Genomic DNA, 225,693 nt, shown 5'->3' with positions numbered 1-225,693 from the left:
GCTGCTCGCGACCGCTTTTGCATCGTCCCCGGCGATCGCTCGCGACGTCGGCGGCCTGCGCTACGCCGATATTCCCGCCGACGCTTATGCCGTCGTCGCACAGGTTCGCGCCAAGCCCGGCAAGGAAGATGCGCTGCGCGCCATCACGCTGTCGCTCGTGCCGCAGGTCCGCGCCGAACCGAAGAACTTGCTCTACTTCCTTCAGGAAAGCCGCGAGGCGCCCGGACATTTCATATTCTATGAGATCTTCGCCAGCCAGGCCGATTTCGAAGCGCATAACCAGACGCCGCATGTACAGTCCTGGTTCGCGCGCCTGCCCGAATTTGCCGATGGCGAAGTCACCGTGATCCGTATGGGTATCCTCAACAACGCGGCGACCGACCGCTGATGTGATCATGGAAAGCAGCTGAGCACTGGGCCTCGGTCTCGTTTTCGGTCCTGTTTATCAACAATCTTTGGATTGCAGATGATCAGCGCCATCGTGGGTATGGGCAGAGAACTAATGCTTGCTGCTGAAAACGAGGAGCGACGGCAAGGCTCGATCGAGCGCTTGGCAGGGCATTGGACGCATTGATCGTCGGCGCACGTCGTCACCCCCTCTGCCCCGCCGGACTGCCGGGGGCACCTCACCCTCGACCGATCATTCCCCTCCGCAGCGCGCAACGTCTCCGCTCCTCACCTCTTGCGAATCGCATAAGTGTGTGCTTATGTGTCATCATGATGGAACATGATATCTTTCGCGCTCTCTCCGACCCCACCCGCCGCACGATCTTCGAGAAGCTGGCGCACGGCAGCATGAATGCGAGCGCCCTTCGCCAGGGCATGGATATCAGCCAGCCGGCCATGTCCCAGCATCTCGCCGTGCTGCGCTCGGCACGGCTTGTGCGCGAACAGAAGGAAGGCCGTTTCGTGAATTACGAAGTCGATCCGGAAGGGCTTACCCTCATCGCCCAATGGCTGGCGAAATATCGCGCCTACTGGCCGGCCCGCATCGATGCTCTCAAGCTCTTGCTGAAGGATATGGACCAATGAACGAGATACAGGCCAAGCAACAAACCGGCTTCGAGCAGAAATACGAGCTGGATGCGCCGCCGGAAAAGGTGTGGCGGGCGATCAGCATTGCGGAATTCCGGGAGAAATGGCTGCCGAAGGAAGCGCTTGCCGACCCGCAATCGCTCGCGGAGACGCCGGGCAAGGAAATTCGCTACCGATTGCGCGACGATGCCCCGCCCTATCTCGAAAGCACCGTCACCTTCACGATCGCCGCGAATGCATCCGGCGGAACCAGCCTGCGGATTGTCCACGAGCTGACCGATGCCACTTTCGAGCGTCTCACGAGATCTGTCGCCAACAGCAACAGCCTGACCATGATGCTCGCCGCCTGACGCGGCAGGCCTTCCCGCTTATCAATTCTGAAAGATTGGAGTTCGCCGATGCGCGAAGCGATGCAACTCGTCCCTATGGTCGTCGAACAATCCTCGAGAGGGGAGCGATCCTTCGACATTTACTCACGCCTCCTGCGTGAGCGGATTATCTTCCTGAACGGCGAGATCAACGACGGCGTGTCCGCCCTCGTCTGCGCCCAGCTTCTGTTTCTCGAGGCCGAAAATCCGAAGAAGCCGATCAATCTCTACATCAATTCGCCGGGTGGCGTGGTGACCAGCGGTTTTGCCATGTACGACACGATGCGCTTCATCCGCGCGCCGGTGCATACGCTCTGCATGGGAACGGCCCGCTCCATGGGCTCCTTCCTGCTGATGGCCGGACAGCCGGGGGAAAGGGCAGCACTCCCCAATGCCAGCATCCTCATCCATCAGCCCCTCGGCGGCTTCCAGGGCCAGGCGTCCGACATGCTGATCCATGCCGAGGAAATCAGGAAAACCAAGCAGCTCATGACGCGCCTCTACGCCGAGCATTGCGGCCGATCCTATGATGAGTTCGAGCAGGCGATGGATCGCGATCGCTTCATGACTGCGCAAGAAGCCATGGAATGGGGCCTGATCGACCGCATCCTGCAGGAGCGTGAAGAGGTGGCGGACGCGCTACCGCAATAGTCCCTGATGTCACGGACCACGGCCATCTTGCGAGGTCAGCCGTCCCTGCCCTAAATAAGTGAGCGACACCCCATAGTCGCCACCATTCCTGAAGGCAGGTCAGAAATGAAGCGTCACGATTTCGATGATCTCGCCGCCTTCGTCATCGTCGCCGAAGAGCGCAGCTTCACCAGGGCCGCCGCCCGCCTCGGCATTTCCTCCTCCGGTCTCAGCCACATGATGCGCCAGTTGGAGGAGCGGCTCGGCATGCGGCTTCTCGCCCGCACCACCCGCAGCGTGGCCACCACGGAGGCCGGCGAGCGCCTGCTTCTCACCCTCCAGCCCGCCTTTGCCGAGATCAACCGCGGCCTGCAGGAACTCGGCAAGCTCAGGGAAAAGCCCTCCGGCACCGTGCGCATCACCGCAGGCAAGCATGCCGCAACCTCGCTCGTCATGCCGATCCTGCCGGAGTTTCATCGCACCTACCCGGATATCCGCGTGGAGCTGATCGTCGGTGACCGGTTCGAGGATATCGTCGCCTCCCGCTTCGATGCCGGCATCCGCTTCGGCGAGCGCATCGACAAGGATATGATCGGCCTGCGCGTCGGCCCGGATATCCGCGCCGCCGTCGTCGGCTCGCCCGACTATTTCGCCCGTAACCCGCCGCCGAAAACCCCCGCCGATCTCGCAAAGCACAACTGCGTGACCTATTACATGGCCTCGCTGGCCGGCCCCTATGCCTGGGAATTCGAAGAGAATGGCCGCGACATCGAGGTGAAGGTCTCGGGCTGTTTCATGGTCAACGATTCCGAGATGATGATCGAGACCGCACTCTCAGGCTCAGGCCTCGTCTATGTCTTCGAGGATTTCACCGCCGAGCATGTCAAAAGCGGCCGGCTGATCCGCGTGCTGGAGGATTACTGCAAGCCTTTTGCCGGCTATTCCCTCTATTATCCGAGCCGGCGACAGATGCCGCCGGCCCTTTCGGTCTTCGTGGAAGCGCTACGCGCTATCCCGAAACGGTAAGCGACCTCAGGCCGTTTGCGCCGCCGGCATCGTTGCCATGTCGATAACGAAGCGGTAGCGCACATCGCCGCGCTCCAGCCGCTCGAAGGCTTTGGCGATATCGCCCATGGCGATCATCTCGCATTCCGGCAGAATGTTCTTTCGGCCGCAGAAATCCAGCATTTCCTGCGTCTGCCTGATCCCGCCGCTCGGTGTGCCGGCAATGCGCCGGCGCCCCATGATCAGCGGCAGGTTGCTGAATTTCGGCGTATCGACCAGCGAGCCGGCAATGACCAGCGTGCCGTCGGAATCGAGCGTGTTGAGATAGGGGCCGAGATCGTGCTCGTAGGGCACGGTATCGATGATCACGTCGAAGGCGAAAGCAGCAGCCTCCATCGCCTTCGCATCCGTCGACAGCAGCACCTTGTCGGCGCCAAGCGCGCGGGCGGTGCCGACCTTGCCTTCCGAGCGCGTCAGCACGGTCACTTCAGCACCCAGCGCCGAAGCGAACTTCACCGCCAGATGCCCGAGCCCGCCGAGCCCGATTACACCCACCCGGCTGCCGGGGCCGACATTCCAGGTGCGCAGCGGCGAATAGGTGGTAATCCCGGCGCAGAGCAGCGGCCCGACGCGCGAAAGATCCAGCCCATCAGGCACGCTGAGCACGAATTCCTCGCGCACGACGATATGGTTTGAATAGCCGCCATAGGTGGTCTCGCCCGTCACCCGGTCCTGGCCGTTATAGGTGACAGTGGCACGCTTGTAGCACATCTGCTCTTCGTTGCGCCGGCAGTTGGTGCACTCCATGCAGCTGTCCACAATCGTGCCGACGGCAACATTGTCGCCCACCCTGAAGTGCGAAACGCCGCTGCCGATTGCAGACACGCGCCCGACGATCTCATGGCCAGGCACGACGGGATAGGCCGAAAAGCCCCAGTCGTTACGGGCCATGTGCAGATCCGTATGGCAGACCCCGCAATAGAGAATATCGATCGCCACGTCCTCTGGACGCAGTTCCCGGCGATCGAAGGAGAAAGGGTGCAACGGCGTATTCGCATCGGTTGCGGCAAATCCGGATGTTCTCAATGGCTTATCCCTTAAGCTGACGGGCAGCAGAAGCTGCACCGAAGGAATATAGCGTCCGCGGATTATCCGAATTAGACGAGGTGGGCGGGATGGGCTTGTGAGCTCGGCTCAGCAATCGACATCAATGGCCTGCGTCACAGTGCGGCGGGATCAGCGCCTGCACACCGCCATCCAGTCACGATGAAAAGCCGGCCAAACATCAGACCAGGCCAGCGCCCGATTCGTAGATTCAAAGAGTTAGCGCGTCCTTTGTGCGTCCGAATGAACGTACGGCTCTGGTTTCTCAAAAATCCTGCAGCCAGGACTGGACAAGGCAAACGTAACTTTATAACAACGAGAATGTAATGTTATTACATTAAAGGAGATTTCATGTCCCGGCGCCTCTTCGCTACATTCGCAGTCGCCACCGCGCTCACATCCGCCGCCTTGCCATCGGCTTCCGGCGCCGAGGAGGAACAGCAGGAGAGCTGGCGGCTTTTCGTGGCTGACCACAGCCTGCCGATCGTCCACGCCATCGACCTTGCAAGCGGGAGACAGATCGGCCGCTTCGATCTCAAGGGTTATGCCGCCCTGTCGCTGAGCGAGACCGGGCGCACGGTCTTTGCCGTCCAGGGCGAAGAGAATGTCGTTCACGCCATCGATACCGGCATTGCCCTTTCCGATCATGGGGAGCATCGCGATCTCGAGGTGGCGCCGCCGAAGCTGATCGGCGCGACGATAAAGGGCGAGAAGCCCGGCCATGTGGTGACGCATGGCGATGACGTAGCGATCTTCTACGATCGCACCAACCACTTCGATCTCCTGAAGGAAAGCAGCCTGCTGCAGGAAAAGCCGGAGCCGAAGGCTGTCGATACCATCGCCGCCCATCATGGCGTCGCAGTGCCGATGGGCAATCACCTGCTGGTCTCCGTGCCGAACATGCAGGCGCCGGTCAAGGAGGGCGAACTGCCACCGCGCCTTGGTCTGCGGGTGCTCGACCGTGATGGTCGGCAGATCGGCGATGTCACGCCCTGCACCGGCCTGCATGGCGAGGCGACCTCTGCCCGCCTCGTTGCCTTCGGTTGCGAGGAAGGCGTGCTTATTGCCCGCCCGGGCGGCACTGCAGGCCCCAGGGTGGAGATGATCGCTTATGGCGCGTCGCTGCCGCAAGGCAAGGTCTCCACCCTGCTCGGCGGCCGCTCCATGCAGTTCTTCCTCGGCAATTACGGGGAGGACAAGGTGGTGCTGATTGACCCCGACAGTACTGAGGCGCCCTACCGCGTTATCGACCTTCCGACACGGCGCGTCGATTTTGTGCTCGATCCGGCAAAGTTCCAGAATGCCTATATCCTCACCGAAGATGGCAGGCTGCATCTGCTCGATACGGTGAAGGGCGAGATCGTCAGATCGGAAACCGTCACGGAACCCTACAGCAAGGACGGCCATTGGCGCGATCCGCGTCCTCGGCTGGCCGTGGCCGGCGATGATATCGCCATCACCGATCCTCGCCGCAGCCTGATCCGCCTTGTCAGTAGCGAAACACTGAAGCAAACGCGCACGATCCCCGTCGAAGGCCAACCCTTCGGGCTTGTCGCCGCCGGCGGCTCGGGCGCCAGCCACTAAGCCTGTTGGCAGACCACACTTCGCGTTCCCTGCGCTTGACGTCGCCCATGGCGGCGTCATAGATCGGGGCGACGGTTCCCCGAGGAAGACTCCAAGGGGATTAATAGGGAACACGGTGCGGACGACCCAATAGGGACCAAGACCGTGGCTGCCCCCGCAACTGTAAGCGGATTGCTGGTCATATCCTGGAATGCATGGTTCGCCATTCATCCCGGAAGATGACAAGCGAACTGGTCATATCGGAGTGATCGCTTGCGATCATCTCCGCCGGCCTCAGGGCCACGCCACTGCGCGAAAGCGCGGGAAGGCAGATGACCAGCTGACATCCGCGAGCCAGGAGACCTGCCGTCAATCGCAATCCAATCAGCCAGGCGGGGATGCCTGGACAAGGAGCAGATATGATTGACCTTATTTCCTGCCGCTTGCCGCACGCGATCCGTCCCGATTGGACCACTCGCCGCTAGCCGTCCCGCCACGTTTGGCTCACGCATCTGCGCGCACCGGCGTCCGCTAGCCCTTTTCCTTTTGATCGAGAGTTTCCCATGCGACAGCTTCTGAAGAGCTTTTCCCTCGCGCTCGGGCTGGCCGGCCTTGCAGCCCCCGCCTTCGCAGCCACCCAATATCCCCTCACCCTCAGCAATTGCGGCCAGAAGGTCACTTTCGAAAAGGCACCGGCCAGGGTCGTTTCGATCGGCCAGGGCATGACCGAAGTGCTCTTCTCGCTCGGCCTTGCCGACAAGATCGCCGGCACCGCCGTCTGGGTCGGCCCGGTCCTGCCGCAATATGCAGAGGCCAACAGCAGGATCAAACGGCTGGCTGACAACGACCCGAGCTTCGAATCCGTCGTCGGCGCCGAGCCCGATCTGGTTGCTGCCGAATTCGAATGGCATGTCGGCGCCCAGGGCTCCGTCGGCAAGCGCGAACAGTTCGCCGATCTCGGCATCAACACCTATATCGCGCCGGCCGATTGCGTCGCCAAGATCAACACCGATGGTGGCGATGGCGTGCGCAAGGAGCTGTTCACGATGGACCTGATCTATCAGGAAATCGGCGAACTCTCCGAGATCTTCGACGTGAAAGACCGCGGCGATGCACTGATCGCCGACCTCAGGGAGCGCGAGGTCGCGGCCGTCGCCTCCGTTTCAGGTGCTGCGGCAAAGAACCTGCCGATCGTCTTCTGGTTCTCCAGCAAGGAGGTGAAGGGCGATGCCTTCATCGCCGGCAAGAACAGCGCGCCTGCCTATATCCTGAAGACGCTCGGCGCGAAGAACGTCGTGACAACAGAGGAAGAATGGCCCCTCGTCGGCTGGGAAACGATCTCGCAAGCCAACCCGGCCGTCATCGTCATCGCCACCATGGACCGGCGCCGCTATGCCGCCGACGACCCGAAGGTGAAAGTGGATTTCCTGGAAAACGATCCGGTCACGAAAGAGCTCGATGCCGTCAGGAACAAGCGCTTCGTCATGATGGACGCCCAGTCGATGAACCCGACGATCCGCACGATCGACGGCATCGAAGTGCTGGCAAAGGGCATCAAGTCCTTCGGTCTGACGCAGTGAGCCAGGCTGCCTTGCCACAGAGACGATGGTGGGCGCAGGTAGCGCTCGCCATCGCCGCCCTCCTCCTGCTCGGTATCATGATCAGTCTCGCCGTATCGATCGGCGAGATATCGATCCCGCTCGCCACCACGGCAAAGGCGGTTTCCAACCGCCTGTTCGGCACGGCATTCGAGCTCAGCCGCGTTCATCAGGGCATCGTCTGGGATTACCGCCTCAGCCGCGCGCTGGTGGCGGCCAGTGCCGGCGCGTCGCTGGCGCTCTGCGGCGTGGTGCTGCAGGCCCTGTTGCGCAATCCGCTCGCCGAACCCTATGTGCTCGGCATTTCGGCCGGTGCCTCCACCGGAGCGGTCTGCGTCATGATATTAGGTCTCGGCTACGGTGTGCTCAGCCTCTCCGGCGGCGCCTTCATCGGCGCCGTGATCGCCTTCCTGCTCGTCGGCTTGCTCGCCGCGGGTGCCGGCGGCACCAGCGAGCGCATCATTCTCTGCGGCGTGGCGGGCTCGCAGCTCTTCAATGCGCTGACCTCCTATATCGTCACCACCTCGGCCAATGCCGAACAGGCCCGCGGCGTACTCTTCTGGCTCCTGGGGTCGCTCAGTGGCGTGCGCTGGCCGGATGTCTGGCTCTCCGTGCCGGTCGCGCTGACGGGCTTCGTCGTCTGCCTTGCGCATGTGCGCGCGCTCGATGCCTTCGCCTTCGGCACGGATGCCGCAGCCTCCCTCGGCATCGCAGTGCGCCGCGTGCAGTTCACCCTGCTCGGCGTGACAGCGGCGATGACGGCAGGTGTGGTCAGCATGGTCGGTTCCATCGGCTTCGTCGGCCTCGTCATACCCCATGCCGCCCGCTTCCTCGTCGGCCCCTCCCACGGCCGTCTCCTGCCCGCGAGCGCGCTCGGCGGGGCGATCTTCATGGTCGGCGCCGACATTGTCTCGCGCATCATCATTCCCCAGCAGATCCTGCCGATCGGCGTCGTCACCGCGCTCTTCGGCGCACCGGCCTTTGCCGTCATCCTCTATCGCGTGCGGAGAAGCGCATGAGCATCACCGTCGACAAGGTCAGTTACGCGGCCGGCAACACCGTCATCGTCAATGGCGTCAGCATATTAGTCGAAAAGGGCAAGGTGCTCGGCCTGCTCGGCCCAAACGGCTCCGGCAAATCCAGCCTGTTGCGGCTGATCTGCCGCCTGCGGCAGGTCAAAAGCGGCATCATCCGCCTCGGCGACGACGATGTCTCGGGCCTCTCGCGTGCAGCACTCGCCCGCCGCATCGCCTTCGTCGAGCAGCAGTCGACGACGGATACGCAGCTCACCGTGCGCGACATCGTCCGCCTCGGCCGCACCCCGCATCGCGGCCTCATTGCCTCCTGGGGAGCCGATGACGATACCGCCGTTGCGGAAGCACTCGCCCGCGTCGACATGAGCGAGCGCGCCGGTCAGCTCTGGCAGACGCTCTCCGGCGGCGAACGCCAGCGCGTCCATATCGCCAGAGCCCTCGCCCAGGCCCCAAGCGAACTCCTGCTCGACGAGCCGACCAACCATCTCGATATCCAGCACCAGCTCGATATCCTGGCGCTGGTTTCAAAACTCGGCCTCACCTCCATCATCGCGCTGCACGATCTCAATCTGGCGGCGATGTTCTGCGATCACCTGGCCGTGCTGCAGAAGGGCGAGGTCGTGGCTGCAGGCACGCCCGAGGAAGTGCTGACCGAAGATCTGATCGCCCGCGTCTTCGGCGTGCGCGCCCATATCGAAAGATCGGCCGTGCATGGCCGCACACATATCCAGTATCGGGTGGGTTGAGACATGGACGGCGTGAATTTCGATCTTAAGGAAGAAATCCGCGACTACTGGTCGAAACGCTCGGAAACCTTCGACCTCGCCTTCGGCCACAAGATCGCCCCCGGCCCGGAGGCCGATGCCTGGCAGAAACCGATCCGCGAGGCTCTCGGCCTTGAGCCCAAACGCGTGTTGGAACTTGCCTGCGGCACCGGCGAAGTGACGCGCCTGATCCACGATCTCGGCCATGACGTCACCGCGCTCGATTTCTCCGAAGCGATGCTGAAGGTTGCCCGCACCAAACACGCCGGCAAGAAGCGCCTGCGCTTCATCCTGGCAGACGCCGAAAACACATTGGAGCCGGATGCGCATTACGACGCGATCGTCTGCCGCCACCTCGTCTGGACGCTGACCCGGCCGCAGGAAACCTTCGCCGAATGGCTCCGCATCCTCAAGCCCGGTGGCCTGCTGCTCTTCTTCGACGGCGACTGGGCAAGCCCGAAGCCCACCGGCCGCATCGCCAGCCTGCTGATCTCATGGATCGACCGCCTCATCGGCGCCGACAGGAACTATGACGGCGCGCTCAGCACTCGCCACACCCGCATCATGTCCGCCCTGCCCTTCGGCACCGGCCTGCACCCCGACACACTGCTGCCGCTGCTGATGGCATCCGGCTTTGCCGAAATCGAACTGCACTCCCACGCCCCGATCGCCCGGGCGCAGCGCAGGAATGCCAACCTCAGAAACAAGCTTAGAACCCTGGTCTACCGCCGCTTCATCCTGACCTGCCGGCGACCCTGATCTGTTGCGGATGGAGTTGACCCGGCAGCCGCCGTCTACCAGTTCCCAGGATCGGCAGTATGATCGACAGCAGCGAATTCGTCTGCCTTTGCCCGATCCAGTGTCACAGTCCTCGTCCTCTTAGTCTCATCAGCAACCAGATAGCGAAGCGGCGCCGCGTCCCTCGCGAGCTCCTGATACAGAAGAAGCGCGGCTTCCTCGGCGGTGTCGGCCTCGATTTCTCGCGTGATGGTCACAGTGAACTTCTGCATGGCTTCCGGCCTTCTCGATCGTCGCGGGCATGGGCGCAATATCCACCGCCTGACAATAGGCTGAGAGCCGAATAGTTCAAGCTACCCTGCCCTCGACGATCAGCCGTCCGCCATCAAACATCCGGCAGGCGCTCTCGCTCAAACAGACCGCATCAACCCACCATCGACCTTCAGGCTCTGGCCGGTAATATACCCCGCCCCATCAGACACCAGAAACGCGATGGTCGCGGCCACCTCCGCGCTCGTGCCGTAGCGCTGCATCGGCACGGTTTCGCGCCGCGCCTCTGTTGCCGGCAGGCTGTCGATCCAGCCGGGCAGCACGTTGTTCATGCGGATATTTTCGGCCGCATAGGTATCGGCAAAGAGCTTGGTATAGGCGGCAAGGCCGGCGCGGAAGACGGCCGAGGTCGGAAACATTGTCGACGGCTCGAAAACCCAGGCCGTCGAGATATTGACGATCGCGCCCTTCTTCTGCGCCTGCATGATCGGGGTGACCAGCCGCACCGGACGGATGACGTTCATCAGGTAGACGTCCATGCCCGTATGCCACTGCTCGTCGGTGATCTCATTCAGTGCGGCGCGCGGCCCATGGCCGGCGCTGTTGACGAGAACGTCGATGCGGCCCCATTCCTTCATGGCGGAATCGACCAGCCGCTTCAGATCGTCATTCGACTGGTTGGAACCGGTCACGCCGACACCGCCGAGTTCCCTGGCGAGCGCCTCGCCTTTGCCGGACGAAGACAGGATCGCGACCTTGTATCCATCGGCCGCAAGGCGTCTTGCGCTCTCGGCCCCCATGCCGCTGCCGCCTGCCGTGATAACAGCCACTTTTTCTACTGACATGCTGGTTCCCTCCTGAAGTGATATCGCCAATTGATCGAAGTATGCAGGCACGATACCATGTCCGACACGCGAGCGCGAAACAGTTCTCCTCTTCTATGGCAGTAGAAAAACTACTCGATGAGCGATATCCCGGGAAAGCTTCCCGCCCTCAATGGCCTCAGGGCCTTCGAGGTTGCGGCACGACACCTGAACTTCCGGCTCGCCGCCGAAGAGCTCGGCGTCACGCAGGGCGCCGTGGCCCAGCAGGTTCGCGGGCTCGAAGCGCAGCTCGGCATGGCCCTGTTCGAACGGCTCCCGCGCACGCTTGCGTTGACGGGCGAAGGCCGCCGCTACATCGCCGATATCAGGCGCGCCTTCGAAATCATCGCGCGGGCAACGGACGAGCTGAAGCCGCAGGCGATCAAGCTCACCATCAGCACGACGCCGACATTCGCATCGAAATGGCTGATCCCGCGCCTGCCTGATTTCACCGCGCTGCACCCCGATCTCGACCTGCATATCCTGGCGACCGAGCGTATCTCGAACTTCGCCGTCGATGGTGTCGATCTCGCCGTCCGCTATGGCCGCCCGCCCTTCGGGCCGGGTCTGAATGCAGAACTCCTGTTCGAACAGGAGGTCATTGCCGTCTGCAGTCCGCTGCTTCTGGCCGGCCGCGACCCGCCGCGCACGGCCGAGGAGCTTGCGGCCTATCCGCTGCTGCACGACGCCCACAATCTCTGGCCGGAATTCGTCGAGCGCCATCTCGCCAACAGCAGAAGCCCCTCCTTCAAGGGCATCAGTTTTTCGCAGACCGCACACGCCATCGAGGCGGCGATTGCCGGACAGGGCATCGTTCTCGCCAATGGCGGTTTCGTCACCGAGGATCTGGCAAGGGGGCGGCTCGTGCGTGTCTTCGAAGCCCGGCTGCGCGGCCCGTCGGATATCTACCTCGTCTGGCCCCGCTACCGGAAATCTGCTGCGCGGGAAACCGTGATCGGCTGGTTGTTCGCCGAAGCGCAGAAGCCAGGCTGAGTGCTCGCGCCTGGGCCAGTGCCGGGCCGGCGAACCCGAAGAATGATGAGCCCCTTGCGCAGAACGCCGGAGACACCAGATTCAATCTCTTCATTCCCTCCCATAAGCATCGATAATCACAGGCCTATTTGATGTTCCATTTCGTTCTCGGGCTTCCTTGGCTCGTCGTCGTCCTCAGGTTCATTCTCCCCCTGCCATGGATCTGGCCCGCCAAGGCCCTCTTTGCCGGCGTGCTGCTGGTCGCCTCCCAACAGGTGCTGCTGAACCGTATATCCTCGGGTTCCGTCTTCGCGCCCGAATATCCGCGCCCGCTGATTATCGTGTTGAATTTCCTCTTCGGCGCGACGCTCCTACTGGCCGTCTTCCAGATCGCACTGGATGCCGTTTCGCTTGTCCTTGCTCTCGTGGAGGGACAATTTCCGGCCGTTCCCTCTGAGGTCCGCTACATCATCGGGCTCGCGGCCTTCGGCCTGGCCGCTTTTGGCGTCGCTGGAGCCGTGCGCATTCCGCCCGTCAAGAATGTCGAGATATCGATCCGGGACCTTCCCGAAGCCTTCGAGGGCTACCGCCTGCTGCAATTGACCGACCTGCATCTCAGCCGCCTCTTCCCGGCCTCCTGGGCCGAAACCCTCGTCGAGAGGGCCAATGACCTGAAAACCGATCTGATCGTCGTGACCGGCGATTTCATCGATGGCCGCCTCGAAAAGCGCCGCGCGGATGTAGCACCGCTGGCGAAGCTCGAGGCGCGCGACGGCATCTTCGCCATCCCCGGCAATCACGAATATTATTTCGGCTACGACGATTGGATAGCGCACGACGTCAGTCTTGGCATGCGCATGCTGATGAACGAGCACGCCGTCATCGAGCGCGGAACGGACCGCATCATCATTGCCGGCGTGACGGATCTGGCAGCATTCGGCAGACCGATGCCCAATCCCGATCTTGCCGCGGCCTTGAAAGACGCGCCAACCGAGGCGCCGATCATTCTTCTCGACCATCAGCCGAGAATGGCAGCCGAGACCGCCAAGAGGGGCATCGCGCTGCAGCTGTCAGGCCACACCCATGGCGGCATGGTACTCGGCCTCGACCGTCTGGTCGCCCGCGCAAATGGCGGTTTCGTTTCCGGCCACTACCACGTCGGCGGCATGCAGCTCTACGTCAATAACGGCACCGCGCTCTGGCCGGGCTTTGCGCTGAGGCTGGGCAGGCCTTCGGAACTGACGGTATTCACGCTGCGGCGAAGGATTTAATCCCGCCCGGGTCTCCCATCCCGGACCATCCGACGGATGTGCTCGGCGAGATCGGGATCGACGGGATTATAGACGACCATGTTGAGATCCGGCCTGCCGTCGATTGCAAAGCCGGAATATTCAAGCTCGATATCGCCGAGAACAGGATGTCTCAGCCGCTTGGTTCCCTCGCCATGGGCGATCACCTCGTTCTCCTCCCAGATCCGCTTGAACTCGGCGCTCGTGCGACAAAGCTCCTCCACCAGATCTGATATTTCCGAGGTCGCCCCCGCCCGCGCCGCATCCGCCCGGAAGGCCCCGACGACGAAACGCGCCATGGCCTCCCAGTCGTGCTGGACATTGCGGACGCCGGGATTGGAGAACAGCAGGCGCAAGACGTTCCTGTCATCAGGCGCAAGCTTGCCATAGTCGGTCATGACGATGGTGGCCGCACGGTTCCACGCCACGATATCCCAGGCCGCCGTGCGCACCAGCGCCGGGCTCGTCTCGAGCGTATCGAGAAGCCGCTGCAGGCGTGGGCTGATGCCTTCGACGGCGCGGTAACGCACCTCGGGCGGCCGGCCGAGGCCGAGAATGAAGAGATGCTCGCGCTCCGGCTCGGTCAGCATCAGTCCGTTTGCGATCCGGTTCAGCACGTCGGCCGATGGCGCGCCACCCCGCCCCTGTTCCAGCCATGTGTACCAGGTCGGGCTGATATTGGCGCGCTGCGCCACCTCCTCGCGCCTGAGCCCCGGCGTGCGTCGGCGGCCCGAGAATCCGAACACGGCCGGATCGAGGCGCGCGCGGCGGTCGCGAAGGAAGGTGCCGAGGAGGTTGGCGTCAGTGCTCATACCGTGCCTGTTAGCCATTATAATAGGATAATGTCACTACTTTAACAGCATAAAACATAGCGCAATAACAGGGTTCACTGCAACAAGGAGAGACCCAATGCGCATTTTCCTCACCGGCGCCACCGGCTTCATCGGCTCGGCCATCGTCCCCGAACTTCAGAAGGCCGGCCATCATGTCATCGGCATGACCCGTTCCGACACCGGCGCCAGGGCGCTGGAAGCAGCTGGCGTCGAAGTCCACCGCGGCGTGCTGGAAGAGCCAGAAAGCGTCCGGCGCGGCGTCGAAAAGGCCGATGCCGTCATCCATACGGCCTTCGACCATGATTTCTCCCGCTTCGTCGAGAATTGCCAGAAGGATAGCCGCGTCATTGCCGCCATGGGCGAGGCGCTGAAGGGTTCCAACCGCCCGCTGCTCATCACCTCGGGCACCGGCATCGGCAATGCCCATCTCGGCGAACCCGCGAGCGAGGATGTCTTCAATGACGAGCATCCCAACCCGCGTATCGCCTCCGAACGTGCCGGCAATGCGCTGCTCGATCAGGGCATCAACGTCTCGGTCATGCGCCTTCCCCAGGTCCACAACACGTTCAAACAGGGCCTGGTCTCCCCGCTCATCGAAATCGCCCGGCAGAATGGCGCCGTCGGCTATGTCGGCGAAGGCCGCAACCGCTTCCCGGCCGGCCACTTGCTGGACGTTGCTCTCCTCTACCGGCTTGCCATCGAAAGAGGGGTATCAGGTGCCCGCTACAATGCCGTTGCCGAAGAAGGCATCGCCACCCGCGAGATCGCCGAGGCGCTGGGCCGCGGGCTGAAGCTGCCGGTCATCTCGGTCGCGCCGGAAAAGGCGGCCGAGCATTTCGGCTGGATGGCAATCTTCGCCGGCCTCGACTTCCCGGCCTCCAGCGAAAAGACCCGACGAATCCTCGGATGGGACCCCGTCGGACCCGGCCTGATCGCCGATCTCGACGCGATGGATTACGGCGCTCTGGCTGCCTGACCGATTGGCTCGTCGCCGAACCAGTCGCCTGCGGAGTTTCTTGGCTCCGCAGGCGACGGGCCGTTTTGATTTCAGACCTGCAGCCCGCCCGAAATGTCGATCACGCCGCCGCTGATATAGCCGCCATTCGGCCCCGCCAGGAAACTGATGGCCGCCGACACTTCCTCCAGCGTCGCGATGCGCCGGATCGGGTGCAGGTCCATTACTGCCGGAGGCAGGTTGTCGCGCACATCGGCCGCCATGTCGGTCGGCATGATACCGGGTTGGACGATGTTGACGGTGATATTGCGCCCACCGAGATCGCGCGCCACACCCTTCGCATAGCCGGCAATTGCCGCCTTCGTTCCCGCATAATCGGCAACACCCGAAAACGGCACGCGGCTGCCGAGCAGCGAGCCGATGAAGATGATCCGCCCGCCATCCGAGATTACCTGTGCTGCCGCCCGCGTCGTTGCCACCGCACCCATCACGTTGACCTGCCACTGACGATCGAGATTGACGGTGTCCAGTTCGGGGTCATCGACCGTCCTGCCCTGCACGGCAATCGCCGCATTGTTGACGAGGATGTCGAGCTTGCCGAAATAGGCCAGAACCTTGTCGACCAGCGGTTTGGCCGCCGCCGTATCGGCCTGGTCACTCTGGATCGCCAGAGCCCGGACACCCTTCGCCCGCAGCGTCTCGACCACGGCTTCCGCTTTCTCCGCCGAATTGACATAGCTGATCGCCACATCAGCACCCTGGTCTGCAAGCGCCTCTGCTGCAGCAGCACCCAGCCCGCGTGAACCACCGGTCACCAGAGCGACCTTTCCCTTCAAAATGTCAGACATATCAGTCCTTTCCATACCTCATCGAGGCACTGCCGGCCCCTATCGGCCGGCGGCGTAATTTTTCGTAACGATCGTTACAGTAACGATTGGTATGAAATCTGGACAAAGGCTGTCAAGTGGTTTAGTAACGACCATTATGAAATTCATTGAGTCGATCTGATGGGACGCCATCGCGAGTTTGATGTCGAAAAAGCGCTCGATGCCGCGCTTTGCGTCTTCTGGCGCAAGGGTTATGAAGGCGCGTCCTATGCCGACCTGACCGAGGCGACGGGCGTCGAGCGGCCGGCGCTCTATTCCGCCTTCGGCAACAAGGAAGCGCTCTTCCGCCAGGTGCTGGATCGCTATTACGAGCGATACCTGGACTACATCCCGAAAGCGCTGGAACTGCCGACATCGCGGGATGTTGCCGCGTTCATCCTGTCCAACGCGATCGATCTCCACACCCGCTTTCCCACCCACAGGGGTTGCCTCGGCATCAATGGCGTGCTGGCGGGATCGGATGAATCCGAACCGGTGCGGCAGGCTCTGATCGATGCCCGCGCGGTCGGTGAAATGCAGCTTCGCGAACGCTTCGAACGGGCAAAGGCCGAGGGCGATCTGCCCGTGACCGCCAAGCCTGCCGCCCTTGCTGCATTCCTGCTGGCGGTTGGTCATGGCATGGCGGTACAGGCCAAGGCCGGCTTCAGCCGCGATATGCTGGAGGCCGTTGCCGAGCAGGCGCTTTCCACCTGGCCGTCGAAATCTTCCTGAGCTTCAGCAGCCGAATTTAGCCCGCCGCCGCATCCATCTTCGCCCGCACTTCCAGAAACGCCGCCGTCAGCCGCGCCAGAACCGGCGATTTGACCGTGCCGTTCGCCCCGCCGATCGGATCCTCGATATGGATCCGCCGCAGATCCTCCATGAACTCGTCCCAGAGCGGCTGCCCGCCCTCTTCCAGCAATTCGGCGCGGATACTCAGATCCTCGCTTACAGGCAGAAACCGCCGCCCCCAGGCGCCGATCATCGCAAACATGGGCACGAGCTGGATCGACGCTTCCGTCAGGCTGTAGATCGCCTTCTGGCTATGGGAGGGGTCGTCGAGCTTGCTGATCAGCCCGAAGGAGAGAAGCCGCTTCAGCCGTGCCGCCAGAATATTGGAGGCGATGCCCTCCTCCGAGCGGTTCAACAGTTCGCGGAAATGACGTCGATTGCCGAACATGATATCTCTGATGATGACCAGGCTCCATCGGTCGCCCAGCACTTCCATCGTCAGGTTGATCGGGCAGCCCGAGCGTATTTCGATATCCATATTCGACTCCGCGAGAAAAACCAGTTGCATTATAGGATTGGTTATGCAACAAGACAACTGATTTCAAAACGCAACCAGATTGAGGCTGACATGACACGTGTACGCGTAGCTGCATTTTCTCTTTCGATCGATGGTTTCGGCGCTGGCCCCGACCAGAGCCTTGAAAATCCCCTCGGCAAGCGCGGCATGGAGGTGCACCAGTGGTTCTTCCCCACCCGCACCTTCCGCACCATGATCGGCAAGGACGACGGCACGACTGGCGTCGATGACCAGTATGGTGCGGCAGCCATGGCGGGCTTCGGCGCTTTCATCCTCGGCCGCAATATGTTCGGCCCGATCAGGGGCGAATGGCCTGACGAAGAGTGGAAAGGCTGGTGGGGGCCGAACCCGCCCTATCACGCACCGACCTTCATCCTCACCCACTACGCCCGCGAGCCCATCGTCATGGAAGGCGGCACCACCTTCCATTTCATCACCGGCGGCATCGAGGAAGCACTGGAAAAGGCCAAGGCCGCAGCCGGCGACAAGGACGTCAAGATCGGCGGCGGCGTCAGCACGGTCAGGCAATATCTGAAGGCCGGCCTGATCGACGAGATGCATTTCGCCATCTCCCCGGTTGTGCTCGGCAAGGGTGAAGCCATGTTCGAGGGTATCGACCTGCCGGCGCTCGGTTTCTCCGTCAAATCCCACGAGATGACGGAAAAGGCCGCCCATGTCGTGCTGTCGAAGTGAGGCTTGCCCATGTCCGCCGCCATGCCGCTGGTGATCTACCTGCACCCGCTCTCCTCCTACTCACAGAAGGCGAAAACCGCCCTCTACGAGAAGAACCTGCCTTTCGAAGTGAAGCTTCTGGATGGCGGCGAGCCGATCACCTCGGAATTCCAGGCAAAGTGGCCGATCAAGCGGTTTCCGATCCTTGAGCATGGCGGCGACTTCATCTTCGAAGCAACAAGCATCATCGAGTACATCGATGCGCTCAGTCCCGGCGACCAACCGCTCATCCCCCGGGATCCCGCAATGGCCATCAAGGTGCGCATGTGGGATCGCTTCTTCGACAATTACGTCCAATATCCGCAGCAGCGCATGGTCAATGCCGCACGCGGCTGGGAAATGGAGCCGGATGACGGTTATGTGCGTTGGCGCCAGGCGCTCGAAACCGCCTATGGCATTCTCGATGCGCATATGAAGGACCGCCTATGGGCCGCAAGCGAGACCTTCAGCCTCGCCGACTGCTCCGCAGCCCCTGCTCTGCTCTACGCCGACTGGGCGCACCCCGTTCCCGAGCATTTCAAGAATGTCCGCGCCTACCGCGCCCGCCTGCTCCAGCGCCCGAGCTATGCAAGGGCGCTGGATGAAGCGCGCCCCTACCGCCACTTCTACCCGCTCGGGGCGCCTGTCGGGCGCGATTGAGCGGGTCACCGCTCCGCTTTCAAGGAGATGCCGCGGCAAGCAGTATCGGTGCAAAGCCGCCTTTGTCTGACAGCTGGTAACGGCAGCATCTGAAGATATCAGGCATTTACTGTAACGTACTTCCGCCCTGGGCCATTTTTCCCTACCGATCGCCCCGTAACGGCCAGGCGCATAGGGAAGCGGATGACCAACCGGCCGGCGGGGGCAGCAATGACACTTGCGGAATGGATCATACTCGCTCTGAAGGCCAGCCTGTTCCTGGTCGTCTTTTCGCTTGGGCTGCGGGCGACGCTCAAAGACATCGCATACCTGCTGGCCCGACCTATGCTGCTGTTCAAATCCATCCTGTCGATGAATATCGTCATGCTCGGTTTTGCCCTTGCGGCCGCCTCCGTTTTTCCGCTGCCCCTGCCGCTCCAGATCGCACTTCTCGGGCTGGCCATGGCCCCGGTTCCGCCCATCCTGACCTGGAAGCAGAAGCGAGCGGCCGGCACCTCCTCCTATGCGATCAGCCTCTGCGTCACGGCCTCGTTTCTCGCCATCATCCTCGTTCCTCTCGCCGTTGCGCTCGCAGATGCCGTCTTTCAGGAGGAGTACCGGATGCCCTCCATACGCATCGTGCCCATCGTGCTCATATCCGTCATCGTGCCGCTCGTGCTCGGCATGCTGGTCGAGCGCTTCGCGCCGGCCACCGCCGCCCGGATCGCCCAGCCGGTGGGAGCACTCGGAACCGCCCTGCTCATTCTGGCGGCCCTGCCGGTCATCTTCGTGACGCTGCCCGCAGTCTGGGTGCTTGTCGGCAGGGGGCTTCTCCTGTTCCTTGCGCTTTTCACCGCTTTCGGCCTGCTGGTCGGCCACACCCTGGGCGGGCCGCACGCCCATGATCGCGTGGTTCTGGCGCTCGCGACAGGCACGCGCCATCCGGGCGTCGCCATGGCAATCGCCGCCTATAATTTTCCGGATGAGAAGGCGGCTGTCGCGGTCGTACTGCTGCATGTCTTCATCGGCGCACTGGTCGCGATCCCCTATCTGAAATTCGCCCGCATTCGCGCAGCACCGGCGCACGATCTCGACAGATGACGGTTGGCCGATGTCCCCGGCACCGGCCAACCTGATAGACGCTCAGACCAGCCCCTGGCTGAAGCCGAATTCGCCCTCTGCTTCCGCAGCGCGCACATCCTCACCGAACAGCATGTCATTATGCGGCCGGCCGCTGCGGACCATCGGATAGACGTTTTCGAGGGCCGCGACCCGGCAGTCGAAGAGAACCGGTCGGTCGATAGCGATCATCTCCCTGATCTTCGCATCCAGTTCATCCGGCCTCTCGCAGCGCAGCCCCACGGCGCCATAGGCTTCCGCCAGCTTGACGAAGTCAGGCAGCGAAGCGGAGTAGGATTTATCCCGGCGGTTGCCATGCAGGATCTGCTGCCACTGCCGGATCATGCCGAGCTGCGCATTGTTCAGGATGAAGATCTTGACCGGCGCCTGATGCTGCATCGCCGCCGAAAGTTCCTTCAGCGTCATCTGCACCGAGCCATCGCCGACAATGCCGAGAACCAGCCGCCCGGGATGGGCAATCTGCGCGCCGATCGCCGCCGGCAACCCATAACCCATCGTGCCGAGCCCGCCTGAAGTGAGCCATCGGTTCGGCCCTTCGATGCCGAAGAGCTGTGCCGCCCACATCTGATGCTGGCCGACATCCGTCGTCACGATAGGGTCGAGATCGGTCGTCAGCGCATGCAGCCGCTCCAGCGCATATTGCGGCATGATCACGTCATGGCGCATCTCATAGGCAAAGGAGTTTCGCGCCCGCCATCGCTCGATCTCGCCCCACCAGGCGTCAAGCCGCCCTCGCTCCGGTCGGGCCGGAAGCGCCCACCAGGCTTCGATCATATCCCTGAGCACTTCAGCCGCATCGCCGGTTATCCCGATATCGACTGATACATTCTTGTTGATCGAGGATGGATCGACATCGATGTGAATCTTCCTCGAACCCGGCGAAAACCTGTCGACGCGCGAGGTGACGCGATCGTCGAAGCGCGCTCCGACAGCAATCATCAGGTCGCAATCATGCATCGCCATGTTTGCCTCGTAGGAACCATGCATGCCCGGCATTTTCAGCCAGTTCGGCCCGCTCGCCGGATAGGCGCCGAGCCCCATCAGCGTCGAGGTGATGGGAAAGCCGGTCAGCTCCACCAGTTCCCGCAGCAGGCGCGAGGCCTCCGGCCCGGAATTGATGACGCCGCCGCCGGTATAGAGGACGGGCCGCTCAGCCTGCGCCATCAGCCTGACCGCGGCAGCGATCGCCTCATGGTCGCCGCGCATCGGCTGCTGGTAGTTCGCAGGCACCGAAATCTCCTGCGGCCCGACATAGGGCCCGCTCGCAAACAGCACGTCCTTGGGCATGTCGACCAGAACCGGCCCCGGTCTCCCTGATGTCGCGATCCTGAAGGCGAGATGGATGGTGCTTGCGAGATCGTCGATGTGATCGACAAGGAAATTATGCTTGGTGCAGGGCCGCGTGATGCCAACCGTATCGCATTCCTGAAAGGCATCCGTGCCGATCAGCGTCGTCGGCACCTGCCCCGTCAGGCAGACGAGCGGAATGGAATCCATCAGCGCATCCTGCAGCGCGGTGACGGCATTGGTGACACCCGGCCCGGAGGTTACCAGCATGACGCCGACCTTGCCGGTCGCGCGCGCATAGCCTTCGGCGGCGTGTCCTGCACCCTGCTCGTGGCGCACGAGCAGATGCTTGATCTCGTCCTGCTGAAAGATCTCGTCATAGATCGGCAGAACGGCCGCGCCCGGATAACCGAAAATATGTTCGACGCCATTGTCGCGCAGCGCCTGCAGAACGATTTCGCCGCCGTTCATCAGGCGGCCGGAGGAGGTATTGGGAGAATTTTGGGTAAAGCTGGCCTTATCGCCGGTCATAGCAATTTTCCGTCGTTGATAGAGGTGATTGGGGTGCGACGGGGCATAAAAAAAGGCCCCGTCAGGGACCTTGTGTTCGGCGCATGGGTGGCTGATGCCGGACGGTTACACCGTCCTGCCCATGCGCGATATCACCACGACGAGAACCATTGCGATTTTCATGGGCGTAAGAGCTAACCGCAAATCGCGAGCCCGTCAATCGCGTCTTTGCGGAGCCCATCGGATGCGTCGATCGCATGGATCGATCATCCTCAATCGAATTCAGCCCGCACGATCCATGCTTCCTCTTCGCTCGGAAATTCGAAACCTTGAGCATATTTTGCGAGCAACTCGTCCGTTATCGGAAATGCGGCATTCGCGTCGCGTCGTGCTGCTCGTCCTTTCAAACGGTTGCGCAAGATCGCTTCCTCCACCAGCAGACAGATGATGCGGCACCGGTGATCATGGGCTTCGACAAGCTGCCGGTAGCGGGTGCGGGACGCGGCGTTCCAGAACGCAAAATCGACCACGGCTTTCGTGCCGGCGGTCAGCTGATTTTCAAGACGCAGCCTCAGCCTGGCCTCCGCCGCGGCCTGCAGATCGGCATAGGCAGCCTCGGGATAATCGACGCCAAAACGCCCGTCATGCCGCCAGACCTCCTCATCAATTGAGAAGCGCTCGCATCCGAGCGCCTCCAGCCGCTTCGCAAACGTCGTTTTGCCGGAACCCGCCAGACCACACATCAGGAACACGATCCGCGGCTCGCTTTGCGCCAGATCCTCAGCGGCAGCCACTGCCTCCCGGTAAGACATCACCATGCGATCCGCCTCCTGCGCATCGTCGGCCCGCAATGCATCGGCAACTGATGCGTCGTCTATTAATGACAACGGAAACTATCATTATGTCCCGTCCTTTTCAGGGAAAAACAGAGACAAAGTTCTCGTCCAGTTTTCCGTTCTACTCCGCCAGTTCCCGCATCACCTTGATCAGATCGGCCTTGCCTTCGAAGCCGATGCCGGGCAGTTCCGGCATGGTGATGTGGCCGTCGATGACCTTTACCCCATCCGGAAATCCACCATAGGGCTGGAAGAGATCCGGATAGCTCTCGTTGCCGCCAAGGCCGAGGCCAGCCGCAATGTTGAGCGACATCTGGTGGCCGCCATGCGGAATACAGCGCGAGGGCGACCAGCCGAACTGGCGCAGCACATCGAGTGTACGCAGATATTCCACAAGCCCATAGGACAGCGCGCAGTCGAATTGCAGATAGTCGCGATCCGCACGCATGCCGCCATAGCGAAGCAGGTTGCGGGCATCCTGATGCGAGAAGAGGTTCTCGCCGGTCGCCATCGGCGCATCGTAGAATTCGGAGATGGCTGCCTGCAGCGCATAATCGAGCGGATCGCCGATTTCCTCGTACCAGAAGAGCGGATAGTCGCCCAGCATCTTGGCATAGGCGATGCCGGTCTCCAGATCGAAGCGGCCATTCGCATCGACGGCAAGCTGTGCCTCAGAACCGATCTCCTCGAGCACGGATTCGATGCGGCCCCGGTCTTCGTCAATCGAAGCACCGCCGATCTTCATCTTGACCACGGTATAGCCGCGGTCGAGATAGGTACGCATCTCCTTGCGCAAGGCGCTGTTGTCCTTGCCGGGATAGTAATATCCGCCGGCGGCATAGACGAAGACCCTGGGATCGGCTTCCCTGCCCTTCATGTCCGCGAGCAACTGGAAGAGCGCCTTGCCCTCGATCTTGGCAACGGCGTCCCAGACCGCCATGTCGATCGTACCGACGGCGACCGAGCGCTCGCCGTGACCGCCCGGCTTCTCGTTCTTCATCATCGCCGCCCAGATCCGGTGCGGATCAAGATTGGTGCCGGCATCGTTCACGAGACTGTCGGGCGCCGCTTCCAGGATACGGTCCCGGAACCGCTCGCGGATCAGCCCGCCCTGCCCGTATCGCCCATTCGAATTGAAGCCGTAGCCGACCACGCGGCGCCCGTCCTTCACCACATCGGTGACGACGGCGACAAGGCTCGCCGTCATTTTGCTGAAGTCGATATAGGCATTGCGGATAGGCGAAGCGATCGGCTTCGTGACTTCGCGGACATCGATGATGCGCATGGCAGTCTCCATTCTTCAGATGCTCATGTTCTAGGAGACAGGCGCCCCATCGTCCAATGCCGATCCGGGCTCTTTCAATGCCGAAACGGCATAGAGAATTTCGAAATCTCTTGAAAGAATGAACACGATACCATTTCCTCAGTGCCATCAAAGCATCACCAAAAACGGATCGACATCAGTGGAAACCACCTGGCTCGCCGACCTCCAGGCTCTCGCGGAAACCCTGAACTTTTCGCGCGCAGCCGAAAAGCGCAATATCACGCAACCGGCCTTCGGCCGCCGCATCAAATCGCTGGAAGAGTGGTGCGGCGCCGAACTCGTCGATCGCTCCACGCACCGCCTGAAACTGACGCCATCAGGCGAAGCCATGCTTGCAGCGGCCGATGATGTCACCGCCCGTCTGGAGCGCGCCATCAGCGAAATCGAACAGATGCGGGCGGCGACCTCGACCGTGACCTTCGCCGCCACCCATGCCCTCTCCTTCATCTTTTTTCCCCGCTGGGTTCAAGGTTTGGGCCACGAGGCATCGACGATGCCCATCCGCCTCCTCTCCGACAATATGAACGAATGCGAGCGGATCATGATGGAAGGGCGCGCGCAGTTCCTGCTCTGCCACGATCATCGAGACAGCAGAATCCGTCTCGACCTGAACGCCTACAGGCATGTCGAGCTTGCGACCGACCGACTGATCCCCGTTAGCAGGCGGGACAGGGATGGCCGGCCGCTCCATAGCATTTCGGAGATCACGGATCGCCCTATCCCCCATCTTGCCTTCGAGGAAACGTCGGGCATGGGCCGCATCCTGTCATCCGCCCTTTCCGCCAGGACAGCTCCGCTGCAGCTCTCGACGGTCTTCACCTCGCATCTGGCAATGGCGCTGAAGGCGCTTGCGATCGAGGGAAAGGGCGTGGCCTGGATCCCGGAGAGCCTGGCCGCGGATGAGATGGGACCGGCAGGAACACTGACCTCAGCCGGATCGGCCGATTGGGCGGTCGAGGTCAGGATCGTACTGATCAGGCCGAGGGCGCGCATGACTGACATTGCCGAGAGCTTCTGGAACCTCGTTCAAGGCATCAATTCGCGTGTTAAATAAGGAAGGCATCGCGATCAACGTCTATCATATTATGCGGCGCGATGGTTCCACCACCAATGAGGGTGAGCAGTTCAGCCCGCGTGATGTAGCTGCCATCGGCAAAGACGAAGGTTTCGATACCGGCCGTGCTTGCCGGGTCGGCAGAAGAAAACTGCCAGCTGACACCCATAACTTCATTGGTGGCAATGTCGCGAATGTAGAGATGATCCGGACGGAAGCCTTTATAGCCTTGCATAAACTGCAGATCGTCGAAATTGGCGTTGGTAAACACCAGCGTATCGGATGAGCCCTCTCCCTCCGCATCCGAGACGTGATTCAGGAAGCCAAGGTTCGGATCGCCAACCACCACCTCGCTGCCGAAGGCAAACTGATAGGTGTCGTTGCCGGTGCCGCCCCAAAGACCATCGATGCCATGGCCGTCATTGATCAGGATGTCATCTCCGGCACCGCCATAAAGAGTGTCATTGCCGAGCCCACCGGAAAGCGTGTCGTCGCCGACACCACCGAAAAGGACATCGTCACCCGCAGTTCCGTTGAGAACGGAGCCCGGCGTATGCGGCACGACGGTTCCTCCGCCCACGAGCGTGAGCAGTTCTTCTCGCGTAATGTAGCGACCATCGGCAAAGACGAAAGTTTCGATACCGGCCGTGCTCGACGGATCAGCAGACGAGAGCTGCCAGCTCACGCCCATAACCTCATTGGTCGCAGTATGACGAATGTAGAGGTGATCCGGACGGAAGCCTTTGTAGCCCTGTAGGAACTCCAGATCCTCGAAGTTGGCATTCGTGAATATCAATGTATCAGACGAGCCATCCCCTTCGGCGTCGGACACATGATTGATGAAGTAGACATTCGGATCGCCGACAACCACCTCATCGCCAAAGGCAAACTGATAGGTGTCATTGCCGGTGCCGCCCCAAAGCCCGTCGATGCCATGGCCGTCATTGATCAGGATGTCATCTCCGGCACCGCCATAGAGACCGTCATTGCCACCGACACCGGAAAGCGTATCGTTACACTCGCTGCCTATCAGTGTATTATCAAGATCATTACCGGTGCCGACAAACCCGCCATCGCAGCCCTCATGGATGAGGTTCTCGACATTGCCTGACAGTGTATAACTGGCAACACCACTCACTTTGACGGTATCGTTGCCGGAGTTCAGCTGTTCTTCCACCACGACATTGGGGCCGCGGACCTCGTAGACGTCGTCACCGGCTCCTCCGCGCAGGATGACCGTGCCATTGGCACCCGAAGCTCCAAGTATGTCGCCGTAGCCCGAGCCGACGACGATCTCGATCCCCGACAAGGTGTCACCTCGGGCATCGCCGCCATAGCCGGTACCGGCATCCAGATCGATGGTCACGCCCGAAGACGATCCGGCATAGCTGACCGTATCCGTACCAGCGCCGCCATCCAGCACATCGGCACCAGCCCCGCCAATCAGGATGTCATTGCCGTTGCCGCCGTGAAGAACGTCGTTGCCGAGACCACCTGTTAACGTGTCGCCGTAGCCCGAGCCGACGACGACCTCGATCCCTGACAGAGTATCACCCTCGGCATCACCGCCATGACCAGTTCCGGCATCCAGATCGATCGTCACGCCGGAAGACGATCCGGCATAGCTGACCGTATCCGTGCCGGCGCCGCCATTCAGAACGTCCGCACCAGCCCCGCCAATCAGGATGTCATTGCCAATACCACCGGTAAGAATATCGTCGCCGGGCGTGCCGCCGAGAACCAGGGGCGCATGCGGCACGATGGTTCCGCCGCCAATGAGGGTGAGCAGTTCAGCCCGCGTGATGTAGCTGCCGTCGGCAAAGACGAAGGTTTCGATACCGGCCGTGCTTGCCGGATTGGCGGAAGAAAACTGCCAGCTGACGCCCATAACTTCATTGGTGGCAATGTTGCGAATGTAGAGATGATCCGGACGGAAGCCTTTATAGCCCTGCATAAACTGCAGATCGTCGAAATTGGCGTTGGTAAACACCAGCGTATCGGATGAGCCCTCTCCCTCCGCATCCGAGACGTGATTCAGGAAGCCAAGGTTCGGATCGCCAACCACCACCTCGCTGCCGAAGGCAAACTGGTAGGTGTCGTTGCCGGTGCCGCCCCAAAGACCATCGATGCCATGGCCGTCATTGATCAGGATGTCATCTCCGGCACCGCCATAAAGAGTGTCATTGCCGAGCCCACCGGAAAGCGTGTCGTCGCCGACACCACCGCTCAACACGTCATCGCCGCTGCCGCCCGTCATCACATTGTCGAGATCATTGCCCGTGCCGGTGAAGCTGGTACTGCCGTCATGAATGAGATTCTCGACATTGGCCGATAGTGTATAGCTGCCGAGACCACTTACTTTGACGGTATCGTTGCCCGAGTTCAGCTGTTCTTCCACCACGACATTGGGGCCGCGGACTTCATAGACATCGTCACCGGCTCCGCCCCGTAGAACCACCGTCCCCCCAGCGCCCGAAGCAATAAGCGTGTCGCCGTAGCCCGAGCCGACGACGACCTCGATCCCTGACAGAGTATCACCCTCGGCATCACCGCCATGACCAGTTCCGGCATCCAGATCGATGGTCACACCGGAAGACGATCCGGCATAGCTGACCGTATCCGTGCCGGCGCCGCCATTCAGAACGTCCGCACCAGCCCCGCCAATCAGGATGTCATTGCCGTTGCCGCCGTGGAGAACGTCATTGCCCAGGCCGCCTGTTACTATATTGTCGAGATCATTGCCCGTGCCGGTGAAGCTGGTGCTGCCCTCATGGGTGAGGTTCTCGACATTGCCTGACAGTGTATAACTGGCAACACCACTCACTTTGACGGTATCGTTGCCGGAGTTCAGCTGTTCTTCCACCACGACATTGGGGCCGCGGACCTCGTAGACGTCGTCACCGGCTCCTCCGCGCAGGATGACCGTACCATTGGCACCCGAAGCTCCAAGTATGTCGCCGTAGCCCGAGCCGACGACGATCTCGATCCCCGACAAGGTGTCACCTCGGGCATCGCCGCCATAGCCGGTACCGGCATCCAGATCGATGGTCACGCCCGAAGACGATCCGGCATAGCTGACCGTATCCGTACCAGCGCCGCCATCCAGCACATCGGCACCAGCCCCGCCAATCAGGATGTCATTGCCGTTGCCGCCGTGAAGAACGTCGTTGCCGAGACCACCTGTTAACGTGTCGCCGTAGCCCGAGCCGACGACGACCTCGATCCCTGACAGAGTATCACCCTCGGCATCACCGCCATGACCAGTTCCGGCATCCAGATCGATCGTCACGCCGGAAGACGATCCGGCATAGCTGACCGTATCCGTGCCGGCGCCGCCATTCAGAACGTCCGCACCAGCCCCGCCAATCAGGATGTCATTGCCGTTGCCGCCATGGAGAACGTCGTTGCCAAGACCACCGGCAAGGGTATCGTTGCCGTCGCCACCGTTGAGTAGATCGTCCCTATTACCACCAGTCAGCACGTCATCACCCGCGGTTCCGTTCAGAACGGTGCCTGGCGCATGCGGCACGATGGTTCCGCCGCCAATGAGGGTGAGCAGTTCAGCCCGCGTGATGTAGCTGCCGTCGGCAAAGACGAAGGTTTCGATACCGGCCGTGCTTGCCGGATTGGCGGAAGAAAACTGCCAGCTGACGCCCATAACTTCATTGGTGGCAATGTTGCGAATGTAGAGATGATCCGGGCGGAAGCCTTTATAGCCTTGCATAAACTGCAGATCGTCGAAATTGGCGTTGGTAAACACCAGCGTATCGGATGAGCCCTCTCCCTCCGCATCCGAGACGTGATTCAGGAAGCCAAGGTTCGGATCGCCAACCACCACCTCGCTGCCGAAGGCAAACTGGTAGGTGTCGTTGCCGGTGCCGCCCCAAAGACCATCGATGCCATGGCCGTCATTGATCAGGATGTCATCTCCGGCACCGCCATAAAGAGTGTCATTGCCGAGCCCACCGGAAAGCGTGTCGTCGCCGACACCACCGCTCAACACGTCATCGCCGCTGCCGCCCGTCATCACATTGTCGAGATCATTGCCCGTGCCGGTGAAGCTGGTACTGCCGTCATGAATGAGATTCTCGACATTGGCCGATAGTGTATAGCTGCCGAGACCACTTACTTTGACGGTATCGTTGCCCGAGTTCAGCTGTTCTTCCACCACGACATTGGGGCCGCGGACTTCATAGACATCGTCACCGGCTCCGCCCCGTAGAACCACCGTCCCCCCAGCGCCCGAAGCAATAAGCGTGTCGCCGTAGCCCGAGCCGACGACGACCTCGATCCCTGACAGAGTATCACCCTCGGCATCACCGCCATGACCAGTTCCGGCATCCAGATCGATCGTCACGTCGGAAGACGATCCGGCATAGCTGACCGTATCCGTGCCGGCGCCGCCATTCAGAACGTCCGCACCAGCCCCGCCAATCAGGATGTCATTGCCAATACCACCGGTAAGAATATCGTCGCCGGGCGTGCCGCCGAGAACCAGGGGCGCATGCGGCACGATGGTTCCGCCGCCAACGAGGGTGAGCAGTTCAGCCCGCGTGATGTAGCTGCCGTCGGCAAAGACGAAGGTTTCGATACCGGCCGTGCTTGCCGGATTGGCGGAAGAAAACTGCCAGCTGACGCCCATAACTTCATTGGTGGCAATGTTGCGAATGTAGAGATGATCCGGGCGGAAGCCTTTATAGCCCTGCATAAACTGCAAATCGTCGAAATTGGCGTTGGTAAACACCAGCGTATCGGATGAGCCCTCTCCCTCCGCATCCGAGACGTGATTCAGGAAGCCAAGGTTCGGATCGCCAACCACCACCTCGCTGCCGAAGGCAAACTGGTAGGTGTCGTTGCCGGTGCCGCCCCAAAGACCATCGATGCCATGGCCGTCATTGATCAGGATGTCATCTCCGGCACCGCCATAAAGAGTGTCGTTGCCGAGCCCACCGGAAAGGATGTCGGCCCCGGCGCTTCCACTGAGAACGTCGTCTCCATTGCCACCGGTCAGGACATTATTGAGCGCAACCAAGTTTTCAGACATAGGTATTTCCTCAAAATTAAAAATTGCAATCTTAAGAATACATGAGCAACCGTATCCCGCAGGTTGCATAAATTGCAAGTGGTTATTGTCGAAATCTCATCAAGATAGCTGATGCCCTGTTCCTGCTTCAGCAAGTCGGACCGAAGCATCGAACCACTGATCATGTTTGATACGCCACCGCTTCTTGCAGCCTCGCCAAGGCAATGGTTCAACAAGATCAACAGCGCAAGAATAGAACCCCACGTTCGCGCTCAATGCAGCCAGGCCGCTCCCCTACAACCGCAAACCGCCCTATTCTCTCACAGCGTGAATCGGCAAAAACGAATGGAAGCACGATGACCGACGAAATGTTGCAGGACGTGGCGGCGCGATGGAACGGCAATGCGGATCAATGGACGCATGACGTGCGACAGGGCTACGACACCTACCGCGAACTCTTCACCTTTCCCGCCTTCGTCGATTTTCTGCCGCCGCTTGTCGGCCTCGATGTGATCGATTTCGGCTGCGGCGAAGGCACCAATACCCGCCGCTTCGCGCAAATGGGCGCGCGCATGACCGGCATCGACCTCTCCGAGCGGATGATCGGCCATGCGCGAAAAGCTGAAGAAGATCATCCCCTAGGCATCACCTATAGGGTCTCCTCCTACAGCACCGATACCGGCTTTCCCGATGCCTCCTTCGATGCCGTCATTTCCACCATGGCGCTCATGGATGGCCCGGATTTCGATGCCACGATGCGGGAGGCCTATCGCCTCCTGTGCCCCGGCGGCTTCCTCGCCTTCAGCATTCTGCACCCGTGCTTCATCACGCCGGGCCTCGCCTGGCAGAGAAACGAGGCCGGCATCGCAACCGCACTCTGCGTCTCGCGCTATTTTGACAGCAGCACCTTCACCGAAGAATGGCGTTTCGGCAGCCGGCCGGCAGACGAAATCGTTCAACCCTTCGCTGTCCCCCGCTTCCCGCGCACAATGAGTGATTATCTGAATAGCATCGCTGCGGCCGGTTTCCGCATCGGCAAGATCGGCGAGCCGCAACCGAGCGCTCAAGCCTGCGAAGACAAGCGTTTTGCCCGCTGGCGCGACCTTGCCGCATTCCTCCTGCTCGTCATGGCCGAGCGACCCTAGATGAAATGCCCGTCGGGCGATTGCTCTTTCCTGAAGTGGCAGCTCAGGTTCGTTCAGCTTCCACGAGAATAAATTATCGCAATGTGACCGCGGTCACTATCGGAAACAGCCGCTGCTTGTATTTTGCCCCCGCTGGATGCTGCACCTACCAGCAGGAGAAGGGTCGCCGGGCCCCACTTGGTGGCCCTTCTCATACTTCGCCTGGTGGCGCGACGCCCCTAATTACCGAAACATCTCGCTCTGGCTGCCGATCCTGCCGCCTTTTCGCACGGCGGTCACCGTATCCTGACCCGGGTCGAATGGTTTATCCCCGAGCCACGACACAGTGAACAGAAGAAACGCAGCTGCCATCAGCGGCGGGCCAAGATAGACGATCAGGAGGGAATTTAGCGGTCTCATGGTGGTGTCTTTTTCTTGTTTCTTGGTTTGTCATAGAGTGATCGTCATCGGGCGCCCGTACGGATCGCGCCGATGTCGGGTGAAGCGAAGGCAACGGTCTGGGAATGCGAGGCGCTGAATGTGAGATAAAATCCCTGAGCGCTATAGTAGGCTCCCACCCACATCAGCAGGCCGAGCTGAAGCGCAATTATCAGACAGTATATCCTCATGACTTCCCTTCGATTTCAGCTTTTGAAAGCCAAAGCTTCGGACCTATTCTGCGTACATCGACACAAAATAACTTCCTTATTTTCATTGTTATCGCAAAGTGAGCCGATCTACTATTCTCAATCACACAGCAAAAGGTGGTAAAATAGGCGGAGCGGATAAAACAGGTAACATCGAAAGAATTATACTTTCCACCCCGCTGGCGGCAGCACGTTAATCCTCACGAACTCCGGCCAGCATGCTTCCGACATATCGGTGGCGGTGGGTCGCAGACCGATTGTTCGGTCAGCCACGCCAACATCGCGGAGCATGGCCACACCGACCTGCATTATCCGCTCTCATCGAGAACGGGTTCCCGCCACACAAAAAACAATCCAAAGTAGCAATCCGTCCTATAACCTGATAGAATGCCAGGTGAGAGGAGCGAGTGACCGTCATGGTAGTTTCACTTGCCTCAGAAAGAAGCGTCCAACAATATCCTGAAACCACAGCAAAACGGAGGACGACGCATGGGCGATTATAACGGCACGCCTGGAGATGATGTGTTCCGGACGAGGAGCTCTACTCTCATCATAATTCCAGAGGCGGGAATTATCTTCGAGAACAGCGATTATTACTCCGGCTACGGGGGCAGAGACACTTTTCGGATCGCGACGTCGACTTTCGACTTGCCGGACCTCCTGGAGACATCAAGCGTTATTTTCGGAGGAGCGGATAATGACAAATTGATCTTCGCTCCTCCTCACGACTTTCTCGGCCAGATCGACATCACGTTTTTCGGCGAGGCCGGAACGGATTCCGCCTATCTCAACTTTCAGCCGATGGGAGCTCTCGACGTCGATTTCACGAAGATCGGTCCGCCGGGCACCTACACATCCATCATGTACCTGACCCATGCGGACGGCAGCTACGCAGGCCAGTTCTTCATCGAACCGGACGTCGAACATGTCTCGGTCATCGGTTCGAATTTCGCTGACCGAATGATCGGCAATGCCGGCGACGATCAGCTGGATGGAAAAGGCGGGGCCGACACCTTTTTCGAAACGATGGGCAACGACACCTACATATTCGATGATACGGGTGATCGCGTCGCGATTTATTCAGGGCCGTTGCTCACCGTTCCCGATGGCGGCGTAGACACGATCTGGACGACGGTCAGCGTAGATTTGCGTGACCAGGGGCCTGTCGAAAACCTGCGTCTGAACGGTACGGCGGATATCGATGCGACCGGCAACGGCCTTGCCAACCTGATCACCGGCAATGCCGGCAGCAACCTGATCGCCGGCGGTGCCGGCAACGACAGCCTTTACGGCAAGGGCGGTGCCGACACGTTCCATTTCGATGACATGGGAGCAGCCAGCAAGGACTTCGTCTGGGACTTCGATGCAGACGACAAGATCAGCCTCGGCCCGGCCTTCGCCGGCCTCGATGTGGACAATAACGGCGTGGTGGATGCCGCCTCTTTCGAAATCGTCAACAAATGGGGTGCCGGCGGCACCAAGGCCGGTCCCGAGCTGATCTACAATTCCACAACCGGCATTCTGTCCTACGACGCCGACGGCGCCAGCACGACCCATGCTGCCCAGGACATCGCTTTCATCGGTGTGAACAAGACGTTCTTCGACAATACCGACATCCTGGTAAACAGCTCCCTGCTCGTCTGACAGCACGTCCTGTATCTGAAAACGGCCGGTTTCACCGGCTGTTTTTGCTGGGTATGGAGTATCCACCGGAAGGTGATTGAACCTTTAGCGATCTGCCTAAATCACGCGAACGAGCGCATGGTACCCTTGAGCCTGGCAGATAATAATCAGGCCGGATGCTGGGGGGAATGAAATGCGTGATTTGCTGTCAAACTTCGAAGAAGACCATCGTAGTCTCGGCTATGGTGCAGAGGCTCCAACCCATGGACATGGTTTTTCCCGGATCCATGCGGTCGCGGCGATTTTGATCCTGTGCGCGGCAATCTTCTTTATCGGAGGCCACGGACTGGTTTAGCGCAATTCCAGCAAAATTGTGCAGCGATATTGCGTCCGTCAGAACCAGAGATCGCGCACGCACCGCCCCTTGGAAGGCAGGTCGTCAAATGTTTCCAGCCCGTCGAAATGATCGATCGGCAGATCGGAAACGAGATCCGGCGGCGCCAGCCGCAGATTGACCGCCATGCGCCGGCGCCCATCCCTGTTGAGCCTCAGGCCGCGCCAGCTGAGCACGCAGGCGCAGGTCGGGCAGAACAATATTTCCAGCGACGACGTCTCCGGGCCGGTCCGTGTATAGGAACCGGTCTCGCCGCTCACGGTGATCCGCTCGCCCTCGTAATCATAGGCCCAGAGCGCTCCATAACGCCGGCAGAGCGTGCAGTTGCACGCCGTGATCGAGCCCGGATCACCTTCCAGCGTCCAGCCCGCCTTGCCGCAATGACATGAGCCGATCAGCATCAGCGCACCGTTTCATCCCTGCTTGTTCCCATAAGCCTATCCTGCCTCAATCACGCGGTGTCCGCAAACGGCGCCCGATCCAATTCTCCTCTCCGCGCTCAGCCTGACCACAGCCCTTGACTCCCACCAAAATGAGAACATAATAAGAACATTCTTGGCGCTGCGGTCGCCATCCCGACAATCCTGAACTGAAATGCTCTGCAAGGAGAATGAGAACATGCGTCCGCAACTGGCCCCAAAAACCAATGGTAATGTGATCGGAAACGAAGATTTGAGCTGGGAGGTCGAGGCCGTGCTTTCCTGGCACGACGAGGATGCCAAGGCCGCCATCGCCACGCTTCTGCAGGATTGCCGCCACCTGCGCAAACAGCTTGCGCTTGCCGAAGGCGCCATGAGCCGGGGCATGACCCGCGGCTGGCGGCCCACCTTCGACAGGTCCTCCCTTGACCGGACATGAAACACCGCCGCAGCATCGATCTCGTCGCCAGCCACGAGGAGGTCGCAACCGACAGGGAGACACTCGCCACCCTGCCGCAATGGTACGTCCTCCATGCCCGCTGCCCGGCCTGCCAGCGCGAGGCGAGGATTGACCGGCGCATGCTCGCCTACAGCTACGGCAAGGACATATCGCTGGCGAGAATCGGCCTTCGCCTGAAATGCAACGGTTGCGGCAACCGCACGGGAAACCAGCTGCTGCTCGGCAGGCTGCCGCGCGATTGACCACGTTTCCTCCCGTTTATCTCCCGGTCGAGGCAAGCAGCAGCCTTGCCGCCACCATCGCCCCGTCGGTTCGGATCGTGGGGGCGACGGCCACGGCGCGCTCGCGCATATCAGGCTGCAACGCCGCCGAAATCGCGGCGGAGAAGGTCTCAGGCGTTGGTGTCGCCCCCTCATGCGCCACGCCAATGCCGAGCGCTGCAACGCGGCCCGCCCAATAGGGCTGGTCGGCAATCTGCGCCACGACCACCTGCGGCACGCCCGCCCGGGCCGCAGTTGCCGTCGTCCCTGCCCCGCCGTGATGGACGATCGCCGCAGTCAGCGGAAAGAGCGCCTGATGATTGGCCTCGTCGATGACGAAGCAATCGCTTGCGCCCTCATCGGGCACCAGTCCGGCCCAGCCGCGCGACAGAACGGCACGCCGCCCCTGAGCGCGGATCGCCGCAAGGATCACGCCCACGGCATCCTTCAGGACGTGCATCGGCATGCTGCCGAAGCCGACATAGACGGGCGGCGTTCCATTATCGAGAAAGGCTTCCAGAGCCGCTGATAGCGGCCGTTCGTCATCGAGCATCCACGCGCCCATCTGCACCGCGTCGATCAGATCCGTCGCAAGCAGCGGCCCGATGACCGGATCGGCCGCAAGCAACGGCCGGCGGGTCAGAACGGGATCGCGCACATTATCCACCGGCGCCATACCCATCGATGCGCGCAGCCGATTGTAGGCTCCGCCGAAGATCACATTCTTCGTTTCGATATCGTAGTCCCAGAGAACCCGGTTGTCGGTCACGCCAGGCGGATGCGGCCGGCCCTTGAATTCATGCGGCTTGTGGTGATGCGACGGCAGGAAGATCGGGCAGAATGTCGCCCCGAAATAGCCGATGCCGGCCCGCTCGGCCACCAGCTGTGCCGCAGCCATTGCGGGAAACAGCCCTGCGGCGACGATGAGATCGCATCCTTCCGCAGCCGCTGACAACGCCTCGAATTGCCCTGCCAGGATGCCGGCCGCCCGTTCGGAAATACCATCGGCCGAGCGCTCTCGCGTATTGCCTTCGGCGCTCTTCATCACCTCGCTCACCCATTGCCGCACGGGCGCATTGGCCGGCGCCAGCGGCACGCCGAGCCGGTCGAGCAGCCCGGCAAATTCCGCATCCGGCGGTGCGCAGACCACCGCCTCGGCGCCTATTGTCCGCAAGGCAACCGCCAGCGCCGCCAATGGCTGCACATCTCCCCGTGATCCGTATGTGGATAGCAATACACGCATGCTCATCTCCCGATGCTGTTGATCAGGTTGAGCGTTCTACGCCCTCTTCAGGGTCTTGCCGCAAGTCCCCCCTGCGCCATATCTAGAGGCTTAGCAGGGGATGATGATGTCCCCGGCCGCCGAAATTTCCAGCGATCAGCGGCAGCCAAAGGCCGGTGTTCTAAGTCACAAACCGGCTGAGATAGGCATAGCTGCGCGCCGCAAATTCGAAGGGCAGCCGTGGATTATCGTGCTCGACGACGAAGAGCCGCGCCCCGCTCGCGACCGCCGCCTGCCACAGCGACGGCCAGACGAGCACGCCGGAGCCGACATTGGCCCAGCCGCCTTCCTCCGGATCGACATTCTCGGGCGCCTGATCCTTCACATGCACCGAGACCAGCACATTGGCATAGCGCCTTATCCATTCGACCGCATTCGGCTGGGCGCGCGCCAGCCACGCAATATCCGCCTGCCAGGTGAGCGGGCTGCCTTTGGCCGCCTCGAACATGATCTCGAAGCCGTAGCGGCCGCCAATGGTGCGGTCGAAGCCTGCCATCATGTTGTGATAGCCGAGCACGATGCCTGCTTCCTTCATCTGCTCCGCAAGCGCGCCCAGCTCACGGCCGATCCGCTGCCATGCCGCCTTCGTTTCTTTGATCGCAGAAGGCGCCGGATGCGGAACGAAGAGCTGCCCGATGCCGCACTGCTGGCAAGCATCGATAAAGCGCTGCCGCTCGCTGCGCAGCGCCTCCAGTCCGACATGAGCCGACGGTGCCGTCAGCCCGTTCCTGACAAGCCCGGCCTGAAGGATATTCGCGTCACGCAAGTGCCCTTCGAGCGGCTCGACGGCGCCAAAACCTGCACCCGCCGCCTTGTCGAGCTGCGTGCCGAGATCTCCAAGGCCGCGCATCGAATAGAGCTGTAGCGAAAGCATCGGCTTCGTCATCGCTCATCCCCAGACCGCTGTCGCCCTCGCCGGCAAGGCATCTTGACCGTTCCCTTTTATCGAATCCGAACACAGTTTCGCCTGTGTCGAGACAGATTGCGAGGGCAAAACGGCCGATATCACCCCAATGCTGACAAGGCGGGTTTCGGCGACAGCTTGCGTTTCAGGTTGACGATATGGCGACCAAAGGATCTGTCGATACGCTTCACATCGATCAGCGTCAGGTCTCCGCAGGCAGAAAATGTGTGCAGGCCGTCGGGATAACCGGCAGCGGTGAGATCGCCCGTCAACTGGGCCGGCAGATGCGCGCAGGTCACATGCGTTTCGCTGAGCAGGCTGAAGCGCAGGAAGCGCAGACCACCGCCATAACTGACGCTGCAGTCCTGGACCGGCAAGATGACCTGCCCATCGGCGCCGATAAAGGGCGTGCCGCCCGGCCGGGCGCCGGAGCGATCCACCAAAACCGGATTTTGCGGATGGGTCTTCCACGGGCCGGTCAGGCTGTCGGCAAAGGCGATATGCAGCTCGCGCTGGTCGCGCGCGCCGGCCCCGACGAGCGTGTAAAACATCCACCACTTGCCCTGATGCTCGATGAGGCAGGCCTCGGCAACGGGCATCCCGGTCAGCAGCACCGTTTCCCGCACCCAGTCATCCGGGAACGAGCGGGCGCGGTAAAGAGCGACCTCCCCCGCCTTATGGCTTTCCGGCATCATCAGCACCTCGCCCTCCTGCTCGATCAGGAAGGGATAGGAGAGATGAAAAGGCCTGGTGAGAACCACCGCTCTGCCGCGCCATTTGAGGTCCGGCCCCACCAGTTCGTGGCGCTCGATAAAGCCATGCTTGGTATGGTAATCATAGGCCTCCACGAAAACGTGCAGGCTGTCGCCCTTCCTCACGGCGAAGGGATCGGCGAGATATCGCCACGGCCCCGGGTCGGGCAGCCATGTGATGCGATCGGAACAATCCGCCAAAGTCTCGGCATCGAGCAGCGCGTCGGCACGTGCGGGCACGATGCCGACCTGCCAGAAATCACTCTTGGGCTTCAGACGCATAGATCAACCGCGGCTGATCGATGTCGGGCGCAGCCTGGACTGCGGCTCCGCGGGCAACCCGGGAATAAAAATCGAGAACATTCGCAATACCTGCCGAACGAGAGAAAGGAGCTAAGTCGTAGCCTACGCGCGACAGGCGGACAACTGGCTGTTCCCGCAATACATCGGCAAGTGCCGCGGCGAGCCCTTCGACAGAGCCGGGTGCCGCCAGTGTCACCGGATGCTCGCGCAGATATTCCGACGGGCCTTCGGCCGCCGTGGCGATGATCGGCAGCCCCTCATGCATGGCTTCGAGGATCGCAAGCCCTGCCGATTCCTCGCGTGACGGCGAGACGAAGAGATCCAGATTGCGCAGGAACCCTGGCACATTGTTGCAATGGCCGGGCAGATGGATGCGACTGTCGCCCTCGGCGAGCTTTTCCAGTGCGGCGCGATGCGGCCCCTCGCCGACGATGACGAGAGCGGCATTGTCGGGTGCCGACTGCCGGAAAGCCGACACCAGCACATCATATCCCTTGCTGAGATGCAGACGCCCGACACTGCCGACGAGCCGTGTTTCGCGCGGCAAATTCAGCTGCGCACGCAGGTCGAAGCTCTCGGCGGATTTGACATCGGGCAGCCAGTTGGAAATCAGCGTCGACTGGCCGCCGAATGTGCCGAGCCGCGTCGACTGGGCGGTGTTGACGCAGATCACCCCGTCGAGGCGGGCATGCTGCTTGGCCTTGTAGCCGACATGCAGGGTCGCGATCTTGGCGACGCTGTCGGGCGCTGCGGCAAGTGCCTTGCAGCCATGGCTGAGATGCCCATGCGCGATCTCGATCCCTGTCCTGTCCATCAGCCGCCGCAATCTCAGCCCCCGCAGAAACGGAATTGCCAAGCCGTGGAAAACAACCTCTTTCGAGAGCAGGCCAGCAATCGGCGAGCCGTATCGTCCGGCAACGTGAACCTCATGTCCGAGGGCAGCCTGCCCGTTGGCGAGATCAGCGCAGTATCGCTCCGATCCGGCGACTCTGGAGGAGAACAGGACATGCAGGATTTTCAACTTATGAGACGCTACCGGATCGGCAGCCGCATAGGCACGCGGGTGCAACTCACCCACGAAATTATTTCGAGCGTTCAAGATACACCTCAGACCGATAGCCGACCGAGTTGAGATGTTGGCGGAACACTTCTCGATAGGTTTCGGCGATGATCTACATCGGAGACCATGTGCAAACAAGACCGTGTAAGTATACAGAATCGTAAACTTTTACGCCACAGAATGACCATTTTTGGGGTAACTTGCTGAAGTAATTCTTGAAAAACTGCGGCAGTATTATGCGCGATTGTAACACCAATAAAACAGCCTGCTGAAGTGCCAAAAAAAGTCTTGAGACGAACTTTGCGGGCAACGGCAAAGCCGCCCTGGAAACCGGGGCTATCCGTTCAGGCGCCTTACTTTTTCAATGCGTAGTTGATTCTGCGGACCGTCTCAGCGATGCGGATCGCATAGGTCGGCAATCGCCTCCACCAGGGAAATTTGGTGGCCTTGTAGACGGACCGTGTCCCGATATTCGAGCCGCCCTCTTCCACGACGGTCACATTCTGGCGGGTCGTGTAGACCTGCGCTCGGGATGCCCAGCCGCGCTCCAGTTCGATATCCCAGGGAAACCGCATGACGCCGACCGTCTGGAGGAGCTTCAGGGCACCCATCCGCGTCACCGCATAGCAGGCCGCCGAGCCTTGCGGACCATGCGTTGCCCGCCCGATCTCATCGCCGACAGCAGAGGTGGCGACAGGCTTGAAGCCGACGATGCGGTGATTGAAGAGCTTGATCACATCGGCACCGGGCACCGCTGCAAGTGCCGCCTCGGCGCGCACAACGAGGTCGTGGGACAAAATGATATCGTCCTCGACGATGAGGCAGGCGGCCTCGCCCGTTTCCAGAAAGGCCGCGAGCACCTTCAGGTGGCTCCGGTAGCAGCCATACTCGCCCGGCAGCATGGTCCGGCCATTGTTGCGCTGGAAGGCGCGCTCGTCCCAGGCTGTGCGCTGATCTGCGGCAACCTCCCGCCCATCGACGCCGGCAATGCGAACGAGATCGAACTGCAGAGTCTTGGCCTGATCGGACAATGCATTCCACCGATCCGTGGACCGGTCGAGATTGATCACATAAATGCAGGTCGTCATCGTCCAACCGTGGTTCTGCAGCTCAAAGCAGCCAGGCCTCCCCCTGAGGCCAAGCTTCCCGGCAAAAAAGGCTCGCCTAGCACTTCCCTCGCCTGCTGTGCAACCTGTCGTCGTCGCATGACAGCAATGTCGGTGACGAATTTCTCGTTCGGCTAAAGGCAAGCCCAAGACCGCGATGACATCAGCTTGAATTGCTGCCCCGGAGCCTCTAGCACTTGTACCCTATCGATCAGCCCTTCAGGACGCATAGCTTGCCAGCCTTCCCCTTCTCTTTAGAGGATCCCATCCAGCATCATGGCCCGCTCCCAAAGACATCCGACGTCGTCATCATCGGCGGCGGCGTCATCGGTGTTTCGACGGCGCTGTTTCTGGCCAAGCGCAATATCTCCGTGACACTCATCGAGAAGGGACGCATCGCGGCCGAACAGTCCTCCCGCAACTGGGGCTGGATCCGCAAGCAGGGCCGCGATGCCGACGAGCTGCCCATCGTCATCGAGGCCTGTCGCCTCTGGAAGGAGCTCGTGGCAGAATGCGGCGAGGATATCGGGCTGAACCAGACCGGCGTCACCTATCTCGCAAACTCGGACAAGGAGATGGCGGGCTTCGAGACCTTCATGAAGCTCGCGGGCACCTACGACCTTGATACCCGCCTGCTCGACAGCGCGCAAACGGCTTCCCTCTTCAAGGGCATGTCCCGCAAATTCGCCGGCGCCATGACGACGCCGTCGGACCTGCGCGTCGAGCCATGGCTCGCCGTGCCTGCCCTTGCCCGGCTCGCCGCCCGTCTGGGCGTCACGATCATCGAAAACTGCGCCGCACGTACCCTTGATATTGCCGCCGGCAAGGTGAGCGGCGTGTGGACCGAAGCCGGCCGCATCGAGGCCTCGACCGTGCTCGTCGCAGGCGGCGCATGGTCGTCGCTCTTCCTCAGAAACCACGGCGTCTCCATCCCGCAGCTCGCTGTCCGCGCAACCGTGGCCGCAACCGAGCCCCTGGCCGAAGTCCACGCGGGCGCTGCCGCTGGCGCAGACGTCGCCTTCCGCCGCAGGCAGGATGGCGGCTACACGCTGGCGCCGAGAGATCATCGCCTCTATCTCGGCCCCGACGCCTTCCGCCACGCCACGAAATATATGCCGGCGCTCATGGCCCACCCCTTCGGCACCCGCTATTCGCCCGCAGCCCCCGAAGGCTTCCCGGACAGCTGGTCGACCCCGCGCAACTGGACGGCGGATAGCGAGAGCCCGTTCGAACGGATGCGCGTCCTCAACCCCGCCCCCGAGCAATCCAGCCTCGATGCGATCAGCCGCAATTTCCAGCGCCTCTTCCCGCAATTCGAAACCGTCCGCCTGAAGACGACCTGGGCCGGCATGATCGACGCGATGCCCGACATCGTGCCGATCGTCGACCGCGTTGACGTCATCGCCGGCCTCTTCGTCGCAACAGGCATGAGCGGCCACGGCTTCGGCATCGGCCCAGGCATCGGCCGCGTGGTCTCCGACCTGATCCAGGGCAACGCGCCCGGCCACGATCTCAACCGCTTCCGGCTCTCACGCTTCAGCGACGGAAGCCGCATCCGGCCGGGGCCGGCGATCTGAGTGATCTCTGCCCTTCCTCGGCATTCGGCCGGGTCAACCTAATAGAATGTCAGCCGAAAATTAAGCTCCGGTCGGCGTCTCGATCAAATCTGGCGCCCTCAGGCTTCGAAGGAAAAATCAGCAGGATCGTCAGCGCCAATCCCCCGAGGTAGGGTATAAGCATGATAAGGCACCACCATCCCCGAAAATTCGCATCGTGTAACCGACGCACAGTCGCGCTGATATTCGGTATCATGAAAAACACGGCATAAATTGCCAGCCACGCAAAGGTGGGTACAGATTCAGGGAGCCTGAAAAATCCGCTAACGAATCCCAGAACAAATCCGATCGGTATGGAGAGCAAAACATTTGCAAGGATGAAAAGCCAATAGGCTTTTCGGCCAAGCCGGCATGAAAACTTCAGACCATCCTTATAAACATCAGTGAAGTAATGCATTGTGCTTGCCCCTCAGCTTGATACAACCCATGCATTTATTTTATTCGGAAGCAATCGCAAACCCCAAAGCAAGCTGGCCGGATCTAAAGCCAGGGCGGTGCACATTTATATTGCCCGAAAGGACTTTCTATGAGTGCGAGACGCTGGTTCTTCTATCTCTGGCTTTTGATCGCTCTTGTATGGGTCGCCATTATCGGAGTGATTGGTTGGCCGGCGATCGTGGAGGATTACGGATGGGCCGAAAACAAACAACTGGAGCACGATCGACCAACTGAATTGCCGGTGCGATGCGAGCAAGCCCGCGGAGTCATCCACTTCAATTATGAGATACGCGAGGCGGCCGAACCTTGGAACCGGGACGAATACGAAACACCGTCACAAGCGTGCTGGTATGACGAGCGGCATTTCAGAATACTATGGCCCGAATACAAGGATATGCCTCTCGCAGACCTTTTGACCCAGCAATATCAGTCGCTGGAATGGTCGCAGCAATTCCACGGCGATCCCTATTTTTTTACCAAACTGGCGGTGGTCGTCGCTGTTATTCCGCCTTTAGCGCTGTTTGCGGTCGGGAGGCTGTTTGCGTGGATGTTCGTTCACGCCAGGCGCCTCGTCAGGCTTTCAAGGAACTTACCCTGAACATGAGAGTGATAAAAAACCGACATCACTGTATTCCGGGCAAACACCACGCCCCTTAACCCACTACGGCCTCTTCGCGATAAAGACTGACGTCGTCATATTCCGTGTGACGACGCCGCCAAAATCGCTTCGTGCCAGCTCTTCAAGCGCATTGAGCAACGCCTCACGCACTTCCGCCGGCAACGCCACGACATTCGAGTAGGTGGCATAGAGCCGCCGCACTGCGGGCGGATCAAGCGTCAGCGTCCACTCGAACATGACAGGTGGCTCGCAACAGAATGAGGCCTCCTCAAAATCCCTGAGTCGGGCCTCGCTGTCGAGCCCGTAAGGTGTCTTCGTCGTTCCCCCACCGGAGGGGCTTGGGCGATGTCCGGTAAAGAGATGCGCACTCGCCTCATGAAAGGGATCGGGCCGGATGCTGTCGCCAAAGACATTCCAGATCAAAGCAACCGCGCCGCCATCGCGAAGCAAAGCATGGATACGCCGCAGCGCCGGAACGGCATCCAGCCAATGAAATGCCGTCGCGCTGACGGCAAGATCGTAGGACTGCGGAGCCTCATCCAGGTCTTCGAAGGCTTGTTCGACTACCTCGAGTTCGGGGCGACGCAGCCGCGCACGCAGGAATTCCGCAAGCCGCCTGTCCGGCTCGACGGCCAGCAGCCGCTGCGGCTCGTGTTCAAGAAGATGTTCCGTGGCAAGCCCGGTCCCTGCACCGATCTCCAGTATCGAGATACCGGATCGCAACCCGGCCCTCTGCCGCAGCACATCCCACACCGCCGGCGGATAAGGCGGCCGGGCTAAGTGATAGTTTTCAGGGCTCAATCCAAAGGCTTGCCGGCCGAAGGAACGGGCAAGGGTGTCACCGGACATGGCGATCTCCGCGCTGATCGGCGTAGACCTATCCCATTCCGCAGGAAAGCGCACCCATTAAACAAGCAGCGAAACCACGCCGCTGGCTATATCGTAGCGCGCCGCGACGACCCTAAGTTTGCCCTCCTTGGCAGCACCTGCAATGACCGTGGAGCTTCGGCTGATCAGCGTCGCCTGCATCCTGGCATTGGCATCGATGGCCGCCTCAAGATCGTTGCCTGCGGCATTCACCGCAGGCCAGATCGGCGCATAGAGGGCGCCGATCTGGCCTGGCACGGCCTTGCCGTCGATGGTGGCCTTCACCGCGCCGCAATTGCTGTGGCCGAGCACCATCAAAAGCCGGGCTCCGAGAACGGCAACGCCATATTCGAGGCTGGCGATGATCTCAGGCGTAGCGATATTTCCGGCAACACGCACGACGAAGAGCTGGCCGATGCTCTGGTCGAAGACAAACTCCACCGGCACGCGTGAATCGGCGCAGGAGAGCACCGCCGCGAAAGGCTCCTGCTTTTCCGCCGTCTTCGCTTTAAGGATCGAAAGGTCCTCATTGAGAGACTGGAGGCGCCCCTCGATGAAGCGCCTGTTTCCGTCCATCATCGCCTTCAGCGCATCATCGGGCGCCAGGGTGCTCTGTGCCGATGCCGGCTCGGCGGATGAGGCGACAGCCCCGGCCGTTACTGCCGCCACACCTCCCAACGCACTGCACAGGAAGCGGCGGCGCCCTGGATCGCCAGGTCCATCGGGACAGCCGCCGCAGCCGCAAGCCACGCGGGGTCTTTGCGTAAAACCATGCATCTTTCCCTCCCAAGATTGACAGGCCGAAACCCGAGCCCCCGCTTCCGCATGGCAACGCGAGCACCCGCCTTGTGCAAGTCGCCCAAACGGGTGAGGTGCGACCGATCTTTGCCCCGCGCTTCACGCGTGGGGTGATCTACCAGAATATTTCGCAACGCGAACGGCTCGAAGCCATCAACGGCTTGTCCTCATAATGCCCCCTGATGCATCGAAAGACACATCGGGGAGATGGGGAGCAAGCCAATGACACCAGCAATCATTTTATTGCTGTTTACATCAGGCATCGCCGGTGGCGTGATCAATGCGCTCGCCGGCGGCGCCACGCTGCTCACCTTCCCCGCCATGCTCGCAGCCGGCCTGCCGCCCGTCACGGCCAATGCCTCGAATGCGGTGGCGATCGTGCCGGGCCATCTGCTCGCCGTCCTCGCCGACCGCCGCAAGGTACTGCCGCTGGATGCCAGGCTCTGGTCATCCGTCCTGGTCTGCCTGATCGGCGGCGCCATCGGCGCGCTGCTGCTGCTTGCTTTGCCCGAGCGGCTCTTCGTCCTGCCCGTTCCAGCCCTGATCGGCATCGCCACCCTGCTCTTCCTCTTCTCGCCCCGCATCGCCGCCTGGGCCGAGGCACGGCGCGGCGATGCCGAGCCTTCGCGCGGTCTCGGGCTTTCCGTCCTCGGCCTTTCGTCGATCTATGGCGGCTTCTTCGGCGCCGGCCTCGGCGTCATCCTGACGGCGGTTCTCTCGATTGCCGATCCCGACGATATCCGCCGGGTAAAAGCCCTGAAAAACCTGCTCGCCACCTCGGTCAGCATGGCGGCGGTCGTCATCTTCATCGCCAAAGGCGCCGTCCACTGGCCCGAAACGCTGACGATGCTGTCCGGCGCCCTGGTGGGCGGCTATCTCGGCGGTTACCTCGTGCGCGTGCTGCCCGCCACCATCGTCCGCTGGTTCGTCATCCTCACCGGCGCCGTCATGACGGTCGTTTATGCCGTCAAATATTGGAGCTGAGGCCGGCACCTATCTTCACTTCCGCAGCCACAGCCGCTTCAACCCTTGCCACCGTTTCACGAGGCGGATCACGACAGGCGGCGGGATCTTCGTGGTGTCGGCCATCGTCCCCTGCCTCGTGACGGGAGACCGGGGATCGAGCAGGAAGGCCACCATCACGCAGGCGCTCGTTGCCTCCACGATCAACATCTCATCCGACAGCAGCAGACCTTGCTCGCCCTCACCAAACGCCTGCCCGCCGGCGAGAACCACGCCGCTGAACACATAGAAATATAGGTCGCACCCCTGCTTATGCGGGAAGTCCACCCGCACGCCAGCCTCCAGCCGGATATCGAAGAAATCGATCCGGTTGCGCACGAAAAAGGGCGCATCGCCCCCTTCCGGCCCGACAAGGTGCCGCCAGCGATTGCGCATGATTTCGGGCATTGCCCCATACTGGATGCCGGGTTCGAGATCGACAGCATCGGGCCGCACGAGGATCTGCAGCATGCGCAGCGGCGGATCGGAGGCCAGCGTTTCCTCGGAGTGCCAGAAGCTGCGCCCGGCATTCATCACCATCAGATGCCCGCTGTCGCAAACCAGCCGGCCACGGGCTCTGTCTTCATGGCGCATCACGCCTTCAGGCACCCAGGAGATGATCTCGTCATTGCGGTGCTCGTGCATGGCGATCAGCCGGCCCGGATGCAGGATGGATTCGACCACCATCGCCAGCGGCCCATGCCCATGATCAACAGGCTTCGGCTTCACCCATCCCGGCATGTTGATATGCGTGACAAACCCTCCCATGTCGCGCACGACGAAGGTTCGTTCCCCCTTGAGCAGCATCGCATCCTCCTTGCCTGCAAGCAGTGACGATACCGCTCCATTAGCGCCCCGATACCGTCAGAGGTCAATGAAGCGGCCTGCTATTGACCTCGCCCGCCCCGGCCTTAAATGCCTGCGCCGTACTCGCAGCAAGGAAACCCATCGTGAGCAATGACAACACAATCCCGTTCCGGCGCCCTGATGCCCTCGCCAGATTTGCGAAGTCCCCTCTCGTCGCAGCCCGCTATGGCGGCGCGGAGGAAGCGCGGCTCTCGGCATTCGAGACGGAGCATGAGGTCAGTCTTTCCGATGGCTATCGCGATTTCCTGATGCGGGAAAACGGCCTTGACTATCACATCCCCCACACCACCATCGCCACCCTGCCCGCAGAGGCGCAGCGCGATGCCTTCGTTCTCTCCGACATCAACACGCTGTTTGGCATCGGCAACGGGCATCCGTATTTCGATCTCGAGGAACTCGCCCCGGCCATGGATTTCCACGACTACGGTTTCACTCCCTTCGCACATGTCGTCGGCCTCGGCGGCGACTTCTCCACCCTCGTCGAAATCACCGAAGGCAAACATACAGGCGCGATCATGTACACCGATGGCGAGCTCTTCCATGGCATGCGCAGCGACGGCATCGCCGGAAAATCCACTGACGAAGCGATCGATTATTTCATCGAGAGCGGTTACTACTACCCGATCGCGACGAACCTCTCCGACCTCTTCGAAAAATATGCCCGGCTGACCTGAGGCTTCGCACCGTTCCGATCATTCCCACAAATACAAAGCCCTCGGCGACCGATATCAGACTTCCCGCGCTTTCCGATATCGGCCAATTTCAAGCTTCGATAGCAACGCGGCAACAGCCTCATCCACGCCCTGCTTCGCAGTGTCGATGACGATGGGACTCGACCCCCAATCCTCATAGTCGCGTGCAGTCACCTCTTCCCAGAGAGGCTTTACCAACCCCGGAACATCGCTTGCCCGCGTTTCCACCCGTCGGCGATGTTCAATCCGGTCCGAGCAGATGATTTCTATCTCGACGGCCGGCACGCCCGATCGCGCAGCAACCGACAACCAGGCGTCTCGCGTCACCTTCAAGGGATTCACCGAATCCGCGACGACGATATTACCGAGCGTGAGATTGTCTTCGGCAATCCCGTATCCGACCATGTAGCCTGCCGGGCCGACCTCCGAGCTCAACATGCCCGAAGCCCGTATGTTCTGTTCGAGCGTATCGATACGCAGATGAACGGCCCCAAGCTCCTTCGCCAGCGCACGCGCAGTCGTCGTCTTCCCCGAACCCGGCAAACCGCCGAAAATGATCAGCATGAATTGGCACCTCCCGTTTCTGATGGACTTCATGAATCCGATTTTTGCGCATCCGTCGCGCCCGAGCTAGCCAGAATATCATCGAGCGCCCGGCGGCGAGCCCGGGCGTGGGACAATCGCCACCGAACTGCGTCGTCCGCGCCATCCCCTTCCTTGATGTCGAGATCGACCGGGCTTACCGGTTCGCCGGTCTTCTGGTCGATAAAGCCCCAGCGTATCTCCGCGCCCGTCTTGCGATTGACGAAGGTCATGGGCGGCCCCGAAGCACCTGACATGCCGAGGCTGTCGCCGATCTGGGCGAGCACCGGCATGATGGGCGCGATCTGCCAGCCCTTCCGGGTGAGGATATATTCGAACCTTTCCGGATTCACCTGATAACGCCGCCGCTCGATAAGACCATTGGCCTCCAGATGCTTCAGCCGGTCGCTGAGCGTCGCATTGGTCACGCCCGACGACTGGCGAAAATCCTCATAGCGGCTGAGGCCGCAGACGAGATCGCGCAGGATCAGCAAACCCCACCGATCGCCGATCGCCGCCATGACGCCGGCGATCGAGCAGACCATCCCATCGAAACCCTTCGAACGCATCGAACTCCTTCCCGGCCCCGCGATATCGACGAGCGCCTCTCATCATGAGAGCCACTTTAGTTTGCCGGAATGATTGGTTCAAGAAAGCTCGGCAGCGACCGGACCTGCGACAAACCGTACCGCCAAATCGCTTGCCGCATAGTAACTCTCATTATAAGAGTTAGTGATGTCATTGGAGAGTGACATGCTCTCATGACCGCAGCCATGCGCGTCGATGCCTAATCCAGATCAGGCGCCGATCGCTTCACCGGTTTCGCCAAAACGGGAGGATCTCACATTGGCGCTGAACACCACCGCTACCTCCATTACCCCGACACTTGCCTTCGCCGGCAGCGCAGTGGCTACAGGCCTCTGGTTCGCTGCCCTTGTCACAATACCGGAGCTTCAACGCTCTGACCTCTCCGTGATCGTCGCTCGTATCGCCGTGCATCTCATCGTGCTCGGCGGCACATGGGCAGGATTGTCTCGCACGTCGCTGACGGCATCGGAACGGACATGGACCTGGCTGGCCATCGCCGTTCCGCTCACCCTCTGGCATGGCGCGGCCTGGATTATTGTCGCCGATGGCCTTCTCCTGCCCGGAGCGGTTTCAATCCCCTTGCTGCCGCTGATGATCGTCGTGCCGACGGCTATCGTTATCACGCTCCTGTCGCGCTCGGAGCGGATCGGTGTGCTGCTCGATGCCATGCCCGCCAACTGGCTGATCGGCCTCCAGGCCTACAGGGTGATCGGCGGCGTCTTCCTCGCCAACTGGCTGGCCGGGACGACACCGGGCGTTTTCGCCCTTCCCGCCGGCACGGGTGACGTGATCACAGGGCTGATGGCCTTGCCGACGGCCGTACTGCTTGCAAGCGGCCGGCCAGGAAGCGCCCGGGCGGCTCTGTTCTGGAACCTCTTCGGCATAGCCGATCTGGTCGTAGCGGTCACGCTGGGCGCCCTTACCACGCCCGGCCCCCTGCAGCAGCTCGCCCTCGATCATCCCAATCTGACGACCGGCACCTATCCCACCGCCATCATTCCGGCCTTCACCGTCCCCACGTCCCTCGTCCTGCACGCCCTGTCGCTGCGCCAGTTGCTGAGAAGAACGGGTCCAGTGGCGAGAGCTGCTGCCTAAAGCCTCGCGTCAAAAATCCTGTCGCCGATTTGAGCTGGCCCCAGTTCCGAGATCAATTCGGCGACGGCTTGATCCACATTCAGCACCGCACTGTCGATCACTATGGGTCTCTGCCCCCAATCGTCATAATCGCGCGTGACAACCTTCTCCCAGCTCGGATTTATCAGCCCCGGAATATCGCTTGCCCGCGTCTCGACCCGCCGACGATGCTCAACCTTGTCCGAACAGACGATTTCGATCTCGACGGCCCGCGCACCCGCCCGCGCAGCGACCGAGAGCCACGCATCACGTGTTATCGTCAGGCTGTTCACAGAATCCGCAACGACGGTATTGCCGAGCGTCAGATTGTCTTCGGCAAGGGCATATCCAACCAGATATCCCGCCGGTCCGACCTCCGATCTCAACATGCCGGAATCCCGCACTGACTGTTCGATCGTATCGATGCGAAGATGGACGGCCCCAAGCCGCTTCGCCAAGGCCCTCACAATCGTCGTCTTCCCACTGCCTGGCAAACCGCCGAAAATGATCAGCATGAATAGGCAACTCCCTTGAAACCACGCTCAAATCGGAACGCTGAGCCCCACCTTGATTCGATCCATGGCAACGAATGTCCGAAACCGCTTCACATTGTTGTTGCCGAAGAACAGGCGCCGCGTCAGCGCTTCGTAATCGGCCATCGAAGACACGATAATGACGAGTACGAAATCGGCCTCTCCCGTCACGTAATAGCATTGCTGGATTTCCGGCGCGGCAGCGAATTCGCGCTTGGCCTGCTCGATCTGCTCCGCCGTCTCGCTGATGACCTCCACTTCCACGAAAATGGTGATCGCCTGGCCGACGGCAGCTGGATCGATGACGGCGACATTGGCGCGGATCACGCCCTCTTCCGTCATGCGCTTGATGCGCCGCTGCACCGCCGGGGCGGAGAGATTGACGGCCTCGCCGATCGTGCGCTGCGGCATGGTATTGTCGCGCTGCAGGATGTCCAGGATCTTGCGGTCGAAGGCATCGAGTTGTGCCGGCATGTGGGGCTCCACGAAACAAACTTGCAAAACAAGGGCCAAATATCAGCGCCTTTTTCGTGGCTGCCGCAATATGTTTCCGCCGGACAGCAAGCGAGGCGCAAATGTTCATCCTCAACAGCAATGCCGACTATAGACACCCGCTCGCGTCAGGTGATGCGGAAACGCTTGGTCTTGCGGCAGCGGAAGGCGTGGAGCGCCACCTGCGCTATCGCGAAAACCATGCCGAAACGCCGCTCATCTCCCTGTCCAGCCTTGCCGCGGCATCCGGTGTGGCCGCCATCCATGTGAAGGATGAGGGCCAGCGTCTCGGCCTCGGCAGCTTCAAGGCGCTGGGCGGCGCCTATGCCGTCATCCGCCTCATTCTCGAGGAAGCCGAAGTTAGGCTTGGGCGGCCGGTCGACATGGCCGAGCTGCATTCGCCCGTCGTCAAAGAGATCGCCGAAACCATGTGTTTTGCCTGCGCCACCGATGGCAATCACGGCCGCTCGGTCGCGCAAGGCGCCGGCCTCGTCGGCGCGCGGGCGGCGATCTTCATCCACGCCGGTGTGAGCGACGAGCGCGTCGCGGCGATCGCCCGCTTCGGCGCCGAGATGATCCGCGTCGCCGGAAGCTACGACGACTCCGTGAAGGAGGCCGCACGCGTCGCCAAGGAGCGCGGCTGGACCATCGTCTCCGACACGTCCTGGCCGGGTTACGAGCGCATCCCCGGTCTCGTCATGCAGGGTTACACAGCGCTGGTGTGCGAGGCGCTCCGGCAGTTGCCGGCGCCGCCGACGCATGTCTTCATCCAGTCCGGCGTCGGCGGCATTGCCGCTGCCATTGCCGGCCATCTGGCGATTGCGCTCGGCGATGCCAGGCCGGTCTTCACCGTCGTCGATCCTGCTCGCGCCGCCTGCCTGTTCGAAACCGCTCGCGCCGGCCATCCGGTCACTGTGCCGCATGCCGAACCGACCGTCATGGCGATGCTCGAATGCTACGAGCCGTCGCTGGTCGCCTGGCGCATCCTGTCGCGCGTGGCCGATGCCTTCATGACCGTCGATGAGGAGCATGCGATCTCCATCATGCGGCGCCTTGCCAATCCCCTGGGTGGCGATCCCGCCATCGTCTCCGGCGAAAGCGGCGGTGTCGGCCTTGCCGGTCTCCTGAAGGCGCTCGCCGATCCCGAGGCGAAGGCCGCCCTTTCCCTTGGCCCGGATTCGCGCATCTTCGTGGTGAACACGGAGGGTGCCACCGACCCCGGCCGATATCAGGAGATCGTCGGGCGCTCGCCCGATGAAGTCCTGTCGCGAGGTGCAGCATGAGCAACACATCCATCGATGCATCGCGGCTTCTCGGCCGGCTTGCCGAACTCGGCGCGATCGGCTGCGATGCGGATGGCAGGCTGGTCCGCCTTGCCGCCTCCGACGCGGACAAGCTCGGCCGCGACCGCCTCGTCGCCTGGATCGAAGCCGCCGGACTGGAACTCGCCATAGACCGGATCGGCAACATCTTCGGCATCTGGGCGCCCGATAGTACGCAGGATCGCGCCCCGCTATTGCTCGGCTCGCATATCGATACCGTCATCGACGCCGGCATCTATGACGGCTGTTACGGCGTGCTCTCGGCGCTCGAAGTCATCGAAACGCTGAAGGCATCAGGCTTCGCGCCATCCCGCCCCATCGCCGTTGCCGCCTTCACCAATGAGGAAGGCGTACGCTATGCACCCGATATGATGGGCTCGCTCGTCTATGCCGGCGGGCTCGATGTGGAAACGGCGCTTGCGACGAGAGGAACGGACGGGTCACTGCTCGGTGATGAGCTGAAACGCATCGGCTATGCCGGCGAGAAGGAGCCCGGTTTCCTGAAGCCGCACGCCTATATCGAACTCCATATCGAGCAGGGCCCGGTGCTGGAGCGCGAAGGCCTGTCCCTTGGCGCAGTCGAGAACTTGCAGGGCATTTCCTGGCAGCGCGTGACGATCGAAGGTGACGCCAACCACGCCGGCACGACGCCGATGACGATGCGCCGCGATGCCGGCCATGCGAGCGCCCGCGTCATCACCTTCCTGCGCGAGCGCGCCATGGCATCGAACACGCAGACGGTCGCGACTGTCGGCTGCCTGGAATTCCAGCCGAACGCCATCAACGTCATCCCCTCGAAGGCGATCTTCACGGTCGACCTGCGCGACCCGGACGAGGATCGGCTGAAAGAGGAAGAGGCAGCCCTTGCCCGCTTCCTCGAAAGCCTGTCGGCCGAAGAGCAGGTTACGATCTCGGTGGAGCGGCTCGCCCGCTTCGAGCCGGTCAAATTCGACGAAGGAATCGTCGCCACGATCGAGGCAGCCGCCAGGGCACGCGCGCTCCCCTGCAGGCGCATGACCTCGGGTGCGGGCCGCGATGCCCAGATGATCGCCCGCATCGCGCCATCTGCCATGATCTTCGTGCCGAGCAAGGGTGGTATCAGCCATAATCCCCGGGAATTCACCTCTCATGACGATCTCGTCGCAGGCGCCGACGTCCTGCTCGATGTCGTCAGCACGCTGACGCAGGAGGAATAGAAAAATGGATCTCGACCGACTGGCCTCCGACATGCGTGCCTGGAGACGCGATCTCCACGCCCACCCGGAATTCGGCTTCGAGGAAAAGCGGACCTCGGCCTTCGTCGCTGAAAAACTCCGTGAATTCGGCTTCGACGATGTTGCGGAAGGTGTGGGCGGCACAGGTGTCGTCGGCACCCTGAAGCGCGGCAGCGGCAACCGCTCGATTGCGCTGAGAGCCGACATGGACGCCCTGCGCATTCCCGAGCAGGCCGATCGGCCTTATGCCTCGCGCAACCCAGGCGTCATGCATGCCTGCGGCCATGACGGCCACACCGCCATGCTGCTGGGTGCAGCCAGAATGCTCGCCGAAGACGGCGGTTTTGACGGCACGGTGCGCTTCATCTTCCAGCCCGCCGAAGAATGGGGCAAGGGCGCACTTGCCATGATCGAAGACGGTATTTTCGAGCGCTTCCCCTTCGACGAGATCTACGGCCTCCACAACATGCCGGGCCTTCCCGTCGGCCACTTCCAGACCCGCCCCGGCGCCTTCATGTCAGCGGAGGATAATTTCGAGATCGTGCTCAAGGGCACCGGCGGCCACGCTGCCCGCCCGCACGCGACCAACGAAGTGCTGGTCGCCGCCTGTGCGCTGGTCATGAACCTGCAGACGATCGTCGCCCGCCGCCTCGACCCGACCGATATCGGCGTCGTCTCCGTCACCGAACTCCTGACCGACGGCACCCGCAATGCGCTTCCCGGCCTCGCCCGCATTCTTGGCGATGCCAGAAGTTTCCACCCCGGCGTCAGCGCCGAAATCGAAAAGCAGATGCGGGTGATCGCCGAAGGCACCGCAAAGACCTACAACCTCGCCGCCGAAGTCACCTACACAAGGGAATTCATTCCCCTGTTGAACGACCCTGCCCTCACCGAAGAGGCCTTCGCAATTGCCCGCGACATCTTCGCGCCCGCCAGCATCGAGGTTCGAAAGGAACCGATGACGGCCTCGGAAGATTTTGCCCGCTTCCTCGGTCTCGTCCCCGGCTGCTTCGTTTTCCTCGGCAATGGAGAGGATTCAGCGCCGCTGCACAACCCGACGTTTGATTTCAATGATGATGGGCTGATCCATGGGACGAAGTTCCATGCGAGCATCGTGCGCAGGCGCCTTCCAATGACTGGAGGCTGAGGCCGACCATAGCGGGACGTTCATAAACGGCCGGCGGCGCAGGGAAGCGGACCCGCCTGCACTGCTGCGTCACCATGCAATCGCCATTTTGCACGCGACGGCTCCTCTCTTTCGCGCTATGAAGATTATCGATAATCCTGCCTCATCCGACACGGAGATCCCACATGGCTCTGAACATCCTTTTCATCGGCGGCACCGGCCAGATTTCCTATCCCTGCGTCGAGCGCGCCGTGGCTCAAGGCCACCAGGTCAGCGTGTTCAACCGCGGCCTGAGAGGCGATCCCCTGCCCGCGGGCGTCACCTCCATCGTCGGTGAGCTTGGATCATCTGTTTATGCCGATCTCGCCAGGGCCAATTATGACGTCGTCGCCCAGTTCATCGCCTTCACGCCGGATCAGATTGCTCGCGACATCGAGATCTTCTCCGGCCACTGCGGCCAATACATCTTCATCTCGTCGGCCTCGGTCTACGAGAAGCCGGCCCGCCACTATATCATCACCGAGGAGAAAACACCGGCGATCAACCCCTACTGGCCCTATAGCCAGGCCAAGATCGCCTGCGAGGAACTGCTGAAGAAGGCCGGCAACCTCGCCTGGACCATCGTCCGCCCCAGCCACACTGTCCGCACCGGCCTGCCCATCATGATGGGCGACAGCGATGTCATGGCGCGGCGCATGCTGGACGGCGAGCCGACCATCGTGGCGGGCGACGGCCATACGCCCTGGACGCTGACCCGCTCGGTCGACTTCGCCGTGCCCTTCGTCGGCCTCTTCGGCAAGCAGAAGGCCCTGCAGGACATCTTCCACATCACCAACGACCACGCCCACATCTGGGATGACATCCAGAAGGCAATCGCCCGCCTGCTCGGCGTCGAGGCCAAGATCGTCCATGTGCCGACAGACACGCTCATCAGGTATAATGCGGAATGGATCGGCCCGCTGACCGGCGACAAGGCCTGGACGGCGATTTTCGATAATTCCAAGGTTAAGAGTGTTGCCGGCGACTTCACCTGCGCCCAAAGCCTGGATGAAATCCTCGCCGAGCCGATCATGCACCTCAAGCAGCGTTTCGCGAAGGCCCGTCCGCCGAAGGGCGAATTCGATGCGCTGATCGATCGGATCTGCGCCGAACAGAGCGCTCTCGGATAGGCTATATCAACAATCAACCTTGATAGCGTATTGATACTAAAATCTAGATGATATCAGACAAAAAGGACTGTCGATCACTAGAGGCCGGTGGCTGCCACTCAGCATATTGATTGCTCACAAGGGAAAACTCAAATACGGAAGGTCAGTCACCCATCGTGTGGATGTTCGTCTGGTATGAGCTTTTTTCCTATTGTTGATGTGGAAAGCGAGATTGAGGTCATTGAGTATCTCGGTACCAAGGAGAAGTTCTGGTTCAAACGTGATGGCAAGCTTCAATTGCTGAAATTTGGCCGAGAGGAGACAGGAGAGAACTGGGCGGAAAAAATTGCCTGTGAGCTGTGTCAACTTCTCGCCTTGCCCCATGCTCACTACGATTTTGCTCGTTTCAAAGGCAAGTTGGGCGTACTAACGCCAAAAATGAACGAGGATGGTAGTGATCTTATCTTGGGTAACCAACTAATGGATCCTGCTCCGCCGACGAATGAGGGAACACGTTATAAGTATCGCGGTCACACCGTCAGTCGAGTCCTCGAAGCACTCAAGTCTACGGACGATCCCGAACTGAGCGTTCGTACTTTCAGTGGTTATCTAATGCTGGATGCGTGGATTGGAAACGGCGATCGCCACAATGAGAATTGGGGGCTTGTTCGCAACCCCGAAAGGCGCACAGTCAGTTTGGCTCCCACGTTCGACCACGCGTCAAGTCTGGGAAGAGAACTTCGCGACGAAGTGCGCGCCGAGCGCTTAAAAACCCGAGATAAACGGTATAGTGTCGAGGCATACGCAGCCAGAACAAGATCAGGTCTCTATGAGGAACAAACCAACAGTCAACCTCTTTATACGATCAACGCGTTTAAGATCGCGTGTTCAATAGGGAAATCGAATATGGACTTTTGGTTGGACAAGCTTTCAGCTGTAAGCGAAGCAGATGTTTCTGGTATTTTTAAACGAGTTCCGACTGCGCTAATCAGCAATGAGGCGTCCGCGTTCGCGATTGCAATGTTAGAGATCAACAAACAAAAGCTCTTGGGATTAAGATGATGCGAGCTTTCTTTTTGACCTGGCAAGATCCCGACACGCGACGGTGGCTCCCTGTCGCAAAACTAGTAAACATCGATAACAATTACATTTTCGGTTATACGGAAGGCGCCAGAATTTCGGACGCGTTCGTTCCCTTCGAAGGCATGCGCGACCTTTCATCCTTATACGTATCCGCCGATCTCTTTCCAATCTTCGCAAACCGCGTGATGAATGAGAGACGCCCGGAATACAGTCGGTATTTGGAGTGGGCGGGGCTCAAAAAAGATACCGATCCATTGGGCCTTATGGCACGGATTGGTGGCATTCGAGCTACAGACGGCTTTCAAGTTTTTCCGGTGCCCGAGAAAGGCACGGACGGCAAATTTCGTTCTGTATTTTTCAGCCACGGCATCAGCCACCTCCCGTCGATGGCTGCCGAGCGTGTTGTTTCTCTGAAGCATGGGGATTCACTATATCCGATGCACGATGTGCTGAATCCGTTTGACCCAAATGCTGTTTGTCTCAGAACGGCGGATCCCGTGGTAATCGTCGGTTATTGCCCGCGTTACATCTCACCAGACGTAAAAGTACTTTCAGATAATCCATCCTTAGAAATGACGATTGCTGTCAAGCAGGTTAATCACGATGCTCCTGCACAATTTCGACTTCTCTGCGAGGCTGCATGTTCTTGGCCAGAGCAATTTGTCCCATGTAGCAGCCCTGAGCACGAACTAATTAGCGCCCTCAAGGTAGAGGAAGTGCTCAGTGCTCTAGATTCATCGAAATCGTTTCAGCGCGCGACGGGATGATGTAGCGCGCTGAATAGGCGATCACGACGATGTTTAATAACCGCCACCGACCGTTGTTTCTCCGGTCCGTGCGCCTTCCTCGGCTAATCCTTGCTGCAATCTACGGCACCGAGCGGATGCTTTACTATCGTGACTTGTTGCCCATCGGCTGGAGGAGTGGAGAAGAAAGATTATGTGGCTGTGGCATTCTACCAACGGAACTGGCCCGGCAATGATCGTTTTCAACCGGAGGTCTTGTTAAATTTTCAAATGCGCGAAGGCACTTCATCACCTCACGCAGCCCCCGCGTCAGATGTTTGTCGCGCCGGATGACCATGCCGAGCTGGCGCACGAGCGGCGGCTGAACGGGTGACGTCACGAACCGGCCCCGGTCGCGCTTCAGGGCAAGCCCGGGGAGTACGGACCATCCGAGCCCCGCAGCGACCAGCTCCTTGATCGCCTCGACGCTGCCGAACTCCATGGTGGGCTGGCTCCTGATGCCGGCGGTCTCGAACCATTCGTCGATGGCGCGGCGCGTATTGCCGCCCTCATAGAGCATCATGACCTTGTCCTTGAAGAAATCAGGCGCCGGGCCACCCTCCGGCATCGTGCTTCCGTTGGGCGCCACGGCGACAAGCTCATCCTCGTAAAAGGGCTCGATCTCGATAGAGCGGCCGGATGCCGGCAACGTCACGACGGCGATATCCAGCGCATTGGTTTCGAGATCGCGCACCATCTCATCGGTATTGCCGACTCGAACCAGGATTTCCAGGCCCGGCATGCGCTTCTTGGCAGCAGCGATTGCCCGCGGCAGCAGGTGGATCGAAGCCGTGCCGCCGCTGCCGATCCGCACGCGGCCCACCGCGCCCTCCTTATAGGGCGCCATCGCCTCCTCGGCCACCGCGCATTCGCCAAGGATCCGGCGCGCATGGGCCAGCAGTTCGACACCCGCCGCAGACGGCTGCGCCCGGCGGCCGACGCGTTCGATCAGCCGAACTCCCATCCTCTGCTCCAGAAGCTTGACCTGCAGGCTGACGGCCGGCTGCGTCAGCCCTGCCCTTTCGGCCGCAGCGGTGAAACTGCCGAGATCGACGACGCTGACGAAGGCGGCAAGCTGGTCGAGATTCAGCATCAAAAGAATTCCTTATGGATTGTATAAAAACCATAAACTTCCTTGCATGCATGTGCCAGTGCATTTTGAGGCGTCCGAGACGAATGCTGGAGATGCCCGATGACAACGGATGTGGAATTACTGACGACAAGGGATCGCGCCCCGAGCGGCGGCTTTGTCAGGCGCTGCGTGATGCGCCTCAACCTCTATTTCAGCAAGCGCCGGGAGCGGCTGGTCCTTTCCGGACTGTCCGACGATCAGCTCCGCGATATCGGCGTCAGCCCTTCGGAGGCGAGGACCGAGGTCAACAAGTCATGGTTCTGGGGCTAGCGGCCGCCGGGTTTTAAATGACGCACCGGGGCTGGAGAAAACCGGCCTGCCTCTTATGTCTCTGCCATCAGGGAGAAAACAAAAGAGGAGCGCCCCATGCACAAGAACACGATCTGCGTCTGGTACGACAAACACGCCGAAGAAGCCGCCCGCTTTTACGCCGGGGTCTTTCCGGACAGCAAGGTCGGCGCCATCCACCGCGCCCCCGGTGACTATCCGTCGGGCCAGCAGGGAGACGTACTGGTCGTGGAATTCACGGTTGCCGGCATTCCCTGCATCGGGCTCAATGGCGGCCCCTCGATCAAGCACAGCGAGGCCTTCTCGTTCCAGATCTCGACGGAAAATCAGGAAGAGACTGACCGCTACTGGAATGCGATCGTCAACAATGGCGGCCAGGAAAGCGAATGCGGCTGGTGCAAGGACAAATGGGGCGTCTCCTGGCAGATCACCCCGCGCGTCCTGATGGAAGCGATGCAGGCCGGCGGGGCCGAGGCAAAGCGCGCTTTCGACGCGATGATGACCATGCGCAAGATCGACGTCGCCGCAATAGAAGCAGCTCGCCGTGGTTGAGGTGGCGATCTTGCAAGAGTAGGATCACGGAACGGCCGACAGGTCCGATCCCTCGAACAATAGCCGAGGCCTGTTCCACAGGCATCGGCTTTCCAAGCCGATAACATGGCCTGTTATCGGCTTATTCGGCTTGGTCTCTCGCTCATGGCACTTCCGGAAAAATGCCGCCGCTGATGGCACGTGCCGTCATTTCGAGGCGAGCGAATTCGGTTCCCCCCGGCATCTTCCCGCAAATCCCGAAATCTTCCCCCACTCTCGCGAAACAGGAGTATTCCGATGGCCGAAGCCCGATGCAGCTGCGGCGCGCTCAAATTGGCGCTGCCGGATAAACCAAGTGCGGTGATCGCCTGTCACTGCATCGAATGCCAGAGACGGACAGGCGCCCCCTTTGGCGCCGGCGCCTTCTATCCGGCCGAAGCCGTCAGCGTCTTCGGAACGGCCAGGCAGTACACGCGCGCTGCGGCGAGCGGTGGAAAGGTGCATTCCTATTTCTGCGAAAACTGCGGCTCGTCGGTCTACTGGAAGGCCGACAACCTGCCCTCCATGATCGGCGTGGCGCTCGGAACGATGACCGGCATGAGCCAATTTCCGGCTCCCGCCAAATCGATCTTCGAGCAGTCGAAACACCATTGGGTGCAGATCGAGGGTGTCGGCGAGCATTTTCAGCAGGGCAGCACTATCAGGCAGTCGAGCTGATACTCGCCCTTGATCTCGAAAGATTTTCAAAATTTCTAATTGAGATTGCAGCCGGAAGGTGATTCCATGCGGCCCGCGTCGCCTGATACGCCCGCTTCTCACCAGATGCTGCACCAAAGAGGTCTAAGTCGATCATGTCGATTTCAGATGCGATCTATCGCCCTTTTGAAAGCCTGATCCGGCCGCTCGATATCCCCTACCGGCCGCTGCCGTCGAAGGGGCCGGTGACGGTGCTCCTGCATTTCATCTCGATGTTTCGCGGCATCCTGATCACGCTCGCCCTTTGCACCATGGCGATCGAGGCCATGAATCTGACGATCGTCTGGGGCCTGTCGGTCATCGTCGATGGCGTCACGCAGCAGGGGGCCGCCGCCTTCCTGCACAATGACCGGTCGCTGCTGATCTTCCTCGGCCTGATGCTTTTCCCCGCCATCCCGATTGGCTCCTTCCTCGTCAATACGCTGAACTCGCACACGCTCGGTATCGGCATGCCGGCCGCCATCCAGTGGCAGGGTCACAGAGCGGTGGAGCGGCAGGATCTCGCCTTCTTCCACGATCTCTATGCCGGCCAGGTCGCCTCGCGCCTGCAGCAGGTGGCGTCCGCCGTCCAGCAGCAGGTTATGTCGGCCTTCCAGTCCATCCCGCGCTTCATCATGCAGATGGTCGGCTCCGTCATCCTCTTGAGCGCACTTTCCTGGCAGCTTGCCCTGCCGGCCATCGTATGGATCACGCTCAACGTGCTGCTCGCCGTCAAGCTGGCGCCTGTATTCACCGAACGAGCACGCCGCTCCGCCAAGCGGCGCAGCCTGATTTCCGGCGCCATTACCGATCTCTACGCCAATATGCAGACGGTGAAACAATTCGCCGCCGAAGATAGCGAGGCGGGCACTATCCGCGGCATCATCGGCAAGGCGATCAAGGCCCAGCAAAGCGAACAGCGTATCTATCGGACCGCAGAGGTTATCGTCGTCGTCCTCAACGTGACGCACTGGCTGGCCATCCTGTCGATCGGCTTTACCGGGCTCGTTGATGGTTTCGTCACGATCGGCGAATTCACTGCCGCCGTTTATGTTCTCAACCGGCTGTCCGGTCACACATTTACATTCCTGCAGATGGGCCAGCAGATTTTCCAGGCGATCGGCACCATCAAGGACGCCATGCCGGTCATGACGACACCGCCCACCATCACCGACCGGCCGGATGCGCAGGACCTTGTCGTTCCGAACGGCGAAATCCGTTTCGAGGACGTTCGTTTCGCCTACAAATCCCGCAAGCCCGTCATCGACAACCTGTCATTGACCGTCCGTCCCGGCGAAAAAGTTGGCCTCGTCGGCCTCTCGGGTGCCGGCAAAACGACGCTCGCCAACCTGCTCCTGCGCTTCTACGACATCAAGGACGGCGCGATCCTCATCGACAACAAGGATATCCGCTCGGTCACCCAGTCGAGCCTTCGCCGCGCCATCGGCGTCATCGCGCAGGATGTCGCACTGCTGCACCGTTCGGTCGGCGACAACATCCGCTACGGACGGCCGGAGGCAACGCAGGAGGAGATAGAGAGCGTGGCAAGGATGGCGAGCGCCGATGCCTTCATCGCCGATCTCGCTGACAGCGAAGGCCGCAAGGGCTACGAGGCCTATGTCGGCGACCGTGGCATTAAGCTCTCGGGTGGCCAGCGCCAGCGCGTCGCTATTGCCCGCGTGCTCTTGAAGAACGCCCCGATCCTGGTGCTCGACGAGGCAACCTCGGCTCTCGACAGCGAATCCGAAGCCGCCATCCAGGAGCGGCTGAACCTCGTGATGGAAGGCAAAACCGTCATCGCCATCGCCCACCGCCTGTCGACCATCTCAAGCATGGACCGCATCGTCGTGCTCGACCACGGCCGCATCATCGAGGAGGGCCGCCCGGAGGAACTGATCGAAAGTGACGGGCTGTTTGCCCGGCTGTGGAGGCGCCAGACGGGTGGGTTTATTCCCGAAGAGATCGAGGAGATAGGATCGGAATAGCGCCCAAACCAGAGCCAGCGCCTACGCCACAACCTGCGACCTCTACGGAGCCTCGCCTTCCTCCCGCTCCAGCAGCCATTTCCCGAATTCCTGCATCACCTTGACGACGGGAACGAGCCGCTTACCATCCTCGGTCAACTGATATTCCACCGTCACCGGCACTGTCGGAAACACCGTGCGTTTGATCAGCCCTGCCTCTTCCAGAGCACGCAGATCCAGGGTCAGCATGCGCTGCGAAATACCGGGAACGCAGCGGCGCAGCTCGTTAAAGCGCCTGGGGCCGTCGAGCAGGAAATAGACGATCAACAGTCGCCATCGACCGCCGAGCAGCCGCATCGCCTCCTCGACGGTGCAGTTGGTCACGCTTTCTTTCAAGTGGGCTATCCTCCCGGTATAAAATATGTACCTACACCACAATATAGTGCCTTCTTCAAAAAATATCCCGCCCTTTCTAGATTGGCCGCGAACCAGAATCCTGGTAGACATCGAAAAGGGAAAACCATGAAATTATATTATCTTGCGGCCGCCTGCTCGCTCTCGCCGCATATCGTACTCAACGAACTCGGCATCGATGTCGAGCTCGTACCAGTCGACAACAGGAAGCACACATTCGGCGATGGCGAGGATTTCGAAGCGGTCAATCCACTGGGATATGTTCCCGCCCTCGAGCTCGATGACGGTACTGTTCTCACCGAAGGCCCGGCGATCGTCCAATACCTCGCGGATCTGAAACCGGAACTGAAGCTGGCGCCGGCCAATGGCACGATGGAGCGTTACCGGCTGCAGCAATGGCTGAACTTCCTGTCCTCGGAAATCCACAAGGGTTTCATTCCCCTGCTCTATGCGCGGCTTGCCGGCCCCTATGTCGAGACGGCGAAACCGAAGCTCGAAAAGCGCTACGCCCATATCGACGCGGAACTCGCCACCCGCCCCTATATATCAGGTGAGAACTTCACAGTTGCCGATGCCTATCTCTTCGCCCTTACCGGCTGGGGACAGGCGCCATGGCTGACCTCCTACTACAGGGCAGATATCCACTTCGACGGCTTGTCGAATCTGCAAGCCTGGTACGAGCGGGTGCAATCTCGCCCCTCCGTTCAAAAGGCGCTTCGGGCCGAAGGGCTCGTGAAGGCTTAAGCGGGCGGCTTCGTCGCGCAGATCGCAAAACGATCCTGCACCATCCGCTCCAACCCGCGCAGGAGGGGCATCTTGCACGCACCCAGGATCTTAACCCTCTCGTTGCTCATTCGTCGGCTCGGGAACATGAGAGCAGGCCCATTCAAACGCTTCGTCGATGGCCGCAAACTTGACCGCCTGCCAGTGTCGATAGTCACGGATCAGTTCTGCTGCGAGCCAGAAATCACCGCGGTCGCCGGAAGCGTCCCATCCACAAATCTCAAGCACCTGGGCACGCTCGAAAAGGCGCCGCGCGTGGGTTCGGGAGATGGCGTAGCGCCTGGAGAATTCTCCGATGCGCAAAGGCCCGATAGACATGCGCGTTTCCAGCTCCTTTTCCGGCGGCAATCGAGACATCAGGTCGTGCAGGATGTTGCTGCCGGAAGCGGTTCGAACGAATGTGTCCACGCTTTGCGAAGGGCTGGCCCAGTTCGGGTCGTGAAAGAGGCTCTCCGACATCCTTGGCTGCGCATACCAGAGCAAACGCCGATCGGCCGATGACCGTAGGGATCGGGTACCTCCATCGAGCGTGTCGAGTGATTTCAAATGTTCGTCGAACCATTCGCGGATCAAGGTTTCGGCAGTTTCGGAAATTCTGAGCGGACGAACCCGCTTGTCCGCGCGTTCATGAACATCGACTAGGAGACCGTAATTACGCATCTCCGCCAGATGTGCGAATGCCGTGTTCTTGGAGGCAATGCCACTGTCTGCGATGAGGGCCTTCAGGTTAGCGGCCGTAAGGCCCGGATGAGATGGTGACGTGACACGCTGAAAATGAAAAGCCAGAATTGACTGCGTCAGCAACCACCGTTTCATGTCTGCGGTATAGCGCACGATACGGGGCGCGGCATCGTGCATGGCAATGAGCTTCAGCGCAGCATCCTTCAAGGCGAGCCCGTAAAGGCGATTTTCCACAATGGCCTCGACGGTCAAAGCCTCCGCCGCATCGGTGGCGGCGCGCATTGCGGCTGATATGGAAGTCAACGGATCTCTCCAGGCAGGTTTGAATTGGGCAAGCTACGGCCTGAGCGACCTGCAGCCTGCCCTCGCGGCGGGTTGGTTATGCCCTTGCGCGCTCCAAGCGCTTCCTTGGACGCGGGTCATATCGACATCGCCAGCTTCCTCCGCCAGCAGTCGGCCATCTCCTGCTGCACTATGTCCCTTAAAATAGAATTGCAAAATATTGCCATCCATCCCGTCGGGACCGATCTTGTCGCGTGACCGATCAAAATGCCGCCCCGATCCGGGACGATCACGCATCCGATAACGGCGCTCCAAAAAGACCTTGAGCGATATTTTCCAGCTCGACCGGTTTATCGCAGAGAATATAGCCGCCAAACCGCCCCGGAATGATGGACGGATCATAGGCCGTGGCGAACACGAAGGGTATGCCGAGTTCTTCAAGGCGTTCTGCCACGGGAAATACCAGCGTATCGGACAGAAAAACATCGAGAATGGCGGCATCGATCTGGTGATCTTCGATCAGAGAGAGCGCATGGTCGACGCGCGGTGTCGGACCAACCACGACCGCGCCGAGCTTGTTGAGCTTTTTGCGGGTTTCGTCTGCAAGCAGAAATTCATCCTCGACGACGAGTACTCGCTTTCCGGCAAACAGGGCACTGTGGGGAAAGCTGGATTTCAATGGCTCACTCTGCTTTGCTGCTAGTTGAGCGGGAACGAGAGACTGACAGTTAAACCGTCGGGATCGAAATTAGTTTCAACCTCCCCTCCGAGCCGGTAGCCGATTTCCCCGTGCATCAATGACATTCCAAATCCATCTGCCCGCGGTTCCTTGACTGCCGGACCGCCGCGTTCGCGCCAGTCGAGGACGAAAGAGCGATCTTCGAGCTGCCATCGTATATCGATGTGGCCCTCGCCATTGCTCAAGGCTCCGTATTTGGCGGCGTTGGTCGCAAGCTCGTGGATGACCATTCCGAGCGCAAGCCCGCGCTGCGGGTTGAGTTTGTATTGCGGGCCGTCGAGCGTGATGCGCTCAGCGCCGAATGGCGTCAGTTCCAGGCTTATCAGCTCCTGCACGGACGCCTCCTTCCAGTGTTCGCGCGAAAGCAGGCCATAAGTTCGCGACATGGCCTTCAACCGGCCGACGAAGGCCGCGTGAAACTCCTCCGGGGAGGCCGCGGATTCCAGCGTCTGGGTCGCGATGCTGATCGTCACCGCGAGCATATTCTTGACGCGATGATTGAGCTCCGAGATCAGCACCTTCTGGTGCTCTTCGGCTTCGGCCAGCGTGGTGACGTCGATCAACGTCACGATCACACCATCGATCTTGTTGTTGTCGCCGCGATAAGGAAGCAGGCGCCCTAGGAAATGACGCCCCTGGTCGTCGCGCGGAAGGTGATGATCACGGCTTTGCCCCGAAGCAAAAACCTCGGCGATATGGTCGTTCAGCTCCGGATAGTCGATATTGCTGGAGAGTTCGGTCAGCGGCCGGCCGACATCGGAGGCGCGCAGCTTGAAAAAATTCGACGCAGTCGGCGTGAAATTGCGGATGACCAGGTTGCGGTCTAGGAAGATCGTCGCGATCTGCGTGGCGTCGAAGAGGTTTTTCAGGTCGTTATTGGCCCGGTCAAGTTCCTCGACCTTGCTGTTGAGTTCGGCATTGATCGTGTTGAGCTCTTCGTTGAGGGACTGCATCTCCTCCTTGGAAGCCTCAAGCTCTTCGTTGGAGGATTGCGCCTCTTCGTTGACAGATACCAGCTCTTCGTTGGATGACTTCAGCTCCTCGAGTGCCGTCTCATATTCCTCGATCGTCGACTGCAGGCGCTCGCGTGTATCGCGCAGCTCCCGCTCGAGATCGGCAGTCCCCTCCTGGTTTCGCTGGGCGTGTTCGGCTTCCGAGCGTGCCTGCGACGGTCCGAGGGTTTGAAAGAGAACGACGTAGAGCGCTTCGCTTGACCCGCGATTGCCGAGCGGCTCGACGGCCAGCGACACCAGCTGGACGCGGCCGTCATCGTCGTCGACAACGATATTGTCTTTGGTGACGCGCTGTCTCGATGATGCGCATTCGCGCAGGGCGGCCCTGAGATCGAGCCGCAAATCCCGCCTTGCCATGTTGCTCAACTGGCGGCTTGGCGCCCCTTGCGGCACTTCCAGAAATTTGCTCGTCCGCCCCGATGAATAGACGACATCGCCGTCCGCATTCACCACGACGTGAGCGGGCGCGAATGATTCCAGCACCTGCGCTTCGACCGCCTGCCGTAACTGTAGGCCGCCGAGTCCGCGCGGCTCGATTTTTGCAGAGGCCGGGAAAGGCGTGTACCGTTCGTCCCCGGCCAGGATTGGAAGACGGTGCCCATTGGCGTGCTCCCGCGCCTGGAAGATGCGGTTCTTCTTGTCGGTCGTGGTAAAAAGATCTCCGTGCTGGCCGATCCCTTCCGAAGTGCCGAGAAAGAGATAGCCTCCCGGTTTCAGCGCATAGTGGAATGTCGGGATGACCCGGTTCTGCACATCAGGCCCGAGATAGATAAGAAGATTGCGGCAGGACACGAGGTCCATGCGGGAAAAGGGCGGATCGCGGATGACGCTGTGCGGCGAGAAGATGCACAGCTCACGGATGGCGCTGCTTGCGACGAAACTGGCGCCGTCGCTGCTGAAATACTTCTTCTTGCGCGCGCTTGAAACGCCCTCCAGCAGCGCCTCCGGATAACGCGCCGTCCTGGCGATCTGCAGCGCAGGTTCATCGATGTCGGTCGCAAATATCTGCACCCTCGGTACCTGCGACAGTTTCTCCATGTACTCGCGCATGAGAATGGCGATCGAATAGACTTCCTCACCCGTTGCGCAACCTGGCACCCAGATACGCACCGTATCGGTTGCGGTTCTGCCGGCAAACAATTGCGGGATGACAATGGTTTCAAGCAGCGCGAATGCGTCGACATCGCGGAAGAAATTGGTCACGTTGATCAATAGGTCGCTGAAAAGCCTCGAAACCTCATCGGGATCCTGCTCCAGCGAAGCGACATAGGCCTTGATGGTCTTCAATTGCCTGACCTGCATGCGCCGACGCACTCGCCGCAGGAATGTCTTGGTCTTGTACCCGGAAAAATCATGGCCGGTGTGGTTGCGAAGGATCGCATAGATACGCTCGCGGGACTGTTCGAGATCGCTCACCTTGTGCCCGTCAGCTTCGCCGAGGGAAATAAGGTCGAAGCTGCGCGTGAAGGCGACCAGCTTTTCGCCCATCTGCTCGGCCGGCAGGGCAAGATCGATGAGACCGCTGGAAATCGCGCTTTGCGGCATATCCGGATTACGCGGGCCCGAGCCGTCGGCAATCTGCGCAACCGTCAGACCGCCGCGCTCCTTGATTGCCTTGACACCGAGCGTCCCGTCGCCGTCGCCCCCGGACAGGATGACACCAACTGCAAATTCGCCCTGATCTTTCGCAAGCTCGCCGAAGAAGACATCGATGGGCTTGCGCTCCCTCGAATTGACGTCGAGCGGCTTGACCAGAAGCACACCGTCATGAAGGCTCAGCACCACATTTTCCGGCATGACGTAGACTGTTTCGGGAACCACCTTCACCCTGTCGGCGGCAAGCACCACTTCCATGTCCGTATAGCGGGCGATGACCTCGTGCAGGCGGCTTTCCCGTCCCGGGCTCAAATGGGTCACGATCACAAACGCCATGCCGCAGCGCGCAGGCAAGCCCTGGAAGAAACCTTCCATGGCGGGTATCCCGCCGGCCGAAGCGCCGATACCGACGATCGGAAATTTCGGATTTGCCTCTACCATTTAACCGCTCCTCAAGACCGAAGATGGCGGCCCTTGCACTCGGTAGAATTAGGGTGCAGACCTCTCTTTGGCAATCTCCATTTACTCGCGGAACTTCTCCCTTATTCGCCGCGTTGGAGACGTGATGAGATGGAGTGCTCACGTGGAAGAGAAGCTGGGACACGTGCTTGTTGTCGAGGACGAATATCTGATAGCGCTCGATCTCGTGGAGGTTCTCGAACAGCACGGGGCAATCATCGTCGGCCCCTTTTCAAGCATCGCGCATGCAAGGGCCGCGATCGAAGATGCCGCCAAGCTCGACGGCGCAGTGATCGATATCAATATCAGGGGAGAATTAAGCTTTCCCATCGCCGATCTTCTTCGGCAAAGGCAGGTCCCGTTCATCTTTACGAGCGGTTACGACCAGGTCGTCATCCCGTTGTCCCTCTCCGAGGTACCACTGGTGTCAAAGCCCGCCGATTCCAGCGAAATAGTTGGATTGCTCGCAAACCTCATCGGCAAGGGACGCCCGGCCCTTCAATAACTGGAAATCGCGGGCGCCGCGCGCAAAGCAAAGGCCTCGTAAAACCCTAAGCCGGCGGCTTCGTCGCGCAGATCGCAAAACGATCCTGCACCATGCGCTCCAGCCCGCGCAGGAAGGGCATCTTGCGCGCCTGCGCCCAATGGATATCCGAAAGCTTGCGGTCTACGACGATGTCCTCAAACCCCGCCTGCCGCAGCAGTTCGACGATCGCCTCGGCCGGCATCTTGTCGGAGAAATAGACGCGCGAGCGGATAGCCTGGTGGCGAGCCATCATCTCGGGCTTCATGTGGCTCGCAGGCGCCTTGCCGGTGAGCTTCGTCCAGACTTTCTGCAGGCCCTTGACCCAGGTTTCCTTGCCCATGTTGCCGTCGACGATCAGCACCTTGCCGCCGGGCTTCAGCACGGAAAACCATTCGCGGAAGGCCGAGGGCGGATCGACTAGCGTCCAGACGAGGTGCCGGTTGGTGATCACGTCGTAGCTGTCCTTCGCCTCCATCGTGTTTTCCGCGTCACCCGAGACGAAGCGGATATCGGTGCCGCGCTTCTTCGCCTTGGCCCTAGCCTGCGCCAGCATCGCATCCGACCAGTCGAGCCCCGTCACACTGAAGCCCGCCCCATGCATGAGATGGGAGATGACCGCCGTGCCGCAGGCAAGGTCGAGCGCCGCCCGTCCCTGCCCCTCGCCGAGGTGTTTGCGGATCAGCCGCTGCCAGCCGGCGCGCTCAGCTTCGGAAAAGATTTCGTGGCCGACACTATCGTCGAACGTCGCTGCGCGTTCCGACCAGAAGTCCCGGATTTCATCGCGAATGGAGTAGTCTGTGTTCATCGTATTCATCATCTGCACCCTGACGCCGAACTTACTTTGGAAATGCTCTAAAACATAAAACTTGATTCCAAAAGTCAGTTTTTCTATGCCTCGGGACATTACCAAGGACGGGGAGAGTTTCCAGATGAATTTTATGAAATTGCTTCGACTATCCGCAGTTGCGGTTGCGGGTCTGATGCCACTCCAGGCTTTGGCCGATCCCTTCACCATCAAAGATGTCGCCGGCCGCGAAGTCACTTTCGACAAGCCGGTCGAGCGCGTGATCCTCGGCGAAGGCCGCATGCTCTATGCCGTCGCCCCGATCGAGAAGGACGATCCCTTCGCCAAGATCGTCGGCTGGCGCAACGATCTCTGGACCACCGACAAGGACGGCTTCAACGCCTATGTCGAGAAATTCCCCAAAGGCAAGGACCTGCCCTTCCTCGGCAACCTGACGGACGGCACGCTGCAGACCGAGACCGTCGTGGCTCTCCACCCCGATGTCATGCTGCTGCCGATCGGTAACAAGAAGGCCGCCGACGAGGTGAAGCTCGAGGACATGCTGAACAAGATCGGCGTGAAGATTGTCTATATCGATTTCCGCGAGCACATCCTCGACAATACCGAGCCGAGCCTGAAAATCCTCGGCAAGATCTTCGGCCATGAAGACCGCGCTGAAGCCGTCGCCGCCTATTGGAAGCAGCAGATGGCGCGCGTCACCGATAAGCTCAAGGAAGCCAATCCGAAGAAGCCCAAGGTGTTCATGTACCGCGCCGCCGGACTCGTCGAATGCTGCGGCACCTTTGGTCCCGACAATTTCGGTCTGATGGTCGATTGGGCCGGTGGCCACAATCTCGGCTCGGATTTCCTGCCCGGCTATACAGGCTCGATCAATGCCGAGCAGGTCGTCGCCTCCAACCCTGACGTCGTCGTCGTGACCGGCTCGAACTGGAGCCAGACCAAGGACGCCAAGGATTATGTCAATGTCGGCCCCGCCGCTGCGGCCACCATCGACGACAGCCGCAAGGCGCTGGATGCACTCGTGCAAAACCCGGCCTTCACCGGCTCCAAGGCCGTTGCCGATGGCAATGTCCACGCGATCTGGCACCAGTTCTACACGAGCCCCTACCAGTTCGTCGCCGTACAGCAGATGGCCAAGTGGTTCCATCCGGACCTCTTTGCCGATCTCGATCCGGATGCGACTTTCAAGGAATTCCACGAGAAGTTCCTGCCCGTCGCCTATCAGCCGGGTTACTGGGTCGACGCCAAGGCCGGAAAGTAAGGCCAATGGCAGAGATCGCCGCCATGCCGATCGAAGCCGAGGAAGGCAGGGCGCGTTACCGCGCCCTCGCCCGCCGCAAGTTTTTGATCCTCGTTGCCATGACGGCAGCGCTCTGCCTGTCCTTCGCCGTCGATCTCGCCTGGGGTCCTGCCCGCTACGGCCTCGGCGAGGTCGTGACCGCCCTCTTCTATCCCGATGCCGTCTCGGCGCAGGTCCGCGCCGTCGTCTGGGATATCCGCATGCCGGTCGCCGTCATGGCGATCGTCGTCGGTGCCTCGCTATCGGTCGCGGGCGCGCAGATGCAGACGATCCTTGCCAATCCGCTGGCAAGTCCTTTCACGCTCGGCATTTCCGCCGCCGCAAGCTTCGGCGCGGCACTCGCGATCGTCACCAGCGTGCCGATCCTGCCCGTTGCCGCCGGCCTGCTCGTGCCGGTCAATGCCTTCATCATGGCGCTCATCGCCACCCTCTTCATCCATTTCATCTCGCAGGCGCGCGGCGTCTCGGTGCAGACGGTCGTGCTGCTCGGCATCGCCCTCGTCTTCACCTTCAACGCGGCTCTCGCCTTCCTGCAATATCTCGCCTCCGAACAGGCGCTCTCGGCCGTGGTCTTCTGGACCATGGGCAGCCTGACCAAGGCCACCTGGCCGAAGATCTGGATCACGCTTGCCGTATTGCTGATTTCCCTGCCGCTCTTTGCCCGCCACGCCTGGGCGCTGACTGCGATCCGCCTCGGCGAAGACAAGGCGGCAAGCTTCGGCGTCAATGTGCGCCGCATCCGGCTGGAAACGATGCTGATCATCTCGCTGCTCGCCGCCGTGCCCGTCAGCTTCGTCGGCACGATCGGCTTCGTCGGCCTCGTCGGCCCGCATATCGCCCGCATGATCCTCGGCGAGGACCAGCGTTTCTTCCTGCCGGGCTCGGTTCTTTCAGGCGCCTTGCTGCTCTCAGTGACCTCTGTCGTCTCGAAGTCGATCATCCCGGGCGTCGTCTTTCCGATCGGCATCATCACGGCGCTCGTCGGCGTGCCATTCTTCTTCTCGCTCATCCTCTCGAACAGGAGCCGCTCATGGTAGCGCTTCAGCTGCAATCGGTCGGCGCCTATCACGGCCGCAAGCTCTTCGTCGAAAACGTCAGCACGCCGAAGCTGACTGCCGGCGAGCTCGTCGCCGTCATTGGCCCGAATGCCGCCGGCAAGTCGACGCTCTTCAAGCGCATTACCGGCCTCCTGAAAGGACCGGGAAACGTGCTGGTCGAGGGCGCAAAGGCCAAAAATGCCATCAGCTACATGCCGCAGGATACCTCGGCCAATGCGGTGCTGACGGTCTATGAATCGATCCTGCTTGCCCGCAAACAGGGCCAGTCCTGGGGTGTCGGCGATCAGGATCTGCGGCTGATCGACGACATCATGAAGGCGCTGAATATCGAGGCGATCGCCTTCCGCGATCTCGGCGCTCTCTCCGGCGGCCAGCGCCAGCTGGTTTCCATCGCCCAGGCCCTGGTGCGGGAACCCGAGATCATGCTGATGGACGAGCCGACCAGCGCGCTCGACCTTCACCGCCAGGTGGAAGTGCTCGATTTCATGCAGCGACAGGCCCGCAAGCGCGGCATGATCGTGCTGATCGCCATCCATGATCTCAACCAGGCACTCCGCTTCGCCGACAAGGTTCTGATTATCCAGAACGGCCGCATGCGCGCCTGCGGCAAGCCGCGCGATGTCGTCACCGTCGACATGCTGCGCGAGGTCTACAAGATCCACGCCCGCATCGAGAAATGCTCTATGGATCATGACCATGTCATCGTCGACGGCACGGCGCATTAGAGCATGTCGCGCAAAGCGCGAAGCGGTTTTCGGATAATCCGATACCCGACGAAAAACCAGGAGCGCCGGAAAACCGACGCCCCTGTTTCAGACCGTTGCTGACGTCAGACCATTAGCGGCCGCGCGGGAATGTCTGGCCCTGCTTCATCGCGTCGATATCCTGAGCCTGACGAAGCTCGCGCTCGGCATCTTCGTTGGCTTCGTCCACCGTGCGGTGGTGCCCGGTCGGCAAGATATCGTCACGCAGTTCCGGATCGAGCAGCGGCTCCTCGTGGAGATGGTAAGCACGAGTTTTATATCGCGATGCTGCCAAAGCTTCGTTCGACTTGCTGATATTCCAGCCCTCCGCCCGCCAGAGATCGGCGCGCTCGTCCATGTCGACACAGCCTTCGTCGTCGAGAATGTCATGGGCGATACCATACGTCGCGTCATCAACCTCGACGGAGATCAGAAAGCCGCCCCGGCGCAGGCCCTCGGCATAGACCGCCCGGTCTTCATCTGGGAAAAGCCAGTCCTCCAGCTTCGACCAGAAACCGCCGCGGTCGTCGCCGGCAACGCCGGCCTTGTTACCGTCGGCTTCGTATCCCGGCATCATTCTGACACCGGTGATACCCAGGTTCTTCAGCCGGTCGATCGCGTTGTCGGCATCGTCGCGGCTGTCGAAGAAAGCGGTCAGCGTACTGCTGCCCCCGCCGCCTGAAAATTCGGGGGCACCATCATTATGGAGATTGCTCATCGGGATTCCTCCTCCACGTCTGTCCACTCCGCAAACGGACGAAAAAGCCCGATGTTCCCCATCCAGGCGGAGAAATGCGATCTCCTAAGAGCGCAACGTCCTGAACGCGGCCCGGACCTCCCCGGCGAAGAGTTGCGGCTCCTCCCAAGCAGCGAAATGCCCGCCCTTTTCAGCCGCATTGTAATAGATCAGCTGCGGGTAGGCTCTGGCGAGCCAGTGGCGCGGCGGCCGATAGACCTCGCCGGGAAAGACCGTGACCGCAACGGGAACCTTGACCGGTTCCAGTTTTGCGCCTCCAGCGACATTCTCCCAGTAGATGCGCCCGCTCGAAGGCCCGGTATTGGTCAGCCAATAGAGCGTGATATTGTCGAGAATGGCCTGACGGCCGAGCGCCTGCTCCGGATCGCCGCGGGTAAACACCCAGTCGGCAATCTTGTCATAGAGCCAGGCCGCAAGCCCCACGGGAGAATCCGCTAATCCGTAGCCGATCGTTTCCGGCCGCGTTCCCATGATCGCGGCATAACCAAAGCCATTGGCGAGGAAATCCCGGGCTTCCGCGAAGATCACCTTCTCGTCCGGTGACAGGCTGTCGGGCACCGGCGCCCCGCTCATCAACGCCTGAGCCGCGTCAGGCGGAAAGGTAGTGGCGCGCTCGACCCTGTTGACGTGAATGCCGAGCAGCCCCTCCGGCGCCTGCCGCCCCAGCGCATCGCTGATGATCGCACTCCAGTCGCCGCCCTGCGAGACATAGCTCGTATAGCCGAGCCGTTTCATCAGCGTGTCCCAGGCGGCCGCGATGCGTTGCGGGTTCCAGCCCTTTTCCATGGGCTTGCCGGAGAAGCCGAAGCCGGGGATCGACGGGATCACCAGATGGAAGGCATCGCCAGCCGTACCGCCATGCGCGGTCGGGTCGGTCAGCGGGCCGATCACGTCGATCAGCTCGAACACCGATCCCGGCCAGCCATGCGTCATGATCAGCGGCAGGGCGTTCTCATGGCGGGAGCGCACATGGATGAAGTGGATATCCACCCCGTCAATCCCCGTCACGAATTGCGGAAAGGCATTCAGCCTCTGCTCCGCCTTGCGCCAGTCGTAAGAAGACTGCCACTCGTCCACGAGTGCCTTCAGCCGCTCCGGCTGCACACCCTGCGAACGGTCGCGCACGGTTTCCCCGTCAGGCCAGCGGGTGGCGGCAAGCCGCCGCCTGAGGTCGGCAAGTGCCGCCTCGGGGATATTGGCCCGGAACGCCCGGATTTCGCCGGCCGGCGCTTCCGCCGCGACGGGATCGGCCGCAGCCGCAACCGAAGCAAGCGTCGCCGCAACCCCGGCCGCCGCGCCCGCAAATAGAAGCGAACGCCGTGACACCTTTAACGTCTCGATTGATTGCCCTGATTTCATGACATGCCTCCATTCCATCGGAAGGTTCGCAGCCGCATTTCAGACGCCTGACATCATGCGCCTGAAATGCGCCGGAAACGATCTCAGGCTTCGTCGGGTCCTGCGCGGTAGACCAGGAACTTGTTGCCCTCGGGGTCGCGGAAATAGGCGCAGTAAGGCCCCTCGCCGTTCTCCCCGCGCGGCCCCGGCGCGCCCTCGTCCGAACCGCCTGCCTCCAGCGCCGTTGCATGGGCTTCGCGCACCTGAGCGCGGGAGCGTGCCTCGAAAGCCACCATGCCGCCATTGCCGACATTGGCCGGCCGGCCGTCGAAGGGCTTTATCACGCCGAATTCCAGCGTGCGCTCGCCGTAATAGACCGCCCTGCCGGGCTGGACCAGAAACCGGCCAATGCCGAAGACGGCCATTAGCTTGTCGTAGAATTCGGCCGCAGCCTCGAGATTGTTGGTGCCGACGGTCGAATGCCCCGGCAGGCCGCGCACTCTTTGAGGCTCGGCACTTTTCAGATTTACGGTCATATCGTTCATGTCTCGTCATCCTTTCATGGGGCAGCACGGCCTCTGCCTGCTGCCTGCGTTGGACGCGGGCCATTCCCCGGCGCCGCGGATGGAGACGATGTACGGCGCAGGCCGATCGCCCGGTACTGACGGAAAGTGAGAGGCAGACTCTCATGACTGCGCTCTACCGGCAGCAGGCGCGATGCACGATCCTTGTCATCGAGAATTCACACCCGATCGCGGCCATGCGCCTCCACAGCGAGCACGGCCGGCGGAGAGGAAGGACAACGGACATGCTGACATCCTCACTTGGATCATTGCTCATGGCCGCCGCAATCACCGGCGCGACACTCACCCCCGTAAGCGCCGGCACGCCTGAAACCGCAGAGCCTGAAATCGGCACCATTGCCATCGGCGACGACATCACCCTGCGGCGACTGGTCGTACACAACGCGGCGCCGAAGGGCACCGTGCTCTTCCTGCACGGCTTTCCCGAAACCTCTGTCGTCTGGGGCGACATCGCAACCGCGCTCGGCGATGAATTCGAGGTGCATGCCTTCGACTGGCCGGGATACGGCCTGTCATCACGACCCGCAGCCGAAAACTTCTCCTATTCGCCGCGTGACTATGCCGCCGTGCTGAAGGCCTATATCGACAAATCAGGTATCGACCGCTCGAAGCTGACGATCTACGCCGCCGATATCGGCGCCCTGCCTGCCCTGCTCCTGGCACTCGACGAGCCGGATATCGCGCAGCGCATCATCGTCGGCGACTTCGCCCCCTTCAACCGGCCGGCCTATATGCATGAGCGCCTGCAGAATCTGAAGAGCGAGCCGGCGGCTTCCCTTACTCGCGCCGTCATGAACCAGACGAGCGACGAGATCCTTCAAAACGTCTACAGGCGCGGTCTGGCAGAGGACAAGCAGTTCGATCTCGCCGCCGGCGTGAAGAAAGACATGGTCGCAGGCTGGAGCCACGGCGCCCTCACCTCCGCCGATGCCTTCTACCATTATTACGCGGCCTTCACCCGCGATCAGGATTGGCTGGAAGCAAACCTCGGCAAGCTCAGGACGCCGGTAAAGGTGATCTGGGGCGAAAAGGACGTCTACATCGACAGCCGGATGGGCGCAGAATTTGCCGAAAGGACCGGTGCGACACTCGATATCCTGCCCGGCATTGGCCACTATCCGCATCTGCAGGCGCCGGAACGGGTCGTCGCCGAAATCCGCGCCCTACCGGATTGAGCCATAGCTGCGGCAGGCTTCCCGCAGCCGCGGCAGCGTCCAGTCGATGAAGGAACGCACCTTGAGCGCCAGAAAGCCCTGGCGCGAATAGACGATATGGATCGGCTGCGGCGCACCGGCATAATCATCGAGAACAGGCACGAGAGCCCCGGAAGCAAGTTCGCTGGGGATCTGGTAGTCGAAGAGCCTGGCGATGCCGGCTCCAGCGACGGCGGCGGCAACGCAGTTCGCCGCCGTATTCACCTCGATGCGATGGCGCGGCACTACTTCCACCGGCCGGCCATGGATATCGAAGGTCCAGAAGAAGGTCCTGCTGTTGAAGATGATCCCGTCATGATCGGGCAGATCGCCCGGATGCTGCGGACATCCGCAGCGCCTGAGATAGTCTGGGCTCGCGCAGGTCAGAACCCGAAACTCGGCAACCTTGACAGCATAGAGCGAACTATCCGCCAACGCTCCCAGCCGGATGGCGATATCCACCTGCTCGTTGACGAGATGAACGGTGCGATCAAGCGACAGCAGATTCAGCGAAACCTCCGGATGCTCCGCCAGAAAACCGAGCGCGATCGGCAGCACGTAGCGATTGCCGAATTCCACCGGCATGGTGATCGTCAACGTCCCCCGCGGCCGCTGATATTCGCCGGAGGCCCGGCGCTCGGCCTCCTCGAGTTCCGCAATAATCTTGCGCGCCGCCTCCACATAGTCGCGCCCGGCATCAGTGAGCTGCAGCTTCCGGCTGGTGCGGATGACGAGGCTGGCACCGAGCGACCGCTCCAGCTCGGCCACCTTGCGGCTGACGCTCGGCAGCGGCGCATTCAGCCGCTTGCTGCCCGCCGACAGACTGCCGGCATCGACAACGGCAAGCAACACGCGCATGGCATCCAGCCGATCCATCCCTGCCCATCCTCCCACAGGGGGCAGCCGACCGCCGGCATCCACGGAACGCGCGGTACGGCGCCGTCTCCCGAGACCTTCCCCCGACAAAAATCTTAAACCTTCGGAACTCCGGCCGATAGTATCGATCGATGTCCTGAGCGGGTCAGACAAGAAGCTCCACCCGGTCTCCCGGAAAGCGGGTCACAAGAAACTGGATCGGTTTTCCCTCAGCATCGATATCGATACCCTCAGCTCTCAGCAGCACCGCGCCGGGCGACAGCCCCAGCTGGATAATCTCTTCGGCCTCGGCATGCCTGATAGTGATGCGGGTCGAATGGCGGGTGTAAGTCTCCACGCCGAAGCCCTGCAAGGCCGCCGTGATCGACAGGCGCGCGGCATAGGCCTCCGCGATGCCGTCAAATCTCTCCCGTGCAAACCAGTGTGTGCTGCGTGAAAACGGCGCCTCATCCACGAAAGCCATCGTCTCCAGTCGGATGAGTGGCGCTCCGGGTTTGATGTCAAGACCCTTGGCGACCTCGGAAGATGCGTGCTCTTGCGCATGCGACATCAGTGCCCCGCGCACCTGCCGGTCCTGTCCATCAATCCCTTCGGAAAACCGCGTTCGCGGCCCGATGCGGTAAAACACCCGCCGCGCGTCCTGCACGAAAACGCCGCGCCCCTGCTCCGCGCGGATCACGCCCTCCTGCGCCAGCATCGCCAGCGCCCGGCGCACCGTGTGCCGGTTTGCCGAAAAGCGTTCGGCAAGCTTTGCCTCCGTCGGCAGCCGTTGCCCGCGCGCCAGCCGGGCGCCGACGATATCCAGCCGTATTTCATCGGCGATCCGCCGCCACAGCGCTACGCCCGCCAGCTTGGATTCCCGCATATTGCCTACAACTGTCATGGTAGTTTAATATCCATATACTATTCAAATGGTTATCAAGATATTTATCTATTAAATTATACAAGTGACGGAATGATGAAGGGCCGGCATTCATGAACGCGAACGAGCTTTACAATTTCGGTTATCTCGACGAGCAGACGAAAAGGATGGTCCGCCGCTCCATCCTGAAGGCGATCGCCATTCCCGGCTACCAGGTGCCCTTTGCGTCGAGGGAAATGCCGATGCCTTGCGGCTGGGGAACGGGCGGCGTGCAACTGACCGCCTCCATCATCGGCCCCGATGACGTGCTGAAGGTCATCGACCAGGGTGCCGACGACACCACGAACGCCGTCTCCATCCGCAGCTTCTTCGCCAAGGTCGCCGAAGTCGGAACCACGACGCATCTCTCCGAAGCCTCGATCATCCAGACCCGTCACCGCATCCCCGAACAGCCACTGCGGGAGGATCAGATCCTCGTCTATCAGGTGCCGATCCCCGAACCGTTGCAGCGTTTCGAGCCGAAGGAGACCGAAACGCGGAAGATGCATGCCAATGCCGATTACGGGCTGATGCATGTCAAGCTCTACGAGGATGTCACGCGGCACGGGCGGATCACCATCAACCGCGACTACCCCGTCATGGTCGAAGGCCGCTACCTCATGTCCCCAACCCCGATCCCTACCTTCGACAATCCCCGCCTCCACAGGATGCCGGCCCTGCAGCTCTTCGGCTCCGGCACGATGAAACGCATCTACGCCATCCCGCCCTACTCGCAGGTGGAAAGTATCGATTTCCAGGATCACGCATTTCGGATTCAGGAGTTTTCGGAGTCATGCGCGCTTTGCGGCAAGACCAGCGTCTATCTCGACGAGATGATCATGGATAATAGCGGCGGGCGCATGTTCGTCTGTTCGGATACGGATAATTGCGAGAGCAACCGGTACCCTGAATGAAAACCATCCGCATCGCTGCCGCCCAAACTCCTGAATACCGCGAAAACGTCGAGGCCGCTCTGACATGCGCGCTCCACATGATCCGTCAGGCCGAAGCGGAAGGCGCCCGCCTCCTCATCTTTCCCGAAGGTTTCTGCAGGGCTACCTGACGGAGCCCGAAACGGCACGACGAGCCGCCATTGATCTCGGATCTCCGGCATTTGCCGCCGTCATGAGCCGGCTCGCCGATGCCGGTCCCATGATCGTCATGGGCATGATCGAGGCTGAAGGCGAAGCGCTGTTCAACACCGCCGTCGTCATCGAAAACGGCAAGCTGATCGGCCGATATCGCAAGGCGCATCTGCTCAAGGGAGAAAGCTTCTTCCAGCCTGGCACCGAGACATCAGTCTTCACGGTCGACGGCCTGCGCTTCGGCATCAATATCTGCTACGACACCGGCTTCCCCGATGCCGCCCGCAAGGTCGCACTCACAGGCGCATCCCTCCTCGTCTGCTGCGCCAACAACATGATGCCGCGCGCCAATGCCGAGAAATTCCGGGACGTGCACAACGCCACCAGAGGCGAGCGCTGCCGGGAAACCGGCCTGTGGCTCATCTCCGCCGACGTGACGGGGGAACGCGAGGGACGCATTTCCTGGGGACCGACGGCGGTGTTGAGTCCCACGGGAGACGTTGTCGCACAGCTCCCTCTCGAAGCCCCCGGTCTGCTCGTGTTCGATATCCCCGGCGATCGGTAGAGCAGCGGCACTGCTGGATGCCCGACCGGAACAGCCAGCTCACAGATATCTGGGAACCTTGCGCTCCAATAGGCTGACCAGCATCGGATCCATGAATTCGTAGTCATCGGGAATGTCGAGGCAGATAATGCGCTTGCCGTTCAGCGACTTGCGGAATTTGCGGTTGATTTTGCCACGATGCGCTTTCTCCATCACAAAGATGATGTCGGCCCACTCCACCTGTTCGGCATCGAGCGGATTGCAGGCATCGTTGTTTGTCCCCGCCGACGATACCTCGATGTCCTCCCGTGTAGAAAACACCTGTTCGGCAGTCGGGCTTCTGAGCTTGTTCTGGCTGCAGACAAACAGCACGTTTCGAGGTTTGATCGGCATATCGGAGCCTGTCCGCAAACTGGGATCGAACGGATGATTGCGCCAGCATAAGCATCATCCTTGCGCCCGGCAAAACGATTCCGTTGCGGGGAAGCACCCTCCGCACGCCCCAAAACAACATCACGCCTTCGTTACCACCACGCCTGTAACAACCCGCTTTCCCGTTGCGAATACCCCGACGTGCCCCGCTGAAACAGGGGCGTTTCAAGCAACGGAGACTACCAATGTTGAAGACTTCCATCAGCACCGCCCTTCTTGCCGGCGCAATCACGTCAGCTCTTGCCACGATGGCCGGCGCCGCCCCACTGACCAAGGCTGAAGCTGCTGCTGCGACCGCCGCCCACAAGGAGAAGTGCTACGGCGTTGCGCTCAAGGGCCAGAACGATTGCGCCGCCGGCCCGGGCACGACCTGCCAGGGAACTTCGGTGAAGGACTTCCAGGGCAATTCGTGGAAATTCGTCCAGGGCGGCACCTGCGCCTCGCTCGATATTCCAGGCGGCCGTCATGGCTCGCTGAAGCCGCTGACGCGCGACATCTAAGCCGCCCGTAACGAGACAAAGATCAAGGAAAGCGGAGGCGAAGATGAAAAACGTCGACAAGGCGTCCAACCTTCCCATGGAGACGGAAAGCACCCTCCGCTTTCCGACATATCAGCTTGCCGGCGTGGCCGGTACCAGCTTCAAGCCGGAGCATCTTGCGGCAATCTCGGCCATATCGGGCCCTCAGGGCTTCTTCGAGATCCATGCCGAGAATTACATGGGCGCCGGCGGCCCGCCGCATCGCGCACTCGAAAGAGTGCGACGCGACCACCCGATTTCTTTGCACGGCGTCTGCATGTCGCTCGGCGGCCCGCAGCCGCTCGACAAAGAACACCTCAGGCGCTTCAAGGACCTTGTCGACCGTTACGAGCCGGCGCTGATTTCAGAGCATCTCGCCTGGTCGACGCATGTCGATACCTATCTGAACGACCTGCTGCCGCTGCCCTATACTGCTGCGACGCTTGCCCATGTTTGCGACCACGTCGAGGAAATGCAGAACGCGATCGGCCGGCAGATCCTGCTGGAAAACCCCTCCACCTACGTGCTCTTTGCGGAATCCTCGATGAGCGAGACGGATTTCATCCGCGAGATTTCGCGGCGCACCGGCTGCGGCCTGTTGCTCGACATCAATAATGTCTTTGTTTCCGCCACCAATCACGGCTTTTCGGCGCTGGAATATCTGCGTGACTTCCCGCTGTCTCAGGTCGGCGAGATCCACCTCGCCGGCCACGCCGAACAGGAGGATGACGAGGGCGAGCTGCTCTTGATCGACAGCCATGACGGCCCGGTCGCCGATGCCGTCTGGCAGCTCTACGAGATCGTCATCGCCAGATGCGGGCCGATCCCGACCCTGATCGAATGGGACAGCAAGATCCCCGACTGGCCGGTGCTGCGCGCCGAGGCGCTGGCTGCACAGGCCATTCTGGATCGCCATGCCAATGACCGGGGAACTGCCCATGCGCTCGGCTGAAATCGTGCCGATCCGGCCAATGCTGCCAGATTTCGCCGGGCAGTTCTCCGCCACGCTGCTCAATCCGGATGCCCCGGCTCCCGCTCTGGTCACCGGCCCGCGCGGCAAACGGGCGGAGAAGCGATACAATGTCTATCGCAACAATGTCACTGTCAGCCTGATTGGAGCATTGTCGTCGATCTTCCCGGCGGTCGAGCGCATCACGGGTGAGGATTTCTTCCGCGCCATGGCCCGCTTTCATGTGCGCGAAACGCCGCCCTCCTCGCGGCTGCTGTTCGAATACGGACGTGACTTTCCCGACTTCATCGACCGCTACGAATATGCTGAGGAAATGCCCTGGCTCTCGGACGTGGCGCGCATCGAGCGCGCCTGGCTGGATGCCTATCACGCCGCCGATGCGACTGCATTGACGGCCGAAACACTCGCCGCCGTGCCGCAGGAAGAACTGGGCGGCGTAACGTTTCGTCCGCATCCGGCAACGCGGCTGGTTTCATCAGCTCATCCGGCCGTCACCATCTTCGCCATGAATCGCGGCACGGATCCCGTTACCCGTGTCGAAAATCGCCCCGAGGACGGGTTGATCACCCGTATCAATGACGAAGTCACAATACGCCTCCTGCCCCCGGGCGGAGCCGCCTTCTTCAATGCGCTGCTTTCGGGCGAATGCCTTGCCGCAGCCGTCGCCGCCGGTCTCGACGCCTGGCCTGCCTTCGATCTGTCTGCCGCCATTGGCGAGATGATCGCAGCCCATGCCTTTTCCGATATCAGAGCTTTTTCCGCTATCGAACTGGAGAATTCCAATGTCTGATATGCTTGACTCCAATGCCCACAACGAGCCTCGCAACGGCACTCTCTCCCCGCTGACGAGGCTGGTAGTGACGGCCGACGGACTTGTCCGCGCCGTCGCCCAGCCCGATATCGTCCAGGCCGTCATCCGGGTGGCGCTTGCCGTTCCCTTCTGGCGCTCCGGCATCCTGAAATGGGATGGCTTCCTGCAGCTGAACGATACCGCAATCGATCTCTTCACCCAGGAATTCATGCTGCACCTGCCGGGTGGTCCCTACCCTTATCCGATGCCCGCCGTTATGGCCTTCCTGTCCGGATGCGGTGAGATCATCTTCCCGACGCTCCTCGTCTTCGGTCTCGCGACCCGCTTTGCCGGGCTTGGCCTGCTCTTCATGACCCTGATCGTCGAGCTGACCGTACCCGATGGCTGGCCCATCCACATCACCTGGGCGGCGATGGCGCTTGCCATCATGCGCTACGGGCCGGGCCGCCTGTCGCTCGACCATCTGATTGCGCGGATGTCAGGCACTGCCAAAAGCTAGGACACTCAACGTCAATCATCGACATGAACACCCGCCCGGCTCCTCATCGCGCCGGGCGGCTTTTGCGCTTTGTTGCCGCACTACTCTTGCCGTTTGCCCGCCGATGCGCTCAATAGGCGCCGACGCCGGCTCTGCCTCACGTGCCGCGTCATCAAAATTTTCAGGATGACGGTAACAAACACGTGGCTCCGTGCGTAAAGGTGAGTAGCGGATGAAATATTCGGCCCGTGAAGAGGAATGGGCGGCCTGGATGCGCGCGGCAATCGCCGGCGACGCAACGGCCTATGACCGCCTCCTGAAGGCCGTGACACCCTATCTGCGTTCGATTGCGCGCAGGCGCTGCGACCAGTTCGGTGCCCCGCCGAGCGAGGTGGAAGACGTGGTGCAGGAAGTTCTGCTGGCAGTGCACCTGAAGCGCGGGACCTGGGATGTTTCCCGACCCATCGGTCCGTGGCTCTCGACAATCGTGCGCAACAAGCTGATCGACAGCCTGCGCCGCCGTGGCCGCCATGTCTCGGTGCCGATCGAGGATGTGATGGAGACGCTCGAAGCCGACCACCAGGAGGATGGCGCCGACCGCATCGATGTCGACCGCATGCTGGAAGGCCTGCGCGACCCGCAGCGCGAAATCGTGCGATCCATCTCGCTCGGCGGCGCCGGCATCCGCGAAACGGCCGAGCGGCTACAGATGACGGAAGGCGCCGTGCGAGTGGCGCTGCACAGGGCGCTCAAAGGATTGGCTGCCCTCTATCGGAGCAACACGCGTGAAAACGGATGACCTGATCAACATGCTTGCAAAGGATGCGCGCGTCCGCATCCGCTTCGGCCGCGTCTTCATGATCGCGCTTGCCATCGGCGTGGTGATTTCAGCCGCACTTCTCATCTCCACCATCGGCATCCGAAAAAACATGGCTGAGATGATCGAGACGCCGCGCGTCCTCTTCAAGCTCGGCACCACCCTGCTGATCGCCGTGACAGCCACCCGCCTCGCCTTCCGGATCGGCAAACCGGGCGTCTCGCTACGCTCTGCCGCCCTGACACTCATCCTGCCGCTGGTGGTCCTGATCGCCGGTATTGCGACCGAGCTCTTCGTGGTGCCGAAGGCAGACTGGGCAAGCAGCATGGAGGGCCGTTTCTCCGCCTTCTGCCTGTTCTTCGTGCCGACCCTTTCCATCGCGCCGCTTGCCGCCATCCTCTATTCGGTCCGCCAGGGCGCACCGGAAAATCCGGGCACGGCAGGTGCGGTGGCAGGTCTTGCCGCCGGCGGCATTGCGGCCGCCATCTATGCCTGGCACTGCCCCGATGACAGCCCGCTGTTTCTGGCGACATGGTATTCGATCGGCATCCTGGTCGCGACGGCAGCCGGGTTCCTGCTCGGCCGGAAAATCCTTCGCTGGTGACAGCGGCAGAAATATCATCGGCCAACGGGAACTTTTTGCCTCGATCTCAGTCAGGCATTCGGACCGTACGGCGCACTTCCTTTGATAGAACCATGCACTACACGGCGCGTCGTGCGATCCGGCCTGTTATTTCCCAATAATTTGGCCCGCTTCGGCGGGCCTCTTTGTGGCAGGTGGCGACACGCTCTAACGCGTGCGCTTGCCCGTCAGCACCTGCCAGGCGAGCCGCAGCGTATCGAGGCGGGAGCGAATGCGCTCCTGTTGCGGGATGGCCAGACGGTTGCGAAAATCGGCAAGCGCCTGGGCTTCCAGCCTGCTTCCGAGTTTCTCCGGCAGATGCGGCACAGGCGCGCCCGTCAGCCGGTCGATGACAGTCCAATCGTCGTCGTTCCGGCGCTCGATGTCGTAGCGGTTCATAGTGGTCAGGGGATCTCTAAATTAGGGAATACGGATAGCAACAAGAGCGGCTTTCTCATCGACATGCAATCGGCAAAAAGTGAATGAACGTCAGAAAAGTGCGTTCATGGTCAAAATTGCGTTGCCAAAGCCTGATGTCACGCTCTCAGTCTCGTGGCTCTGACCCTGTCGAAGCGCTTGCGAACCTTGGCGGGCCGGGCCTTCAGTTCGGCCTCAGCATATTGCAAATCCAGGAAAGGCAGGGGTCGGGCGTTGATCTCGGTGATCTCGGCCTCGAGCGCGGCCAGTCCCATCACGATCTCGTCGAACATTCTTGCTGCCCCATGTCTTGCCTCTCCATGTCTTGCCTCCCCCTGCCTGGCTTCCTCCTGGCTGGCTTCCATGCGCCCGTCCTCCCCTACGGTTCACCTCTCGGCCGCTACGGTAGCATCCGATAAAATCGCGGGCCAATCGCACATTGGAGCTAGCCCGAATGAACTTCGTTTGCCGTCTTTTCGCCACCGCCAGGACATGCATTCATAGCAATGCAGACTTAAGATGCTCTGAGCGTCGGAAACCAGTCACTGGAGGATAACCATGCACGAGATGACACCATCGGAAATGCTGAGAGATCCGATGATCCGCCAGATGCTTCGCGCCGACAAGATCAGCCTGGCATCCTTTGCGGCCCTGCTCGACGCTGCCGCCCGTCAGCACGCCCGTCCTGCAACCGAAAGCACCTTTGCGGTGTCGAAGATGCCGGACAGCTGGAGTGTCTATGCCGCGGCCTATATCTGATCGACCGTTTTTTGCCGATGCCCGTCCGACTCCGGGCACCCCTGAGGCCCGCTCCCAAGTGAGCGGGTCCTTTTTGTTCGCGAAGGCGCAGGATCTGGGCGGTGAAGGCGGCAGGCCCTCATGCACGCCTGCCGCCTCCCACCTCCGAGCGTCCGCCGCCCAGCGCTCCAGGAGGGAGGGCCACCATAGCCTGCCATTGTGGCCTTTCGGACAGTTTGCCCGGAAGATATTCCCGGTGTCGTCTGGCGGTCACATCACCCATCTGGAGCAGGCCGATCGCTTTCGGGCATATGTCGTTGAAAGCGTTGGAGGAGATTGGTCCGAACCTGTGGATAAGCTGTGGAAACCCTGTGGATTGCAGGCCGCATGCGGGCGCAGTCCGGCACCGGGCGTTGCCATTTCGTTCCAAATACGGTCTTCTAAACTGGCCTGCCATCGGCCTCCGCCGCAACTGACGCCGATGCAGCCACAGGGCGCTCCGACATGAGGTCGTAGAGCGCCCTTTCTTTTGCCCGCGGCAAATAAGTCACGCGCTCAACATTCACGCATTCCGCAATTCCGAATTTCATAATTCACGCGTATAGTGTGTTTGAGGGTCTCAATCTCCGTGCCTTGAGGGGTCGAGGACAATGAACTGGAACACGTCATCGGCATTCGCGCCGGTCGGGCTGGTTTTGCGCGGTCGGGAGACGCACACCGTCGTGCGGACGCTCGGCGATGCCGCATACCTGCTGATCCGGGATTGGCCTTTCGATGATGGCGAGGAATATATGATCGCCGTCAAAGCCTGCATCGACGCCATCTGTGGAGACGTTGCCCCGGAACAGTTCCGGGAAGCATTTCTGCGCGCCGCCGACGAAGCGGGTATCGCGGCGCTAACGATTGTCCATTGAAGGGCGTCCATTGAGGCAAAAGGCATAGGCTGCATTGATTTTCTCGACAAAACCGTCATCTGCTGGCGGCGGCGCGATGACGCGCGCAGGCTCGAAGACCCGAGAGGCAATGAAGACAGCAGCAATAACAGGGGCAATCGTCTGCATGGCCTTTACGCAGGCCGCGTTTGCGCAGTCGACGCTCGATGCCTCCCCGCTCCAGCCGGACTACATCGCCGTGATGCAGGCGCTGGACAAGGATGGCAAGCCGGTCGACCCGACTGTCACCATCATCCATCACGACGGCATGTTTCTGAGCGAGACGCTGCGCGGCGGCCGGACCAGCATTGGCTTCGGACCGGATGAGGCCAGGCCCGTTCTGCGCTGGAGCAGGCAGGCGGATGGTGAAATTACATATCTGGAGCTTCTTCTTCGCGCCCGCAAACCGGACATCGCGAAAACGGATGCGCCGCAGCCACTCGCGGAGGTCTCGTCCATTGCCGGCGAAGGCTGCACATGGAGCGAAACGGTAAGTAAGCCGCCCTCATCAGGGACGTTCATTTCGCGCGAGCAGAACTGTGCCACCGAGGACGGCATCGTCATCGAAACAAAGCTGCTGACCCCGAACGACGTGCCGATCTACCATACCCGCCTCGTCAGCCTCGACCGCCGCACCGTCGCTCCTGCGGAGGTCCATCCGCCACTAGAAATCCTCACCCAGGAATACTGGCTCAGACCGATCCGAAGCAACGATGCCGATCCCTCCGAACCCGATTTTGACATCACTCTGGAGAGCACTGGCGGCTCGACGATCCGCTTGTTGCGACATTATCCCTGGCACTATCGGGAACAGCGGCATCGCGACGGCTCCGTCAGCATCAAGATCTGGAACAAGCGCGAAGATCAGGGCATCTCCTATCAACAGGTAAACAACCATCGCAGGCTCACGGCCGCACGTCCGGCAGACGACGGCTCATCGTCGTTGAAATTCGATGAGGCAACCGGAAGGACTTCGCTCGACAAAAGCGAAACAATCCTCGGCGAGACCTGCGAATGGTTCGATCTGATGCCGGGAGTTCAGGACGCCGGAAACAGGCAGTGCCTCACACCTGACGGCCTGCCGCTCAAGCTTGATATCAGCGGCATGAATTTGGCCTTCCCCTACACCGCCACATCATTCCGCCGCCGCCCGGTCGATCTCTCCGAGATGCGTTTGCCGGCCGCAGCCTTTTCGCTGGAAGAATGGAACCTGCCGGCGCTGCGGTGATGCCGATTGCGTCGGCTTGCACTGTGCCGTGAATGCTGTTGGCAGTCAGGCCCGGACGCCCCTATGGCATACCTATCGAAACGAGACTTGGTTAGATTCCGCTAAAAATCGCCTTGCATCCCAGCGACGGCATAAAGACATAGGAATTACGCATATCCGGTGTCGCAATCAGCCCGGCACTTTCGTCTTAAGGCAGAACTCCTTCTTTCAGCTATGGATACAGGAACGCCATGACCAGTGAACCTTTGCTTTCAGAGACCGAAGAACAGGCCGAATTGCCGGTCGAAGACCATAGCGCCCGCAACAGGCTGGTCATCGGCCTGCTGCTCGTCTCCGCCTTCGTGGTCATCCTCAACGAAACCATCATGGGTGTGGCGATCCCGCACCTGATGGCCGACCTGAATATCCCCGCAAGCTCCGCCCAATGGCTGACCTCGGCCTTTATGCTGACGATGGCCACCGTCATCCCCGTAACAGGCTATCTCCTGCAGCGGCTGAACACGCGGCCGGTCTTCATCCTCGCTATGTCGCTCTTCTCTGCCGGCACGCTTGTTTCGGCCCTTGCCCCCGGCTTCCCCATGCTGGTCGTCGGCCGCATCGTCCAGGCCTCGGGCACGGCGATCATGATGCCGCTGCTGATGACCACGATCATGAACCTCGTGCCGCCACATTCACGCGGCAAGACGATGGGCAATATCTCGATCGTCATATCCGTGGCGCCGGCCATCGGTCCGACGATTTCGGGCCTCATCCTCTCCTCGCTCGACTGGCGCTGGCTCTTCCTGCTGGTGCTACCGATTGCGCTTGCTGCCCTTGCGATGGGTGCTTCGAAAATCGAGAACGTCACCGTGCCGTCGAAGGCGCCGCTCGATGTTATCTCGGTCGTACTCTCGGCCATCGGCTTCGGCAGTTTCGTCTTCGGCATCAGCGAGCTCGGTGCGCCCGAGGCAGGCGCGACGCCGCTCGATCCCCGCCTCATGCTTGTTGCCGGTGCCGCCGTCATCGCCATCTTCATCTGGCGGCAGCTCTATCTCCAGAAGCACGAAAGGGCGCTTCTCGACCTGCGCACCCTGCAGACGAAGACTTTCACGATCGCCGCCGGCATGATGGCGATCCTGATGATGTCGATGTTCGGTGTCTTCATCCTCATACCGATCTACCTCCTGTCCGTACTAGGTCAGACGACCCTGACGGCCGGCTTGCTGCTTCTGCCCGGCGGCCTGATCATGGGCCTCTGTGCCCCCTTCGTCGGCAGGCTGTTCGACCGCTACGGCCCTGCCCGCCTGGTCATTCCCGGCGCACTCCTGTTCAGCTCCGTCATGTGGGGCCTGACCTTCCTCACCGTCACGACCCCGATCTGGATTGTGCTCGGCTTGCACATCGTCATGAGCATCGGCCTTGCCCTGATGTTCACGCCCCTCTTCACCGTCAGCCTCGGCTCCCTGCCGCCGAAACTCTATTCCCACGGCAGCGCCATCATCGGCACCACCCAGCAGGTCGCCGGCGCCGCCGGCACCACGCTCTATGTCGCCATCATGACCTGGCGCGCTGGCATCCTGACTCAAGGGGAAGCGGATACCGCAACGGCAACCGTCGGCGGCATGCAATCCGCCTTCTTCGTCGGCGCGCTGATTTCGCTGGCGGCTGTGGTGGCATCGCTTTACGTAAGACGCCCGCTCAACCAGCCTGAGGGACAGCCGATGGGCGGGCATTGAACGCTTCCGACGAGCCTAAAGCAATTCCAACAAAAGTGCGTAGCGGTTTTGTGTCCGGAATTGCGTGAAAACAAAGAGATAGAACATTTCCGTGTTTCGAAGAAAAACGGAAATGTTCTAACGCGCGTAGTAGCCAGGCTGGTCGAGATCGTCGAGCAGGCCCCGGCAGGTCGGCTGCCAGCCGAGCAGCCAGCGCGTATGGGCGCTGGAGGCCGCCATATTCGTTGCCGCCATGGTGGCGAACCAGCCGAAATGTTCGCGGGGGCGAGACTCCACCGGAAGGCCGAGCTGGTGTCCGATCACCTCGGCGATCTCTCGGAACGGTACCGCCTCGTCAGCCACAGCATGGTAGGCAGCTTCGGTCACGCCGCTTTCGAGCGCCAGGCGATAGAGGCGGGCCGCATCCAGCCGGTGCACGCCCGACCAGCAGTTCATTCCATCGTCAGGATAGGCGGATACGCCGGTCTCGCGGGCGATGCGCGCCAGGATCGGTACAAAACCGTAATCACCAATGCCGTGCACGCTCGGGGCAAGCCGCATCGTCGCCGCACGGATCCCCTGCCCGGCAAGCGAGCGGGCAGCGGCTTCCGATTTGCGAGGCGATGCGGGGTTCGGCAGGTCCGCTTCCGTGGCACCCCGCGGAAAGCCCAGCAGGCCCGATGTGACGATGAGCGGGCGATCCGATCCGGCAAGCGCGTTCCCGAGCGCATGGATCGCGCGCTCGTCCTGCGCCGCATTGTCGAGAAATTTCGAGAAGTCATGGTTGAAGGCGGTATGGATCACCGCATCGGCCTTGGACGCGGTCTCGGCGAGAAGGTCGAGGTCATCAAGCGATCCCGGAACGAGCTTTGCGCCGATGATCGCGATGGCCTTTGCTTTCGCGATCGAGCGGACAAGCCCGCTGACCTTGTGACCGGCACGGATCAGTTCCTCGACGATGGCGGTGCCGACCCAGCCGGTCGCACCCGTTACGAATATGTGCATTGCTGCGATCTCCGTTGCCGGGCTGCCGTCAGGCAGCCGGTGTTGAGGTTATTGCGTTGTGCGGGAACTAGTCGAAGTCAGGCCACGCGCATCGACAGCTCGATGTCTTCGGCAAAAGGCGTGGACATATATCCGCTCGCTGGCGAACGGACGTGGTCGAGATATTGGGGGGAGTCATCGGCGTCGTCGGCAATGACGAGCGCACCGGGCCGAAGCCGGCCTTCGACCAGAGCCAGCACCTCGGGATAAAGCGACTTCGCCCCGTCAAGCAGAAGCAGGTCGATACTATCTGGAAGATCAGCGCTCAACGTCTCGAGCGCATCGCCTTCGCGGATTTCGACGAGATCGGCAAGGCCGGCTTCGACGAGGTTCTGGCGAGCCCGTGCAACCTTCGAAACCTCGAATTCGCTGCTGATCAGCCGGCCGCCGCCATTGTCGCGAAGGGCCGCGGCAAGATAGAGCGTCGAAATGCCGAAGGACGTGCCGAACTCGACGATAGTCCTGGCATTGGTGCTGCGCGCCAGCATGTAGAGCAGCTCCCCTGTCTGGCGCGAAACGGGTAGCCACAGATCCTTCAGGCGTCCGTAGAAATCGAGATATTCGGTCTTGCTGTACATGAGCCGTTCCCGCTCGTCGCGGGAGAGCCCGGCCATGACCGGACTGGTGGCTCTATCGGCCTCGGCAAACAGCTGATCGAGAAGCGGCGCGAGCGGTGCACTTGTCATGGTGGTCATCAGGGAAATCCTTCATTTCGGATGGCTGGTTTTCGAAATAAAAATACGAATAATCCGTCGCATTCGCTAATCGCATTTGCGGAACGCTTGTATGATCGATCGCCCAAACCATGGAATTCCCTCAAGAAAATCGCCGAGACAAGCGCGCTCGAACGAGCTCGTAAACGCCATTCTGCAAGCCGCTGTTCAGGTTTTAGCGCAGGAAGGCGCGCAGCGTTTTACGACAGCTCGCGTAGCCGAAAGAGCCGGCGTCAGCGTCGGCTCGCTCTACCAATATTTCCCCAACAAGGCGGCCATCCTCTTCCGGCTGCAGAGCGACGAGTGGCGGCAGACCTCGAATCTGCTGGGCGACGTCCTTGGTGACGAGGCCCGTCCACCGCTCGACCGGTTGCGCTCCCTCGTCCAGGCCTTCATCCGCTCCGAATGCGAGGAAGCCGCCGTCCGCGTCGCGCTGAACGATGCCGCACCCCTCTATCGCGACGCCCCCGAAGCGCAGGAGGCACGGGGCGCCGCCGATGCCATTATCGAGCAGTTCATGCGGGAAGCGCTGCCCGATGTCTCGGACGCAATCCGGACCATGGCCGGAGACCTGATCATGACGACGATGAGTACCGTCGGAAAGGAGTTTTCCGAGGCAGCGCATGATGAGAGCGAGATTTCGGCTTTCGCAGACGCGATGGCGGACATGTTCTGCGCCTACCTCCGCAGCCTCAACTGACCAGCGCGGCTGCCTGCCGGCTCAATGATAGGTCACGACCGGATCAAACATTCTTTGCAGGAAGGAGCGCTGCGCCACCTGCGCATATTCCCGGGGAATGTCGTGCCCGCATTCGAAGACATGGAGCATGACCGGCACCCCGGCGTCGGACAACGCATCCGAGAACCGTTCGGCCTGGGCGACGGGAGCACGCTCATCGAGCCTCCCGTGCAGCAACAGGGTTTCCGCCCGGATTTTCGATACGTGATGCAGAGCCGATCGGGCCAGGAAGGCGTCGCTCGACAGGCCGGCTTCCTGCTCGATCGCCCACCGCAAACCTTTTGAACTCGCCTCATAGACGGCCTCGAGATCGTAGACCCCGCTGCGCAGAATGACGGCCCTGAGATCGGGAACCTGGGCTGCGACCATAGCCGAGGCAATCGCTCCCCGGCTGTTGCCGTAGAGAACGATGCGATCAGGATCGACGCAAGGCTGCTCCCGCAGGAAGGAGAGTGCGGCCATGATCGCCCGCTGCGTGTCCGGGCCGCAGAAATCGGCCGGTCCATCGGAAGCCCCGAAGCCCGGCTGCGACACCGCCGCCGCGGTAATATTCAAACGGGAGCAGAACCGAAGCAGCGTGCCCGTATCGACAGCCTCTTTCGCGCCGATGAGACGGCCGCCCTGATTGCCGTGGACGAACAGGATTGCGCCTGCAGGCGTTTCGCTCTCGGGCTGAGCCTGAAAAAGCTCCACACTTGCCCCGTCACCTCTGTCGATGAGATGTCGTGTCACATCAGGCATGTTCACCCTCACCCTCGCATTCTGCACGGGAGGCAGGCCTCGCCGCCCAAGCATCTACCCCTACTCTTGCCCGGCGAAATTCGCACGTGCCGGCCGGCAAGTCTCCCATAAATTTCGGCGGGATTTGTCGGCATGCTGTCGCTTGCTTCGTCCTCAGGCCGAGATCCGGCCCTGATCGCGCGGATCACCAAGAGGAGAGATACCCATGAGAAAGATCATCGTTTCCACATTCGTTAGCCTCGACGGCGTCATGCAGGCACCCGGCGGCCCTGACGAGGACCCCGTCAACGGTTTCAAGTTCGGTGGCTGGGTATTCCCCTACGCTGACGAGACGATGGGATCAGTGATCGGCGAGCTCTTCGCAAAGCCCTTTGCGCTGCTGCTCGGCCGCAAGACCTACGACATCTTCGCCGCCCACTGGCCCTATCAGGACGATGATATCGCCAGGGCCTTCAATCCCGCCACAAAATATGTCGCGACGCACCGGCCTGAAAGCCTCGGCTGGCAGAATTCGCAATCGCTGGGATCCGACATCGTCGCGTCGCTCCGCAAGATCAAACAGGAAAACGGACCCGACCTGCTCATCCAGGGATCGGGCAATCTCATCCAGACCCTGCTTGCCAACGAACTGATCGATGAAATGACCGTGCTGACTTTCCCGCTGATCCTGGGCAAAGGCAAACGGCTGTTCGAGGGCGGCGCGACGCCTGGCGCCCTCACGCTCACGAGATCGGCGGTATCGGGCACTGGCATCATCATCGCGACCTATGAGCGGGACGGCGAAGTCCGGACGGGCTCCTTCGTCTCCGATCAACCCTCCGAGGCCGAACTCGAGCGCCGCCGGAACTGGCGGTAGCCGGTGCTCTCTCGGTCGCGGCTGTGGGATCGGGCCTACCCCGATCCCGCGGCCATCGAAATGACAGCACTGGAAAGCTTTGTGCTGTCGAAAAAGTGATTTCGTTCCAACAGCTTCTGTCCTCTATGAGCTTGCCAGAAACGCTCAATGCCCATCTTCTGCCCGAATGTTGGGGTTCTAGTCGGGCTGCACCCATACGGACTGGACGCGCGCCGCGACGGTCTTTTTATCAGGTTTCGAGGACATCAGAATGCCACTGAGAACATCTTCCCGCTGGATCGCACCGCTCGCCGGCCTGCTGGTGCTCTCGGGGAGTGCAATTGCCGTGCGCGCCGAGCCGCTGCCCGCGCCGCCCCTCACGCAGACCAGCCAGAAGCCCGCCTATACGGTTCCGGCACGCCGCCCCGCCCATATCGTCCGACAGGATACGGGCGCGTCGCTGTCGGCGCTCTTTGATTCAGCCAGCGGCAATCAGGCCAAGGTGCTGAACGAAATGGACAACCTCCAGATTCTGATGAACAACGACATCGCCGAGGCGGTCGAGGCCTATTACGCCCAGCCGAAGGCAAAGCTCATCTGGGTCGATGGCAAGGGACCGACCCCCAAGGCCGCGCAGGCGCTCAGCCTTCTGAAACAGGCTGACGACTGGGGATTGAATGCCGGCGATTATGCCGTTGCTCCTCCTCAAGGATCGGACCGCGCGAGAGCACTGGCCGAGTTCGAAGTCTCTCTCTCAGCCAAGATGCTGATGTTCCTTCAGGACAATTTTCGGGGCCGCATCGATCCCAACAAGCTGTCGAACTACTATGACTTCAAGCGCAAGCCGGTCGATCTGAAGGCGACGATCGCCCAGCTCTCGGCCACGCCTGATCTGATGGTGGTCTTCGATCGCCTGCTGCCGAGCAATCCGAAATTCGCCCAGCTCGCCGCCGAACTGCACTACCTGCGCACGTCAGGCCAGGGCGGCGATAGCGCCGCCAATATCAACAAGGTGATCGTGGCCATGGAGGAAATGCGCTGGCTGCCGCAGGAATTCCCCGAGCGCTATGTGTTCATCAACCAGCCGGCCTACATGGCCTACTACTATGAAAACAGCACCCTGACGCTGTCGATGAAGGCCGTGATCGGCCAGCAGGACCACCAGACGAATTTCTTCGACGCCTCGATCAAGACGGTGGAATTCAACCCCGACTGGGGCGTGCCGCAATCGATCATCCGCAACGAAATGCTGCCGCATCTGAAGCGCGATCCTGCCTACCTGGACAAGGAAGGCTATGTCGTCTCGGTCAAGGGTAAGACGATGCCGTCCGCCAAGGTCGACTGGTCGCAGCCGCTCGAAAATATCGGTGTCGTCCAGCCGCCCGGCGCCGACAATGCGCTCGGCCAGCTGAAGATCCTCTTCCCGAATTCCCACGACATCTACATGCACGACACCCCGGCACGCGGTAAATTCGCCTCGCAGGACCGCATGTTCAGCCATGGCTGCGTGCGTCTGGAAAACCCGAAGGCGATGGCTGCCGCTGTCCTGAAGACCTCAGTCGAGTTCGTCGACCAGCAGATCGCGGACGGTGCAAAGAAGGACATGCCGGTTCCGGAGGAAGTGCCGGTCTACGTCTCCTATTTCACCGCATGGCCGACGGATGATGGCGTCATCCACTATTTCGACGACATCTATGGCCGCGATGCAGAGACCTTAACGGCGATTTCGGCGACGACCGCAAGCCGCGCGCAATCGTAATTGCGGTTTTCGCGGCCGTGCTCGCCGCTTCCGTCTTCAGCTGGGGGCAGATCACCAGGCAGCAGCTGGAGCGGCCGATCGAACAGGCGCTTGTCTATGCGCCGCCCTCGGCCCTTGCCGATGTCACCGGCCAGTCACAGGCCGAGTTCCTGGCCAGGCTCAGGCAACAGGGCATAGAGGCGCATCAATCCGTCGAAGATCTCGCCCGCCTGCACGGCATCGATGAGAACCGCGCACTTGCGATCATCTTCGGCGTGGAGGGATAAGCCCGCTTCCTACCGCTTATTGCCGACAGCGCCTTCACCTGTGCGGCGCCTGGAAACTGTGGCATAACTAGCCGATGGCGATACATGTCTTGGCAGTCCATGGTGATAGTGTCGGGACGGAACGGGCGGCGGGCGGCTCGCTTGCAGGCGCCTATTCCGTGGGCGTTCTCTGCTGGCTCCTCTCAGCCGGCGTCTATATCGCCGCCAAATGGGTCTCCACCGAAATGCCGCCCTGGGCGCTCTGCTTCTGGCGCGTGCTGATCGCCTTTGCGATCCTGCTGCCGATCGTCCAACGCCATTTTTCAGAGATGCTCGCGCTGGTGCGGGCGCGCGGCCTGGAATTGCTTTTCATCGGCGGCATGGGGCTTGCCATCTGCCAGGGCATGATCTTCGTCGGCCTCGAACATGCCGATGCCACCACCGCCGGCATTATCATCGCACTGATCCCGATCATCACCATGATCCTTGCCCGCCTGATGCTGTCAGAGCCGATGGGAACCTGGCAGGTGGTCGGCTCCATCCTTGCCTTCCTCGGCATCCTCCTCATCATCGTCAAGGGCAGCCCCGATGCGCTGCTGCGCCTCGACTTCAATCCCGGCGAACTCTGGATCGTCGCCGGCGCCTTCTGCTTCAGCCTGTATACGGTGCTGCTGCGGCGCGCGAAATTCGACCTGAACCGCCTTGCCCTGCTCGTCCTGCTGCTCGGCGCTGCGGCGCTGACAGCCCTGCCCTTCTACCTTTACGAGCTCACCGCCGACGAACGCACGACGCTGAATACGAGCGGTCTCATCGCGCTTGCCTATGTCGCAATCCCCGGCGGCGCGCTCATGTATTATCTCTTCAACCGGAGTATCGAGGCACTGGGTGCCGCCCGCGCCGGCGTACTCCTCTACGTCCAGACGATCTTCATCGCCGTGCTCGCCTATCTGATCCTGGGCGAACGGCTGCAGCGCTATCACCTCGAGGGTGCTGCGCTGATCATTGCCGGGCTGCTGTTGATCATTCTGCTGAAACCGAAGGAGAAGGCGGCCGGAACCTAACGGTCTGACGAAATGACTGTCCGTCGTTAGTAGCTGTCTCGCCTGTAGAAATGGCCATAAAGGTGCTTTTGATCCAAATCAGATGAGGCAACGTCCGCAGTGGCGTGTTCATCATAAATCAAAGTGACGAGGTGATTGAAGCTTTCGCCACTGATACCTTGTGACACGTCCCACTCTTCAACGATCGCAAACCTTGGTCCGCCTTCAGCAGGGCTGTTTGCAATGACGACCGCTTCAAATCGCGACTTGTTGATGAGCACATACCAGAACCACGGATCGAAAATCGGCACGATCAGGATTGCTGACAGGCAGCCGTAAAGAAGCGCAATGGCAGCGATATTGCTTGCGACCAGACGAAAATGCAGTCGAAACAATGCAATAATCGCACTGATGAACCAGATAAGAACAGAAAAAATGGCAGGCAAAAACAGCAGAAGAAAACCTGGAAAGTGGAACAAATCTCGCAACTGTTGACTGAAAACACCTCCGCTTAGGGACCAAAAATCAAGGATGCGAAGATAAGCTCCGAATGTTACTGCAAGGATGCATGCGGCTATAATGCGATGGATATACCATCGGTCATTATGCAACCCCGATACAGCCGCTACCTTGTTTGTCGTCATCGAAATCATGTCCATTAGAGCCGGCTGGCGACGTGGCAGTTCATTTTAGCAACGGCTCGCAACATCATCCTTTCACCTCAGCCCCATAACGCATCCCATCCACAAGAAGCGCAATCATCCGCCGCGTCGCCGCCGGATCATCCCCCTGCCCGAGATTGGAAAGCTGCGCGCCGGCGCGCAGGAGTTCGCTCGCCTCGATATCGCCGCGTGCTGCTCCGGCGGCAACGGCCCCATCCAGCAGGCCCTGCAAAGCCGGGATCATGCGCTCGTCGAAATAGGCCGGCAGCGCCTGATAGGCCGGGTCGCCGGAATGGAGTGCCGCGGCAAGGCCGCGCTTGGCCATGATGAAATCCGTAAAGCGCAGCATCCAGCGTGACAACGCCTCTCCCGGCTCGTGTTCGGCGGCAAGCGTCACGGCGGCATCGGCGCAGGCATCCATTTCGTTGCGCACGACCGCCTTGATGAGATCCGAACGCTGCGGAAAATGGCGGTAGAGCGTGCCGACGCCCACCCCTGCCTTGTCGGCGATCTCGCGCACCGGAGCATCCACGCCGGAGGTGGCAAATACATCCAAGGCGGCTTTCAGCAGCGAATCCAGGTTGCGCCGCGCATCCGCTCTTACAGGCCTTTCATGGCCGCCATCAGCCTCACGCGCCTCGTCCGGACTGTCCGTCCCGTCAGTCACATCAACACCTCTTGCAAAACGGAACATTGTTCCGTATAAACGGAACCGCGTTCCGGATGCGCCCTTATACCCTGTTTGCCAGGACTTTGCCAGCCGCAAAGCCTGCCTGACGGGCAGCTCAAGATTCACCTGCTCCCGCGAGCAGTCCAAGATTCGAAGGAAACGAAGATGCAATACCGTCCCCTTGGCCGCACCGGCATCAAGGTCAGCCCCTATTGTCTTGGCGCCATGATGTTCGGCGCCATCGGCAATGCCGATCATGACGATTCCATCCGCATCATCCACAAGGCGCTCGATACCGGCATCAACTTCATCGATACCGCCGACATGTACAGCCACGGCGAATCCGAGGAGATCGTCGGCAAGGCGCTGAAGGGCCGGCGCGACAATGTCGTGGTCGCCACCAAATGCTTCATCCCGATGGGCCAGGACCCGAACCAGCAGGGCAGCTCGCGCCGCTGGATCTACCGCGCCGTCGAAGATTCGCTGCGCCGCCTGCAGACCGATTATATCGACCTCTTCCAGATGCACCGCCCTGCCCCCGACACCGATGTCGAGGAAACGCTCTCGGCGCTGACCGACCTGATGCGCGCAGGCAAGATCCGCGCCATCGGCTCCTCCACCTTCCCCGCCTCCGAGATCATCGAGGCGCAATGGGTCGCGGAAAAGCGCGGGCTGGCTCGCTTCCGCACTGAGCAGCCGCCCTACTCCATCCTGCATCGCGGCATCGAGCGCGAAGTCCTGCCGGCGCTCGAACGCTATGGCATGGGTGCGCTCGTCTGGAGCCCGCTCGCCATGGGCATGCTGACCGGCCGTTACCGCCGGGGTGCGGCCCAACCCGACAGCAGCCGCGTTGCCTATTTCCCCAAGCAGATGTCGAACGAGAACAGCCTCGATGCCGTCGAGCAGCTCATTCCGCTCGCTGAAGGTGCCGGCATCTCGCTCACCCACATGGCGATTGCCTTCGTCATCGCCCATCCGGGTGTCACGTCGGCGATCCTCGGGCCGCGCACCATGGAACAGCTCGATGATCTCCTGGCCGGCGCGCAAGTGCGTCTGAGCGACGAAATCCTCGATGCCATCGACGCCATCGTACCACCGGGCACCGAAACCGGCCCGCTGGAAGCCAATTATAAGACCCCGGCGATCCAGACCGCGAGCCTGCGGCGCCGTCCGCCCGCCGAACGCGCCGCCGGCTGATCGGCAAAACAGTATCGAAGGCTCCGCTATCCCAGCGGGGTCTTCGGCGCAGCGTCGGAACGAAATTCCTCGTCAGGCAATGGTTGCAGCCTGCGTTGCGCCTCTTCCACCTCGACGGCGAGCTCTTCCAGAAGCTCGTCCCACATATCGAGCGCCCGCAGCCCGTCACGCGTGCGGAACAGATAGTCGGCCGAGCTGCCGATGCTGCCTGCGGCCGTGGCAAGCCGCTGAACGGTCGCTTCCCTGGAAAGTCCGCCGGCATAGGTGTTTGCCTGCGGGTTCATGGTGAAAGCGATGCCGCTTCCAAAACGGGCGCCCTCTTCGTCAAGCAGATCGACCCAGCGCGGAATATAGGCCTCGGCCACCATCTCCCGCCGCCATAGCAGCTCGAGTTCGTGCACGACATCGTCTTCTTCCAGACGCAAAGCCACGCCGTCGCAGGCACCGCCCGCATCCAGCCCGAGCACAAGGCCCGGATTTTCGGGCGACCCGCGCCCGGATACGGTGGCAAGGCAGAAGGACCGGCGCCAGCCCTCGATGCGGGCTTTCCGGCTTTCGACGCTCAGAATGATCGGATTCCAGATCAGCGAGCCATAGGCGAAAATCCAGACATCGCCATCCGGACGCGCAGCAAGCATCGATGCGAGCGATGCCTGCCGTTCCTCCTCGCTCAAAAGCCTGAGCGTCGGCGCCTCCCCGGCAATCAGGTCAGCAAAAGTGCCGCTGAGCAGCAGCTCGCGCGACAGGATTTCCTCACCGCAGCAGGCGACTGCTTCTGAGCGTTTATTGTTGATCGTCATAACACCCCCAATGACAGGCCATGGATATCAGCATGGCCCTATTTCGCGGCCATCATCCACGCCTGGCGCGCCGGATAAAGCCCGCCGGCACAGACACAGTGTCTCCACAGCCGCAACAATCAATGCTCTTGGCCTCCCTTCCCGCCGCAAGGATCAGCACCACATCGCTCTGGAAGACACGCAATGAACGGGGAGTCCGACATGAGCGAAATCGGCCGTCTGCTCGGCGCCGGCAAGGAAGCAGAAGTCTTTGAGCATGGCACGCTGGCGCTGAAACTCTACAGGCCCGGCCGCCCGAAAGCCCCGGCCTTCCGCGAGGCCGCCAATCTGGCGATCGCGGAAAAGCTTTCGCTGCCTGCGCCCAGGGTCCACGTCGTCGGCGATTATCACGGTCGCTGGGGTCTGCTGATGGATCGCGTGACCGGCACGAGCCTTGCCGATGAGATGACGCCGGAGCCGCCACTGTCAGCTATCAAGGAGATGGCAGCACTCCACCAGCGCCTGCACCGCGAGCCCGGCACCGGCCTCCCCTCGTTGAAGACAAGACTGTCGGCCAATATCGAGAGCGCCGAAGTCATGACACCAGACCTGCGCGACCGGCTGCTTCTGACACTTGCCGCGCTGCCGGATGGCGACAATGTCTGCCACGGTGACTTCCATCCTTGGAATATCATGGGCTCCGGCAGCGACGCCATGATCGTCGACTGGCTGGACGCCTGCAGCGGCAATCCGGCCGCCGACGTCTGCCGCACCTATCTCCTGATGCGCCGCGCACTTCCGGCAATGGCCGAAGCCTATGTCGTCACCTATGCGAAGGCGGCCGAATTGAGCCCGGACGAGGTTTTTGCCTGGCTGCCGGTGATCGCCGCCGCCCGTCTTGCCGAGAACGTGCCTGAGGAGAACGAGGACCTGCTGCATCTCGCATCTCTGGCCCCCGCGAACCTCTAGAGCAATTCCAGCAAAAGTGTTTTAGCGGTTTTGCGTCCGGAATTGCGTGAAAACAAGGAGATAGAGCATTTCCGTGTTTCGAAGAAAAAACGGAAATGCTCTAGGACGGATCACGCAGCACAAGCCTCGCAGGTGCCGCGGATTTCGATCGTCGTCTTCGCCGGCTTGAATTTCTGGCTTCGCACCCAGCCCATCAGCCGGTGATCCACCTCATGGTCGTGGAATTCGATCACCTGGCCGCAGCTTTCGCAGATCGCGAAGGCGACGATACCGTGGCTGTGGCAGTCTTCGCCCGGATGAGCGCAGGCGACGAAGGAATTGATGCTTTCGAGCCGGTGCACGACACCATATTCGAGCAGCTTTTCCAGCGCGCGGTAGACCTGCAGCGGCGCACGAAAACCCTGGTCGCGCAGCTTGTCGAGGATCGTATAGGCGCTGAGCGGCCCCTCGGCCTTTTCGAGCACGTCGAAGACGAGTGACTGGTTGCGGGTGAGCTGAGGTGCGTTCATGAGCCTTGTCCTTGCAGGTCCCTGCGCCCGCGCCAGGCGGGAAGCAGGCTCAGAATGAAGAGAATGAGGGCCGCGACCACGATCGACGGGCCGGACGGCGTGTCATAGGTCAGCGAGCCGAAGAGCCCGCCGACGACGGCGACCGCGCCGATCAGCGAAGCAAGCACCGCCATCAGTTCCGGCGTCGAGGAAAAGCGCCGCGCCGTCGCCGCCGGAATGATCAAGAGCGAGGTGATCAGCATGATGCCGACGATCTTCATGGCAATGGCGATGACGACGGCCATCAACAGCATGAAGAACAACCGCGCCCGCTCCGGCTGCAGGCCTTCGGCCTCCGCCAGTTCCGGATTGACGGTGGCCGCGAGCAGCGGCCGCCACAGCCAGGCGATGGCCGCCAGCACGAAGATACCACCGCCCCAGATCAGCGCGATGTCAGTGGTCGAAACCGCCAGAATATCGCCAAACAGGAAGGCGATGAGATCAATGCGCACCCAGGTCATGAAGGCGACCATGACGAGGCCGATGGCAAGAGTGGCATGCGAGAGAATGCCGAGCAGCGCATCGGCCGAGAGCGCCTGGCGCTTCTGCAGGAAGAGCAGCAGGATCGAAACGACAGCGGCAACGACGAAGACGGCAAGCGTCAGGTTGAGCTCGAAGAGCAGCGAGAGTGCGACCCCGAGCAGCGCCGAATGGGCGATCGTATCACCGAAATAGGCCATGCGCCGCCAGATGATGAAGCAGCCGAGCGGCCCTGTCGTCAGCGCCAGGCCGACACCGGCGAGAATGGCGCGCACGAAGAAATCGTCAAGCATGACGGTTCTCCCCGTTCTTGGCCCCGCTCTGCGAATGGGTATGTGCGTGAGCCTCGGCATGCGCATGCCCGTGGGGATGATCCCCTTCTGCGTGAGCATGAGCGTGAGCGTCTGCGTGATCGTGCGAATGCGCATGATCATGCCCGTGATCATGGTGATGCCCATCCTCGGGATAGCAATGATCCGTCACCGAACCGTCCTCATGCAGCACGCGCCCGTCGGGCAGGTGCGTATGGTCGTGATGGTGGCTGTAGACGGCAAGCGTCGGCGCCGCCCGGCTGCCGAAGAGGCGCACATATTCCGGGCTCTGGCTCACCGCCTGCGGCGTGCCGCGGCAGCAGACATGGCCGTTGAGGCAGATGACGGTATCTGTCTCGGCCATGACCACATGGAGATCGTGCGAGATCAGCAGGATGCCGCAACCGGTCGTATTGCGGATCGACTTGATAAGCTCATAAAGGGCGATCTCGCCGGCAAAATCGACACCCTGCACCGGCTCGTCGAGAACAAGAAGATCGGGCTTGCGGGCAATGGCGCGCGCCATCAGCGCCCGCTGGAATTCGCCGCCGGAGAGATGCTGCACCTGCGCATCCAGCATATGCGCCATGCCGGCGGCTTCGAGCGCGGCCATGATATCGGCCTCGGGCAGTGGCCCGGTCAGCGTCATCAACCGGCGCACGGAAAGCGGCAACGTCCAGTCGACAGCGAGCTTCTGCGGCACATAGCCGACCTTGAGGCCGGCGATACGCGTCACCTTGCCCTCATCCGGCTTCAAGACGCCGATCGCAGTCTTGGCGCTCGTCGATTTGCCGGAGCCGTTCGGGCCGATCAGCGTGACGATCTCGCCGCGCGAAACGGAGAAATCCACACCGCGCACCAGCCAGCGGCCGCCGCGGCGAATGCCGACATTCTCAAGCGAAACCAGCGGTTCGGCCTTCATACCAGCAAGAGTATTTCCGGGAGAGAGCATCAAATTTTCCGAAAGTGCTGTTGCGTCCTGCTATTGCACACGTTATAGCATAACGCAATTGATGTAATAACATAACAATTGCAATTCAAGCGGAGCAATCTGATGAAACTGGCGATGGGCCTTACCCTCGCAATCCCGGCCTTACTCTTCGCCGGGTCCCTTCAGGCGGCCGATGCGCCCGTCGTCGTCACCTCGATCAAGCCGGTCCATTCGCTCGTATCGGCCATCATGGAAGGCGTCGGCAAGCCGGAACTGATCGTTGATGGCGCTGCCTCCCCGCATACCTATAATCTCAAACCTTCCAATGCCCGCGCTTTGCAGGATGCCAAGGTGATCTTCTGGGTCGGCCCCGGCCTCGAAGCCTTCCTCGAAAAGCCGCTGCAATCGCTGGGTTCCGACGCGATCGTCGCCCGACTCGACGACGCGCCGGGCCTTGTGAAGCTTCCGTTCCGCGAAGGCGGGGCGTTCGAGGCTCATGACGACGGCGACGAACATGAAAGCGCCGAGGCCGGTCACGATCATGCTCATGAAGAGGCAGAAGGCGACCATGAGCATGAGCACGGCGCCTTCGACACCCATCTCTGGCTCGACCCGATGAATGCCAAAGCCATGGCCGCCGAGATCACCACCACGCTGGTCGCCGCCGATCCCGCCAATGCACTGACCTACGAGGCCAATGCCAAGGCGCTGGATGACAAACTCGATGCGCTCGACAAGGAAATCGCCGCGACAGTATCAACGGTGAAAGACAAGCCCTTCATCGTCTTCCACGATGCCTATCAATATTTCGAGCATCGCTACCATATCCGCGTCGCCGGCTCGATCACCGTCAGCCCGGAAACCATTCCGGGGGCCGAGCGCGTTTCGGAGATCCATAAAAAGGTCGGCGATCTTGGCGCCACCTGCGTCTTCGCCGAACCTCAGTTCGAGCCGCGCCTCGTCAATGTCGTAATCGAGGGCACGAAGGCGAAATCAGGCGTACTGGACCCCGAAGCTGCCACCCTGCCCGCCGGCCCCGATCTCTATTTCACCCTCATGCGCGGCATCGCCGACAGCATGAGGAATTGCCTTGCCAGCGCATGACCCGAAAATCGGAAACGATTTTCGACAAGGATCATGCGCCACTCAAAATGCGCAACCCTGGAAGAAGATCGACTCCGATCTTGCCCCGAGGATGCTCCAGCGAACAGTAACAGTGCGCTTCCGCGCCCTGCCGGACTTGCAACCCTCCCACGAGAGTTGCGGCGAAAGAAGGCGGCGACACCCCCGTTCCGCCTTTTTTTGTCAAGCTCGATTGTTACGTTATAACATAATCGGAGATTACGATGGACAAGAGACTTCCCGTTACCGTGCTCTCGGGCTTCCTGGGTGCAGGCAAGACGACGCTGCTCAATCATGTTCTTTCCAATCGCGAGGGCATGCGCGTCGCCGTCATCGTCAACGATATGAGCGAGGTGAATATCGATGCAGCACTTGTGCGCGATGGCGGCGCCAATCTCTCCCGCACTGAGGAACAGCTGGTGGAAATGACCAATGGCTGCATCTGCTGCACGCTGCGCGACGATCTTCTGAAGGAAGTCCGCCAGCTCGCCGAACAGGGCCGCTTCGATTACCTGCTGATCGAATCCACCGGCATTGCCGAGCCCCTGCCCGTCGCCACCACCTTCGAATTCCGTGACGAGAATGGGCTGAGCCTCTCCGACATCGCCCGCCTCGATACGATGGTCACCGTGGTCGATGCCGCCAACCTGCTCGCTGATTACGCCTCCGCCGACTTCCTCGCCGACCGCGGCGAAACCGCCGGCGAAGGCGACAACAGGACGATCATCGATCTTCTCGTCGAACAGATCGAATTTGCCGATATCGTCGTCCTCAACAAGATCGGCACGGCAAGCGAGGAACAGCGCGACGCCGCCCGGAAGATCATCACCGGCCTCAACGCCGATGCCCGCATCATCGAGACGGATTTCGGCAAGGTGGCATTGAAGGATGTGCTCGGCACCGGCCGCTTCGATATCGACAGGGCCGAGACCCATCCGCTCTGGTACAAGGAACTGCACGGTTTTAAGGACCATGTGCCGGAAACCGAGGAATACGGCATCCGCTCCTTCGTCTACCGCGAGAGGCGCCCCTTCCACCCCGCCAAACTGCAGGCCTTCCTCGACAAGAGTTGGCCGGGTGTCGTGCGCGCCAAGGGCTTCTTCTGGCTCGCCACCCGCCCGCATTATGTCGGGGAGATCAGCCAGGCGGGCGCCATCGTGCGCACCGGCAAGATGGGCCTCTGGTGGGCAGCAGTCCCACGCGAACAATGGCCACAGGAAGCAGCCTTCCTGCGAGCAATCAACCCCTATCTCGACCCCATCTGGGGCGACCGCCGCCAGGAAATCGTCTTCATCGGCGCCGACCCAATGGATGAGGCCTGGATCAGGCGGGAACTCGATGCCTGTCTGGTGGAAAGCGATGCCTTCACGCCGGAGCGCTGGCGCAACCTGCCCGATCCGTTCGTCAGCTGGACCCGGCAGGCAGCATGAGGGCAACGGCAATCAAACCCTACCGGTGCCTGTGCATCGAATGTGAACCCCTGCCGCCGATCGAAGGGCTGCATCCGCTGACCTATGGGGAAGCGGCGGCGAGTGAGGCGCGGAAGCCGAAGAGGCTTCTCGGTATCATTGCTGAGCGGGTATTGCCGTCGCGGCGGCAGGATTAGCATTGAACGGTGTGCCCTGGGGCACCCCCCTCTGGCCTGCCGGCCATCTCCCCCACAAGGGTGGAGATCGACAAGCGGCTTGACCTCCGCACTTCTTCGACCTTGTGCAGTTTGCAACCTTGATTGTTTGGGGAAATCGGCGCCCCAGCCAATCTCCACCCTTGTGGGGGAGATGGTCGGCAGACCAGAGGGGGGTGCCCCACGGCACATGGCCCGCCATCACCGCAGCACAAAAACAAAAAAGGCGGCCAGAAGCCGCCCCTTTTTCCATATCCGTCCAAATTTACCGACCGGCAGCAATAATGCTGGAGATCACGCCAGTGGCGACGCCGACGAGAAGGTAGTCGTTATCGGCCCTCACCCAGTGATAGCCGCGCGGCGGCGGTGCCAGGCGGTAGCGGCGGTAGTCGCGGACTTCGCCGTAGCGGCCGCGCTCGGCAGCCGACATGCGGTAACCCCTGGACCAGTGATGTCGACGGACGACCTTTTTCTCGACGACGACCTTCTTGTGGACGACGACCGGCGGACGGTGGTGATCGGCCGCACTGGCTTCCGATGCGATGATTGGCGAGAGCAGGAAAGAGGCAGAAAGAAGAGCTGCAAAAATCTTTTTCATGAGGGTTTCCTCGTGTTGATGACGCCCCGAAATTACGTCTGCGAAAATGAACGAAATCTGAAAATAAAATTAAAAATCCGTAATGAAATCGGTAGATTATGCTGAATTCCTAATATTCTAATTTCGGACTAATGTGCGATAGCGAGATCATGCCGCCGGGGATCACGACTGTGTAATCAGGCGTGATGAGAATGGCATTGGAGGGTGGTGTTTTCGTCGATGTCGCTGGCCTTTCATGGGCCTGCTGCCAGCTGGTTGTGAGCCTGCGCTTAAGAGGGTGAAACGAGACATTGCGACACGTGTCTTCTCCCCGCTGGGGAGAAGACGGAGCAAGCCTCCGCCGGCCGCGCTTATCTTAAAATCTGCGCCATGTTGATGACATCCGTGTACTCGCCATCGACGCAGAAGGCATCGCGGCTCACCCCTTCCCGCACGAAACCAACGCTCTCATAAAGCCGGATCGCCCGCGCATTGTCGGCATGCACGCCGAATTCTACGCGGATCATGCCGGCCTGACGCGCCGCTGCTATCGCCGCCTCGATCAACCGGCGGCCGAGCCCCTTCTCGCGATAATCCGGCAGCAAGCCCATGCCGAGCGAGCCGCAATGGGCTTGCGAGGGAAAGAAGTGCCGGCGGATATCGCACCAGCCGATCAGCTCGTCGCCATCGAGAGCAACGAGATGCACATTCCCCTTTCCAATCGACGACAACGCGAATTTGCGCGTATCCTCAAGCGGCGGAGCCTCGAGCAGGGTCAGATATTTCCGCTCGCGCGCCACCGTATCGAGAGCCCGGTGAAAGCTCTCGATATGTGCTTCGGTCATCGGCTCGATGCGGATATCGTCTGCCATCGTCGGCTCACAGTTCCTCATAGTTGAACCAGTCGAAATCGGCTGTCTTTGCCCGGCCCGACGTATCGAAAGCGAAGACGCCGGCGAAGGCGCCGGTAAACGAGCCATGCTCCCCGCGCCCGCCTTCATCCGAGACGACGCCTGCGTCGAGAACCGGGCCGATCGGCTGCCAGGCGCCCTTGCCTTCCGTCTGCCAGAAGAATTGCAGGTCGTTTTCGCGGATCTCCATCGAGAGCTGCACACGCCCGTCAGCCGGGATCGCCACGCCGGCTTCCGCCGGGAAGCTCATGCGACCATGTGGGTAATCGCCGTCGCAGGAGAAGATCGTCACGCAGCGGCCGAGCTTCTCATGCAGGGTCACGACCACGGCATGGAACTTGTGGCGGTTATAGTAGTGCGTGAGACCGGCCACCTGCTGATAGGTATCCGGCGCAAACTCCACCACCGTTTCCGCGCGAAAACTGTGGTGCTCCTGCCGGCGGGCGACCAGCGCCTGTTCGAACCAGGAACCGATGCTTTCGCGGCCGATGAGGCGCAGATGGCCGGGGCGTTCGGTCAGATTAAAGATGCGCTCCGGCCTCGGCGTGCGCAGCCACTGGAAATCATCCGGCAGCTTGCCGCCATCGAAGGAATATTCGCTACGAACAGGCTTTTCCGCCCGCACGGCACCGCCAAGGCCCGGCACCTCGATATCGGGAACAACCGTGCCGTTTTCCAGATAGAGCCAGCCATCCTCGCGCCAGGCACATTTCTGCAGCGCCGTCTCGCGCCCCAGCGTGCAGCGACGCTTCGGCGGCAGCGGCCGGCCGCAAAGATGGGTGTGATAGACCTGGCCATCAGGCGTCTCGACGTACTGCCCGTGCCCTGCCCTTTGCAGCGCCGCCTCCGGATTATCCTTCGAGGTGATCAGGTGCCGGTTCGGATGCAGCTCATAGGGACCGTCAATGTTGCGCGAGCGCGCCATCGTCACGGCATGGTCGTAACCCGTGCCGCCTTCGGCCGTCGTCAGGTAGTACCAGCCGTTCTTGCGGAAGAGATGCGGGCCCTCGACCAGACCGAGCGGGCTGCCGGCGAAGATGTTCTTGATCGGGCCTTTCAGCGCCTTCGTCTGCGGATCCCATTCCTGCAGCAGGATGCCGTCGAAAGCCGGCGATTTCGGCGAGCCGCCATAGCTTTCGGTACGGTGGTTCCACTGCATGTTGACGAACCACTTGCGCCCGTCCTCGTCATGAAAGAGCGACGGGTCGAAGCCCGAGGAATTGACGTAGACGGGCTCGGACCATTCGCCCTCGATGGTGGGCGAAGTCACGATGTAATTATGCGCATCCTTGAAGTTGCCGTCGAAGCGCTTGACGTCGGTATAGACCAGCCAGAACTGTCCGTCCGCATAGGAAAGGCACGGTGCCCAGACGCCGCAGCTATCAGGATTGCCGCGCATGTCGAGCTGAGAGGCGCGCTCCAGCGGCCGGCGCACCAGCTTCCAGTTCACCAGATCGCGCGAGTGATGGATCTGCACACCCGGATACCATTCGAAGGTCGAGGTCGCGATGTAATAGTCGTCGCCGACGCGGCAGATGGACGGGTCGGGATTGAACCCGGGCAGGATGGGATTGCGGATCATGGCGGCTCCTCCAAGGGTAAAATTGCAGTACGTACGTCAGATGATAGTGAGGAGCTCTCCTCCTCCCTTATCTCTGTGCTTGTCACAGAGATCCAGCCAGCCCAAGTCCTTGGGCTGAAAGGACTCTTCTCGCCGCGCAGACGCGCGGCAGATGGATTCCTGCAACAGGCATAGGAATGAGGGAGTTTGGGGCGACTGTGCTGCCCCAAACTCCCCTCGCCTAATTTACTCCAGCTCTGCGGACTTGGCCCAGAGGTTGATGTCGGCCTCCTTGGCATAGACATCGATCTGCTTCAGCTCCTCCGCCGAAAACTCGAGATTGCCAAGTGCGGCGACGCAATCGACAATCTGCGAGGAGCGGCTGGCGCCGATGAGCGCCGAGGTCACGCGACCGCCGCGCAGCACCCAGGCGATCGCCATCTGCGCCAGCGTCTGGCCGCGCTTCTCGGCGATCTCGTTGAGCTTCTTGATATTGTCGATGATCGAGGGGCGGATGAAATCCTTCTTGAGGAAGTGGTTCTGCGCCGCGCGGCTGTCGGCGGGAATGCCGCCGAGATATTTCGTCGTCAGCATGCCCTGGGCAAGCGGCGAGAACACGATCGAGCCCATGCCGACCTCATCGAGCGTATCGAGCAGCTTGTCGTCCTCGACCCAGCGGTTGAGCATGGAATAGCTCGGCTGGTGGATGAGGCAGGGCGTGCCCAGATCCTTCAGAATGGCAGCTGCCTCGCGGGTGCGCTGCGAATTATAGGAGGAAATGCCGACATAGAGCGCGCGGCCCGAACGCACGATGTAGTCGAGCGCGCCGCAGGTTTCTTCCAGCGGGGTATCAGGATCGAAACGGTGCGAATAGAAGATGTCGACATAATCGAGGCCCATGCGCTCAAGGCTCTGGTCGCAGGAGGCGACGAGATACTTGCGGCTGCCCCACTCGCCGTAAGGACCCGGCCACATGTCGTAACCAGCCTTGGAAGAGATGATCAGCTCGTCGCGCAAGCCGGCAAAATCGGTGCGCAGGATCTCGCCGAATGCCGTCTCGGCGCTGCCGGGAGGCGGGCCGTAATTGTTGGCGAGATCGAAATGGGTAATGCCGAGATCGAAGGCCGTGCGGCACATGTCGACCTTGCGGTCATGCGGGGTGTCACCGCCGAAATTGTGCCACAGGCCGAGGGAAACGGCCGGTAGCTTCAGGCCGGAACGGCCCGTGCGGTTATATTTCATCTTCGAATAACGGTCTTCGGCCGGTTGCCAGCTCATCTGAGGTCTCCTCAACCTGTAAAAGTGCTTCTCTTTCGTGACCGCATCAGGCGGCAGTCGAAAGCTGAAAACGTTGCTGCCCCTCGTATGGGGCCGGGCGCGACGGCACTATTGGATCAAGCACACCGATACGGCAAGCGCGTGGCGCGTGTTCTCTGCGACTTCACGTACCGACATGGCTTTATGGCAAGTCCCACCCGCGGATGCCGTCATGCTCGGGCTTGTCCCGAGCATCTGCTGCGCCCTTAGCAGATCCTCGGGACAAGGCCGAGGATGACGACGCGGCTGTGGCCGTACCGGTTTTCCGGGGCCTGGCGAGGCCCCGGAAAACGCCCTCACCTTACTTCAACAGCGCCTGCGCCTCTTCGATGCCCAGCGCAGCCGGTTGCGTGCAGGTGGTCGTGAGGTCCACGAAACGTCCTTCCGCACCCGACTTCAGGATCGAGGTCATGATGTCGACGCCGTGCAGCGTGCGGTCGAGCGAGCAGCGCGCATCGCGGCCCTCGATCAGCGCCATGGCCATGTCGGCAAGGCCGGCCGTGCGGTAGTTGGCGCGCGGGCCGTTCGGGCTTTCCTGGTTGAACTTGCCGAAGGGGTGATCCCAGGCTTCCAGCGCCTTGATGTCCTTGTCGCGGCCGCTGGCCTCTACGACGCCGCCGAAGAAGTTCGGGTCCGGCACGTAGAGCGAACCGTCCGTGCCGTAGAGCTCCATATTGGCATGGCGGTGCGACCAGACATCCCAGCTTGCCGTCAGCGTGATGGTGGCGCCGGAAACGAATTCCAGGAGTGCCTGGATCGTCGTCGGCGTCTTGACCGGGATGATCTCGCCATTGCGCGGTTGGCTGGTGATGGTGCGGGTTTCCGACGCCATCGAAGTCAAGCCGGCAACGCGCTTCACCGGTCCGACCAGGTTGATCAGGTTGGCGATGTAATACGGCCCCATGTCGAGGATCGGGCCGCCGCCCGGCAGGAAGAAGAAGTCCGGGTTCGGGTGCCACATTTCCATGCCCGGGCCCATGACGTAGCAGGCGCCCGACGTGATGCGGCCAATACCGCCGTCATCGACGAATTTGCGCGCAAGCTGATGCGCGCCGCCGAGGAATGTATCGGGCGCGCAGCCAACGGCGAGGCCCTTCTCCTTGGCGATGCGGCGAAGCTCTTCGCCCTGCTCCAGCGAGAGCACCAGCGGCTTTTCCGAATAGACGTGCTTGCCGGCTTCGAGGGCTGCCTTCGACACCGGATAATGCGCATCCGGGATCGTCAGGTTGACGACGACGTCGATCTCGTCATTGGCGAGAAGCTCTTCGATCGTCTGTGCCGTCACGCCATATTCTTCGGCGCGCTGCTTTGCCGCCTGCACGTTGATATCGGCGCAGGCGAGCACCTTCAGCCCCTTGAAGAGCGGTGAAAGCGAGAAATAGGTGGTGGAGATATTGCCGCATCCGATGATGCCGACGCCAAGTTCCTTGGTCATGGTCTGCCTCAGTAGGTCTTGAAGGAAGCGATCGAGCGCGTGATGTTGCGGTCGATATCATTGGGATTGTCGTGCTCGACGACGAAATGCTTGGCCTTGGTCTTGGCCTTGACGACCGGAAGCAGCTTCGCCCAGCCGATCGTGCCATGGCCGACATCGGCCCAGCCGCCTTCGTCCGTGGCTTCGCCAGCCGGTGCGATATCCTTGACATGGACGGCGCTGATACGGTCACCAAGCTTTTCGACCCAGGCATAGGGATCGGCACCGCCGCGAACGACCCAGGCAATATCCGCTTCCCAGGTGATATCAGGCGCGCCTTCGAAGATACGCTCGATCGGCAGCGAACCGTCCGAAAGCTTCACGAATTCGAAGTCGTGATTGTGCCAGCCGAATTCGTAGCCCGCATCCTTGTAGGGCTTGCTCATTGCCTGCAGGCGCTTGCCGAAGGCGAGCCAGCCGGCCGCATCCGTCGGGCGCTGGTCGGGCATCAGGTGCGGCGCATAGATCGAATCCATGCCAAGGATCTTGGCGATCTGCAGCGACTTCTCGACATTGCCATCGAGGAAATCGGGGCTGAAATGGCCGGTCGCCATGACGAGGCCATTCTTGTCGAGATCGGCGCGCAGGCTCTTGAGGCCGGCTTCGTCGAGTTCGGCATAGATGCCGCCGAAACCTTCGACTTCGGCGTAACCGGCCTTGCCGAGCTTTTCGAAGATCGCCGAAAGCGGCGGGAAATTGCGGGCGCTATAGAGCTGATAGCTGAGCTTGGTCATGTCATCCTCCTCGGGCCTCGTGCCCGTTCTCACGTAAGATCAATCTGCCGACTGGCAGGAATGCAGGTCGTAGAAGCGGAATTCCGGCAGCTTGCCCTTTTCGAGCGGCTTTGCCGGGGTGAAGGTGATGCGGCGGCTTTCGCCGGCAGCCAGGTCGAAGGCGTTGTCGGAATATTTGCCGTCAACGTCCGTCTCGATCATCACGAAGAGCGCCAGGCCCTTTGCGGTGACATCGAGGTCGATCGAGCCGTTCTCCTCGAAGAATTCGCGGATGACGGAAAGACCCGCCGGCTCCAGTTCCAGCGCCTTGTAGGTGCCGTTGACATAATGCCCCTCGCCGCCCATGCCGTTGGATGCGGTGAAGTGCCAGGCAAGCAGCGTGCCCTCGGGGATCTCGGACATGTCGAGCGTCGCAGCGGTGCAGGCCGCATCCGGCGCGCACATGGCCTGCACGCTCTTCAGGTGCTTGCGCTCGCCCTTCATCGTCAGGATGGAGATGGAGAGATCGACGCTGACATCTTCGAGCGTGTCATTGACCAGCGAGAAGCGGATCGACTTGCCATCCTCCGAGGGGATCGCGGCCACCGCCACCGGCTGGAAGAAGCGCTTGACGAGATAATGCATCGCCTTCCAGCGCCCGCCGTAATCGAGGCTCGACCAGGAAGCGACCGGCCAGGTGTCGTTGAGCTGCCAGTAGATCGTGCCCATGCAATGGGGCTTCAGCGAGCGCCAGTATTCCACCGCCGTCTTGATCGCCAGACCCTGCTGAATCTGGCTCAAATAAACGAAATTCGGGAAATCCTTCGGGAAGCGGAAGTAGCGGAACATCGTCCCGGCAATGCGCTCGTTGCCGCCGGCATTCTTCTGGTGCAGCTCCATGACGGGCGATGCCACGTTCATGTCCTTGGCGTCGGCATAGGTCTTGATAACCGGCAGCGACGTATAGGACTGGAAGCCGAATTCCGAGCAGAAGCGCGGGCGCACCGAGCGGTAATTGTCGAACGACTTGTTCTCGTGCCAGACCGACCAGTAGTGCATGTCGCCGGAACCATCCGCATGCCAGGCATCGCCGTAATCGAGATAGCCGGAGGCCGGGCTCGAAGGCCACCAGAGGGCGCCAGGCAACGCCTTCTTCACCGCCACTTCGATGGTGCGGTTCAGGCGGTCGTAGGAAACGAGATAGCGGTCACGATCCCTACGGGACTCCTCGAACCAGGTAAGCGCGCCGACGAGCTCGTTATCGCCGCACCAGAGCGCGATCGATGCATGCGAGGAGAGCCGGCGGACCTGATAGTCCACTTCAACGGCAACATTCTCCAGGAAATCCTCGGTCGAGGGATAGAGGTTGCAGGCAAACATGAAGTCCTGCCAGACCATCAGCCCGAGCCGGTCGCAGATATCGTAAAACCAGTCGTGTTCGTAGAAGCCACCGCCCCACACGCGGATCATGTTCATGTTGGCGGCCTTGGCCGACTGTAAGAGATCCTCTGTCTTTTCCTCAGAAGATAGCGAGAAGAGCGCGTCCGCCGGGATCCAGTTGGCGCCGCGGCAGAAGATCTCACGACCGTTGACCTTGAAGGCGAAACGGCTGCCGGCCGCATCCGGCGTGGTGATGAGCTCGATGGTGCGCAGGCCGATCTGCTTCTTCACGCTGTCGGACGGCAGTTCGACGGTCAGCATATAAAGCGCCTGCTCGCCGCTGCCCGAGGGCCACCAGAGGCGCGGATTGTCGATCTGGAAGACATGGTTGACATTCGTCTCGCCGGCATTGACGCCGACATCGAGCCGCACGCGTTCGCCGTCGAGATCGAAATAGAGCTGCGCGATGCCGGGATCCTTGGCAAAAAGCGTCGCCGTGACCTGCAATTCCACCGAGCCATCGGCATTATGCGTCTGGCGGGTCAGCACATGCTCGATGCGCGCAGTCTCCAGCTTCTTCAGCGCAATCGTGCCGTAAAGGCCGAGCGGGGCAATGGCAATGTTCCAGTCCCAGCCGAAATGGCACTGCGCTTTGCGTAGCATGTTGCCGTCAGGGATCGGCGAGTTGCCTGTGCTGTAGGGAATGTAGAAGGGCTGTTGCTTCTGCCGCGCGGCACCGGCAGCGACGTTGGAGGCAAACACGATGCGGATCGTGTTCTCACCCTTTTTCAGCATGCTCGAAACATCCGGCCGGTAGCGGCGGAAGCTGTTATCGGCCTCCAGCGCCAGGAAACCGTTGACGTGAACGCTGGCGACCGTGTCGAGATAGTCGATGTCGAGATACCAGTCGCCTTCGGCGTCAGGAAGCGTGAAGCTGCGCTCCACCACCCACTCGCGCTCGGCGACCCATTGCACCTTTTCCTCGTTTCGGCCGAAATAGGGATCCGGGATCAGTCCCGCGCGGTGCAGCGCCGTGTGCGCGTCGCCCGGCAGCGTGATGACGCTGCGGATCTCGCCATCGGCGGAAGCAAGCTGCCACGAACCCGAAAGTTCGATGTTGAAACCGTTCTTCGGCAAGGATGTCATAGTCTTATCCTGATCGAGCCGCTCCTGGGAGTGCCGGACAAGCCGGACTGCGGCCGAATTTGGCTGGCCAGACGGCCAATTGGAGGATCGGGCGACGACGTTTCCGGCACCGCCCGCAGAACTTTCTAGAGGCGCAACTCGCTTTCGGCATCGAAGACCGAGGCGAGCGCCATGTCGAAGCTGAGCTTCACCTTGCTGCCGACGTTGAAGCGGCGCGCACCGTTGATGCGTACAGACATCGTGTGACCGGCATGTTTCAGCCACAGAAGATTGTCCGCACCCATCGGTTCTTCGATGTCGACGGTGGCATCATGCTCTTCACCGCCGGTATTCTCGTTGACCTTGATGTGCTCGGGGCGAACGCCGAGCACCACCTTGCGGCCGGGCTGCAACTTCGACACGCCGTCATAGGCGGCGAGCGAGAAGTTGACGCCATTGGCGGTAAAGGCGATGCCATCGCCTGATTTCACCAGTTCTCCCTGCAGGAAGTTCATGGACGGCGAACCGATGAAGCCGGCGACGAAGAGATTGCGCGGCCTGTTATAGATCGTCGTCGGATCGTCGAGCTGCTGGATGATGCCGCTCTTCATGATGGCGATACGGTCGGCGAGCGTCAGCGCCTCGATCTGGTCGTGCGTGACGTAGATCATCGTGTTCTTCAGCGACTGGTGCAGGCGCTTGATTTCGACACGCAGTTCCGAGCGCAGCTTGGCGTCGAGGTTCGACAGCGGCTCGTCGAAGAGGAAGACGTCGACATCGCGCACCAGCGCACGGCCGATCGCCACACGCTGGCGCTGACCGCCGGAAAGCTCGGCTGGCTTACGCTTCAGAAGCGGCTGGATCTGCAGGATCTCGGAGGCACGCGCCACGCGCTTGTCGATCTCGGGCTGCGGCACCTTGGCGACGCGAAGGCCGAAGGAGAGGTTCTTTTCGACAGTCATCTGCGGATAAAGCGCATAGGACTGGAACACCATGCCGATGCCGCGGTCCTTCGGCTCTTCCCAGGTGACGTTTTTGCCCTTGATGAAGATCTGCCCTTCCGAGGCGTCGAGCAGCCCGGCAATGCAGTTCAGCAGGGTCGACTTGCCGCAGCCGGAAGATCCGAGCAGCACCAGGAATTCGCCGTCGTTGATGTCGAGGTTCAGATCCTTGAGCACGCTGACCGCACCGAAGTTCAGCGACAAGTCCTTGATGGAAACACTTGCATTCATGTTCATTGGATCAACCCTTCACTGCGCCAGCGGCGATGCCACGGACGAAAAGCCGTCCCGACACGAAATAGACGACGAGCGGCACGAGTCCTGTCAGGATCGTTGCGGCCATGTTGACGTTGTATTCCTTCACGCCCTGGACGGAATTGACGATGTTGTTGAGCTGTACGGTCATCGGATAGGTATCCGGCCGGGTGAAAACCACGCCGAACAGGAAGTCGTTCCAGATGCCGGTCACCTGCAGGATCATCGCGACGACGAAGATCGGCAGCGACATCGGCAGCATGATCTTAAGGAAGATCTGCCAGAAGCCCGCCCCGTCGACACGCGCCGCCTTGAAGAGTTCCTCCGGCAGCGACACGAAGTAGTTGCGGAAGAGCAGCGTCAGGATCGGCATGCCGAAGATCGAATGCACGATGACGAGACCGGTGAGCGACCCGTAGATGCCGATTTCGCGCAGGATGATGACGATCGGATAGATCATGACCTGATAGGGAATGAACGCGCCGATGATGAGGACCGCAAAGAAGAATTCCGATCCCTTGAACCGCCAGTTCGCCAGAGCATAGCCGTTGACCGAGGCAATCGCGATGGAAACGATGACCGAGGGAACGGTGATGCGTACCGAGTTCCAGAAACCGCGAGAAAGACCGTCGCAGTTCAGGCCGGTGCAGGCCGTCGCCCAGGCCTTGACCCAGGGTTCGAAGGTGATTTCCATCGGCGGCGCGAAGATGTTGCCGAGCCGGATTTCCGGCATCCCCTTGAGCGAAGTGACGACCATCACGTAAAGCGGGATCAGGTAGTAGACGGCAGCCACGAAAAGCGTGCCGTAGACGATGATGTTGCGGGCCGAAACCACCGGCCGCGGCTTTGGCCCGGACGGACCGGAAACCGACTTCTTCTCGAAGGGAGTGTCGCCGCCATTGACGGCCTTGAGAGCGATATTGTCAGCCACGTTTGCGCCCTCCGCCAAATTCCAGATATGCCCAGGGAATGATGATGATCGCTACTGTCACCAGCATCATGGTCGAAGCTGCAAAGCCCTGACCGAGATTCTGCGCCTGGAACATGTAGTCGTAGACGTATTTCGCCGGCACTTCCGACGAGATGCCCGGACCGCCGCTGGTCTGGGCGACCACGAGGTCGTAGACCTTGACGATGCCGCTGGCGATGATGACGAGCGTGGTGATGAAGACCGGCCGCATCATCGGAATGATGACAAAGAGATAGGTCCGCCACATCGGAATGCCGTCGACGCGGGCAGCCTTCCAGATATCCTCGTCGATGCCGCGAAGCCCTGCGAGCATCAGGCACATCACAAGGCCGGTGCCCTGCCAGAGGGCAGCGATCAGCACCCCGTAGATGACGATTTCGGACGTATAGAGCGGATCGAAACTGAAGCTCGTCCATCCCAGTGACCGCACGACCGCCTGGACCCCGAATTCCGGATTGAGGATCCACTGCCACACGAGACCGGTGACGATGAAGGACAGCGCGAAAGGATAGAGGAAGATCGTGCGGAACGTGTTCTCGAAACGGATCTTCTGATCCATGAGAGCCGCCAGCATGAAACCGATCACCAGGCTGAAGATCAGCGACAGAATGCCGTAGATCGCCAGATTCTCGATGGACACGACCCAGCGCGGGGCGGCCCAGAGACGCTGATATTGCTCGATGCCGACGAAGTTCAATCGCGGAAGAAGCTTGGAATTGGTGAAGGAATAGACCACCGTCCAGATCGTGCCACCGAGAAAGATGACCATGGCGGTGAGGATCATGGGGATGGAGGCAATCTTGGAATTCAGATTGCGGAACAGTTTAAACGGTCGGCCGGCTTTCGCTTGACCTGTCATTGAGTTTCCTCCTGAAGCACAGTCGCTTCGGTGATCGGGGCTCCATCCGAAAGACGGCCGCCCTTCCCCTCCCTGTCGCAACCGCGATGCGGTCTTGGCGCGACCGCAGCCGGTGTGACGTGCCGTCGCCGAAAGGATCAGAGATCCGGCGGCGCGATCCGGCCCCGCGACATGCAGGACCGGACCTGATGGGCTTGAGGACCGAGGATCAGTCGGCGGCGGCGATGATGTCGGCGAAGCGCTTCTGTGCTGCGTCGGGCGTCATCGTGGTATTGGCGAAGAACTCGGCGAAGAGGTCTTCGATCTGCTTGGTCGTATCGGGCGAAGCGAGCTGATCGGAGCTGGTGACGATATTGCCCTTGGCAAGGATCTCGAGACCCTTCTTCATGCAGTCGTTGGCGGCCGAGATATCGACATCGGCGCGAACCGGCAGCGAGCCCTTCTTCAGGTTGAAGGCAACCTGGGTCTTCGGGTCGAGAAGCGTGGCGGCAAGCACGTCCTGAGCCTTCGCCTTCTCGGCATCCTTCTGGAGCGGGAAGTAGAAGGCGTCACCGCTGGTAGAGATGATCTCGTTCACGCCGAGGCCCGGAAGGCAGGTATAGTCCTTGCCGGCAACCTGCTTGGCGACCTGGAATTCGCCCTGCGCCCAGTCACCCATGATCTGGCCGCCGGCCTTGCCGGTGATGACGAGGTTGGTGGCCTGGTTCCAGTCCTGCACGTTGCTGCCCTTGGACATGCGACGCGCATCGTCGGCAGCCTTGAACACCTTGGCGATCTCAGGGCCGGCTGCCACGGCGGCATCCTTGTCCTTGAAGACCTTCAGGTAGTTGTCCTTGCCGCCGATGGCGATCATCAGAACGTTGAAAGCACCGCTTGCCTGCCAGCCCTGACCGCCGACTGCGAGGGGAACGATGCCGGCCTTTTCCAGAGCCGGAGCGGCAGCGACGAATTCATCCCAGTTCTTCGGAACCGCAACGCCGGCCTTCTGGAAGGCGGCATTCGACAGCCACAGCCACTGCCAGGAGTGGATGTTGACCGGTGCGCAATAGATCTTGCCGTCGATCGTGCAGGAATCGAGCAGGGTCGACGGACGGATGATGTCCTTCCATTTGCCTGCGGTCGCCACATCGGTCAGGTCCTTCATCAGACCAGCCTGGACGAGCTCCTCGGCCTGACGGCCGTGGTTGAACTGGGTCGCACCCATCGGGTCACCGCCGGTAATGCGGCTGATCATGATCGGACGCGCAGTGCTGCCGGAACCGGCGATTGCGCCGTCCACCCAATGGTTGCCGGTGGCATCGAATGCCTTTGCCAGCTCAGCCACGGCGGCAGCTTCACCGCCCGAGGTCCACCAATGGGTGACTTCGAGATCGGTGGCCTTTGCGGCGCCAAACGGAATGGTCACGGAAGCGGCAAGCACGGCCGCCATCATACGGATTTTCATGAGTTCTCCTCCCTCACTGAAACGTTGCCGGAAAAACTTAGAGCAATCGATTTATCCGCGCAACCGCCCGCTCGCAAAATTTTCTGTGAAAGGCACTATTACAGCCTATGAGAGCAATAGCGGGTTCCATCTTTGCTCCGTAAGAAAAGTGTAAGCAAGCGGTCTCGCAATTGCAGCATTGTTATATAGCATTGATTTAACTACTTAATTTTTGATTAATCCGACAATTTCAACCTTTCAGGGTTTCGCATGTGCAAAAAATCACGCGCCGAACATGCGATTCAACCAGAGAGGACCAGCATGCAACGCTGATCGGAAAAAAGGCTCGACATTTCTACTGTATCGTTACAGATTGTCTCGCTCAGGGAGGAGAGCTTTTTCAGCGCCGGCGTACTTACAGCGCAGCAAAAAGCCTCTATAAGGCGAAGCAAATCGCGCGAGGCGGGCCTAAAGGGATGGAAAACAACGGAAATTTTGGCGGAGCGGCATCCGATTCCGTTCAGCGCGAGCGCCCGACACTGAAGACGATCGCCTTCATGACGGGCCTTGGCGTGACGACCGTATCGCGGGCACTGAAAGATGCACCGGATATTGGCGCTGAAACCAAGGAACGGGTGCGCATGGTCGCCCGCCAGCTTGGCTACCAGCCGAACCGTGCCGGCGTGCGCCTGAGAACAGGCAAGACCAACGTCATCGCCCTCGTGCTCAGCATCGACGAGGAGCTCATGGGCTTTTCCAGCCAGATGGTCTTCGGCATTTCCGAAGTGCTGACCGGCACGCCCTACCACATCGTCGTCACCCCGCATTCGCACAGCAAGGACCCCATGCTGCCGGTGCGCTACATCCTCGACACGGGCTCCGCAGATGGCGTCATCATCTCGCGCGTCGAGCCTGATGATCCGCGCGTGCGCCTGCTCGCCGATAGCGGCATGCCCTTCACCACTCACGGCCGCACAGATGCCGGCCTCGTGCACCCCTACCACGATTTCGACAACGAGGCTTACGCCCATCAGGCCGTACAGAAGCTCGTCAACCGCGGCCGCAAGCGCATTGCCCTTCTGCAGCCGCCGAGCAAGCTCACCTATTATACCCATACCCGCATCGGCTTTCAGACCGGCCTGCACGATTACGGCGCCGAGGAAGTGCCGCTGCGCGCCAATATCGACGCCCCGCTCGCCGAGATCCGTGACGCCGTGGAGCAGCTGATGCGCTCCCCCGGCGCCCCTGACGGCATCGTCTCGTCAGCCGGCAGCGCCACCATCGCCGTCAACGCCGGCATCGAAGCAGCCGGCAAACGCCTCGGCCACGACGTCGACCTCGTCTCCAAACAATCCGCCCCGATCCTCAACTGGATTCGCCCGGAGATCATCACCGCCTACGAAGACGTCCGCCACGCCGGTCGCGAGATGGCCAAGCAGGTGATTGCGCGGATCGACGGCGTGGATGCGGAACTGCTGCAGAGTATCACCAAGCCGGAATGGCCTGACGGGGTGTAGGGAAAGCCACAATGCGGTCAGAGGATCTGTCGTGCGCGCCTCACGGTCAGGCTGAGGCTCCGGTGGCATCGGCGAATGGAACGAAGTCGAAGCTCAGCTCGTCGGTGGTAATGACGTCCAGGCATGCGTTGCCGGTAACAAATCGGTAGTGCACGGCGTCGGGCCAGAGATCTCATCCCCGTGCATGGATATTTGGGGTCGATCTCAATTGGAAAGTACCGTGTAACCATTCTGCTTCCACCCTCCCGGCCAAGCACTGCTCGCTGACCGGCCCGTGATCTTCGACTCACGACAAGCCGACGTAAACGAACTGTTTGCTTAACCGGCAACAATAGCCGCAGGAACCCCTGCCCGACCCTTGCAGCAATTTCCCTCTTAATACAACGTACGCTTGCGGAATACCCCGATTTCGACGCTCCAATAAGTTCGTCGGGCGCCTATTCCCTTGAGCTGGACGAGATGGCGACGATCAACGCAGGACGAAATCCATTGATGCTTTTCCTGCTGGCCGTCGCCGGCGTGAGCATCCTGATGACTGGCATATGGGTGGGAGAGCGGTTCATGCCTTCCGCTGCCTTGTCGAAGCTGGAAGTATCGGACTGGTCCCTGCGCGGTGTTGCAGACAGCAGTCAGGATGCCCAGTTGAGCGCCGCACGTCCGGACGGTCGACAGGATAAGCTGCCCTTCATCCGCGCCAAACTTGTGCAGGATGCCATCAAGCAGGGTGACTTTGCCACCGCAACCAGGATTTCAAGCGACACGCTTGCGGCAAGCCGCGCCAAGATATGGACGTTCTATCCTTTCGACGACTTCGTCAAAGCCGTTTCCGACCTCAGCGACCCATCCTTCGAACGCGACCTTTCGGCCTGGGTGGATCACGCTCCACTGGCGCCGCTTCCGCGCCTTGTGCGCGCACAATACTACTACGATCTCGCATGGTATAAGCGCGGCCACAGGTTCAGCACGGAAACCGACAAGCAGTCACAGGCCGCCTTTGCCAGCATCCTGCAAAAGGGTGCCGCCGACGTCAGCCAGGTTCTGAAGCTCGACCCGACCTCGGCCTACGGCCTGTATCTGCAGGTCAACATGCTGCGCGGCTATGGCGCGACATCACGGTTGAGCGACGCGCTCGACCAGGCGATAGCGGTCTATCCGCACTACATGCCTCTATACCAGATCGTCTTGTCGACCCTGCAGCCTAAATGGGGTGGTGACATCGACACGATGTACGCCTTCGTCGACCGCTATGGTGCAAACGCACCTGAAGGTTCGCCACTGAAATTGCTGCACCTGCAGCTGTACCGATATCTGTTCGAAACGGCAGGAACGACTTGTTACGGCAAGCGGGGAGACGCCTATGTTTCCTGCTTTCAGGAGTTCATGAAGCAAACCCTTCGGCCGGGTTTAGAGGCCGACACGGCACAGGCTCTGCAGCAGTTCGGCCAGATGAACCAGTATGAAACCAATGCGGCTGTCGATGACATCCTGTCGGATATGATCTCACAATCGGGCGGAGAGCCCTACTCAGGTCGCTTGCTGCAGATTGCGGCCGATAGCTATGGCACTGATCCGCGTCTCGTGCAGGCGGGCGGCGGAAATCACAATTTTCTTATCGACAAGCTTGTCGCGAGATCCTGGTACTACAAAGGCTTCTACGACAACGCCGTCACCAAGTACAAAGAGGCCTTGTCGCACATAGGGGCCGCTTCGTTCCCAACACCGGAAGAGAAGGACATGGCCGTCGCAGATATCTACGAAACGCTCACCGAGATGTATTCGAAATACCACCGGCCGTCAGAGATGGTCGATGCGGCAAAGGCGGCGCTGGCACTCGACGGCAAGGCCTATAATCGGATCTACCTGTGCTTCGGCAACTATCAGCTCAAACAATATGATGCCGCGCTCGACGAGTGCTCGCAGATTACCGCTGATCCCGAAAGTGGTATCGAGGCACGTTACTGGCGTGGGCTCGTATATCAGGCGATGAAAAACGACGAGAAGGCTATAGACGACCTAACCGAAGTTGCCAACTCGCAAGACGACAGGCGCTCACAGGCAGCGATCGAACTTTCGATGATCTACTTCAACCGAAAGGACAACAAAGGCGCACTCGACCTTCTCAACAGGTATCCCTACCTCTACGATACCAGCGTCACCGCCAAGGACAATGTCGCAGTGAGCTATAACAATCGCTGCTATGCTTATATGGAACTCGGCGAACTGCAGAAGGCGCTGGACGATTGCAACGCCTCACTTGCAAACGGCAGCATCCCCGACGCTTTCAAGAAAAAGGCAGAACTCGTCGCACGTCTCTCCCGATGAGGCTTACCCTACAGGTCTATGCCTATGCCGAAAAATCCGTCTCCAGCAGCCCCATCATTATGTCGTCATGCCATACGCCGTTCACGAAAGCGGCCTCCCGCTCCCTGCCTTCGATCACGAAGCCGCATTTCTCATAGGCCCGGATCGCCCGTGTATTGTACGCAAGCACCCTTATCCCGATCCGATGCAGCCGCAACTCGTTGAAAGCATGGTGCAGGAGGAGGCGAATAGCCTCGCTCCCGAGCCCTTTTCCCAGCAATTGCGGATCGTAGATGCCGATCGCCATGGAGGCGCGGCGATCGATGGCAACGAGCCTGTCCAGCCGGATGTCGCCGATCAGCCGCCCCTGAAATTCGATGATCCAGGCATGCGGATGAACGACGAGGCCCTGGATCCACCGAACGGCACCCTCTCTCGTCAGCGGCGTCACATCATCACGGCCAATGCCGAACATCTCGACGATCTCGGCCGGGTTGCCGAGAGACAGCCGGGCATCCACATCGTCGAAAGACGCCGGCCGCAGCGTGATAGCCTCACCCTTCAAACGAACCATGACCGCAACCAGCATCCGGTTTTCTTTGCCGTCGGCAGTCTAATCGCTATCACGCCGGGCGCAACGGGGCGCATGGCCAAACCCGGAAACACGGCCTACCGCAAACACCGGATAAGCGACAAGCCGGGCACGCCCTCCATGCGCGCAGCCCCTCGCCGCGCCAGATCGCGCAGACGACGCCGAGCACCTCGGCCGTCTCGCCGACCCCCATCCGATAGGCATCGGCCACCGCCACGCCCATATTGATAAAACGAACGGCTGCTAGCGCCCCAGATCGCGCGCCTGTCCCGACGCTCGCAGCTCTTCAAGTGTTTTGCCCAGGCAACTTCCCCCGACTGGTTCGCCAAGCGCCTTGGCGGTGCCGCCCACGGTTATGGTTCCGGCTAGCCTGCTTGGGTTGACATAGGTCGCCACGCCCTTGGAATCCGATCTCGCGAAATAGAAGGCCTGGTGAAGGCCTTTGTATTCGCAGGTTATGACGACAGGAAATTGTTCCAGTGGCTCGGCCGCATGAGCACCCGGCAAGGTCCACCCCGGCAAGCACAGGCCGACAAGTGGGAGAATGAGGGCGATTGCGAGAGATGCCCCCAAATTCATCGCCGTTGATTTAACGCAAGGTACACGGACAGTCGGCAAATCGCTCATTGCAGCAGCACTCCTTTTGGTTGACGGCATCACGTTCGAAAATGGTCGCCTTTCACGGCAGGAAGATTTCAGTTCAGATCGCGGTTCACGACCCCGCGGAAACCGGATCCCTGCGCATCGCCATTCATCGCGCCTCGGCAACCACATCCGGCACCACATGACGTATGGTATGGTCCTCGACGTAATCGCTTGGCCGCTTTTGACGCTTTCCAAGATCCGGCTCGTCGAACTTCACCTTCTCGTACGGGATCGATTTCAGGATGTGCGAGATGCAGTTGATGCGCGCGCGTTTCTTATCGTCCGACGGCACGATCCACCATGGCGCGTGGCGGCTGTCCGTCGCCCGGATCATTTCGTCATAGGCGCGCGAATAATCCCACCACCGCCGATACGACTCTATATCCATGGGGCTGAGTTTCCACTGCCGCAATGGATCCTCGATCCGCCGCTTGAAGCGCTTGTCCTGCTCCTCCTCGCTCACGGTCAGGAAGTATTTCAGCATGATGATGCCGCTTTCGACGATGGAGGCTTCAAAACCGGGAGCCAATTCGAGAAAGCGTCTGGCCTGCTTCTCCGAGCAGAACCCCATCACCCGGTCGACGCCCGGGCGGTTGTACCAGCTGCGGTCGAATATGACGATTTCGCCAGCGGCGGGCAGATGGGCGATATAGCGCTGGATATAGATCTGCGACTTTTCGCGGTCGGTCGGCGCCGGCAGCGCGACCACGCGAAAGACCCGTGGGCTGACGCGCTCGGTAATGCGCTTGATCATCCCGCCCTTGCCGGCAGCATCCCGGCCCTCGAAGATAATGACCACGCGCGCGCCCGATTTCTTCACCCAGGCCTGCAGATGCGCGAGTTCGACCTGAAGCTTGCCGAGCTCCTTCTCATAGTTCCAGGATTTCTTGTTTTTCTTTCCTCCCGCTTGTGCGGGTTCAGTGTGCATTTTGTCCATCACGTCCTCCTTGCCCTGTCAGGGTGCCTCCACGCAGTGATCCTTCATCTGAAACCTCGGCCAAAGGCTGCTCGCCGCCCTGGCGGCCAGCTGCTCGCAGCGCATCTTCCGTGTCATCGAAGAGTTTCTCCGCACCGATGTGGCCGACGACTTCGGCGCGTTCGAGCAGCGCTGTACACTCAGCATTCAGGTGAGCGACGCCGAAGCTTATGCCCCGCGCGGCAAGATCCGCCTGCAGCACATCGAGCGCGGCGGCACCGGTGCTGTCGATATGGGCAATTGCGCTGGCATCCAGGATGAACCAGCGCGTATCCTCAGGCAGGCTCGCAATGACGGCGCGAAGCCGCGTGCGGACATAATCGGCATTGTAAAAGAGCAGATTGCCCTGGACGAGACAGATGGCGATGCCTGGAACGCCTCGAGCCTGTGCAAAGCGCTGCATGTCGTAGAAGCCGTCGCGTCCGGCAATGCGGCCGAGAAGCGTGTCGCGCGGAAACATCGTCTTGTGCAGGAGATAGACGAGCGTTGCCGATATTGCGACGATGACGCCGTTCAGCACGCCGAAGCTGATGGCGCCGAACATGGCGATCAGGGCGAAGACGAATTCCATCCGGCTGATGCGCCATATTTTCCTGAGTTCGGGAACATCGATCAGGCTGATGGCCGCCGCAGCCAGGATCGCCGCCAGAGCCGGGATCGGCAGGATGCGGAGCGCACTATGCAGGAATACCAGCGCAGCCATCAGCGTGATGGCCGAAACGAGCCCTGCGACCTGGGATCTCCCCCCGGTGGAAAGATTGATCGCGGTTCTCGAATCCGACACGCTGACGGGAAACGAGCCGAACAGGCCGGGTGCGATATTGGCTGCACCAAGGCCGATCAGCTCCTGGTTCGCGTCCACTTCCTCCCCGGTGCGCGCCGCAAAGCTGCGGGCGGCAACGATGCCCGCGCCAAAACTGACCAGGAAGACGGCCGCCGAGCCGAGCACGATCCTGTCCATCGGCATCTGAAAGAAGGCGTAGAGGGAGAATGACGGCAGGCCGGTCGGGATATCGCCGACGATGTTGATGCCCGCGCCCTCGAAATTGAAAATGGCCGACAGCAGCACCGAAACGACGACGACGATGACAGGTCCCGGTACCGGCAGGCGTGCCGCTTTGACGATCCACAACAGCGCGAACATGGCAAGGCCGAGCAGCAGGGATGGCCAATGGATCGAGGCGCTCTTGCGAAGGATCTCGGCAACGGGCTGCAGCAGACCCTCTGACTCGATACGCACGCCGGTAAAGCGGCCGATCTGCCCGACAAGGATAGAAATCGAAACACCGGCAAAGAAGCCGACGAGGATGGGACGAGACAGAAAGCTTGCGAGCACGCCGAGCCGCAGCAGCCGAGCCGCGAAATAGAAGGCGCCGACGCCGAGCGCCAGAGCAGACGCAATCACCACAGGATCGACAGGCGCGCCGGCCGGCTGGGCGGCAATGATGGCTGCCATAGCGGCTGCCAGAACCGCCATGGTCGCAGCATCCGGCCCGACCACCAGCAGCCGCGATGGGCCGAACAGCGCATAGGCGATGGGCGCGACGATGCTGGCATAAATCCCGGTTTCCGGCGGCAGGCCTGCGATGGCGGGATAAGCGATTGCGCTCGGCAGGCCGACAGCGGCAATCGACAGGCCTGCCGGAATATCGCTCCGCAGCCAATCCGCGCGGAAGCCGCCGAGTCCCCTGAGTACCGGCACATGAATGTTTGCCATCCTGTCGCCCCTCCGAATTCCTTTCGCAAACCACCCCGCCTCGCTGGAGCGATCATCGGACGCTCTCCCGGCGCCTGCGGCTCGCAGACAGGCTTCCGATGCGCGTCAACGCATCGGAAGCCTGCGGGGCTGCGGATGTCTATAATTTCGGCTTGTCGGATTCCCAGTTGAGAAAGAAGCCGACATCACCCGGCATGCCGCTTGGAAAATTGACGACGACGGCTTTCAGCTTGTAACCCTGCGGACGCCCGTATTTCTCGTAGCGTTCGTAGAATTCCTTGGCCTTTCCCTGTAGCGTTTCCGGCCAGTTATCGGCGCCGTTGTTGATGGCGCGGCCGCTATCGGTGCAGAAGTCGGAGGAGAACTGGTAAACCAGCGCTTCCTTCTTGCCGTCCCTCAGGGCGTTGTCGACCAGGCGACGGACGATCTTGATTTCGTTTTCGGTAACATGCTTGAACATGAAATCATTGACGAGGTCGAAATGACTCTTCTCCTTCGCCTCCGTCGCTCGCGTCGTCTTCTGCTTCATCGCCTCCTGAAGATCGCGCAGATCCTGCGCGCTCGGCGGCATCTCCTCGGAATCAAATTTCCTGTCCGACATCTCACGTCTCCCCTTCCATTGAACGGAAACACGCAACGCCACGCAGATAGTCCTTCATGGAACTGATCAAACGCCGGGAATAACAACGATCTCCTGAACAGTTGCCCGTCTATCCAAGAGGAATTGCCTGAAAAGGACCATTTGCAAGCACTTGATACGGCGATCAACGCTTGATGACACTGCAGCCTAAGCCTGTACGCACTGCAATATAAGCATAATGCCTAATATTAATGCCAATTCAAATCGATGGCAATGAGAATGACGGCTTACACCCCTTCGTCAAAGGATGGAAATATAATAGCTGGATAACAAAAATCCGACGCCATGGCGGATTTTCGTTACTGCCTATTCCGCCTGATTGAACACCGCTTCGATACGATACCCATCGGGGTCGATCACAAATGCGGCGAAGTAGTTCGGCCCGTAGTGCTGTCTCAGCCCCGGTCCGCCATTGTCCATGCCGCCATGTGCAAGCGCCGTTGCATGAAACTCGACCACCGCCTTTCGGTCGGGTGCCGCAAAGGCGAGATGGAAACCGGCACCCGGCGCACCCTGCCCCGCCTCGACCGACTTGATCGCCAGCTTGTCGCCACCACCAGGCAGGCCATAACCGACAGCCTGTCCTGGCTCGCCGGGACGCAAGTCCTCCCACACTCTGATGTAGCCGAGTGCGCCGAGCGCCGCGTCGTAGAACCGCGCGGCTCTCTCGATATCGGCCACTCCGAAGGATGCATGGTGAAGCATGTCGAAAACCTCCCGTTTGCTATTAGCCCTATAACAAAAAGCCCGGCACAAGGGCCGGGCTCCTCATTTCTCTGCGCAAACCTCAGAAGGTCGACGCACCGCTGCCCCAAGGGCCGTGGTGGAAGTCCTTGCCGTCGAGGCGGTCGAAGCCGTGGGCGCCGAAGAAGTCGCGCTGCGCCTGGATGAGGTTCGCAGTGCCGCGGCCCTGGCGGTAGGCGTCGAAATAGCTGAGCGCCGAGGCGAGTGCCGGAACCGGCAGGCCGGCGGCAAGTGCTGCGGTCACGACGCGGCGGAGCGCCGGGATCGATTCCTTGACCATGCCCGAGAAGGCCGGCGTGACGATAAGGTTTGCCGCATCAGGCGCATCGGTAAACGCCTTGGTGATCTCGTCGAGGAACTGCGAGCGGATGATGCAGCCGGCGCGCCAGATACGGGCGATCGTCGGCATCGGCAGCGACCAGTTGAATTCCTTCGAGGCTTCCGCCATGACGGCAAAGCCCTGCGCATAGGCGCCGATCTTGCCGGCAAAGAGCGCCAGCTCCAGATCCTTGTTGAATTCAGGGCCGTAGGCGATCGGGAAAGCAGCACCGAGATCGCCAAAGATCTTTTCGGCGGCGACGCGCTGCTCCTTCATCGACGACAGGCTGCGGGCGGCGACGGCGGCTTCGATGCCGGTTGCGGGAATGCCCATGTTCTGCGCTTCGATTGCAGACCACTTGCCGGTGCCCTTCTGGCCAGCCTTGTCGAGGATCATGTCGACCATCGGCGTCTTGGAGATCGGGTCCGTGGCGGCCAGCACCTTCTCGGAGATTTCGATGAGATAGGAGTTCAGGCGGCCCTTATTCCACTCGCCGAAGATGCCGGAGATTTCCGAAGCACTCTTGCCGAGGCCGTCGCGCAGGATGCCGTAGATTTCGGCGATCATCTGCATGTCGGCATATTCGATGCCGTTATGGATCGTCTTGACGAAATGGCCCGCACCATCATTGCCGAGCCAGGCGACGCAAGGGTCACCATCATACTTGGCGGCAATCGAGGTCAGAACCTTCTCGACGCGCTTCCACGAATCTTCGGTGCCGCCAACCATGATCGACGGGCCGTGGCGGGCACCTTCCTCACCACCCGAAACGCCCATGCCGATGAAGGTCAGGCCGGTATCCTTGAGGCGGTCGAAGCGGGCGACCGTATCGCGGAAGTTGGCGTTGCCGGCATCGATCATGATGTCGTTCTTCTGCAGATGCGGGCGCAGGGCCTCCATCTGCTGGTCGACGGCATCGCCTGCCTTGATCATGATGATGATCGGGCGTGGCGGACGGATCGCCTCGACGAACTCCTCGATCGTCTTGCAGGGAATGATCTGCTTCTTGAGATCGCCGGCGCTCTCGTAGAATTCATCCGTTTTTTCAGGCGTGCGGTTGAAAACCGCGATCTTGTTGCCTTTTTCCGCAATGTTGAGAGCCAGGTTGGAACCCATGACGGCGAGGCCGATCAGTCCGATTTCTGCCTTTTCCACGACAAACCTCCGATGAGTGAAATGGTGCGATGTTGTGGCACTCTCTCGGTCAAACGGCAAGGTCGAAGACCGCGATTCGGGTCGAAAAAAGGCTGTCGGAACAGGCTTTTCGAATGGCCAGGGGAGCACCATATGCATGGGTTCGGGAGGATGAAATGACTACTGCTGCAGCAAGGCAAAGCGATATCAGGCCGCTGCTCGCAAAGAGAGCGGGGCGTTATCGCGAATATGCGCCCTTGCCTGCCCTTGCGCCGCATTTCCGCTGCCTCTGGACGCATGAGATTCAGACCGCAGGCCCGGTTGCCATCGTGCCCGACGGCTATTGCGATCTCCTTTTTGCAGCAGGCCGCCTCTTCGTCGCTGGGCCGGACCGCACCGCCGCCTTCCCGCCGATGATGCCGGGCATGCGCATTATCGGCGCGCGTTTTGCACCGGGCGCTGGTGTCGCCTGGCTGAAGGTGCCGCTGTCGGAGATCACCGGCCTTTCCATTCCCCTCAGCGATCTCGCGCCTGAAAAGGCTGCCCTCCTCGAACAGCACCTGTCCGACCGTCCGGATGGCGCCGCCGCTCTCCCGCTCTTCGCCACCCTGTTGGGTGACCTGGCAAGGGAAGAAGCGGAGCCAGATCCTGAGGCTCGCCTGATCTTTGCCGCTGCAGACCATGGACCGGGCCGTATCGGCGACCTGCAGCAGAGGCTCGACATCGGCGAACGGCAATTGCGCCGCCGCGCCCACCACCATTTCGGCTACGGCATCAAGACGCTGGAACGCGTCCGCCGGTTGCAGCGTTTCATGGCCTTGTGCCGCGCAAGTGAGACCCCGTCCCTTGCCGCTCTCGCCCTCGACGCCGGCTTTTCCGATCAGGCTCATATGACCCGAGAGATCGGCGAACTGACGACACTGACACCATCAGCCATGCTCGCTCAATTGACGACCCGCTGACCGTTTTGTTCAAGACGGCCCGGGCCGGCCTGCTAGTCTGGCGCAAAGCAAAAGGACAGACCGATGAACACAATGCCCGCCCGCATCGTCCACATCACGATCAAAAGAGACTGGCGCGATGTCTATGATTTCGCCGGCAGGCCGGAGAACATGCCGCTCTGGGCCTCCGGCCTTGCGAGCGGCCTGGAACCCGATGGCGAAGACTGGCTCGCCCACGGTCCGCTCGGCAGCATCCGCGTGAGCTTCGTGCCGCCGAACGAATTCGGCGTCATCGACCATACTGTCACGATCGAATCCGGCCTGCGCGTCTATAACGCGCTGCGCATCGTGCCGAATGGCGATGGCTGCGAGGTGATGTTCACGCTGTTGCGCCTGCCGGGCATGACCGACGAACAATTCGCCGCCGATGCCGCCCATATCCAGAAGGATCTGGCGGCTCTGAAATCGATGATGGAGAAATAAGATGGCCAGCAACGACGCTCAAAATGACCGCCGCATCGACTATGTCGAGTTTAACGTTGCCGATATTGGTGCGGCAAAAGCCTTCTACGGCACGGCCTTCGGCTGGCGCTTCACCGATTACGGGGAGAACTACTGCGAGTTCGACGACGGAAGGCTGAAAGGCGGCTTCACCAATCTCAGCCCGGTGCGTGCCGCAGGCGGCCCGCTCGTCATCCTCTATGCCGAAAAGCTGGAAGATGCGCTCGCGAGCGTCGAAAAGGCCGGCGGCACCATTGCAAAACCGATCACGCCCTTCCCCGGCGGCCGGCGCTTCCATTTTATCGACAAGGACGGCTACGAACTCGCCGTCTGGAGTAAAGACTGAAATCAGGCGTCCGCAGCGCGGAGATTCTGAATGGTGATGAGCGCCCCGATCACCTTCTTCGCCGCGTCGTGCAGCGGCACCATCCGGCAGCGATTGTGCCGCTCATCCCTCGCGTAGGTGTAATCCGCCGGCACGCCATCGAAGCAGGCGTCGAGCTTTTCCTTCACCTCGCTGGCAAAGCGCTCCTCGCCGATGAACTCGACGATATGGCGACCGATGAGCTGCATGGCATTCTTGCCAAGGTGAGCGCAGTTGACGGGATTGGAATAGAGGTAGCGGTAATCCTTCGTCAGTACCGCCACGCGGTCCGGCAGCGTCTGCAGGATCGCCGCGTTGAGGAATTGGCCGTTATCGGTGTCGGGAATATAGGCGGGCGGCGGCCTGAGCTTCATGTCCGCCGGCAGCGGCACGCGCCAGTCCGGCGCATGCGCGCCGAAATAGCGGTCGAGCAGATAGGAGAGCACGGCGGCATATTGCGTCACGAAAGCCCCGTCGTCGGCATCCTGCGCGATGAGGTAACTTACAAACTGAAGTTGCATATAAACTTCGATAAGACTGGACGCCCTGCATGCGAGGATCGCCTCGACAAGCGGCTGGATATCACGGTCGAGCGCCTCCACGCGCCCATCATCCCCTAGCCTTATCGCTTCCTCGATCTGCGCGCAGCGCAAGGAAAAGGCCCTGAACAACTCAAGCAAGATACCCCCAATATCCATTTCCTGAGAAACGTTCCGAACACCGGTCGAGGCCTATGCTTAATGAAAGATTACGCCCTGCGGTAGGTGCTTTGCGCGCCCTAGTAGAGACGCGTAACATGAACCGTACTCAGTTTCAACTGACGCAAACCTCTCGCTTTTCACCGATTACAAATCAGGAGCAAAATCTTACAGGCAGATTCTTACAGACTGACGGAACGCTTGATATCCCAGCGGTCGTGGTACCACAGCCATTGGGCCGGGTATTCGCGCACCCAGCTCTCCACCTTGTCGTTCATCATCTGTGCCGTGGCGGGAAGGTCCAGATTGCCCTTCTCGTCGCGCGGCATCTCCATCTTCGGCTCGATTTCCAGCCGATAGCGACCGCCCGGCAGACGGATGCAGCGGGCGGGATAGACCTCGCAATTGAACTGGCGCACCAGCTTCGGCAGGAGCGGATTGGTCTTGGTCTCAAGCCCGAAGAACGTCGTCTTCAACCCGCGGCTGAATTTCTGGTCGACGAGCACGCCAACGCCCTGCCCTGCTTCCAGCTGACGGGCAAGCGTAAAGGAAGAGCCGGCATGCGACGGCACGAGCTTGCCCATGCGGCCACTGCGGAAATCGAAGACCTTCTGCGCCACATAAGGATTGTTCGGCGGGCGGAAGAGCACGGTCACGCTGAGACCGAAGGCATTGCCCGCGACCGGCAAAAGCTCGAAATTGCCGGTATGGCCGGTAAAGACGATGAAGGGACGCGGATTATCGCGCAGCTCCAGGAAGATCGGAATGCCTGAGACTTCCACCCTGCCCGGCTTGTCGCTCGTGGGATCGAAATCGAAGAGCTGGTCGAGGAAGACATATTCGGCCGCAAGCCGGCCCATATTGCCCCAGCTTTCCAGCGCGATCGCCTCGAGCTCCGCATCGCTCTTTTCCGGAAAGGCCCGGCGCAGATTATAGAGCATCAGCTTGTGGCGCTTCAAGCGCTTGCCGATCTGGCGCGTCATCCAGTCGGCAAAGCGCATGGCGCCATCGGCCGGAAAAAGCTTCAGGAAGTTCAGGAAGCCGAACATCAGCTGCGCCACCAGCCATTGCTGGAAACGCCTGAGCGCCAGAACGATCCTGGTGATGAAAAGCTTCACTCGGTCAGTCCATCTTCAGGATGATCTTACCGAAGATCTGCCGGGATTCCATGCGCTCCAAAGCGCGGTCGATATCGTCGAAGCCGACTTCGGTATCGATGACGGGATGAACGAGGCCGCGGCCCATCTTCTGCATGGCATCCGCCATGTTCTCCATCCGGCAGCCGAAGGAGCCGAGGAGCTTCAGCTGCTGCTGGAAAAGCATCATCAGGTTCATCTCGGTCGAAACACCCGAGGTCGAGCCGCAGGTCACGAGACGCCCGCCGCGCTTCATGCATAGCATCGAGCCTGCCCAGGTATCCTTGCCCACATGTTCGAAGACGACATCGACGCCCTTCTTCTTGGTGAGCTTGCGCACGACGCCTTCGAAACGATCGGTGCGATAATTGATGACATGATCGGCGCCAAGCGCCTTCGCCTTCTCGATCTTGTCGTCGGAACCGACGGTGGTGATGACAGTGCAGCCGATCTTCTTGGCAAGCTGAATCGCCGCCGTGCCGATGCCGGAACCGCCGGCATGAACGAGGATCGTCTCGCCGGGTTCGAGCTTGGCATTGTCGAAGAGCATGTGCTCGACCGTGCCGAAGGTGACGGGCGCAAGCGCTGCCCCGATCGCATCGACGCCGGGAGGAGCAGGAACGAGCAGGCGCGCCGGCAGGTTCACCTTCTCCTGCGCGAAGCCATCGAGATGGAAGCCATGCACGCCGGAGACATGTTCGCAGAGATTGTCGCGGCCTTCGCGGCAGGGACGGCAGAGGCCGCAGGTGCGCGCGCCGTAGATCGACACAAGCTGACCGGGCAGGACGTTCGCCACGCCCGGACCGATCGCCTCGACCACACCGGAAGCCTCAGCACCGATCACGAGCGGCATCTTGCGCTTGGCGAATGCCATGCCGCGCCAGCCCCACACATCGATATGATTCAGCGCAACCGCCTTGACGCGCAGCGTCACTTCGCCGGCGGCCGGTGCATCCGGTTCCGGCAGGTCGGTGATCTCAAGCTTGCGGTCATCAATCAGTTGCAAAGCGCGCATGATGTATAGTTCTTTCTTCCACGCGGATCGTCGTCATGCTCGGGCCTGTCCCGAGCATCTGCCAGCGGTCATTGAGTGACGTAAGTAGATCCTCGGGACAAGCCCGAGGATGACGTCAAAAACCACTTCTTCCCAAAATCAAGGAGGGTCTCTAAGCCGGTTCGAGCGCCATGACAAGGCTGGCGTTCTGTCCGCCGAAGCCGAAAGAGTTGGAAAGCACGGCCGAAACCTGGGCTTCCCGCTTCTTGTTCGGTACGACATCGAGAACGATCGACGGATCCGGGTTGTTATAGTTGATCGTCGGCGGCAGCGTGCCAGTCAGCATTGTCTGCAGCGAGAAGACCGCCTCGACCGCACCGGCCGCCGTCAGCGTATGGCCGATCATCGACTTGTTGGAAGACACCGGAATGCCGACCAGCTTCTCGCCGAAGACGGCGGACATGGAGCCATATTCCATCTTGTCGTTTTCAGGCGTCGAAGTGCCGTGCGCATTGATATAGCCAATATCGGTCTCGCTCATGCCGGCATCGGCAAGGGCTGCGCGGATCGTGGCGATTGCCGGACCGCCATCGGGCGAAGAGCGCGTGCGGTGGAAGCTGTCGGCCTTGTCGCCGGCACCCTTCATGATGCCGAGCACCTTGGCGCCGCGTGCGACAGCCGCCTCAAGCGATTCCAGCACCAGCGTCGCAGCACCCTCGGCGATGACGAAACCGTCGCGATCCTTGCTGAAGGGCTTGGACGCCTTGGTCGGCGGATCGTTCTGCGTGGAAAGAGCAGACAGCAGCGAGAAGCGGATCAGCGCTTCCGCACTCAGCGAACCGTCGGTCGCAACCGTCAGCGCCCGGTCGGTGCGGCCCTGGCGGATCGCCTCGATGCCGAGCTGGATCGCCGTCACGCCCGATGCACAGGCCGTCGACAGAGTGACCGGCAGGCCGCGCGTGCCGAAACGGTCTGACAGCCGCTCGGAGATCGCGCCGAAGAGGGCAGCCTCATGGAAGGCCGGATCGGGGCGCTGGCGCATGGCGGCTAAAAACCGCTCATAAGCATCGCCCGGATGGTCGGCGGCCGGCGAACGGTCGGCAAGCTCGAAACGGGCGCTCCATTCCGGCTCGATCGGCGGTGCTGCGAGGAACAGAGGACCGTTGAAATCGCCGGAAAGACCCGCATCGGCAAGCGCTTCGATGGTCGTTTCGCGCGCAAAGGCATAGGAGCGCTCGACGGCGTTCGGCACTGGGATGTCGATGAAATCGACCGTGCCGGCAATACGCGTCGAAAGCCCGTCCGTCGGGAAGCGGGTGATATCATGAATGCCCGATGTGCCTGACGAAAGGGCTGCCCAGTTGTCCTTCAAACCCTGACCGAGCGAAGTGATGATGCCCATGCCGGTGACCGCAACGATCGGACGGCCGAGATGATCCTTGTAAACGGACGCTGTCATTTCAGTCCTCCTCACGCTTCTGCGGAAAGAACGGCGACGCCTTCGCCGCGCTGATGTCCAACGGTGGTGACGACGGCAGCCTTCGTGCCTGCCTTCATCGGCGCTTCATGCGCGGCATCGAAGGGCGGAACCTTGGCCTTGGCATCGATCGCGAGCGCTGCGAGTGCCAGGCCGAGTGTGAATTGCGCCTCAATCGTATGGCCGGAAACGCCACCGAAGCCGCGGATCGCAGCACCCGGAAGCTGGTGTTCCAGCACTGCCTTTTCACGGGCGGCAAGCTCATGCATGCCGGTCGAGCCGGAGAAGATCGCCGTGGTTTCGGGGGCCAGACCGGCAGCGGGTTTCAGCAGCCGCTCCATGCGCAGTTCGAAATTGCCCGCAGCACGATTGCCGCGATCGCCTTCGACGGCGGCAATGGTCGCATAGATATGCGCGCCGCGCTCTTCGGCATGTTTGCGCGATTCCAGCACCAGGAAAGCGCCGGCCGAACCGGTGATCATGCCGCCGCCTTCGAGCTCGGAGCGCGACCAGAGCGGTGCCCATTGCCCACGCGTATTCGCACCGATTGCTTCGGTGAGCAGGATCATGTCCTGACGCTCGGCGGCAAAGGCACCGCCGACGAGTGCATGGGTGGATTCGCTCGACTTGATGCGCCAGAAAGCCGTCTCGACGGCGGAAACACCGGAAGCTTCCTCGCCCATGAAGGTGCGCGAGGAGCCTGTTACCTTGTGAACGATAGAAATATTGCCGGCGAGCAGATTGGACAGCTGAGCCAGAAACAGCGTCGGTCTGAGTTCCGTCGTCAGCTTCTCATTGAGCAGCAGCTCGCGGTCGTTGCGCTTCAGGCCCTCGTCGACGATCAGCGTATCGACATTGATATCGCGTTCGCCACCGCCGGCCGCCACGATCATGTCCATCGTACCGCAGGCTTCCAGATCGTCCTTGAAGCCCGCATCGTCGAGCGCCAGACCGGCTGCAAAAACGCCGATGCGCTGCCAGTTTTCCATCTGGCGCTGGTCGCCGCGCTTGGCGATCTGCTGCGACCAGTCTATCTCGGGGAGCGGATGCACCGGATAGGGCTTGAACTTCTCGGTTTCGACGATAGCAACAGGTGCGGCATCGGCAGTCAGGATCGCCAGATGCGCATCCTTGCCGACACCCTGACAGGTCACGATGCCGATGCCTGATATCACGACGTCATTGGCGGCCTTGCTCATTCACTCACCCCCTGGGCCTTCGCCCGCTGCGCAGCGATGGCGTCCATCAGGCCCACCTCGCCGGCACGTTTCTTCACGATATCGCCGAGCGGAATTTCACTGAAAGGCATGGTGCGCAGTTTCAGCTGCGCATCGCAGACCTTCTTGCCGCCGCTGGTGATCTTTGCCTTGGTGACGGCAAAACCGGAGCCGTCATGTTCGAGGAAAGCCTCGATGTCGAGCACCGCTTCCGGCTCGACGAAGGTGCGCATCTTGGCGCCATCGACCGACATCAGGAAGGGCATCGACGTAAAATCGGTGGCGGCCAGCACCAGCATGCCCGATGCCTGCGCCATGGTTTCGATGAGAAGCACGCCGGGAACGAGCGGCATGCCCGGGAAATGCCCCTCGAAAACGGGGCTCTTGGCCGGCACAACGGAGCGCGCAACGAGCGTGCGCTTCTCAAGGTCCACCGCCTCGACGCGGTCAATCATCTGGAAATATTCCAGCAGCATCAGTCTTCTCCGGCGCGACGCGCAAAAAGCCCGTCGGAAGGCCTACTTAGGAACAAAACCGCCCGGCCGCCATATCAATGGCGGCAGGGCGTGAAAAAAAGATGATGATGTTGCTTCAAGCCTTGGCGGCGCGCAGCTCGTCGATCTTGGCACAGAGGTTCTTCAGCACGAAGTATTCTTCGGTGGAAACCTTGCCTTCGTTGACTTCCTGCGTCCACTTTTCTAGCGGAATCTTGATGCCGAATTCCTTGTCGATGGCGAAAACGATATCGAGGAAGTCGAGGCTGTCGATACCGAGGTCGTCGATCGTGTGGCTTTCCGGCGTGATCGTTGCGCGGTCGATCTCGCTGGTTTCAGCAATGATGTCGGCAACTTTATCGAATGTAGCGGTCACTCGCTCTACCTCTTGGAAATGAAGATTCCCCTCCTCATAGGCAAATCCATTTCAAAAGCCAATGCTTTCGTCCCGGTTGCAAGCCAATTTGCCGGGGAGGTGTTGCCTAAACAGCAATGGAATGCCGCCCTTTGCGCTGTCCGAGAGACGTATTGAAGCATAAAGCGGCCACCCGGCTAAAGACTTTTCCGGTCTCCGCGACGGCAAAACCGTCCGTCTCGACGGCACAGAGATCGTTCTGATCCACGGCCGCAGCCGGGGAATGTGCGCCTGGAGCGATGCCTCGACGTCCCTAAACTTGCGTTCAATTGCGGCACTGCCGGATAGCTCGTATAACGCGAAATAGAGCCGGATATTTTTGCAGCAGGATGGTTTTCAAGGCGGGAAATAAACCTGCCGAAAAAGGAAACTTTGATCTGGATCAAATCAGAATCCGGTCGGAATTGATAAAGATCAAGACGCAGAGACAAGAAATCGGAATAGAAGACCTTGGGGCCGAGACGTAACAGAAACGCAGGCACAGGGTCGGGTCGGGGCATCGGAACATGGACATCGCGCGCAGTGAAGATCCTGACACAACTATTCCGGCGACCTGCCGCGTCTGTGAGGCACGCCACGGCGTTGTCTGCGGGGCGCTGACGGCTGCCCAGCTGCGCGAACTCTGCAAGCATTCGACTCGCCGCAAACTCGATGCCGGCTCCGAGATCGTCGCCCAGGGCGAGGAAGTTTCGTCTTATTCCAACATCATGAATGGCGTGGTGAAGCTCTGCAAGGTGCTGCCCGATGGACGCCAGCAGATCGTCGGCCTGCAATTCGTCCCCGATTTCATCGGCCGCCCCTTCGTGCCTGAAAGCACACTGTCGGCCGAAGCAGCCACACCGACGGAAATCTGCGTCTTCCCCCGTGGGCTGCTCGACCGGATGATACTGGAGACGCCTGAACTGCAGCACAACCTGCATGCCCAGGCGCTGAAGGAGTTGGATGCTGCGCGGGAGTGGATGCTCACACTTGGCCGTCGCACGGCCCAGGAAAAGGTCGCAAGCCTTCTCTATCTCATCGCCACGCATGCCGAGCCGGAAACGGCAAGCAGCGCGGCCTTCGACCTGCCGCTCTCACGTGCCGAGATTGCCGATTTCCTGGGGCTGACGATCGAAACCGTCAGCCGCCAGATGACGAAGCTGCGCAAGCAGGGCGTCATCCGCATCGAGAACAACCGGCATATCACAGTGCCCGATATGGACGAACTGGAGCGCCTGGTTACGGCCTGATCTGATTACTGCGTGATCACGACGCGGGTATTGGCAAGACCGTTTTCCCGCGTCATCGAGAAGAATTCCGCCGCATTGGCGGGATCGAGGCGCACGCAGCCATGCGAGGCCGGCGTGCCGAGCCGCTTGCGTTCGAACGTGGCATGAACGGCATAACCGCCGTTGAAGAACACGGCGAACGGCATCGGCGCATTGTCGTATTTCTTGGAGCGGTGATCGCGCGACAGCCACTTGGCGCTCCACGAACCGGTCGGCGTCGTATAACCCTTGCGCGCCGTCGAAACCTTCCAGCGATACTTCACCCAACCGTTCTCGCTGACGGTCATCGTCTGCTTGCTGAGGCTGATATTGGCAACCAGCGTAGCGGCCTGAGCCGCGCCAGGAGAAAACTGCAATAACAACACTGCGGTAGCAGCCGCAAAAAACGTCTTCATGGTCGTCCCTCTGTCGAACCTTTAAAGGCTTATTTTCGCCCAACGAGAGAAGAGACTACGGCAATACTTCCTATTTTGCTTTAACTCGAATGGTAATCACATTTCTAACAAGGATGACCATTTGACGGCGCTCCGCCTTACTCAGGAAAGCCTGCATTGCGGTATCCATCGACGAAATGCGCCAGAGTGGCCGCGTCCCGGAACGGTTCCGTCGCCGCCCAATGGCTGATCGAAAATTGCGGGTTTGCAACGAGGAACAGTTCGGCTTCGCTGCGCGCTTCGTCCAGCCGGCCAAGCTGCGCAAGGGCTGCCGCCAGAAAACGGCGTGAACTCGTGCGGTAGGTCTCTTCGCGCCGCAGCGTCTCGACGACGGCTTCATAGTTGCGACAGGCATATTGCGCCTGACCGAGCGTCAGATAATACCAGCTGGCCGGAAACGGGTTCAGCCGGAAGGCCTTGCCGATCTGTTCGAGACCTTCATCGATCCGCCCGGCGAGAACGGAAATGTCCGACAGCGCCGCCCAGGTATCGGCCTCGTTCGGGTCCAGCGCGATCGCCTTTTCGAACTCCGTATCCGCTTCGGCAAAGTTCCGCTCGTAGGCAAGAAGATAGGCGAGCACCCAGCGGCAGCCGGCATCGTTGGGATCAAGCGCCACAGCCTTGCGCGCCAGTTCCAGGGCGACGCTGCGATCTGTTTCGGTTGGACCGCCGCTATGCACCCATCCCATCCAGTGGTTCAGCGCCAGCCAGCGATGCGCCTCAGCATAATCAGGATCGAGCGCGATTGCCCGCGTCAGCATCAGCTGCGTTTCCCGCGCACTTTGTGGCGCATCATCCATCAGCGTGCGCGCCCGCACACAGAGGTCATAGGCCTCCAGATTCTTCGGCCGATTGCGTGGCGGCAGCGGGCGCAGCCGACCGAGCAGCGCCTCGACGATCTTGCCGGTGACTTCATCCTGAACGGCAAATATATCCTCAAGGCTGCGATCGAAACGCTCCGCCCAGAGATGATCGCCGCTTTCGGTATCGACAAGCCGGGCATTGATGCGCACGCGCCCGGCGGCCCGTCTGGCGCTGCCGTCGAGCAGATAGCGCACGCCTAGTTCGCCGGCGATATCACGCACGTCCATCGCCCTTCCCTTGTAGGCGAAGCTCGAATTGCGGGCGATGACGAAGAGAGCCGAGGTCCGGGAAAGATCGGTGATCAGGTCTTCGGTCAGCCCGTCCGCAAATCCTTCTTGCTCCGGATCGCCGCTGACGGTGACGAAGGGCAGAACGGCAATCGAGGGTTTGTCCGGCAGCGCCAAAACCTTCCGCTTCTCGCCGTCAAGCTGTCTTATGGCGCCGGTGAAGCGGTAGCCGATGCGCGGAACCGTCGAGATCCATTCACCGCCGTCAGCGGCAGGACCCAGCAGCTTGCGCAACTGCGCGATCTGGACGGTGAGGTTGCCCTCCTCGACGGCCGTGCCCGGCCAGGCCGCATCCATCAGCTCGGTCTTGGCCAGAATTTCGCCGGGCCGCCCGACGAGCGCGGCAAGCAGCTTTACCCCACGATGCCCGACGGCAACGGGATCGTTGTTCCGCAAAAGCGTTCCCGCCTCCGGATCAAGCACGAACGGACCAAAGGCAAAACGCGCTCCCTGCATGGCGCGCATCCTAGAGGCTTTCATGCCGGGTTGGAACCATCCCGCCTGACGCCATTCGATCTCGGCATTCCCGCGGACAATTTCGTCCGCTCAGGCGCGTGGCATTCTAGGGACGGCTGGTTTAATCGTGTTCGATCAGATAATTACGGGCTGAAAATAGAGCGTCGAGGTACACCCATGGTTTTCTGGATAGCAAGTCTGGTTGGACTGGCGGTCGCCTATCTCTTCGGCTCCCTGCCCACGGGCTATCTGGCGGGCAAACTGCTCAAGGGCATGGATATCCGCGAGCATGGCTCCAGATCCACCGGAGCAACGAACGTACTCAGAACGCTCGGTAAATGGCCTGCCTTGGCGGTTCTCCTGATCGATGTGCTGAAAGGTGTCGCAGCAGTCGTCTTTGCCCGCTGGTTTTATCTCTGGTTCTCGACAGTCTCATCGGGCATCCCACCGACAGCACCTGACCTGCAAAGCGCGGAGCCCTGGACTGTTTGCCTGGCCGGCCTTGGCGTGCTGTTGGGGCATGGCCGTTCGATCTGGCTGAACTTTACGGGAGGCAAGTCTGCTGCGACGGGGCTCGGCGTGTTGCTGGCAATGTCCTGGCCCGTCGGTTTAGGGGCTGCGGCAGTTTTCTGCCTTGCGCTGGCCGCTTTCCGCATTGTTTCCCTGAGTTCGATGCTGGCAGCGTTGACGGCCATCGCTCTCGTCTGCGGCCTAGGGTCCAGACTCAATCAAGTCCACCAAATGATGATGGCGGCGATGTAGCAAGTTGCGGCGAAGTTGAGCATGAGCTTGTCATATCGTGTTGCGACACGCCTCCAGTCCTTGAGGCGGCAGAAAGCACGTTCGATGATATTTCTGCGGCGGTAAGCGATGGGGTCGAACGGTTTGATCTGCTTTCGGGTTGGATTGTTGGGAATGACAGGCTCGGTGCCGCGTGCAGTGAGGAAATCGCGCAACGCGTTGCTGTCGTAAGCGGTATCGGCAGCGCAGATGCGGCTTGGCGGCAAGGGGTCGATCAGTGGAATGGCAACGGGGGCGTCGCCGCGCTGTCCAGGCGTTATTCGCAGCGCGATTGGACGGCCGCAACCATCGACAACAGCATGGATTTTTGTCGATCTGCCGCCTCGCGAGCGACCGATTGCTTCGGCATCCGCCCCCCTTTTCCGCCGGCTGCTGATCGGTGCGCTTTTGCGGTGGTGCTGTCGATCATGTGAATGTCCTGATCGGTCGTTTGCACCAGGGCTTCAAACAGCCGCCGCCATATTCCTTTGGCAGACCAGCGATGGAAGCGATTGTAGATGGTTGTCGAAGGCCCGTAGCAAGCTGGACAATCCTGCCACCGGCAGCCGGATCGCAGCACGTGGATGATCCCGCTGATCACCCGGCGGTCATCAGTTCGATGAGCGCCGGGTTGGTTCGTCGGAAGCAGAGGAGCGATCACCGCCCACTGTCGGTCATCAAGCCAGAATTCTCCTGCCATGATCCAAACTCCTGTTATTACCGAAGTGAATCATACACAGATCATTTTATCAATAGTTTGATTGGGTTTCGACCCTAGAGCAACCGTTGCCCTATCGGCTGCTGGTAATATCGGGCGGCCTCTACGTGATTATACGCCATCGCGCCAATATCAGGCGGCTGCTGGCTGGGACGGAGCCACGTCTGGGCAAAGTCGCCTAGAATCGAAAACGCACAGGCACCATACGCTTCTTGCTGCCAGAGCAAGCAGCGTTTCAATCCTGCCTGACGATGGCGCCGACTGCATTGACGAGCACGCGTGACGCGGTCAGCGCCGACAGGCCGTCGATATCAGCAGGTGGATAAAATTCGACCAGATCGAACCCGGCGATTCTCGCCCGCCTGCCGAGGCCGGCAATCAAGTCGATCACCTGCGTGTAGGTAAGGCCACCAGGGGTACGCGCCGCCACGCCGGGCATGATACCGGGATCGATGCTGTCGCAATCGAGAGTGACGACGACCTGCGCTCCCTCGGGAATATGCCGGAGAGCGGCTTCGATACCCACGGTGTGGATCTCGCGGGCTGTGACAAAGCGGCTGCCATAGCGTTGCGCCGCTTCCACCTCGGTGATGCGCGCGCTGCCGACGCTGCGCAGGCCGACTTGCACCATACCGGCGACATGCGGCATCTCGCTCGCCCGGCGCATCGGACTTGAATAGCCGTAGCGCTCGCCATGCACCTCGTCGCGCCAGTCGATATGGGCATCGATCTGCAGGACCCAGACCGGCCCTTGATCCGCGAAGCCGGCGAGGAAGGGAAAGGTCACGGAACAATCGCCCCCGAGCAGGATCGGTACAGCCGATAGCGCCAGGATTTCGCGCGTCTTCGCCTCGATCCGGGCGCGGTTACCGGCATTGTCATGCATGGTGGTCTTGATGTCGCCGACATCGACGCAGGAGATCGGCCTGCCGGAAAACAGCGGGCCGCCGAGATCGAAATCCCAATGCTCGATGAGACCGGCATCCTCCCAGCTCGCAGTGCGGATGGCACCGGCGGCCAGCGCATAACCGCTGCTGTCCTTGCCGGGATAGGTACTGCCGTGCGCGGCTGCGAAGATCACCGCACGGGGCAAACGCCCATCGGCCAGGCGATCTGGAAGGCCGAGAAAGGAAGATGAGGCGGTCATGTCCTTGTTGTCCTGATAAGGCGGAATCCTGTTTTGCCCTGTTTAGTCCCTTTGGAAGTTTTTGCGAACTTTTTGGAAGCGCTTAATTACGCCCCGCGCGGCATCCTCCAGACTCCAGCATCCTTTGAAATCGAAGGCCCGATGCGAAATCCAAGTTTCCGGACCTTCAAACCCCATGGAGCTCATCATGAGCGATTGCTGCACCCTTGCATCCGCCCCGCATCGCAAGTCGGCGCGCCGGCACAACAGTCTGATCATCCTGCGAAGCGCGATCGCGCGCTGGTTCTGGCGCATCCGCATCCGCCGCGAACGGAAGCAACGGTCCAAAATCAGCCCCGTACTGATTGACGATATCGGCTTGACGGACCAACAGGCAGGCTCCGAGACCACCGGCTTTTTCTGGCGCGTGTGAGGCGAATCTCCGATGACAGACAACACTCAGTTTCCTCCAGCCGCAACGATCGACCCGCGCAGCCCGATATCGTCAAGCGAAGATCGCATTCCGTGGGCCGCGATGGCAGGCATCATCGCCACCGTCACGATCTTCGCCATGGCGCAGGGCCTGACCTATCCGCTTCTGAGCTTCATTCTGGAGCGGCAGGGAACATCATCAGGCATGATCGGCCTCTCGGCCGCCATGACGCCAACAGGCTTCATTTTCTCCGCACCCTTCATTCCTGCCCTGTCACATCGCGTGGGCGCCGGGCGGCTTGCCATCCTCTGTTCTATCCTTGCAGCACTCAGCCTGATCGCCATTGCCTGGACGCAGGATCTTTGGGCCTGGATGCCGCTGCGCTTCCTGCTCGGCGTCTTCGCCAATCCGCTCTACGTGATCAGCGAAACCTGGCTGCTCGCCATCACGCCCGCCGCGCGCCGTGGCCGCATCATGGGCCTCTACTCGTCCGTCGTATCAGGCGGCTTCGCCATCGGCCCGCTATCTCTCGGCCTTGTCGGAACGGAGGGCTGGCCACCCTTCCTGATCGGCATTTTCGCCTTCCTCGTCTGCGGCCTGATCGTGCTTGCCGTCGCAAGACGACTGCCCGACATGCCGCAGGAGGGCGAAACCATATCTGTCGGCGGCTTCTTCACGCTGGCACCGCTCCTGCTCGCCGCCGTCTTCGTCGCCGCCGGTTTCGAACAGATCCTGCTTGCCCTCTTTGCCGTCTATGGGGCCGCCCTCGGTAGCCCCGAACCGCGCATCGCCGCGCTGATCACCTGCTTCATCGCAGGCAATGCCGTGCTGCAGATCGTCCTCGGCCGCCTCGCCGAACAATTCGGCTCGCACCCTACCCTGCTCTTCTGCGTGTTCGCCTCGCTCGCCGGCTGCCTGCTCCTGCCGCTGCTCTTCGATACGTGGCTCATCTGGCCGCTGTTTTTCGCCTGGGGCGGCGTCTCATTCGGCATCTACACCCTGTCGCTGATCCAGCTCGGCGAACGCTTCACCGGCCAGTCTCTGATCGCCGGCAACGCCGCCTTCGCCCTCGTCTGGGGCCTCGGCGGCATCGCAGGCTCGCCCGCGACGGGCGTGGCGATGCAGTTGATCGGCCATCAGGGCCTGCCGCTATCGCTTGGCCTGCTGGGTTGTGTCTTGGCGTTACTTTTGATGGCGGAGAATCGGCGACGCTAAAGCAGGCAGACGAAGGCGACGAAGGTAAGCAGCGTCAGCGCCATGCAGCTCGCCTGAAAGACCGAAATCCCGTCCTCGACGTCGCCCGCCGTCGCCACGTCGCGGCCCGTGCCGTTGATCATAGGCTCACGCACCACCACACCCGAATAGACGCGCGGGCCGGCAAGCTGGAGATCGAGCGCGCCGGCCATGGCCGCTTCCGGGCGGCCGGAATTCGGCGAGCGGTGCAGCTTGCCGTCGCGGATACCGACCTTGAACGCATCACGGAAGGCGGTCGTGTCGCGCCGGATGCCGGCACCGACGGCGATCAGCAGGATGGAGAGACGCGCGGCCGGCCAGTTGGCGATATCGTCGAGCCGGGCAGAAGCCCAGCCGAAATCGACATATTTCTCCGAGCGATGGCCGATCATCGAATCCGCCGTATTCAGCATCTTGTAGAAGAACAGGCCCGGCAGGCCGAAGATCGCAAACCAGAGGGCCGGCGCCACCACGCCATCGGAAAAATTCTCGGCGAGGCTCTCGATCGCCGCACGGCAGACACCGGGCTCATCCAGCGTTTCCGGATCGCGCCCGACGATGCGCGACACCGCCTTGCGTCCGCCGACAAGGCCTTCGCTCTTCAGCGCCGCTGCGACCGCCGCGACATGATCCGACAGGCTCTTCTGCGCCAGAAAAATCGCCACGCAGAAGACTTCGAGCAGGATACCGACGGGGCCGAAGAGCATGAAGAACCAGTGCAGCACCAGGCCGGTGACGATGGCGAGTGCCGAGAGCACGAGGATCGCCACCACGCCATTCTGCCGGCGCTGCGCTTTGCTTAAGCTCTCTCGGTTGAAATGCTGGTCGAAATAGCCGATCGCCCGGCCGAAGATGGCGACCGGATGCGGCACGCGCGTCCACAGCCATTGCGGATCGCCGATGATGCGGTCGAGCAGCAGCGCCAGAACCAGCACGAGAAAATGTTCATCGATATTCATCGGTCAAAGCTCCGAAGGGCCGCAGCAAGTCTTGCATCATCAGCAGCATCCGGTGCGAGGCCGAAGCGCAGCCAGTCCGGCGCGTAATCGAACCGGCGGACGAGAATATGATGGCGGCAGAGAGTCGTGTAAATGTCACCGGCTCTGGCGTCGGCAACAAGCGTAAGAAGCGGCGTACCACCGGCAATGACGAGGCCGGCCCCGGCAAGCACCGCATGGAGGCCTGCCTGTCGCTCGGCAATCGAGCCGGCGATCCCGGAGACATCAGAATTCAGCAGCGAACCGGCAATCGCAAGCGCCGGCCCGGATACGGCCCAGGGGCCGAGCCAGTCCTCGAAACGCTCGAGAATATCGCCCCGCGCAATGGCAAAGCCCAGCCGCAGCCCCGCCAGCCCGAAGAATTTTCCGAAGGAACGGAAGATGATCAGGTTCGAAAGCCCTGCCGCACGCGGAGCAAGGCTCGTTTCCGGGCTCATATCGCCGAAGGCTTCGTCGACGACCAGAAAGCCGCCTCCCGACTTCAGCCGGTCATGCAGCGCTTCCAGCCTGTCGGCCGCATGGATCCGGCCATCCGGATTGTTCGGATTGACGACGACCGCCAGCCCATGCTCCGCACCGATGTCATCGATATCGCTGACCGCATCGACCACAAAATCAGCGGAGCTGAAAGCGCGAGCGTATTCCCCATAGGTCGGCGACAGGATGGCCACCCGCTTACCTGGCTGAACAAGCCGCGGCAGGAGCTGAATGATCGACTGCGTGCCAGGAACCGGCAGCGGCAGGATCGTACCGCTGCGATAATGATCCCGCGCCGCGTGCCGCGCCGTCTCGACCAGATGCCGGTCCGGCAGCCGGTGCCACACCCTTACAGGGATCTCCGGCAGCGCCACCGGATTGGGATTGATGCCGGTCGAAAGATCCAGCCAGTCCTCCAGCCGGCCGCCGAAACTCGCAGCCGCAGCGGTGATGCCGCCGCCATGCACGATCGGCGCATTCATGCGGCTGCTCCCGCAAGATCGATCAGATGCATGTAGGAGCCGGCCACCTGCCCGCGCCGCAAGCCGGCTAGGCCGAGATCGTTGCCGAGCGCATCCTGCGTGGCAAACATCCGGTCGGCCTCCCCTTCGGAGACAATCGTCGAATAGTGGAATTCATGCGCCGTCATCGGCTTGTCGAAGAAGGCGCCGACGAGCGGCGTGACACGGCGATAGCCGAGATGCCGCTTGCGCGTCTCATAACTGGTGACGACCGGCAGCAGGCCGAGCATTTCATGGCGCACGCCTCCCCCGTCGATCAGGCCCTCGCCGAGCACCATGTAGCCGCCGCATTCGCCATAGATGCGCACGCCGCGCGCCGCCGCAGCCTTCATGCCCGCTGCAAAATTCTGCGAAGCTGCGAGCCTGCCCGCATGCAGTTCGGGATAACCACCCGGAAGATAGATCGCATCGGCAGCGTCGGACGGAGCTTCGTCGGCGAGCGGTGAGAAGAAGGAAATCTCCGCGCCGCGCCGCCGCCAACCGAGCAGCATATGCTCGTAGCAGAAGGCAAAGGCGATATCGCGGGCAACGGCAATGTGCCGGCCAAAGGGCATCAGCCTGGCAATATTGGCAGCCGACGGCCGGTTCATGCCCTGCCGCGCGATGCGCATGAGAAATTCGAAATTGCACTCTTCGGAAACGGCATTGGCCGCATAGTCGATGAACTCCTCGAGCGCTCTATGCTCGCCCGCCTGCACCAACCCCAAATGCCGCTCCGGCAAAGCCAGCATCGCATCCTTGCGGATAACGGCAACGATGGGCATGCGGATCTTCTCCAGCGCCTGGCGCAGCATCATTTCATGCCGGTCGCTGCCGACCTTGTTGAGGATGACGCCTGCAATGCGCACATCGGCGCGAAACCCGGCAAAACCGCTGACGAGCGGCGCCACCGATTGCGACAGCCGCGAGGCATCGACGACCAGCACCACGGAAAGCCCGAGCTGGGCCGCAAGATCGGCGGCCGTGCCGCGCCCGTCCGCCGCCCCGTCGAACAGGCCCATCATGCCCTCGATGAGCAGCACGCGGTCGCCGGAACGATGCAGCGTCGCATTGGCCGAAATCAGCTCCGGCCGCATGCCCCAGGGATCGAAATTCAGACAGAGCGAACCGCTCGCGGCAGCATGGAAGGCCGGATCGATATAATCGGGACCAGCCTTGCCGGGCGCAACGGCCACGCCGCGATTGCGCAGCGCCCGGAGCAGCCCGAGTGTCACCGTGGTCTTGCCGGAGCCGGAGGATGGCGCAGCGATCAGCAACCCGCTCATGCCGTCTCCTTTCCCTGCCGGCCGGCATGACGAAAGGGATCGGGCTGCAGGCGGCGGCCGCCGAGCGCGCCAAGCCAATCAAGCGAAGCGCGAAGCCGTACCACCTCGCCGACCACGACGACCGCTGGCGGCTCTAGTCCAGAGGCGGCAACGGCTGCAGGCGCTTCTCCAAGCGTGGTTTCCAGCACCTGCTGGTCGCCGGTCGCCGCATTGCAGACGAAGGCGACAGGCTCGGATGCCGAACGGCCCGATGCAATCAGATTGGCGCTGATCTGGGCAATATGTTTCATCGCCATATACATGACGATCACGGGCGAGCCCTTGCCGATCGCTTCCCAATTGATCGCGTCAGGCACGACGCCGGAGGAATCATGGCCGGTGAGGAAGGTCACGGCATGGTTGATGTCGCGATGGGTGACCGGAATGCCGGCATAAGCAAGCCCTCCGATGCCTGCTGTAATGCCCGGCACGATGCGGAACGGGATATTGTGCTCGACCAGCGTCAGCGCCTCTTCCCCGCCGCGCCCGAAGACGAAGGGATCGCCACCCTTCAGCCGCAGCACGCGCTTTCCGGCCCGCGCAAGCTCCACCAATCTCAGAGAAATATCCCGCTGCTTGGCCGAGGGCTTGCCGCCGCGTTTTCCCGCATATTCGAGCTCCGCGCCAAGGCGCGCGAGCTTCAGACATTCCTCGTTGACCAGCGCGTCATGGACGATCACATCGGCTTCCGCCAACCCCTTGGCGGCAAGCAGAGTGAACAGGCCCGGGTCGCCCGGACCGGCGCCGACAAGCCAGACGCAGCCCGGCTCCAGCGTCGGCAGATGTGAGAATGCGCGATCTATCATCCCGCTGATCTAGGCCCGCCAGATGACGAGGTCAACGCCATCAGTGGCAGCGCACCGGAAGTTGACGAAACGGCCGAGACTCAATTTTCGAAGAAGCGGAATCAGCTTCAGAACAAACGCATATAACAATTTGATTGGATTCCAGAATATGGAAACGGGCCGGCCGCAGGCATGCAAGGCCGGCCCGCCTGAGGCAATCAGACGCGCAGCAGCGTATCGCGGATCAGGGAGAGCACCTTCTCCGACTCGATACCGGTCGCAACCACCTGGCTCGGCAGGCCATCCCAGTCGCCCGGCGGGAAGCGGCGGCTGTCCTGCTTGATGACAGTCAGGCCATCGGCAATGCCGCCGCAAACGACGCGCACCGCACCCGTGATCGTTTCGAACAGTTCCGGCGCCACGACATAGACGCTGGCGCAGCTGTCATGCACCATCATGCCGTCCTCGACGGCGTGCTTATAGAAATCGATATAGGACTGCGAAAGCGTGTTGAGCTGCTTGACCGCCTTGTCGCCCTTGGCGGCCATCTCAGCGAGATAGCTGCGGCTCATCGTGGTGATCGAGGTGACATCGAGACCGATGACGACGACCTTCCACGGCGCGGTCAGGACGATATCGGCAGCTTCTGGATCGCCATGAATATTGGCTTCGGCAACCGGCGAGACATTGCCCGGCACATAGAAGTTGCCGCCCATGATGACGACGTCTTTCACGAGCTTGGCAATCTCGGGATCTTCCTTCAGCGCCAGCGCCAGATTGGTCATGCGGCCGACGGCGACCAGCGTCACCTCGCCCGGATTGGCCCGCACGGTCTCGATGATAAAGCGATATGCCGGCCGCGGATCGAGCGGCAGATCGATCACGTCGGGCACCGGCATGTCACCGAGGCCATTCTCGCCATGCACCATGGTCGGCCACGGACGCTCATGCCTCGAAGGATCGATGGTGACACTTGCGCCCTTGGCAACGGGGGCCGCGATATCCCATTCCTGCTTCAGGAACAGCGCATTGCGCGTCGTCGTCTCGATCGATGCATTGCCGAAGACAGTGGTGATACCGATCAGGTCGATCTCGGGATGCCGGTGCAGGAAAAGCAACGCCATTGCGTCGTCGACGCCCGGATCCGTGTCATAAATGACCTTGTGCATATGTATCCTCCAGAACAATTCCGGCAAAAACGCGCAACGGCCTAGCGCCAGGAATTGCGTGAAAACAAAGGGATAGAGCACATTCGTGATTCAAAAAACGAAAATGCCCCGGATTCGAATCGCTGGCAGCCGGACAGCGCCGCGAGATGCGCCACCATAACGCCCGTCAGGCTTTCTGCAACCCGATGCGGGCGACGGCTACTGTCGCATGCTGAGATTTGATCTTGCCGAGCACTAGCTCCGCATCCGCACCAAGAGCGGCAAGCGCTGCCGCTTCCGCCACCCCATGGCAGCCGACACGGGCAAAGACGATCGCGGAGGGATTTTTAAGCCGCGGCGTCTCTTCCTCCAGCCGCGCCGCATCGAAGAACACGGCAGGCACGGAAAAATGCGCTGCAACGGCAAGGATCGCCGTCTCTTCGCTCCGGCTATCGATCGAAGCAACGGCGGCAAGCTGCGCCGCATCAATACCGGCCGCGTCCAGCGCCTCGATAGCAAGCGCCATCACCTCACTATCAGACGTCCCGCGCTCGCAGCCTAGGCCGAGCACATGCCGCTTCGTCTCATCGATGGTGATTTCGCTCATTGCCATCAGCTGATTGCGCCCCGCTGTGTCCAGGGAGCCATTGCAGCTTGAGGCCGGAAATGCAACAAGGCCGCCCGAAAGCTCCCGCCTTCACATACCCCTCCCGGAATAGCATCTTGCCTGACATTGCCATCCATCTGCTTCTGCTGCTCTGCGCGGCGGCCTTCTTTGCCGGTTTCGTCGATTCTATTGCCGGCGGCGGCGGCCTCATCACCGTTCCCGCCATGCTGATTGCAGGCATCCCGCCGCTGCAGACGCTCGGCACGAACAAGGTGCAGTCCCTCTTCGGTGCGGCCTCGGCAACCATCGCCTATGCCCGCAAGGGGCATGTGAAGCTTTCGGAACAATTGCCGATGGCGCTCATGGCCGTCATGGGCGGCTCGCTTGGTGCGGCACTCGCCACACTCGTCCCCGGCCAGGTGCTACGGGCCGTCATGCCGGTACTCCTGGTGGCAATCGCCATCTTCTTCGCCGTCAAACCGAACCTCAACGACGTCGATACGCACAGACGCATGACGCCCTTCCTGTTCGGCCTGACACTCGTCCCGGTCATCGGCTTCTATGACGGCGTTTTCGGCCCCGGCACCGGCTCCTTCTTCATGCTGGCCTTCGTCACGCTCGCCGGCTTCGGGATGCTGAAGGCGACCGCCCACACCAAGCTTCTCAATCTCGGCTCGAATTTCGGCGCGCTCATCGTCTTCGCAAGCTTCGGCGCCACGCTCTGGAAGATCGGCCTGCTGATGGGTGCCTGCCAGTTCCTCGGCGCGCAGCTCGGCTCGCGGCTAGCCATGCGCATCGGCGCAAGGCTCATCAAGCCGCTGCTCGTCATCGTCTGCATCGCCTTTGCGATAAAGCTGCTCTCCGATCCCGAAAACCCGCTGCGTGTCTGGCTTGGCGTCTAGAATTTGATCTCATCAACCGTGGTCAATGTCGTCTTGGCCGAAACACCTGGCGCATTGGCAAAATGCCAGGCGACATATTGCTCGGCATAGGGATCGGCCGACGACATGCCGTCGACGGGCAGGATGATGTTCATGCCCTTCAGCGCCGCATAGGATGCCGTATTCAGCACCGCCCCTTCGGATGCCGTGCCGGTCACGATGATGGTCTTGATGTGCTTTTCGGTCAGGATCTTTTCGAGATCGGTGTTGATGAACTTGTTGGCACCGCCCTGCACCACCGGATCGCCCTCTCTCGGCGCCAATACGCTGGCGATATCGCCCTTCGTGGCGCCGCCGGTGATACTGTAGATGACGGGCACGCCGCTCTTGCGCGCCTCGCTCAGAAGCTTCTCCACCTTCGGCAGCGAGGCGATGCAGCGGGGCTTGGTCTTCGTGTTGCAAGGCCCTTTCGATGGGTCCTGCGCACCATTGAAATCGAGCAGCAGCAGCGCCGTATCCGAAATATTCACGCTGACCGGCTTCAGCACCGGTGCAGCGGGGACCTTGATCGTATTCCAGTCGTCGATCACATTCGCTTGCGTGGCCGAAGCGCCGAGAAGTGCGAGGGTGAATGCGGCTAAAGCCTTGCAGGAGCCGGTTTTCATGGAATTTATCCTCCGGGGGCAAAAGAGTTGCCGCAAATCTTCGGGCTCGCTCCTCACCTGTCAAATCACCAAGCCGCGACCTGGATTTGACTCCGGCAATCGGACTTCCATTACCTCCCGCGTAATTGATAGGTTGCACCGCTTTCGCCGATGATCGCCCTGCCTGAACATGACGGGCGATCAAAAGGAGATGACCCGATGAACGAAGCAAAGACCAACGCCGAGCGCTACCTCGCAATCTGGAACGAGACGGATGCCGCCCGTCGCCGTGCGCTGATCGCCGAGAGCTGGACGGAAGCCGCGACCTATGTCGACCCGCTGATGCGCGGCGAAGGCCATGAGCAGATCAATTCGCTGGTCGAAGCCGTGCAGAGCCGCTTCCCCGGCTTCCGCTTCGAACTGATCGGCACGGCCGATGGCTATGGCGACAACCTGCGCTTCTCCTGGGGCCTCGGCCCCGACAATGGCGAAGCGCTGATCAAGGGCACGGATTTCGCCGAGCTCGAAGGCGGCAAGCTGAAATCCGTCCGCGGCTTCATCGATCTCCTGCCGGAAGCCGCCTGATGACCCCGACCGCCCGCTCTCTCGGAGATCACCTGCGCGAATGGCGCCAGCGCCGCCGCATGAGCCAGCTCGACCTCGCACTGGAAGCCGATATTTCGCAACGGCACCTGAGCTTCATCGAGAGCGGGCGCTCGACCCCGAGCCGCGAAATGCTGCTGCATCTCGCCGAACGGCTCGGAGTGCCCTTGCGGGACCGCAACCCGCTGCTTCTGGCGGCGGGTTTCGCGCCCGTCTTTGCCGAACGCAAGCTGGACGACCCCGCCCTTCTCCCCGCACGGCGTGCTATCGACAGGGTGCTGAAAGGCCACGAGCCCTACCCCGCTATCGCCATCGACCGCCACTGGACGCTCATCGCCGCCAACGCCGCCCTGGCGCCGCTGCTCGAAGCCGTTGCGGATCCGACTTTGCTGGAACCACCGGTCAACGTGCTGCGCCTCAGCCTGCATCCGCAGGGCCTGGCATCATATATCGTCAACCTCTCGGAATGGCGCGCCCATCTTCTCGACCGGCTGCGCCAGCAGATATCGGTCTCGGGCGATCCCGTGTCGGAAAAGCTATTGAAGGAACTGCTCTCCTACCCTGCACCGAAAGATGCGACCGAGCCCCACACCGACCTCGCCGGCGTTGCCGTTCCCCTGCAGCTTTCGACCAAGGCCGGCCTTCTCTCTTTCATCTCGACGACAACAGTCTTTGGCACGCCTGTCGATATCACCTTGTCGGAACTCGCGATCGAAACGCTCTTCCCGGCCGATGAGGAGACGGCCGCGATCCTGCGCGGCAATCTCGCCAATTAGACCTTTTCCGCGCAATTCCGGATGCAAAACCGCGGACACTTTTGCTGGAATTGCTCAGAACTCCACGCCCGGCTGGCCCTTGATGCCGGAGCGGAAGGGATGCTTGACGAGCTCCATTTCGGTCACCAGATCGGCAATCTCGATCAGTTCGTCCTTGGCGTTGCGGCCGGTCAGCACGACATGCGTCATGTACGGCTTCTCGGTCTTCAGGAACTCCACCACCTCGTTGACGTCGAGATAGTCGTAGCGAAGCGCGATATTGATCTCATCGAGCAGCACCATGGAATTGCGCTCGTCGCGGATCAGCTCCTTGGCCTTTTCCCAGGCAGCACCTGCCGCCGCCACATCCCGTGCCCGGTCCTGCGTCTCCCAAGTAAAGCCTTCGCCCATCGTGTGGAACTGGCAGAGATCGGCAAAATGCTTCTCGATCAGATCCCGCTCACCCGTCCACATCGCACCCTTGATGAACTGCACGACGGCCGACGGCTTGCCATGGGCGATATGGCGGAAGATCATGCCGAAGGCGGCCGAGGATTTACCTTTGCCCTTGCCGGTATGGACGATGATCAGCCCCTTCTCATCTGCCTTGGTCGCCATGATCTTGTCACGGGCGGCCTTCTTCTTCGCCATCTTCTCGGCGTGACGGGCATCGTCCTTTTCGGCTGGTACGACTGGCTCTTCGCTCATGACTGGCTGCCTGCTCTTTTCCTGGTTTCGTTGATGTCTGTGAGATCGAATTGCGCCGAGTTGCTGCGCGGCGTCCAGAGCTTGCGCTCGATCGCCTCCATCAGCCGCTCCTTCATCTCGGAAAGCGCGGCCGGGTTCTTTTCGGCCATGAAATCGCGCACCTTGGGATCGGCAACAAAGGCCTGGTAGACCGCCTCGAAATGGTGGTTGCCGACAGCCCCGGTCGTCGCCGCAAAGGCAAAGAGATAATCGACGGTCGCCGCAATCTCGAAAGCACCCTTGTACCCGTGGCGCATCACGCCCTCGATCCACTTGGGATTGACGACGCGTCCGCGCACCACCCGCCCGATCTCTTCCTCGAGAGAACGGATCACAGGCTTTTCCGGCCGCGAATGATCGTTGTGATAGATCGCCGGCCGCACCCCGCCAAGCGCTTCGGCAGCCGCTGCCATGCCGCCTTCGAACTGGTAATAATCGTCGCTGTCGAGCAGGTCATGCTCGCGATTGTCCTGGTTCTGTACGACAGCCTGGATGGAGCGCAGCCGCTCCTCGAACACCCCGCGCTCGGCCCGACCTTCCTCGCCCGCGCCATAGGCATAACTGCCCCAGACGAGATAGGCTTCGGCGAGATCCGCTCGCCGCTCCCAGCCCTTCTCGTCGATCAGCGCCTGCAGGCCCGCGCCATAAGCGCCGGGCTTGGAGCCGAAGATGCGATAACCGGCCCGCTTTGCCGCCGCCTTCTCATCGAGCCCGGCAGCGGTTAGCCGCTTCTCCTCGCCGCGCATGCGTCCGGCGATCGGATTGTCGGCGGCATCCTCGTCGAGTGCGCCGACGGCCCGGATCGCCTTGTCGAAGAGCGCGATCTGCTCGGGAAACGCATCGCGAAAGAAGCCAGAGATCCGCAACGTCACGTCCACCCGCGGTCGCCGCAGCATGGCCGGCGGGATGATCTCGTAGCCGGTGACACGCCGCGAGGCCATGTCCCACACTGGCTTGACGCCGATCAGCGCCAAGGCCTGGGCGATATCGTCGCCTCCGGTGCGCATGTTGGAGGTACCCCAAGCCGTCAACCCGAAGGAAACGGGCCATTCGCCGTGATCCTGCACATAGCGGCGGATCAGCAATTCGGCGGATTTCTTGCCGAGTTCATAGGCGGCAGGTGTGGGCACCGCGCGGCTGTCCACCGAGTAGAAATTCCGCCCTGTCGGCAAGACGTCAGGCCGCCCACGCGTCGGTGCACCGGATGGACCGGGCGGCACGAAACGGCCATCGAGGCCGCGCAGCAGGCTGGTGATTTCGGCAGGGCCGCAGGCGAGGATGGAGGGTTTGAGGCGGGATTCAATTTCATCGAGGACGCTTCTGGTTTGGGACCAGAGGGATGGGCATGCGAGTTCGCCGGAAACGAGCTTGGCTGCGAGCAGTTCGATACGCTCGACGGTGTCGCCATTGGTGCGCCAGGAGGCGTCTAGGAGGTCTCCTAGGATTGGTGGACATGGACCAGTCCAAGTGGCGGCCATGTCGCAATCGAGAGGGTCGAAGGTGGAGTTACCCCCCTCTGTCCTGCCGGACATCTCCCCCACAGGGGGGGAGATCGACAAGGGGCCAGATCGTCGCCCCACATCAGTTGTTTGGGGAAACCGGTCCCGCGATTCAATCTCCCCCCTTGTGGGGGAGATGTCCGGCAGGACAGAGGGGGGTGCCACAAGCACAACACCCAACCCAGCATCCCCCGCAATCGCCCGCTGCAAACTCGCATCCCCACCTTCACCCAACCCGCGAGGCACCCGCGCCAGCGCCACGGTGAGATCGGTCAGCAACCGCCCTTCCGGCGACACCCCGAACACATGCAGGCCGTCGCGGATCTGCATCTCCTTGAGATCGCACAAATAGGCATCGAGCTTCTTCAACGCCTCGCCTTCGCTCTCACCCTTTGCAATCCCCGCATCCCGATCCAGCCCGATATCGGCAACGAGATCGAGGATCTGCCGCGACAGCAACCGGATACGCCTGGGATCGCCACCCGACGCCTCGTAATATTCATCGACCAGCGCCTCCAGATCCTTGAGCGGCCCGTAGCTCTCGGCCCGCGTCAAAGGCGGCGTCAGATGATCGATGATGACGGCGGCAGTGCGGCGCTTGGCCTGCGTGCCCTCGCCTGGATCGTTGACGATAAAGGGATAGAGATGCGGCAGCGGCCCGAGGATCGCTTCGGGATAACAGGCTTCCGACAGCGCCAGCGCCTTGCCCGGCAGCCATTCCAGATTGCCGTGCTTGCCCATGTGGATCACTGCCTGCGCGCCGAATTCCTCGCGCAGGAAAGCGTAGAAGGCGAGATAGCCGTGCGGCGGCACGAGATCGGGCGAGTGATAACTTTCCTTCGGATCGATATTATAGCCGCGTGCCGGCTGAATACCGATCAGCAACTCGCCGAACCGGGCGAAAGGCAGCGCGAAAGCGCCACCGCGGACATAGGGATCGGCCTCCGGCGCACCCCAGCGCGCGCTGACTTCATCCTGAATCTGAGCAGGAAGAGATTCCAGGAAATCCTTATATCGATTCAGGGAAAGCGTCTCGCGCACGACCTTGCCATCGAAGCCGGAATTGGTCGGCCCCGCCATCAGGTGCCGCATCAGCACATCGCCATCATCAGGGATATCGGCGACCGGATAACCGGCCTTCTCCATCGCCCGCATCACCTCGATCGTGCCGGCCGGCGTATCGAGGCCGACGCCATTGCCGAGCCGTCCGTCACGGTTCGGATAATTCGCCATGACGAGCGCAACCCGCCTGTTCGCCGCCGGCATCTGCCGCAGCCGCGCCCAGTTGACGGCAAGCGATGCCACATAGGCCATGCGCCCGGCATCCGGCTCGCTGGAGACGATATTGGCCTCGACCGCGGCATCATAGCGGGCGGCAGCCTTGAAGGAGACGGCGCGCGACAGCACCCTGCCATCCACCTCCGGCAACGCGACATTCATGCCGAGATCGCGGGCCGAGAGCCCCTGCGACGAGGCGGCCCAGGCCTCCCGCGACGAAGCGGAAAAGATGGCCTGCAGTACGATCGCGTCATTCGTTTCCAGCACGGTCGGCTCGCGATCGGCGCCGGGTGCAGAGACGGCAAAGCCTGTCGTGTTGATGACGACGTCGGGTTTGAGATCGGCGAAAATGGTTTCAAGGATGCCCTTGGAGACGGGATCCTTGAGGCTGTAGGCGAAGACCGGCAATGGGCGTAGGCCTTGCGCCTGCAAAGCTTCGATCAAGGCTTCGACGGGGCGGGTTTCGCCGCTCTGCACCAGGGCACGGTAGAAGGCGATGGCGACAGTTGGGCGGACGGTTGCACCCTCGGCCGTCGAGTGTGCAATACCCCCCTCTGTCCTGCCGGACATCTCCCCCACAAGGGGGGAGATTGAATCGCCGCGAGCTTCTCCCCAAACAACAGATGTAGAGCGGTGGTCTTGCCGCTTGTCGATCTCCCCCCTTGTGGGGGAGATGTCCGGCAGGACAGAGGGGGGTGCTACATCCTCAACAGCCGAAGAGGGCGAAGCGGAGATAAGCCGCCGCCACTCATCAACGCCAACCAGCCCCCGCCCCGGCCACCAGATCCCCGCCTTCATCAGCGGTGCAGCCGGCGCTGGCTTCTCCTCGCCCGAGAGCATCGCCGCCGCATAGGCCAGAAAACCCCGCGCATTCGCGTCGCCGCCCTCGATCAGATACGCCCACAGCGCATTCAGATCCTCCAGCGCCACATTCGAAAACGGCGTCAGCCCCGCATCCGGTTTGGAATCCCCCGGCAGCACCGCAATCAGCACACCATTCCGCGCTGCAACTGCATGCAGCGCCTCCAGCACATAGTGGAAATAGCTCGCCCCGCCGAGCGCCCGCACGATGATCAGCTTCGCATGCCGCGCCGTGCGTTCGACGTATGTATCGACCGACATCGGATGCTTCAGGCTCATCAGGCTGGCAAGCCGCAGCGAATACCCCATCGCCCCGCCGGCATGAGCCGCGGCAATCGCCGCAAGCTCGGTATCGGCGGCCGACAGGAACAGGATATCGCCCGGCGACTGGCCGAGGTCGATCGCCTCGTCGCCATCGCTGATCGTTCCCTGTTGAGCGAGAAGCAGATGCATTGTTTACCTCAGACGAGCGCTTCGATCGCCTTGCGCACCGCGTCCTGATCCATCTCGTGCAGGCCGATGACGACGAGGCGCGTGCTGCGCGCTTCACCCGGCGCCCAGGCGCGATCGAAATACTGGTCGATGCGGGCGCCCACGGCCTGCAGCTGCAGGCGCATCGGCTTACCCGAGACATCGATGAAGCCCTTGAGGCGCAGCACATCATGCTCGGCAATAATGCCCTTCAGCTTCTCGACGAATGCGGCCGTATCGGCGATCGCACCGAGCTCGACGACGAAACTGTCGAACTCGTCGTGATCATGCGGCTCGCCGTCCTCATGCTCCAACTCGTGATGGGACTTGCGGTTGCCGATATCGTCCTCCGTGCCGATGCCGAGGCCGAGCAGCACGCTTGCCGGCACCTCGCCGTTCTTCGCTTCGATCATGACAGGCTTGCGGGCGATGCGCGAAGCGACTTCGCTCTTCACGCGGCCGAGGCCGTCAGCATCAATGAGATCGGTCTTGTTGAGCACTATGAGATCGGCACAGGTCAGCTGATCCTCGAAAAGCTCCTCGATCGGGCTTTCATGATCGAGCGATGCATCCTCGACGCGACGCGCATCGACGGCATCGTGGTCATCGGCAAAACGCCCTGCGGCGACAGCGGCGCTGTCGACCACGGTGATGACGCCATCGACGGTGACTTCGCTTCTGATATCCGGCCAATTGAAGGCCGCGACCAGCGGCTGCGGCAGGGCAAGGCCCGAGGTCTCGATGACGATATGGTCGGGGCGCTGATCGCGCTCCAGAAGCTTGGTCATGGTCGGAATGAAATCGTCGGCCACCGTGCAGCAGATGCAGCCATTGGTGAGCTCGATGATGTCATCCTCGGTGCAGTTTTCCGCGCCGCAGCCCTTCAGCACGTCGCCATCCACACCGAGATCGCCAAACTCGTTGATGATGAGTGCGATCTTCTTGCCGCCAGCATTGGTGAGCAGGTTGCGGATCATGGTCGTCTTGCCGGCGCCGAGAAAGCCGGTGATGACGGTTGCGGGAATTTTCTGCTGCATCGAACTAACCCTTCATTTTCAGCGGCAGGCCTGCCGCGATAAAATAGACATCGTCGGCAGTTGCCGCGATCATTTGGTGCAGCCGACCGGCATGGTCGCGAAACTCGCGTGCCATACGGTTCTCAGGCACGATGCCGAGGCCGACTTCATTGGAAACGATGACGAGTCGCGCCTTTGCGTCAGGCAGAAAGGCAGCAAGGGCGGCGGACTGGGCGGCGATATCGCGCCCCTCCATCATCAGATTGGTGAGCCACAGCGTCAGGCAATCGACGAGGATTGCTCTGCCCTCCGCGTCAATGGCGGCAAGGCGCTCGGCGAGATCGAGCGGTTCCTCATGCGTGGCCCAGGATGGGCCGCGATCGGCTCTGTGCTGATTGATGCGCGCCTGCATCTCGTCGTCCCAGGCGCGGCCGGTGGCGATGTAATGGCGCTCGAGGCCGCTTGTGGTGATGAGATTTTCGGCAAAGCGGGATTTGCCGGAACGGGCGCCGCCGAGGATGAGGGTGGTGGTCATGCGCAGACGCCTCTTGCAGCGGAGGGTGTGGTACCCCCCTCTGTCCTGCCGGACATCTCCCCCACAAGGGGGGGAGATCGGCAAGAGGCGAGACCATCGCCTTACATCAATTGTTTGGGGAGATCGTCGCCGCGATTCAATCTCCCCCCTTGTGGGGGAGATGTCCGGCAGGACAGAGGGGGGTACCACATACTCGACGCACGAGGCCAAAAGCACCGCACTGCCGTCGCCACTATATCGCACCACCGGAGGCAGCGCTGAATCAAATCCTTCAGCCAAGACAACCTCCGTGCTGGCAGCGGGCAAAACGCCCAGATTGGGCATTATGCCCGGCACGGACGGCAGGTCTCCTGGCTCGCAGCTAACGGCCCCGACCGGGGCGACCCGTTACGGTCGCCCCTGATCGTGCCAGCGGATCTGCCTCGCCTTCCCGGCTGCATCTCGTGAAAAGGCGGACGATTCGTAGAATTAGAGGCGTCCTGCCCCGGCTGATCACGATGCATTTCCAGTGGCTTTTCCGGCACTTGTCCGCCTTGCCCGCTTGCAGAATGCAAAACCGTCGGCGCGGCGGTTAAAATGCCGGATGGAAGACCCTTACTGCTCTACAGTCGCGGGGTCGGCTGTGATAAAGGCGCCCGGCTTGGGTCCGCCCCGTCACATTCCCTTTTCATCCGGAAGGCGTTAGCCGATCCGGAACCATCCATTATGTGGATTCATGGTTAGGCGCGTGCAACCCCCATGTCAATTGCCGCGCAGCGTCCCGCCCATGTTCATCTCGACTTACACTACCGATATTATCGTCTTTAATCAAAGGCTTACGTCACAAAAACTTTACGGGCCAGTCGGTATTTTGCCGCAATTGCCGCTCATGCGGATGCCGGCTCCGCCCTTGACCCTCATTCCTGCCGCCTAGTTTCCCCATGATGCTCTCCCGAATGGATATTCGCCGCCTCGGCCCTCTTGGCACCGTCTTTGATCCGGGACGCATGCGCGCGCTCATCCGCCACAGCGAAATGGGCATGGTCTTTGCCGGCGCGCTTGTCGGCATCGTATCGGGGCTTGCGGTCACCGCCATGAGCTATGTCTCGGAAGAGATGCACAGCCTGATCTTCGGCATAGACGGCACGACGAGGCTCAGCGCCTCTGAGATCGACAGCAAGTTCCTGCTGATGACCGCCCCGGTTGCCGGCGGCATGCTGCTCGGCCTCTTGATCTTCATCCTCGCCAAATGGCGCAAGAAGCCGATGGTCGACCCGATCGAGGCCAATGCCCTGCATGGCGGCCGCCTGTCGCTGACCGACAGCATCCTCGTCGCCATCCAGAATCTCGTTTCCAACGGTTTCGGCGCATCCGTCGGACTGGAGGCCGGCTATACGCAGCTCGCAGCCGGCATCGCCTCGAAATTCGGCCTGAAGCTTCAGCTGCGCCGCTCCGACATGCGCGTCCTCGTCGGCTGCGGCGCGGCCGGCGCCATCGCCGCCGCCTTCAATGCGCCGCTGACCGGTGCCTTCTATGCCTTCGAGCTGATCATCGGCACCTACACCATCATTTCGCTGACGCCTGTCGTCGTCGCAGCCCTCGTCGCTACCCTGGTCGCCCGACTGCTCTCCGGCAGCGATTTCATCATCGATGTCGGCAGCTTCGGCGCTGTCCAGCCCGCCGACTACGTCCCGGCGATCGCCCTCGGCGCCTTCTGCGCCGGCATCGGCATCCTCATCATGCAGGGCGTCTCCTTCGTCGAGGAACTGGCGCGCAAGAGCTCCATCGCGCTGCCCTTTCGCCCGGCGCTCGGCGGCCTGGTCGTCGGCTTGCTGGCGCTGGTCTCGCCGCAGGTCCTTGCCGCCGGTCACGGCGCGCTGCATCTCAACCTCGCCCATGAGATCACCATTCCCGCGCTGATCGGCCTCTTCCTTCTGAAGTCGGTGGCATCAGCCGTCTCCATCGGCTCCGGCTTCAGGGGCGGCCTGTTCTTCGCATCGCTCTTCATGGGTGCCCTGCTCGGCAAGCTGTTTGCCTATTCCGCCCCCTATTTCGCCGATGCGACGCTGACGCCCGTGATCTATGCCGTGGTCGGCATGAGTTCGCTCGCCGTCGCCGTCATCGGCGGGCCGCTGACCATGACCTTCCTGGCGCTGGAGATTACCGGCGACTTCCCGATCACCGCCCTGGTGCTCGCCGCCGTCATCACCTCCTCGCTCGTGGTGCGCACCACCTTCGGCTACTCCTTCGCCACATGGCGCTTTCACCTGCGCGGCGAAAGCATCCGCAGCGCCCATGATGTCGGCTGGATCCGCAACCTGACCGTAGACAAGCTGATGCGATCAGACGTGAAGACCGCAAAACTTGGAATAACGATGGACGCCTTCAAGGAGGCTTTCCCCATCGGCTCGACGCAGCGCGTCATCCTCGTCGATGAGGGTGACAAATATGCCGGCCTCGTGCTCGTGCCGGAAATCTACGCCAACCCCACCAGCGCGCAGGACGAAGCCCAGAATCTTGGCGATTTCATTCGCTATAAAAACGACTTCCTGCAGCCACAGATGAACGCCAAACAGGCGGCCGCGATCTTCGACAAGACGGAAAGCGAAGCGCTCGCCGTCGTCAACAACCTCATCGAGCGCAAGGTGATCGGCCAGCTTAGCGAAAGCCACACGCTGCGCCGCTACAGCGAAGAACTCGACCGCCGCCGCCGCGAGGTCTCAGGCGAGATCTGAGGCTTTTGCCGCACGCCGCAAGAATCTCCGCTCACATCCTGACCGTCATGCCACCGTCGACGGTCAGGATGTGTCCGTTGACGAAGGAGGCGGCACCGCTTGCAAGAAACAGCGCCGCGCCGGCAATCTCATCCGGGCGGCCCCAGCGCTGGACGGGGATGCGCTGGCGCACGAAGGGCATCAATTCCTCGTTCGCAGCCATCGCCGCGTTCGTCTCGGTGGCGAACCAGCCGGGCGCAATCGCGTTGCTGGTGATGCCGTGTGGGCCGAACTCGACCGCCATGGCACGCATCAGGCCGGTCAGGCCCTGCTTGGCCGCCGGATAGACGCAGTCGCCGGGCATGACGACATGGCCGCTGATCGAGGTCACGGCAATCAGGCGGCCGTAATTGCGCCGCTTCATCAGCACGGTTGCGTCGCGCGAAAGCGTTATCGCAGCGGCCAGATCGGTGCGCAGCAATTCGATGATGGCATCGTCGTCGAATTCGGCCAGCGGCCGCCTGTCGCGGGCGCCGACATTGTTAATCAGGATATCGAGACGGCCATGGATCTTTTCGATGTCGGCCATCAGCGCACGCTGGGCCTCTCGGTCGGCAATGTCGAATGCGGCGGCCTGCGCCGTGCCGCCGGCGGCGCGGACGGTCCTTACGGCATCTTCCAGCGTCGCCGCCGTGCGCCCGGTAACGATGACATGCGCGCCGGCCTCGGCAAGTGCATGTGCCATCTCGAAGCCCAGGCCGCGGCCGCCGCCGGTCACGAGCGCCACCTGGCCCGCAAGTGAAAATCTATCCAATATGCTCATGGTTTCATCGCTCTCGACTGGGTGCGTTGCAACAATAATTAATGGACTCAGTCAACTAATTTTGCAATAGCGGAGCGGTGCCGATGAACGCAGGCCTAGCCGAGCAGCCCTGCAAGCCAGCGCGGGTCGAGATGTTGTTCCAGGCCGCCTGCGACCTCGTCGAGCGCCCGATCGACGCTCTCGCGGTAGTTACCGCCCTCGCCTGAGAGGCCAAAACTTTGAAGCAGCCGGGCGCGGTAAGCGTCACTGCCGAAGAGGCCGTGCAGATAGGTGCCCATGATCCGGCCGTCGGCCGAAACCGCCCCATCGGCCAAGCCGTCGACGATCGCCGCCGGCCGTTCGCAATCGGCCCCTTGCGTGACGCCGAGGTGGATCTGATAGCCTGATAGCGGCACATCATATTCCGCTGAATGGGCAGCGCTGTTGCGCACCGTCTTCTCCGGCGCCATCTCCGTCTCGACATCGAGCAGGCCAAGCCCTTCGATCTCTGTCGTCGTACCTTCGATGCCGAGCGGGTCATACACCCTGTGGCCGAGCATCTGGTAGCCGCCGCAAATGCCGATCACCCGGCCGCCGCGGCGCATATGGGCGGCAAGGTCGCGGTCCCATCCCTGCGCCCTGAGATCGGCGAGATCCGATATGGTGGATTTCGAGCCCGGCAGGATGATGAGCGCTGCATCGGCTGGCAGCCGCTCGCCGGCGCGCACGAAGACGAGCTCGACATCAGGCTCGGCCCGTAGCGGATCGAGATCGTCGAAATTGGCAATGCGCGGCAGCACCGGCACGGCGATCTTCAGCGCCCCTCGCTCGCTTTTGGCTAGCCGCTCCAGAACGACGGAATCCTCTGCGGGCAGCCGTCCGGCCGGCTTCAGCCAGGGCACGACGCCGAAGCAGGGCCAGCCGGTGAACTGCCCGATGGATGTAATGCCGTCGTCGAACAGGCTTACATCGCCGCGGAACTTGTTGATGATGTAACCCGAGATCATCTTGCGGTCGTCTTCGGAAAGGATTGCATGCGTGCCGACAAGCGAGGCGATCACGCCGCCACGATCGATATCGCCGACGAGAACGACAGGAACGTTCGCCCGCGTCGCAAAGCCCATATTGGCGATATCGCCGGCCCTGAGATTGATTTCGGCGGGTGACCCCGCCCCCTCGACGATGACGAGGTCGGCACCCTCGGACACCTTGGCGAAACTCTCCAGCACGGAAGAGATGAGCTGCGGCTTCAGCCGCTGATAGTCGCGCCCCTTCGCCTGCCCGAACACCCTGCCCTGCACGATGATCTGGCTGCCGTTTTCCGACTGCGGCTTCAAGAGCACCGGGTTCATATGCATCGATGATGGCGTACGGGCCGCAAGCGACTGCAGCCACTGCGCCCGGCCGATCTCGCCGCCATCGTCGGAAACCGCCGCATTGTTCGACATGTTCTGCGGCTTGAAGGGCCGCACCCTCAAGCCGCGATTGGCCGCCAGCCGGCAAAGCCCCGCCACCAGCACCGTCTTGCCGACATCCGAGCCGGTTCCCTGCAGCATGATGGATTTGGTCATTGGCGCCTATCCGTGAAGTATTTCCGGCAGGCCTACAATGCGGGTGGACACGCGGTCAACAGAGGGCCAGAAACGCGAAAACCGCGATCGGGCCATAAACCCTACGCGGTTTGCCATAAAACGCTGACGCCTTCATCATTACACAATGAAGCTCGCTTTTTCCGGGACGCAGCACCTGATCCGGAAAAGCAGCGGTTGTCCCCCGCCGCGTCACAACAGATAACGGCACATTCTTACCGGATGGTTATTGAAGGCCCAACCGGAGGCAAAATTCGACTTTTTTTGAACTTTTCCGATTTTCACTCACTTGGAACCGCTTTCACCCTCGCCGCGAGCGTGCATTTCCGTCAATCGCACTCCAAGCCGCAGCTTCATGAACTGCGGGCATAAATTCTTCGAATTCAATAATTTAGTTACAGATACAACACGGAAAGGAGAGTTGATTTCTTGCAGCAAATCCGTAGGTTTGCTCATAGTAAGCCATCGACAGAAATGGCCAGCGACGAGCCGCCGGAAAACCAGACGAACGGCGCCGCACACAGGAAAAACCCGGTGAAGCCATATTCTCGGGCGATTAGCACCTGCAGCGGCGAAAAGATTTGTCGGCTAATTGCCCGGTGCATGCGCGTTCGATCACATAAAAATTTCGGGGAACGTATAATGAAGACATTTTTCTCGTCATTCATCCTTGCGGTCTGTTTTTATGCCGGAATTGCGGAGGCGCAAGCTGCCGGCTGCGGCAACGTCTCGATCGCCGAGATGAGATGGGGCTCTGCCGCCATTGCAGCGAGCTTCGACAAATTCATCCTGGAAAAGGGCTACGGCTGCTCCGTCACCATCGTCGATGGCGATACGCTGCCGACCTTCGCTTCCATGGATGGCACCGGCACGCCCGATATCGCCTCGGAATTCTGGGTGAAGGCGGTCAAGCCGCAGCTCGATGCCGCCATCAGCGCCGGCCGGCTGGTCAAGGGCGCCGAAATTCTTGCGGATGGCGCGGTTGAAGGCTGGTACATCCCGAAATTCATCGCCGACGCAAATCCGGATATTCGTTCCGTCCAGGATGCGCTGAAACACCCGGAACTCTTTCCCGATACCTATGATCCCTCGCGTGCGGCCGTCTATAATTGCCCGGAAGCCTGGGCTTGCGAGATCTCGACCAGCAATCTCTTCAGGGCGCTTGATGCCGACAAGCTCGGCTTTGCGCTGGTCGACAGCCGGACTCCCAAGGATTTCGACGGTTCGATTGCCCGCGCCTTCGAAAACAAGGTCGGCTGGCTCGGTTATTACTGGGCGCCGACATCGGTCATCGGCAAATACGACATGAAACAGCTGGGCTTCGGCGTTCCGCACGATGAGGCCGAATGGAACGCCTGCACCTCGGTGCCTCATTGCGCCAATCCCAGGGTGAACGCCTATCCGGTGTCGCAGGCCTTCACGATGATGACCAGGGCTTTCGCCGATCGCGCCGGCCCGATCATGAACTATCTGAACGCCCGCAGCTGGGACAACGAGACCATCAGCCAGGTGCTGGCCTGGCAGGATGAAAATGGCGAGGACAATGAGAATGCAGCCCTCTATTTCCTTGAGAATTACGAGGAGCTCTGGAGCCGCTGGGTTCCGGCCGATATAGCCGAGAAGGTCAAGGCCAGTCTATAAACCTTCCTGACAACAAGGACTGGACGATTCGTTATGACTGGCACGGTGCCCTTTCCCGATCGCGATACCGTCGCGGAAAAACTCGCGGCGCTCTCGGAAACCGACAAATCCTATCTGTCGCTGTTGATGGAAAATCCGGCCCAGGACGATAATCTGCTCGAAGGCCTGCATCGGCATCTCGATCTCGCCGCTTCCTCGCGTTTTCTCAATTCGCTAAAGCTCGAAACCCTCGGCAAATGGATCGGCGAAGCTGCACCGGATCGGTTGCAGATCAGGCTCATGGAAGCGGCACGCTCCAGCCAGCACCCGGCCCATGCCGCATTCCGGACCGGGCTGACCCGATCCGGCGGCCTCGAAAAAGCCTATCCGACTTCAAAAATCTGAAAGCAATTATCTCTTCGCTGCCCGATCGACACTGCGACCGGCATCCTGCGTGGCGTTAACGGCATTGGCGGTATCCCTGCCCATGCCCTTGATCGTATTGGCGCAGGAAGAAAGGGCAAGAAGCACCATAGCGGCGGCTGCGATTTTACCCGTGGTCGTCATGTGCGAAATCCTTTTGTGAAATCAATCCCGAACGGCTGATGCCGTCCGGGCGGGATAACGCATTCGTGAGCTAAAAGTTCACCGGCTAAGAGCCTTTCTCGGAGAAGACCCAATATCGTCGAGATCGTCGAACGCGACCCACCAACCAAGGGCGATAGCCTGAGCCGGTCGCCACTCATCAAGCACATAGTTAGCTGCGTTCGACGCCCTTCGCCGCCAGCATCGCGTCGATGGCTGGCGACGTCAGAAACGCCGACAGCTGCCTGGCAGCGTCTTCGTTCGTCAAATCGGCGCTGATGCCTATGGCGAAGTCGATATAACTTTGGAGTTCTGCCGGAAACTTGCCGACCAGCATGACCTCGGGAGCGGCGGCAAGGATAGACGTCACGGGAACGACTCCCAGCTCGGCCTCCCCGCGGCCTACAGCTGCTGCCGTCTGCCCTCCGGCTACCGGCACCAGCTTGGGCTTCACCTCTTCCGCTATTCCCAAGCGCTCCAGCAAACCGGAGAAGTAGCCACCGCTGGTTCCGTCGCTGGCATAGGCGATTGATCCGGCGTTCTTCAAGGCATGTTTGAATGTGTCCACGGAGCCAATGTCGAGCGGTCGGCTGCCTTCTTTTGCCGCCACTCCCATTGCTATCCGACCGAACGCGACCTGGCTCTCCGCCTTGACTTTTCCCAAGGCGGAGAGTTCACCGATCAGATCAGGATTGGTGATAACGAGATCAAAGGGTTCACCGGCCTCAATCTGCCTCCTTACGATCGGATTGAGCTCCCACCTGACCGCGACCTTGTATCCTGTGGTTGCTTCGAACCGGGGGATGACGGCAAGGACAACGGGTCGTACCGCGACAGCGCCGAAAAGCCTGACTTGCTGATCCACATCTAAGCCTGCATTCCGCGTCTACACGATCATTCCGTATCGCTCTGAGCCAATCAGGCGGCCGCCGCTTTCGACCTTTCGGCGAAGGATGCGCGGATGCTGTCGGCGACCGTCTCTATCGGCCCCGTCATTTGCGATGCAGTCAAAAGCTGGATGTCGAAAGAGCCGAGTTCCGGCAGCCCTTCCTGGATGCCGAGGATCGCCATATCCTCGCTGACATAGGAGAGCGGTAGCGGCGCAATAGCGAGATCGGAGACCACGGCGGCGCGCTGCGCCATGGTGTGGGCGCTGAGATAGGCGACGCGATAGGGCCGCTTGTTGCGTTCGAGCTGGGTGATCGCCTCCTGCCGCCAGATGCAGCCATCTTCCCAGATCGAGATCGGCAGCGGATCGCGCCGATGCGCCGAGCCGCATTTGGCGCCAGCCCAGACGAGCCTCTCGCGATAGACGACTTCGCCATTGGTGGGGAAAGGCCGCGTAGCGCAGTTGATGAGCGCGAGATCGAGGCGCTGCTCCTCCATCCGCTTCTTCAGGCCGATGCTCATGTCGATCGTCACATCGACCATGATGCCCGGATAGGTCTGCGCAAAGCTCCTCAGGACCTGCGGCAGCAGCCGCTCGCCGATATCCTCGGGCGCGCCAAGCCGCACCACGCCGCTGAGCTCCGGCATGATGAAACGCGACACCGCCTCGTTGGAAAGCGTCAGGATGTTGCGCGCATAAGACAGCAGCATCTCGCCGTGCTGCGTCAGCGTCACCGAGCGCGCATCGCGGCGAAACAGCATCACGCCGAGCTGCTCTTCGAGCTTCTTGATCTGCATGGAAACTGCCGACGGCGTGCGGAACACGGTCTCGGCCGCAGTCGAAAAATTACCGGTCTCTGCAATGGCGACGAAGGTGCGCAGCACGTCATTGTCGAGCAGAGGAATGGGACGGCGAAACGGGATGGTCATCGTCACATCTTTCAATTTTTCTGAATGACGAAGGTTATCATTCCATTTGATTGAAAGTCAATCTGCCCCCTATTTTTGTAGGGCGACCACTATCGAGCCTATTTGAGTTCAGCCCTCAGTGCCGAGACGGCTGGTCTTGAAGCTGGTTCCAGCGGCACCAGCCACACCTGAGGCAACCGTCCTGCCCTCGCCGCCCCCCTTCGGATAGGTATTGCCGATCATGGCAGGCGCCGTGAGTTCAACTGACGTTTCCGGTGACCGTACCGCCCAGGCAATCAGCGCTCGTGCCGACATCTCGCCGACGCCGCCCGAGACATGCTCCGACGCGGAGACCGGCAACACCGCGATCTGCTCGGCCGTCGGTGCGGGATGGGTCAGCCGGTCGGCGATACCTGAAGTATTGGCCGGCTTGCGACCGACGACGAAGCGCGTGAAATCAGCCGGGGCCGGCTGGACGGATGCCAGAACCGGCGCAACCGCGGGCACAGGTGCGGGCGTCTCGCTTTCCACGGCCTCGATTTCAACAGGCCGCAGCACCGGCAGCGGAACGGTCAGTGAGGCAAGATCGGCAAAGGCCCGGTCGGCAACCGCCTTGTCCTCCGGCTTGGCAAGCTGCGGCGCCAGTCCGATCTCTGCCCGCTTCTGCGGCGTCGGCAGCATGGCGGTGACAAGGCTTCCGGTCACGACGGGATCAGGTGCCTTCACAGGTGCTGCGCGTGCCGTCAGCAGGGCCGGTGCCGCTGCCTTTGGCGTTACGGGCGCATCGTCATCCTCATCCTCACTTGCGGCAATCTCTATCGGCGCGGAGCGGATGCCCTTCTTGCGCTCGGCAAGCGCTACCTGATAGCCCGGCAGCGGACGTCCGTCCGCCGGCAGGTGGATGGTACGCCCGTCAGGGAACAGCCGCGCCAGCTCCTGGCGCGACATGCGCGGCCAGGCGCGCACATTGCCGACATCGAGATGCACGAAGGGCGAACCCGACGTCGGATAATAGCCGACCCCGCCGACCTGCATCTGCATGGCAAGCGCACGCAGCGTCGCAAGCTTGACGCCCGGGATATAGAAATCCATCGCCTTGCCGAGCATGTGCTGGCTGCGCTTGGCGACACCGGTATTGCGCGAGCGGTTGCGCAGCATGTTGTTGGTGGCCGGCGAGCGATAGGCCGAAACGACGTGGATTGTCTCCTTCGCCCCGCTCTTGCGATAGACTTCCCAGACGAGATCAAGCAGACGCGGATCCATCCTGGCAGGCTCGTTGCGCCGCCAGTCACGCAGGAAACGGTTGATCTGGTTCAGCCCGCGCTGATCGTATTTGCCGTTGCGCTTGAAGACGATCGTCGCCCGCTCGCCCGTATGCGTGAAGTAGAGTTTCAGCGCCCGATCCTCCGCCGCCGCCTCGCCCGATCCGGCAATGACAGCGAAAACGAAGGCCGCAACAATCGCCACACGACGGGCGACGACAGACAGAAACCACGCGAACGCGGTTGCCGGAATGGCGGCGATGGCTTGATGAAGGGACACGAACTTCGTCCTTGGTGCGAGACAAGAAAACATCACAGGCACCGCACACGTGGGCGGCGTTAAGCCTTCATTATGGTCAATAGATCCTTAAGAGTGGGTTTATGAGCCACGGATTATATGAGGCGCTGTTTCAAGGAGATGCCGCCTTGCGGCTCTCCAGTTGCGCTGGCAGCGAGAAGTTCGCCATAATTATCTTGCCAAGCGCCATGATCTTCGACGGGAACCCTCGCAAAGCGAGACGAGATCGCATAGTTTCGACGGATCATTATCATCGAAACAGGCCTAAGTTTGTATACCGAAATAGCCATCGTCATCCTCCTCACCATTCTCAACGGCGTCCTGGCGATGTCGGAGCTCGCAATCGTCTCCGCCCGCCCGGCACGCCTCAGAGTTATGGCGGACCAGGGAAGCAGAGGAGCGCGACTGGCTCTGCGCCTCGCAGAGGATCCCGGCCGTTTCCTGTCGACGGTTCAGATCGGCATCACCCTCGTCGGCGTCCTATCAGGTGCCTTCTCGGGTGCGACGCTCGGCGCGCGATTCTCCGCCTGGCTTCTGGCGCAGGGGCTTCCCAATGCCTGGGCGGACGGGCTTGGTGTCGGTACGGTCGTCGTGGCAATCACCTATCTCTCCCTCATCATCGGCGAGTTGGTGCCCAAGCAGATGGCCCTTCGCGCGCCGGAAGCCGTCGCCGCCAAGGTCGCTCCGACGATGACCTACCTGTCGAAGGCGGCTCTGCCGCTCGTCTGGCTGCTCGACGGCTCGGGCAAACTCGTTCTCACCCTGCTCGGCCAGTCCGGAAAGAACGCCGATGGCGTCACCGACGAGGAGATCAAGACGGTTCTCGCCGAAGCCCAGAGTGCCGGCGTGATCGAGAGCGGGGAATCCGCCATGATCACCGGCGTCATGCGTCTTGCCGACAGAACGGCACGCGCGCTCATGACGCCGCGGCGCGACGTCGAGCTGGTCGATATCGAAGATTCCGCCGAGGAGATCCGCAAGACCATTCAGTCGACCGCGCGAACGCGACTGCCGGCCCGCAAGGGCAGCTCCGACGAGGTTCTCGGCGTTCTCGCCGTCAAGGATTACTACGATGCCCTTGAAGCCAACCGGACGGTCGACATCATGACGCTGGTACACGATGTTCCGATCATCTCGGACCTCGCCCCCGCCTCCTCGGTGATCGAATCGATCCGCAAGTCGTCACAGCATATGGTTCTGGTTTTTGACGAATACGGCCACTTCGAAGGTGTGATCACCTCAGGCGACATCCTCGAATCGATCATGGGCGTTTTCGGCGACGCGGCTTCCGGTGAGGAACCGGCGATCAAGCGACGCGAGGATGGCTCCTACCTGGTTTCCGGATGGACGCCGATCGACGAATTCTCGGAATTCATGAACTTCCCCGTTGATGAAGACGTCGAATACCAGACCGTTGCCGGTCTCGTTCTGGAAGAACTGAAGCACCTACCCGAGCTTGGAGAGACCTTCGTCAAGAACGACTGGAAATTCGAGGTGATCGACCTCGACGGGCGGCGCGTCGACAAGCTTCTCGTCAGCGCATTGACGAAGGACGAGGCACGGGCGGAGAACTGATGGGTACGATCAGGGGCCGGAATCGAGCTTGACGGTCCTCACCGCGACCCGATGTGCCATTCTCAGCCTTGCGCCCCATATCTTTCATTCCGAACAGCCATCAGTGTCGAACAACAATCAAGGAATATCCATGTCCGCCACCACCCACGACGCAGACCGGTCTCATGCAGGCCAGCAAAAGTTTGCGGCCCTCCTGCTCGGGGCGATCGGAGTGGTCTATGGCGATATCGGAACGAGCCCGCTCTATGCCTTCCGCGAAGCGCTTCGGCCCTTCGCCCATGACGGCGTGGCGCCGCACGAGGTCATCGGGCTGATCTCGTTGATGATATGGACGCTGACGGTCATCGTCACGTTCAAATACGTGCTGTTTCTGCTGAGGGCGGATAACGAAGGCGAAGGCGGAACCCTTTCCCTGCTGGCCCTCCTCATGAAAAAGACCAGCCGGCACGCGACCGTCTTTTTCTTCGCAGGCATCATCGGCGCAGCACTGTTCATCGGCGACGCGATGATCACGCCTGCCTTGTCGGTGCTGTCGGCGCTCGAAGGGCTGAAGCTCGTAACGCCGGTCTTCACGCCCTACATCCTGCCGATCGCCGTCGCGATCATGCTGCTCCTGTTTTTCGTCCAGTCGGTCGGCACCGCGTCCGTGTCGAAACTCTTCGGTCCGATAACGCTCCTGTGGTTTCTCGTGATGGGCCTTGGCGGACTTGTCCACATCGCCGACGATCCCGCGATCTTCGCAGCGCTCAATCCGCTCTACGCCTTCGACTTCATCACCCATGCAGGCCTCATCGGCCTCGTGGTCCTCGGCGCCGTCTTCCTGACGGTGACGGGTGCGGAAGCCCTTTATGCCGACCTCGGTCATTTCGGCAGGAAGCCGATCCAGGTCGCCTGGTTCGCAGTGGTCTTCCCATCCCTCCTCCTCAACTACCTCGGCCAGGGCGCGCTTGTGCTTGCCAGCCCGCAGGCTGCGTCTGATCCCTTCTTCCTGCTGTTTCCGGAATGGGCGATCCTTCCGGTGGTCCTTCTTGCCACCGCAGCCACGATCATCGCCAGCCAGGCCGTCATTACCGGGGCGTTCTCTCTTGCCCGTCAGGCCATCCATCTCGGCTTCCTTCCGCGGCTGGAGATTTGCTTCACCTCCGCTTCCAACACCGGCCAGATCTACGTCCCGGCGGTCAACATGACGCTTCTCATCGGTGTGCTTGCCCTGATCTTCGCGTTCGGTTCCTCCGAGGCCCTTGCCACGGCATACGGAATTTCGGTCACGGGTGCGATGGTCGTCACGACGATCCTGTCCTTCCAGTTTCTACGCGTCGTGTGGGGATGGAACGTGGCCTCAGCACTGGCGGCACTCCTGCCGCTCCTCGTGCTTGAAAGCATCTTCCTCGGCGCGAATCTCCTGAAGATCCACGACGGCGGCTATGTCCCGATCCTGATCGCCGGCGCGCTGATGATAATGATGTGGACCTGGAAGAAGGGAACCCTGCTGGTGCGCCAGAAGTCCGCAAGCAACGACGTACCCCTGATGCAGTTTCTGACGTCGATCGAACGGAAGTCGGATCACGCCCCCGCCCAGGTTCCGGGCACAGCGATCTTCCTGACCAGCCTTCCTGATATGACGCCCGGCGTGCTCCTGCACAACCTGAAGCACAATCGCGTTCTTCACGCGCGCAATGTCATCCTCAATGTGAAGACCGCCCCGCGCCCCTATGTGCCGGAAGCGGATCGGGTGACGATCGAAAGGCTGTCGGAGCGCTTCATCAAGATCCAGCTCCTGTTCGGCTTCATGGAGGATCAGGACGTCTCCAAGGCCCTGCCGCTCTGCCGCAAGGCGGGCTTCGACTTCGAGATCATGTCGACCTCGTTCTATGTCGGCAGGCGCAAGCTCGTCGGCGATCCGAATACCGGCCTTCCGGCCTGGCAGGACCGGCTCTTCATCGCCATGGCCGGCTTTGCCATCGACCCTTCGGATTATTTCCAGCTTCCCAGCAACCGCGTGGTGGAACTCGGAGAGCAGATGGTCATCTGACCGCGGCCGCGTGGATCGTCCACGCCCGTCCATCCATATGTCGCAGAACAGACTCGAAGCGCTGCCGAAGGCAACCCGCAGCCATTGTAGGCGCGCCCTCATCTTTCAATTTCTCTGAACCTTAAGCCCAGTTCATTTCATTTGTTTGAACCAGCCTCGATACCTATATTCTAGTTGTAACGATGAGGCTGAAGAAAAGGAGGCCGATCATGTTGCAGACAGTAGGCTTCAATATCCTCCAGGCTTTCTTCGCTTTCCGCGCACGCATGTTTCGGGTGGCGGCACGCGAGCATATCAGGCAGGAAATGAAGCATTATCCGCCGCATCTCGCGGCCGATATCGGCGCCCTGCCCGCTCTCGATGAGCAGCAGCGATAGTTCAAAATCGCTTATGATACTCATAAAATCTATTCGTTTGAATGATGAGTGTCGCAAGCGCATATTTCACCTCAAGGATACGGCAATCCCGTGTCTCGCAAGGAAAGGAAACGGCAATGACCTCGATGACCTACAGAGATGGCGGCAAGAGCGTGTCGTCCCATAGCAGCCATTCCTCGATCGGTTCCTATGCCGACAAGCTCGTGCGCGCATGGCGCCGGTGGCAGACGGAACGCCAGATCGAATCCATGCCTTTCGACATCCGCAAGGATATCGGCTGGCCGAGCGCCGATGAAACCGGCAAGCGCAGAGCTCACTAACGACAGGGCTCGTGAATGCAAAACCATGCAATGAATGCGACATACCTCCCAAGCTAAAGGTGGTGCCTGCCCCACGCAGCACCGCCTTTTTCATGTCCGTCGCCTACCTTCCCCGGTGAATTTTCACAGCACCACCCCGCCGCAGCGACACTTTTTGCTTCGCTCGCGCCGCAAATCTCCTCTCATGTCGCAGATTTGCTCTTCCTAGCCGCATTTTTCCATGCCAGTGTCGCTTTTAGAACATCGGAACGACGCATTCCACGCGACCAATATGCAGTCGCCCTCGAGCATGGATTTTCCAATGAACAAGATGCAGCTCAAGAAACGTTCCGTAGTCTTCTTCATGGTCCCTCAATTCACCATGCTGCCCTTTTCGGCGGCGGTGGATACACTGCGCATCGCAAACCGCATGCTCGGCTATCAGGCCTATACGTGGCGCCTGACCTCGGTCGACGGCGAAAAGGTCTATTCCTCTTGCGGCATCGGCGTGGAGGCCAATTCCTCGCTCGCCGAAGAGCGTCGCCATCTCGGCGGTGAAAACCGGCCGGGCATGGTGCTCGTCTGTTCCGGCATCGATGTCGAGACCTTCAACAATAAATCCGTCAATGCCTGGCTGCGCGAATCCTACAATCGCGGCGTGGCCGTCGGTTCGCTCTGTACGGGCGCGCATGTGCTTGCCCAGGCCGGTCTCCTGAACGGCAAGCGCTGCGCGATCCACTGGGAAAACCTGCCGGGCTTCTCCGAGGCCTTCCCGCAGGCCGAGGTCTATGCCGACCTCTACGAGGTCGATAACAATCTCTACACCTGCGCCGGCGGCACGGCCTCGCTCGACATGATGCTGAACCTCGTCGGCGAGGATTTCGGCGAAAGCCTCGTCAACCGCATCTGCGAGCAGCACCTGACCGACCGCGTGCGCAACCCGCACGACCGCCAGCGCTTGCCGCTGCGCGCCCGCCTCGGCGTCCAGAACGCCAAGGTGCTGTCGATCATCGAGCTGATGGAAGGTAATCTCGCCGAGCCGCTGTCGCTGCTCGAAATCGCCGAGGGTGCCGGCCTGTCGCGCCGCCAGATCGAACGCCTGTTCCGCCAGGAAATGGGCCGGTCGCCAGCCCGCTACTATCTGGAAATACGCCTTGACCGCGCCCGCCACCTGCTGGTGCAGTCCTCCATGCCGGTCGTCGAAGTCGCCGTTGCCTGCGGCTTCGTCTCCGCCTCACACTTCTCCAAGTGTTATCGCGAACTCTACCAGCGCTCCCCGCAACAGGAGCGCGCCGATCGCAAGATGACTATGGCGACAGCTCGTCAGCAGGCGGTTGCTGCGTAAGACCAAAAGAGTCCGACGGCCGAAAACAGACCAATGCCGCTGTCTTATACAAAAGGCGGCGGCCAAGACAAGACAATACACTGACGTTGTAAGATGTGCTTAGGATGGAACCTCAACGGCTCCCTCTTTGCTGAAAAGCGGAATACAGCACAGCCGAAAGATCAACCAGCATGCATAGACTGCGTCCGGTCCATGGCAACCCGCGTCGCTGAGTAAACCATGAGCAACTACGTGCCGAAGGCTAGGGCCAGGTTTAGCAAGAAAAACGTTGTGTATGTCGGTCGTGATCGCCGCCCCAAAGACCTTGTCGAGTTCGGGTCTCATGTTGTCGAACAGAGCCGAGATCGTTTTGTCTTCTTGGGTCTGCGTTGCGTCGTCGAAAGTTACGGTATCAAAACCATGCAACTTCAACGTATGCCGCAGGGAGTTCTCAAGCATGGGAACAAGAATATATACCGCGCTAATGAAGTCTCCTGAAAAGAACCGCGCGAAGCCACGGCTATACGTCATGAGAACGTCAGTTGGCACGAATGGGGTGTGCCTAAACAGCGCTTGGAAGGTATCCTCTCCAAGGTAAAAACGCCTATTAATCTCATGGCGAGCGACCTCCACCAACCCCATGACATGGATTGCTCGACGCATTCGCTCATGTTCGGCAATCGTCGACCGGATCGCGTCCTTACTATCTCCATCGCCCAAATTGGCTCCATCCGATTTATGGATCACCTTGCCTTCAGAGTCATGGTGGCTCGCACCAAATATCGAAGAAAACGGATGGGCCTTAATGGAGCCGATAGCCTCGCTTTCGAGTTTTTCCGGCGCAGGAGAACGACCGAGATCGGCAAACACAAACAGTAGATCGAGCAGATCTTCGATCTGTTCCAGTTCCTTCTCCAATTCTGCAGCAAGATCGCTGAGATCCGTCGAATGGGAATAGGACGACATTTCCTCTCTTATTCCACCTTGGATCTCGATCAATTGAGACCGAAGTTCCGCTCTGCGCTCACGCTTGCCTGGGATGCCGTGATACTCGGCAATCGCCTCGCTAAGCCAGTGCGATGCCAGCATTGCAGAGCTGTGTCGTTGGGCCTCGGCCACGAGCGCCTCTGCCGCTTCGGTCTGACATCTGAACCTACCCTCCTCATCCTTGGCGTCATGATAAGCCTTTGATGCCAGGCGCCAGAGTTCAATGATCATATGCGAGCTAGGCTCCGGCAAGTCGCTGCGCAGATAGGCTTCTATTGCCGCTGCAACAATCGCACTGCCCGAGATGCCAAACGAAAAATCCATTCCGCAGAACCAGAGGACCGGCACGGGGTTCTTGCCTTGGATCGCTCTAGCCCAGATGTACGGAACCAAAGCCTTTGCGGATACTACCTCCTCGCTCTCCCAACCCAGTGGACGCCCCATCTGCACGGCGCGCTGAAGCATATCCCTGGCAGCTAGGCCGAGCAGAGGATCACCTCTGTCTTGCCTGTCCTTGTAGACGCCGGACGCTAGTCCCTCCACGACTTCGGCATACGCCCGTACGGCAATTCGACCAAGTTCGTGGCGCCGGCGTTCAAGGAGCCAACAGACATCCGCGAGCCGCGCCCTGAGTAGGGGATTTCTAGTTCGCGACGCTGCATAGGCCAGCGCAGCCACCGGGCCTCCGCGAAAGTCCTCTGGTATTGGCGAGCGTTGATCACCCATAGCCATTATGGGACCATAGGGAGCATTTCGATCTTCGGGCTTGAAGTAAAAGCTCGTTATCGCGGACAGCATTGCGAAGACTCGGGATGCAGGATGCTCTTCGCCTTCCTTCTCACGAACCTTTGCCGCTTCTCGAAAACGGTTGTTTAGCTCGTGGTAGTCGGCATCAACGCAATCAGCAATCGGCGCTTCGAAATCTACCTGTTCAAAATCCTCGACGGTCGCTTGCAGCCACAGCCGTGTCTGTTGATCATTTCTTTCGTCCGACCGCGGCCCACCACCCATCTCACTGCCTTTTACCGTCATGAGCGATCCTCCCGCTTTCAGGCCATGGCCCATCTCCTCAGCGCTATTGACAGGCTGAAGATGCAATGAGTTTCCAACTCCTGTGGAAACTGCCTCATCTCAAAGATCACGCCGTCGCAAATTTAAGACGAAGAAGAAATGCCGCGCGGTGCAAGCCCCCCTACTGCGCCGCCTCTTCCGTCATCCTCGCATCGGAATAGACCAGATTCCGGCCCTTGTGCTTGGCCATGTAGAGGAACTGGTCTGCCGCGTTCAGATAATTCTCGAAGGTCTCGTAACCGGCGATCTCGGCAACACCGATCGATACCGTCACCGACAGTTCCTCATCGTCGGCCGTCACCCTGAGGCGGGAAAGATCCGAGCGGATCTCGTCGCAGAGCTTGGTGGCCGCCAGCGAATCCATCTGCGGGAAGAGAATGGCGAATTCCTCGCCGCCGAGGCGCGAGAGGAGATTGTCGCTGCCTTCGAAGATCGTCTGCAGCCTGTCTGCGACAGCCTTCAGCACCTTGTCGCCGATCTCATGGCCATAGGTGTCGTTCAGCCGCTTGAAATGGTCAATATCGAGAATGGCGACCGCGCTCGACATTTTCAGCCGCAGGCATTCGTTCACCAGCTTTGGGCCGTTGTCGTAGAAATAGCGCCTGTTATAGAGGCCGGTCAGGTAATCGCAGGCTGCCGCCGCGCGCAGTTGCTTCATCTGCGTCAGCGTCTCGACATTGTTGGCGATGCGGCATTGCAGCTCTTCGGCCACGAACGGCCGGTAGACAAAGTCGCTGGCGCCGGCTTTCAGGAAGCTCGCCGAGAGCATGCGGTCGTTCGACGAGGAAACACCGATGACGCGCAGCTTGTCCGAGCCGAACCGGTGGCGGATGCGCCGCGTCAGCTCATAGCCGCTCATATCGGGCATGTGATGGTCCGTGACGACGAGTTCGATATCGCTGTAGGCCTCGAGAGCCGCAATCGCCTCAAGCCCGGAACTGGCTTCGACGACCATATATTGCTGGGCTTTCAGGAGATCGACCAGGACCTGGCGCGCAGATGAAACGTCGTCGACGACGAGCACTCGCGTCTTGCGGTTCATGATCGCCCGGCGCACGGTCGCGACCAGATTGTCGAGCGCGAATTCGTTGTCCTTCAGCACATAGTCTATGACGTTGCGCTCGAGAATGCGGGCGCGGGTGTTAAGGTCGAAGGTCGCCGTAAAGACGATCGCCGGAATATCGTGCTCGATCGTGCAGTCGAGCGCCTCGCCATAGGGTGCGTCAGGCAGGTTCAGGTCGACGACGGCCATACTGTAACCGTGGCCGTCCTGCGAGAGTTCTTCGCGCAACGCCTTCAGCGAGGAACAGCAGACAACGCTGAGGTTGAGCTCGGTCTGGAACCGATGGCAGAGCACGGCGGAAAACATCCGGGAATCCTCAACCAGAAGTATGCGGATTCCTCCAAACCGAGGACCTGCATTCTCCCGCTGAAAATCCCCCTGGAATGTCACAGCTGCCTATCCCTCCACACGCCCGAAGGGGTCGACTCGCCCCCTCTTGCTGTGCCGGACGATAGCCGAGGCCTTCCCTTCCGTGAAGAGGCAAATGATGACAGCAACACCTGCGATTGCAGAAATATGAGTCACCGTCATATATTTCGGGTGTGAGTCGATCACAGAGCCGTTTCCCTGCACCCGATCTTTGCGGCAGGGTCAGGCAACAGCCCGTTCCTTGCGCATCGACTGGATCTGCAGAAGCGTATCCAGGTTCTGGTTGACGCGGCAGTAGAACTCTTCGTCGATGAACGGGCGCAGCATGAAGTCGTTGCCGCCGGCCTTCAAGAACCGCGCCGAAAGCAGGCGGTTGGAAGAGGAGGAAACGCCAATGATGCGCAGCTCATGCGAACCGATCGAGGCGCGGATTCGGCGTGTCAGTTCAAAGCCGTCAATATCGGGCATGTTGTAGTCGGTGACCATCAAGCCGATATCGCGGTTGGCCTTGAGGATCTCCAGCGCCTTGGCGCCGCTCTCGGCGGTGCTGACGCGGAAATTATAGCGCTTCAGGCGGCTGGAAAGCAGCGCGCGGGCTGTGGCGCTGTCATCGACGATCAGCACGTGATGGCGGTGATTTGTGAGGAACCGGCAGATCGATTCCGCCAGCAGGTCGACGGCAAAGATATTGTCCTTGAGGATATAGTCGACGATATCCTTGGCGAGCAGCTTGTCGCGCATGCCTTCGTGGAAGGTGCCGGTAAAGACGATCGTGGGGATCGACAGATCGACCAGATATTCCAGCGCCTCGCCGTTTTCGGCGCCCGGCAGGTTGATATTGGAGATGGCGAGCGTAATCGGATCTGAAGACTTGTCGTAGGAAAGCTGCAGCTCTTCGAAGCTGCGGCAGATCTCGACATCGATATCGAAGAGTTCCTTCAGGCGCTTCCCGATCATTGAAGTGAAGACGTTGGAATCTTCAGCGAGGATAATGCGTGCGCCAGCAAACATTTCTCCGGAATATTGCATCCCCGAAATACCTAGAAACGCCATGACAAACCTTTAAAATGGAAATTCTGTCCCCGAACGAAACGGTTACATGAATTCATTTGAACAATTATTAATCGGCTTGCCATAGCCAGCTATGAAAAGGGCGACCGATGGTGCGGCCGCCCTTTTCTTGTCAATATGATTAAGAAATCACGCCCGAAGTGCCGCATTCTCCGTATCGAACGGGCTCTCGCCGACGACGGTCGCATTGTAGGTCGTGCCGAGGATCTTGATCTTCAGCTTCGTGCCTTCCTTGGCATAATCGGGCCGCAGCATGGCAAGCGCCAGCGAGCGGTTGATACGGAAGCCGAACGTGCCGTTAGTGGCACGGCCGACAAGCTCGCCCGCCTCGTTGTAGATCGCCTCCGAGCCCCGCGCATCGACATCATTGCCGGTCTCGACAACAAGCGTCGCGAAGTTCCACTTGAGACCCTTTTCCTTATAGGAAAGCAGGCCCTCGCGGCCGAGGAATTCCTTCTCCGGCTTGATGAAGCGGTCGAGGCCGGATTCATAGGCATTGTACTCGATCGACATTTCGCGCGGGATCAGGCGATAGGACTTCTCGACCGACATCGAGAGCATGGCGCGGATGCCGAAGGGCTTGATGCCGAATTCGGCACCGGCTTCCATCAGCTTGTCGAAGATGTAGTTCTGCATCTCGATCGGGTGATGCAGCTCCCAGCCGAGCTCGCCGACGAAATTGACGCGCAGTGCATGTGCGTTGGCCGCACCGACAGAGATCTCCTTGCCAGAAAGCCAGGGGAAATCCTTGTTGTCGAGGCTGGTGCGCGTCAGCTTCTTCAGGACATCGCGCGACTTCGGGCCGGCGAGCACCAGCACACCGTAGGCCTGGGTGATCGGCGTAAACTTCACGCTGCCGTCTGACGGCAGAAGCTTGCGCATATAGTCATGATCGTGTGCTTCGTAAGCACCGGCCGAGACGAGATAGAAGGTGCCGGGCGCGCTTTCATAGACGGTGAATTCCGCGCGCACGCCGCCTTCCTTGGTCAGCATGTGGCAGAGCGCGATACGGCCACGCTTCTTCGGGATCGCATTGGCGAAGATCGATTCCAGCCATGCGCGTGCGCCAGGGCCTGTCACCAGCGCCTTGGCGAAAGCCGACATGTCGAGCACGCCGACATTCTTATGGACGTTCATCACCTCGTTGCCGACATGCTCGAAATAGTTCGAGCGGCGGAACGACCACTTCTCCAGAATGCGGCCGTCTTCGGTCGGATCCGAATGGTTATGGTTAGTGAGAACATCGGCGCCGACACCGATCTGGTCCTTCGGCAGGTCGTATCCCTCGGGTGCAAACCAGTTGGCCCGCTCCCAGCCGTAGACCGAGCCGAATACGGCACCGAGCTTCTTCAGGCGCTCGTAGACCGGCGTGGTCTTCAGCGGGCGGGCGGCAGCGCGCTCCTCGTCCGGATAATGCATGGTGAAGACGTTGGCATAGGCCTCCTCGTTCTTGGCGATGAGGTAGCCTTCCTTCGCATAGGGGCCGAAGCGGCGCGGGTCGACGCCCATCATGTCGACGGTCGGCTCGCCATCGACGATCCATTCGGCAAGCTGCCAGCCGGCGCCGCCGGCCGCAGTGATGCCGAAGGAATGTCCTTCGTTCAGCCAGAAGTTCTTCAGGCCCGGTGCGGGGCCGACGATCGGGTTGCCGTCGGGCGTATAGGCGATGGCACCGTTATAGACCTTCTTGATGCCGACTTCGCCGAAGGCCGGCACGCGGGCGATCGCCGTTTCGATATGCGGCATGAGGCGCTCGAGTTCTTCCTGGAAGAGCTCATATTCGCTGTCATCGGAGGGACCGTTGACATAACAGACCGGTGCGCCCTGCTCGTAAGGGCCGAGCAGCAGCCCGCCATTTTCCTCGCGCATGTACCAGGCGCTGTCGGCTTCACGGAGCACGCCCATTTCCGGCAGGCCCTTGGCCTTGCGGGCGAGAATATCGGGATGCGGCTCAGTGACGATATACTGATGCTCGACCGGAATGACGGGAATGTTGATGCCCACCATATCGCCGGTCTTGCGGGCGAAGTTGCCGGTGCAGGAGATGATGTGTTCGGCGGTGATCTCGCCCTTGTCCGTCGTCACCTTCCAGAGCCCGTCAGACTGCTGCTCGACTGCGGTGACCGTCGTGTTGCGGTAGATCGTAGCACCCCGGTCTCGAGCACCCTTGGCAAGTGCCTGGGTGAGGTCCGCCGGCTGGATATAGCCGTCATCGGGATGCTGGATGGCGCCGAGCAGACCATCGGTCTCGCAGAGCGGCCAGATCTCCTTCACCTGCTCGGGCGTCAGGATATTGACCTTGACGCCGATCGTTTCGGCGATGCCGGCATAGTACATGAATTCGTCCCAGCGGTCTTTGGTACGGGCGAGACGAATATTGGAAACCTTGCTGAAACCGACATTCATGCCGGTTTCCTCTTGCAGCTCCTGATAGAAACGGACGGAATATTTATGGATCTGGCCGACCGAGTAGCTCATGTTGAACAGCGGCAGCAGGCCGGCTGCATGCCAGGTCGAGCCTGATGTCAGCTCCTTGCGCTCGATGAGCACGCTGTCGCCCCATCCCTTCTTCGCAAGGTGATAGAGCGTCGAAACGCCGACCACGCCGCCGCCGATGACCACTGCCCGCGCATGTGACTTCATGGAAAATACCCTCTTCAACCTGATATCCGGCAGCCCAGGCCGGACGAACCATGTCACGAACTATGCCGTGAGGCATGCGCCACGAGAGGCCTGTTTACGACATGGGAAAAGCTTGCCGCGACGACACGCAAATAGACAAGCGTCAAAAGTCGCAAGGCTCAAAAAATCATGAAAACGACTGTTTCGGAGCCCGGGCCGCCGTCACTTGATGATGGCAGAGCCCTTGACGATCTCGATCGTCTCGTCGCCGGAAAGCCCGATACGGTCGCCATCGGGCGTCGTCATGAAGCAGCCGGAGGGGCAGACCCGCTCGGATGCGCCGGCATCCACGACGACTTCCACACGGTTGCCGCCTTCGGTGACGGTCAGCACCACGGCTGCATCATCCTTGTTGGTGACGGAGGCGGCCAGCGCCAGAGGTGCGGCGGAAAGGAGAAGAAGAAATGCGACTGCGGATCGTGTCACGACATGCGACATAGGCTACACGCCCTCCCCTGGAGCGCTCGTCGCTGCGCCTGCAGCGATCGATTGCATGAGGTTATAGCGCAAGACCCGTGAATGAGCGCTGAATGACCCGTTCAGCCTTTGAGCTTGCCGTCCGCCGTCTTGCCGCGCAATTGCCGCACCGGCCGCTCGTCTTCTACCATCTCTATTTCCTTGACCTCGTCTTCCGCCGTGGCCTCTTCTGGCTCGTCAGGCTTCTGGACAAGCACCTTTTCCGCATCCGCATTCGCCTGACGATGGATAGTCAGATCGCTCTGCGGCAGCGGAATCTCGATGCCCTCCGCCTTGAAGCGCCTCAGGATTTCGATCCTGAGATCGTTGCGCACCGTCAGGCCGTCACCCATGTCGGCCAGGAAGAAGCGCAGCTCGAAATCGAGCGAGTAAGGGCCGAAGCGCAGGAACTCGACATGCGGTTCCGGATTGCGCAGGATCAGCGGCACGGCAGCCGTCAGTTCCAGCAGAATATCCATCACCTTGCGCGGATCGGCCTCATAGCTGACGGAAACCGGGATTTCCGAACGTCCGAGCTTGTTGCGATGTGTCCAGTTGCCGACGAGCCCGTTGATGAGCTCCGAATTCGGCACGATGATCGATTGCTTGCGGAAGGTCTCGATTTCGGTCGCGCGCACCGAGATGCGCTTGACGATGCCTTCGGCCGTTCCCGAAACGACGTGGTCGCCCACCTTGAAGGGGCGCTCGACGAGCAGGATCAGGCCGGAGACGAAGTTGGACACGATGTTCTGCAGGCCGAAACCGATACCGACCGACAGCGCCGAGGCGACGAGTGCAAGGTTGGAAAGGTCGATGCCCGCCGCCGAAATGCCGAAGATCGCCGCCACACCGACGCCGAGATAACCGATGCCCGTCTTGACCGAATTGCGCACCCCGAGATCGACGTGGCTGCGCGCCATGACATTGCTGTCCAGCCACTTCTGCACCCAGCGCGTCGCAAGATAGCCGCCGGCAAAGAGCAGGATGCCGGTGAAGATGCCGACGAGCGAAATGCTGATGCCACCGAGCCGCACCTCGGTAAACAGCCGATAGGCAAGCAGCTGCAGATCCTGCACATGAAAGCCCCAGAGCAGCAGGATGAGCGGAATGCCGGTCAGGAGCGCCACCGCATAGATCAGCAGGCCGACGACCAGCCCCACCTGATCGATCGCCACCGGCCCGAGCTTGAAGCGGGTTTCCAGGAAACGCCCGAGGAACGTATCGCCGAAATTATCCTGCCGCGAGATCGCCTTGCCGAGCAGCAGGCCGATATAGGTCGTCACGATGATGGCGCTGGTGATGATGAGCTGGGTGGCGACGAAACGCGCCAGGCCCACGTAACCCGAGAGCGCCGCAAGGATGAGGCCTGCGCCGAAGACCCGCAGCAGGATCGCCATGCCACGAGGCCAATGGCGGCCGGGCGCATCGGGATCGCCATTCTTCGCCAGCATCGGCTTTCCGAAGGACACGGCGATCAGGATGAGACCGATGATCAGCGCAGCAAGCAGGCTGCGCACGACGGTCAGAACCAGCGGCGATCCCATCGCCTCACCGATGGCGCCGAAGAGATAGTCGAGCGCGTTGACGACGGCCATGGCGATCAGGCAATAGCCGACCGAGCGAGCGCCGAGATTGGAAAGCCGCACCAGCCGCCACGACGGATCATTCGGCGCAAAGACGGCGTTGACGAAGCGGCCGACGAAGTAAACGAGGCCGATCGAGCCGAAGAGCGCGCCGATGACAGGCGTGATGTCGCTCCTGAGCACATTGAAGCCGTCGAGGAAGATCAGCGACGTCACCAGCAGCACATCGAGCGCGGCCGTGCGGATCAGCGTCGACCAGAAGGCAAAGGCAAGGCGGCTGATATAGGACGGTTCTTCGACATGGACGTCGCGCCGCAGATACTGGCCGAAAAGCCGGTAGCCGCCGGAAAGCAGGATCAGGGCCGTCGCGAGCGACAGGAAGATCGCCGCAAAGAGCGACAGGCTCTTGAACTTCCAGACGAAGGTGATCCAGCTCGAAAACGTCTGGGAAAACTCGCTCACTTCCTGAACGAAGGCACTGGTCGCATCGTCGAAAACGGAGACGGAGATTTCGGTGCGCCGGAACAGCGTATCGGCAAAGAGCTGGCGGCGCGTCGCCGTGATCACGTTGGAAAGCTTGGTGATTGCGATCGACAGGTTCTCCGCGTCACCCGTGACGGCATTGATCTGCGAGCGTTCTGATGTCAGCGCGTTGCGCTCGTCGGCAACGATCTGCGCTTCCGGCGGCTGCCCGTCCTTCGGCGGCTCGCCAAGCTCGGTCAGGCGGCTCTTGATCTGATCGAAACGCGGGCGCAAGCTGACGGACGTGGCTATAACGCCGCGGCCGAGTTCATCCGTCTGGCCGGCAAGCTCTACGAGAGCGTCGTCATTGTCGGCATTCTGCTTGACGCGGTCCTGCAGCGAAACAAGCTGGTTCTTCGCCTTGTCGATATCCTTCAGCGCCTGATCGAGCGCGCTGCTGGCAAGGGGCGCCTCGGTTGCAACCGCCTGAGCTGGTGCTGGCTGGGTTGGTGCTGCCTGCGCCGGAGCCTCTTGCGTCTGGGCCTCGGCCGCAGGTTGTACGGCCTGTGCGAAAGCGGCCTTTCCATCGACATGCAGGCCGGCAACAGCCAGCGACAACAGAAGAACGGTGCGAAACAGCCAGTGTGTCAAGCGCAAGAAGTCCCCGCGTGGATTCGTGTCAAAGGTAATTGCCCCGCTTCTTATAGGAAAGAAAGGCGACAGAAAGGCGGAATCTCCAGATAACGGCTCAGAAACCGGAGCCGGGAAGCGCCAGATAGGCCAGTTCGGCCTCGCTCGACGGCCGCCCGATAACGGCATTGCGATGCGGAAAACGCCCATATGTCGCGATCACGTCGCGGTGGCGAAGCGCATAATCACGGAACTCTTCGTCGCCGAGCGCAGTAAAGAGCGCCACCGAACGATCCTGCTCGACGAGGTCTTCCGCATGTTCGAACGGCATGTAGAAGAAAGTCCGCCGGATGTCCTCGATGGCCTGATCGGCACCGACGGCAAGCGCCATCTTCGCCTCGCGCAGCGCCAGTCCATCGGTCGCAAAGGCAAGTGGTGTCGCCCGGTAGATGTTGCGTGGAAACTGGTCGAGCACGATCACTGCGGCAAGCCGGCTTTCGGGGCTCAAGCGCCATTCCTCGGGGACCTCAAGGGCAAGCGACAGGTGGGTTGCGCGAAACCGCGCCCGGATTTCCTCGTCCAGTTCGGCGGTCGAGCCGAACCATTCCTTCCGGCTGCAGCGGACGAACCAGAAATCATAGACTTCGCCGGGCGTGCAGACGATATCCGTGTTCATGATCCCTCCCCGCAGCCTTAGTTGGCGGTAAAGACGAGCATGGCTCTCGTACCGCTGTGCTGCCCGTCATAGACAAGTTCGGCTTTCAGGCTGGCCGCCATTGCGTTCAATATCTTCGTGCCGAGACCGGTTCCCTTCGCCGGGCTCAAGGGGTCGAAACCCCGGCCGCCGTCTTCAACAGTGACCCTGAGCACATCGCTATCCTGCTCGACGATAACATTGATCTCGCCCGGGCTGCCATCCGAATAGGCATATTTGAAGGCATTGGTGACGAGCTCGCTGACGATGAGGCCGAGCGTGATGACCTTGTCGGTCGCCAGATTGACGGGCTGGGAGGTCAGCACCACGCGATGCGGCCGTTTTTCGTCGCGCATCGAGGCTTCGAGCTCGGTCAGGAGGCTGCTGAGATACTCATCCACCTGCACCGTACCGACCTGCCGGTTGGTGTAGAGGCGGCGATGGACGCTGGCGATCGCATTGATGCGCATCTGCGTTTCCTGCAGCGCGTCGATCGCCACCTGGTCGCTGGTCATGGAGGATTGCATGCGGATCAGCGCGCCGACAAGGCCGAGGCTGTTGGCGATGCGGTGATTGACTTCGGCAAGCAGCATTTCCGCATGGTCGCGCTGCTGGCGGATCACCTCCTGCGCCTGCGCCGTATCGCGGCGGAAGCGCGCCCGCTCCAGCCCCTGTTCGAGTGCCGCGGCCAGAAGATCGAAATAATCAGGCGAAACGCCCTTCAGAACATAGTCATCCGCGCCGGCCTTCAGCGCTGCGACCGCAATGCTCGTATCGCCGGAACCGGTGGCGTAGATGACAGGCGGATGATCGGGCATCGCCGTGATGCGCGGCAGGATATCGAGCCCGGTTTCGGCCTTCAGGAAATGATCGAGAACGACGGCTTCGATACCGCCTTCGGCAAGCATCGCAAGGCCGGTCGCTCCGTCGCTCGCCCATTCGAGCTTAAAGCCGCGACGGCCGAGATTCTTCCGCATCAGCAGCGCAAGCTCCTCGTCGTCATCGATATAGAGGATACGGGTCGCTTCACCCGTATCGCCGCTGGACTCGCTCATTCTGCCTCCGGGCGTTTTCCCGCAGCAATACCGGCTGTGAGGCCGCCGAGTCTTTCTGCATGAGACTGTCGTATTGCATCGGCCGGCGCGCGTAAACAGCACCTAACCTTTGGTATGGTGTGATGCCTGATGCCAGACGGATCGAAGGAGAATGCCATCGAGAATGTCGACCTCTGCCGGCGGTGGCCGGAAGCCCCTCTAAAAAACTGCGAACACAGATACTGAAAATCAGGCGCTTAACGCAGGGGAAGGCGAATGGTTCCGAGGGTAAGTCAGCTTTTTTGAAAGCGGCGGTGGTGTGAAACTTCGGCACCCGCATCGGCTGAAAGCTGCAGGAAGCGCAGGCAGGACAAAAAGCCGATCATGCCAACCACGAAGAACGCCCAGCGGAAATCACCGAGAACAGGGTTCGCAGCACCGCGAAACCCTGTGGAAATGTTGAGCACGGCAGCCGCGACGGCAACGCCGAGCAGCATGGACATCTGCTGCAGCATGCTCGACAGCGTCGAAGCCGAACTTCTCTGCGATGGACCAATATCGGCAAAAGACAGCGTGTTGAGGGCCGTAAACTCCATCGACCGGGAAAGCCCGGCAATGAATAGCAGCGCCGAGATGACGACCTCGGGGGTATCAGGTGTCAGAAAGCCGCAGGCGACGATCGAGCCGGCTGCGATGACACCATTGAAGAAGAGCACGTTGCGGAAGCCGAAAAGCCGCAAGAGCGGCGTCGTCACCGTCTTCATGCTGAGATTGCCGAGGAAATAGACCAGGAGATAGGTGCCGGCGGCAATCGAGCTCAGGCCAAAACCCAGCTGGAAGAGCAGCGGCAACAGGAAGGGCGTCGCATTGATCGCCGTGCGGCAGGCCGTACCCGCCGATAGCGTCGTCATCGAGAAAGTCCGCACCCTGAAGGCGGCGAGATCGAGCAGCGGATTGTCGACCCGCCGGAAGTGCCGCATCGCCATGACGGAAAACGCGATACCGGCACCAAGCAGCACGACGAGCGGCAGAAAACCGCCCTGCCATTTGACTGATAGTTCGAGCCCGGCAAGCAGCAGCGTCAGCCCGGCCGCACTCAGGAAAAAGCCCTTGATATCGAGCGGCCCGACGCTCTCTTCGCGCTGCTCCGGCACGAAGCGCAGCACCAGCGCGATGCCGATCATGCCGATCGGGATGTTGATCAGGAAATTCCAGTGCCAGCTGGCATAGGTGGTGATGAAGCTGCCGAGCACGGGGCCGACGACGGGAGCTGTCAGCGCCGGCCAGGTGATCAGCGCGATCGCCTGCACCAGCTCGGACTTTCGGGCGTTTTTGAGCACGATGATGCGCCCGACCGGCGTCATCAGCGCACTGCCCACGCCCTGCACCGCACGCGCAATGATGAATTCGGTGAGGCTTCCCGACAGGCCGCAGAACAGGGATGCCACAGTGAAGACGGCAATGGACGTGAGGAAGACACGTCGCGCCCCAAACCGGTCGCCGAGCCAGCCCGAAAGCGGAATGAAGGCCGCCGTCGTGAGCATATAGACGGTGATGCCGATGCTCATGGCGACCGGCTGCACGCCGAAGCTCATCGCCATCTGGGGCAGCGAAGTGGTGACGATCGTGCCGTCGAGGATCTGCATGAAGAAGGAAACGGCAACGACGAGCGCTACGATCTTCGCCTGGCGGACGCTTGCCGCCTCATCTATGTTCTCACTCGTCTGAACTGCAGTCATCGATCTGCCAAATGCGAATTCCAGATTGCGCGGGAAAAGGCGGGAGAACCGACAGGGCAAGCCGCGCGGAGGGATATACAGCCTGCATACGCCCCTTATGCCGGATCGGAAAGGTTAAAAGCCGCCGGGTCCGGAACTTTTGTCAGCATGCTCGGCAACAATCCGAGATCAGCGGCCAACAACCACCTCGATCGGCTTCGCGGTGACGCTTGCCGCCGAAAGCTTGCCGAGTTCAGACCTGCGGCTGGCGGTATCGAGTTCGGAGAAGTCGTCGGGCAATTCGGACGTGACCTCACCCTGCACCACGCAGTCGATCAGGAACATCGGCCGGCGCTTATGTTCCTGCACGAGGCGGCCCACATATTCGCCGAGCGTACCGAGCGCAATCAGCTGGATGGCGCTCAAGGCCGATACGGCAGCCATGATGCTCGACCAGCCGGTAATGACATTGCCCTCGAACCATTGCACGAGCGTATAGATCAAAAGCCCCACTGCAAAGACGGCCGAGATAAGGCCCATCCACGCGCTGACGCGCAGCGGAATGATCGAGAAGCTGGTGATCGCATCGATCGCGAAGCGGATCATCTTCTTCAGCGGATATTTCGTCGAGCCGGCATAGCGGGCATCGCGCGTATATTGCAGCGCCACCTGCTTTCCCCCGATCCAGCTCACCATACCGCGGATGAAACGGTGCCGCTCCGGCATGTTGAGCAGGATATGGACGATGCGCGCCTTCATCAGCCGGAAATCGCCGGTATCCTGCGGGATCGAGATGGAGGTAAGCCGAGTCAGCAGCCGGTAGAAGACGGAGGCGGTGATGAGCTTGAATTTCGTCTCGCCCTTCCGCTCGCTGCGCTGCCCGTAAACGACATCGGCGCCCTGATCCATGATCGCCATCATCTCGGCCAGCAGTTCCGGCGGATCCTGCAGATCGGCATCGATGAGCAGGACGCGCTCGCCGCGCGCCACCGCAAGGCCGGAGGTCGCGGCGAGTTGGTGGCCGTGATTGCGCAGAAGCTTGACGCCGAGCACCTGCGGAATGTCTGCCGCAAGCCCCGATATGACGCCCCACGTCCCGTCGCTGGAGCCGTCGTCGACGAGGATGATCTCGAAGGATTGGCCGGCAGCCGCCTCCGCCGCCGCCTTCGCCCGCCGGCAGAATTCGCCCAAACCTTCGGCTTCGTTGTAACAGGGCGCGACGATGGAAAGCTTCGTCTTCACGTCAGCACCATCAACGGATTTGCCCATTTCCACCAAATCTCCTTGCTCCCCGCAGGGCAGCATGATCAATCGCCTGAAGGCATACAAGACAGAGCACCCCTGCCCCGATGATCGGAACACGTGCCTCCAGCGATGGTTTGGTATCACGCGTCTGCTTTGCATATTCTAAAGACGAGGCCGCAAAGTGGATTGCGGAGCATGAGTACAGGCATGCGTCATGCAGAATGCAGCACCCGATCTCGGCCATCGGCCTGATCCTGCGCCTCCTGGACAAAGAAAAACATCTGCACCGGGACCTGCCCGGTTACGAAGATTACTGCCGCAAGGTGCGCTACCGGCTGTTTCCCGGCCTCTGGTGAAAATCCGTCTGAGACTCAGGGTTCGTACCGGCTGACCTCCAGCCCCGATCCGATCGGCAGCAGCACGCTGGTAATCCCCGGCTTGGCGCGAATGGCCCGGGCATAGAGCTTCACGTCTTCGGTCACAGGATAAATCATGTTGTCGGCAATGATGATCGCGCCCGCATTGAGCTTCGGATAGAAGGCTTCGAGGCACGGCACGTAGAGATCCTTCCAGAGATCGACGAGCACGAAATCCACTTTGCTCCGCAATTCGCGGATCATCGCAATCGCATCGCCCACCCGGAAATCGATATGTTCGGCAAGGCCGGCCCTCTCGGCCATCGTCTGCGCATGGGCGGACTTATAGCCATGCACTTCCATGGTGATCAGTCGCCCGCCGGTCGCACGTGCAGCTTCGGCGAGCCAGATGCCGGAATAGCCGAAGGAGGTGCCGAGCTCGAGAATGGTCGGCGCAGTCAGGCTTCGGACGAGAATGTTGAGGAACCGCCCCGTCTCCGGGCCGACCGCCCGCATCCGCTGATCCTGCCCGCCATCGCGTCCGCCCGGCGCCTCCTGGCGTAGTGTTCCGCGCTCCTCGTCGATCCGCTGGTGATAGGCACCGAGCACGTTGAGCACCTTCTCATCCAGCCGATGTTCGCCGAGATTGTTCTGTTTGTCATCGCTCATTGCCATTCCTCCAGGGATAGGCTTGCGACGGTAGATGCCGCAGCAAGGACTTCGCTCCAGCGAGTTAAATACCGGGGGCGTCTTCGGGCAAGGGCAGAATATCTGGAAAGCGGAAAGCGCCGATTCCCGCAAACGGAGGCGGCGGATTCAGAAAAGCAGAAAAAGCCAATAAGCCTTTGATATCAAAGGCCTTATTTCTGGATTCCGCTTTCCTTGAAGGAGAATTTGGTGGGTGATGTAGGGCTCGAACCTACGACCCGCTGATTAAGAGTCAGCTGCTCTACCAACTGAGCTAATCACCCGTCCGCGCTTGGCTGCGCGGTGTGACGGGGCATATAAATAGGATCGTCCGGCTTGTCTAGCGCCCTGTCGAAAATTCTTTGGTTAATTGCAAAGTTTTTTTGTCAGGGGCCGGAAATCCAATGAAATCAAAGGTCGAGCGTGCCGGTTGCAATCCGCACCGCCTGACCGCCGATCCGGGCATTCGAAATCGCCCCGCCTTCGATATCCATATGCAGGTGGATGAAGGACGGACGGCCCATTTCCACGCCCTGTTCGATGAGAACAGGATGATGTCCGTCCGTCAGCCGGTCGAAATGGTTGATCGCGCCCGAAAGAGCGGCGGCTGCCGAGCCTGTGGCCGGGTCTTCGGAAACGCCCATACCGCTTCCAAACATGCGGGCATGGAACTTGGCGACATGGTTCACGCCGCCGCGGCAGTAGATATAGGCCGAGGCGAGCGCACCATCGACGAAGGGCACCGTCTTTTCCCAGAGCTGCGGGTCGAATTCCAGGCGCTCCGCCGCGCCGACGTCGTGGACCGGCACCATCAGGAAGGGAACGCCGGCACTCCAGATCGACGGCACGTGATTCTCGAAACCGATCTCGGTGGTTTTCAGCGAAAACGCGTCTGCAATGCCGAGCTTGTCGAGCGGCAATGGTATCTGTTGGGATTTCCGCGGCAGGTCGAATTCGGCAAAGCTCGCTTCGCCGTCGCGGAGCCGGACAGCACAGCGCACCGGGCCGACATTTTCTTCGAGCACCGAAACCAGATCGAGGGTGGCAGCCCCATGCGCCCGCTCAGCCAGCGCGATCGCCGTACCAACGGTCGGATGGCCGGCAAAGGGCAATTCGCGGCCGGGCGTGAAAATGCGGATGCGTGCCGTATAGGTGGGATTATCCGCCGGCTGCACGAAAACCGTCTCGGAGAGATTGGTTTCCCGGGCAATTGCCTGCATCGCCTCGTCCCCGAGGCCTTGTCCATCGAAGATCACGGCCAGCGGATTGCCGGCAAGTTTGGTGTCGGTGAACACGTCATAGACGCTGTAGCTTAACGCCACATCGGCCTCCCTGGATGGTCATCGAAGCGCCAACCTGCCCGACCACACGCCTGAGTGCAAGATTACCTGTTGAAATACCAGTCGATGATCGGAAGCATGGCGACGTTATACGGCTGCGCGGCCGGGTCGGCAGAGCGGATTGCGACTGCGCCCGATATTTCCTTGTCTTCGGCAACCAACATATGCGCGCTGATCGAATCGACCATCTCATCGGCCGTCATGTCGAAGCGGAAGAGCTTGAACAGCGAGACGGAACCGCGCACATGGCCCGCATGGAGCCTCTCGCCCACGATGGCCTTGTCGAGATCCAGGCCCGTCTCCTCCATCACTTCGCGGCGCATATTGCTGTCGATATCGCAACGCCCGTCCACGACATCTTCCGGTTCCAGAGAGCCGGCGGCGAAATAGACCTGACCCGGATTGGCCGTATGCGCCCCCATGCGGATAGCGACCAGCGCCCCATCGGAGGATTCAAGCACCGGATAGGAAAAGAGATGAATGGCGCCCTTCCGGTCCGGCTGGCGCCGCCACCACATGAAGGCCGAGAAAGGCGCAATATAGGCCTCACCCGCTATTCCGGTTTCGGACAGTTTCAGCCGGTGCTGCAACACCAGCCGACCATCGAAGAGCGCCGGATTGGCAGCGATTTCCCGCTCCCAGTTCTCGCGTATTGCCGGCCTGTTGGCGACGACCAGCGGATGATCACCCTCGAGTACGCGCAGATCGGCGCCGGCAATGGGAAAGACCGTGCGTTCCGGCGGAAAGGCGGAAAGGTCTTCTGAAAAAGTCTCTGAAAAGCGAAGTGTCATAAGAGATCCAATGTCATGACGACGGGGCAATGGTCGGATGCCTTCGGCCTGTCCCAGCCGGTGCGTGGGTAACGCTCCACCTGCTGCCCCGGCGGGAAGATGGTGCGGTAAGGCTGTCCGTGGCGGATGATTTCCGGGATGCGCTTCGCATTGGCCGCGGCAAGCGCCGGCGACAGCCAGAGATAGTCGAGCTGGCAGAGCCACTGCTCCTCCGGCCCGCGCGAATGATAGAGCGTCCAGCGGTCGAGCGGCTCGCGGCGGCGCACGACATTTTCGGCAAATCCGTCCTGGCTGAAGACATCGAGCGCACTTTCGGCCTCGTCCTGATGTTCGAACCGGTAGCCGGTGCCGCGCCGTCCGATGACATCGACCCGCTCCTGATAATCGTTCATGTCGCCGCAGATGACGAAGTTTTTTTTCGCAGTATGGCCGGCGCCGAACCTGTCCTCGATGATGCGGCGAACTGCGCACGCTTCCGCCCGGCGGATCGGCAGGGTCGATTGCCGCCCGTCCAGCCCTTCGCGCGGATTGCCCATCGATTTGAAATGCACGACATAGAGCGTCATCGGCACACCGCCGATCCTCAAATCCAGCTCCAGGCAGTCGCGCTTGAAGATCTTATCGTCGAGCCGATTGGTCTTGGCTATCTCCTCGTCGAAGAGATCGAAATCGCGATAGGTCACCATCGCGTGGCTCTTGATATCCCTGAGCTCGATCTTCTGCCCGTCGCGCGTTTCCTCGCGCATCAGCACCGCCACGTCGATACCGCGGCTGTCATTGCCCTCGACCAGGTATTTCTGCCGGTAGCCATTGCCGACCATGCGGTAAAGATAGCCATATTCGAAGGCCTGCAGGGCGGCCATGTTGTCGATTTCCTGCAGGCAGAGAATATCGGCATCCGCATCGGCAATCGCGAGCGCCGTCATTTGCCTGGTATCGTCGGTCGAGGCGATCACCCGCGCCTGCTCCAGCTGCTGGTAGACGCCTTCGTTGTTGACCTCGAAGAGTTTGATGACGCGGTCCTGCCGGAGTTGGTTGCGATAGCCCGTGAAATCGAAGCGGGTGAGCAGGTTTTCGACATTGAACGTGGCAAGGCGAAGCGACATCAGGCATTCCCGGTTGGATCGACGCCAATTACTAGAGCAATTCCAGCAAAAGTGTGCAGCGGTTTTGCGTCCGGAATCGCTTGAAAACAGTTAAAGTCGAATACGCGCTTCGAAAAGCCGTTTGTCCGTCAGAGCCGCCAGCCGGCGCGTATGACGACATGCACCGCCTCATTAGGGACGACAGCCACGCGGCTGTAGGCGCGCAACGCCTGGCCGTTGCCGAGCGTGAGCTTCACAGCATAGCGCTCGCCTTCGAAGAGCACTGATTCGACGGTGGCCGGAGCCCCCTCGCCGCCAATGATCACGTCTTCCGGCCGCACCAGAATATCGGCGCCATCGATATTGGCGGCATGCAGCGCGCCCTCCAGCTCGTCCCATTCGAGCTGGCGCTCACCGCCCATGACAGGCAGCGTGACGATCGCGCCGCGGCCGATCAGCCCGCCGACCATGCGCCCTTCCGGCCGCGCATAGATTTCAGCCGGCGGCGCCACCTGCAGCAGCCGGCCCTCGGACATGACGGCAACGTCGGTTGCCAGCGCCATCGCCTCGCTCTGATCATGCGTCACATAGATCATCGTTGCACCGGAGCGCTGGTGGAACTCGCGGAAGGTCTCCTCCATCTCCTGCTTCAGATGCCGGTCGAGATTGGCAAGCGGCTCGTCGAGCAGCACGACGTCGGGTGATGTCACCAGGCAGCGGGCCAGCGCCACGCGCTGCCGCTGGCCACCCGAGAGATCGGCCGGCCGCCGCTCGGCATAATCGACGAGACGAACGGTCGCGAGCGCCTCGCGCACTTTTGTCTTATAGGCTTCGCCGGAGATGCCGCGCACCTTGAGCGGATAACCAACGTTGTCGGCGACACTCATATGCGGCCAGAGCGCATAGGACTGGAACACCATCGCCATGTTGCGCTTTTCCGGCGGCAGCGATTGCGAGGCATCGGCGAGCAGCCGTTCGCCAAGATGGATGGAACCATCGCTCGGCGTCTCGAAACCGGCAATCATGCGCAACACCGTGGTCTTGCCGCAGCCGGATGGGCCAAGCAGCGCGAGAAAGCCGCCCTCGCGCACATCGAGCGAAAAACCGCTGACGGCTGCCCTGCCCGTGCCAAAATCCTTGGCCACCTGATTGAGGATCAGCTTCGCCACGGCACCACTCCCTTGGGCAGATGTTTCGCCAGAAGCTCCAGAAGCAGCATCATGGCGACGACCATGAAGACGACGAGCACGGATAGCGCCGAGGCAAGATCGGAACTGCCGCTATCATCGAGATTGTAGATGGCGACACCGAGCGTCTGCGTGCCCGCCGACCAGAGCAGCGCCGAGATCGTCAGCTCGTTGCAGGCAATCAGGAAGACGAGGATGACGGATGCGCCGGCCGCCGGAGCAATCAGCGGCACGATGATATCCTTGAGCCGCCGGAAGAAGCCCGCGCCGGAAAGCCTTGCCGCCTCCTCCAGCGCAGGATCGAGCTGATGAAAGGCGCTGACCACAGGCTTGAGGCTGACGGCGAAGAAGGAGGAGAAATAGGCAATCAGGATGATCCACACCGTGCCGTAGAGCGTGACGTTCAACAGCGGGATGGGTGCTGCAAAGACCAGAATGAAACACACCGCCATAACGATGCCCGGCAGCGAATAGGGAATTTCAACAAGGCTGGAGACAATGCGGGACAGCGTATCCTTCCGCCGCGTTAGCGCATAGGCCGCCAGCACCGTCACGAAAAGCAGGCCGACCGCCGCCCCGCTCGCGAGCGACAGCGAATTGATAAAGGCCGTACGTGTCACCGCCTGCCGGAAGAGAATTTCCTCGAAGGCGTGGAACGTCATGGTCTTGAAGGTGAGCGGTACGCCATAGGCCGGCACCAGTGCGCCGGCGACGAGCGCGAAGAAGGGTGCGGCCAGCATGAAGAACAGGATGATCCAGAGCAGCGGCGTGAAGATGAGCTTCCACCCTCCGAGCTCGAAGGCAGCGGTCGCGCCCGAAAGGCCGATGACGCGATAATCGCGCCCGCGCAGCGCCCGGTCCTGAATGGCAAGACCCGCGAGCGAGATCAGCGCGATGATGGCGGACAGCAACGCCACGTCGCCGAAGGTACGGCCGGTAAAGGCGGTGAACTTGGAAAAGATCAGCGTCGGCAGCGTGAAGATCGAGGCCGGAATGCCGAGAATGGCCGGAATGCCGAAATTGCCGGTGCAGGAAACAAAGGAAATCGCCGCCCCCGCAATCACGCCCGGCAGCGACAACGGCAGGATGATATCGCGAAAGACCCTGAGGCTAGACGCACCGGACAGACGTGCCGCCTCCACCCCATCGCGCGGCAGGGTCATCAGCCCTGCCCTCAGCGCCAGATAGACGAGCGGCGCATGCTGCACGCCATAGAGCAGCGCAATGCCGCCGACCGAATAGAGCGGCTGCGGCGAGCCCATCGGCGGCGCGATATGCAGCGCCTTCAGAAGTGGGCTCGACGGCCCTGACATCTGCACCCAGGCAAGCGCGGTCACCTGCGGCGGGATCATCATCGGCAGCACGAAGAAGAAACTGAGCGGCCCCTTAGCAGGAATATCCGTCAGCGTCAGCAGATAGGCAAAAGCGCAGCCGATGACGAGCGAGATAACAGTGCCGAGGATCGCGGTGACGATAGTGTAATAGACCGCAGACCAGACCATGGGGTCGGAGAGAACCACCATGACGCCGCCATTGGCGAAAGCGGAAATGCCGACAACCGCGAGCCGCGCCAAGGGCAGCACGCTAAGGAGGAGAACCACTGAAACGATAAAAGGAAACAGCCAGACGGGCTGGCTGCTCCCTGCACGTACATAACCCTGCATGGGTCTATTATTTCGAACCGAAGAGATCCGTAAAGGTCTTCAGATCCTTGTCGGTATTCTTCAGCGCCTCGGCCGCTTTGACCGGCAGAACCTTGATCGTGTCGCGTGGCGGGAAGCCGTCAGGCAGCTTCATGCCGTTGCGAGCCGGGATGTAGCCGAGTTTCAGGAAGCCTTCCTGGCCCTTTTCAGAGAGAATGTAGTCGACGAACTTCTTGGCGGCATCGGCATTCTTGGTGCTGGCGAGAATGCCGACCGGCTCGGTGACAGCCGAAACGCCTTCGCTCGGGAAAACGAACTCGACCGGCGCACCTTTGGCCTTTTCGCGGATTGGCAGGTAATCGACGACCATGCCGTAAGCCTTTTCGCCCGAGGCGACGGACTTAAGGACGACGCCGTTGCCGCCGGAAGCGACCGCAGCATTGTCGGCGAGCGACTTGTAGAAATCCCAGCCGAGGCCCGGAACTGCAGCGAGCGTCTGGGCATGGATAAGGGCTGCACCCGAAGCAAGCGGGCTCGGCATCGTCACGAGGCCCTTGGCTTCCGGCTTGGCGAGGTCTTTCCAGCTCGTCGGCTTCATGGCAGCGGACGTATTGTACATGATGCCGGTCGTGATCAGCTTCGTGGAATAGTAGTAGCCGTCGGCGTCATAGAGAGCGGCGTCGTACTGGGCAGCTTCCGGCGACTTGTAGGCAAGCAGCTTGCCCTCTTCCTTCAGGCGTTCAAGGGTGACGACGTCGGCGATCAGCAGAACGTCGGCAACCGGGTTGCCGGCCTGAATTTCAGCCTGCAGCTTCGCCATGATTTTCGGCGTGCCGTCGCGCACCCAGTCGACCTTGATATCGGTATTAGCGGCCATGAAGCCGTCGACGGTCGCCTGCGCATCTTCGTTCGGCTGGCTGGTGTAGAGAACGAGGTTGGCGGCCGAAGCCGGGATGGCGAAAAGGCTCGCGGCGAGAAGCGCTGCGGCGGAAACTAGAGTTTTCATGGAAGGAATCCTCGGATGATGATGCCCCTCCTTATTGGGGGTGTTTTACAGCGGTGTGACAGGAGGCTGCAGCTCGGCTTCAGCCGGCGAAGCCGACGTCCTCACCCGTTTTTCGATGAGAGACCTGCTGCCTCTGTCGATATGACAGCAAAATAATCTAAACTTAAGATTGCACAATATAGAGCTCTACAGAACCAAGCCATTTCAACACCTGGAGTCTGCATGAAGATCCGAATTGTAACCCTGCTTGCCTGTGCAATTCTCGCCGCATGTCAGACGACAGCCGGCAAATCGTCCAAAGATTTGAAGGATTATCCTGAGGCTTTAGCCTACAAGGACTGCCTCTGGTCGCGCGCGGTGGCCTATGCTCCGCAGAACGGCTCGCCATTGGAATTGGGCTTGATCGCTGCCAACTCTTGCGGTTCCGCACGTCAGGCCCTGCTCGACGCCGTCAGCAAAAATGAAAGCCCCGGTTTCATTCGCGAATTGTCGCGCAGGATGGAGCACAGCGAACCGCTCGTTGCGGCGGATATGATCATCGCTGTGAGGACAAGGAAATAGCGCTTGTTACAGGCAACAGGCCTCGTGCTCGCATGGAAACCCGTTAGCTAATACCCTCGCACAGGCGTCGGCAAAGGCGTAAATTCACGCAGGCGTGAACAGCATCGAGCTTGCCTCGGCAGTCCGTTGCGGTACGTCAATCAGGCCATTTTCAAGAGGAGGAATTTCAATGGAATATCGTTTGCTCGGCCGTTCCGGCCTTAAAGTTTCCACCGTGACCGTGGGCACGATGACCTTCGGCGGCGTCGGCTGGGCCAAGACCGTTGGCGATCTCGGTGTGCAGGAGGCCCGCCGCATGGTCGATATCTGCCTCGATGCCGGCGTCAACCTGATCGATACGGCAAATGTCTATTCGGCAGGCGAATCCGAGCGCATCATCGGCGAAGTTCTCGGCGGCAAGCGGCCGAACGGCGTTCTGCTCGCCACCAAGGCCCGCTTCGGCATGGGCGACGGTCCGAACGATCGCGGCCTGTCGCGCTACCACCTTGTCCGCGAATGTGAGGCGAGCCTCAAGCGCATGAAGACCGACGTCATCGACCTCTATCAGGTCCATGAATGGGATGGTGAAACGCCGCTCGAAGAGACGATGGAAGCGCTTGATACGCTGATCAAGCAGGGCAAGGTGCGCTATGTCGGCTGCTCGAACTATTCCGGCTGGCACATCATGAAGGCGCTCGGCGTCGCTAACGAACACAAGTACCAGCGCTTCGTCAGCCAGCAGATCCACTATACGCTGGAAGCCCGTGACGCCGAATATGAGCTGCTGCCGATCTCGATCGATCAGGGCCTCGGCGTGCTCGTCTGGAGCCCGCTCGCCGGCGGCCTGCTCTCGGGCAAGCACCGCCGCAATGCGGCTGCTCCCGAAGGCACCCGCCAGTTCGCCGGCTGGACCGAACCGCCGATCCGCGACGAAAACCGCCTCTGGAATATCGTCGAGACGCTGGTGGCGATTGGTCAGGAACGCGGCGTTTCCGCAGCCCAGGTCGCACTCGCCTGGCTGATCGGCCGCAAGGCGGTTACCTCTGTCATCATCGGCGGTCGCACCGAAGCCCAGTTCAAGGACAATCTCGCAGCCGCCGAGCTGAAGCTCTCGGACGACGAGCGTAAGCGCCTCGACGATGTCAGCGTGCCGCCGGTCATCTACCCTTACTGGCACCAGCTCAACACCGCGAACGAGCGTCTGAGCGAAGCCGACATGGAACTTTTCGGACCGCATGTAAAGAAGTAAACTCTCCAAAGCGTTGCATGGCGGAAAATCAGCGTCACAAAAGATGCATTTCCGCTATGCTATCGTGAACCCCTGCCCCACGACGAGGTTCACCATGCTCCGGAATTACAAGGTGCTGAAGGGGACGGCTTCGGCGCTCGCCCTTGACGACGACAAGGACCCCCATATCGAAATCCGCATCGAGGCCGGTGGCGTCAGCTATCGCATTGCCATGAACGTGCGCTCGAAGGAATCACCACATGACTTGCTCTACGCCAATGTCATGGACTTCCAGCACGCCGAGCTGACGGCCGAACTCGCAGCTCTGCCGATGGGCCTGACCGATATCAGAGGCGACCGAAAGGACCTTGCGATCGACTATGTCCGCGGCGGCATGATCGAGCGCGAGGACATGGATGTTGCGCCCTTCCAGCTCGATGGACCGAAGAACGACCTGCGCGATTTCATTGAACCGATCGTGCAGGAAGGCATCGCCGACAAGTCGATCCACTTCTATGCCTTTGGCGAAGCCTGGGGACCGGAGAAGAACAAGCCGGACGAATATTTCGGTTTCGAGCCGGGCAACGGCATCCACGATATCCATATGAACCAGGGTGACAGCGGCAGTTTCAGCGCGACCAGCGGCCCCAATCAGGACGGCGCGCTGCTGATCCACTTTTCGGACGAAGACCATTGGGCAGCGATCTTCCTCGGCTTCCAATCGCAGAACTGGAACACCGACGCCATCTCCGGCCGTCCCGTCGGCGACAACAGGGGCGGTCAAGGCCGCGGCGAAGGCACCCGCCGTCCGCAACCGATCGTCGCCTCGTCACTGCGCATCGTCGCTGCCATGATCAATCCGGTGAACCATCCTGACGGCACCGAAGATGAGACGGTGACGCTCGTCAACCGCTCGGACGTTACGACATCGATCGAAGGCTGGTCGCTGGAAGATAGCGAAGGCCGCCGGCAGAAGCTCTCGGGCTCGTTGGCTGCAGGCGAATTCCGCACCATAAAACTCGACCCGGAAAATGGCGGCCCGCAGCTCGCCAACAAGGGCGGCGATATCATCCTCATCAATGCCGATGGAGCGGTCGCCGACCGTGTCGGCTACGGCAAGAGCGAAACCGCAAACGAAGGCTGGACGACGATCTTCTGATCGCCGCCCAAGTGTCTCAACAAATATCAGCCGATCTCGCTGGCAATCAGCTTACCGAGACGGCTGATGCCCTCTTCGATCATCTTTTCGTTGGCACAAGAGAAGCTGACGCGGAACGTGTTGGCGCCCGAACCATCGGCAAAGAAGGCCTTGCCCGGAACGAAGGCGACCTTGGCGCTTTCGAGAGACTTGGCAAGCAGCTCGGCACCATCCATGCCCTTGGGCAGCGTGACCCAGATGAACATGCCGCCTTCCGGCTTCGTCCAGCTCGTGCCTGCAGGCATATACTTTTCAAGGGCGGCCAGCATGCAGTTGCGGCGATGGCTGTAAGCGGCCCTGATCTTGGCGACCTGCGCATCGAAACCGCGCTCGGCAACCTCCGAAATCGCCATCTGGTTGATGGTTGAGGAATGCAGGTCGGCCGCCTGCTTCATCAGCACCAGCTTGCGGATGACGGGTGCATTGGCAACGATGAAACCGACGCGAAGGCCGGGCGCCAGCGTCTTGGAAAAGCTGCCGCAATAGATCGTGCGCGTATTGTTGATATGGCCCTTCCGCGCAATCTCCAGCGCTAGGATCGGCGGGATCGGATCGCCATCGTAGCGCAGCGACTGGTAAGCGGCGTCTTCGATGACGGCGATGTCGAGCTCTTCGGCAAGATCGAGAACTTTCTCGCGGCCCTCGCGATCGACGGTCTCGCCGGTCGGGTTGGAGAAATCGGCCGAGAGATAGGCGAACTTCACCTTGCCACCCTTCTGGCTAGCGGCTTCGCGGTAAGAATCCGGCGTGCGGTTGCCACCGGGCGTCAGCTGGTCATAGGAGGGCTCATAGGCGTTGAAGGCCTGCAGCGCGCCGAGGTAGGTCGGCCAGGTCACCAGCGCCGTATCGTTGGGTGAGAGAAACAGCTTGCCGAGATAATCGAGGCCCTGCTGCGAACCCGAGACGATGAAGACATTGTCGAGTTCGCAGGGAATGCCGAGGTCCGCCATCTGCTTGACGAGCCACTCGCGCAGCGGCTTGTAGCCTTCGGAAACGGAATATTGCAGCGCTGAATTGACGGCTGCGCTGTCAAAAATATCCGCATAGGCCTGCTTGAACTCCTTGTCCGGAAACAGCCCCGGGTCCGGAATGCCGCCGGCAAAGGAGATGATATCCGGCCGGTCGAGAAGTTTCAGAAGCTCGCGGATTTCCGAAGCGCGCATCCTCGTGGAGCGCGTCGCAAACATATTGTCCCAGTTCAGCATGGGGTTTCCTCATATTTTTATAATATCAGCAGCTCACCATGCAGTTGAATTTATGTCAATAATACTGACCTATTTTCTTGTCACTGTGACAAATTTGGAGGCCTGCATCTGCAAGTCCTGGCTCTGTTCGGGCCGACATAAAAGATTTTACGCATCCAAGCGGAATGGCCGACCTCGTTCCGCCAACATTCGCCACTTCGAGCGATTATTCCTCTGATCAAAAAGCCGAAACCTGCCGATTCAGACCTTTCCAAAACCGGCCCGGCGGCAGTAGTGTGCCGGCCATTATTCAATGGACTATCAAGGTGCCAGCATGACCGCGACGTCGACCTCTCCTGAAATCACAATCGAATTCCACAAGTCTCCCGTCTCCGACGCCGACCGCATCAAGGCACTGGAAACACCCGGCTTCGGCAAGATCTTCACCGATCATATGGTCCTGGCACGCTGGACCGCCGACAAGGGCTGGCACGATGCAAAGGTGACGCCGCGCCGCCCGCTGGAACTCGATCCTGCAAGTGCCGTCCTGCACTACGCCCAGGAAATCTTCGAAGGCATGAAAGCCTACAAGGCGGACGATGGCCGCATCCTGCTCTTCCGGCCCGAAGAGAACGCCCGCCGTTTCGCGCAGTCGGCCGCCCGCATGGCGATGCCTGCCGTGCCGGAAGAACTCTTCCTGAAAGCGGTCGAGGAACTCGTCCGCGTTGACAAGAACTGGATCCCCTCGGGCGACGCCAGCCTTTACCTTCGCCCTTTCATGTTCGCCAACGAAGCCTTCCTCGGCGTTCGCCCGGCCCAGGAATATATCTTCTGCATCATCGCCTCCCCGGTCGGTGCCTATTTCAAGGGTGGCGCCAAGGCAGTCTCGCTCTGGGTCGAGACCACCTATACCCGCGCAGCCGCCGGCGGCACGGGTGCGGCAAAATGCGGTGGCAATTATGCAGCCAGCCTCGTGGCGCAGGCCGAAGCCGCGAAGAAGGAATGCGATCAGGTCGTCTTCCTTGACGCCGCAGAGCATCGCTGGGTCGAAGAACTCGGCGGCATGAACGTCTTCTTCGTCATGAATGACGGAACGATCGTCACTCCGCCGCTCGGCGGCACGATCCTGCCCGGCATCACCCGCGCCTCCGTTATCGTGCTCGCCAAGGAAAAGGGCCTGCGCGTCGAGGAACGACCCTACTCCTTCGAGGAATGGCAGAAAGACGCCGCCAGCGGCAAGCTCGTCGAAGCCTTCGCCTGCGGCACTGCCGCGGTGCTGGCCGGCATCGGCCTGGTTCGCCACGCCGATGGCGAGTTCAAGGTCGGAGACGGCCAGACCGGCAAGCTGACCACGGAACTGCGCCAGCAGCTCGTCAGCCTGCAGAAGGGTGTCACCAACGACGAGCGCGGCTGGACGCGCCGCGTTCTGTAATTTGAATTTCGGATACCCGGCCGACGCTTCCGCCGGATAGATATACTGCGACGAGATCGAAACCGGGCGCATCGCCCGGTTTTTTCATGCCCGACCAGCCACTTGACACCAAAAACGGTTCGCCATTGACCCAAGCCAGTTAAATTCTTACGATCTATCGATCGATAGAGGAAAAGCAAGAATGGCAACCGCAACCCTCTCAGCAAAATTTCAGATATCCATTCCGAAGGAAGTGCGCGAACAGCAACATTGGTCCGCCGGCCAGGAGTTCGTCTTTATCCCCAAGGGCAAAGGCGTCCTTCTCATCCCCGTTCCTGAACTGGCAGATCTCCGGGGCATGGCCAAAGGCGCCGACCCCAGCAATTACCGCGACAGGAAAGACCGCCTCTGATGCGTGTCGTCGACAGCTCGGCCTGGATCGAATGGCTGACCCAGGGGCCTGCCGCAGATCGCCTGCAAGGCGAGATGCCTGGGCGAACCGAATGCATCGTCCCGACCATCGTCCAGCTCGAACTCGCCAAATGGCTGGAGCGCGAACGCGGTGAAGAGGCTGTCGATTCCTTCTTCGCCTATACCGCCACCTGCATCGTCGCGCCGCTCGACACGGCGCTCGCCCGACGCGCCGCCGAAGTTTCGGCGAAACGCAAACTCGCCCTTGCCGACGCCATCATCTATGCCACCGCCGAACTGCATGATGCCGACGTGCTGACGCTGGACGCCCATTTTACGGATCTCGACCGCGTGGTCTATCTTGAGAAGAACCCATGAGCAAAGCCTTCTACGACGACAATGCCGAGACCTACGCGAACCGCGGCCGGAAGCTCCCCACGGCAAGACTGGACGCTTTCCTCTCCGCTCTTTCCGAAAAGGCACGCATTCTCGAACTCGGCTGCGGTGGCGGGCAGGACTGCGCCTACATGCTCGCAAGAGGCTTCGACGTGTTGCCCACAGATGGCTCAGCAGAGCTTGCCCGACAGGCCGAGAAACTGATCGGCAGCCCGGTGAAGGTCATGCGCTTCGAGGAGCTTGCTGCCCGCGAGGAATTCGACGGCGTCTGGGCCGAGGCGAGCCTTCTGCATGTGCCCCGTGCCGATCTCCCCAGCATCCTTACCCTTATCCGCAACGCCTTGAAGGAAAACGGCGTCTTCCATGCGAGCTTCAAGGCCGGCAGCGCCGAAGGCCATGATAGCTTCGGGCGCTACTACAATTACCCATCAAAGGAATGGCTTCGGGAATTGCTTATTGCCGGCGGCTGGAAAGACGTCGTGATCAACGAAGCGGATGGCGGCGGTTATGATAACAAGCCGACGAGCTGGCTGTATCTCAGCACTCGCAAGTGAAGAGACTTAGCTGCCGGACTTGTATTCGAACGGATTGAAGACCGGAACACCGAACTGCTGAAAATCGCTAATATTGCGGGTCACGACAGTCATATTTTTCTGAAGCGCGGTCGCTGCGATCAGAGCGTCGACAAGCAGGTACGTGCCGATGCGATGGGCCAATGTTCCCCATCGCTTAAAAATTTCCGCATCAATGCTGACGCATTGCGCCGTATCGATAATCTGCTGCAGCCAAACGGAAAGCTCTCTGGCCTTCGCGGGATCGTTTCCCGCCGTCCGCTCGATGCCGAGCTGGATTTCTCCGATGACAACGGCCGGAACATACATGCTGTCGCTCGAGACGGACTCGATCCACGCAAGCACGCCCCCATGCGGACGCGGTCGCCTTAATTCCGAAAGAACATTGGTGTCCAGGAGATACATCGCTATTCAAAGTCCGGTATATCTCTGGTCTTCCATCGGCCACGTTCGGGAATATCGAGCTCGGCGCGCGCTTCGGGTGCCAAAAGTATATCCTTCAGGCTTGGCTTCGTCCGTTTTTGCAACCTTTCCCATTCGTCAACCGAGATCAGCACAGCCTTCGGCTCGCCGCGCCTGGAAACGAGCTGCGGTCCCTCTTCGAGCGAGGCATCCAGCATTTCGCTGAAACGCGCCTTCGCATCCTGCACTTGCCATTGACGCATCGACTTTCTCCTGACTAGTCAGAAACCTAGTCTTTTAGCGACCAAATAACAAGGCCGGAGCTTTTGCCCCGGCCTCTCATAATCACAGTCTCAGAACAGCTTAGTTGACAGACTTGTCGACCAGCTTGTTCTTGCCGATCCAGGGCATCATGCCGCGCAGCTTGGCGCCGACTTCTTCGATCTGGTGGCTGTCGTTGTTGCGGCGGATGCCCTTGAAGCGGGCAGCGCCCGACCGGTATTCCTGCATCCATTCGGAGGTGAACTTGCCGGTCTGGATGTCCTTGAGGACACGCTTCATCTCAGCCTTGGTTTCTTCGGTGATGATGCGCGGACCCGTGACGTATTCGCCCCACTCGGCCGTGTTGGAGATCGAGTAGTTCATGTTGGCGATGCCGCCTTCATAGATCAGGTCGACGATCAGCTTCACTTCGTGCAGGCACTCGAAATAGGCCATTTCCGGAGCGTAACCTGCTTCAACAAGCGTTTCGAAACCGGCGCGGATAAGCTCTACGAGACCGCCGCAGAGAACGACCTGTTCGCCGAAGAGGTCGGTTTCGCACTCTTCGCGGAAATTGGTTTCGATAATGCCCGAACGGCCGCCGCCAACGCCGCAGGCGTAGGAGAGAGCGAGTTCAAGTGCATTGCCGGAAGCGTTCTGATGAACGGCAACGAGGCAGGGAACACCGCCGCCCTTCTGGTATTCGCCGCGAACCGTGTGGCCCGGGCCCTTCGGAGCGATCATCACGACGTCGACAGTCGCCTTCGGCTCGATGAGGCCGAAGTGAACGTTGAGGCCGTGGGCAAAGGCGATCGCAGCGCCGTCACGAATGTTCGGAGCGATATCGGCCTTGTAGATGTCGGCCTGCAGTTCGTCCGGGGTCGCCATCATCATCAGGTCGGCCCAGGCGGCAGCTTCAGCAACCGTCATGACCTTGAAGCCATCAGCTTCGGCCTTCTTGACGGTCGGCGAACCGGCCTTGAGCGCGATGGCGACGTTCTGGGCGCCGGAATCCTTGAGGTTCAGCGCATGTGCGCGACCCTGCGAACCATAGCCGATGACGGCGACCTTCTTCGACTTGATGAGGTTGAGATCGGCATCACGATCGTAATAGACGCGCATTGAAATTCCTTCCCTTTTGCTTGTCTTGTTGACTGTCACTAAAGCGGTCAGCCGAGGATCGGCATCTCCGCCAGAACCTTGTCCGTGCCGTACAGGCGCAGGAAGGCGGTCACCGCCTTCTCCGCCTGACGCGCAGTATCCTTGAGGCCCGGCTCGCCGAGCAGCATGCGCACATGCAGGTCGGAAACAACAAGGCCATAAAGCGTATGATAGGCTTCGTCGGCATCATGGAAGCGCAGCAGCCCTGCCCTTTTTCCGGCATCGATCAGCGCCATGGCACGGCGGTCGATCTGCCGGCGGCCGCGTTCGAGCAAGAGCTTGCCGAGCTTGGAGCCGTCGCGGTGGGACTGGCCGATTGCCAGCCGGTTGAGCGCCAGCGACACGTCGCCGGCCAGAACTTCGAGTAGATCGCGGGCGAATATGACGAGGTGGTCGTGCAGGCTCGTATAGGTCAGCCGCTCGCCGCTGCGCTCGAAGGTACGCACCTTGCTCGCCTGATAGGCGATCATCGCTGAGAGCAGACCGTCACGGTCGCCAAACCATTTATAGAGGCTTTCTTTGGAGCAGTTGGCGGCGCGCGCCACACCCGATGTCGTCAGCGCCTTCTCGCCGCCATCGACGAGAAGCTGCAACGCCTGCTCCAGAACGGCGTTCTGGCGTGGCGAAAACTCGCTCGGCTCTGCAACATCGACTGACACGGTCTCAACTCCCCATTTACGTACCGTACGGTACGGTTCGTGGTGTTATGCGCCAGATCGCAGGCTCCCGTCAAGAAGCATCAGCAGATTTTTTCATGTCATATGAAACACCGGAATTCGGCTGTTCGAAGGCGGGCAAATAGGTGAGCATTCGGCACCAAGGAGAATCGCTCATGAAGACAATAGCTGTCGCCGCCGCTCTATCGTTAGCCCTCGCCGTTCCGGTTCTTGCTGCGGAGACGCGCTGCGGCTGGATCCAGAACCCAACGCCCGCCAACTGGTGGCTGGACGATGCGCAAAACACCTGGACGATCATGACTCAGGGAAGCGGCCACGAGCCCGAAGGCATGGACCTGATCCCCGATATTTCCGAGCATGATTATGTGAAGACCAACGGCAATTACGGCTATGCCTGCGCCTGCATGGGCGTCGAAACCGATGGCAAGGAGCGTATCACCCGCATCCTTTCCTTCCGCCAACTCGCGCTGGCGAAGTGCCGCAACGACAAGGCCCTGAAATTTCCGGGCTGAGCCCTACTCCGCTGCTACCGCATCCCGGGCGCCATCGACATCGCGGGCCGGTGACGCACCATAGAGGCGGCTATATTCGCGGCTAAACTGCGACGGGCTCTGGTAGCCGACCCGATGACCGGCTGTGCCGGCATCCAGCCTTTCCACCAGCATCAGCCGGCGCGCCTCGTGCAGGCGAAGCTGCTTCTGGTACTGCATCGGCGTCATCGCCGTCACCGATTTGAAATGGTGATGGAAGGAAGACGCGCTCATGCTGACATGGTCGGCGAGATCCTCGATGCGCAACGGCCGGGCGAAATTCTCCTTCAGCCAGGCAACGGCCCGGGCGATCCTGTTGCTGTGGCTGTCGGCCGTGGCAATATTGATCAGCCGCTCGCCGTCAGGCCCGGTCAGGATCCGATAGAGGATTTCCTGCTCGATCAGCGGCGCCATGGCCGGAATGTCATCTGGACGATCGAGCAAGCGCAACAGGCGAACGGCAGCATCCAGAAGCTCCGGCGGTGCGACGTTGACGGTCATGCCGCGCTGCCCGTCGGTATGGGAGGCCGGGCGCGGAATGTCGATGCGGCTCAGGAGCTCCAGCAGCATTTCGGAGTCGATCCCGAGCCCAAGACAAAGATGCGGCACCTCGGGGCTTGCCTCGGCAATGCGCCAGGCGACCGGCAGATCGAGCGAGGTCAGGAGATAGTCGCCGGTTCCGTAGCTGATAAACTCATCGCCGAGACGCAGGCTCTTGGCACCCTGCAGCACAAAGGCAAAGCAGGGCTTATAGCTGCTGTGCAGCGGGTCGCTCGGCTTGGAGCGGCGGCTGATATGGAGATTGCCGATCGACGTGCGGAACTCGCCATCGCCGGGCGCATAGCGCATCGCGATATCGACGATTTCCTGATAGGGATTGAAAGGCAATGTCATGCGGCAACTCTTTCTGTCTGGCGCCAGCGATACCGCTTCTATCTAAAGCGCCTTTTCTGTTTCGCAAACAGGTGGCCGGCTCACTTTTGCAGGATCGTGCAAAAAGCTGAGAGTATCGCTCTAACGCTGCTGCGCGGTTCCGGGTGATAGTCCGGCCATCCTCTCACCCACCCCTCCCAAATCGAAAAAGGATGGTTCCCATGCCTATCGCTAGAGGTTATGCCGCGACTGACGCTTCCAAGCCACTGACGCCTTTCACGTTCGAACGCCGCAATCCGAACCCGGATGACGTCGTCATCGCCATCAAGTTTGCCGGCATCTGCCATTCGGACATCCACACCGTCCGCAACGAATGGAAGAATGCTGTCTATCCGATCGTTCCGGGCCATGAGATCGCCGGCATCGTCACGGCAGTCGGTTCTGAAGTGACCAAGTTCAAGGTCGGCGACCGCGTCGGCGTCGGCTGCTTCGTCGATTCCTGCGTCGGTTGCGCCACCCGCGACGTCGACCGCGAGCAGTACATGCCGGGCCTCGTCGGCACCTACAACGAGTTCGAAGCCGACGGCAAGACCCGCACCCAGGGCGGCTATTCCGATAGCATCGTCGTCAAGGAGGGCTACGTCATGTCCATTCCGGACAACCTTCCGCTCGATGCCTCCGCCCCGTTGCTCTGCGCCGGCATCACGCTCTATTCGCCGCTGCGCCACTGGAATGCCGGCCCCGGCAAGAAGATCGCGATCGTCGGCATGGGCGGTCTCGGCCATATGGGCGTCAAGCTCGGTGCTGCCATGGGTGCCGATATCACCGTGCTCTCGCAGACCCTCTCCAAGAAGGAAGATGGCCTGAAGCTCGGCGCCAAGGAATATTATGCCACCAACGACCCCGAGACCTTCACGAAGCTCCGCGGCGCCTTCGACCTCGTCATCTGCACCGTCAGCGCCGAGATCGACTGGAACGCTTATCTCGGCCTCGTGAAGGTGGACGGCGCCTTCGTCGTCGTCGGCGTTCCGGAAAACGCGATCCCGGTCCACGCCTTCTCGCTGGTTCCCGGCCGCAAGAGCATTTCCGGCTCGATGATCGGCTCGATCAAGGAAACCCAGGAAATGCTCGACTTCTGCGGCGAGCACAACATCGTCTCGGAAATCGAGAAGATCAACATCCAGCAGGTCAACGAAGCCTATGAGCGCGTGCTGAAGAGCGACGTGCGCTACCGCTTCGTCATCGACATCGCCTCGCTGGCAGCCTGATGAAACAGAAAGGGCGGCTCCCGGAGCTGCCCTTTTTCTTTGCCGCTTGTTTCGCCCTACCCATCGTCACGCATCGTCTCGCGCTGGGTGATCAGCCGGGCGCTATGCTGGCCGCTCATATAGATCCAGAACCAGTTCCAGGCGACGGCAAAACGCGAGCGTGTGCCGATCAGGAAGTAGATATGGGCAAGGCCCCAGATCCACCAGGCGATCCAGCCCTTAAGCTTGAAGCGACCGAAATCGATGATCGCCGCACTCTTGCCGATCGTGGCCAGGCTGCCCTGATGCCAGTATTTGAACGGCCCCGGTGCCGGCTTGCCTGAGACGCGGGCGCGGATAACCTTCGCCACATAGCCGCCCTGCTGCTTGGCCGCCGGCGCAATGCCCGGCACCGGCTTGCCATCGTCACGTATCACCAAGGCCGTATCGCCAATCACGAAGACATCCGGCAGGCCGGGTGCGGTCAAATCCTTTTCGACGATGGTGCGCCCTGCCCGGTCGGCCGGCACGCCGAGCCAGCGCGCCGCATGCGAAGCCTGCACGCCGGCGGCCCAGACGATCGTCCGGCTCGGAATGAAGTTTTCGCCGACCGTGACACCGTCAGCCGTGCATTGCGTCACCGGCGTCCCCGTCAGCACCTCGACGCCGAGCTTTTCCAGCGCCTTCTGCGCATAGGCCGAAAGCTCCTCGGCAAAGGCCGGCAGCACGCGCGGACCGGCCTCGATCAGCACGACGCGGGTCTTGCGCGTATCGATATTGCGAAACTCCTTCGGCAGCGTGAAATGCGCAAGCTCGGCGATGATGCCGGCGAGCTCCACCCCGGTCGGACCAGCGCCGACAATGGAGAAGGTCAGATACGCATCTCGCGCGGCCGGATCGCTTTCCACTTCCGCCCGTTCGAAGGCGAGTAGCATGCGGCGGCGAATGGTCGTCGCATCCTCGAGGGTCTTGAGGCCGGGCGCGACCGGCTCCCATTCGTCATGGCCGAAATAGGCGTGCGTGGCACCGGTTGCCAGCACCAGCGTATCGTAATTCAACACCATGCCGCTGCGTAAGGAAACGGTCTTTGCCTGTGCATCGACGCCGTTAACCTCGCCAAGCAGCGTCGTCACCTCGGGCCGGTCGGCATAGAGATGGCGGATCGGCCAGGCGATCTCGGACGTAGACAGGATCGTCGTTGCCACCTGATAGAGAAGCGGCTGAAAGAGATGATGGTTGCGCCGGTCGATCAGCGTGACCTTCACGCCCGCGCCCTTCAATCCATTGACGACCTGCAGCCCGCCGAAACCGCCGCCGATGACGACGACGTGATGTTCGCTCATGAACCTACCCTTTCGTCATTGCGCTGCAACAAATGTCGCCTTTCGAACGAAGGATTCAACCGCCGTTTCGGCATGCCTGCCCTGCATCCAGATCGGCTTTGTTCGCTGCTGATTTGCCCCTTGCGTCAGTCCTGTCCGCACTGTCATCAAAAGCGTTTTGCACGTACATTCCGGGAATGGACGACGAAATCATTTTAGCCGGCGGCGGACGCACTGAAGTTTCTCGACGGGGCAATGTCATTTATCGTGAGAGTGGCCCTTGGTCACCAGTCATAGTTTCGCTGCTGAGGCATCTTGAGCAGGTGGGATTCGCCGCATGTCCCCATGTCGTCGGCACGGGCTTTGACGAGCGGGGTCGTGAAACCCTCTCGTTTATCGAAGGAGAGTTTGTCCATCCTGGGCCTTGGAGCGATGAGGCTCTGCCTCTCCTCGGAAGGATGCTCCGGCAACTCCACGAGGCGACATCTTCGTTCAAAGTCCCTGACAATGCGATCTGGCGCGGGTGGTTTGGTCGTGAGCTCGGAACTGGTCCGCGCGTCATTGGCCACTGCGACACCGGCCCCTGGAATATTGTCTCTCACTCTAACACGCCAATCGCCCTCATCGATTGGGAGGCTGCCGGACCGGTTGGAATAGACACCGAACTAGCGCAAGCCTGCTGGCTGAATGCCCAGCTTTACGATGACGACATAGCGGAAAGAATGAACCTTGGCTCGGCAATGGCAAGAGCGCGGCAGGTTCGATATCTGTTGGACGGTTACGGTTTTTCGAAAAAGCAGCGGGACGGCTTCTTCGGCAAACTGCTTGCATTTGCAATTCACGATGCTGCCGAGCAGGCAAAAGAGGCTCATGTCACGCCGGATACGAAAGGCCCAGAATCTCTATGGGCGATAACATGGCGCACGAGGAGTGCGTCCTGGATGCTACGCAATCGATCAACGCTGGAGGCAGTCTTGTCCTAGTTCGCTTATTCAGTTGGCGTAACCTACGGGTATCGCCGTACCGCTCTTCATAATCTCCATGGAGATCGAGGCGGAGACATCGAAGAGTTCGATGCGGCGCACGATCCGCTTGTAAATGACATCGTAGTGTTCGACGCGCGGCAACACGATCTTGAGAATGTAATCATAGTTGCCAGTCAGCCGGTGCGCCTCGACGATCTCGGGGATATCGCTGATCGCCCGCCGGAAGCTCTCGGTCCACTCGTCGGAATGATGTGCGGTCTTGATGAGCGCAAAGAGTGTGGTCGGCACGCCCATCCGCTCGCGATCCAGCACAACGATGCGCCGCGCTATATGGCCGGTCTCTTCCAGCCGCTGGATGCGCCGCGAACAGGCGGAAACCGAAAGCGCAACCAATTCGGCAAGCTCGGTCACGGAGATGCCCGCATTCTCTTGCAGGATATCGAGAATTCGCCTGTCGCGATCGTCGATCATGAAAAGCCTCACGCTGAAATTTTGCAGAAAAATCGAAAATGGTGCAAAAGCGTAGCACAGAACGATGCAAAAGAACAAACAACGCAAACACACCGCGCCCGATCTGCATCATCATCAGGACATCAGAGAACACTCCAGGGAGCGAGCATCCATGAAAACAGTCGGCCTCATCGGCGGCATGAGCTTTGAAAGTTCGGCAGTCTACTATCGTCTCATCAACGAAATGGTGCGTGAGCGCCTGGGTGGTCTCGCCTCTGCCGAACTGATCATGCATTCGGTGAACTTCGAGGAGATCGTTGCCCTCCAGAAGGCCGGAGCTTGGGATATGGCTGCCTCGCGCCTCGGCGATGTTGCGCTGCGCCTGCAGATTGCCGGAGCCGATTGCGTGCTCATCTGCACCAATACCATGCATCTGATCGCGCCCGAAGTTGCAACATACATCTCCGTGCGGCTGATCCACATTATCGACGAGACCGCCAAGACGATCCATGCAGCAGGCTGCAAGCGCCCGCTGCTGCTCGCCACGCGCTACACGATGGAGCACGGCTTCTATACCGAGCGCATGAAGAGCCTCGGTCTCGACATCATGGTGCCTGACGCAGCCGACCGTACCACCGTTCACGACATCATCTTCAACGAACTCTGCGCCGGCAAGGTGCTCGACAGCTCGCGTGAAAAACTGATGGCCGTGATCGAACGTGCCCGCGCCAATGGCGCCGATAGCATCATCCTCGGCTGCACCGAAATCTGCCTGATCCTCGATCCCGATCATCTGCCCCTGCCCGGTTTCGACACGACGACAATCCATGCCCGCGCCGCCGTCGATTTCGCCTTCGAGGGAGAAGTCGCAAACGAAGAAGAAGACGCGGCCTGAGCCATCAATTTAGTTGACTCAGTCAAATAAAGGCAGCAGGGTTTCTGTCAGGAGACCCTGCCATGACCGATATCGCCCTCATCGAATCCGCCCGCGAATTCAATCGCTTCTACACGAACTTCCTCGGCCTTCTGAATAAGGCCTATCTCGACACCCCCTTCACGCTGACCGATGCGCGCGTGCTCTTCGAGATCGGTGTCCACAATGGCGTCAATGCCGGCGCCCTTGCCCGCGACCTGCAGCTCGATCCCGCCTATCTCAGCCGCATCCTCAAGCGCTTCCGCGAAGAAGACTTCATCGAGGCGACGCCCGATCCCGCCGATCAGCGCAGCCAGATCCTCACAGTCACCACCAAGGGACGAGCTCAGTTCGAGGAGCTTGGCCGCCGCTCCAATGCCCAGATCGCCGCCCGCTTCGATACGCTCGCCGATGGCGAGCCGCAGGCCGCCGTTGCCGCCATGCGAACGATCCGCGCGATCCTCGACCCTCAGGCGAAACCGGCACCCGCCGTCATCCGCCCGCATCGCGCTGGCGATATCGGCTGGATCGTTCAGAGCCAGGGACGTTTCTATGCCGAGGAATATGGCTGGGACCTCCGCTTCGAAGGACTGGTCGCCGACGTCGCGGGCAAGTTCCTCGCCAATTTCGATCCCGAGATGGAATATTGCTGGATCGCCGAGCGCGCCGGCATCAATCTCGGCTCTGTGCTGATCACCAATGGCGGCGATGGCATTGCCAAGCTCCGCCTGCTCTATGTCGACAAGGCCGCCCGCGGTCTCGGCCTTGGCAGGCAACTCGTCGACGAGTGCATCGCCTTCTCCGGTCGCAAGGGGTACCGGCAGATTTCGCTCTGGACCAACGACTTCCTCCACACCGCCCGCGCTATCTATCAGAAGGCCGGCTTCCGGCTTGTCTCCGAAGAGAGACATCGCATGTTCGGCCCGGAAGCGAACGGCCAGACCTGGGTGCTCGACCTCTGATTTTGCTGCGTCTTAGAAATTTTACTTGATTTGGAAACGGTCATTCCCTAATTAGGCGCCATGACCGTTGACACCCTCACGAAAACCCGCAGCCGCGGCCGCCCGCGCGAGTTCGATATGGACGCAGCACTCGATGCTGCGCTGCGCGTCTTCTCCGAGCGCGGCTACCACGCCGCCTCCATCAGCGAATTGACCGAAGCCATGGGCCTTGCCTCAGGCAGCGTCTACAAGGCTTTCAAGGACAAACGCGGCATCTTTCTTGCCGCCTTCAGGCGCTATCGCCAACTCGGCCGCGGCAGGCTGGAGGCGAAGATCGCATCCGTAAAGACGGGCCGCGAAAAGGTCCTCCAAATGGTCCTGTATTATGCCGAGCTTTCCCACGGCGAAGCAGGCCTCAAAGGCTGCCTCGTCGTTGGTGGCGCAAACGACATTTCGCTGCTCGACGAGGAAGCTGCCGAACATGTGGCCGCCGCCTTTTCCGCTGACGAAAAGCTGATGGCCGATCTCATCCGCATCGGCCAGGCCGATGGCACGATCCCGTCGAACGTAGATGCCGATGCCACCGCCCTTACCTTTCTCTGCCTGACCAAGGGCTTGCGTGTCATCGGGAGGACGGGACGCGGAGAGAAAGAAATGATGGCTGCGGCCGAGGCCGCAATGCGTCTCGTAACGTGACGACCGAAATACCGTCATCCGGTCAGGGATCGGGTGGCGGCAGATGATTAAATTGCATTCAATCCTCCCAATCATTGCCTCCCGGAGTTTCTGATGAGCGTTTCAGCCACCACGCAGGATGCGGCCACGCCACGCGCCCTATCCCCCTGGCTAACCTTCCTTTTTGCAGCTTCCTGCGGCTTCGTCGCCGCCAACCTTTATTACGGCCAGCCGCTGGCGGGCCTCATCAGCGCCGATCTCGGCTTCTCGCCGGCCGCAACCGGCTTGATCGTGACGCTCACGCAGATCGGCTACGGTCTCGGCCTTCTGCTTCTGGTGCCGCTTGCCGACCTCTTTGAAAATCGCCGCCTCATCCTGACGCTGACTGTCGGCTCCGCACTTGCCCTCATCGGCGCGGCCTTTTCCTCCACGCCTGGCATGTTCCTGACGGCTTCGCTCTGCATCGGCCTCGCCTCGGTCGCAGCTCAGGTCCTCGTTCCCTTCGCAGCCAGCATGGCGCCGGATGCGACACGCGGCCAGGTCGTCGGCAATGTCATGAGCGGCCTGCTCTGCGGCATCATGCTCGCCCGCCCCTTCGCGAGCCTCGTTGCCGAAACCTCGTCCTGGCATGTGGTCTATTACGTCACCGCCGCCGTCATGATCGCACTCGGCATCGTATTGCGCGTCAACCTGCCGGTCCGCGTTCCCCACACGAAGCTGCGTTATGCTGAGCTGTTGGCCTCCATGGGCCATCTGGCGCTTAATTCGCGGGTGCTGCAGCGCCGCGCCCTCTATCAGGCCGGTATGTTCGGCGCTTTCAGTCTGTTCTGGACGACCGCGCCGCTGCTGCTTGCAAGCCCCGCTTTCGGCATATCGCAGAGCGGCATCGCCCTTTTTGCGCTAGCCGGTGCCGCCGGCGCCATCGCCTCGCCGATCGCCGGCCGCCTGGCCGACCGCGGCATGACGAAGGTCGCTTCCACGCTCGCCATGCTGCTCGGCATGGGCTCCTTCCTCATCAGCCATTTCGCAACCGACGGCTCGCTGACGGCGCTCATCCTGCTGACAGCTGCGGCGATCCTCCTGGATTTTGGTGTGACGACCAATCTCGTCTGCGGCCAGCGCGCGATCTATGGATTGAGCCCGGAACATCGCGGCCGCCTGAACGGCCTGTTCATGGCGACCTTCTTCACCGGTGGAGCCATCGGCTCCGCACTTGGCGGCTGGGCTTACGCAACCGGCGGCTGGACGCTGGCTGCCTGGATCGGCTTCTGCTTCCCGGCACTCGCCTTCCTGTTCTTCCTGACGGAAGGCCGCGAGAAGTAATCAAATCCGGATCAGGCGGCCCGGCCGCCTGATCCTCTAAAGCAATTCCAGCAAAAGTGTGCAGCGGTTTTGCGTCCGGAATTGCGCTCTATACAGCATCCGCGTCGAATCGCAGCCGTGCGGCGCGAACCTCATCATGGTTCGCCTCGGCCCAGTTCAGAAGCTGTGACAGCACGGTATAGAGCGACCGCCCGAGTTCCGTCATCCGGTACTCCACGCTTGGCGGCTTCGTCGGAAAAACCTCCCGCTCGATATAGCCGTCCCGCTGCAGGTCGCGCAGCGACTGGGTCAGCATGCGCTGGGAAATATCGGGGATCATTCGGCGCAACTCGCCGAAGCGATAGGGCTGCTTGGCAAGCGCCTCGAGAAGCAGCGTCGACCACTTGCCGCCGATCTGCTGCAACACATCGCGAACCGGGCAATTGGTAAAATCCAGGCTGGCAAGATCGATCTCGCGCCGCGCGCCCAACCCTTCGGATTGGCCTGTTCTGGCTTTCAGATTGACGACTGTTCCGGCCATGGCTGGTTCCCTTTTGGTAACGAACTCCCGAAAAACTGCCTTCTTTACAGTCCCGGGTCAATTCCTATTCTAGTGTTACTCTCTTTTTGAGACCGCCTGTCAACCACTAGAGGATACCATGAGCGAAACCATTCTCGTCACCGGCGCTGCAGGCCAGCTCGGCCAGCTTGTCGTCCATCACCTGATCGAAAGCTACAAGGTCGTCCCGGCAAACATCATTGCCGCGACCCGCAGCCCAGAAAAGCTCGCGAGCCTCGCCGCCAAGGGTGTTGTCACCCGCAAGGCGGATTTCGATGACGCCGCCAGCCTCGAAGCTGCCTTTGCCGGCGTCGACCGCCTGCTGATCATTAGCACCGACGCGCTGGACACGCCCGGCAAACGCCTGATCCAGCATAAGGCGGCCGTCGCCGCTGCCGTGAAGGCCAAGGTGAAACACATCACCTACACTTCCATGCCGGCCCCCGATAATTCGCTCGTCACTTTCGCGCCCGACCACCTCGGCACCGAAAACGCCATCAAGGACAGCGGCATCCCCTACACGATCGTGCGTGACGCCTGGTATCACGACAATTACATGCACAGCATGCCGCACAACCTTCAGGGCGGGAAATGGTTCACGTCGGCCGGTGACGGCAAGCTCGCCACCATCTCGCGTGACGACTGCGCGCTCGCCATTGCCTCGGTCCTAGCATCAGGCATCGCCGCCAACGCCACCTACACGCTGACCGGCAAGCAGTCGCTGACGCCGAAGGAAATCGCCGCCATCGCCACCGAAGCCACGGGCAAGCCGCTGGACGTCGTTCCCGTCACTGACGAGCAGCTCGGCCAGGGCATCCGCGGCGCCGGCCTGCCGGGCTTCGTTGCCGACATGCTGGTTTCGGCCGACGCCAATACGCGCGCCGGCAAGTTCGACATTGTTACCGACGATTTCACCAAACTGACGGGCAAGCAGCCTCAGTCGCTGAAGGATTACTTCGTCGCCAACAAGGCCGCTCTCATCGCCTGAGCGGCTTAAAAGGCTCGCCCTCGCATCCACCGAGGGCGAGCCTTCCTCAGATCTTCTGACCGCAGGCCCGGCAGAAGCGGCGCACCGTTTCCGCCATGCCATATTCCAGCGCATCCGCCGTCAGCCCGTGGCCGATCGAGACTTCCGCGAGATCGGGAATACGCTTCACCAGCGCCGGCAGGTTTGCCACCGTCAGGTCATGGCCGCCATTGACGGCAAGACCGAGCGCGAGCGCCGCATCCGCCGTCTTGCCGAGCCCTTCCAGGATCGGCCCCGCCCTCTCAGGCGCATCGTAGCAGCCACCATAGGGGCCGGTGTAAAGCTCGATACGGTCGGCACCCGTCGCTTTTGCCGCTTTCACAGCCTCTGCGTCACCATCGCCGTCGGCAAACAGCGAAACACGAAATCCCATCTTCTTCAGCCGCGATACGACATCGGTCAGGAAGGCCTGATGCTTGCGGAAATCCCAGCCATGGTCGGAGGTCGCCTGCGAGGGATCATCCGGCACCAGCGTCACCTGCTCGGGCTGCGCCCCAGCGCAAAGCTCCAGGAATTCCTCGGTCGGATAGCCCTCGATATTGAACTCGGCTTCCGGAAACTCGTCGTCGATCAGGTTGCGGATGACGGGAAGGTCGGAAAAGCGGATATGCCGCTGGTCCGGCCGCGGATGCACGGTCAGGCCCGAAGCGCCGGCGGCAAGCGCAATGCGCCCGAGCCCTTCCACGCTTGGCCAGGGCAGATCGCGGCGGTTGCGCAGCATGGCGATGGCATTGAGGTTCACGGAGAGTTTGGCGGGCATGGCGGTATCCGTCAGGGGTGGAGACTGGGCTTGCTTTTAAGGCAAGCGGCCCGTGAAGGCCAATGAGATTCGCATATGCATCCATGCCTTGCCCTGATGGCCACGCGGACCATAACGGTCGACGTCATGAGCGTACCGAAAACAGTAATTTCCGTTCCGTCAGAAGATCATTCACGAGCGGCGGCAAATCGTATGGTGCCATTGTACCACACGCCTGAGCGAGATGCCGCAACATTGCTATCCCATTTAAAAACGGTTATTTTTAGCACTTACAAAACAACCCGTCCGCGCATAAAGTGGACGCTGCGTAACCGAGTCAAGTACGCCGAGTACTGCTTCTTCCAACGATAAGAACGCTAGAGGAAACCCCACTCGCCGCGCTCCGGAAGCAACTGGCAAAGCCGCATGAGGTGCAACTATCTGCCCCAGGAGGGTTCATGCCAGACGGTTCCAAACGTTTGTTTGCTGCCGCCGGTATTGCTTCGGAGGCCCGGTCGAAATACCGGTTCCTGCCTTCGGCCGCTTTGCCGCCGGATATCCCACAAGGTCCCGTTCCGATCGCCGACATGGCGAACGCTTTCGGCGTCACGCACAGGACATTGCATTTCTACGAAGAGAAGGGCCTGATTTCCGCAAACCGCATCGGTCTGATGCGCGTTTACGATCTGGATGACGTCATGCGCATGGCGGTCATCACCGTCTGCCGCGAAACCGGCATGCCGATCGCCGTCATCCAGGAATTGATGGACGTTTTGCGCGGCGCAGCTTCACAGGAAGAAGCCGAGTCGATCTTCCGCGAGGCCCTCTCCCAGCGCAAGCGCGAACTGACGGCCGAAATGTCGACCTTGCATCGGCAGCTGCAGCAGGTGAGCGACCTGCTCGACTACGACAGCAGCCTCGACCTGCCGCCGATCAACGACAACAGGGACCCGGCAAGCCTGACCGATCAGGAGCGCCAGTGCCTGGAGCTGATGGCTGAGGGATATTCGACGCAGCGCATCGCCCGCGCCCTCGACCTCAGGCATGAGGAAACGCGCGCGCTGGAAGCCGATATCATCATGAAGTTCCAGGCCAACAACCGCTTCCAGGCGATCGCCAAGGCGGTTCTCCTCGGCATCGTACAGGCCTGATTCTCCCCACACCGGCTGCGGCCGCCACCGCATCCTGCATAACAGTGGACGTAATTTCAGCGAACGATCGTCAGCGTCTCCGCTGCACGCGTGATCGCAGTGTAGAGCCAGCGCTCACGCGTATCACGAAATGCCCAGCTTTCGTCAAACAACACGACATTGTTCCACTGCGAGCCCTGAGCCTTGTGCACGGTCAGCGCATAGCCATAATCGAACTCGTCATAGCGCTTGCGCGTGTTCCAGGGGATCTCGCCTTCGACATTTTCGAAGGCCTGCTTGAGCAGCTTGATCTTGGCTGCGCCCCGATCCATGTCGTCGTCCTCAGGACGGACCAGCAGGTTGATACCAGGCTTCGTCGTTTCCTTAGATGAGGTCATGACCTGCCAGAGCGAGCCGTTGAGCAGGCCCTTGGCGGGATCGTTGCGCAGGCAGACGAGCTTGTCGCCGGTCTGCGGATAATCGGCGGTAAAACCCTTCAGCTCGCGCAGGCGCTGGTTATAGCGCCGGCGTGTTTTGTTGGTGCCGACGAGCACCTGGTCCGCATCCATGACGAGCGGCTGCGTCACCTCGTTCTTCGCGATCACCTGCGCCGTGCCGTAATCGCCATACATGATCTCTTTGCCCTCGCGCACCTGCATGGCGAGCTGGATGATCGGATTGTCGCGGGCCTGCCGGTGGATATCGGTCAAGAGATAATCCGGCTCCTGATTGGTGAAGAAACCGCCGCCTGTCACAGGCGGCAACTGGCCGGGATCGCCGAGCACCAGGATCGGCGTGCCGAAGCTCATCAGGTCCTTGCCAAGCGCCTCATCCACCATCGAGCACTCATCGACGATGATCAGCGCTGCCTTGGCGACCGGGCTCTGGCGGTTGATCGAAAACATCGGCGCGATCGACGTCTTGCCGGTTTCCTCGTCCTCCACCTCTTCCTCGCCCCGCGGCCGGTAGATCAGCGAATGGATGGTCTTGGCATTCGACGCCCCGCGCGAGCGCAGCACCTGTGCGGCCTTGCCGGTGAAGGCGGCAAACAGCACGTCGCCATCCACATGCTCGGCAAAATGCTTGGCAAGCGTCGTCTTGCCCGTCCCGGCATAGCCGAACAGACGGAAGAGCGGCGACCTGCCCTCCTTCAGCCAGTTCGAAACGGCCTTCAGGGCTTCATCCTGTTGAGGAGCGAATTGCATGGCAGCGACTTGGCAGGATTCGCCCGGCATAGGCAAGGCGGAATTTTCCTTGAGACGACGTTAGCGACGCCCGCTCAGCGACTTCATCTCCTGCTCCATTACACGCTGGCGCAAAAGCCCGGCAAGATAAAGCGATCCTGTCAGCATGACCCAGCCGCCGGATGCGCCGGCCCGCTCGAGCGCCTTCTCGTAAGCTGCCTGCGGATCCTCGATCGTTTCGCTCGCCAGGCCGATCGCCTCGGCGAGCGCCTGCAATTCGGCGGGTGACCGGAATCGATCGGAAACCGAGGTGAAAATCGCCGAGACACCATAACGGGCCATCACCTCGACAAACCCCGCCGCATCCTTGTCTGCCGCGATAGCCACGACGGCAATGCCCGGCCCGGCAAAACCTTCCATGCCTGTGAGATCGTCGAGTACTGCTTCGAGATTGAACGGCACATGCGCCCCGTCGATCGCGACGGCAACTGCCCTGCCCCCGGCTGGCACGACAAAGCGCTCCAACCGCCCCGGCAGTTGCGATACTCGCTTGGCCTGCTCATCGATCAGCCATCCGCCAACCTTCCGGCCGCCTTCAGCCTCGATGCCGAGCTCGCCAAGTACATCGAGCGCGGCACCAGCGACCGCCACGTTACGCTCGGCAATCGTCTTCAGCCCGGAAAAGTCCGGCCGGACAAGCCGCGCTTCAATCTCAACTGCCCGCTTGGCAATCACGGCACCGGCTTCATCATCCGCATCCAGCGGCGTAACGACGGTAGAGTGCGGCTTGATGATGCCGGCCTTTTCAAATGCAATGGCCGCCCGTGTCTTGCCCAATATCTCCGTATGTTCGAGGCCGATATTGGTAATGATGGAAACGTCGCTGTCGACGATATTGGTGGAATCCAGCCGTCCGCCGAGACCTGTCTCGACCACAGCCCATTGAACGCCCGCGTCGCGGAAAATCAGGAAACCGGCCGCCGTCAGCATGTCGAACCATGTTGCAGCTTCGGCAGCCGTTCCTTCCGCCCTTGCGGCCCGCAAGCCATCGAGCGCCAGGAAAAGCGCTTCGGCAAGCACGGCCTCATCGACCGGAAAGCCGTTCAGGCTGACACGTTCGGAAATATGCTCCACATGCGGCGACGCATAACGCCCGACGGAAATGCCGGCATGGTGCAGCCCGGCTTCGAGCAGCGCCGAGGTCGAACTCTTGCCCTTGGTGCCTGCCACATGAATTGATCGGAAGGCTTGGTGCGGATTGCCGAGGCGGGCCGAGAGATCAATGATCGGCTCCAGCCCGACGCGCATTTCGCCGCGCGGACGCTGTTCCCAGTTTGTGAGCTGATCAAGTTGCGAAAGGGCTTCGATGAGGCGGGGATTTTCTATCTGCATGGGCATGGCACACGTATCGGGGTTATTTTGGTGCCCAGGCGAGCGGCATCGGAAACCTGCGCTTCCCGATGGTTCTCCATCTGTCTCGCCAGTCACACAGGCGGGCAGACACTAGAGCCTTTCCGTTGCCCTGCCTAGCCTCGCAAGCGTCATCATCACTGCTCCGCCGCGACGCCGCCTGCGGCAACTGCCAGTTAACGCTGGTGAATTTTAGCTCTTGCGGAGATTGGCAAGAACGCCACTTTAGTTCCTGTCTGTGACAAAGAGGCGGAGATTCGAATGGGACAGACTGTCCGAATTCCAGTCAACGAACCGCAGAGACTGCTTGCCGTGCGCTCGCTGAGCGCCATCAGCAGCAGCCCGACGCCGGAGCTTGCAGCGCTTGCCGAACTCGCCAAGAATGCATTCGCAATGCCCTATGCCGCCGTCAACATCGTCGATGAAGACTGGCTGCGCATTGCCGGCGAAGCGGGCATGCAGCTTTCCGAATGCCCGCGCGACCTCTCCTTTTGCACCCGCGTCGTCTTCGCCAACGACATGGTCGTCGTTCCCGATCTGGAACAGGATGCGGAACTCGGCGCCGCACCCTATGTGACAGGCCCGCCGCATTTCCGCTTCTATGCCGGCGCACCGCTGGAACTGGAAAACGAGCTGGTGATCGGCGCCTTCTGCATTCTCGACCGGAAGCCGCGCCTCTTTACCGAAAAAGAGGCAGCCAATCTTCGCCGTTTCGCCCGTGTCGCCAGCGCGCTTCTGCGGCTGCAGAAGGCGAATTTCGTCATGGGCCTTGCCGAAAGCAGCCTGCGCACTGCGGCCATGACCGATCCGCTGACCGGCTTCCTCAACCGATCGGCGCTCGATGCTATCGTCGACCGCGCGCTGGAATCAGCCCTCGGCTCCGGCCAGACCTTCGGCGCCCTCTATCTGGACATGGACGGCTTCAAGTCGATCAACGACACGCTCGGCCACCATATTGGCGACGAGGTGCTGCGTGAGGCGGCAAACCGCATCCGTTCGGTCATCCGCTCCGGCGACATCGTCGTGCGCATGGGCGGCGACGAATTTGCGGTCTTCGTACCGAACCCGCCGAACACCGAAGCGCTGGTCTCCGTCTGCGAAC

General features: G+C 60.9%; 225 protein-coding genes, 1 tRNA gene, 4 pseudogenes and 3 riboswitches (2 of these 233 running past the window's edge). Of the genes and pseudogenes, 105 read left to right on the top strand and 125 right to left on the bottom strand.

The features are described 5' to 3' along the window. The 5 genes from H4W29_RS18220 to H4W29_RS18200 all read left to right on the top strand — a co-directional run. Positions 1-388 carry the 3' portion of a putative quinol monooxygenase gene (locus H4W29_RS18220; RefSeq protein WP_192730158.1) on the top strand. Its footprint begins 38 nt before the window's first position, so only the last 388 of its 426 coding nucleotides appear in the window; the start codon falls outside the window, past its left edge; its stop codon occupies positions 386-388. 329 nt (positions 389-717) lie between these two features. After that, positions 718-1,032 (top strand): ArsR/SmtB family transcription factor, encoded by a 315-nt coding sequence (locus H4W29_RS18215; protein WP_192730157.1) that lies wholly within the window; start codon positions 718-720, stop codon positions 1,030-1,032. Further along, positions 1,029-1,385: an SRPBCC family protein gene (locus tag H4W29_RS18210; RefSeq protein ID WP_192730156.1), complete on the top strand. Its 357-nt coding sequence runs from the start codon at positions 1,029-1,031 to the stop codon at positions 1,383-1,385. The genes H4W29_RS18215 and H4W29_RS18210 overlap by 4 nt, the downstream gene beginning before the upstream one ends. Positions 1,386-1,433: 48 nt before the next feature. Continuing rightward, positions 1,434-2,054, top strand: coding sequence for an ATP-dependent Clp protease proteolytic subunit (locus H4W29_RS18205; RefSeq protein ID WP_192730155.1), 621 nt, complete (start codon positions 1,434-1,436; stop codon positions 2,052-2,054). A gap of 105 nt (positions 2,055-2,159) precedes the next feature. Then, positions 2,160-3,059, top strand: a complete 900-nt coding sequence (locus tag H4W29_RS18200; protein WP_192730154.1) for a LysR family transcriptional regulator — start codon at positions 2,160-2,162, stop codon at positions 3,057-3,059. Positions 3,060-3,065: 6 nt separating this feature from the next. Here H4W29_RS18200 and H4W29_RS18195 read toward each other — a convergent pair whose 3' ends face one another. Further along, positions 3,066-4,124, bottom strand: coding sequence for an NAD(P)-dependent alcohol dehydrogenase (locus H4W29_RS18195; protein ID WP_192730153.1), 1,059 nt, complete (start codon positions 4,122-4,124; stop codon positions 3,066-3,068). Between the two features lie 369 nt (positions 4,125-4,493). Here H4W29_RS18195 and H4W29_RS18190 point away from each other — a divergent pair, with 369 nt between their 5' ends. The 5 genes from H4W29_RS18190 (at position 4,494) to H4W29_RS18170 (ending at position 9,860) form a co-directional block, all read left to right on the top strand. Beyond that, positions 4,494-5,726 carry a metallochaperone AztD gene (locus tag H4W29_RS18190; protein ID WP_192730152.1) on the top strand — a complete coding sequence of 411 codons (1,233 nt, stop codon included), beginning with the start codon at positions 4,494-4,496 and terminating at the stop codon, positions 5,724-5,726. Between the two features lie 55 nt (positions 5,727-5,781). After that, a riboswitch (cobalamin riboswitch) is annotated at positions 5,782-6,090 on the top strand. Between the two features lie 178 nt (positions 6,091-6,268). Beyond that, positions 6,269-7,285, top strand: coding sequence for an ABC transporter substrate-binding protein (locus H4W29_RS18185; RefSeq protein WP_192730151.1), 1,017 nt, complete (start codon positions 6,269-6,271; stop codon positions 7,283-7,285). A gap of 11 nt (positions 7,286-7,296) precedes the next feature. After that, a complete protein-coding gene (locus H4W29_RS18180) occupies positions 7,297-8,322 on the top strand; it encodes a FecCD family ABC transporter permease (protein WP_210332196.1) in 1,026 nt (341 codons plus the stop codon). Beyond that, positions 8,319-9,083: an ABC transporter ATP-binding protein gene (locus H4W29_RS18175; protein WP_192730149.1), complete on the top strand. Its 765-nt coding sequence runs from the start codon at positions 8,319-8,321 to the stop codon at positions 9,081-9,083. Before H4W29_RS18180 ends, H4W29_RS18175 begins: the two co-directional genes overlap by 4 nt. A 3-nt stretch (positions 9,084-9,086) precedes the next feature. Further along, the gene (locus H4W29_RS18170; protein ID WP_192730148.1) at positions 9,087-9,860 is read left to right on the top strand and encodes a class I SAM-dependent methyltransferase; all 774 of its coding nucleotides are present in this window, start codon (positions 9,087-9,089) and stop codon (positions 9,858-9,860) included. Positions 9,861-9,895: 35 nt separating this feature from the next. On the opposite strand, the gene H4W29_RS18165 is transcribed toward H4W29_RS18170, so the two are convergent. Next, entirely contained in the window at positions 9,896-10,111 is a 216-nt protein-coding gene (locus tag H4W29_RS18165; RefSeq protein ID WP_113299231.1) for a hypothetical protein, read from the bottom strand. Positions 10,112-10,249: 138 nt separating this feature from the next. Beyond that, a complete protein-coding gene (locus H4W29_RS18160) occupies positions 10,250-10,954 on the bottom strand; it encodes an SDR family oxidoreductase (RefSeq protein WP_192730147.1) in 705 nt (234 codons plus the stop codon). 117 nt (positions 10,955-11,071) lie between these two features. Between H4W29_RS18160 and gcvA the strand changes: the two genes are divergently transcribed. Continuing rightward, entirely contained in the window at positions 11,072-11,965 is an 894-nt protein-coding gene (gcvA, locus tag H4W29_RS18155) for a transcriptional regulator GcvA (protein ID WP_192730146.1), read from the top strand. Between the two features lie 131 nt (positions 11,966-12,096). Further along, entirely contained in the window at positions 12,097-13,215 is a 1,119-nt protein-coding gene (locus H4W29_RS18150; protein WP_192730145.1) for a metallophosphoesterase, read from the top strand. On the opposite strand, the gene H4W29_RS18145 is transcribed toward H4W29_RS18150, so the two are convergent. After that, positions 13,212-14,045 (bottom strand): helix-turn-helix transcriptional regulator, encoded by an 834-nt coding sequence (locus H4W29_RS18145; protein WP_192730144.1) that lies wholly within the window; start codon positions 14,043-14,045, stop codon positions 13,212-13,214. The two genes, H4W29_RS18150 and H4W29_RS18145, sit on opposite strands and share 4 nt — an antisense overlap. Positions 14,046-14,142: 97 nt before the next feature. On the opposite strand from H4W29_RS18145, the gene H4W29_RS18140 reads away from it, so the two are divergent. Then, the gene (locus H4W29_RS18140) at positions 14,143-15,042 is read left to right on the top strand and encodes an SDR family oxidoreductase (protein ID WP_192730143.1); all 900 of its coding nucleotides are present in this window, start codon (positions 14,143-14,145) and stop codon (positions 15,040-15,042) included. 71 nt (positions 15,043-15,113) lie between these two features. Here the strand turns inward: H4W29_RS18140 and H4W29_RS18135 are convergent, their stop codons facing one another. Continuing rightward, positions 15,114-15,869: an SDR family NAD(P)-dependent oxidoreductase gene (locus tag H4W29_RS18135; protein ID WP_192730142.1), complete on the bottom strand. Its 756-nt coding sequence runs from the start codon at positions 15,867-15,869 to the stop codon at positions 15,114-15,116. 159 nt (positions 15,870-16,028) lie between these two features. Between H4W29_RS18135 and H4W29_RS18130 the strand changes: the two genes are divergently transcribed. After that, complete coding sequence (locus H4W29_RS18130; RefSeq protein ID WP_192730141.1) at positions 16,029-16,619, top strand: TetR/AcrR family transcriptional regulator; 591 nt, start codon at positions 16,029-16,031, stop codon at positions 16,617-16,619. A gap of 16 nt (positions 16,620-16,635) precedes the next feature. Here H4W29_RS18130 and H4W29_RS18125 read toward each other — a convergent pair whose 3' ends face one another. Continuing rightward, entirely contained in the window at positions 16,636-17,157 is a 522-nt protein-coding gene (locus H4W29_RS18125) for a winged helix-turn-helix transcriptional regulator (RefSeq protein WP_192730140.1), read from the bottom strand. Positions 17,158-17,247: 90 nt separating this feature from the next. Here H4W29_RS18125 and H4W29_RS18120 point away from each other — a divergent pair, with 90 nt between their 5' ends. The 3 genes from H4W29_RS18120 (at position 17,248) to H4W29_RS18110 (ending at position 19,647) form a co-directional block, all read left to right on the top strand. Then, on the top strand, positions 17,248-17,889 hold the full coding sequence (locus tag H4W29_RS18120) for a dihydrofolate reductase family protein (RefSeq protein ID WP_192730139.1): 642 nt from the start codon (positions 17,248-17,250) through the stop codon (positions 17,887-17,889). Positions 17,890-17,910: 21 nt separating this feature from the next. Continuing rightward, positions 17,911-18,567: a glutathione S-transferase family protein gene (locus H4W29_RS18115; RefSeq protein ID WP_192730769.1), complete on the top strand. Its 657-nt coding sequence runs from the start codon at positions 17,911-17,913 to the stop codon at positions 18,565-18,567. A 210-nt stretch (positions 18,568-18,777) separates the two neighbouring features. Further along, a complete protein-coding gene (locus H4W29_RS18110) occupies positions 18,778-19,647 on the top strand; it encodes a bile acid:sodium symporter family protein (RefSeq protein WP_192730138.1) in 870 nt (289 codons plus the stop codon). A 42-nt stretch (positions 19,648-19,689) separates the two neighbouring features. On the opposite strand, the gene H4W29_RS18105 is transcribed toward H4W29_RS18110, so the two are convergent. From H4W29_RS18105 to H4W29_RS18095, 3 genes are all read right to left on the bottom strand, one after another. Further along, a complete protein-coding gene (locus tag H4W29_RS18105; RefSeq protein ID WP_192730137.1) occupies positions 19,690-21,504 on the bottom strand; it encodes an acetolactate synthase 3 large subunit in 1,815 nt (604 codons plus the stop codon). A 251-nt stretch (positions 21,505-21,755) separates the two neighbouring features. After that, positions 21,756-22,301, bottom strand: a complete 546-nt coding sequence (locus tag H4W29_RS18100; RefSeq protein WP_192730136.1) for a P-loop nucleotide/nucleoside kinase family protein — start codon at positions 22,299-22,301, stop codon at positions 21,756-21,758. 139 nt (positions 22,302-22,440) lie between these two features. Next, complete coding sequence (locus tag H4W29_RS18095; RefSeq protein ID WP_192730135.1) at positions 22,441-23,604, bottom strand: mandelate racemase/muconate lactonizing enzyme family protein; 1,164 nt, start codon at positions 23,602-23,604, stop codon at positions 22,441-22,443. Positions 23,605-23,782: 178 nt separating this feature from the next. Between H4W29_RS18095 and H4W29_RS18090 the strand changes: the two genes are divergently transcribed. Beyond that, positions 23,783-24,697 carry a LysR family transcriptional regulator gene (locus H4W29_RS18090; protein ID WP_192730134.1) on the top strand — a complete coding sequence of 305 codons (915 nt, stop codon included), beginning with the start codon at positions 23,783-23,785 and terminating at the stop codon, positions 24,695-24,697. On the opposite strand, the gene H4W29_RS34380 is transcribed toward H4W29_RS18090, so the two are convergent. Next, positions 24,690-29,741 carry a beta strand repeat-containing protein gene (locus H4W29_RS34380; RefSeq protein ID WP_281401365.1) on the bottom strand — a complete coding sequence of 1,684 codons (5,052 nt, stop codon included), beginning with the start codon at positions 29,739-29,741 and terminating at the stop codon, positions 24,690-24,692. The two genes, H4W29_RS18090 and H4W29_RS34380, sit on opposite strands and share 8 nt — an antisense overlap. Before the next feature lie 335 nt (positions 29,742-30,076). Between H4W29_RS34380 and H4W29_RS18080 the strand changes: the two genes are divergently transcribed. Then, on the top strand, positions 30,077-30,865 hold the full coding sequence (locus H4W29_RS18080; RefSeq protein WP_192730132.1) for a class I SAM-dependent methyltransferase: 789 nt from the start codon (positions 30,077-30,079) through the stop codon (positions 30,863-30,865). 222 nt (positions 30,866-31,087) lie between these two features. Here the strand turns inward: H4W29_RS18080 and H4W29_RS18075 are convergent, their stop codons facing one another. After that, entirely contained in the window at positions 31,088-31,264 is a 177-nt protein-coding gene (locus H4W29_RS18075; RefSeq protein ID WP_192730131.1) for a hypothetical protein, read from the bottom strand. Between the two features lie 932 nt (positions 31,265-32,196). Here H4W29_RS18075 and H4W29_RS18070 point away from each other — a divergent pair. Both H4W29_RS18070 and H4W29_RS18065 read left to right on the top strand, forming a co-directional pair. Next, a complete protein-coding gene (locus H4W29_RS18070) occupies positions 32,197-33,135 on the top strand; it encodes a calcium-binding protein (protein WP_192730130.1) in 939 nt (312 codons plus the stop codon). A gap of 172 nt (positions 33,136-33,307) precedes the next feature. Then, the gene (locus tag H4W29_RS18065; RefSeq protein ID WP_192730129.1) at positions 33,308-33,469 is read left to right on the top strand and encodes a hypothetical protein; all 162 of its coding nucleotides are present in this window, start codon (positions 33,308-33,310) and stop codon (positions 33,467-33,469) included. Between the two features lie 38 nt (positions 33,470-33,507). On the opposite strand, the gene H4W29_RS18060 is transcribed toward H4W29_RS18065, so the two are convergent. Beyond that, positions 33,508-33,909, bottom strand: coding sequence for a GFA family protein (locus tag H4W29_RS18060; RefSeq protein ID WP_192730128.1), 402 nt, complete (start codon positions 33,907-33,909; stop codon positions 33,508-33,510). Between the two features lie 217 nt (positions 33,910-34,126). Between H4W29_RS18060 and H4W29_RS18055 the strand changes: the two genes are divergently transcribed. Together H4W29_RS18055 and H4W29_RS18050 are read left to right on the top strand one after the other, a co-directional pair. After that, a complete protein-coding gene (locus tag H4W29_RS18055; RefSeq protein ID WP_192730127.1) occupies positions 34,127-34,366 on the top strand; it encodes a hypothetical protein in 240 nt (79 codons plus the stop codon). Next, a complete protein-coding gene (locus H4W29_RS18050; protein WP_192730126.1) occupies positions 34,363-34,629 on the top strand; it encodes a hypothetical protein in 267 nt (88 codons plus the stop codon). The genes H4W29_RS18055 and H4W29_RS18050 overlap by 4 nt, the downstream gene beginning before the upstream one ends. Positions 34,630-34,645: 16 nt before the next feature. Here the strand turns inward: H4W29_RS18050 and H4W29_RS18045 are convergent, their stop codons facing one another. The 5 genes from H4W29_RS18045 to H4W29_RS18025 all read right to left on the bottom strand — a co-directional run bounded on the left by H4W29_RS18045 (position 34,646) and on the right by H4W29_RS18025 (position 40,036). After that, on the bottom strand, positions 34,646-35,890 hold the full coding sequence (locus tag H4W29_RS18045) for a glycosyltransferase (protein WP_192730125.1): 1,245 nt from the start codon (positions 35,888-35,890) through the stop codon (positions 34,646-34,648). A 160-nt stretch (positions 35,891-36,050) separates the two neighbouring features. Further along, positions 36,051-36,815, bottom strand: a complete 765-nt coding sequence (locus H4W29_RS18040; protein WP_192730124.1) for a sugar phosphate isomerase/epimerase family protein — start codon at positions 36,813-36,815, stop codon at positions 36,051-36,053. 119 nt (positions 36,816-36,934) lie between these two features. Continuing rightward, positions 36,935-37,867, bottom strand: coding sequence for a glucosamine inositolphosphorylceramide transferase family protein (locus H4W29_RS18035; RefSeq protein ID WP_192730123.1), 933 nt, complete (start codon positions 37,865-37,867; stop codon positions 36,935-36,937). Continuing rightward, on the bottom strand, positions 37,845-38,966 hold the full coding sequence (locus H4W29_RS18030; RefSeq protein WP_312872308.1) for a glycosyltransferase family 4 protein: 1,122 nt from the start codon (positions 38,964-38,966) through the stop codon (positions 37,845-37,847). The genes H4W29_RS18035 and H4W29_RS18030 overlap by 23 nt, the downstream gene beginning before the upstream one ends. Positions 38,967-39,301: 335 nt before the next feature. Then, on the bottom strand, positions 39,302-40,036 hold the full coding sequence (locus tag H4W29_RS18025; RefSeq protein WP_192730122.1) for a glycosyltransferase family 25 protein: 735 nt from the start codon (positions 40,034-40,036) through the stop codon (positions 39,302-39,304). 251 nt (positions 40,037-40,287) lie between these two features. On the opposite strand from H4W29_RS18025, the gene H4W29_RS18020 reads away from it, so the two are divergent. Beyond that, complete coding sequence (locus H4W29_RS18020; RefSeq protein ID WP_192730121.1) at positions 40,288-41,631, top strand: NAD(P)/FAD-dependent oxidoreductase; 1,344 nt, start codon at positions 40,288-40,290, stop codon at positions 41,629-41,631. 49 nt (positions 41,632-41,680) lie between these two features. On the opposite strand, the gene H4W29_RS18015 is transcribed toward H4W29_RS18020, so the two are convergent. After that, a complete protein-coding gene (locus H4W29_RS18015) occupies positions 41,681-42,067 on the bottom strand; it encodes a DUF805 domain-containing protein (RefSeq protein ID WP_192730120.1) in 387 nt (128 codons plus the stop codon). Positions 42,068-42,196: 129 nt separating this feature from the next. Between H4W29_RS18015 and H4W29_RS18010 the strand changes: the two genes are divergently transcribed. Further along, the gene (locus H4W29_RS18010; RefSeq protein WP_192730119.1) at positions 42,197-42,706 is read left to right on the top strand and encodes a hypothetical protein; all 510 of its coding nucleotides are present in this window, start codon (positions 42,197-42,199) and stop codon (positions 42,704-42,706) included. A 63-nt stretch (positions 42,707-42,769) separates the two neighbouring features. On the opposite strand, the gene H4W29_RS18005 is transcribed toward H4W29_RS18010, so the two are convergent. Together H4W29_RS18005 and H4W29_RS18000 are read right to left on the bottom strand one after the other, a co-directional pair. Next, the gene (locus tag H4W29_RS18005; protein WP_192730118.1) at positions 42,770-43,576 is read right to left on the bottom strand and encodes a class I SAM-dependent methyltransferase; all 807 of its coding nucleotides are present in this window, start codon (positions 43,574-43,576) and stop codon (positions 42,770-42,772) included. Positions 43,577-43,633: 57 nt separating this feature from the next. Further along, positions 43,634-44,263, bottom strand: coding sequence for a carbonic anhydrase (locus H4W29_RS18000; RefSeq protein WP_312872307.1), 630 nt, complete (start codon positions 44,261-44,263; stop codon positions 43,634-43,636). A gap of 351 nt (positions 44,264-44,614) precedes the next feature. Between H4W29_RS18000 and H4W29_RS17995 the strand changes: the two genes are divergently transcribed. After that, positions 44,615-45,376 carry a sulfite exporter TauE/SafE family protein gene (locus H4W29_RS17995; RefSeq protein ID WP_192730116.1) on the top strand — a complete coding sequence of 254 codons (762 nt, stop codon included), beginning with the start codon at positions 44,615-44,617 and terminating at the stop codon, positions 45,374-45,376. Positions 45,377-45,391: 15 nt separating this feature from the next. On the opposite strand, the gene H4W29_RS17990 is transcribed toward H4W29_RS17995, so the two are convergent. Further along, entirely contained in the window at positions 45,392-46,201 is an 810-nt protein-coding gene (locus H4W29_RS17990) for a pirin family protein (protein WP_192730115.1), read from the bottom strand. Between the two features lie 143 nt (positions 46,202-46,344). On the opposite strand from H4W29_RS17990, the gene H4W29_RS17985 reads away from it, so the two are divergent. Continuing rightward, complete coding sequence (locus H4W29_RS17985; RefSeq protein ID WP_192730114.1) at positions 46,345-46,935, top strand: SMI1/KNR4 family protein; 591 nt, start codon at positions 46,345-46,347, stop codon at positions 46,933-46,935. Between the two features lie 54 nt (positions 46,936-46,989). Here the strand turns inward: H4W29_RS17985 and H4W29_RS17980 are convergent, their stop codons facing one another. Both H4W29_RS17980 and H4W29_RS17975 read right to left on the bottom strand, forming a co-directional pair. Continuing rightward, the gene (locus H4W29_RS17980; protein ID WP_192730113.1) at positions 46,990-47,517 is read right to left on the bottom strand and encodes a P-loop nucleotide/nucleoside kinase family protein; all 528 of its coding nucleotides are present in this window, start codon (positions 47,515-47,517) and stop codon (positions 46,990-46,992) included. 29 nt (positions 47,518-47,546) lie between these two features. Further along, positions 47,547-48,104 (bottom strand): winged helix-turn-helix transcriptional regulator, encoded by a 558-nt coding sequence (locus H4W29_RS17975; RefSeq protein WP_192730112.1) that lies wholly within the window; start codon positions 48,102-48,104, stop codon positions 47,547-47,549. Positions 48,105-48,381: 277 nt separating this feature from the next. Here H4W29_RS17975 and H4W29_RS17970 point away from each other — a divergent pair, with 277 nt between their 5' ends. Then, the gene (locus tag H4W29_RS17970; RefSeq protein WP_192730111.1) at positions 48,382-49,218 is read left to right on the top strand and encodes a DUF8737 domain-containing protein; all 837 of its coding nucleotides are present in this window, start codon (positions 48,382-48,384) and stop codon (positions 49,216-49,218) included. Here the strand turns inward: H4W29_RS17970 and H4W29_RS17965 are convergent. Together H4W29_RS17965 and H4W29_RS17960 are read right to left on the bottom strand one after the other, a co-directional pair. Further along, positions 49,215-49,751: a P-loop nucleotide/nucleoside kinase family protein gene (locus H4W29_RS17965; RefSeq protein WP_192730110.1), complete on the bottom strand. Its 537-nt coding sequence runs from the start codon at positions 49,749-49,751 to the stop codon at positions 49,215-49,217. The two genes, H4W29_RS17970 and H4W29_RS17965, sit on opposite strands and share 4 nt — an antisense overlap. 27 nt (positions 49,752-49,778) lie before the next feature. Continuing rightward, positions 49,779-50,243, bottom strand: a complete 465-nt coding sequence (locus tag H4W29_RS17960; RefSeq protein ID WP_192730109.1) for an Lrp/AsnC family transcriptional regulator — start codon at positions 50,241-50,243, stop codon at positions 49,779-49,781. A gap of 101 nt (positions 50,244-50,344) precedes the next feature. Between H4W29_RS17960 and H4W29_RS17955 the strand changes: the two genes are divergently transcribed. From H4W29_RS17955 to H4W29_RS17930, 6 genes are all read left to right on the top strand, one after another. Further along, the gene (locus H4W29_RS17955) at positions 50,345-51,544 is read left to right on the top strand and encodes a diaminopropionate ammonia-lyase (protein ID WP_192730108.1); all 1,200 of its coding nucleotides are present in this window, start codon (positions 50,345-50,347) and stop codon (positions 51,542-51,544) included. Further along, complete coding sequence (locus tag H4W29_RS17950) at positions 51,541-52,779, top strand: Zn-dependent hydrolase (protein ID WP_192730107.1); 1,239 nt, start codon at positions 51,541-51,543, stop codon at positions 52,777-52,779. Before H4W29_RS17955 ends, H4W29_RS17950 begins: the two co-directional genes overlap by 4 nt. Before the next feature lie 4 nt (positions 52,780-52,783). Further along, complete coding sequence (locus H4W29_RS17945) at positions 52,784-53,944, top strand: M20 aminoacylase family protein (RefSeq protein ID WP_192730106.1); 1,161 nt, start codon at positions 52,784-52,786, stop codon at positions 53,942-53,944. A 164-nt stretch (positions 53,945-54,108) separates the two neighbouring features. Beyond that, entirely contained in the window at positions 54,109-55,092 is a 984-nt protein-coding gene (locus H4W29_RS17940) for an SDR family oxidoreductase (protein WP_192730105.1), read from the top strand. Positions 55,093-55,266: 174 nt separating this feature from the next. After that, positions 55,267-56,133, top strand: coding sequence for a HipA domain-containing protein (locus tag H4W29_RS17935; RefSeq protein WP_192730104.1), 867 nt, complete (start codon positions 55,267-55,269; stop codon positions 56,131-56,133). Further along, positions 56,130-56,921: an HIRAN domain-containing protein gene (locus H4W29_RS17930; protein WP_192730103.1), complete on the top strand. Its 792-nt coding sequence runs from the start codon at positions 56,130-56,132 to the stop codon at positions 56,919-56,921. Before H4W29_RS17935 ends, H4W29_RS17930 begins: the two co-directional genes overlap by 4 nt. A gap of 124 nt (positions 56,922-57,045) precedes the next feature. Here the strand turns inward: H4W29_RS17930 and H4W29_RS17925 are convergent, their stop codons facing one another. Further along, positions 57,046-58,032, bottom strand: coding sequence for a LysR family transcriptional regulator (locus H4W29_RS17925; RefSeq protein WP_246517216.1), 987 nt, complete (start codon positions 58,030-58,032; stop codon positions 57,046-57,048). 99 nt (positions 58,033-58,131) lie between these two features. Between H4W29_RS17925 and H4W29_RS17920 the strand changes: the two genes are divergently transcribed. From H4W29_RS17920 to H4W29_RS17905, 4 genes are all read left to right on the top strand, one after another. After that, positions 58,132-58,341 (top strand): DUF1127 domain-containing protein, encoded by a 210-nt coding sequence (locus H4W29_RS17920; RefSeq protein WP_192730102.1) that lies wholly within the window; start codon positions 58,132-58,134, stop codon positions 58,339-58,341. Between the two features lie 96 nt (positions 58,342-58,437). Continuing rightward, a complete protein-coding gene (locus tag H4W29_RS17915) occupies positions 58,438-58,911 on the top strand; it encodes a VOC family protein (RefSeq protein WP_192730101.1) in 474 nt (157 codons plus the stop codon). A 276-nt stretch (positions 58,912-59,187) separates the two neighbouring features. After that, entirely contained in the window at positions 59,188-59,607 is a 420-nt protein-coding gene (locus tag H4W29_RS17910; RefSeq protein WP_192730100.1) for a GFA family protein, read from the top strand. A gap of 134 nt (positions 59,608-59,741) precedes the next feature. Then, a complete protein-coding gene (locus H4W29_RS17905; RefSeq protein ID WP_192730099.1) occupies positions 59,742-61,610 on the top strand; it encodes an ABC transporter ATP-binding protein in 1,869 nt (622 codons plus the stop codon). A gap of 42 nt (positions 61,611-61,652) precedes the next feature. Here the strand turns inward: H4W29_RS17905 and H4W29_RS17900 are convergent, their stop codons facing one another. Then, entirely contained in the window at positions 61,653-61,985 is a 333-nt protein-coding gene (locus H4W29_RS17900) for a winged helix-turn-helix transcriptional regulator (protein ID WP_192730098.1), read from the bottom strand. A gap of 126 nt (positions 61,986-62,111) precedes the next feature. On the opposite strand from H4W29_RS17900, the gene gstA reads away from it, so the two are divergent. Continuing rightward, positions 62,112-62,747, top strand: coding sequence for a glutathione transferase GstA (gene gstA, locus H4W29_RS17895; protein ID WP_192730097.1), 636 nt, complete (start codon positions 62,112-62,114; stop codon positions 62,745-62,747). On the opposite strand, the pseudogene H4W29_RS34785 reads toward gstA, so the two are convergent. The 4 genes and pseudogenes from H4W29_RS34785 to H4W29_RS17880 all read right to left on the bottom strand — a co-directional run. Further along, a pseudogene (locus tag H4W29_RS34785) lies at positions 62,744-62,827 on the bottom strand (SAM-dependent methyltransferase); the annotation flags it as partial. The gene gstA and the pseudogene H4W29_RS34785 overlap by 4 nt on opposite strands. 10 nt (positions 62,828-62,837) lie before the next feature. Next, complete coding sequence (locus H4W29_RS17890) at positions 62,838-63,749, bottom strand: hypothetical protein (RefSeq protein WP_192730096.1); 912 nt, start codon at positions 63,747-63,749, stop codon at positions 62,838-62,840. Positions 63,750-64,038: 289 nt separating this feature from the next. Beyond that, entirely contained in the window at positions 64,039-64,428 is a 390-nt protein-coding gene (locus tag H4W29_RS17885; protein ID WP_192730095.1) for a response regulator, read from the bottom strand. A 20-nt stretch (positions 64,429-64,448) separates the two neighbouring features. Then, entirely contained in the window at positions 64,449-67,538 is a 3,090-nt protein-coding gene (locus H4W29_RS17880) for a CheR family methyltransferase (protein ID WP_192730094.1), read from the bottom strand. A gap of 142 nt (positions 67,539-67,680) precedes the next feature. Here H4W29_RS17880 and H4W29_RS17875 point away from each other — a divergent pair, with 142 nt between their 5' ends. Next, positions 67,681-68,061 carry a response regulator gene (locus tag H4W29_RS17875; protein ID WP_192730093.1) on the top strand — a complete coding sequence of 127 codons (381 nt, stop codon included), beginning with the start codon at positions 67,681-67,683 and terminating at the stop codon, positions 68,059-68,061. Positions 68,062-68,107: 46 nt separating this feature from the next. Here H4W29_RS17875 and H4W29_RS17870 read toward each other — a convergent pair whose 3' ends face one another. Next, entirely contained in the window at positions 68,108-68,896 is a 789-nt protein-coding gene (locus tag H4W29_RS17870) for a class I SAM-dependent methyltransferase (protein WP_192730092.1), read from the bottom strand. A gap of 115 nt (positions 68,897-69,011) precedes the next feature. Here H4W29_RS17870 and H4W29_RS17865 point away from each other — a divergent pair, with 115 nt between their 5' ends. The 3 genes from H4W29_RS17865 to H4W29_RS17855 are packed head-to-tail and all read left to right on the top strand — an operon-like array spanning position 69,012 to position 71,970. Further along, positions 69,012-70,148 (top strand): ABC transporter substrate-binding protein, encoded by a 1,137-nt coding sequence (locus tag H4W29_RS17865; protein WP_192730091.1) that lies wholly within the window; start codon positions 69,012-69,014, stop codon positions 70,146-70,148. A gap of 5 nt (positions 70,149-70,153) precedes the next feature. Beyond that, entirely contained in the window at positions 70,154-71,224 is a 1,071-nt protein-coding gene (locus H4W29_RS17860; protein WP_192730090.1) for a FecCD family ABC transporter permease, read from the top strand. Continuing rightward, complete coding sequence (locus H4W29_RS17855) at positions 71,218-71,970, top strand: ABC transporter ATP-binding protein (RefSeq protein WP_192730089.1); 753 nt, start codon at positions 71,218-71,220, stop codon at positions 71,968-71,970. Before H4W29_RS17860 ends, H4W29_RS17855 begins: the two co-directional genes overlap by 7 nt. 112 nt (positions 71,971-72,082) lie before the next feature. Here the strand turns inward: H4W29_RS17855 and H4W29_RS17850 are convergent, their stop codons facing one another. The 3 genes from H4W29_RS17850 to H4W29_RS17840 form a co-directional block, all read right to left on the bottom strand. After that, a complete protein-coding gene (locus tag H4W29_RS17850; RefSeq protein WP_192730088.1) occupies positions 72,083-72,706 on the bottom strand; it encodes a hypothetical protein in 624 nt (207 codons plus the stop codon). A gap of 84 nt (positions 72,707-72,790) precedes the next feature. Next, on the bottom strand, positions 72,791-74,104 hold the full coding sequence (locus tag H4W29_RS17845; RefSeq protein ID WP_192730087.1) for an epoxide hydrolase family protein: 1,314 nt from the start codon (positions 74,102-74,104) through the stop codon (positions 72,791-72,793). Between the two features lie 83 nt (positions 74,105-74,187). Then, on the bottom strand, positions 74,188-74,628 hold the full coding sequence (locus tag H4W29_RS17840; RefSeq protein WP_192730086.1) for a VOC family protein: 441 nt from the start codon (positions 74,626-74,628) through the stop codon (positions 74,188-74,190). 263 nt (positions 74,629-74,891) lie between these two features. Between H4W29_RS17840 and H4W29_RS17835 the strand changes: the two genes are divergently transcribed. Further along, positions 74,892-75,842, top strand: coding sequence for an alpha/beta fold hydrolase (locus H4W29_RS17835; RefSeq protein ID WP_192730085.1), 951 nt, complete (start codon positions 74,892-74,894; stop codon positions 75,840-75,842). On the opposite strand, the gene H4W29_RS17830 is transcribed toward H4W29_RS17835, so the two are convergent. Together H4W29_RS17830 and phnF are read right to left on the bottom strand one after the other, a co-directional pair. Continuing rightward, positions 75,831-76,736, bottom strand: a complete 906-nt coding sequence (locus H4W29_RS17830) for a LysR family transcriptional regulator (protein ID WP_192730084.1) — start codon at positions 76,734-76,736, stop codon at positions 75,831-75,833. The genes H4W29_RS17835 and H4W29_RS17830 overlap by 12 nt on opposite strands. Positions 76,737-76,881: 145 nt before the next feature. Beyond that, positions 76,882-77,619 (bottom strand): phosphonate metabolism transcriptional regulator PhnF, encoded by a 738-nt coding sequence (phnF, locus tag H4W29_RS17825; protein WP_192730083.1) that lies wholly within the window; start codon positions 77,617-77,619, stop codon positions 76,882-76,884. A 92-nt stretch (positions 77,620-77,711) separates the two neighbouring features. Between phnF and H4W29_RS17820 the strand changes: the two genes are divergently transcribed. Further along, on the top strand, positions 77,712-78,551 hold the full coding sequence (locus tag H4W29_RS17820; protein ID WP_192730082.1) for an alpha-D-ribose 1-methylphosphonate 5-phosphate C-P-lyase PhnJ: 840 nt from the start codon (positions 77,712-77,714) through the stop codon (positions 78,549-78,551). Beyond that, positions 78,548-79,287 (top strand): annotated as a pseudogene (locus H4W29_RS17815) (carbon-nitrogen hydrolase family protein). Before H4W29_RS17820 ends, H4W29_RS17815 begins: the two are co-directional and overlap by 4 nt. Before the next feature lie 39 nt (positions 79,288-79,326). Here H4W29_RS17815 and H4W29_RS17810 read toward each other — a convergent pair. Further along, complete coding sequence (locus H4W29_RS17810) at positions 79,327-79,659, bottom strand: low molecular weight protein tyrosine phosphatase family protein (protein ID WP_192730081.1); 333 nt, start codon at positions 79,657-79,659, stop codon at positions 79,327-79,329. A 224-nt stretch (positions 79,660-79,883) separates the two neighbouring features. Between H4W29_RS17810 and H4W29_RS17805 the strand changes: the two genes are divergently transcribed. The 6 genes from H4W29_RS17805 to H4W29_RS17780 all read left to right on the top strand — a co-directional run bounded on the left by H4W29_RS17805 (position 79,884) and on the right by H4W29_RS17780 (position 83,896). Next, positions 79,884-80,198, top strand: coding sequence for a BufA1 family periplasmic bufferin-type metallophore (locus tag H4W29_RS17805; protein WP_192730080.1), 315 nt, complete (start codon positions 79,884-79,886; stop codon positions 80,196-80,198). A 43-nt stretch (positions 80,199-80,241) separates the two neighbouring features. Further along, a complete protein-coding gene (gene bufB, locus H4W29_RS17800) occupies positions 80,242-81,168 on the top strand; it encodes an MNIO family bufferin maturase (protein WP_192730079.1) in 927 nt (308 codons plus the stop codon). Then, positions 81,155-81,976 carry an HvfC/BufC N-terminal domain-containing protein gene (locus H4W29_RS17795; RefSeq protein ID WP_192730078.1) on the top strand — a complete coding sequence of 274 codons (822 nt, stop codon included), beginning with the start codon at positions 81,155-81,157 and terminating at the stop codon, positions 81,974-81,976. The genes bufB and H4W29_RS17795 overlap by 14 nt, the downstream gene beginning before the upstream one ends. Before the next feature lies 1 nt (position 81,977). After that, positions 81,978-82,496: a DoxX family protein gene (locus tag H4W29_RS17790; RefSeq protein WP_376776584.1), complete on the top strand. Its 519-nt coding sequence runs from the start codon at positions 81,978-81,980 to the stop codon at positions 82,494-82,496. Between the two features lie 211 nt (positions 82,497-82,707). Next, a complete protein-coding gene (locus H4W29_RS17785) occupies positions 82,708-83,274 on the top strand; it encodes a sigma-70 family RNA polymerase sigma factor (protein WP_192730076.1) in 567 nt (188 codons plus the stop codon). Beyond that, the gene (locus H4W29_RS17780; RefSeq protein ID WP_192730075.1) at positions 83,261-83,896 is read left to right on the top strand and encodes an NrsF family protein; all 636 of its coding nucleotides are present in this window, start codon (positions 83,261-83,263) and stop codon (positions 83,894-83,896) included. Before H4W29_RS17785 ends, H4W29_RS17780 begins: the two co-directional genes overlap by 14 nt. 186 nt (positions 83,897-84,082) lie before the next feature. Here H4W29_RS17780 and H4W29_RS17775 read toward each other — a convergent pair whose 3' ends face one another. Next, entirely contained in the window at positions 84,083-84,313 is a 231-nt protein-coding gene (locus H4W29_RS17775; RefSeq protein WP_183740212.1) for a hypothetical protein, read from the bottom strand. A 137-nt stretch (positions 84,314-84,450) separates the two neighbouring features. Further along, the gene (locus H4W29_RS17770) at positions 84,451-84,696 is read right to left on the bottom strand and encodes a hypothetical protein (RefSeq protein WP_192730074.1); all 246 of its coding nucleotides are present in this window, start codon (positions 84,694-84,696) and stop codon (positions 84,451-84,453) included. 193 nt (positions 84,697-84,889) lie between these two features. On the opposite strand from H4W29_RS17770, the gene H4W29_RS17765 reads away from it, so the two are divergent. The 4 genes from H4W29_RS17765 to H4W29_RS17750 all read left to right on the top strand — a co-directional run bounded on the left by H4W29_RS17765 (position 84,890) and on the right by H4W29_RS17750 (position 88,944). Next, positions 84,890-85,090, top strand: coding sequence for a hypothetical protein (locus H4W29_RS17765; RefSeq protein WP_192730073.1), 201 nt, complete (start codon positions 84,890-84,892; stop codon positions 85,088-85,090). Between the two features lie 629 nt (positions 85,091-85,719). Next, entirely contained in the window at positions 85,720-85,983 is a 264-nt protein-coding gene (locus H4W29_RS17760; protein WP_007817636.1) for a DUF982 domain-containing protein, read from the top strand. A 109-nt stretch (positions 85,984-86,092) separates the two neighbouring features. Then, complete coding sequence (locus H4W29_RS17755) at positions 86,093-87,229, top strand: hypothetical protein (protein WP_246517215.1); 1,137 nt, start codon at positions 86,093-86,095, stop codon at positions 87,227-87,229. A gap of 230 nt (positions 87,230-87,459) precedes the next feature. Then, positions 87,460-88,944: a DHA2 family efflux MFS transporter permease subunit gene (locus tag H4W29_RS17750; protein WP_192730072.1), complete on the top strand. Its 1,485-nt coding sequence runs from the start codon at positions 87,460-87,462 to the stop codon at positions 88,942-88,944. 117 nt (positions 88,945-89,061) lie between these two features. On the opposite strand, the gene H4W29_RS17745 is transcribed toward H4W29_RS17750, so the two are convergent. Both H4W29_RS17745 and H4W29_RS17740 read right to left on the bottom strand, forming a co-directional pair. Continuing rightward, positions 89,062-89,928 carry an SDR family oxidoreductase gene (locus H4W29_RS17745; protein WP_192730071.1) on the bottom strand — a complete coding sequence of 289 codons (867 nt, stop codon included), beginning with the start codon at positions 89,926-89,928 and terminating at the stop codon, positions 89,062-89,064. Positions 89,929-90,005: 77 nt separating this feature from the next. Continuing rightward, a complete protein-coding gene (locus H4W29_RS17740) occupies positions 90,006-90,662 on the bottom strand; it encodes an O-methyltransferase (RefSeq protein WP_192730070.1) in 657 nt (218 codons plus the stop codon). A 91-nt stretch (positions 90,663-90,753) separates the two neighbouring features. On the opposite strand from H4W29_RS17740, the gene H4W29_RS17735 reads away from it, so the two are divergent. Then, positions 90,754-91,380, top strand: coding sequence for a TetR/AcrR family transcriptional regulator (locus tag H4W29_RS17735; RefSeq protein ID WP_192730069.1), 627 nt, complete (start codon positions 90,754-90,756; stop codon positions 91,378-91,380). 21 nt (positions 91,381-91,401) lie between these two features. Here H4W29_RS17735 and H4W29_RS17730 read toward each other — a convergent pair whose 3' ends face one another. Beyond that, positions 91,402-92,160 (bottom strand): alpha/beta hydrolase family protein, encoded by a 759-nt coding sequence (locus H4W29_RS17730; protein ID WP_192730068.1) that lies wholly within the window; start codon positions 92,158-92,160, stop codon positions 91,402-91,404. A 205-nt stretch (positions 92,161-92,365) separates the two neighbouring features. Here H4W29_RS17730 and H4W29_RS17725 point away from each other — a divergent pair, with 205 nt between their 5' ends. The 4 genes from H4W29_RS17725 to H4W29_RS17710 all read left to right on the top strand — a co-directional run bounded on the left by H4W29_RS17725 (position 92,366) and on the right by H4W29_RS17710 (position 96,060). Further along, positions 92,366-93,016: a dihydrofolate reductase family protein gene (locus H4W29_RS17725; protein WP_192730067.1), complete on the top strand. Its 651-nt coding sequence runs from the start codon at positions 92,366-92,368 to the stop codon at positions 93,014-93,016. A gap of 250 nt (positions 93,017-93,266) precedes the next feature. Then, the gene (locus tag H4W29_RS17720; RefSeq protein WP_192730066.1) at positions 93,267-94,754 is read left to right on the top strand and encodes a L,D-transpeptidase family protein; all 1,488 of its coding nucleotides are present in this window, start codon (positions 93,267-93,269) and stop codon (positions 94,752-94,754) included. Between the two features lie 17 nt (positions 94,755-94,771). After that, a complete protein-coding gene (locus H4W29_RS17715; RefSeq protein ID WP_192730065.1) occupies positions 94,772-95,020 on the top strand; it encodes a hypothetical protein in 249 nt (82 codons plus the stop codon). A 74-nt stretch (positions 95,021-95,094) separates the two neighbouring features. Beyond that, a complete protein-coding gene (locus H4W29_RS17710) occupies positions 95,095-96,060 on the top strand; it encodes a DMT family transporter (protein ID WP_192730064.1) in 966 nt (321 codons plus the stop codon). 26 nt (positions 96,061-96,086) lie between these two features. Here H4W29_RS17710 and H4W29_RS17705 read toward each other — a convergent pair whose 3' ends face one another. Together H4W29_RS17705 and H4W29_RS17700 are read right to left on the bottom strand one after the other, a co-directional pair. After that, complete coding sequence (locus H4W29_RS17705; protein WP_192730063.1) at positions 96,087-96,683, bottom strand: hypothetical protein; 597 nt, start codon at positions 96,681-96,683, stop codon at positions 96,087-96,089. A gap of 64 nt (positions 96,684-96,747) precedes the next feature. Continuing rightward, complete coding sequence (locus H4W29_RS17700; RefSeq protein ID WP_192730062.1) at positions 96,748-97,368, bottom strand: TetR/AcrR family transcriptional regulator; 621 nt, start codon at positions 97,366-97,368, stop codon at positions 96,748-96,750. 168 nt (positions 97,369-97,536) lie between these two features. On the opposite strand from H4W29_RS17700, the gene H4W29_RS17695 reads away from it, so the two are divergent. Then, positions 97,537-98,568 carry an aldo/keto reductase gene (locus H4W29_RS17695; protein WP_192730061.1) on the top strand — a complete coding sequence of 344 codons (1,032 nt, stop codon included), beginning with the start codon at positions 97,537-97,539 and terminating at the stop codon, positions 98,566-98,568. A gap of 26 nt (positions 98,569-98,594) precedes the next feature. Here H4W29_RS17695 and H4W29_RS17690 read toward each other — a convergent pair whose 3' ends face one another. Further along, on the bottom strand, positions 98,595-99,368 hold the full coding sequence (locus H4W29_RS17690; protein ID WP_192730060.1) for a gamma-glutamylcyclotransferase: 774 nt from the start codon (positions 99,366-99,368) through the stop codon (positions 98,595-98,597). Between the two features lie 201 nt (positions 99,369-99,569). Between H4W29_RS17690 and H4W29_RS17685 the strand changes: the two genes are divergently transcribed. Further along, the gene (locus H4W29_RS17685) at positions 99,570-100,316 is read left to right on the top strand and encodes a phosphotransferase family protein (RefSeq protein ID WP_192730059.1); all 747 of its coding nucleotides are present in this window, start codon (positions 99,570-99,572) and stop codon (positions 100,314-100,316) included. A gap of 110 nt (positions 100,317-100,426) precedes the next feature. Here H4W29_RS17685 and H4W29_RS17680 read toward each other — a convergent pair whose 3' ends face one another. The 3 genes from H4W29_RS17680 to H4W29_RS17670 are packed head-to-tail and all read right to left on the bottom strand — an operon-like array spanning position 100,427 to position 102,607. Then, positions 100,427-100,825 carry a Fur family transcriptional regulator gene (locus H4W29_RS17680; protein WP_007814087.1) on the bottom strand — a complete coding sequence of 133 codons (399 nt, stop codon included), beginning with the start codon at positions 100,823-100,825 and terminating at the stop codon, positions 100,427-100,429. Beyond that, positions 100,822-101,637 (bottom strand): zinc ABC transporter permease subunit ZnuB, encoded by an 816-nt coding sequence (gene znuB / locus H4W29_RS17675; protein ID WP_112546870.1) that lies wholly within the window; start codon positions 101,635-101,637, stop codon positions 100,822-100,824. Before znuB ends, H4W29_RS17680 begins: the two co-directional genes overlap by 4 nt. Further along, a complete protein-coding gene (locus H4W29_RS17670; RefSeq protein ID WP_192730058.1) occupies positions 101,630-102,607 on the bottom strand; it encodes an ATP-binding cassette domain-containing protein in 978 nt (325 codons plus the stop codon). Before H4W29_RS17670 ends, znuB begins: the two co-directional genes overlap by 8 nt. A gap of 102 nt (positions 102,608-102,709) precedes the next feature. On the opposite strand from H4W29_RS17670, the gene H4W29_RS17665 reads away from it, so the two are divergent. From H4W29_RS17665 to H4W29_RS34375, 3 genes are all read left to right on the top strand, one after another. Then, positions 102,710-103,690: a zinc ABC transporter substrate-binding protein gene (locus H4W29_RS17665; protein ID WP_192730057.1), complete on the top strand. Its 981-nt coding sequence runs from the start codon at positions 102,710-102,712 to the stop codon at positions 103,688-103,690. Positions 103,691-103,932: 242 nt separating this feature from the next. After that, positions 103,933-105,138: a zinc metallochaperone GTPase ZigA gene (zigA, locus tag H4W29_RS17660; RefSeq protein WP_192730056.1), complete on the top strand. Its 1,206-nt coding sequence runs from the start codon at positions 103,933-103,935 to the stop codon at positions 105,136-105,138. Beyond that, a complete protein-coding gene (locus H4W29_RS34375; RefSeq protein ID WP_246517214.1) occupies positions 105,135-105,314 on the top strand; it encodes a hypothetical protein in 180 nt (59 codons plus the stop codon). Before zigA ends, H4W29_RS34375 begins: the two co-directional genes overlap by 4 nt. 283 nt (positions 105,315-105,597) lie before the next feature. On the opposite strand, the gene H4W29_RS17655 is transcribed toward H4W29_RS34375, so the two are convergent. From H4W29_RS17655 to H4W29_RS17605, 11 genes are all read right to left on the bottom strand, one after another. After that, complete coding sequence (locus tag H4W29_RS17655) at positions 105,598-105,930, bottom strand: RcnB family protein (RefSeq protein ID WP_192730055.1); 333 nt, start codon at positions 105,928-105,930, stop codon at positions 105,598-105,600. Positions 105,931-106,280: 350 nt separating this feature from the next. Then, positions 106,281-106,781, bottom strand: coding sequence for a GNAT family N-acetyltransferase (locus H4W29_RS17650; RefSeq protein ID WP_192730054.1), 501 nt, complete (start codon positions 106,779-106,781; stop codon positions 106,281-106,283). 7 nt (positions 106,782-106,788) lie between these two features. Next, positions 106,789-108,402 carry a glycoside hydrolase family 43 protein gene (locus tag H4W29_RS17645; protein ID WP_192730053.1) on the bottom strand — a complete coding sequence of 538 codons (1,614 nt, stop codon included), beginning with the start codon at positions 108,400-108,402 and terminating at the stop codon, positions 106,789-106,791. 225 nt (positions 108,403-108,627) lie between these two features. Next, positions 108,628-109,659, bottom strand: a complete 1,032-nt coding sequence (gene mgrA / locus H4W29_RS17640; protein WP_192730052.1) for an L-glyceraldehyde 3-phosphate reductase — start codon at positions 109,657-109,659, stop codon at positions 108,628-108,630. Between the two features lie 340 nt (positions 109,660-109,999). Beyond that, the gene (locus tag H4W29_RS17635) at positions 110,000-111,133 is read right to left on the bottom strand and encodes a Gfo/Idh/MocA family protein (RefSeq protein WP_192730051.1); all 1,134 of its coding nucleotides are present in this window, start codon (positions 111,131-111,133) and stop codon (positions 110,000-110,002) included. 8 nt (positions 111,134-111,141) lie between these two features. Continuing rightward, complete coding sequence (locus H4W29_RS17630; RefSeq protein WP_192730050.1) at positions 111,142-111,906, bottom strand: sugar phosphate isomerase/epimerase family protein; 765 nt, start codon at positions 111,904-111,906, stop codon at positions 111,142-111,144. A gap of 39 nt (positions 111,907-111,945) precedes the next feature. Next, positions 111,946-114,411 carry a beta-mannosidase gene (locus H4W29_RS17625; RefSeq protein ID WP_192730049.1) on the bottom strand — a complete coding sequence of 822 codons (2,466 nt, stop codon included), beginning with the start codon at positions 114,409-114,411 and terminating at the stop codon, positions 111,946-111,948. A 125-nt stretch (positions 114,412-114,536) separates the two neighbouring features. Continuing rightward, positions 114,537-115,628, bottom strand: coding sequence for an ABC transporter ATP-binding protein (locus H4W29_RS17620; protein WP_192730048.1), 1,092 nt, complete (start codon positions 115,626-115,628; stop codon positions 114,537-114,539). A 4-nt stretch (positions 115,629-115,632) separates the two neighbouring features. Continuing rightward, positions 115,633-116,565, bottom strand: coding sequence for a carbohydrate ABC transporter permease (locus H4W29_RS17615; protein WP_312872319.1), 933 nt, complete (start codon positions 116,563-116,565; stop codon positions 115,633-115,635). A gap of 4 nt (positions 116,566-116,569) precedes the next feature. Continuing rightward, positions 116,570-117,475 (bottom strand): carbohydrate ABC transporter permease, encoded by a 906-nt coding sequence (locus H4W29_RS17610; protein ID WP_192730046.1) that lies wholly within the window; start codon positions 117,473-117,475, stop codon positions 116,570-116,572. Positions 117,476-117,683: 208 nt separating this feature from the next. Beyond that, on the bottom strand, positions 117,684-118,919 hold the full coding sequence (locus H4W29_RS17605) for an ABC transporter substrate-binding protein (RefSeq protein ID WP_192730045.1): 1,236 nt from the start codon (positions 118,917-118,919) through the stop codon (positions 117,684-117,686). A 455-nt stretch (positions 118,920-119,374) separates the two neighbouring features. On the opposite strand from H4W29_RS17605, the gene H4W29_RS17600 reads away from it, so the two are divergent. After that, positions 119,375-120,415 (top strand): LacI family transcriptional regulator, encoded by a 1,041-nt coding sequence (locus H4W29_RS17600; protein ID WP_192730044.1) that lies wholly within the window; start codon positions 119,375-119,377, stop codon positions 120,413-120,415. 492 nt (positions 120,416-120,907) lie between these two features. Continuing rightward, positions 120,908-122,737, top strand: coding sequence for a tetratricopeptide repeat protein (locus tag H4W29_RS17595; protein WP_192730043.1), 1,830 nt, complete (start codon positions 120,908-120,910; stop codon positions 122,735-122,737). A 22-nt stretch (positions 122,738-122,759) separates the two neighbouring features. Here H4W29_RS17595 and H4W29_RS17590 read toward each other — a convergent pair whose 3' ends face one another. From H4W29_RS17590 to gnd, 7 genes are all read right to left on the bottom strand, one after another. Beyond that, on the bottom strand, positions 122,760-123,290 hold the full coding sequence (locus H4W29_RS17590) for a GNAT family N-acetyltransferase (RefSeq protein WP_192730766.1): 531 nt from the start codon (positions 123,288-123,290) through the stop codon (positions 122,760-122,762). A gap of 261 nt (positions 123,291-123,551) precedes the next feature. Continuing rightward, positions 123,552-123,935 (bottom strand): hypothetical protein, encoded by a 384-nt coding sequence (locus H4W29_RS17585; protein WP_376776570.1) that lies wholly within the window; start codon positions 123,933-123,935, stop codon positions 123,552-123,554. Between the two features lie 124 nt (positions 123,936-124,059). Beyond that, positions 124,060-124,890 (bottom strand): polyphosphate kinase 2, encoded by an 831-nt coding sequence (gene ppk2 / locus H4W29_RS17580; protein ID WP_192730042.1) that lies wholly within the window; start codon positions 124,888-124,890, stop codon positions 124,060-124,062. Next, a complete protein-coding gene (locus tag H4W29_RS17575; RefSeq protein ID WP_192730041.1) occupies positions 124,871-126,646 on the bottom strand; it encodes a SulP family inorganic anion transporter in 1,776 nt (591 codons plus the stop codon). The genes ppk2 and H4W29_RS17575 overlap by 20 nt, the downstream gene beginning before the upstream one ends. A 139-nt stretch (positions 126,647-126,785) precedes the next feature. After that, positions 126,786-127,247: a histidine kinase gene (locus tag H4W29_RS17570; RefSeq protein WP_192730040.1), complete on the bottom strand. Its 462-nt coding sequence runs from the start codon at positions 127,245-127,247 to the stop codon at positions 126,786-126,788. 345 nt (positions 127,248-127,592) lie between these two features. After that, complete coding sequence (locus H4W29_RS17565) at positions 127,593-127,991, bottom strand: VOC family protein (protein ID WP_192730039.1); 399 nt, start codon at positions 127,989-127,991, stop codon at positions 127,593-127,595. Between the two features lie 82 nt (positions 127,992-128,073). Next, a complete protein-coding gene (gene gnd / locus H4W29_RS17560; RefSeq protein WP_192730038.1) occupies positions 128,074-129,504 on the bottom strand; it encodes an NADP-dependent phosphogluconate dehydrogenase in 1,431 nt (476 codons plus the stop codon). A 155-nt stretch (positions 129,505-129,659) separates the two neighbouring features. Between gnd and H4W29_RS17555 the strand changes: the two genes are divergently transcribed. The 3 genes from H4W29_RS17555 (at position 129,660) to H4W29_RS17545 (ending at position 131,271) form a co-directional block, all read left to right on the top strand. Further along, positions 129,660-130,445 carry a helix-turn-helix domain-containing protein gene (locus tag H4W29_RS17555; protein ID WP_192730037.1) on the top strand — a complete coding sequence of 262 codons (786 nt, stop codon included), beginning with the start codon at positions 129,660-129,662 and terminating at the stop codon, positions 130,443-130,445. Between the two features lie 63 nt (positions 130,446-130,508). After that, complete coding sequence (locus H4W29_RS17550; protein ID WP_192730036.1) at positions 130,509-130,907, top strand: SRPBCC family protein; 399 nt, start codon at positions 130,509-130,511, stop codon at positions 130,905-130,907. A 1-nt stretch (position 130,908) separates the two neighbouring features. Continuing rightward, complete coding sequence (locus tag H4W29_RS17545; protein ID WP_192730035.1) at positions 130,909-131,271, top strand: VOC family protein; 363 nt, start codon at positions 130,909-130,911, stop codon at positions 131,269-131,271. Between the two features lie 2 nt (positions 131,272-131,273). Here the strand turns inward: H4W29_RS17545 and H4W29_RS17540 are convergent, their stop codons facing one another. The 7 genes from H4W29_RS17540 to H4W29_RS17510 all read right to left on the bottom strand — a co-directional run bounded on the left by H4W29_RS17540 (position 131,274) and on the right by H4W29_RS17510 (position 137,681). Then, positions 131,274-131,969: a PAS domain-containing protein gene (locus tag H4W29_RS17540; RefSeq protein ID WP_192730034.1), complete on the bottom strand. Its 696-nt coding sequence runs from the start codon at positions 131,967-131,969 to the stop codon at positions 131,274-131,276. Between the two features lie 200 nt (positions 131,970-132,169). Next, positions 132,170-133,105 (bottom strand): lipid A biosynthesis lauroyl acyltransferase, encoded by a 936-nt coding sequence (locus H4W29_RS17535; protein ID WP_192730033.1) that lies wholly within the window; start codon positions 133,103-133,105, stop codon positions 132,170-132,172. A gap of 4 nt (positions 133,106-133,109) precedes the next feature. After that, a complete protein-coding gene (locus H4W29_RS17530; protein ID WP_004669770.1) occupies positions 133,110-134,138 on the bottom strand; it encodes a zinc-binding dehydrogenase in 1,029 nt (342 codons plus the stop codon). A gap of 151 nt (positions 134,139-134,289) precedes the next feature. After that, a complete protein-coding gene (locus H4W29_RS17525; protein ID WP_192730032.1) occupies positions 134,290-135,576 on the bottom strand; it encodes a beta-ketoacyl-ACP synthase in 1,287 nt (428 codons plus the stop codon). 11 nt (positions 135,577-135,587) lie between these two features. After that, entirely contained in the window at positions 135,588-136,793 is a 1,206-nt protein-coding gene (locus H4W29_RS17520; protein WP_183740343.1) for a beta-ketoacyl-ACP synthase, read from the bottom strand. Continuing rightward, positions 136,790-137,287 (bottom strand): 3-hydroxyacyl-ACP dehydratase FabZ family protein, encoded by a 498-nt coding sequence (locus H4W29_RS17515; protein ID WP_113320665.1) that lies wholly within the window; start codon positions 137,285-137,287, stop codon positions 136,790-136,792. Before H4W29_RS17515 ends, H4W29_RS17520 begins: the two co-directional genes overlap by 4 nt. 115 nt (positions 137,288-137,402) lie before the next feature. Further along, the gene (locus H4W29_RS17510) at positions 137,403-137,681 is read right to left on the bottom strand and encodes an acyl carrier protein (RefSeq protein WP_007814022.1); all 279 of its coding nucleotides are present in this window, start codon (positions 137,679-137,681) and stop codon (positions 137,403-137,405) included. A gap of 545 nt (positions 137,682-138,226) precedes the next feature. Here H4W29_RS17510 and H4W29_RS17505 point away from each other — a divergent pair. Further along, complete coding sequence (locus tag H4W29_RS17505) at positions 138,227-138,949, top strand: Crp/Fnr family transcriptional regulator (RefSeq protein ID WP_183740345.1); 723 nt, start codon at positions 138,227-138,229, stop codon at positions 138,947-138,949. A gap of 5 nt (positions 138,950-138,954) precedes the next feature. Here the strand turns inward: H4W29_RS17505 and H4W29_RS17500 are convergent, their stop codons facing one another. Together H4W29_RS17500 and H4W29_RS17495 are read right to left on the bottom strand one after the other, a co-directional pair. Next, a complete protein-coding gene (locus tag H4W29_RS17500; protein WP_183740347.1) occupies positions 138,955-139,383 on the bottom strand; it encodes a L,D-transpeptidase in 429 nt (142 codons plus the stop codon). A 137-nt stretch (positions 139,384-139,520) separates the two neighbouring features. Continuing rightward, on the bottom strand, positions 139,521-141,029 hold the full coding sequence (locus H4W29_RS17495) for a winged helix-turn-helix domain-containing tetratricopeptide repeat protein (protein ID WP_192730031.1): 1,509 nt from the start codon (positions 141,027-141,029) through the stop codon (positions 139,521-139,523). Positions 141,030-141,206: 177 nt separating this feature from the next. Here H4W29_RS17495 and plsY point away from each other — a divergent pair, with 177 nt between their 5' ends. Next, positions 141,207-141,791, top strand: coding sequence for a glycerol-3-phosphate 1-O-acyltransferase PlsY (plsY, locus tag H4W29_RS17490; RefSeq protein ID WP_246517213.1), 585 nt, complete (start codon positions 141,207-141,209; stop codon positions 141,789-141,791). A gap of 32 nt (positions 141,792-141,823) precedes the next feature. On the opposite strand, the pseudogene H4W29_RS17485 reads toward plsY, so the two are convergent. Continuing rightward, a pseudogene (locus H4W29_RS17485) lies at positions 141,824-142,509 on the bottom strand (IS5 family transposase); the annotation flags it as partial. A 65-nt stretch (positions 142,510-142,574) separates the two neighbouring features. Here H4W29_RS17485 and H4W29_RS34370 point away from each other — a divergent pair. Beyond that, a pseudogene (locus tag H4W29_RS34370) lies at positions 142,575-142,709 on the top strand (glycerol-3-phosphate 1-O-acyltransferase PlsY); the annotation flags it as partial. Between the two features lie 53 nt (positions 142,710-142,762). Here H4W29_RS34370 and H4W29_RS17480 read toward each other — a convergent pair. Then, positions 142,763-143,674 (bottom strand): agmatinase, encoded by a 912-nt coding sequence (locus H4W29_RS17480; RefSeq protein WP_192730030.1) that lies wholly within the window; start codon positions 143,672-143,674, stop codon positions 142,763-142,765. Positions 143,675-143,849: 175 nt separating this feature from the next. Between H4W29_RS17480 and H4W29_RS17475 the strand changes: the two genes are divergently transcribed. Together H4W29_RS17475 and H4W29_RS17470 are read left to right on the top strand one after the other, a co-directional pair. Then, complete coding sequence (locus H4W29_RS17475; RefSeq protein WP_246517212.1) at positions 143,850-144,086, top strand: DUF1127 domain-containing protein; 237 nt, start codon at positions 143,850-143,852, stop codon at positions 144,084-144,086. A gap of 12 nt (positions 144,087-144,098) precedes the next feature. Next, positions 144,099-145,301 (top strand): MFS transporter, encoded by a 1,203-nt coding sequence (locus tag H4W29_RS17470; protein ID WP_376776569.1) that lies wholly within the window; start codon positions 144,099-144,101, stop codon positions 145,299-145,301. Here H4W29_RS17470 and cbiB read toward each other — a convergent pair. From cbiB to H4W29_RS17440, 6 genes are all read right to left on the bottom strand, one after another. Next, positions 145,298-146,278: an adenosylcobinamide-phosphate synthase CbiB gene (cbiB, locus tag H4W29_RS17465; RefSeq protein WP_192730029.1), complete on the bottom strand. Its 981-nt coding sequence runs from the start codon at positions 146,276-146,278 to the stop codon at positions 145,298-145,300. The genes H4W29_RS17470 and cbiB overlap by 4 nt on opposite strands. After that, positions 146,275-147,276: a threonine-phosphate decarboxylase CobD gene (cobD, locus tag H4W29_RS17460; RefSeq protein ID WP_192730028.1), complete on the bottom strand. Its 1,002-nt coding sequence runs from the start codon at positions 147,274-147,276 to the stop codon at positions 146,275-146,277. The genes cbiB and cobD overlap by 4 nt, the downstream gene beginning before the upstream one ends. Continuing rightward, positions 147,273-148,580, bottom strand: coding sequence for a cobyrinic acid a,c-diamide synthase CobB (locus tag H4W29_RS17455; protein WP_192730027.1), 1,308 nt, complete (start codon positions 148,578-148,580; stop codon positions 147,273-147,275). Before H4W29_RS17455 ends, cobD begins: the two co-directional genes overlap by 4 nt. Beyond that, positions 148,577-149,425: a uroporphyrinogen-III C-methyltransferase gene (cobA, locus tag H4W29_RS17450; RefSeq protein WP_192730026.1), complete on the bottom strand. Its 849-nt coding sequence runs from the start codon at positions 149,423-149,425 to the stop codon at positions 148,577-148,579. The genes H4W29_RS17455 and cobA overlap by 4 nt, the downstream gene beginning before the upstream one ends. Before the next feature lie 197 nt (positions 149,426-149,622). Next, on the bottom strand, positions 149,623-150,573 hold the full coding sequence (locus H4W29_RS17445) for a nucleoside hydrolase (RefSeq protein WP_192730025.1): 951 nt from the start codon (positions 150,571-150,573) through the stop codon (positions 149,623-149,625). A 166-nt stretch (positions 150,574-150,739) separates the two neighbouring features. Then, positions 150,740-151,159: a cobalamin biosynthesis protein gene (locus H4W29_RS17440; RefSeq protein WP_192730024.1), complete on the bottom strand. Its 420-nt coding sequence runs from the start codon at positions 151,157-151,159 to the stop codon at positions 150,740-150,742. Positions 151,160-151,275: 116 nt separating this feature from the next. On the opposite strand from H4W29_RS17440, the gene H4W29_RS17435 reads away from it, so the two are divergent. Continuing rightward, positions 151,276-152,061 (top strand): TSUP family transporter, encoded by a 786-nt coding sequence (locus H4W29_RS17435; protein ID WP_192730023.1) that lies wholly within the window; start codon positions 151,276-151,278, stop codon positions 152,059-152,061. Here the strand turns inward: H4W29_RS17435 and H4W29_RS17430 are convergent. Continuing rightward, entirely contained in the window at positions 152,058-152,705 is a 648-nt protein-coding gene (locus tag H4W29_RS17430) for a cysteine hydrolase family protein (protein WP_192730022.1), read from the bottom strand. The two genes, H4W29_RS17435 and H4W29_RS17430, sit on opposite strands and share 4 nt — an antisense overlap. Before the next feature lie 198 nt (positions 152,706-152,903). Between H4W29_RS17430 and H4W29_RS17425 the strand changes: the two genes are divergently transcribed. Together H4W29_RS17425 and H4W29_RS17420 are read left to right on the top strand one after the other, a co-directional pair. Next, a complete protein-coding gene (locus H4W29_RS17425; RefSeq protein WP_246517210.1) occupies positions 152,904-153,269 on the top strand; it encodes a nuclear transport factor 2 family protein in 366 nt (121 codons plus the stop codon). Continuing rightward, on the top strand, positions 153,269-154,063 hold the full coding sequence (locus H4W29_RS17420; RefSeq protein WP_192730020.1) for a helix-turn-helix domain-containing protein: 795 nt from the start codon (positions 153,269-153,271) through the stop codon (positions 154,061-154,063). The genes H4W29_RS17425 and H4W29_RS17420 overlap by 1 nt, the downstream gene beginning before the upstream one ends. A gap of 54 nt (positions 154,064-154,117) precedes the next feature. Here the strand turns inward: H4W29_RS17420 and cobO are convergent, their stop codons facing one another. The 4 genes from cobO to cobU are packed head-to-tail and all read right to left on the bottom strand — an operon-like array spanning position 154,118 to position 160,449. After that, positions 154,118-154,750, bottom strand: a complete 633-nt coding sequence (gene cobO, locus H4W29_RS17415) for a cob(I)yrinic acid a,c-diamide adenosyltransferase (RefSeq protein ID WP_192730019.1) — start codon at positions 154,748-154,750, stop codon at positions 154,118-154,120. Beyond that, positions 154,747-158,880 (bottom strand): cobaltochelatase subunit CobN, encoded by a 4,134-nt coding sequence (gene cobN / locus H4W29_RS17410; RefSeq protein WP_192730018.1) that lies wholly within the window; start codon positions 158,878-158,880, stop codon positions 154,747-154,749. The genes cobO and cobN overlap by 4 nt, the downstream gene beginning before the upstream one ends. A gap of 8 nt (positions 158,881-158,888) precedes the next feature. Next, positions 158,889-159,935, bottom strand: a complete 1,047-nt coding sequence (gene cobW / locus H4W29_RS17405) for a cobalamin biosynthesis protein CobW (RefSeq protein WP_192730017.1) — start codon at positions 159,933-159,935, stop codon at positions 158,889-158,891. A gap of 4 nt (positions 159,936-159,939) precedes the next feature. After that, complete coding sequence (gene cobU / locus H4W29_RS17400) at positions 159,940-160,449, bottom strand: bifunctional adenosylcobinamide kinase/adenosylcobinamide-phosphate guanylyltransferase (RefSeq protein WP_192730016.1); 510 nt, start codon at positions 160,447-160,449, stop codon at positions 159,940-159,942. 323 nt (positions 160,450-160,772) lie between these two features. Then, positions 160,773-161,165: riboswitch (cobalamin riboswitch) on the bottom strand. Positions 161,166-161,372: 207 nt separating this feature from the next. Between cobU and H4W29_RS17395 the strand changes: the two genes are divergently transcribed. After that, entirely contained in the window at positions 161,373-163,163 is a 1,791-nt protein-coding gene (locus H4W29_RS17395) for a chloride channel protein (RefSeq protein ID WP_192730763.1), read from the top strand. 31 nt (positions 163,164-163,194) lie between these two features. Here the strand turns inward: H4W29_RS17395 and H4W29_RS17390 are convergent, their stop codons facing one another. Together H4W29_RS17390 and H4W29_RS17385 are read right to left on the bottom strand one after the other, a co-directional pair. Next, the gene (locus H4W29_RS17390; protein WP_192730015.1) at positions 163,195-163,965 is read right to left on the bottom strand and encodes an SDR family oxidoreductase; all 771 of its coding nucleotides are present in this window, start codon (positions 163,963-163,965) and stop codon (positions 163,195-163,197) included. A 95-nt stretch (positions 163,966-164,060) separates the two neighbouring features. After that, positions 164,061-165,515, bottom strand: coding sequence for a cobyric acid synthase (locus tag H4W29_RS17385; protein ID WP_192730014.1), 1,455 nt, complete (start codon positions 165,513-165,515; stop codon positions 164,061-164,063). 660 nt (positions 165,516-166,175) lie between these two features. On the opposite strand from H4W29_RS17385, the gene H4W29_RS17380 reads away from it, so the two are divergent. Further along, positions 166,176-167,174: a glycine betaine ABC transporter substrate-binding protein gene (locus tag H4W29_RS17380; RefSeq protein WP_192730013.1), complete on the top strand. Its 999-nt coding sequence runs from the start codon at positions 166,176-166,178 to the stop codon at positions 167,172-167,174. Between the two features lie 33 nt (positions 167,175-167,207). Beyond that, on the top strand, positions 167,208-167,558 hold the full coding sequence (locus tag H4W29_RS17375) for a hypothetical protein (protein ID WP_192730012.1): 351 nt from the start codon (positions 167,208-167,210) through the stop codon (positions 167,556-167,558). 6 nt (positions 167,559-167,564) lie between these two features. Here H4W29_RS17375 and H4W29_RS17370 read toward each other — a convergent pair whose 3' ends face one another. The 4 genes from H4W29_RS17370 to H4W29_RS17355 all read right to left on the bottom strand — a co-directional run bounded on the left by H4W29_RS17370 (position 167,565) and on the right by H4W29_RS17355 (position 171,077). Then, on the bottom strand, positions 167,565-167,720 hold the full coding sequence (locus tag H4W29_RS17370) for an entericidin domain-containing protein (protein ID WP_192730011.1): 156 nt from the start codon (positions 167,718-167,720) through the stop codon (positions 167,565-167,567). Positions 167,721-167,910: 190 nt separating this feature from the next. Next, entirely contained in the window at positions 167,911-168,603 is a 693-nt protein-coding gene (locus H4W29_RS17365) for a molybdate ABC transporter substrate-binding protein (RefSeq protein ID WP_192730010.1), read from the bottom strand. A gap of 53 nt (positions 168,604-168,656) precedes the next feature. Continuing rightward, the gene (locus tag H4W29_RS17360; protein ID WP_192730009.1) at positions 168,657-169,556 is read right to left on the bottom strand and encodes a LysR family transcriptional regulator; all 900 of its coding nucleotides are present in this window, start codon (positions 169,554-169,556) and stop codon (positions 168,657-168,659) included. Between the two features lie 108 nt (positions 169,557-169,664). After that, positions 169,665-171,077 carry a peptidoglycan L,D-endopeptidase MepK gene (locus H4W29_RS17355; protein ID WP_192730008.1) on the bottom strand — a complete coding sequence of 471 codons (1,413 nt, stop codon included), beginning with the start codon at positions 171,075-171,077 and terminating at the stop codon, positions 169,665-169,667. A gap of 288 nt (positions 171,078-171,365) precedes the next feature. On the opposite strand from H4W29_RS17355, the gene H4W29_RS17350 reads away from it, so the two are divergent. The 5 genes from H4W29_RS17350 to H4W29_RS17330 all read left to right on the top strand — a co-directional run bounded on the left by H4W29_RS17350 (position 171,366) and on the right by H4W29_RS17330 (position 176,723). Then, positions 171,366-172,670, top strand: a complete 1,305-nt coding sequence (locus H4W29_RS17350; RefSeq protein WP_192730007.1) for a hemolysin family protein — start codon at positions 171,366-171,368, stop codon at positions 172,668-172,670. 130 nt (positions 172,671-172,800) lie between these two features. Beyond that, positions 172,801-174,702, top strand: a complete 1,902-nt coding sequence (locus H4W29_RS17345; RefSeq protein ID WP_192730006.1) for a potassium transporter Kup — start codon at positions 172,801-172,803, stop codon at positions 174,700-174,702. 209 nt (positions 174,703-174,911) lie between these two features. Next, a complete protein-coding gene (locus tag H4W29_RS17340) occupies positions 174,912-175,079 on the top strand; it encodes a hypothetical protein (RefSeq protein WP_183740418.1) in 168 nt (55 codons plus the stop codon). Positions 175,080-175,195: 116 nt separating this feature from the next. After that, entirely contained in the window at positions 175,196-175,399 is a 204-nt protein-coding gene (locus H4W29_RS17335) for a hypothetical protein (RefSeq protein WP_192730005.1), read from the top strand. Between the two features lie 301 nt (positions 175,400-175,700). Beyond that, positions 175,701-176,723: a GlxA family transcriptional regulator gene (locus H4W29_RS17330; protein WP_112546808.1), complete on the top strand. Its 1,023-nt coding sequence runs from the start codon at positions 175,701-175,703 to the stop codon at positions 176,721-176,723. A 99-nt stretch (positions 176,724-176,822) separates the two neighbouring features. Here H4W29_RS17330 and H4W29_RS17325 read toward each other — a convergent pair whose 3' ends face one another. The 10 genes from H4W29_RS17325 to H4W29_RS17280 all read right to left on the bottom strand — a co-directional run bounded on the left by H4W29_RS17325 (position 176,823) and on the right by H4W29_RS17280 (position 191,791). Then, a complete protein-coding gene (locus H4W29_RS17325) occupies positions 176,823-178,700 on the bottom strand; it encodes a DUF7380 domain-containing protein (protein WP_246517340.1) in 1,878 nt (625 codons plus the stop codon). A gap of 181 nt (positions 178,701-178,881) precedes the next feature. Next, positions 178,882-180,213: a diguanylate cyclase gene (locus H4W29_RS17320; RefSeq protein WP_192730004.1), complete on the bottom strand. Its 1,332-nt coding sequence runs from the start codon at positions 180,211-180,213 to the stop codon at positions 178,882-178,884. 201 nt (positions 180,214-180,414) lie between these two features. Continuing rightward, a complete protein-coding gene (locus tag H4W29_RS17315; protein WP_007817860.1) occupies positions 180,415-181,245 on the bottom strand; it encodes a response regulator in 831 nt (276 codons plus the stop codon). 147 nt (positions 181,246-181,392) lie between these two features. After that, positions 181,393-183,906: a GcvT family protein gene (locus tag H4W29_RS17310; protein ID WP_192730003.1), complete on the bottom strand. Its 2,514-nt coding sequence runs from the start codon at positions 183,904-183,906 to the stop codon at positions 181,393-181,395. Between the two features lie 201 nt (positions 183,907-184,107). Next, a complete protein-coding gene (locus tag H4W29_RS17305; protein ID WP_192730002.1) occupies positions 184,108-184,383 on the bottom strand; it encodes a hypothetical protein in 276 nt (91 codons plus the stop codon). A gap of 101 nt (positions 184,384-184,484) precedes the next feature. Beyond that, positions 184,485-187,103 carry a mechanosensitive ion channel family protein gene (locus H4W29_RS17300; protein WP_192730001.1) on the bottom strand — a complete coding sequence of 873 codons (2,619 nt, stop codon included), beginning with the start codon at positions 187,101-187,103 and terminating at the stop codon, positions 184,485-184,487. Between the two features lie 91 nt (positions 187,104-187,194). Continuing rightward, positions 187,195-187,752, bottom strand: a complete 558-nt coding sequence (locus H4W29_RS17295; protein ID WP_192730000.1) for a DUF924 family protein — start codon at positions 187,750-187,752, stop codon at positions 187,195-187,197. A gap of 17 nt (positions 187,753-187,769) precedes the next feature. Then, positions 187,770-188,825, bottom strand: a complete 1,056-nt coding sequence (locus tag H4W29_RS17290; RefSeq protein WP_192729999.1) for a sensor histidine kinase — start codon at positions 188,823-188,825, stop codon at positions 187,770-187,772. 272 nt (positions 188,826-189,097) lie between these two features. Next, a complete protein-coding gene (locus H4W29_RS17285) occupies positions 189,098-190,543 on the bottom strand; it encodes an MFS transporter (protein WP_192729998.1) in 1,446 nt (481 codons plus the stop codon). 168 nt (positions 190,544-190,711) lie between these two features. Continuing rightward, positions 190,712-191,791, bottom strand: coding sequence for a glycosyltransferase family 2 protein (locus H4W29_RS17280; protein WP_192729997.1), 1,080 nt, complete (start codon positions 191,789-191,791; stop codon positions 190,712-190,714). A 197-nt stretch (positions 191,792-191,988) separates the two neighbouring features. Here H4W29_RS17280 and H4W29_RS34675 point away from each other — a divergent pair, with 197 nt between their 5' ends. After that, a complete protein-coding gene (locus H4W29_RS34675; RefSeq protein WP_281401358.1) occupies positions 191,989-192,123 on the top strand; it encodes a hypothetical protein in 135 nt (44 codons plus the stop codon). 15 nt (positions 192,124-192,138) lie between these two features. On the opposite strand, the gene H4W29_RS17270 is transcribed toward H4W29_RS34675, so the two are convergent. The 8 genes from H4W29_RS17270 to H4W29_RS17235 all read right to left on the bottom strand — a co-directional run bounded on the left by H4W29_RS17270 (position 192,139) and on the right by H4W29_RS17235 (position 199,862). After that, positions 192,139-192,792, bottom strand: coding sequence for an O-methyltransferase (locus tag H4W29_RS17270; protein ID WP_192729996.1), 654 nt, complete (start codon positions 192,790-192,792; stop codon positions 192,139-192,141). A 226-nt stretch (positions 192,793-193,018) separates the two neighbouring features. Next, a tRNA-Lys gene (locus H4W29_RS17265) sits at positions 193,019-193,094 on the bottom strand. Positions 193,095-193,220: 126 nt separating this feature from the next. Then, the gene (locus tag H4W29_RS17260) at positions 193,221-194,132 is read right to left on the bottom strand and encodes a PhzF family protein (protein ID WP_192729995.1); all 912 of its coding nucleotides are present in this window, start codon (positions 194,130-194,132) and stop codon (positions 193,221-193,223) included. A gap of 62 nt (positions 194,133-194,194) precedes the next feature. Next, a complete protein-coding gene (locus H4W29_RS17255) occupies positions 194,195-194,941 on the bottom strand; it encodes an NUDIX hydrolase (RefSeq protein WP_192729994.1) in 747 nt (248 codons plus the stop codon). Next, positions 194,938-196,047 carry an endonuclease/exonuclease/phosphatase family protein gene (locus H4W29_RS17250; RefSeq protein ID WP_192729993.1) on the bottom strand — a complete coding sequence of 370 codons (1,110 nt, stop codon included), beginning with the start codon at positions 196,045-196,047 and terminating at the stop codon, positions 194,938-194,940. Before H4W29_RS17250 ends, H4W29_RS17255 begins: the two co-directional genes overlap by 4 nt. Before the next feature lie 128 nt (positions 196,048-196,175). Continuing rightward, positions 196,176-197,195 (bottom strand): ABC transporter ATP-binding protein, encoded by a 1,020-nt coding sequence (locus tag H4W29_RS17245; RefSeq protein ID WP_192729992.1) that lies wholly within the window; start codon positions 197,193-197,195, stop codon positions 196,176-196,178. Beyond that, positions 197,183-198,877 (bottom strand): ABC transporter permease, encoded by a 1,695-nt coding sequence (locus H4W29_RS17240; RefSeq protein WP_192729991.1) that lies wholly within the window; start codon positions 198,875-198,877, stop codon positions 197,183-197,185. Before H4W29_RS17240 ends, H4W29_RS17245 begins: the two co-directional genes overlap by 13 nt. Positions 198,878-198,884: 7 nt before the next feature. Continuing rightward, a complete protein-coding gene (locus H4W29_RS17235; protein ID WP_192729990.1) occupies positions 198,885-199,862 on the bottom strand; it encodes an ABC transporter substrate-binding protein in 978 nt (325 codons plus the stop codon). A 222-nt stretch (positions 199,863-200,084) separates the two neighbouring features. Between H4W29_RS17235 and H4W29_RS17230 the strand changes: the two genes are divergently transcribed. The 3 genes from H4W29_RS17230 (at position 200,085) to H4W29_RS17220 (ending at position 202,789) form a co-directional block, all read left to right on the top strand. Next, on the top strand, positions 200,085-200,423 hold the full coding sequence (locus H4W29_RS17230; RefSeq protein ID WP_192729989.1) for a hypothetical protein: 339 nt from the start codon (positions 200,085-200,087) through the stop codon (positions 200,421-200,423). A 169-nt stretch (positions 200,424-200,592) separates the two neighbouring features. Beyond that, positions 200,593-201,651 (top strand): aldo/keto reductase, encoded by a 1,059-nt coding sequence (locus H4W29_RS17225; protein ID WP_192729988.1) that lies wholly within the window; start codon positions 200,593-200,595, stop codon positions 201,649-201,651. 94 nt (positions 201,652-201,745) lie between these two features. Beyond that, entirely contained in the window at positions 201,746-202,789 is a 1,044-nt protein-coding gene (locus H4W29_RS17220; RefSeq protein WP_192729987.1) for a DUF2278 family protein, read from the top strand. A gap of 26 nt (positions 202,790-202,815) precedes the next feature. Here the strand turns inward: H4W29_RS17220 and H4W29_RS17215 are convergent, their stop codons facing one another. Beyond that, the gene (locus H4W29_RS17215; protein WP_192729986.1) at positions 202,816-204,033 is read right to left on the bottom strand and encodes an aminotransferase-like domain-containing protein; all 1,218 of its coding nucleotides are present in this window, start codon (positions 204,031-204,033) and stop codon (positions 202,816-202,818) included. Positions 204,034-204,346: 313 nt separating this feature from the next. Between H4W29_RS17215 and H4W29_RS17210 the strand changes: the two genes are divergently transcribed. The 4 genes from H4W29_RS17210 (at position 204,347) to H4W29_RS17195 (ending at position 206,784) form a co-directional block, all read left to right on the top strand. Continuing rightward, positions 204,347-205,444 carry a branched-chain amino acid aminotransferase gene (locus tag H4W29_RS17210; RefSeq protein WP_192729985.1) on the top strand — a complete coding sequence of 366 codons (1,098 nt, stop codon included), beginning with the start codon at positions 204,347-204,349 and terminating at the stop codon, positions 205,442-205,444. Positions 205,445-205,625: 181 nt separating this feature from the next. Next, positions 205,626-205,835 carry an AbrB/MazE/SpoVT family DNA-binding domain-containing protein gene (locus H4W29_RS17205; RefSeq protein ID WP_192729984.1) on the top strand — a complete coding sequence of 70 codons (210 nt, stop codon included), beginning with the start codon at positions 205,626-205,628 and terminating at the stop codon, positions 205,833-205,835. Further along, complete coding sequence (locus H4W29_RS17200; RefSeq protein WP_192729983.1) at positions 205,835-206,212, top strand: type II toxin-antitoxin system VapC family toxin; 378 nt, start codon at positions 205,835-205,837, stop codon at positions 206,210-206,212. Before H4W29_RS17205 ends, H4W29_RS17200 begins: the two co-directional genes overlap by 1 nt. Further along, positions 206,209-206,784 (top strand): class I SAM-dependent DNA methyltransferase, encoded by a 576-nt coding sequence (locus tag H4W29_RS17195; protein ID WP_192729982.1) that lies wholly within the window; start codon positions 206,209-206,211, stop codon positions 206,782-206,784. The genes H4W29_RS17200 and H4W29_RS17195 overlap by 4 nt, the downstream gene beginning before the upstream one ends. Positions 206,785-206,790: 6 nt before the next feature. On the opposite strand, the gene H4W29_RS17190 is transcribed toward H4W29_RS17195, so the two are convergent. The 4 genes from H4W29_RS17190 to H4W29_RS17175 form a co-directional block, all read right to left on the bottom strand. After that, a complete protein-coding gene (locus tag H4W29_RS17190) occupies positions 206,791-207,207 on the bottom strand; it encodes a type II toxin-antitoxin system VapC family toxin (RefSeq protein ID WP_192729981.1) in 417 nt (138 codons plus the stop codon). A 2-nt stretch (positions 207,208-207,209) separates the two neighbouring features. Continuing rightward, the gene (locus H4W29_RS17185; RefSeq protein ID WP_183740475.1) at positions 207,210-207,467 is read right to left on the bottom strand and encodes a type II toxin-antitoxin system Phd/YefM family antitoxin; all 258 of its coding nucleotides are present in this window, start codon (positions 207,465-207,467) and stop codon (positions 207,210-207,212) included. A 100-nt stretch (positions 207,468-207,567) separates the two neighbouring features. Beyond that, positions 207,568-208,587, bottom strand: a complete 1,020-nt coding sequence (ilvC, locus tag H4W29_RS17180; RefSeq protein ID WP_192729980.1) for a ketol-acid reductoisomerase — start codon at positions 208,585-208,587, stop codon at positions 207,568-207,570. 47 nt (positions 208,588-208,634) lie between these two features. Beyond that, on the bottom strand, positions 208,635-209,285 hold the full coding sequence (locus H4W29_RS17175; protein WP_183825119.1) for a TetR/AcrR family transcriptional regulator C-terminal domain-containing protein: 651 nt from the start codon (positions 209,283-209,285) through the stop codon (positions 208,635-208,637). A gap of 173 nt (positions 209,286-209,458) precedes the next feature. Between H4W29_RS17175 and H4W29_RS17170 the strand changes: the two genes are divergently transcribed. Further along, the gene (locus tag H4W29_RS17170) at positions 209,459-209,815 is read left to right on the top strand and encodes a DUF4087 domain-containing protein (protein WP_192729979.1); all 357 of its coding nucleotides are present in this window, start codon (positions 209,459-209,461) and stop codon (positions 209,813-209,815) included. A gap of 3 nt (positions 209,816-209,818) precedes the next feature. Here the strand turns inward: H4W29_RS17170 and H4W29_RS17165 are convergent, their stop codons facing one another. Further along, positions 209,819-210,727 carry an AraC family transcriptional regulator gene (locus H4W29_RS17165; protein WP_192729978.1) on the bottom strand — a complete coding sequence of 303 codons (909 nt, stop codon included), beginning with the start codon at positions 210,725-210,727 and terminating at the stop codon, positions 209,819-209,821. A gap of 200 nt (positions 210,728-210,927) precedes the next feature. On the opposite strand from H4W29_RS17165, the gene H4W29_RS17160 reads away from it, so the two are divergent. Then, on the top strand, positions 210,928-211,974 hold the full coding sequence (locus H4W29_RS17160) for an NAD(P)-dependent alcohol dehydrogenase (protein WP_183825127.1): 1,047 nt from the start codon (positions 210,928-210,930) through the stop codon (positions 211,972-211,974). Positions 211,975-212,030: 56 nt separating this feature from the next. Here the strand turns inward: H4W29_RS17160 and H4W29_RS17155 are convergent, their stop codons facing one another. Continuing rightward, positions 212,031-213,296, bottom strand: a complete 1,266-nt coding sequence (locus H4W29_RS17155; protein WP_192729977.1) for an NAD(P)/FAD-dependent oxidoreductase — start codon at positions 213,294-213,296, stop codon at positions 212,031-212,033. 176 nt (positions 213,297-213,472) lie between these two features. Between H4W29_RS17155 and H4W29_RS17150 the strand changes: the two genes are divergently transcribed. Then, positions 213,473-214,258, top strand: a complete 786-nt coding sequence (locus tag H4W29_RS17150) for a phosphotransferase (RefSeq protein WP_192729976.1) — start codon at positions 213,473-213,475, stop codon at positions 214,256-214,258. A gap of 9 nt (positions 214,259-214,267) precedes the next feature. Here the strand turns inward: H4W29_RS17150 and H4W29_RS17145 are convergent, their stop codons facing one another. Beyond that, a complete protein-coding gene (locus tag H4W29_RS17145) occupies positions 214,268-214,732 on the bottom strand; it encodes an Lrp/AsnC family transcriptional regulator (protein WP_183825135.1) in 465 nt (154 codons plus the stop codon). Positions 214,733-214,883: 151 nt separating this feature from the next. On the opposite strand from H4W29_RS17145, the gene H4W29_RS17140 reads away from it, so the two are divergent. The 4 genes from H4W29_RS17140 to H4W29_RS17125 all read left to right on the top strand — a co-directional run bounded on the left by H4W29_RS17140 (position 214,884) and on the right by H4W29_RS17125 (position 218,563). Next, complete coding sequence (locus tag H4W29_RS17140; RefSeq protein WP_192729975.1) at positions 214,884-215,606, top strand: aspartate/glutamate racemase family protein; 723 nt, start codon at positions 214,884-214,886, stop codon at positions 215,604-215,606. Positions 215,607-215,668: 62 nt separating this feature from the next. Beyond that, positions 215,669-216,586 carry a bifunctional helix-turn-helix transcriptional regulator/GNAT family N-acetyltransferase gene (locus H4W29_RS17135; RefSeq protein WP_192729974.1) on the top strand — a complete coding sequence of 306 codons (918 nt, stop codon included), beginning with the start codon at positions 215,669-215,671 and terminating at the stop codon, positions 216,584-216,586. Between the two features lie 60 nt (positions 216,587-216,646). Continuing rightward, positions 216,647-217,261 carry a TetR/AcrR family transcriptional regulator gene (locus tag H4W29_RS17130; RefSeq protein WP_192729973.1) on the top strand — a complete coding sequence of 205 codons (615 nt, stop codon included), beginning with the start codon at positions 216,647-216,649 and terminating at the stop codon, positions 217,259-217,261. A gap of 93 nt (positions 217,262-217,354) precedes the next feature. Continuing rightward, a complete protein-coding gene (locus H4W29_RS17125) occupies positions 217,355-218,563 on the top strand; it encodes an MFS transporter (protein ID WP_192729972.1) in 1,209 nt (402 codons plus the stop codon). Positions 218,564-218,651: 88 nt separating this feature from the next. On the opposite strand, the gene H4W29_RS17120 is transcribed toward H4W29_RS17125, so the two are convergent. Further along, entirely contained in the window at positions 218,652-219,083 is a 432-nt protein-coding gene (locus tag H4W29_RS17120; protein WP_192729971.1) for a winged helix-turn-helix transcriptional regulator, read from the bottom strand. Positions 219,084-219,201: 118 nt separating this feature from the next. Between H4W29_RS17120 and H4W29_RS17115 the strand changes: the two genes are divergently transcribed. Continuing rightward, on the top strand, positions 219,202-220,089 hold the full coding sequence (locus H4W29_RS17115; RefSeq protein ID WP_192729970.1) for an SDR family oxidoreductase: 888 nt from the start codon (positions 219,202-219,204) through the stop codon (positions 220,087-220,089). 46 nt (positions 220,090-220,135) lie between these two features. On the opposite strand, the gene H4W29_RS17110 is transcribed toward H4W29_RS17115, so the two are convergent. Next, complete coding sequence (locus tag H4W29_RS17110; RefSeq protein ID WP_192729969.1) at positions 220,136-220,888, bottom strand: pyridoxine 5'-phosphate synthase; 753 nt, start codon at positions 220,886-220,888, stop codon at positions 220,136-220,138. Positions 220,889-221,325: 437 nt separating this feature from the next. Here H4W29_RS17110 and H4W29_RS17105 point away from each other — a divergent pair, with 437 nt between their 5' ends. Further along, the gene (locus H4W29_RS17105; protein ID WP_192729968.1) at positions 221,326-222,018 is read left to right on the top strand and encodes a MerR family transcriptional regulator; all 693 of its coding nucleotides are present in this window, start codon (positions 221,326-221,328) and stop codon (positions 222,016-222,018) included. A gap of 56 nt (positions 222,019-222,074) precedes the next feature. On the opposite strand, the gene H4W29_RS17100 is transcribed toward H4W29_RS17105, so the two are convergent. Together H4W29_RS17100 and H4W29_RS17095 are read right to left on the bottom strand one after the other, a co-directional pair. Beyond that, the gene (locus H4W29_RS17100; RefSeq protein ID WP_192730761.1) at positions 222,075-223,202 is read right to left on the bottom strand and encodes an ATP-dependent DNA helicase; all 1,128 of its coding nucleotides are present in this window, start codon (positions 223,200-223,202) and stop codon (positions 222,075-222,077) included. 60 nt (positions 223,203-223,262) lie between these two features. After that, entirely contained in the window at positions 223,263-224,579 is a 1,317-nt protein-coding gene (locus H4W29_RS17095) for a bifunctional folylpolyglutamate synthase/dihydrofolate synthase (protein WP_246517207.1), read from the bottom strand. A 19-nt stretch (positions 224,580-224,598) separates the two neighbouring features. Beyond that, positions 224,599-224,679, bottom strand: a riboswitch (ZMP/ZTP riboswitch). A 173-nt stretch (positions 224,680-224,852) separates the two neighbouring features. Between H4W29_RS17095 and H4W29_RS17090 the strand changes: the two genes are divergently transcribed. After that, a protein-coding gene (locus tag H4W29_RS17090) for a sensor domain-containing diguanylate cyclase (protein WP_192729967.1) crosses the window boundary here: on the top strand, positions 224,853-225,693 show its 5' portion. Its footprint extends 191 nt past the window's final position; only the first 841 of its 1,032 coding nucleotides appear in the window; its start codon is at positions 224,853-224,855; its stop codon lies beyond the right edge, outside the window.

The sequence above is a fragment of the Rhizobium viscosum genome, from assembly GCF_014873945.1.
In the GTDB taxonomy this organism is placed as follows: Bacteria; Pseudomonadota; Alphaproteobacteria; order Rhizobiales; family Rhizobiaceae; genus Rhizobium; species Rhizobium viscosum.
This window is presented reverse-complemented; position numbering and strand designations above follow the sequence as displayed.

Coding starts and splice junctions, on each gene's coding strand:
- H4W29_RS18215 (WP_192730157.1), top strand. CDS start 718: ATGATGGAACATGATATCTTTCGCGCTCTCTCCGACCCCACCCGCCGC.
- H4W29_RS18210 (WP_192730156.1), top strand. CDS start 1,029: ATGAACGAGATACAGGCCAAGCAACAAACCGGCTTCGAGCAGAAATAC.
- H4W29_RS18205 (WP_192730155.1), top strand. CDS start 1,434: ATGCGCGAAGCGATGCAACTCGTCCCTATGGTCGTCGAACAATCCTCG.
- H4W29_RS18200 (WP_192730154.1), top strand. CDS start 2,160: ATGAAGCGTCACGATTTCGATGATCTCGCCGCCTTCGTCATCGTCGCC.
- H4W29_RS18190 (WP_192730152.1), top strand. CDS start 4,494: ATGTCCCGGCGCCTCTTCGCTACATTCGCAGTCGCCACCGCGCTCACA.
- H4W29_RS18185 (WP_192730151.1), top strand. CDS start 6,269: ATGCGACAGCTTCTGAAGAGCTTTTCCCTCGCGCTCGGGCTGGCCGGC.
- H4W29_RS18175 (WP_192730149.1), top strand. CDS start 8,319: ATGAGCATCACCGTCGACAAGGTCAGTTACGCGGCCGGCAACACCGTC.
- H4W29_RS18170 (WP_192730148.1), top strand. CDS start 9,087: ATGGACGGCGTGAATTTCGATCTTAAGGAAGAAATCCGCGACTACTGG.
- H4W29_RS18165 (WP_113299231.1), bottom strand. CDS start 10,111: ATGCAGAAGTTCACTGTGACCATCACGCGAGAAATCGAGGCCGACACC.
- H4W29_RS18160 (WP_192730147.1), bottom strand. CDS start 10,954: ATGTCAGTAGAAAAAGTGGCTGTTATCACGGCAGGCGGCAGCGGCATG.
- gcvA (WP_192730146.1), top strand. CDS start 11,072: ATGAGCGATATCCCGGGAAAGCTTCCCGCCCTCAATGGCCTCAGGGCC.
- H4W29_RS18150 (WP_192730145.1), top strand. CDS start 12,097: ATGTTCCATTTCGTTCTCGGGCTTCCTTGGCTCGTCGTCGTCCTCAGG.
- H4W29_RS18145 (WP_192730144.1), bottom strand. CDS start 14,045: ATGAGCACTGACGCCAACCTCCTCGGCACCTTCCTTCGCGACCGCCGC.
- H4W29_RS18140 (WP_192730143.1), top strand. CDS start 14,143: ATGCGCATTTTCCTCACCGGCGCCACCGGCTTCATCGGCTCGGCCATC.
- H4W29_RS18135 (WP_192730142.1), bottom strand. CDS start 15,869: ATGTCTGACATTTTGAAGGGAAAGGTCGCTCTGGTGACCGGTGGTTCA.
- H4W29_RS18130 (WP_192730141.1), top strand. CDS start 16,029: ATGGGACGCCATCGCGAGTTTGATGTCGAAAAAGCGCTCGATGCCGCG.
- H4W29_RS18125 (WP_192730140.1), bottom strand. CDS start 17,157: ATGGATATCGAAATACGCTCGGGCTGCCCGATCAACCTGACGATGGAA.
- H4W29_RS18120 (WP_192730139.1), top strand. CDS start 17,248: ATGACACGTGTACGCGTAGCTGCATTTTCTCTTTCGATCGATGGTTTC.
- H4W29_RS18115 (WP_192730769.1), top strand. CDS start 17,911: ATGCCGCTGGTGATCTACCTGCACCCGCTCTCCTCCTACTCACAGAAG.
- H4W29_RS18110 (WP_192730138.1), top strand. CDS start 18,778: ATGACACTTGCGGAATGGATCATACTCGCTCTGAAGGCCAGCCTGTTC.
- H4W29_RS18105 (WP_192730137.1), bottom strand. CDS start 21,504: ATGACCGGCGATAAGGCCAGCTTTACCCAAAATTCTCCCAATACCTCC.
- H4W29_RS18100 (WP_192730136.1), bottom strand. CDS start 22,301: ATGGTGATGTCTTACCGGGAGGCAGTGGCTGCCGCTGAGGATCTGGCG.
- H4W29_RS18095 (WP_192730135.1), bottom strand. CDS start 23,604: ATGCGCATCATCGATGTCCGCGAAGTCACGAAGCCGATCGCTTCGCCT.
- H4W29_RS34380 (WP_281401365.1), bottom strand. CDS start 29,741: ATGTCTGAAAACTTGGTTGCGCTCAATAATGTCCTGACCGGTGGCAAT.
- H4W29_RS18080 (WP_192730132.1), top strand. CDS start 30,077: ATGACCGACGAAATGTTGCAGGACGTGGCGGCGCGATGGAACGGCAAT.
- H4W29_RS18075 (WP_192730131.1), bottom strand. CDS start 31,264: ATGAGACCGCTAAATTCCCTCCTGATCGTCTATCTTGGCCCGCCGCTG.
- H4W29_RS18065 (WP_192730129.1), top strand. CDS start 33,308: ATGCGTGATTTGCTGTCAAACTTCGAAGAAGACCATCGTAGTCTCGGC.
- H4W29_RS18060 (WP_192730128.1), bottom strand. CDS start 33,909: ATGCTGATCGGCTCATGTCATTGCGGCAAGGCGGGCTGGACGCTGGAA.
- H4W29_RS18055 (WP_192730127.1), top strand. CDS start 34,127: ATGCGTCCGCAACTGGCCCCAAAAACCAATGGTAATGTGATCGGAAAC.
- H4W29_RS18050 (WP_192730126.1), top strand. CDS start 34,363: ATGAAACACCGCCGCAGCATCGATCTCGTCGCCAGCCACGAGGAGGTC.
- H4W29_RS18045 (WP_192730125.1), bottom strand. CDS start 35,890: ATGCGTGTATTGCTATCCACATACGGATCACGGGGAGATGTGCAGCCA.
- H4W29_RS18040 (WP_192730124.1), bottom strand. CDS start 36,815: ATGACGAAGCCGATGCTTTCGCTACAGCTCTATTCGATGCGCGGCCTT.
- H4W29_RS18035 (WP_192730123.1), bottom strand. CDS start 37,867: ATGCGTCTGAAGCCCAAGAGTGATTTCTGGCAGGTCGGCATCGTGCCC.
- H4W29_RS18025 (WP_192730122.1), bottom strand. CDS start 40,036: ATGACGACCTGCATTTATGTGATCAATCTCGACCGGTCCACGGATCGG.
- H4W29_RS18015 (WP_192730120.1), bottom strand. CDS start 42,067: ATGCATTACTTCACTGATGTTTATAAGGATGGTCTGAAGTTTTCATGC.
- H4W29_RS18010 (WP_192730119.1), top strand. CDS start 42,197: ATGAGTGCGAGACGCTGGTTCTTCTATCTCTGGCTTTTGATCGCTCTT.
- H4W29_RS18005 (WP_192730118.1), bottom strand. CDS start 43,576: ATGTCCGGTGACACCCTTGCCCGTTCCTTCGGCCGGCAAGCCTTTGGA.
- H4W29_RS17995 (WP_192730116.1), top strand. CDS start 44,615: ATGACACCAGCAATCATTTTATTGCTGTTTACATCAGGCATCGCCGGT.
- H4W29_RS17990 (WP_192730115.1), bottom strand. CDS start 46,201: ATGCTGCTCAAGGGGGAACGAACCTTCGTCGTGCGCGACATGGGAGGG.
- H4W29_RS17980 (WP_192730113.1), bottom strand. CDS start 47,517: ATGCTGATCATTTTCGGCGGTTTGCCGGGTTCGGGGAAGACGACGACT.
- H4W29_RS17975 (WP_192730112.1), bottom strand. CDS start 48,104: ATGCGTTCGAAGGGTTTCGATGGGATGGTCTGCTCGATCGCCGGCGTC.
- H4W29_RS17965 (WP_192730110.1), bottom strand. CDS start 49,751: ATGCTGATCATTTTCGGCGGTTTGCCAGGCAGTGGGAAGACGACGATT.
- H4W29_RS17960 (WP_192730109.1), bottom strand. CDS start 50,243: ATGCCGGCACAACTCGATGCCTTCGACCGCAAGATCCTGGACATCCTG.
- H4W29_RS17955 (WP_192730108.1), top strand. CDS start 50,345: ATGTTCATCCTCAACAGCAATGCCGACTATAGACACCCGCTCGCGTCA.
- H4W29_RS17950 (WP_192730107.1), top strand. CDS start 51,541: ATGAGCAACACATCCATCGATGCATCGCGGCTTCTCGGCCGGCTTGCC.
- H4W29_RS17945 (WP_192730106.1), top strand. CDS start 52,784: ATGGATCTCGACCGACTGGCCTCCGACATGCGTGCCTGGAGACGCGAT.
- H4W29_RS17940 (WP_192730105.1), top strand. CDS start 54,109: ATGGCTCTGAACATCCTTTTCATCGGCGGCACCGGCCAGATTTCCTAT.
- H4W29_RS17935 (WP_192730104.1), top strand. CDS start 55,267: ATGAGCTTTTTTCCTATTGTTGATGTGGAAAGCGAGATTGAGGTCATT.
- H4W29_RS17930 (WP_192730103.1), top strand. CDS start 56,130: ATGATGCGAGCTTTCTTTTTGACCTGGCAAGATCCCGACACGCGACGG.
- H4W29_RS17925 (WP_246517216.1), bottom strand. CDS start 58,032: ATGCTGAATCTCGACCAGCTTGCCGCCTTCGTCAGCGTCGTCGATCTC.
- H4W29_RS17920 (WP_192730102.1), top strand. CDS start 58,132: ATGACAACGGATGTGGAATTACTGACGACAAGGGATCGCGCCCCGAGC.
- H4W29_RS17915 (WP_192730101.1), top strand. CDS start 58,438: ATGCACAAGAACACGATCTGCGTCTGGTACGACAAACACGCCGAAGAA.
- H4W29_RS17910 (WP_192730100.1), top strand. CDS start 59,188: ATGGCCGAAGCCCGATGCAGCTGCGGCGCGCTCAAATTGGCGCTGCCG.
- H4W29_RS17905 (WP_192730099.1), top strand. CDS start 59,742: ATGTCGATTTCAGATGCGATCTATCGCCCTTTTGAAAGCCTGATCCGG.
- gstA (WP_192730097.1), top strand. CDS start 62,112: ATGAAATTATATTATCTTGCGGCCGCCTGCTCGCTCTCGCCGCATATC.
- H4W29_RS17890 (WP_192730096.1), bottom strand. CDS start 63,749: ATGCGCGCCGCCACCGATGCGGCGGAGGCTTTGACCGTCGAGGCCATT.
- H4W29_RS17880 (WP_192730094.1), bottom strand. CDS start 67,538: ATGGTAGAGGCAAATCCGAAATTTCCGATCGTCGGTATCGGCGCTTCG.
- H4W29_RS17870 (WP_192730092.1), bottom strand. CDS start 68,896: ATGAATACGATGAACACAGACTACTCCATTCGCGATGAAATCCGGGAC.
- H4W29_RS17865 (WP_192730091.1), top strand. CDS start 69,012: ATGAATTTTATGAAATTGCTTCGACTATCCGCAGTTGCGGTTGCGGGT.
- H4W29_RS17860 (WP_192730090.1), top strand. CDS start 70,154: ATGGCAGAGATCGCCGCCATGCCGATCGAAGCCGAGGAAGGCAGGGCG.
- H4W29_RS17855 (WP_192730089.1), top strand. CDS start 71,218: ATGGTAGCGCTTCAGCTGCAATCGGTCGGCGCCTATCACGGCCGCAAG.
- H4W29_RS17850 (WP_192730088.1), bottom strand. CDS start 72,706: ATGAGCAATCTCCATAATGATGGTGCCCCCGAATTTTCAGGCGGCGGG.
- H4W29_RS17845 (WP_192730087.1), bottom strand. CDS start 74,104: ATGAAATCAGGGCAATCAATCGAGACGTTAAAGGTGTCACGGCGTTCG.
- H4W29_RS17840 (WP_192730086.1), bottom strand. CDS start 74,628: ATGAACGATATGACCGTAAATCTGAAAAGTGCCGAGCCTCAAAGAGTG.
- H4W29_RS17835 (WP_192730085.1), top strand. CDS start 74,892: ATGCTGACATCCTCACTTGGATCATTGCTCATGGCCGCCGCAATCACC.
- H4W29_RS17830 (WP_192730084.1), bottom strand. CDS start 76,736: ATGGATCGGCTGGATGCCATGCGCGTGTTGCTTGCCGTTGTCGATGCC.
- phnF (WP_192730083.1), bottom strand. CDS start 77,619: ATGACAGTTGTAGGCAATATGCGGGAATCCAAGCTGGCGGGCGTAGCG.
- H4W29_RS17820 (WP_192730082.1), top strand. CDS start 77,712: ATGAACGCGAACGAGCTTTACAATTTCGGTTATCTCGACGAGCAGACG.
- H4W29_RS17810 (WP_192730081.1), bottom strand. CDS start 79,659: ATGCCGATCAAACCTCGAAACGTGCTGTTTGTCTGCAGCCAGAACAAG.
- H4W29_RS17805 (WP_192730080.1), top strand. CDS start 79,884: ATGTTGAAGACTTCCATCAGCACCGCCCTTCTTGCCGGCGCAATCACG.
- bufB (WP_192730079.1), top strand. CDS start 80,242: ATGAAAAACGTCGACAAGGCGTCCAACCTTCCCATGGAGACGGAAAGC.
- H4W29_RS17795 (WP_192730078.1), top strand. CDS start 81,155: ATGCGCTCGGCTGAAATCGTGCCGATCCGGCCAATGCTGCCAGATTTC.
- H4W29_RS17790 (WP_376776584.1), top strand. CDS start 81,978: ATGCTTGACTCCAATGCCCACAACGAGCCTCGCAACGGCACTCTCTCC.
- H4W29_RS17785 (WP_192730076.1), top strand. CDS start 82,708: ATGAAATATTCGGCCCGTGAAGAGGAATGGGCGGCCTGGATGCGCGCG.
- H4W29_RS17775 (WP_183740212.1), bottom strand. CDS start 84,313: ATGAACCGCTACGACATCGAGCGCCGGAACGACGACGATTGGACTGTC.
- H4W29_RS17770 (WP_192730074.1), bottom strand. CDS start 84,696: ATGGAAGCCAGCCAGGAGGAAGCCAGGCAGGGGGAGGCAAGACATGGA.
- H4W29_RS17765 (WP_192730073.1), top strand. CDS start 84,890: ATGCACGAGATGACACCATCGGAAATGCTGAGAGATCCGATGATCCGC.
- H4W29_RS17760 (WP_007817636.1), top strand. CDS start 85,720: ATGAACTGGAACACGTCATCGGCATTCGCGCCGGTCGGGCTGGTTTTG.
- H4W29_RS17755 (WP_246517215.1), top strand. CDS start 86,093: ATGAAGACAGCAGCAATAACAGGGGCAATCGTCTGCATGGCCTTTACG.
- H4W29_RS17750 (WP_192730072.1), top strand. CDS start 87,460: ATGACCAGTGAACCTTTGCTTTCAGAGACCGAAGAACAGGCCGAATTG.
- H4W29_RS17745 (WP_192730071.1), bottom strand. CDS start 89,928: ATGCACATATTCGTAACGGGTGCGACCGGCTGGGTCGGCACCGCCATC.
- H4W29_RS17740 (WP_192730070.1), bottom strand. CDS start 90,662: ATGACCACCATGACAAGTGCACCGCTCGCGCCGCTTCTCGATCAGCTG.
- H4W29_RS17735 (WP_192730069.1), top strand. CDS start 90,754: ATGATCGATCGCCCAAACCATGGAATTCCCTCAAGAAAATCGCCGAGA.
- H4W29_RS17730 (WP_192730068.1), bottom strand. CDS start 92,160: ATGCCTGATGTGACACGACATCTCATCGACAGAGGTGACGGGGCAAGT.
- H4W29_RS17725 (WP_192730067.1), top strand. CDS start 92,366: ATGAGAAAGATCATCGTTTCCACATTCGTTAGCCTCGACGGCGTCATG.
- H4W29_RS17720 (WP_192730066.1), top strand. CDS start 93,267: ATGCCACTGAGAACATCTTCCCGCTGGATCGCACCGCTCGCCGGCCTG.
- H4W29_RS17710 (WP_192730064.1), top strand. CDS start 95,095: ATGGCGATACATGTCTTGGCAGTCCATGGTGATAGTGTCGGGACGGAA.
- H4W29_RS17705 (WP_192730063.1), bottom strand. CDS start 96,683: ATGACGACAAACAAGGTAGCGGCTGTATCGGGGTTGCATAATGACCGA.
- H4W29_RS17695 (WP_192730061.1), top strand. CDS start 97,537: ATGCAATACCGTCCCCTTGGCCGCACCGGCATCAAGGTCAGCCCCTAT.
- H4W29_RS17690 (WP_192730060.1), bottom strand. CDS start 99,368: ATGACGATCAACAATAAACGCTCAGAAGCAGTCGCCTGCTGCGGTGAG.
- H4W29_RS17685 (WP_192730059.1), top strand. CDS start 99,570: ATGAGCGAAATCGGCCGTCTGCTCGGCGCCGGCAAGGAAGCAGAAGTC.
- H4W29_RS17680 (WP_007814087.1), bottom strand. CDS start 100,825: ATGAACGCACCTCAGCTCACCCGCAACCAGTCACTCGTCTTCGACGTG.
- znuB (WP_112546870.1), bottom strand. CDS start 101,637: ATGCTTGACGATTTCTTCGTGCGCGCCATTCTCGCCGGTGTCGGCCTG.
- H4W29_RS17670 (WP_192730058.1), bottom strand. CDS start 102,607: ATGCTCTCTCCCGGAAATACTCTTGCTGGTATGAAGGCCGAACCGCTG.
- H4W29_RS17665 (WP_192730057.1), top strand. CDS start 102,710: ATGAAACTGGCGATGGGCCTTACCCTCGCAATCCCGGCCTTACTCTTC.
- zigA (WP_192730056.1), top strand. CDS start 103,933: ATGGACAAGAGACTTCCCGTTACCGTGCTCTCGGGCTTCCTGGGTGCA.
- H4W29_RS34375 (WP_246517214.1), top strand. CDS start 105,135: ATGAGGGCAACGGCAATCAAACCCTACCGGTGCCTGTGCATCGAATGT.
- H4W29_RS17655 (WP_192730055.1), bottom strand. CDS start 105,930: ATGAAAAAGATTTTTGCAGCTCTTCTTTCTGCCTCTTTCCTGCTCTCG.
- H4W29_RS17650 (WP_192730054.1), bottom strand. CDS start 106,781: ATGGCAGACGATATCCGCATCGAGCCGATGACCGAAGCACATATCGAG.
- H4W29_RS17645 (WP_192730053.1), bottom strand. CDS start 108,402: ATGATCCGCAATCCCATCCTGCCCGGGTTCAATCCCGACCCGTCCATC.
- mgrA (WP_192730052.1), bottom strand. CDS start 109,659: ATGAGCTGGCAACCGGCCGAAGACCGTTATTCGAAGATGAAATATAAC.
- H4W29_RS17635 (WP_192730051.1), bottom strand. CDS start 111,133: ATGACCAAGGAACTTGGCGTCGGCATCATCGGATGCGGCAATATCTCC.
- H4W29_RS17630 (WP_192730050.1), bottom strand. CDS start 111,906: ATGACCAAGCTCAGCTATCAGCTCTATAGCGCCCGCAATTTCCCGCCG.
- H4W29_RS17625 (WP_192730049.1), bottom strand. CDS start 114,411: ATGACATCCTTGCCGAAGAACGGTTTCAACATCGAACTTTCGGGTTCG.
- H4W29_RS17620 (WP_192730048.1), bottom strand. CDS start 115,628: ATGAACATGAATGCAAGTGTTTCCATCAAGGACTTGTCGCTGAACTTC.
- H4W29_RS17610 (WP_192730046.1), bottom strand. CDS start 117,475: ATGACAGGTCAAGCGAAAGCCGGCCGACCGTTTAAACTGTTCCGCAAT.
- H4W29_RS17605 (WP_192730045.1), bottom strand. CDS start 118,919: ATGAAAATCCGTATGATGGCGGCCGTGCTTGCCGCTTCCGTGACCATT.
- H4W29_RS17600 (WP_192730044.1), top strand. CDS start 119,375: ATGGAAAACAACGGAAATTTTGGCGGAGCGGCATCCGATTCCGTTCAG.
- H4W29_RS17595 (WP_192730043.1), top strand. CDS start 120,908: ATGCTTTTCCTGCTGGCCGTCGCCGGCGTGAGCATCCTGATGACTGGC.
- H4W29_RS17590 (WP_192730766.1), bottom strand. CDS start 123,290: ATGGTTCGTTTGAAGGGTGAGGCTATCACGCTGCGGCCGGCGTCTTTC.
- H4W29_RS17585 (WP_376776570.1), bottom strand. CDS start 123,935: ATGAGCGATTTGCCGACTGTCCGTGTACCTTGCGTTAAATCAACGGCG.
- ppk2 (WP_192730042.1), bottom strand. CDS start 124,890: ATGGACAAAATGCACACTGAACCCGCACAAGCGGGAGGAAAGAAAAAC.
- H4W29_RS17575 (WP_192730041.1), bottom strand. CDS start 126,646: ATGGCAAACATTCATGTGCCGGTACTCAGGGGACTCGGCGGCTTCCGC.
- H4W29_RS17570 (WP_192730040.1), bottom strand. CDS start 127,247: ATGTCGGACAGGAAATTTGATTCCGAGGAGATGCCGCCGAGCGCGCAG.
- H4W29_RS17565 (WP_192730039.1), bottom strand. CDS start 127,991: ATGCTTCACCATGCATCCTTCGGAGTGGCCGATATCGAGAGAGCCGCG.
- H4W29_RS17555 (WP_192730037.1), top strand. CDS start 129,660: ATGACTACTGCTGCAGCAAGGCAAAGCGATATCAGGCCGCTGCTCGCA.
- H4W29_RS17550 (WP_192730036.1), top strand. CDS start 130,509: ATGAACACAATGCCCGCCCGCATCGTCCACATCACGATCAAAAGAGAC.
- H4W29_RS17545 (WP_192730035.1), top strand. CDS start 130,909: ATGGCCAGCAACGACGCTCAAAATGACCGCCGCATCGACTATGTCGAG.
- H4W29_RS17530 (WP_004669770.1), bottom strand. CDS start 134,138: ATGCGCGCTTTGCAACTGATTGATGACCGCAAGCTTGAGATCACCGAC.
- H4W29_RS17525 (WP_192730032.1), bottom strand. CDS start 135,576: ATGACAGCGTCCGTTTACAAGGATCATCTCGGCCGTCCGATCGTTGCG.
- H4W29_RS17520 (WP_183740343.1), bottom strand. CDS start 136,793: ATGAGCAAGGCCGCCAATGACGTCGTGATATCAGGCATCGGCATCGTG.
- H4W29_RS17515 (WP_113320665.1), bottom strand. CDS start 137,287: ATGCTGCTGGAATATTTCCAGATGATTGACCGCGTCGAGGCGGTGGAC.
- H4W29_RS17505 (WP_183740345.1), top strand. CDS start 138,227: ATGGACATCGCGCGCAGTGAAGATCCTGACACAACTATTCCGGCGACC.
- H4W29_RS17500 (WP_183740347.1), bottom strand. CDS start 139,383: ATGAAGACGTTTTTTGCGGCTGCTACCGCAGTGTTGTTATTGCAGTTT.
- H4W29_RS17495 (WP_192730031.1), bottom strand. CDS start 141,029: ATGCAGGGAGCGCGTTTTGCCTTTGGTCCGTTCGTGCTTGATCCGGAG.
- plsY (WP_246517213.1), top strand. CDS start 141,207: ATGGTTTTCTGGATAGCAAGTCTGGTTGGACTGGCGGTCGCCTATCTC.
- H4W29_RS17480 (WP_192730030.1), bottom strand. CDS start 143,674: ATGACCGCCTCATCTTCCTTTCTCGGCCTTCCAGATCGCCTGGCCGAT.
- H4W29_RS17475 (WP_246517212.1), top strand. CDS start 143,850: ATGGAGCTCATCATGAGCGATTGCTGCACCCTTGCATCCGCCCCGCAT.
- H4W29_RS17470 (WP_376776569.1), top strand. CDS start 144,099: ATGACAGACAACACTCAGTTTCCTCCAGCCGCAACGATCGACCCGCGC.
- cbiB (WP_192730029.1), bottom strand. CDS start 146,278: ATGAATATCGATGAACATTTTCTCGTGCTGGTTCTGGCGCTGCTGCTC.
- cobD (WP_192730028.1), bottom strand. CDS start 147,276: ATGAATGCGCCGATCGTGCATGGCGGCGGCATCACCGCTGCGGCTGCG.
- H4W29_RS17455 (WP_192730027.1), bottom strand. CDS start 148,580: ATGAGCGGGTTGCTGATCGCTGCGCCATCCTCCGGCTCCGGCAAGACC.
- cobA (WP_192730026.1), bottom strand. CDS start 149,425: ATGATAGATCGCGCATTCTCACATCTGCCGACGCTGGAGCCGGGCTGC.
- H4W29_RS17445 (WP_192730025.1), bottom strand. CDS start 150,573: ATGCACAAGGTCATTTATGACACGGATCCGGGCGTCGACGACGCAATG.
- H4W29_RS17440 (WP_192730024.1), bottom strand. CDS start 151,159: ATGAGCGAAATCACCATCGATGAGACGAAGCGGCATGTGCTCGGCCTA.
- H4W29_RS17430 (WP_192730022.1), bottom strand. CDS start 152,705: ATGAAAACCGGCTCCTGCAAGGCTTTAGCCGCATTCACCCTCGCACTT.
- H4W29_RS17425 (WP_246517210.1), top strand. CDS start 152,904: ATGAACGAAGCAAAGACCAACGCCGAGCGCTACCTCGCAATCTGGAAC.
- H4W29_RS17420 (WP_192730020.1), top strand. CDS start 153,269: ATGACCCCGACCGCCCGCTCTCTCGGAGATCACCTGCGCGAATGGCGC.
- cobO (WP_192730019.1), bottom strand. CDS start 154,750: ATGAGCGAAGAGCCAGTCGTACCAGCCGAAAAGGACGATGCCCGTCAC.
- cobN (WP_192730018.1), bottom strand. CDS start 158,880: ATGCATCTGCTTCTCGCTCAACAGGGAACGATCAGCGATGGCGACGAG.
- cobW (WP_192730017.1), bottom strand. CDS start 159,935: ATGCAGCAGAAAATTCCCGCAACCGTCATCACCGGCTTTCTCGGCGCC.
- cobU (WP_192730016.1), bottom strand. CDS start 160,449: ATGACCACCACCCTCATCCTCGGCGGCGCCCGTTCCGGCAAATCCCGC.
- H4W29_RS17395 (WP_192730763.1), top strand. CDS start 161,373: ATGCTCTCCCGAATGGATATTCGCCGCCTCGGCCCTCTTGGCACCGTC.
- H4W29_RS17390 (WP_192730015.1), bottom strand. CDS start 163,965: ATGAGCATATTGGATAGATTTTCACTTGCGGGCCAGGTGGCGCTCGTG.
- H4W29_RS17385 (WP_192730014.1), bottom strand. CDS start 165,515: ATGACCAAATCCATCATGCTGCAGGGAACCGGCTCGGATGTCGGCAAG.
- H4W29_RS17380 (WP_192730013.1), top strand. CDS start 166,176: ATGAAGACATTTTTCTCGTCATTCATCCTTGCGGTCTGTTTTTATGCC.
- H4W29_RS17375 (WP_192730012.1), top strand. CDS start 167,208: ATGACTGGCACGGTGCCCTTTCCCGATCGCGATACCGTCGCGGAAAAA.
- H4W29_RS17370 (WP_192730011.1), bottom strand. CDS start 167,720: ATGACGACCACGGGTAAAATCGCAGCCGCCGCTATGGTGCTTCTTGCC.
- H4W29_RS17360 (WP_192730009.1), bottom strand. CDS start 169,556: ATGACCATCCCGTTTCGCCGTCCCATTCCTCTGCTCGACAATGACGTG.
- H4W29_RS17345 (WP_192730006.1), top strand. CDS start 172,801: ATGTCCGCCACCACCCACGACGCAGACCGGTCTCATGCAGGCCAGCAA.
- H4W29_RS17340 (WP_183740418.1), top strand. CDS start 174,912: ATGTTGCAGACAGTAGGCTTCAATATCCTCCAGGCTTTCTTCGCTTTC.
- H4W29_RS17335 (WP_192730005.1), top strand. CDS start 175,196: ATGACCTCGATGACCTACAGAGATGGCGGCAAGAGCGTGTCGTCCCAT.
- H4W29_RS17330 (WP_112546808.1), top strand. CDS start 175,701: ATGAACAAGATGCAGCTCAAGAAACGTTCCGTAGTCTTCTTCATGGTC.
- H4W29_RS17325 (WP_246517340.1), bottom strand. CDS start 178,700: ATGGGTGGTGGGCCGCGGTCGGACGAAAGAAATGATCAACAGACACGG.
- H4W29_RS17315 (WP_007817860.1), bottom strand. CDS start 181,245: ATGGCGTTTCTAGGTATTTCGGGGATGCAATATTCCGGAGAAATGTTT.
- H4W29_RS17310 (WP_192730003.1), bottom strand. CDS start 183,906: ATGAAGTCACATGCGCGGGCAGTGGTCATCGGCGGCGGCGTGGTCGGC.
- H4W29_RS17305 (WP_192730002.1), bottom strand. CDS start 184,383: ATGTCGCATGTCGTGACACGATCCGCAGTCGCATTTCTTCTTCTCCTT.
- H4W29_RS17295 (WP_192730000.1), bottom strand. CDS start 187,752: ATGAACACGGATATCGTCTGCACGCCCGGCGAAGTCTATGATTTCTGG.
- H4W29_RS17290 (WP_192729999.1), bottom strand. CDS start 188,825: ATGAGCGAGTCCAGCGGCGATACGGGTGAAGCGACCCGTATCCTCTAT.
- H4W29_RS17285 (WP_192729998.1), bottom strand. CDS start 190,543: ATGACTGCAGTTCAGACGAGTGAGAACATAGATGAGGCGGCAAGCGTC.
- H4W29_RS17280 (WP_192729997.1), bottom strand. CDS start 191,791: ATGGGCAAATCCGTTGATGGTGCTGACGTGAAGACGAAGCTTTCCATC.
- H4W29_RS34675 (WP_281401358.1), top strand. CDS start 191,989: ATGCAGCACCCGATCTCGGCCATCGGCCTGATCCTGCGCCTCCTGGAC.
- H4W29_RS17270 (WP_192729996.1), bottom strand. CDS start 192,792: ATGAGCGATGACAAACAGAACAATCTCGGCGAACATCGGCTGGATGAG.
- H4W29_RS17255 (WP_192729994.1), bottom strand. CDS start 194,941: ATGACACTTCGCTTTTCAGAGACTTTTTCAGAAGACCTTTCCGCCTTT.
- H4W29_RS17250 (WP_192729993.1), bottom strand. CDS start 196,047: ATGTCGCTTCGCCTTGCCACGTTCAATGTCGAAAACCTGCTCACCCGC.
- H4W29_RS17240 (WP_192729991.1), bottom strand. CDS start 198,877: ATGCAGGGTTATGTACGTGCAGGGAGCAGCCAGCCCGTCTGGCTGTTT.
- H4W29_RS17235 (WP_192729990.1), bottom strand. CDS start 199,862: ATGAAAACTCTAGTTTCCGCCGCAGCGCTTCTCGCCGCGAGCCTTTTC.
- H4W29_RS17230 (WP_192729989.1), top strand. CDS start 200,085: ATGAAGATCCGAATTGTAACCCTGCTTGCCTGTGCAATTCTCGCCGCA.
- H4W29_RS17225 (WP_192729988.1), top strand. CDS start 200,593: ATGGAATATCGTTTGCTCGGCCGTTCCGGCCTTAAAGTTTCCACCGTG.
- H4W29_RS17220 (WP_192729987.1), top strand. CDS start 201,746: ATGCTCCGGAATTACAAGGTGCTGAAGGGGACGGCTTCGGCGCTCGCC.
- H4W29_RS17215 (WP_192729986.1), bottom strand. CDS start 204,033: ATGCTGAACTGGGACAATATGTTTGCGACGCGCTCCACGAGGATGCGC.
- H4W29_RS17210 (WP_192729985.1), top strand. CDS start 204,347: ATGACCGCGACGTCGACCTCTCCTGAAATCACAATCGAATTCCACAAG.
- H4W29_RS17205 (WP_192729984.1), top strand. CDS start 205,626: ATGGCAACCGCAACCCTCTCAGCAAAATTTCAGATATCCATTCCGAAG.
- H4W29_RS17200 (WP_192729983.1), top strand. CDS start 205,835: ATGCGTGTCGTCGACAGCTCGGCCTGGATCGAATGGCTGACCCAGGGG.
- H4W29_RS17195 (WP_192729982.1), top strand. CDS start 206,209: ATGAGCAAAGCCTTCTACGACGACAATGCCGAGACCTACGCGAACCGC.
- H4W29_RS17190 (WP_192729981.1), bottom strand. CDS start 207,207: ATGTATCTCCTGGACACCAATGTTCTTTCGGAATTAAGGCGACCGCGT.
- H4W29_RS17185 (WP_183740475.1), bottom strand. CDS start 207,467: ATGCGTCAATGGCAAGTGCAGGATGCGAAGGCGCGTTTCAGCGAAATG.
- ilvC (WP_192729980.1), bottom strand. CDS start 208,587: ATGCGCGTCTATTACGATCGTGATGCCGATCTCAACCTCATCAAGTCG.
- H4W29_RS17170 (WP_192729979.1), top strand. CDS start 209,459: ATGAAGACAATAGCTGTCGCCGCCGCTCTATCGTTAGCCCTCGCCGTT.
- H4W29_RS17165 (WP_192729978.1), bottom strand. CDS start 210,727: ATGACATTGCCTTTCAATCCCTATCAGGAAATCGTCGATATCGCGATG.
- H4W29_RS17160 (WP_183825127.1), top strand. CDS start 210,928: ATGCCTATCGCTAGAGGTTATGCCGCGACTGACGCTTCCAAGCCACTG.
- H4W29_RS17155 (WP_192729977.1), bottom strand. CDS start 213,296: ATGAGCGAACATCACGTCGTCGTCATCGGCGGCGGTTTCGGCGGGCTG.
- H4W29_RS17150 (WP_192729976.1), top strand. CDS start 213,473: ATGGACGACGAAATCATTTTAGCCGGCGGCGGACGCACTGAAGTTTCT.
- H4W29_RS17145 (WP_183825135.1), bottom strand. CDS start 214,732: ATGATCGACGATCGCGACAGGCGAATTCTCGATATCCTGCAAGAGAAT.
- H4W29_RS17140 (WP_192729975.1), top strand. CDS start 214,884: ATGAAAACAGTCGGCCTCATCGGCGGCATGAGCTTTGAAAGTTCGGCA.
- H4W29_RS17135 (WP_192729974.1), top strand. CDS start 215,669: ATGACCGATATCGCCCTCATCGAATCCGCCCGCGAATTCAATCGCTTC.
- H4W29_RS17130 (WP_192729973.1), top strand. CDS start 216,647: ATGACCGTTGACACCCTCACGAAAACCCGCAGCCGCGGCCGCCCGCGC.
- H4W29_RS17125 (WP_192729972.1), top strand. CDS start 217,355: ATGAGCGTTTCAGCCACCACGCAGGATGCGGCCACGCCACGCGCCCTA.
- H4W29_RS17120 (WP_192729971.1), bottom strand. CDS start 219,083: ATGGCCGGAACAGTCGTCAATCTGAAAGCCAGAACAGGCCAATCCGAA.
- H4W29_RS17115 (WP_192729970.1), top strand. CDS start 219,202: ATGAGCGAAACCATTCTCGTCACCGGCGCTGCAGGCCAGCTCGGCCAG.
- H4W29_RS17110 (WP_192729969.1), bottom strand. CDS start 220,888: ATGCCCGCCAAACTCTCCGTGAACCTCAATGCCATCGCCATGCTGCGC.
- H4W29_RS17105 (WP_192729968.1), top strand. CDS start 221,326: ATGCCAGACGGTTCCAAACGTTTGTTTGCTGCCGCCGGTATTGCTTCG.
- H4W29_RS17100 (WP_192730761.1), bottom strand. CDS start 223,202: ATGCAATTCGCTCCTCAACAGGATGAAGCCCTGAAGGCCGTTTCGAAC.
- H4W29_RS17095 (WP_246517207.1), bottom strand. CDS start 224,579: ATGCCCATGCAGATAGAAAATCCCCGCCTCATCGAAGCCCTTTCGCAA.